This is a genomic window from Caloranaerobacter ferrireducens, from assembly GCF_001730685.1.
GTDB lineage: Bacteria > Bacillota > Clostridia > Tissierellales > Thermohalobacteraceae > Caloranaerobacter > Caloranaerobacter ferrireducens.
The window spans coordinates 749,727-937,574 of sequence record NZ_MDJR01000001.1; the positions used below are offsets into that span (position 1 = coordinate 749,727).

Below are 187,848 nucleotides of genomic sequence, written 5' to 3' on the forward strand. Positions count from 1 at the left end.
TATGAATTACGAAAAATACCTTCATGTATGGGGATAGTCTTTGTTATTACACAGATTATTACATCCTTCTTAAGTATTATGTTAATAAAAATTAATTGTATAATTGTATTTTATTATTTAACATGTATGTTATTTATAGCAGTTATTAGTTTGCTAGATGATTTAGTTGGTGATTGCAAAATTAAGGGGTTTAAAGGTCATATCTTAAATCTATTTAAAGGAAATGTTACAACAGGAGTATTAAAGGCGATAACAGGTTTCATATGTTCTTTTTTTATCTCTTATTTTATATCTACTGGTTTAAATGAATTAATGATTAATACAATTATATTAGTTTTATCTATAAATTTTATAAATTTATTGGATTTACGGCCAGGTAGAGCTGTAAAAATGACAATTATCTTGATTATTCCGCTATTATTAAGTCAATTGTCTAGAAATATTTTTATTTTAATGTCGACCTTAGGGTTTTTAGTTGTATATTTACCTAAAGATTTAAAAGGAAATATGATGTTAGGGGACATAGGTGCAAATACACTAGGATGGACGTTAGGAGTTCAATTAGTCATAAGTATGGATTTAATGATAAAATTCATAGTCTTAATTTTACTTATAATCATACATATTATTGCTGAAAAATATTCTATTAGTAGAATAATTAAGAGTAATAGAATATTAAATTACATAGATCAATTAGGCAGATGATCAGGAGGTAGATAAAACTGCTAAATATAAAAATTGGAAGTGTAGTAGATATAATACAACACTATAAGAAAATTACGATAGTAAAAGTGGAAGTAGAAAAAAAATTTTATAAAGCTATTAATTATATTGATATAACAGGTAATATAATGATTGGTGATGTTGTTGTATTAAATACAACTGCAATAGATTTAGATTTAGGTACTGGTGGTTATCATTTTATTGTATATAACATGAAGCTAAAGAAAAAAGAGAGTAAAAAAGATGGACATATTATAAAGTTAAGATATACACCTTTACAAATAAAATGTAAAACTGTTGAAGAGGAAGAGGGGTACAAGAAAGTATTCGAAACTTTTAGTTCTTTAGATAATTTTATTGTAGTTGTAGGAACATTACATAGCATGCTAGCTCCTATAGCTTGTATGATAAAATGGTTAAAACCTGATGTGAAAATTAGCTATATAATGACAGATGGAGGCGCTTTACCCATCCAATTTAGTAATACAGTACGTGAATTAAAAAGTAAATGTATAATAAGTAATACGATTACAATAGGTCATTCATTTGGAGGAGATTATGAATGTATTAATATTTATACTGGTTTGATAACTTCAAAATCAATTTTAAAAAGTGATGTAGCTATTATAACGATGGGGCCAGGCATTGTAGGTACAGGTACTAAATATGGTTTCAGTGGTACTGAACAAGCTTATATAATAGATGTTGTTAATAAATTTAAAGGAATTAGTTTTGCAGTACCAAGAATTAGTTTTAGTGATAGTAGATTAAGACATAGAGGGGTTAGTCATCATACGCTTACTGTATTAAGTGAATTAATGTATTCAAGAACTAATATTGTTCTTCCTATATTAGAGAAAGAAAAGCTAAAATATATAATAAATCAAATAAAAAAATATAAAATAGATAAAAAACATAATATTTTTTTAGAAGATGGTAGGGATATAAAAAAAGCTTTTGAGTTTTATAATATTGATGTTACAACAATGGGAAGACATTTTTATGAAGACAAAGAATATTTTTATACATTAGGTGCAGTTGGCAAAAAAATTGTTAGGTACCTTAATAATAACTTTACAAAAATATAAACTTTATTAATAATATATATAAAGGAGTTTGACAGTAAAGCAAATTATTATGAAAACAATGTTCATACGAAAAGAACTGAATTTTTTCAGGCATTTGATCTATTTTAATAGGTATAAAAAAATAAGTTTGTCAACAGTTTGATAACATATATAAAAGAATATTAATAAATATATTGAGAAGGAAGGAGAACATTATGACTTTTGAAGAAAATACAATGAAAACAGAAAGAATATACGAAGGGAAAATATTGAATTTAAGGATAGATACAGTAGAATTACCAGATAAAAAATATTCAAAACGTGAGATAATAGAACATCCTGGAGCTGTTGCAATTATAGCGGTTACAGAAGAGGATGAATTAGTATTAGTAAAACAATTTAGAAAAGCAGTAGAGAAAACTCTTTTAGAATTACCAGCTGGTAAATTAGAGATTGGTGAAGAACCCGAAGAATGTGCTAAAAGAGAACTTTTAGAGGAAACAGGTTTTACAGCGAAAGAAATAAAATATTTATGTGAATTTTATACTTCACCTGGTTTTTGTAATGAAAAAATGTATTTATTTTTAGCAAAAGGATTGATTAAAGGTAAGTCTAATCCTGATAATGATGAATATATAGAAGTATATACAAAAAAAATAGATGAATTATATAATATGGTAATCAATGGTGAAATATTAGATAGCAAAACTATAATAGGGATCTATACTGCAAAAGTATTGTTGGAAAGTAAAAACTTCTAAGTACATAAATATGATTAGTAATATTATCCTTCATGTAAGCATACTATTTTCTAGGAGCTTACTTGAGGGGTGATTATTTTGAGTATTAATCTCAAAAAGATATTTAATAACCATTTTCGAAAATATCTTTTATTATATTTTTTAGTTATTGTTTGTTTAATGATAGGCATTTCAACAGGAGCAATTACAATACGAGTTGTCGATGATACTACTAGAACTCAGATAATAAATTATTTAAATTCATTTTTTAGTATTATTAATAAAGACATAGATTTAAAAACTTTTAATCTTTTTAAATATTCAATAATAAATAATATACAGACGATTATTGCAATTTGGCTACTAGGCATAACCGTAATTGGTATACCAGTAGTATTAATAATAATCGCTCTAAGAGGTTTTATAATTGGTTTTACAGTAGCTTTTTTCATTAAGGAATTTAAAGTTAAAGGAATTACTTTATCTTTACTTTGCTTATTACCCCAAAACATTTTTTTAGTTTCTGGCTTTATCATAATTTCAGTGATTTCTATTTTGTTTTCTATTTCAATTTTAAAAAATAAAATTAATGTAATTAAGCGACCGAGTTTTTTAAACAGGTTTATTAACTATACTATAACTATATTTATTGTATCGATCATTATAATTATAGGCTGTTTAGTAGAATCTTTTACAACACCAATTCTCTTTAAAATAATAAATAATTACTTGACAGTATTTATGAAGTAATTTAATATAAATATGTTATTATATTTTTTAGTAATTAGAACAAAATCTTTGATTTAAGGGGAAGTTCTATGGATTCACTTTTAAATAAATTTCTAGAGTATTTGTTGTATGAAAGAGAAGCCTCTAATAATACAATAGAATCATATAGTAGAGATTTACGTCAATTTAAAAAATATATTATAGAAAATGAGATAAATGATTTTAAGTTAGTTAATAAAACAACTATTATAACGTATCTAGTTTATTTGCAAAAAATTGGACGTGCCCCTTCTACTGTTTCAAGAAATTTAGCTTCAGTAAGGAGTTTTTATCAATTTCTTTTAAATGAGGGGATAGTAAAAAAAGACCCAACTGTAAATTTACAATCTCCTAAACATGAAAAAAGATTACCTCAAATTTTAACTCCTAAAGAAGTAGAGTTATTACTAGAACAACCAGATTTAAACACATCAAAGGGTGTTAGAGATAGAGCAATGCTTGAGCTACTTTATGCAGCTGGTATAAGAGTATCTGAGTTGGTTGCTTTAGATATAGACGATATTAATTTGAAATTAGGGTTTTTAATATGTTCAAAAAATACTTCAAATGAACGTAATATACCGATAGGAAGATTTGCAATAGACATTTTAAATGAATATCTATTAAATCATAGAAGAAGTTTTGTTAAGGATAATAATGTAAAAGCATTATTTTTAAACTATCATGGTAAGAGGTTGACTAGACAAGGGTTTTGGAAGATTATAAAATCGTATACAAAAAAGATTAATCTAAATAAAGCTATAACACCACATACTTTGAGACATTCATTTGCAGTGCATTTAATTGAGAATGGTGCTGATTTAAAATCTGTTCAGGAAATGTTAGGGCACTCAGATATATCTACTACTCAAGTATATGCAAAAATTACAAAACCTACTTTAAGGGATGTTTACAATAAAACTCATCCAAGAGCGTAGCTCCACATTATGTGGGGTTGATTTTTTCTGATTTTATTATAACCCATAGGAGATTATATACCTTATTAAGTTGTGGATAATTTTAATATGATTTCCGTAATGGGTATAGGCAAAGTCTTCCTTTTAATTTTTATTTGAATTGAAGATTTTGTTCTTTAACTTTAGGGTATACTATTTTATTGAAGGAAGGTGAAGTTATGATAAATAGAGTTACATTAATTGTATTAGATAGCGTAGGTATAGGTGCACTTCCAGATGCAAAAATGTATGGTGATGAAGGAAGTCATACTGTCGATAACATTTCAAAACACTTAGGAGGATTACAATTACCAAATTTGGAAAAACTAGGATTAGGCTTAATAGATGGTGTTAATGAAATAAGAAAAACAGATGAACCTATTGGTTCATTTGGTAGATCACTAGAGAAATCAGCAGGTAAAGATACTACGACAGGACATTGGGAAATTGCAGGTATTATTCTTGAGAATCCATTTCCTACTTATCCCAATGGATTTCCTTCTGAAGTAATATCTAAATTTGAAAAAACTATTGGAAGAAAAGTATTAGGTAATAAACCAGCATCAGGTACAGTTATAATTGAAGAACTTGGAAAAGAACATATTGAAACAGGTTGTCCTATAGTATATACTTCTGCTGACAGTGTGTTTCAAATTGCTGCACATGAAGAAATAATTTCTATTAAAGAACTTTATGATATGTGTGAAAAAGCAAGACAAATACTAACAGGGAAGCACAGTGTAGGGAGAGTAATAGCACGTCCATTTTTGGGTAAACCAGGTGAATTTTATAGAACTCCAAACAGAAGAGACTTTGCGTTAAAACCTATCCAAAGAACGATTTTAGATGAAATTAAAGATAAAGGTTATGATGTTATGGCTGTAGGTAAGATTGAGGATATATTTGCTGGTGTAGGAATAACAGAGAGTATTCATACAAAAAATAATATGGATGGTGTAGACAAAACTATTGAGTTTATGAAAACAGATAAAAATGGACTGATATTTACGAATTTAGTTGATTTCGATATGAAGTATGGGCATAGAAATAATGTAGAAGGGTATGCACAAGCGTTAAAAGAATTTGATGAGAGAATACCTGAAATAATTGAAAATTTAAGAGATGATGAAATTTTAATAATAACAGCCGATCATGGTTGTGATCCAACAACAATAAGTACTGATCATTCCAGAGAATATATTCCTATTCTAGTATATGGTAATAAAGTTAAAAGAGGTGTTAATTTAGGAACAAGAGAAACTTTTGCAGATATTGGAGCAACAATTTTAGACATTTTAGGAATAGAAAAATCTATAAATGGTAATAGTTTTGCGAATTTAATCATAGAAAGATAGGAGTGAATGCTATGGATTTATTAAACAAGATTAAAGAAAGTACTGATTTTATTAAAGAGAAAATAAATATTGAACCTCAAATCGGATTAATACTTGGTTCCGGATTAGGTTCTTTAGCAGAAGAGATAGAAAATCCAATATTTATTGAATATAAAGAAATTCCTCATTTTCCTACATCTACTGTTAAAGGACATAAAGGACGTCTTGTGATTGGGGAGCTAGAAGGTAAAAAAGTTGTAGCAATGCAAGGAAGATTCCATTACTATGAAGGGTATTCACTACAAGAAGTGACTTTTCCAGTTAGAGTAATGAAAGCTTTAGGGGTAGAAAAAATAATCGTAACAAATGCTGCTGGTGGAGTAAACAAAGAGTTTACCCCTGGAGATCTTATGGTTATTGAAGATCATATAAATTTTGCTTTTGACAATCCATTAATAGGAAAAAATTATGAAGAATTAGGACCAAGATTCCCAGATATGTCACATGCTTATTCAGATAGATTAATAGATCTTACTTTTAGAGTAGGTGAGGATCTAGGAATACAAATGAAAAAAGGAACATATGTTTTTATGAGTGGTCCTACTTATGAAACACCAGCAGAAATAAAAATGGTGTCTTTTCTTGGTGGAGATGCAGTTGGAATGTCAACTGTACCAGAAGTATTAGTTGCAGTACATTCGGGTATTGAAGTGTTAGGAATTTCTTGTATAACAAATATGGCAGCTGGGATATTAGATCAACCATTAGATCATAGTGAAGTTATAGAAACAACTGTTAAAGTAAAAAACAAATTTATAAGATTAGTTAAAAATATTCTTAAAGAAATTTAATTAACCTAAGGAGGTATAAAGATGAATAATTTAATAGAAAAAATTAAAGAAACAAGTAATTACATAAAAGAGAGAGTTGATTTCAGTCCAGAAATTGGATTGATATTAGGTTCTGGTTTAGGAACATTAGCAGATGAAATTGAAGATAGTATAATTCTAAAGTATGAAGAAATACCAAACTTTCCTGTTTCAACTGTTAAAGGACATGAAGGGAAACTTGTATTTGGAACTTTAGAAGGTAAAAAAGTTGTAGCTATGAAAGGTAGATTCCATTACTATGAAGGTTATTCAATGCAAGAAATTACATTCCCAGTTAGAATTATGAAGGAATTAGGAGTAAAAATGTTGTTAGTAACTAATGCTTGTGGGGGAATGAATAAAGAAGAGCTTTATCCTGGTGCTTTAATGTTAATAGAAGACCATATTAATTTTATGGGAGATAATCCTTTGATTGGACCAAATTACGAAGAATTAGGACCAAGATTCCCAGATATGTCACATGCATATGATAAGGAGCTAATTGAAACAGCTAAAAAAGTAGGAGATAAACTTGGAATAAAAACAGAACAAGGTGTTTATGTTGCTATTAGTGGACCAAATTACATGTCAAGAGCAGAATTGAGTATGTTAAGGAAATTAGGTGCTGATGCTTTAGGTATGTCTACAGTTCCTGAAGTAATTGTAGCTAATCATACAGGAATAAGAGTTTTGGGGATTTCTTGTGTGACTGATATGGCTATTGCACACGAGATTGAATCAATAAGTCATGAACAAGTAATAAAAGTAGCTAACGAAACTAGACCAAAATTTATAAGACTTGTTAAAGGTATAGTTAAAGAGGTGATATTATAATGAGAATGTACGATATAATAAAAAAGAAAAGAGATGGGTTTGAATTAACTAAAGAAGAAATTGAGTTTTTTGTAGAAGGATATACAAAAGGAGATATTCCAGATTATCAAATTTCAGCACTTTTAATGGCAATCTTTTTTAATAAAATGACAAAAAGAGAAACTGTTGATTTAACTAAAGCTATGTTAGATTCAGGAGATAAAATTAATTTATCAAATATAGAAGGTATTAAAGTAGATAAGCACAGCACTGGAGGAGTAGGCGATAAAACAACATTGGTTTTAGGGCCTATGGTTGCAGCTTGTGGACTTCCAGTAGCTAAAATGTCAGGAAGAGGGCTAGGACATACAGGAGGAACTTTAGATAAATTAGAATCTATTAAAGGTTTGAGAATAGAGCTTAGCAAAGATGAATTTGCAAGAAATGTAAATAATATAAATATTGCAGTTTGTGGTCAGACAGGAGACATTGCACCTGCTGACAAAAAACTTTATGCTTTGAGAGATGTTACTGCTACAGTAGATAATATATCTTTAATTGCAAGCAGTATTATGAGTAAGAAGTTAGCAGTAGGTTCTGATGGAATTGTCTTAGACGTAAAAGTTGGTAGTGGAGCTTTTATGAAAGATTTTGATAACGCATATAAATTAGCAGAAGAAATGGTAGACATAGGTAATAGCATGGGAAGACAAACAGTTGCTGTGATTTCTAATATGGATGAACCTTTAGGATACGCAGTAGGTAATGCATTAGAAGTTAAAGAAGCTATTGAAACACTAAGAAATAATGGACCAAAAGATTTAGTAGAGCTTTGCTTAACATTAGGCTCACATATGTTAGTTATTGGTAAAAAGGCTAAAGATTTAAATGAGGCAAGAGAAAAACTAATAGATGTTTTAGAAAGTGGTAAAGCTTATGAAAAATTCATAGAGTTTGTGGAAGCACAGGGAGGAGATGTTAATTACGTAAAAGATACATCTTTATTACCACAAGCTAAATATATATTAGAAGTAAAAAGTGATGAAGAAGGTTATATAAAGTCAATAAATGCAGAAGAAGTTGGCAAATGTGCATTGTTTTTAGGTGCGGGACGTGAAACAAAAGAAAGTGAAATAGATTTATCAGCAGGTATAGTTTTAGCAAAAAAAGTAGATGATAAGGTTTCTAGAGGAGAAATTTTAGCATATATACATTCTAATGATAAGGAAAAAGGGGAAGAAATAGTAAAAAGATTAAAAAGTATAATTAAGATTGGTGAAAGGAATAAAGATAAGAAAAAGTTAATATTTACAATTGTAGAAAAAAGTAATTAAGAGGTTATCTGTATTGATAACCTCTTTTCTTATAATTCATAAGAAATTATGTGCCTTATTAAGTTGTGGATAATTTTAAATATAATTTCATATTATGGTTATAGGCAAAATCTACATTGTAGTTGATTGTAAATCGAAGATTTTGTTCTTTGAATAACTTGTTTATTTGCTGGATAACCTAAGTATAAATAATAGAAAGGAGGTATTTAATGTATATAAAAAAAGTATTTACAGTGATAATTATGTTTATATTAATTTTTAACTCTTTAATGTGCTTTGCAGATTCTAATTTTGATATTCAAGCAAAATCTGCAATTTTAATAGATGCATCATCGGGTAAAGTTATTTATGAAAAAAATCCTCATGAAAAATTAGCTCCTGCAAGTATAACTAAAATTATGGTTCTTTTACTTGCTATGGAAGCTTTAGAATCAAATAAAATAAAATTAGATGATAAAGTAGTGATAAGTGCCAATGCATCGAGTATGGGTGGAAGTCAAATTTATTTAGAAGAAGGTGAAGAGCAGACAGTTGAAGACTTAATAAAGTCAATTAGTCTTCGTTCTGCCAATGATGCAGCTGTGGCATTAGGTGAATATATAGCGGGAAGTGAAGAAATTTTTATTGAAATGATGAATAATAAAGCAAAAGAATTAGGAATGGAAAATACAAATTTCAAGAATATTACAGGATTAGATGAAGAAGGGCATTATACTTCTGCTTATGATGTTAGCATAATGTCTAAAGAATTGCTAAAACATAAGAAAATACATCAATGGTTAACTGTATGGATGAGCTCTGTAAAAGTAGGTAAAGAAAAGGATGTTGTACAGAATTTAGTAAACACTAATAGATTAATACATGATTATAAAGGTGCTAATGGTATTAAAACTGGATTTACTAGAAAAGCAGGATATTGTTTATCAGCTTCAGCTACAAGAGGAAATTTAACGTTAATTAGTGTGGTAATGGGTTGTAAGAATTCGAGTATTAGATTTAAAGAATCTAAGAAGTTATTGGATTATGGATTTGCAAACTATCAATCAATTCCTTTAGCTAAAAAGAATATTGTAGTAAAAAAAATACCTGTTCAAAAAGGAAAAATTGATAGTGTAGAAGTTATAATAGAAGATGATTTAAGCTATCTAGTTAAAAAAGGGAGCACAATAGATGTAAAAAAAGAGATTATTTTACCAAGTTATATTAGCGCTCCAACACCAAAGAATACCAAAATTGGAGAAATAATTTATAAAGTAGGAGAAAAAGAGATAGGTAGAGTAAATTTAGTTGTTAAGCAAAATATAAATAAAGCTTCTATAAAAGATTCAATAAGAAAGATATTTAAAGTAATGTTAGGTACCATATAGAAATTTTAATATTTAGTGCTAGATATATTTTGCTTTATTTTTAAAATGGTTGTAAAATATATCTAGCATATTTTTTTAAGGTGATTATATGAAATTAAAAGTCTATAGAGAAAAATTAAATCAATATATAATAAATTATGAAATTAAAAATATATTATTTATTGCAAGTGAGATATCTAAAGAATATAATAAAGAAGTTTATTTAGTAGGTGGACAAGTTCGAGATATTATACTTGGAAATAAAAGTAATGATTTAGATTTTGTAGTTATAGAAGATGCAATAGATTTTTTAAAAAAATTAAATGAGAGAATAGGTGGAAAAGTTAAGTGTTATAAGAATTTTCTATCTGGTTCAATAGTATTAGAAAAAGGAATTAATATAGATATAACAACAGCAAGAAAAGAAATCTATGAAAAACCTGGGAGCTTACCACTTGTTTTTAAAGGGAATTTATTAGAAGACATAAAAAGAAGAGATTTTACAATTAATTGTTTACTGGTAGACATAAAAAAATTACCTGATTTAGAAATAGTAGATTTTGTTGATGGGATAAAAGATTTAAATAACAAGAAAATTAGAATATTACACGAGAGAAGTTTTATAGATGATCCTACAAGAATGATTAGAGCTATAAGATTCGCTTGTAAATTAGGATTTGAAATTGAAAAAGATACTAAAAAATTATTATTAAATTCAGTTGAGAAAGGTTACATTAAATTTGTTAATGAAGATAGAATTTTTCGAGAAATAGTAAAAATTCTATTTATAAACGAAAAATATATAGGTATTCGTATGTTATATGAATACAATTTGTTTCAAAATACATTTTTATCGAATTATATTAATAAGAAAATTATAGAATATTTTAGAATAATTGAAAATAAATTGTCTTTAATTTGCAATCTTTATAATATTAAAAGTGAAACCATGGATGTAATTAATTTATTAATATTATTTCATAATATAGATTTAAGTTATTTACTAGAATTATTTAAAAAATTAAATATACAAAAGAAAATTAAGAAAAAGATAATAAATATTAAAAACAATTACGGTCATATTAATAATCTTATTAATAAAAGCAAAATTTCTATTGAAATAATTTATAAAATTATTGAATTGGTTAATATCGAAGGATTAATATATTTTGCCATAATAAATTTTGATAACAATATTTTCATTGAAAAAATAATAGAATATAGTGAAATTTATAATAAAATGAAATTAATTGTAACAGGCGAAAATATTAAATAAAATTATTAAAGAAAATGAAAGTTGGGATGGAAATGACAATAGTCAGTAATTTGTGGGCTGCTTTAATAAATAAAATATATTTATTACCAGCTTTATTAATCTCTATTACTTTACATGAATTAGCACATGGTTATACTGCTTATTTATTAGGGGATAATACAGCAAAGATAAGTAAGAGACTTACTTTTAATCCTATATATCATATAGATCTCATCGGTTTTATATTGCTTTTAACAGTTGGCTTTGGATGGGCAAAACCTGTACCTATTAATCCAAACAATTTTAAGAATAGAAAAAAAGGTATTTTTATTGTTTCTATTGCTGGACCTTTAGCTAATTTGTTTTTTACTATTATTTTAGCTATGTTAATCGCTAAAGGGATAATGTTGAATAATATAATACTTAGATATTTGAAAATATTATTATGGTATAATGTTGTGCTAGGTATATTTAATCTATTGCCAGTACCACCTTTAGACGGGTCAAAAATACTGTATAGTATCATTCCTGATAAATTTGGTTCATTTTTGATAAAACATGAGAATTATTTATACTTAATATTGATATTTTTATTATTAACAGATACAATTGATAATGTGCTAAATCCCTTAATAAACTTTTGGTTTAAGTTATTAAGCATTATTATCTCGTGAAACAATAAAAAATTTGTGGGAGTTTTTGGTATGAAATATAATGTAGTGTTAGAAGTTTTTGAAGGCCCTTTAGACTTATTATTACATTTAATAGATAAAAACGAAGTAGATATAAAAGATATTCCAATATCAAAAATAACTGAACAGTACTTAGAATATTTAGAGAAAATGAAAGATTTAGATCTTGAGATAACAAGTGAATTTTTATTAATGGCAGCAACTTTACTGGAAATTAAGTCAAAAATGCTTTTACCTAAGAAAAAAGACGAGGGCACGCAACTTGAAATAGACGAAATAGACCCTAGAGAGGATTTAGTAAGGAAATTAATTGAGTATAAAAGGTTTAAGGAAGCTGCTGTCAAATTAAAAGAAAAAGAAGAACTTCAAAGAAAACTCTTTTTTAAACCTAGAGAAGAAATAGAATTAGATATGCAAAATGAAAAATTAGAATTAGAAGATGTAAAAATTGAAGATTTACTTAAGATTTTTTGTGACATAGTAAAGAAAAATAATGTACAAACAAAGAAAATTAGAATCCATGAAATAAAGAGAGATGAAATTTCAATAGAAGAAAGTATGAAAAAAATAAAAAAAATATTAAGTAAGAAAAGATCTATTACTTTTTCAGATCTATTTGATGAGAATTCGTCTAGAATATATATAGTTGTTACATTTCTCTCTCTCCTTGAACTTATGAAGTTAAAAATTATTGCTATAAAACAAGAGAAAAACTTTGGGAATATATATATAACATTAAAGTGCTAAAGCATTTGTATTTTCAGGGAGGTTAATGATGGACAAAAGAGAAATAAAATCTATTATTGAAGCTTTATTATTTACATGGGGTGACCCCCTTTCTCTTAAAGATATTGCTTCTATTATAGATATTTCAAAAGAAGATGCATATAATATAATAACTGAAATGATAGAGGAATTTAACTATAATAGAAGAGGTATACAAATAATTCAATTCAATGATAAATATCAATTAAGTACAAGACCAGAACATCATGAATGGATTACTAAACTTTATACGCCTAAAACTAATAAAAGCTTATCAAACGCAGCTTTAGAAACTCTTTCTATTATAGCTTATAAACAACCTATTACAAAAACAGAAATAGAAGCTTTACGTGGAGTTAAATGTGATAAAGCACTTAATACTTTAATTGAGAAGAAACTTATTAAAGAAGTAGGAAGATTGGAAAAAACAGGTAGACCAATTTTGTATGGTACAACAGATGATTTTTTATTGCAATTTGGCTTGAAATCAATTAACGAATTACCGAAATTAAAAGACTTAACAGAAATAGATTTGGAAAATATTGAATAGTATGTTTGAATAGAAGAAACTTCGGACTTAGAGTCCGAAGTTTCTTCTATTTCTGGGGATTATATACCTTATTAAATTATGGATAATTTCAAATATATTTTCTGTAATGGATATAGGAAAATCTACATTGTAGTCGATTTTAAATCGAAGATTTTGTTTCTATATGTAGAAACAATATTAATAGATTTTTCTAAATAGGAAAAAATAGTAATGAAGTTACAATTTACATTAAGAGGTGGAATAGTGAAAATACTATTAATTTTTACTTTTTTAATTTTAATTTTATTATATATACCAATAAGTATAGAAATAGAATTTTATAGAAAAAATAATAATAATGATTTAAAAATTAAAATAACACCTATATATGGGGGTTCTAAAATCCAAATAAACATTCCGATGGTTAAACTTATTAATTTTAATAGAAAATTAGCTTTAACAATTAAAAATAAAATAGAAATTGGTCAAAATGAAAAAGATATATTTGTTGATAAAAATATAATAACATATAGACGAATTATTAGTATTTATGAAAACTTTAAAAGAAAAAGAAAATATGTAATAGAATTAAGTAATTATATAATTGAAAATTTAGAAATAGAGGAAATTGTTTGGATCAGTAATATTGGAACAGTAGATGTTTCTATATCTGCAATTATTTCTGGTATATTACTACAAATTAAATCACTTGCTTTGTTATATTTAATAAATAAAAAAGAAGTTAGGAAAATAAATTTTGCAGTTTGTCCTTCATATCAGTCTAATAAATTTGAGATGGTATTTAATTGTATAATTAAAGTTAAGTTAGTACATATTATTATTGCAAGCATAAAGGGATTAAAGTGTTTAAAGGTGGTGAATTAGATGTCAGAACATCCAATTGAGGGATTAATGAAAACAACAATGGAAAGTTTAAAAGAAATAGTTGATGTTAATACAATTGTTGGAGATCCTGTTGAATCTCCAGACGGTGCCGTAATTATTCCAATTTCTAAAATTTCTGTAGGGTTTACTTCTGGTGGTGGTGAGTATAAATTAGGCAAGTATAAAAATGGTAAAGATGATAAATCTGATTATGATAAATTACCATTTATGGGAGGTTCAGGGGCAGGGGTTTCTGTTCAACCAGTTGCTTTTATTGTAGTTGGTAACGGTCAAATCAAGCTTCTATCTGTAGACCAGGGAGTTAATACTTTAAATAGCTTATTAGAATTTATACCAAAAGTAACAGAAAGCTTGCAAAGTATTATAAAAGGTAAGGATAAATCTAAAAATTCTGAAGAAAACACAAAAGAGTAGAGAAAATCTCTACTCTTAAACTTATTTTAATATCTTATACCTTAAAATATTATGCTTATACAGTAGATGATGAGTGGAGTGATATAAATGAAAGGATATAAGAAATTATTATTTGTTGCAGTTACAGTGTTTATACTTTTAAGTTCACATATTTCATATTGTGAACCAATAGAAATAAATGCAAAGAGTGGGATTTTGATAGAGGTGAATACTGGAAGAGTGCTATTTTCATATAACTCTAATATAAAACTTCCAATGGCTAGTACAACTAAAATAATGACAGCCTTGTTAGCTTTAGAGTATGGGAATTTGGATGATCTAGTTACAATAAAGAAAAGTTCAGTAGGTATTGAAGGTTCTAGTATATATTTAAAAGAGGGAGAAAGAATTAGATTAAAAGATTTAGTATATGGTTTAATGCTGAGATCTGGTAATGATGCAGCTATAGCTATCGCTGAACATGTTGGTGGAACAGTAGATAATTTTATTAAATTAATGAATAGAAAAGCAAAAGAGTTAGGTGCAATTAACACGAATTTTACTAATCCACACGGTTTACACGACGAAAATCATTATACTACAGCTTATGATTTAGCATTGATAACTAGAGAAGCATTAAAGAAAAAGGAATTTAGAGATATTGTAAAATCAAAAGTTTGGGTTGCAGATAGAGATATTAATAAATATTTTTATAATAAAAATAAAACATTATGGCAGTATAAAGGTGGCGATGGAGTTAAAACTGGATATACAAAAAAAGCTGGAAGATGTCTTGTAGCAAGTGCAACTAGAAATGGTATGCAACTTGTAGCGATAGTACTAGATGATTATTCATGGTTTAATGATTGTTACAAGCTATTAGATTACGGTTTTAGTGTGTTTAAACCTAAAGTAATTTTCAATAAAGGTCAATTCATAAGAAATATTGAGGTTATAAATGGAAATAGAAAAAAGGTTCCTATAATTACTAATAATGAATTAATTATTCCAATAAAAGACAATGAGATTGAAAATATAAAAATAAATATTGAACTTCCGGAAAAAATATATGCTCCGATAGAAAAAAATCAAAAAATAGGGAAAATAAGAGTTTATCTAAATGGTGAATTATTTGCAGTTAATGATTTAGTAGTTAAGTATAGCGTAAAAGAGAAATCAATACTTATAAAATTAACTGATTATTTAAGTAAGATTTTTTAAAATAACTGTAAGCTTCTAGTTAACAGCTAGAAGCTATTTTTGTAACAAAAAACTGTTTTACTAAATATTTTAATATTATAGATTAATTGTAAAGGGGGATAAAATTGATTCAACATAGAATTGAATGTGTAGATATTGGAAGTGAGTACTGTCCCTGTCATTTAGCAGAAACAAATGACTGTTTAATATGTTCTCATTTGCAAGGTAAAGAGTTTTGTGACTGCAATTGGAGAGGTGTATGTGTTTATCAAGAGTATGTTTGGAATGGAAACAAAAGTAAAAACTTAAGGAGTGAAACTGTTTGTAAAATAGAAGAAAAAATAGAATACAAAAGTAATTTAACAATATTAAAAATAAAAACATCAAGAACACTTTCAAGACAGTTAAAAGAACCGGGAGCTTATGTTTTTTTGAGAGATGTTAAATTACCACATTATTATGATGTACCAATGTCAGTTATGGACGCAGATGATATGAATGGATATATTTATATAGCATACCAAACTATAGGAGCTAAAACTAAAATGTTAAAGAAATTAAATAATGAAGTACTTGTTAGAGGACCGTTTTGGAATGGCTTGATAGGAATTAAATATATTAAAAGTACACGAAATAAAAATTGCTTAATTTTAGCAAGAGGAATAGCTCAGGCACCTACTTTAGCAGTTATTAGGAAGCTTGATAGAAATGGTTGTAACCTAAAAGTAATATTAGATAAAGGTAAAATTGGTGAAATATTTTTATCAAAGTACTTAAAAGATTTAGAAATAGATTATACTGAAATTGATTTAATGAAAAATGAAGGTAAATTATTAATTAATAATATTCTAGCTAAAGAAACTTATGAACTTGTTTATATTGGAGGTTCAGACTTACTACAAAAACATATTCTTAGCTTATTAGAAAAAAATAATTGTAATTCAAATCTTGTTATTACAAATAATGAAAAATTTTGTTGTGGAGAAGGGATTTGTGGTAGTTGTACTACTTTTACTGAAAATGGTGAATTAATAAAGACTTGTAAATCTCAAATGGATGTTAAAAAGACAGTTGAAAGGAGGAATATGCTTGGCTAGAATTATAGTAATTGGTGGGGGTTGGTCTGGTTGTGCAGCAGCAGTTACAGCTAAAAAAGCAGGTGGAGACGTAATTTTGATTGAAAAAACTGATATGCTACTAGGATTAGGCAATGTTGGAGGAATTATGAGAAATAACGGTAGATATACAGCTGCTGAAGAAAATATTTGTTTAGGAGGCCAAGAGTTATTCAACATAACAGATAAAGCTGCCAGACATGTTAATGTTAACTTTCCTGGACATAAACATGCAACATTATATGATGTAACTAAGGTTGAACCTATGGTAAGAAGATTTTTAGAAGAGATTGGAATTAAAATTTTGTTACAAAAAAGAGTTATTGACGTTGAAATGGATAATAAATCTATTAAAAGTGTAGTTCTATCAGATGATACAACTATTTCAGGTGATATATTTATTGAAACAACGGGTTCAACAGGACCTATGGGTAATTGCTTGAAATATGGAAATGGTTGTTCTATGTGTATTTTAAGATGTCCATCATTTGGGCCAAGAATAAGTATCAGTAAAAGAGCAGGTGTAGAAGACATATTAGGTCAAAGAGGAGATGAATCATATGGAGCTTTTAGTGGTTCATGTAAACTCAATAAGGAATCACTTAGTGAAGAAATCAGAGAGAAATTAAATAAAGAAGGAGTTGTTATATTACCTATTCCTAAAGAAGATATTAATTTTGATAAATTAAATTTAAAAGTTTGTCAACAATATGCTCTTAAGGATTTTGCAGAAAACATTATATTACTTGATACAGGACATGCAAAGTTAATGACTCCATATTATCCTTTAGAAAAATTAAGAAAAATAAAAGGTTTAGAAAATGCTAGATATGAGGATCCCTATTCAGGAGGTAAAGGTAATTCTATAAGATATTTATCAATTGCTCCAAGGAATAATGCAATGAAAGTTATAGGTATAGATAACTTATTATGTGCAGGAGAAAAATCAGGTTTATTTGTTGGTCATACGGAGGCAATAGTTACAGGTTCTTTAGCAGGACATAATAGTGTGAGGCTAAGCTTGGGAATGCCTTTACTTGAATTACCAAGAAATTTAGCAATAGGAGATTTAATAGCGTATGCAAATGAACAAATTAAAACAAAAGAAGGACTTAAAAAAAGATATACTTTTGCAGGTTCTGAATATTTTGAAAGGATGAAAGAAAAGGATTTATATACAATAGATAAAAAGGAAATTAAAAGGAGAGTACAAAGATTAGACTTATTAAATATTTACGAAGAGAAACTTTTGTGATATTTTTAATATAATAAAAGTTAGTTATAAGAAAAGATTTTGTTAAAATTTTTTATGTATTATAAATAAAAACTAAGGAAAAGGAGAAGGTTAATTTGAGGTTACAGAAGTACTTAGCTATGTGTGGAGTTGCATCTAGAAGAAAATCTGAAATGCTAATTTTACAAGGTAGAGTAAAAGTTAATGGTAAAGTAGTTGAAGAATTAGGTTATAAGATAGACCCTGACATTGATATAGTACTAGTTGATAATAAACGAATTATAAAAAAAGAGAATTATATTTATATAGCACTTAATAAACCTGAAGGTTATATTACAACTGTTAAGGACCAATTTAATCGACCTACTGTACTCGATTTAGTAAAGAGTATTAAAGAAAGGATATATCCTATTGGAAGGTTAGACTATGATACTTCAGGGTTATTACTTCTTACAAATGATGGAGATTTAACTTATAAATTAACTCATCCTAAGCATGAAATAGAAAAAGTTTACATTGCTAAAATTAAAGGAGTTCCTACTGAAAAAGAGTTAAATAAGTTTAGAAAGGGATTAAAAATTGATAATTATGTAACATCAAAAGCCAAAATAGAAGTGTTAAAGAAATATAATGATTATTCTATTGTAAAAATAACAATACACGAAGGAAAGAATAGACAGATTAGAAAAATGTGTAAAAAAATAAATCATCCTGTGATAAAATTAAAAAGAATAGCTATTGGGAAGATTGAATTAGGGAATTTAAAGAAGGGGAGTTGGCGTTATTTGAGTAAAGAGGAAATTTCATATTTAAAGGAGCTTTAGTCATTGTGACTTTGTCATAATGACTTTTTTTTCTTTAAAATGTAAAAATATTTGATATAATAAAATTGTTTAATATTTGATTTTTGGAGGTAAAAAATGATATCTGTAAAAAAAATAAATAAAAAAGAGGAATTATCAAAAGTAAATAAATTACTAGTTAAAAATGGATTTCAAGAAGAAAATGATTTAGAACAAATTATATATATTATGGAGGAAAATGAAGAACTCATTGGAGTAGCTAAGATTACAGTTATAAAAAACATTGGACTACTAAACTATCTAATTATAGATTCAAATAGGAGAGGAGAAAACTTAGGAGATTCTTTATTAAGATCTATATTAAATTATTGTGATTTAAATTCTATTAAGAAAATTTATTATCCTTATGAAAATTTATACTTACAGAAAAAGGGTTTTAAATTAGCTGATATAAATGAAAAAAATTGTTAAATTTGAATAATATCATTGCAAATAAATTAATAGTTTGTAATACTGAAGAGTTTTTTAAAAATAGCTGTCAAGCAAAAAGGAGATGCTGAAATGGCTAGAAAATACTTTACTAAAGCTACAGATATAGCTAAAAAAATAATAGAAGCTAGAGTGAAAGAAGGAGATGTTGTTATTGATGCTACTACAGGAAATGGTTATGATACAGTTTTTTTAGCAAAATTAGTTGGAAAAACTGGTAAAGTATATGGATTTGATATACAAAGTAAAGCTATCGAGAATACACAGGCTAAATTGAGAGATTCTATTTTATTGGATAGAGTAACACTTATAAAAGATAGCCATGAAAATATAGATAATTATGTAAAAGAAAAGGTAGATCTAGTGATTTTTAATTTGGGATATCTTCCTGGTGGGAATCATGAAATAACAACGAAACCTGATTCTACAATTGAAGCAATAAAGAAATCTTTAGATCTTTTAAAAGAAAACGGTATCATAGTCTTAGTAATATATCATGGTCATGAAATGGGTAAATTGGAAAAAAATAGTATAGAACGATTTGTTAGAGAATTAAATCAAAAAAAATATACAGTTATTAAGTTTGAGTTTATTAATCAGGTAAATAATCCGCCTTTAATTATTGCTATTGAAAAAAGTTTATAGGAGGTTGTTTAATGAGTAAAGTAAAAATTACAGAAACAATATTTAGAGATGCACATCAATCATTAATAGCTACAAGAATGAAAACTGAAGAAATGTTACCTATTGCAGAGAAACTTGATAGAGTAGGTTTTCATGCGCTAGAAGTTTGGGGAGGAGCTACATTTGATGCATGTTTAAGATTTTTAAATGAAGACCCATGGGAAAGATTAAGGAAAATTAGGAAAGCAATAAAAAATACTAAGTTACAAATGCTTTTAAGAGGGCAGAATTTATTAGGTTACAAACACTATCCAGACGACGTAGTGGAGGAATTTGTAAAAAAATCAATATATAATGGTATAGATATAGTAAGAATTTTTGATGCTTTAAACGATGTAAGAAACTTAGTTACAGCAGTTAATGCAACTAAAAAAGCAGGCGGACATGCTCAAACAGCGATATCATTCACTATAAGTCCTGTACATGATATAGATTATTATGTTAAAAAAGCTAAAGAAATGGAGGAAATTGGAGCTGATTCTATATGTATTAAAGATATGTCAGGAATACTGTTACCATATACAGCTGAAGAGTTGATAAGAAGAATAAAAGAAAAAGTAAATCTACCAATAGAATTACATTCTCACTTTACTAGTGGTATCGCTAACTTAACATATTTAAAAGCAATTGAAGCAGGTGTAGATATAATTGATACCGCAATTTCACCTTTTGCAATGGGAACAAGTCAACCTGCAACTGAATCTATGGTTGCATCTTTAAAAGATACTCCATATGATACTGGACTTGACTTAAATCTATTAAATGAAATAGCTGAATATTTTAAACCTATTAGAGACAAATATCTAAAAGAAGGCGTACTTAATCCTAAAGTTTTGGGGGTAAATGCCAAAACACTAACATATCAAGTACCAGGCGGAATGTTATCAAATTTAGTTTCACAGTTAGAGCAACAAGGTTCTTTAGACAAATTTGAAAAAGTTTTAGAAGAAGTACCTAAAGTCAGAGAAGATTTAGGTTATCCTCCATTAGTTACACCAATGAGTCAAATGGTAGGTACTCAAGCAGTATTTAATGTTATCTTAGGTGAAAGATATAAAATGGTACCTTCTGAAATAAAAAATTATGTAAAAGGATTATATGGTAGACCAACTATACCTATATCTGACGAAGTGAAAAAGAAAATAATTGGAGAAACAGAAGTTTATGAAGGTAGACCAGCTGATCTATTACAACCACAGCTAGAACAGTTAAAAAATGAGATTAAAGAATATATAGAACAGGAAGAAGATGTTCTAACATATGCTTTATTTCCACAAATTGCAATTAAATTCTTCCAGTATAGACAAATATATAAATATAAAATAGATAATACACTATTGGATATAGAAGAAAAAACATATCCAATATAAATATTAACAATCCTTATGAAGGTAAATAGTTGTTGGTTTGTTACTTGTATATTTGATTACTTTTACAACAGAATTATTAGGAATACTTTTGCCACATTTTAAGCAAACAAAATTGGATTTATTTAAGAATTGTATGGAGACCTCAGTTTTGAGGTTTCCATATTTTTCCCAACTTTTCCAACCCGTTTTACAAAGATGGCATCTGTTTTCATAATCTGCATATACCCATTTAAGTATTTTATGAAAGTGGAATGGATACTTTGTATATCTAATAAATGCCATAGGTAGTCCTAGTTTGATCATATATTCTTCAAATGTAGTTTCAATTTTAGTTTGTAATGGTTCGCCTATACTTACACTTTCATAATTATAATTTTTGTTATTTAACCATTTTCTAAGGTTATCAAACATATAACCTCTACATACAAGAATTTTTTCTTTTTTATCTACATTTAATTTTATGAATAAATCTTTAACTATAGTTACTACATGTTCTAAATAATATTTATTTTTAAAATTTTCTTTCGAATAGTATCTAATAGGTATAATATCGTAATAGAACTCACCAGTTTCAACTCTCATAGCCCCAATACAAGTTCCTCCAACAAGACTTCCACTACCTGCATCATCAATTTGTATCAAAATTATCACTCCTCAACTAACAATGACTAATAATATTATTATTTACATATGTAAAAATAATATTAGAAAGGGGATAAGCAATTGAAAATATTAGTTACAAATGATGATGGAATTTTTGCAAATGGTATAAAAGAAATATCAATTAAGCTTTCTGAAATTGCTGAAGTCATTGTAGTAGCACCAGATAGGGAAAGAAGTGCTATTGGCCATGCAATAACAATACATACACCTCTAAGAGTAGAAAAAACTGAAAATATAATACCTAATATAGAAGCATGGGCTATAAATGGAACACCTAGTGATTGTGTTAAAATAGCAGTTGAATCAATTATGAAGAAAAAACCAGACTTAATTGTATCAGGAATAAATAATGGTCCTAATTTAGGTACAGATGTAATTTACTCGGGTACAGTTTCAGCGGCTATTGAAGGCGCTATGCATAGCATACCTTCGGTTGCAATTTCTGCTTGTTTTTTTAATGGAAAAATAAATTATGAAAGTGTAGCAAAAATTTCTTGCAAAATTATAAAAAATTTAATTAAAAAAGATTTACCAAAAAATATTATTTTAAATATAAATGTGCCTTCATTACCTTTAGAACAAATTAAAGGTATTAAAATTACTGAGTTAGGAATAAGGAAATATAATAATAATTATGTTAAAAGAACAGATCCAAAAGGTAAAAATTATTATTGGTTATCTGGAGAGTTAATAGAAATTGAAAATAAAGATACAAGCGATATAGTAGCTATAGAAGAAGGCTTCATTTCTATAACTCCATTGCATTTTGATTTGACTGCTTACAATTATTTAGATGAATTGAAAAATTGGAAACTTAAAATGTAATATTTTATTAATTTTGCATAAAATGAAATAAAACTTGCAAAACGAATCAAAATGATTAAGAAAATGAAAAATAAATTGCAATACAGTATATATTTTGCTATTATAAAAATGAGAAAAAGTATAAAGGGGGTCTTAAAATGCCCACATCTATAACAAATAAAGAACTTATTATAAAAAAAGATTGGTGTAAAGGATGTGGAATTTGCGTAGAGTTTTGTCCAAAAGAAGTTTTAACATTAAAAAATGGTAAAGTTGAAATAATTAATTTAGATGCTTGTACAAAATGTGGTTTGTGTGAATTGAGATGTCCCGATTATGCAATATTTTTAGGGGGTAAAGAAAATGGAAAAAAAAGTTAAATTGATGCAAGGAAATGAAGCATGTGTTGAGGGAGCAATAGCTGCAGGTATGAGATTTTTTGCAGGTTACCCTATAACTCCTTCTACAGAAATAGCTGAATTTTCAGCTCAAAAATTACCTAGAGTTGGTGGTAAATTTATACAAATGGAAGATGAAATAGCTAGTATGGCTGCTATAATAGGTGCATCACTAACTGGTATGAAATCAATGACAGCAACTAGCGGACCTGGCTTTTCTTTAAAACAAGAGAATATTGGATATGCTTCTATTGCAGAAGTTCCATGTGTAATTGTGAATGTACAAAGGGGAGGACCTAGTACAGGGTTACCTACATCACCTGCTCAAGGAGATGTGATGCAAGCAAAATGGGGTACTCATGGAGATCATCCGATTATTGCTTTAACACCATCTTCTGTACGTGAAACTTTTGATTTAACTGTAAAGGCATTTAATTTATCTGAAAAATACAGAGTACCTGTAGTGTTGCTATTAGATGAAGTGATTGCACATATGAGAGAAAAGATAGAAATACCAAGTAAAGAAGAGATAGAGGTAATAAACAGAAAAAAACCAGAAGGCGATATAGAAGATTATAAGCCGTATGAGGCAAAAGATGAGGATTTAGTACCTGCAATGGCTTCTTATGGAGAAGGATATCGTTTTCATGTTACAGGTTTAATACATGACGAAACAGGTTTTCCAAGTAATAGTCCTTTAATAGCAGAAAAATTAATTAGAAGGTTAATCGATAAAATAGAAGTAAATAAAGAAGATATAATTTTATTTGAGGAATATAATTTAGAGGATGCTGAAATTGCAATAGTTGCATATGGAAGTACTGCTAGATCAGCTAAGAGTGCAATTGATATGGCCAGAGATATGGGAATTAAGGTTGGATTGTTTAGACCTGTTACAATTTGGCCTGTTGCTGATAAAGTGATTGATGAACTTTCTAAAAAAGTTAAGACAATAATAGTAGTTGAGATGAATTTAGGTCAATATGTTTATGAGATAGAAAGAATTGCAAGTAAAAATTGTAATATTATAAGTTATGGTAGAGTTAATGGGGAATTGATAACTCCTGATGAAATCTTGGATAAAATTAAGGAGGTTTAAACTGTGTCTAGCGAACTTGTTAAAAAATACTTCAGATATAATAGATTACCTCATATATGGTGTCCTGGTTGCGGTCATGGAATAATTTTAAGATCAGTTGTAGAAGCTATTGATGAACTTGGTTATAGTAAAGATGAGATTTGTATAGTTTCAGGTATAGGATGTTCTTCAAGAGCTCCTGGTTATTTAGATTTTAATACACTTCATACAACTCATGGTAGAGCCTTAGCTTTTGCAACAGGCATAAAAATGGCTAATCCAAATCTAAAGGTGATTGTTATAACTGGTGATGGAGATTGTGCTGCAATTGGAGGTAATCATTTAATTCATGCAGCAAGAAGAAATATAGATATCACTACAATTGTATTTAATAATAATATATATGGAATGACTGGAGGACAATATTCACCAACTACACCACAGGGAGAAAAAGGTACAACAGCTCCATACGGAAATATCGATAAAAATTTCAATTTATGTGAACTAGCAAAGGCTGCTGGAGCTACCTATGTTGGTAGATCTACTGCATATCATGCAAAATTAATTACTAAATTAGTTAAAGATGCTATACAAAATAAAGGATTTTCTTTTGTAGAAGCAGTAAGTGTATGTCCTACTTATTATGGTAGAAAAAACAAAAAGGGAAATGCAGTTAATATGATGAAATTCTTGAAAGACAATGCAGTTAACGTAAAAGCTGCGAAGCTTCTAGATGAGGAACAGTTAAAAGGAAAATTTCTTATTGGAGAACTATATAAATCTATTGAACCTGAATATACTGATGAGTACAATAAAATTATAAATAGTTTCCAGAAGGAGAGATAGTATGTCAAAGAGAATTGAGTTTAGATTAAGTGGAGCAGGAGGACAAGGTCTAATATTAGCAGGTATTATACTAGCAGAAGCAGCTTTAAGAGATAACAAAAATGCAGTACAAACTCAGTCATATGGACCTGAAGCTAGGGGTGGAGCAAGTAAATCTGAAGTAATAATAAGTGATAGTGAAATAAATTACCCTAAAGTAAGAGAAAGCGATGTACTATTAGCTTTAACGCAAGCTGCTTGTGATAAATATATAGAAAATTTAAAAGATAATGGTATACTTATAGTAGATGAACATGTTGAAATTAAAGATAAAAAAAATATAAATATTTATAAATATCCTATTTTACGAACTGCTTCGGAAATACTAGGTAATAAAATGGTTTCTAATATAGTTGCTTTAGGAGTTATACATGGTATTACTAATGTAGTTTCAGTAGATTCATTAAGAGAAGCGATATTAGAAAGAGTTCCTAGAGGTACAGAAGAGCTAAATAAAAGAGCTTTTGAAGAAGGTTTAAGTTTAGTTAATAATTAAAATAGGGAATGATAGTATGGAGGAAAAAAATAAAGATTTAATTACTTTAATACAAATTAATTTTCCAAGATTAAGTAAAGGACAGAAATTAATAGCAGAATATATATTAAACCATTACGATAAAGCAGCTTTTATGACTGCATCAAAACTTGGAGAAATGGTAGGGGTTAGTGAATCAACTGTTGTAAGGTTTGCAAATGCATTAGGTTTTTCTGGTTATCCGAGTTTACAAAGAGCTTTACAAGAATTAATTAAAAATAAACTTACAACAGTACAAAGATTGAGTATGTCTAATAATTATTCAGACAATAGTACTTTATTAAAAAAGATACTAAAAGCAGACATGGATAATATAAGAAGTACAATAGAAGAAATAAGCAACGATGAATTTGAAAAGGTTGTAGATTGTATTTATAATGCAAATAGAGTTTATATAATAGGATTGAGAAGTTCAACAACTTTAGCAAATTATTTAGGTTTTTACCTTAGTTTAATTTTGGATAATGTAAAGGTTGTAACCTATGGTATAAGCGATATATTTGAGCAATTACTCAGGGTGAATAAGGGTGATGTTGTAATTGGTATCAGTTATCCTCGATACTCAAGAAGAACACTAGAAGCTTTGAACTATGTGAAAGAGCAAGAGTGTAAGATTATAGGAATTACAGATAGCTTTCTTTCACCATTATCAGGAATAGCTGATTATACGTTAATAGCTAAAAGCAATATGATTTCTTTTGTCGATTCTTTAGTAGCACCACTTAGTTTAATAAATGCATTAATAATTGCGATCGGAATGAGAGAAAAAAATGAAATAACTCAATATTTTCAAAAATTAGAAAGACTTTGGGATGAATATAATGTATATGATTGTAAAGATAAAAAAGATTTATTTTAAAAATATTAGCTGGCAAAGGCCAGCTTTTAGTTATATTTTTATATCAAATAAGAGTTTATCATAATTGATAACCTAAACATAAAAATTAAAACTTATTAGAAAGGCTGATTTCATGAAAAAAATTATTATTACAAGACACGGTCAAACAAATTGGAATTTATTGGGTAAAGTGCAGGGACAAAAAGATATTGAACTAAACGAAATTGGTATAAAACAAGCTAAAAAACTTGCATTTAAACTTTCTAAAGAAAAAATTGATATAATTTATACTAGTGACCTAAAAAGATCATATCAAACAGCTAAAATAATTTCTGATATTACAAAAACTAATATTATTATTGATAGAAATTTAAGAGAAATTTATTTTGGTAGTTGGCAAGGTTTAACATTATCTGACATTAAAAAAGATTTCAATAAAGAATATATAATTTGGAGAACAGAACCTCATAAACTAAACTTACCAGGAGCTGAAAAATTAATAGAAGTACAGGAAAGAATGAAAAAAATAATTAATAATGTACTACATTCTGACTATCAAAATATTTTAATAGTTTCACATGCTACTGCAATTAAAGCATTAATTTTAGGAATTTTAGATATAGATTTAGCAAAATTTAATAATATAAAAATAGACAATACAAGTATATCTATTATAGAATATCATAGTACAGGCCCAGTAATTAAATTATTGAACGATACTTGTCATTTGAAGGAGGACTAAAATGGAAGTAGTAGCTGTCATTGGAGCTGGTCCTGCTGGAATTTTAGCTGCAGGAACTGCTTCTAAAAAAGGTAAAAAAGTTTTTCTATTTGAGAGAAATTCTAATATAGGCAAGAAACTGCTTATTACAGGTAATGGTAGATGCAATATTACAAATAAATGTGATATTGAAAATTTTATTAGAAATGTTGTTAACAATAATAGCTTTATGTATAGTGCATTTTACAATTTTACAAACATTGATACCATAAATTTACTTGAATATTTAGGAGTTCAAATTAAATCAGAAAGAGATAATAGATGCTTTCCAAAATCGAATAAAGCAATTGATATAATAAATGCTTTTAATAAATATTTATTATTTAATAATGTAACTATTCTTAAGAATACTAGGGTTAAAGATATAACATTAAATGAAAATGGCACTTTTACTATTTATTTAAGCAATAAGAAATCTTTAACCTTTAATAAAGTAATTTTAGCAACAGGAGGTAAGTCTTATCCACAAACGGGCTCTACAGGTGATGGATACATTTTTGCAAATAAACTTGGTCATACAATTATTGAGCCAAAGCCTGCTTTGGTACCGATAAAGCTAAAAGATGCAGGGATAAAAAAATTACAAGGTATATCTTTGAACAATGTAAAACTAACAGCCTATTTAAACAATAAAAAAATACATGAACAAACTGGCGAAGTGGTTTTTACACATTTTGGTATATCTGGTCCTGCAACCCTCTCTTTAAGTAGTTATATCAATAAATATTCAATTGATAGGATAAATTTAGAAATAGATTTTTTACCAGATTATAATTTTGAATATTTAGAAAACTTGCTTAGTTCTTTATTTGCAAAACATCAACAAAAAAATATCTGTAATACTCTTTGTGAAATATTACCTAAAAAAATTATAATCTACTTATTAGATTCTTTGAAAATTTCATTTGACAAGAAAACAAATAATATAACCAAAGATGAAAGATACAAGATAATAAATAGTCTAAAAAAGCTTAGTTTGAACTACAATGGATTAAGAAGTATTGAACATGCAATTGTTACATCTGGCGGAGTTTCTACAAAAGAAATAAATCCATCAACTATGGAATCTAAATTAATAAAAGGTCTTTTTTTCGCCGGTGAAATTATCGATGTAGATGCTTTAACTGGGGGGTTCAATATACAAATAGCTTTGTCTACAGGTTACTTAGCAGGTCTAAATTGTTAATTATATAAACCTTATTGAGTAGAATTCTGTTATAATATATAATAAAAAAGGAAGCGGGGTTGTTATGTCTATAGTAGCAATTCGAGGAGCTATTACAGTTAATAATAATACAAAGGAAGATATTATTAAATTTACAAAGAAACTTTTAAAAGAAATAATAAAACAAAATAATATTGATAAATCAAATGTAATTAGCATTTTATTTTCTGCAACTAAAGATTTGAACAAGGCATATCCTGCAATAGCAGCTAGAGAATTAGGGTTTAATAATTGTGGATTAATGTGTTTTCAAGAAATGGATGTTGAAGGTAGTCTAAACAAATGTATTAGAGTACTTTTATTTTTAAAAAGCAATTTAGATCAAACTTGTATTAAACATATTTATCTAGAGAAAGCAAGTAAACTTAGGCCAGATTTAAATTAATTCCATTTTTAGTAGTTATAAGGAGGTAAAATATGAACAAAATTGTAATTGCAATAGATGGTCCAGCAGGTGCAGGAAAAAGTACTATAGCTAAAATTATTGCAAAAGAATTAAATATAAATTATGTAGATACAGGAGCAATGTATAGAGCTTTGACTTTAAAAGCCTTGAAAAATAAAATAAATTTTAATGATAAAGATTCATTAATTTCCTTATTAGATAACACTGATATTGATTATTATAATAATCATATTTATTTAGATGGTAAAATAGTTGATAATGAAATAAGAAATAATGAAGTTAGTAGAAATGTTTCTAAAATAGCTAAAGTAAAAGAAATTAGAGTAAAATTAGTAGAAATCCAAAGAAAAATAGCTAGCAATAAAAGTGTAGTTATGGACGGAAGAGACATTGGAAGTTATGTCTTACCAAATGCTGATTTCAAATTTTATGTAACTGCCTCAGTTGACGAAAGAAGCTATAGAAGATATAAAGAACTTATTTCTAAAAATGTTAAAATTTCTTTTGAACAAGTTAAAGAAGAAATAAAACAAAGAGATGAAATTGATAAGAACAGAGAATTTTCACCTTTAATTAAAAGTAAAGATGCTATTTTAATTGATACTACTAAAAGAACTGTTGAAGAATGTGTTAATGAAATATTAAATATTATAAAGAAAGGAATGTAAAATATGTCTTTTTATAACTTTGCAAAGAAGACATTATCGTTATTTATGAATGTTTTTTTTAGAATAGAAGTTACTGGCAAACATAATTTCACTGAAAATAAATTAATTGTTTGTTCCAATCACATAAGTTTATTAGATCCTATTCTAGTAGGTATAATATCTCCTAGAAAAATATATTTTATGGCAAAAAAAGAATTATTTGAAAATAAAATTTTAAATAAAATTATTACAAAATTAGGAGCATTTCCAGTTGACAGAAGAAAAGGAGATATTTCTGCAATAAAAAAGTCTTTAAAAGTATTAAATGAAGGTAATGTTTTAGGTATTTTTCTAGAAGGCACTAGAGTTAAAAACGAAAATATAGAAAATGCAAAACCAGGAGTTGCTATGATTGCAATCAAAAGCAAATGCAAAGTATTACCAATTTACATAGACACTAATTACAGATTATTTTCCAAAGTTAAAGTCATTATAGGTGAACCAATTTCCTTTGATGAATTTTATGATAAAAAACTAAATATTGATAATTATAAAAAAATTAGTCAAAACATATTAAAAAGAATTTACGCACTAAAATAATTTGATAGGAGAGATATAATGGATTTACTTATTGCAAAAAACTCGGGTTTTTGCTTTGGAGTTGAAAAAGCAGTAAAGACCACATTACATACACTAGATGAAAATAAATACAATGTTTTTTCACTGGGACCAATTATACATAATGAACAAGTTATTAATTTACTTGAAAGAAAAGGTTTAAAAATAATTAATAACATTAAGGATGTTAATAAAGGTAAAGTAATAATTAGATCACATGGAGTTCCTTTAGATGTTTATTCATATGCAAAAAATATTGGATTAGAATTGATTGATTGTACATGTCCTTTTGTAAGAAATGTCCAGAAAAAAGCTAATGAGTTCTTTAACAATGGCTATACAATTGTTATAATTGGCAATCCAAAACATCCAGAAGTTATAGGAATTAATGGTTGGTGTGATAATCAAGCAATAATTGTAAATTCTGAGTACGATTTAAATAAAGTTCCTCTCAGTGATAAATTATGTATAGTATCTCAAACAACAATGACTTTAGAAAAATTTCAAAAACTATCTCAATTAGTACAAGAAAAAGGTAAATTAGTAAAGATTTTTAATACTATATGTAACGCTACAAAGCTAAGACAAGAATCTACAAAAGAAATTGCTAAAAAAGTAAATGCTATGATAGTTATAGGTGGTCACCATAGTTCTAATACCCGTAAATTAGCAGAAATAAGTAAAAAATACTGTCACAATGTATATCATATAGAAACTTTAGGTGAATTACCTTTTAATAAACTTAAAAATTTCAAAATGATTGGAATTACTGCTGGTGCTTCAACACCTGATTGGATTATTGAAGATATTGTAAATAATCTAAAAAATATGTCTAGTAAATTATAAAACTAGTTATCTAATAAAAACAATAGAACTCACATGTATAATTTTTTTATAAAAGACAATAATATCTAATGAACCTCATTAATATCAAGACCCCCTTTACATTCATAATGTGGCATATTGCCACATTTTTTTTTATGTGATAGAATTACATTGATTAAATTTTTAAGCAAAGGGGACAGAAATGGATAAGTATGAGATTTTCAAAAAAGATTTTTATAAAATAACCGGCATCGATTTAAATTATTATAAAGAGAAACAAATGAAGAGAAGACTTACTTCTTTATTAAAAAGAAATAATTTTTCTGATTTTGACGATTATTTAATAGGTATTAAGACAAATAGTAAACTTCTGAATGAACTTCTTAATTATCTCACCATAAATGTTTCAGAGTTTTTTAGAAACCCAGATCAATGGCATGTTTTAGAAAAAGATATTATACCAAAACTAATCAAAAATAATGGTAAAATAAAAGTTTGGAGCAGTGCTTGTTCTACAGGAGAAGAACCTTATTCATTAGTAATGCTACTAACAAAATTTTTCCCTTTAAAAGATATAAGTATATTAGCTACAGATATTGATGAAAGTGCAATTCAAAAAGCGAAAATTGGAATTTATGATGAAAAAAGTTTAAAAAATGTGCCATATGAATATAAAAACAAATATTTTATTAAAATAGGAAATACATATAAAATAGATGATAAAATCAAGCAATGTGTTAATTTTAAAAAACTCAATCTGTTAAGTGATAACTTTCCTAAAGGACTTCATTTGATTTTGTGTAGGAACGTTATGATTTATTTTACTGAAGAAGCTAAAACAAAACTTTATAAGAAATTTTACGAATCACTTACAGATGACGGTGTATTTTTTGTCGGTAATACCGAACATATAATTTTACCAGATAAATATAATTTAAAACCAATAAAATCATTTTTTTATAGTAAATTGTAGATTATTAGCACAACTAGAAATTATATCTAGTTGTGCTTTCTATTTTAAACTTTGTTATCTGATATTATAAAATTAAGAAGGAATTACTTCAAAATTGAAGAATAAATCAATTATAATTTATTAGGGGGAGTGGTAAATGATAGATACTAAAAGAAAATATTCTATTTCTGAAGTTTCAGAAATAACTGGATATCCTCAACACGTACTTAGATTTTATGAAAAAGAATTTAAACTAAATATCCCAAGAACTAAATCTAATCATAGATATTACACATACAAAGAAATAGAAAAAATTAATTATATTAAAGAATTACAAAACAAAGGTTTTACAAACAAACAGATTAAAATTATTCTAAATTCTCCTGAAGAACTTATACCAAATAGCCATGATGAAACTGCAATTACATCAGTAACTTTTCAATCAAATGATATAAGTAACGGAAAAAACTTTATTGTTGAATTTCAAAATAATTTACTAGAAAAAATCCAAGAAACTCTAAATCAGAATAATATTAATAATATAGAAATTTTAAAAGAGCTTAAAACAGAAATTGAACAGTTGAAACATGAGATTAAAAATAAAGAACGTGATGTATTAATTTGTGAAAATGCTAAATTGAAAATGAAATTAAAAGAAAAGTCATATGAAGTTGCAGAATTAAAAGAAAAACTCAAACGTGAAAGAGAAGCTAATAAAAGTATTTTTAAAAAAATATTTAAAAGAAAATAGAAATTACTTATTTTGAATAATATATAGTAATTTGGTAGAATTATAATGTATGGGAACAATATTACGGCTATGGAGGATAAATATGAACATTGAAGAAATCAAGTTACAATTAGATAAAAACTCAGACCAGCATTTATATATACAATTATATAGTAAAATAAAAAAATTAATTTTAAATGGTACTTTAAAACCTCATACAAAATTACCTCCTATAAGAAAATTAGCTGAAAAATTAAATGTAAATAATATAACTATTGTTAGCGCTTATAACTTACTCCAAAAAGAAAACCTAGTTTATAAAAAAGTTGGAAGCGGTACATTTGTTAACATAATAAATTATGATACAAATATAGAAGTTGACTATAAACAATATTTTCATTCTTTAGACAAGGCAAATATAAATCATTATATACATGACTCTGAAAATATCATTGATTTTTCAAATACAACTCCAACAAATGATCTTTTTCCTGTTGAAGATTTTAAATATGTCATTAACTTGGTTTTAGACAGAGATAAAGGAAATGCATTTAAATACCAAGAAAGCCAAGGGTACTATCCTTTAAGAGAAACTATAAAAAACTATTTATCTAATTACAAGATTAATTGTGATACTAGTAATATTCAAATTATTTCTGGAGCGCAACAGGGAATAGATATTCTTTCTAAAGCATTAATAGATTACGGAGATATAGTTTTTACAGAAAGTCCAACTTACACAGGAGCTATTGCAGCTTTTAAATCAAGAACAGCTAAAATTATAGAAATTCCTATTAAAAATGATGGTATTGATCTAAATTATTTAGAAAATAAACTTAGAAGCTTTAGACCTAAATTCATTTATGTTATGCCTAACTTCCAAAATCCAACAGGTTATACTTATTCTAAATCAAAAAAACTAAAGCTATTAGAATTAGCTAATAAATATAATACATTAGTAGTTGAAGATGATTACCTAAATGACCTTTCATTTAATAATGAATACCCAGAGACATTAAAATCACTAGACGAAAACAATAGAGTTATTTACATTAAAAGTTTTTCTAAAACTTTCATGCCTGGATTAAGATTGGGTTTTATGATAATACCTATGTCAATACAAAAAGAAATACTTATAGCAAAACATATATCTGACATATCTACATCTGGTCTTATGCAAAGAGCTTTAGATTTATATATTAAAATGGGTTTATTTAAAAAGCACATTGATGAAATTAATAAAATATACAAAAAAAGATTTGATATAATGGTTAAGAGTTTATCAAATTATATACCTAAACAAATTGGTTATTCTATACCTAAAGGTGGTTTGAATTTCTGGCTTTCATTACCACATGGTTATTTAAGTGATGAGCTACATGAACTATGCTTTAAAAAAGGAATACTTATAACCCCTGGTTCAATATTTTATGCTAATAAAATCAAAAGTAATTCTTTTAGAATTAGTATTGCATCAGTTCATGAATCTATAATAGAAGCTGGTATTTGTCAACTTTCTGAAATAATAAATGACCTACTTAATAAATCAAATGTTAATAAATACCATTTTAATCCTCTAACTCATTTATAATCAAATTAATTTTATATGAGCTAAAGTTAGAAAATTTTATCTTCTGCAATATATATCAAACTATCTTTTACTTTTAAAATTGTATTTCTACTAGGGTTTAAAAAAACTTTATTATCTCTATATATACCTATGAGAGTTGCTCCTTTGTTTAAAAACTCAATAGCAATTTTCTCATAGGTCTTTCCTATATACTTTTTATCAACGGTTACCTCATAAAGCTCGTTTCCATAAGAATTAGTAAGCAACTCTTTTATAGCTTTACTTACACCTTTATACAATGCACATCTCATCATGATTTTACTCTCAAATTGTGTACTAATTATAGTTTCATTAACATTAGCGCGCTTAAAATGTATTAAGTTTTTTTGATCAATAACTTCTGATACTAAATGAATATTTGGATTAATTTTACTTACAGCTAAACATATCAGCACAGATCTAGCATCTATCATTTCACTATTTTCTAAGCTTCTATCTGCTAGTACAATTGCCGATTTAGCATATTTAATATTAGCTCTTTTTAAAACAGTATCTGTTGTAGGATCTCCTTTTATATAATAAACATTATCATTATCATATGGATTATGAGAAATATTAGCTACTAAAACAATTTTTAGTTTTTCATCCTCTCTCAATAATTCTTCAACAATAGATTTTGCTTGATAATTCCAACCAAAAATAACTATATGATTACTAAAGTTAACATCCAATAAGCCCATCCCCTTTTTTAAGTTCCTTTCCACAAACACAGAAGCTATTGAAGCTGTAGAAAACCCAAAGGAACCAATACCTATAATCATCAAAAATATAGCTACTATACGACCAAGTTTGGTTGTTGGATAAATATCTCCATAACCAACTGTTGTACTTGTTACAAATCCCCACCATAATGCATCCCACAAAGAATTGATATTTTGGTTCTTATTATTTTCTATTAAATAAAATAAAACAGAACTAATTATTATGAAAAATATTACTAATAAAATCGCTTTATAAACTTTTGTTGTTTTAAGTGAAATATGAAGTTTTCTAATATATATAGTTAAATTCGTGATTTTTACCACCCCTTTAGCAACATAAATAAAACATATTTTATTATACTTCATTTATAATTTTATTAATTAATTTGATTTTAATCTTAAATCTTGTTCTCATTTCTTTGTATAATATTATTTCCTTAATATATTCAATAATAATGTAAAATTTAATTTAATTTAGTAATTTTCTCTAGATATTTGTAGTAAATTATTGAAAATTTTACATTTCCCCGGTAATATACAATACCCATAATATTCAATAGTATGTAAATATATTTAAAATAAATTCATTATATATTTTAAAAAATAATTATAGGGAGGTTTATATATGAATAGTAATAAAATAGATTTAGTAAAATTACCTGAAGAATTAATTGAATTTAAAAAATTATATTTAAACAACAAAGATCCTATTAAAAGAAAAGTACTAAGTTTTACAGAAGTTTCTTATTTTATGAATAAAATTATTCCTCTACCTATAGATTCAAATAGTTATTATAAAGTTAGATATGAATCTTGTAATAACGATGAATATCTACTTTTACTTTTAGCTTATAACTATATTATTTATAAATTATTATTAAAAAAAGTAAATTTATACGAATTAAAAATTCATATTGAAGATATTATTTTAACAACAAATTTTATAGATATATTTTACCAATATAAAACACCAATCTTAGATAAAAACACTAATATTGTTTGGATATTTCCAAAACAAAGAATAAAAGAATATATTTATGAATCAATTTATTTCAATAATTTTAATAACTATTATTATGAAGAAGAAACTCTTTTAAAACTCATATATATAATAGCAGGATTTGTTAAATATGAATATCAAAATATAAATTCTAAAATGATTGATGAAATAGATCTATTAAACTATCCTACTTTAGTTTTTGCAAATATTAAACTTTATGAAAAAGGTATAATTAAAATTATTGAAGAAAATGATAGAGTAGGTATTATGTTAAATTTTAATTCTTCAAATAATCAAAATGTTATTTTCAGTAAAAATGAAAATTTATTAAAAAAGAAAATATTGCAAGTTATAAATAAAATAGATGGTGTAAACTATAATATAAATGATTTCTTAGACTAAAACAAATTTTCTTATGTTTTGCATAATAGCGTAAGCATAATTGCAAATTCAAAAAATATTTTAACATTTTTAAGTCTATTGTGCAGTATTTTGTGTCTTTGTATGCATTTTTCTGAAAATATACTTGACATAAAATATTTATGGTGTTATAATATGGTTAGAACACTAAAAGAGGGGGTTTGATAAATGAGTAGAGGTACTACAAAAAATCTTAAATCATTACAAACTAGTAGACTTAAAAAATGTGGTGCTATTACATGTATACACAATATTGATGGTTATTGCAATATGGATAAATGTGAGATTTACGAAAGAACTTTAAGACAAGAACATTAAAATAAAAAAGAGGAAGGCTAGTTAGCTTCCTCTAAGTAACACCTATTTGGTGTTAATTTTTTTGTATTCAATAAGACCTTCTTTTAAAATATTCATCGCCTTTTTCAAATCATTTTCATTTAAAACATATGATATTCTTATCTCATCCTTACCTAAACCTTCTGTTGCATAAAACCCTTCAGCAGGTGCCACCATAACTGTTTCATTATCTACATCAAAATCACTTAATAACCATTTAACAAAATCTTCCGCATTTTCTACTGGTAATTTGGCAATCACATAAAAAGCTCCATGTGGTTTTCTGCATATTACACCTTCCATTTTAGATAATGCTTCATATACAACATCTCTTCTTTTTCTATATTCTTCAACAACCTCTTTGAAATAGTTATCAGGTACATTAACTAGCTCAGATGCACCTATTTGCTCTATTGTTGCAACACAAAGTCTACTTTGACATAGTTTTAAAACCTGTCTAATTAATTCTTTATTCTTACTTGCAATTGAACCAATTCTTGCTCCACAAGCACTATATCTTTTTGATACGCTATCTATTATAACTACTCTATCTTTAATATCATCTAAGTGTGCGAAACTTATATATTTAAAATCATCATATACAAATTCTCTATAAACTTCGTCAGCTATAATAAATAAATCGTTTTCCTTTGCTATATCTCTAATCATGTTTACTTCTTCTGGTGTATAAATAACTCCAGTCGGATTACCAGGGTTAGATAATAAAATAGCTTTAGTCCTGTCTGTAATTAAATTTACTATTACTTCTTTCTTTGGTAAATGAAAACCGTCCTCTGCTCTCGTTGTTATTGGAATTACTTTAATTCCTGCTGAATTACCAAATCCATTATAATTTGTGTAAAATGGCTCCGGAACTAATACTTCATCTCCATAATCACAAATTGCCAATAAAGCAAATAATAATGCTTCACTACCACCATTTGTTATAAGAATCTCATCTTCTTCAAAATGAATATCATACTTTTTATAATAATTAATAAAACTATTAATTAACTCAGGTATTCCTTGTGAATTAGTATAAGCTAATACTTTTTGGTCAAAGCTCTTAATAGCTTTAAAAAAGGAATCAGGAGTTTCAATATCAGGCTGACCAATGTTTAAATGATAAACTTTTTTACCTTTTCTTTTAGCTCCCTCAGCAATAGGAACTAATTTTCTAATTGGCGATTCTTGCATTGATAAAATTCTTTTAGAAAGCTTCATAACAATACCTCCTTAAATAAATTAGTTTGAAAACCTTTTCATCATATTAAAAAAATATATACTAACACTATTATAATAACATAAAAAAGTCTTTAAATAAAAGATTATCAAAAATGAATACTAAATTACGTTAAACATTGAGTCTAAAATTATTTTTAACTTTTAATGTATTATAATATAGTTAAGTAATTCTTAAAAATTAATAACTCTTCTATTTTCTTAAATTATTTGTTATAATATTTTTTAATTATAGGGATTATATAACTAGCAGTAATTAAGAGGAGGAGACTTATATTGAACAAAGTAAACAATCTACAGAAAAGAAAATACTATATAGAAACTTGGGGTTGTCAAATGAATGAACACGATTCTGAAAAGATGTCTGGAATTTTAGAAAATATTGGCTATATTGAAACTAATACACCCAAAGAAGCAGATTTAATCATTTTTAATACATGCCTTGTAAGAGAAAATGCCGAACTTAAGGTTTATGGTAATCTTGGTCATTTAAAAACACTAAAAAGTAAAAAACCGGAAATGTTGATTGCAGTTTGTGGCTGTATGATGCAAAAAAAGGAAATAAGAAATTTAATTAAAGAAAAATACAGTCATGTAGATATAGTATTTGGCACTCACAATATACACAGATTGCCAGAATTAATCGCTAATGCAAGACAAAGTTCTAAAATGATAATAGACGTTTGGGATGACTCAGAAAACGTAATAGAAGGATTACCAGCTAAAAGGAAATATAGTTTTAAAGCTTTTGTAAATGTTATGCATGGTTGTAATAACTTCTGTACTTATTGTATTGTTCCATATACAAGAGGTCGCGAAAAAAGTAGACTTCCAGAAGATATTTTAAAAGAAATTAATGAACTTGCAGCACAAGGTTGTAAAGAAGTGACTTTACTAGGCCAAAATGTAAATTCTTATGGTAAAACCTTAGATAAAAAAGTAAGTTTTGCACAATTATTAAGAATGGTTAATGAAGTAGAAGGTATAGAAAGGATCAGATTTACTACATCTCATCCTAAAGATCTTTCTGATGAACTAATATTGGCTATTAAAGAATGTGATAAGATTTGTGAGCATATACATTTACCATTTCAAGCAGGTAGTAACAAAATATTAAAAGCTATGAATAGAAAATACACAAAAGAACATTATCTAAATTTAATCGAGAAAATCAAAAAAGAAATACCTGATATTGCTATAACAACTGATATAATCGTAGGTTTTCCTGGAGAAACAGAAGAAGACTTCGAAGAAACTTTAGATGTAGTTAGAAAAGTAAAGTTTGATTCAGCTTTTACATTTCTTTATTCAATAAGAAAAGGTACTCCAGCTGCAGAAATGAAAAATCAAGTTCCCGAAGATATTAAACATAAAAGATTCCAAAGACTATTAGATACTATTTATCCTATAAGCTTAGAAATTAATCAAAAGCTTAAAGATAAAATAGTTGAAGTCCTAGTTGAAGAAATAAGCAAAACTGATAAAACTAAAGTAACAGGAAGAACTAGGACAAACAAAGTTGTTCATTTCCCAGGAGACAAAAACCTAATAGGTAAATTAGTTAATGTTAAAATTACAAATCCTAAAACTTGGACTTTAGAAGGAGAATTAATAGACTAATAAATATTTTTTTAATTATAGGCTAGGGCTAACCTTAGCCTATTTAAATTCCAAACTATTTATATGTTATAATATACCTGTATATATAAATTGGAGGGAAATAATTTGAAAAATTTAACACCAATGATGCAACAATACTTAAAAATAAAAGAGAAATATAAAGATGCAATTTTATTTTTTAGACTTGGTGACTTTTACGAAATGTTCTTTGATGATGCAATTCTAGCCTCTAAAGAACTAGAAATCACATTAACAGGTAGAGAATGTGGTAACAAAGAAAGAGCCCCTATGTGTGGAATACCATTTCATTCTGCTGATTCTTATATAGCTAAACTTGTAAAAAAAGGTTACAAAGTAGCTATATGTGAACAAATAGAAGACCCATCAAAATCAAAAGGTATTGTTAAAAGAGATGTAGTTAGGATAATTACACCTGGTACTATAACGGATACAAAAATTCTAGAAGACAAAAATAATAACTATCTTTGTAGTATATATATGGACGCAACTGGAATAGGAATTTCATACGTTGATGTTACTACAGGTGAATTATATACGACTGAATTTATAGGTAATGAAAAACAATTAATTAACACATTATTTGATGAATTAGCTAAAATTCGCCCTACTGAAATAATATTAAATGACTACTTATATAATAAAAAAGATATTGTAAAAAAAATTGAAAATAAATTTAATTCAATTACTAACCTTTATAGTAATTGGACTTATGAATATAATGCTGCTAAAGAAGTAATTTTAAATCAAATGTCAGTTCTATCTTTAGATGGATATGGTTTAAATAAAAAAATTTATTCTGTACCATCGTTAGGTTCTCTTATTTATTATTTAAATGAAACACAAAAAACATCATTAGAACATTTAAATCATGTTACTTTTTATACAGTAGACAATTTTATGATGCTAGATATCAATACACGTATAAATCTAGAACTTACTGAAACAATAAGAGGGAAAAATAAAAAAGGTTCTTTATTTGGTTTACTTGATTGCACATCAACAGCAATGGGCGGTAGAATGTTAAAAAGATGGATTGAAGAACCTTTAATAAGTATTAAAGAAATTAAAAAAAGATTAGATGCTGTAGATTATCTATTTAATAATTTTTTAATTGTAGATGAAATAAAAGAACTTCTAAAAAATGTATATGATATTGAGAGAATAATAGGTAAAATTGTATATGGAACTTGTAATGCTAGAGATTTAATTTCTCTAAAAAAGTCTGTATCAATTCTTCCAAATATTAAAAAAATATTACAGGAAACATCTTCAGACTTACTTTTATCCTTAGGTAAAGAATTAGATACTTTAAAAGATGTATATGAACTCATAGAAAATGCAATTATTGATGAACCTCCTATATCTGTTAAAGAGGGTAATATTATTAAAAATGAATATAGTAAAGAATTATTTGAACTTAGAGAAGCAGCTATTAAGGGAAAGGAATGGATATATAAATTAGAGCAAAACGAAAGAGAAAGAACTGGAATCAAATCATTAAAAGTAGGATATAATAAGGTTTTTGGATATTATATAGAAATAACAAAATCTAATTTAAAGTATGTTCCTAATGAATATATTAGAAAACAGACACTTGCTAACTCAGAAAGATATGTTACTCCTGAATTAAAAGAAATGGAGTCTAAAATACTCGGTGCTGAAGATAAAATAGTCAAATTAGAATATGATATTTTCTTAAATATCAGAGAAACAATTAAAAATCAAATAAAAAGGATACAAGAAAGTGCCAAAATTATAGCAATTTTAGATGTTCTCTGTGCATTTGCAATAACTGCATATAAAAATAATTACACAAAACCAAAACTTAATTTAGATGGGATAATTCAGATTAAAAATGGAAGACACCCAGTAGTAGAGAAAATGTTAGAAGAAAATTTATTTATACCAAATGATACTTATCTTGATAATGGTAAAAATAGAATTGCTATAATTACGGGACCTAATATGGCTGGCAAATCTACATATATGAGACAAGTCGCACTTATTACTTTGATGGCACATATAGGTTCATTTGTACCAGCTGATGATGCAAATATAGGAATAGTTGATAGAATATTCACTAGAGTAGGTGCATCTGATAATCTATCTCAAGGACAAAGTACCTTTATGGTTGAGATGAGTGAAGTAGCAAATATACTCAATAATGGGACTACAAATAGTTTAATAATCTTAGATGAAATAGGTAGGGGTACTAGTACTTTTGATGGCTTAAGTATTGCATGGGCAGTAATTGAATATATTAGTGATAAAATAGGAGCTAAAACTCTTTTCGCAACTCACTACCACGAACTTAGTGAATTAGAAGGTAAGATAGAAGGAGTAAATAATTTTCGTATATTAGTTAAAGAAAAAGGTGATGACATTATCTTTCTTAGAAAAATAGGTAAAGGAAGTGCAGATAAAAGCTACGGTATACAAGTAGCCAAACTAGCAGGTGTGCCTATAGAGGTAATCAAAAAAGCAAAAGAAATTTTACTCAAATTAGAAGAAACAGATATTAACAATACTGCATTAACAATTGATGAAAATATAGATAAAAATATAAATGTATGTAATGTTAATAAAGTAGATGAATATCAACTAGATATTTTTAACTTAAAATATAATAATTTTATTGATAGAATAAAATCTATTGATATAATGAAAGTAACTCCTCTTGATGCAATAAATATTTTATATGAGATTGTAAAGGAGGCAAACGAATTATAGGAGCGATTTGAATGAGTAGAATAAAAATTTTGGACGATACTACTATTAACAAAATAGCCGCTGGTGAAATCATTGAAAGACCTGCATCAGTAGTAAAAGAACTTGTAGAGAATTCAATTGATGCAGGCGCAACCTCTATTACTATAGAGATAAAAGGTTACGGAAAAGATTATATTAGAGTTACAGATAATGGAACAGGTATTGAAAATGATGATTTAGAAATAGCTTTCATGAGGCATACTACTAGTAAAATTAATAAAATAGAGGATTTAGAAAAAGTTATATCATTAGGCTTCAGAGGTGAAGCATTAGCAAGCATTTCTTCAGTATCTCAAGTCAAAGTTATAACAAAGACTGATAATAATCTTATAGGTAATCAAATAATATTACATGGTGGTAAAATAATTAATAAAGAGGAAGTTGGTTGTCCTAAAGGAACAACTATAATTGTCACTAATCTATTTTATAATACTCCTGTAAGAGCAAAATTTTTAAAAAGTGAATCTAAAGAAACTTTAAGAATAAACGATACAATATATAAACTTGCATTAAGTAATCCAAATATTTCATTTAAATATATTAAGGATAACAAAGTTATATTTAAAACACGAGGTAATGGCAATGAAGAAGATGTAATTTACAATTTATTTGGTAGAAATTTTTTGAATTCCTTGACTAAAATAAATTATGAAAGCGATAATTTCCTCATAAAAGGTTTTATTTCTGAACCTTCATTTACTAGAGGTAATAGATCACATCAATACTTTTTTGTAAATAATAGATATATAAAGAGTAATTTACTTTCAAAAACTATAGAATCGGCTTATGGAACTCTATTACCTTCAAATAGATTCCCTGTTATAATACTTTATTTATTTATACCTCCATACGAAATTGATGTTAATATACATCCAACTAAAACTGAAGTTAGATTTAGAAATGAAAAAGGGATATGCGATACTATATATGATGTAGTAAAAAACTTTTTAAAAAAGAAAGATATTATCCCACACATTAACATCACTAATAAAAGTAATAATTGTGAAATGCAAATGAATTTTATTGATAAACTAAATACAAAAAATAATTACGATAAATCATCAAGTAACTTTTCAGTTGAAAAAGATAATAAAATTAAATATGAAAAACCAGTTAATAATGAAATAAAAAAAGATTTTAATATATCAAATAATGACAGAGTTTATGAGAATAAACAAATTACAAATAACCCTTTAATAAAAGAAGATAAAAAAAATTCTGCAGAAAACAAACAGGAAATTTCTATAGATAATATACAAATAATTGGAACATTGTTTTCTACATATATTTTAGCAGAAGATAAATTAAACGCTATGCTATATATAATTGATCAACATGCGGCACATGAAAGAATCATGTTTGAAAAGTTAAAAAAACAATTTAAAAATCAGATTATCATTTCTCAGCAGATGCTTGTACCTGAAATAATTAACCTTACTTTTAATGAATATAAAAAAGTAGAATTGAATCTAGAAATATTTAATAAGTTAGGTTTTACTATAGAACCTTTTGGAAAATATTCTATTGTATTAAGAAGTGTACCTGTCGTATTTAATAAACCTAATGCTAAAGAATTATTTTTAGATATACTAGATAATCTGGAAAATTTTGATTATAAATTAGAAAGTAATTATGATTTAAGATTAGAAAAAATAATGAAATTAGCCTGTACGAGTTCTATTAAAGCTGGTGATAAAATTGATGAATTAGAAATATCTAACTTGATAAAAGAACTTTTTAGAACAGAAAATCCTTACACTTGTCCTCATGGTAGACCAACAATCATTAAATTAACACAATTTGAATTAGAAAAGAAATTTAAAAGAACATAGAAGGTGAAAAAGTATGAATTCACAGAAGAAACCACTTTTTGTATTAATCGGTCCTACAGCCGTAGGAAAAACTGAAATATCTATTGAGCTAGCACATAAACTAAATGGAGAAATTATTTCAGCTGATTCAATGCAGATATATAAATACATGAACATAGGAACTGCAAAAATCACTGAAGAAGAAAAAAGAGGTATCAAACACTATCTTATAGATGAAATATATCCAGACCAGAAGTTTTCAGTATCAGATTTTAAAAAATTAGCAGAAAAATATATAAATGAGATATTAAACAAGGGTAAATTACCTATTGTAGTAGGGGGAACTGGTCTTTATATTAACTCTTTAGTATATGAATTAGATTTCACCAATGCTATTTCTAACCCAAAATTTCGCGATGACATGATGAATAAAGCGAAAACCTTCGGTAATAAATATATTCACGATGAATTAAAAAAGATCGACCCAATATCAGCAGAAAGAATACATATAAATGACACAAAAAGAATTATCCGAGCACTTGAGATATATTATGAAACAGGCAAACCCATGTCCCACTATTATAAAAATTTTAGAAAGCCAAATTCTAAATACAATATTGCAATAGTTGGTCTAACTATAGATAGAGCAAATTTATATAAGAGAATAAATCATAGAGTAGACAAAATGATAGAGTTAGGATTAGTAAATGAAGTTAAGAACTTATTAAAAATGGGTTATTCTAGCGAGTTGACTTCTATGCAAGGTTTAGGATATAAAGAAATTATTGCTTATTTAAAAGGGGAATGTACTCTAGAGGAAGCAATAAATATATTAAAAAGAGATACTCGAAGATTTGCTAAAAGACAATTAACATGGTTCAGAAGAGATGATAGAATCCATTGGATAAATATAGAAGAATTTAATAATAAAAATGAAGTTATAAATTATATAGTTAACTATGTTAAAAGTATATTAAATTTTTAAATATTATCTTAAATATCATAATGGAGGGGTTTAAATGAAAAATAATATTAATTTACAGGATGCTTTTATCAATAAAGTTAGAAAAGAAAATATAAGTATAACTATTTACTTAATTAATGGTTATAAATTTAAAGGTACAGTCAAGGGTTTTGATAATTATACTATCGTTCTAGAAAATGAAGGAAAACAACATTTAATCTACAAGCATGCTATATCAACAATTTCACCCAATTCAACAATGAATTTTTTAACAAAAAATACACCTCAAAATAATCAAAGCATCTCCGCAAATGATGAAAATATAATAGAATAATTCAAAATGTTAAAAGCTTTTAAGAATTAATTCTTAAAAGCTTTTAACTTTTTATTAACTTAATTCATAAAATAGTAATAGCAGCTATTTCGAGGTGAATTTATGAATAGTAAAAATCATGAAATCTTTAAGCTTTATCAATATGGAAAAACTAACTTATACACAACTTTTGACCTTTTTTTAAATAAAAAAAAGAATGTAAAAAAAGATCCTTGTAGATCAGATACTAATCTAAATGATATATTAACTGAACTTAATAGTTTGATAGGTTTGCATAATGTAAAAAAATTAGTCAAAGAAATAATAGCTTTTGTTGAAATTCAAGAAAAAAGAAAAACAGAAAATTTATTAACTGAACCTATAGTTTTACATATGGTATTTAGAGGTAATCCAGGTACAGGTAAAACCACTGTAGCTAGATTGCTAGGAAAAATATTTAAAGAAATAGGTATTTTAGAAAAAGGACACTTAATCGAAGTAGATAGAGCTGATTTAGTAGGAGAATATATTGGGCATACAGCAGTTAAAGTAAAAGAGCAGATTAAAAGGTCTTTAGGTGGCATACTTTTTATTGATGAAGCTTACTCTTTAGCTAGAGGTGGAGAAAAAGATTTTGGTAAAGAAGCAATAGATACCCTTGTAAAAGCTATGGAGGATCATAAAGATAATTTTGTATTAATATTAGCTGGGTATAAAAATGAAATGGATTATTTTTTAAAAACTAATCCTGGCCTTAAATCTAGATTTCCTATTTATGTTGATTTTAAAGATTATTCTATAAAAGAGCTTATATTAATAGCTAAAAAAATCGCATCAGATAGACAATACCAGTTCTCAAATAAAGCAATTTTAAAAATAGAACATATTCTAAAGAACAAAATGTATAATAACGGCAATGCTAGATATGTTAGAAATATTATAGAAAGAGCTATTAGAAGGCAAGCTGTAAGATTAAAAAATAAACATAAAATAACTAAGTATGATTTATTAACTATATTAGAGGAGGATATAGTTGAAGATGATTTATATTAGATATAATATTTATTATATTTATTATAGTTTAAAATAACACAATTGAAAAATAAAACGACATTATGTTAAAATACAAAAGACAATAAATTTATTGAGGTGATCACGTGGATAAGGCTACTGTAAATATTTTATGTAAACATTTTGATGTTAAGAAAAAAATCATTGATTTAGTTCTAGCAAATGAAATAGAACTAAAAGAAAAATTTAAACAAATTGATGAAATTAAAGAATATAATCAATATAAAATTATTATTGCAATGCAAAAAGCAAAATTAAATTCTACTCATTTTAATTGGACAACTGGTTATGGTTATGATGATATTGGCAGAGAAAAGGTAGAAGAGATTTATTCTTATGTTTTTAACACAGAAGATGCACTAGTTAGACCAACTATCGTATCAGGTACACATGCTTTATCTCTAACTTTATCTGGCATATTAAGACCTGGAGATGAGATATTATCGATAACAGGTAAACCATATGATACACTACAAAAAGTTATAGGTATTAAAGGAAAAAGCAAAGGAGCTTTATCTGAATTTGGAATTACTTATAACGAAGTGGATTTGGATGGAAATGGAAATATCAAAATTAATGATGTCATTAGCTCTATAACTTCTAAAACTAAACTTTTACTTATTCAAAGATCTACTGGATATAGTACTCGTAAAGCTATAACAATAGATCAAATAAAAGCAGCAATAGAAAATATAAAAAAAATATATCCAAATGTTATATTTATGGTAGATAATTGTTATGGTGAATTTATCGAAAAATTAGAACCTACTGATGTCGGTGCTGATATAGTGGCAGGTAGTTTAATTAAAAACCCAGGAGGAGGATTAGCATTAACCGGCGGTTATATAGTTGGCAAAAAAGAACTTATAGAAATGATAGCAAACAGAAGTACAGCTCCAGGCATAGGTAAAGATTGCGGATTGACATTTGGTACAACAAGAATTACTTTACAAGGTTTATTTTTAGCTCCTCATATAGTAGCTGAAGCGCTAAAAGGCTCGTTATTAGCTGCATCAGTATTTAAAAAACTAGGTTTTAAAGTTGTACCAGATGTAGATGACTCTAGAAGCGACATAATACAAGGAATTGAACTTAAGAATAAAGATAATGTAATTAAATTCTGTCAAGCTATACAAAGTGCATCTCCAGTTGATTCTTATGTTTTACCACAACCTTGGAATATGCCAGGATATGATGATGAAGTTATTATGGCAGCAGGTGCTTTTGTGCAAGGTTCATCTATTGAATTAAGTGCAGATGCGCCTATTAGAGAGCCTTATATGGCATATTTACAAGGTGGTTTAACATATGAACATTGTAAATTGGGCATAATAGTTGCTTTAAATAATTTATATAATGATAATTTATTACAAATAACAAAATCTTCGATTTAAATAATTTATAAGAAAGATTTTGTTGAAATCCATAAACGGTAATTATATTTTTAAATTGTGAACCATTTAAAAATATAATTACCTATGAATTATAAAATAAGCTGGATAACCAGCTTATTTTATTTTTCTAAATACACCTATAACTTTTCCAAGTATTTTAACATCATTCACAATAATTGGCTCAAGATATTGATTTTCTGGTTGTAATCTTATATGATCAGCTTCTTTAAAAAATCTTTTTATAGTCGCTTCATCTTCAATAAGTGCAACAATAATATCACCATTATTTGCATAATTTTGTTGACGTACTATTACATAATCACCATCTAAAATACCTGCTTCTATCATACTTTCTCCCTTAACAGATAATATAAAAACTTTATCACTTTGAATAAAATCTAATGGTAAAGGGAACATATCTTCAATATTCTGTACTGCAAGTATAGGTTCACCGGCAGTAACTTTGCCAACAACAGGCACTTCAATAATTTCCTTTTTTGAATAATAGTTATAAATATTATCTTTATCTAAAATTTCAATCGCTCGTGGCTTAGTAGGATCTCGCCTAATATATCCTTTTCTTTCTAATTTTGATAAATGCCCATGAACGGTAGAAGTGGACTTAAGTCCAACAGCTTTACAAATTTCTCTTACAGAGGGCGGATATCCCTTAACTTGTATTTCTTTCTTTATAAATTCTAATATTTCAATTTGCTTAAAAGATAAATCCTCGTACATTTTTAGCCCCCTAACAGTTGAATTTTGCTTTATTATAACATATCATGCAAAAAAAATCAAACATTCGTTCGAAAATAACTTGACTAAGAACAAATGTTCTTCTATAATATAGATAGAACATATATTCGGTGCGAGGTGGTATAATAAAAATGAAAGTTAAAATAGTAAACAAAACTAGATTTATCACATTTCTTGTTATATCTATTACCTTAATATCAGTTCTTATTAGTGCTTTGTTCAAAATAGGGAAGGCTTATAGTGTTACATATACACAGTACATTAATATTGAAGTTAAAACAGGAGATACTTTGTGGGATATAGCTAGAAAAAACAATAGTAGAAAAGAAGATATTAGAAAGTTAGTTTATAAAATAATGAAATTAAATGATTTAGACACAGCTAAAATTAAACCAGGTGATATAATTAAAGTTCCTATTTACTCCAAGGAAGGTAACCTAGATTAGGTTACCTTCCTTTAATATTAGATAATGGATTGCTTTTAACTGCTTTTCTTAATCTATCATCATCTAAGTGTGTATAAATCTGGGTAGTAGAAACAGTAGAGTGTCCTAAAATTTGTTGTAAAGCTCTAATATCTACATTGCCGTACTTATACATTAAAGTAGCAGCTGTATGCCTAAGTTTATGTGTTGAATATTTATCGGGATCTAATCCTGCTAACTTAATATATTTTTTAACAATATACTGAACTGTCTTGTTACTAATTCTATTTTTTCTTTTACTTATAAATAGGGCCTTTTCATCTTTTAGATCTTCTTTTGGTCTAACTTTCAAATAATTATTAATTGCTTCTAAACATGCCTCATTTAAATATATAGTTCTTTCTTTATTTCCTTTACCTATGACAGTTAATGTATCTCCTTTGATTTTGTCTATATCAATACTAACTAATTCAGATAATCGAAGTCCACAATTTAGAAAGAGGGTTATAATAGCATAATCTCGTTCTTTAAATTGACCATCTATTGCTTTTAATAAATCTTGTGCTTCATTTAATGTTAAGTAAATGGGGTGTCTAGAATCAGTTTTAGGTGATTCTAGATCTATAGCAGGATTTTCGTCAATTAATTTAGCTTTAGTATGCAAGTATTTAAAGAAAGATTTTAAGCTAGCAACTTTACGCGCTTTTGCATAATTACTATTATTTCTATTTTTATCCACGTACGATATGTATGCATGTAAATCTTGAAGATTAACTTTTCGGAGTAGGGCTATATCAACATCATCAATGTCAATTGTATTTAAAGGTGTATTTTTATCAACAATTCTATATCTTATTTTTAAAAATCTAAAAAAAGTTCTTAAATCATAAAAGTATTCTTTAACAGTGTTTTGCGATTTACCTTTAATTGTTTCGATGTAATTTAAAAAATCTTCCAAAACTATAGGCATCTCATTCATATTTTTCAACTCCTTATTATACAAAATATACATTTTGTATAATTAATTCTACAAATTTTATAAAATTCCTTCAAATAAACAGCTAAAAAGTATTATTAAATTTATTTAAAAGCACAGCTATTTCAAAAAATAAACGTTATAAAGATTATAATAAAAACCTTTCGTTCCTTTTTTAGAAACGAAAGGTTTTATTATTTAAATATTATTTCTCTTTCATAAAAACGTATCTATAATCTTTAGGTGGATTAAAGTTCTCTTTTATAGATATTGGATTTAACCACCTTAGCATATTAAGTTTACTTCCAGCTTTGTCATTAGTACCAGAAGCTCTAGCCCCACCAAATGGTTGTTGCCCAACTACTGCTCCCGTTGGTTTGTCATTTATGTAAAAATTACCAGCTGCATAATAAAGTATCTTTTGCATTTTAACAATCGCTTTTCTGTCTTGTGCAAATATCGCTCCTGTCAAACCATAAGGTGAAGTATCGTTACAAAGTTCAAGAGTTTTATCTAATTCATCATCTTTATAAATATATATTGTTAGCACTGGACCGAATATTTCTTCTTTCATTGTTTTAAACTTAGGATTAGTTGTAACTATCACTGTTGGCTCTATAAAATATCCTACACTATCATCACAATTTCCTCCACAGATGATTTCGGCTTCATTAGAATTTTTAGCATATTCGATGTAAGATTTAATTGAATTAAAAGCTTTTTGATCTATAACAGCACTCATAAAATTCGTAAAATCTTCTACATCTCCCATTTTAATTGTAGATATTTCTTCTAGTAACCTTTTCTTAAGCTCAAGCCAAATACTTTCAGGAATATAAGCACGTGATGCTGCTGAACATTTTTGTCCTTGATACTCAAAAGCACCTCTTATCATCGCTGCAATTAAAGTCTCAATATCTGCACTATTATGAACAAATATAAAGTCTTTTCCTCCAGTTTCACCAACTATTCTAGGATACATTCTGTATTTAGTTAAATTATCTCCAATCGTTTTCCACATTGTTTGGAATACCTTAGTTGAGCCTGTAAAATGTACTCCAGCTAACCATTCACTATCAAATACATATCTACCTATTTCATCTCCAAATCCAGGAATAAAGTTAATCACACCATCTGGTAGACCAGCTTCCTGCAAAAGCTTCATTACAAAATAATTAGAAAATACTGCTGTAGATGAAGGTTTCCATAAGACTACATTCCCAGCCATTGCTGGAGAAGTAGGTAAATTACCAGCTATTGAAGTAAAGTTAAATGGTGTAACCGCAAAAATAAATCCTTCAAGCGGTCTATATTCCACTCTATTCCATGCATCTTTTGTAGAGTTTGGTTGTTCTTCATATATTTCTGTTAAATAATAAGAATTAAATCTAAAAAAGTCAATCAATTCACATGCTGAATCTATTTCAGCCTGAAAAACTGTTTTACTTTGTCCAAGCATTGTAGCTGCATTGATTATATAACGCCATGATGTAGAAAGTAATTCAGCAGCTCTTAGAAATATTGACAATCTGTGTTCCCAAGGCATACTTTCCCATTCTTTTTTTACCTCTAGCGCAGCCTTTATAGCCATTTCTATTTCTTTTTTTCCTGCCATATGATATTCTGCAAGCACAAGCTCTTTATTATGCGGTACTATACAAACATTTGTATTACCAGTCCTTATTTCTTTACCACCTATTATTAGTGGAATTTCTATTTTGTTCATTCTCATTTCTTTTAGTTTTTCTTTCAACTTTTTCTTATGCAAACTACCTGGTTCATAAGAATAAATAGGTTCATTAATAGGCTTTCTTACTTTAAAATAAGCATTTGCCATTTTTATATACCTCCTTTAATTTTTTATAATTCATCGAAAATTATAAACTTATTAAATCGTGTATAAAATATAATTTACGTTTATTTAAATAGAAAATTTTGTTCTTTGAATTTTATTAAATCATACTACTGACGGTTCTAATACTAACTCTCCTCTTTCAAATCTATCTTTACTCAACATATGAATAGGTATAGTTGTTTCTTCTCCTACAATTTGCTCAGCTATTAAAAGACCAGTCATTGGAGCTAGCATAAAACCATGACCACTAAAACCAACCGCTAGATAAAAACCTTCAAGCTCCTTTATAGGCCCTAAAATCGGTTGTTTGTCAGGTGTAATATTATAAAGTCCAGCCCATTGCCTAATTATTCTAAGTTTACCTAGTGGAGGTAGAAGATTTGTTACTGTTTTACTCATTTCATCTAAAAATTTCCAGCTTGAAGTTATTCTTAAATCTCTAGGCTCATCAGGATCTCCTCTACCCATTATAAAAGAGCCATGAGGTGTTTGTTGACAGTAAATATTCAAAGAGAAAGACATAACCATAGGTTTTTGCATAGGTTCTACAGGCTCAGTAACTAAGATTTGATGTCTTTCTGAATACACTGGCAAATCTATACCAGCCATTTTAGCTACTTGTTTTGAGTATCCTCCTGCAGCATTTACAACTATCCTAGTTGAAATTTCATCTCCTTTACTCGTTATTACACCACAAACTTTCCCTGCATTAGTTTTTATACCAACCACTTCAGTAAAAGTATAAATTTTTACTCCTAACCTTTTAGCTGCCTTTGCATATGCATCCGTTGTTAAAAAAGGATTTAAATGACCATCTTTAGGACAATATGTTGCACTAATTAATCCCTCAATATTTAGATGCGGAACTATTTCCTTAGCCTCCTTAGGACTTAAATATTCAACAGGAATTCCTAAGGATTTCTGAAGTTCAACATTTTTTTTGAACTGTTTATCCTCTTTTTCTGTTGAAGCTACAATCAAATATCCTCCCTGTTTAAATTCTATATCGCGGTCATATTCTAATTCTTCTTTTGCATTTTCAAAGAATTTTATACTTTTCATAGCCAATCTGCAATTCATTTCGGTACCCCATTGCTGTCTTACCCCAGCTCCACATCTTCCAGTTGCTCCACTTGCTAAATATTTCTTTTCTAAAACAACAACATTCTTTACTCCTTTTTTAGCTAGATTATAAGCTATGGAACAACCAGATATACCTCCTCCTATAATAACAACATCCGCCGTTTTAATCATCCATTTCAGCCCCTTTTACAATAGTATTAATCTTTATAGGTTTTATTGGTGGTCTGCTTGTGCACGGTTTTAGCTTAGAAATATCAATGCCAATAGCCATAGATATTTCACGAAGAATAATTTGACTACATGTTCTACCTTGACAAGGACCCATTCCTGCCCTTGTTATACGTTTTATTTCTTCTATATTTGTATAACCTTCTTTAATTAATTTTCTTATTTGTCCTAACGTAACATCTGAACAACGACATACAATTGTTTTATCTCCCATATAATCATCATATTCATCGTAATCATTCAATTTTATATTCCTAAATTCATATAGAAAATCTTTTTTAACTTCAATATGTAAAATAGGAGTCTTATCTAAAGTTTTTGAATTTTGTACCTTTATAATTTTCACATCAGTTATATAATCACCTTTTCTATCCAAACCTTTAACTATATCTCCTTCTTTAGGTAGCGGTAAAAACTCATAAGGAATTTTAAAAAGAACTTTATCTTCTGACCAACTACCATCTACTACCATAATAGCTAACCCTGGACATGAACTAATACATAAGCCACAGCCATTACATAATTCTGTATCAATTATAGGTATATCATTTATATCATCAAAATTTTTTATTGCGTTTTGTTTACATACCGTAGCACACGGATTACATGGAATTCTTTGAAAACATTCTATTACAGCGACAGGCCCTCTGTTTATCCTTTCTATGCTAGGAAATACCCTCTTTATCATTTCCAAAGTTGGAATACCTGTTTTTTCTATCATGATACTTTACCTCCTATAAGTTTTTTGATACCTATTCTAATTTTTTCCCCTATAGGACCTGAGCGTAAAGAATTCAGTTGTTTTTCATAATCCTCAACTAACTCATTAAAATTAACATGCTCATATCCAATACTTTTCGCTGCATATAGACCTGCTAAGTAGCCTTCTACCATAGCACTACTTGCTTCTTCTACCCCTGCAACATCACCAGCAACAAAAATGCCTTTTTTGGTTGTTTCATAGGTTCTATCTCTTACAGGAACATAACCGCCTAGTTCAGTTATATATTTCATTTCACATCCTGCTTGAAATAAAAGTTCACTTAAAGGTGATAAACCTACTGATATACACATTACATCTACTTCTAGTATTTTTTCTGTTCCTTTAATAGGTTTCCAATTATTATCTAACTTCCAAATTATAGCTTTTTCCAAATATTCTTTACCTATCGCTTCTTTTATAGTGTAGCTAGTATAAATTGGAACTCCCATTCTAGCCAATTTAGATGCATGTACTAAATAGCCGCCTATTCTAGGTGCCGCATCTATTATTGCTGATACTTCAACACCTGCTTGTAGGAGTTGATAACTCACTATTAAACCAATATTTCCAGCACCAACCATTAATACTTTTTTGCCTGGTTTGACACCATATACATTCATTAATGTTTGTACAGCTCCAGCTCCATAAATTCCAGGTAAGTCGTTGTTAGGGAATGCTAAAACCTTTTCACTCGCTCCTGTTGTTATGATTATTGATTTTGATCTAATCTTGTTATATTCTCCTTTTTTTTCAATCGTAATTACACCATCTTCGTATATACCAAGAGCTGTAGTGTCTAGATAAATTTCAATATTTTCTGTAAATTCCGACAATTTTTTCGATAAAATTTCAGCTATATCAAATCCTCTTTTTGATGCATATTGTTTTTCTGAACCAAAAAACATATGAGTTTGTTTTATTAATTGCCCGCCAATTTTTTTATTTCGGTCAATTATAATTACTTTTGCTCCACTAGAAGCTGCACTTAAGGCTGCACATAATCCAGCAGGACCTCCACCAATAATTGTTATATCTGTATAGATCATATAATTTCACCCTTTCCAATTTGGGTTTCAACAACCATTCCTTCTTCTAATTCAGTAATACACGTACGTACATTTGCTTCTCCATTTACTTTCATAAGACATGAAGAGCAATTTCCAATAGCACAATAAAAACCTCGAGGCCTTTTTTCAAAAAGACTTCTTCCAAGTACCTTTACTCCTGCTGCATGTAGGGCAGAAGCTATTGTATCACCCTCATATCCATACATTTCTTTACCATTAAAAGTAAATTTTATTTTCTTTCTTTTTTTAAATTCAATAATTGGATGTTGTTCTATCCTCAAATCTGCCACTCCCCCTTAAATTTTTTTAATTATTTATTCTATAAAAAAATCATGAATCCTTTATAACAATTATATTAAGATCTAAAAAAATCTTCACAAAAATAAACTTAAAATTATTTTTAGAATATATTTTCTAATGACAAAATAAAAGAGTGGATTTTATCCACTCTTTATACTCTTAATTCTACAGTTATATCTAAATCATCTTTATATTTGTCTAGTATAGGGTCAATATAATCATTTATGAACTCTTCTACCTGTTCAGGGGCTCTACCTATAAAGTTTTTCGGATCTATAAGATCTAATATTTCTTCTTTTGCTATGTTAAATTTATCACTTTGAAGGATTCTTTCTATTAAGTCATTTTTCTTTCCTTTTTCTTTAACTTGTCTAGATGCTTCCATTGAAAGTTTTCTAATTTCCTCATGTAATTCCTGCCTGTCTCCACCTTTTTTTACAGCTTCCATTAATATATTCTCTGTAGCCATAAATGGTAATTCGTTTTCAATATGACTTTTAATAACCTCTTCATATACCACTAAACCATCAAATATATTCAATGCAATTTCTAATATTGCATCACAAGCTAAAAAAGATTGTGGTATTATTAAACGTCTGTTAGCAGAGTCATCTAAAGTACGTTCAAACCACTGTGTTGATGCAGTCATTGCAGCGCTACTTAAATTCGAAATTATATATCTTGCTAATGAAGCTATCCTTTCACTTCTCATCGGATTTCTCTTATATGCCATCGCAGAAGAACCTATTTGGCTTTTCTCAAAAGGCTCTTCAATTTCTTTTAAATGTTGAAGCAACCTTATGTCATTTGTTATTTTATGAAGTGTTTGAGCTATTCCACTTAATACAGATAATACTTCAAAATCAATTTTTCTCGAATATGTTTGTCCCGTCACTGGATAAGTATCGTTAAATCCCAATTTACTCGCAATTAACCTATCTAGTTTTTTAACTTTCTCATGATCGTTATCAAACAATTTTAAGTAGCTAGCCTGTGTACCAGTTGTTCCTTTAGCCCCTCTCAATTTTATATTGTTTATTCTAAATTCTAAATTCTCATAATCTAAGTATAAATCATGTAACCATAATGCAGCCCTTTTCCCAATAGTTGTTAATTGTGCAGGTTGAAAGTGTGTAAAACCTAATGTCGGTACATCTTTATATTTTAAAGCAAATTTTTTTAATTTATCAATTAGATTTACAAGTTTTACTCTAATTAAATTCATAGCTTTATACATCAAAATTAAATCAGTATTATCTCCTACAAAAGCACTAGTAGCTCCCAAATGTATTATTGGCTTAGCTTTAGGACATTGAGCGCCATAAGTGTGTACATGTGCCATAACATCATGCCTAAACTCTTTTTCTTTTTTACTCGCTAATTCAAAATCAATTTTTTCTTTGTTTTTTTTCATTTCATCTAATTGCTCTTCACTTATACTTAATCCCAACTCCCTTTGCGCTTCAGCCAAAGCTATCCACAAATCTCTCCAAAGCTTGTATTTCATTGTAGGAGAAAAAATCTGCGCCATTTCCTTGCTCGCATACCTTGTTATTAGCGGATTTTCATATTTATCTTTCATTATCCCAACTCCTTTCACATCATTTTCTTAATTAAAAAGACTTGTAATTATATTAAATTAAAACAAAATCCTCATTTAAGTAAAATATAATGATGATTTTGCTGAAATCCATTACAGAAATTATATTTTAAGTTATCCATAATTTAAATACAATTTTCTATGGATTATAAAAAAGATACGTGGTAATCCCACATATCTTCTATTTTAACAATGCTTCTATTCTGTCCAAACCCTCCATAATGTTTTCCATAGAAGTTGCATATGACAATCTTATATAATCATCTGCACCAAAAGCAATACCAGGCACAACAGCAACTTTTGCATCATTCAATAATAAATTAGCAAAATCTAATGAATTATTGATTCTTTGACCTCTAATCTCTTTACCTTTAATCTGTGCAATATTAGCCATAACATAGAAAGCACCTAAAGGCTTTTTACAAGTTAATCCATTAATTGCATTTATTCTTTCAACCATGTAATTTCTTCTTTCTTCAAACTTACTCCTCATATATTCAATAGTTCTTTGATCACCTTTCAATCCTTCCAAACTAGCATATTGAGATATAGTGCAAGGGTTTGAAGTTGTATGACTTTGAATCTTCGTTATAACATTAATAATCTCTTCATGAGCAGCTGCAAATCCTATTCTCCATCCAGTCATTGCATATGCTTTTGACATACCATTAATTATAATAGTTAAATCTTTAATTTCTTTATTAAGCGAAGCTATGCTTATATGTTTTTTTCCATCATAAATTAGTTTCTCATAAATTTCATCAGATATTACAAAAATATTATTTTCAATTGCTATTTCTGCTATTTGTTCTAACTCTTCTTTATTATAAACAGCCCCCGTCGGATTACTAGGTGAATTTATAATTATAGCTTTCGTCTTGTTTGTTATCGACTTTTTAAGTTCTTTTATATTATACTTAAAACCATTTTCCTCTTTAGTTTCTACTAATGCAGGATTACCTCCTGCCAACTTAACCATTTCAGGATAACTTACCCAATAAGGCACAGGTATTATTACTTCTTCTCCTTGATTAAGAATAGCAGTTAAAACGTTAAATATTGAATGCTTAGCCCCATTTGACACAACTATATTTTGAGGATTGTATTCTATATTATTATCTTTTTTTAATTTCTGACAAATAGCTTTTCTTAACTCCAAAATACCAGACGCAGCAGTATAGCGAGTATTTCCTTCCTTAATTGTTTTAATGGCTGATTCCTGTATGTTTTTAGGTGTATCAAAATCGGGTTCACCAGCACCAAAACTTATGACTTCTATACCTTTTTCTTTCATTTCTTTTGCTTTAGCTGTTATTTCCAATGTTACAGATGGTGATATGTTTAAAGCTTTTTCCGATAGTTTAAAATTCATACCTTTTACCCCTCCATAAATAATTTATGCCAAACAATAAGGGTTTTTCTACATTTCTAGTTTAATATCCTTCATTCTTTCAAAATATTAATAAAAATTAATACTATTTTTTATATATATCTTTTAATATACATTTAATAATATCCAAAGAGTCCATAAATATACTCTCATATAACAATTTTATCTTTTTGTAATGTTCAAATCCTTCATCTGTAATCCTATATTTTCTTATAGACCTTTTATCCGGTTCTATCCACCAACCTGTAATATAGCCATTTTCCTCCAACTCTCTTAATAAAGGATATACCATCCCTGGACTTGGTTCCCATTTAGAATTTAACCTGCGCTTTATTTCTTCGATTATTTCATTGCCATAATAACTTTTCTCTCTTAATAAATGTAATATATATAGCTTCACAAAAGATGTAGTACTTATTTTTGAAGGAAATTGTCTGTTTCTTTGATCTTTCATTGTAATCGCTCCTTAAAAAATTATAATTATCAAATAAAAAACCTGCAATAATGCAGGTTTTTCCGAACTTATCTAGGTTGTACAATTAATTTAATTGCTGTTCTCTCTTCCCCATCAATCTCAATGTCAGTAAAAGCTGGTATACACACTAAGTCTACACCACTAGGAGCAACAAATCCTCTAGCTATTGCTACTGCTTTAACTGCTTGATTAAGCGCCCCAGCACCTATCGCTTGAATTTCTGCAGAACCTTTTTCGCGTAACACGCCTGCTAATGCTCCTGCAACAGAATTTGGATTTGACTTTGCTGATACTTTTAATACATCCATTTATAAAGCCCCCTTTTGTATTTATAATTTATAAATTTATTATTACACTACAATACATTTATTCTACAAATAACAGAAAAATCCTCTTTTTCCAAAGAAAAATTTTAAATTTTTTGATTTATTTGAAATGATATACTATAAAATAAAGAGAAGAAATATCTTCTCTTTATTTAGCATACTCAATAGCTCTTGTTTCTCTAATTACATTAACTTTAATTTGTCCTGGATATTCTAGTTCACTTTCAATTCTCTTAACAATTTCTCTTGCAATAAGTACTATATCATTATCAAATATCTCTTCTGGTTTTACCATAACACGTATTTCTCTACCAGCCTGTATTGCGTATGATTTTTCAACACCTTCAAAAGAATTTGCAATCTCTTCTAGCTTTTCTAATCTTTTAATATATGCTTCTAAGGTTTCCCTTCTTGCTCCTGGTCTAGCCGCTGAAATAGCATCTGCCGCTTGAACCAATACAGCTTCTATTGTTTGTGGTTCGATATCACCGTGATGTGCTGCTATTGCATGTACTATTTCTTTAGATTCTCTATATTTCCTTGCTAAATCCGCACCTATAGTAACATGAGGCCCTTCCATCTCATGATCAACTGCTTTTCCTATATCATGTAGTAAGCCTGCTCGTTTTGCTATCTTTACATCAGCACCTAATTCAGCTGCCATAAGTCCTGCTAAATGTGATACTTCTATAGAATGCTTTAATACATTCTGACCATAGCTTGTTCTAAATTTCAACCTACCTAGTAGTCTTATTAACTCTGAATGTAAACCGTGTACTCCACAATCAAAAGCTGCTTGTTCACCTTCTTCACGTATATGAGCTTCTACTTCCCTTCTTGCTTTTTCAACCATTTCTTCTATTCTAGCTGGATGTATTCTACCATCAACTATCAATTTTTCAAGTGCTATTCTAGCAATTTCTCTTCTAATCGGATCGAATCCTGAAAGTATCACAGCTTCTGGTGTATCATCTATTATAAGATCAATTCCTGTTAAAGTTTCTAAAGTTCTTATGTTTCTACCTTCTCTTCCTATAATTCTACCTTTCATCTCATCATTTGGCAGAGAAACAACAGTAACTGTTGTTTCTGCCACATGATCTGCTGCACATTTCTGTATTGCATAAGAAATAATTTCTCTAGCTCTTTTATCCGCTTCTTCTTTTGCTTTACTTTCTATTTCTTTAATCATAACAGCAGCCTCATGTGTTATTTCTTTTTTAATATCTCCTAACAAAATATCTCTTGCTTCTTCAGATGTTAAACCCGATAGTCTTTCTAATTCCTCAATTTGCTTCTGATATAACTCATCAATAGATGCTTCTTTTTCTTCTAGCTCTTTTATTTTTTTTGCTAAAGATTCCTCTTTATGTTGCAATATTTCACTTTTTTTATCTAACATCTCTTCTTTATAGACCAAGCGCCTTTCGAGCTTCTGCAATTCACTTCGTCTTTCTCTATTTTCTCTTTCAACTTCATTTCGCATTCTATGAATTTCTTCTTTTGCTTCTAACAAAAGTTCTTTTTTGTTAGTTTCAGCTTGTTTTTGAGCTTCTTCAATTATTTTCCTTGCAGCTTCCTCAGCACTTTTAATTTTACTTTCTGCAATCCCTTTTCTAATCAAATAACCAGTTATGGTTCCAACTCCAACACCTGTTATTGCTATCAATATTTCTACAATAATAAAGCACCTCCTCTACTATTTTCTTTTCAAGTTACGTTATCTCATAAAACATAACCTTACAAAATATAAATAAAAATAACAAACCTACTTAATCAACAGTTTTTAACTCCGACTTTTTAGTCGACAGCTAAAATCAAAAAATCAGCTTAATTTCATATATATTAAAATATAAATATAAAATATAAACCGAGTAAACTCGGCTTATGAGTTGTTACCTGTCTTTTCTTAATTTTTAAGTAACAACAAACAATTACCAATTTCCGTTTCTATTTTATTACTTTTTATAGCTTATGTCAAGTTATTTCCAATTCATTACTTCAATAACATTATAGAACAAAACATTCATGATAATTCTCAAAATTATTTTACAAATATCTATTGGCCAATAGTTAAAAACAACTATAAATAAATTGATTTTAAATAGAATAATACAGAATACAATACAATAAGAAATAAACAGCCTCATTAAAAGAGGCTGTTTATTTCTTATTTTTCATCTTTTTATCTTCTTCATTATTATTTTTTTGATTTTCTTTTACATTTAATCCATATTTAACTCTTATTTTTTCTTCAATTTCCTGAGCTATTTTTATATTTTCTCTTAAAAACTCTTTCGCATTTTCTCTTCCTTGCCCAAGTCTATATTCACCATAACTATACCAAGACCCCGATTTATTAATAATTCCATCAGATACACCAACATCTAATAAATTACCTTCTTTAGAAATACCTGTACCATACATTATATCAAATTCTGCAATTTTAAAAGGTGGTGCAACTTTATTCTTAACTACCTTCACTCTTGTTCTATTCCCTATCATCTCATCACTTTGTTTTAAAGTTTCAACTTTTCTTACATCTAATCTAACTGAAGCATAAAATTTCAAAGCTCGTCCACCTGGTGTAGTTTCAGGATTGCCAAACATTACGCCAACTTTTTCTCTCAATTGATTAATAAATATAGCTATTGTGTTAGATTTTTTTATTGCACCAGCTAGTTTTCTTAAAGCCTGTGACATAAGCCTAGCTTGTAATCCTACGTGACTATCTCCCATTTCTCCTTCTATTTCCGCTTTAGGAACTAAAGCTGCGACTGAGTCTATTACTATTACATCAATCGCTCCACTTCTCACTAATGCTTCTGCAATTTCTAAAGCTTGCTCACCAGTGTCAGGTTGTGACACAATAAGATTATCGATATCAACTCCAAGTCTTTTAGCATAACTTGGATCTAATGCATGCTCAGCATCAATAAACGCAGCAGAACCACCTTGTTTTTGAGCCTCTGCTATTACATGAAGTGCTACGGTTGTTTTACCAGAAGATTCTGGGCCATAGATCTCTATAATTCTACCTCTTGGTAAACCACCTATACCTAAAGCAATATCTAAGCTTAATGCTCCTGTAGAAATCGCTTCAACATTAAGCTTAGAATTTTCACCTAACTTCATAATAGAGCCTTTACCAAATTGTTTTTCAATTTGACTTATAGCCATTTCCAAAGCTTTTTTCTTTTCTAACATACCCTTCCAGATAACTCTGGTTCACCTACCTTTCATTGTTCGAACTTATGTTCTATTGTAATTATATAACAATTTTCACACACAGTCAATCTTATTTTTTGTTTTTATTTAGATTTTAAAAAAGATATCAGATTTCTAATTAATCTGATATCTTTTTTAAACTATTTATTACCTGCTAAATAAACGTTTCTATTTTTATAAAGATAATCAAATCCTGAAATTAATGTAAAAATAACAGCTAAAGCAACAGATATTTTATCAAAAGGTATATGTATTAATCTAAAAGGATAATTATCCAATAACAAAGTTATTATAGCTACTATTTGCGATATTGTCTTGATTTTCCCCCACCAACTTGCTGCAATAGTAATACCTTCTGAAGCAGCCAATACTCTTAAACCTGTAATTGCAAATTCTCTTGCTATAATAAGTATTACAACCCAAGCAGATAATTTTCCTTTTTCAATTAATGATATTAATGCAGCCGATACTAATAATTTATCAGCTAGAGGATCCATGAATTTACCAAATTTAGTTATTTGGTTTCTCTTTCTTGCTATATAGCCATCTAAACTATCTGTAAGAGCAGCTAGTATAAATATAAATGCCGCTATATATTCCCCGTAAGGTATCTTAACTAATAGAAAAAACATAAAAACAGGTACTAAGAATATTCTTATTATAGTTAACTTATTTGCTAAATTCATAGTCTATCTCTCCTATTAAATCATATTCTAAGCAATCAGTTATTCTTACATTCACAAAACTACCTAAAGTTAAATAATGTTTACTGTGTACATAAACAAATCCATCAATTTCTGGGCTGTCCATATAACTTCTTCCTAAATATACTAAACTATTTTCTGTTCTTTCAATCTCTTCTTCAATTAAAATCTTATAAATATCTCCTATTCTTTCTCTATTCTTTTCAAATGATATCTGTTTTTGTATTTCCATAATAATAGATTTTCTTTCTTCTTTTATAGACTCATCGACTTGGCCTTCAAAATTAGCAGCTGGTGTACCTTCTTCTTTTGAATACGCAAAAACACCTAATCTATCAAACCTCATATCCTTTACAAATTCGCATAGTTCATTAAACTCTTCTTCAGTTTCGCCTGGAAATCCTACAATTAATGTAGTTCTAATAACAATATTAGGTATTCTATCTCTAAGCTTCTCTATTAAATGTACTATGCTTTCTTTTGTGGTCTTTCTGTTCATTCTTTTCAAAATTCTATTATTTATATGTTGAATCGGTATATCTACATATTTTACAACCTTTTCGTTTTTTCTTATACTATCTATAAGCTCATCTGTAAAGTCATCTGGATATAAATATTGTAATCTAATCCATTCTAATCCTTCAATTTTATTTAATTCATCTAAAAGTTTCGGTAGTTTAACCTCATTATATAAATCCAACCCGTACTTTGTAGTATCTTGTGCTATTAAAATTATTTCTTTTTTCCCCATTTTAACCAATTTCTCAACTTCTTCAATAATTCTTTCAATAGGTCTACTCCTATACTTACCTCTAATCTTAGGTATGATACAATAAGTACAGAAATTATTACACCCCTCAGCAATTTTTACATAAGCAGTCGAATTAGAAGAACTTATAAATCTAGGCAGAATATCATAATCAAAATTATTTATTCCACCAACCTTCAGAGTTCTCTTACCCTCTTCAATCTCTCTTATAACATTTACTATGTCTCTTAAATTTCCTGTCCCAATAACCGCATCAACTTCTGGTAATTCTTCAAGAATCTCTTCTTTGTATCTTTCAGCTAAACAACCAGTTACAATTAGCTTTTTACACTTTCCTATCTTTTTGTACTCCCCTAGTTCTATTATTGTATCTATTGATTCTTCTTTAGCGTCTTTAATAAAACCACAGGTATTAATTACTATGATGTCTGCTTTATCTAAATCTTGTGTTAGTAAATAGCCATTTTCTCTTATAATACCCAACATTATCTCAGAGTCTACTAAATTTTTTGAACATCCTAAAGTTACTAATGATACTTTCGTGTTCATCTAGGCTCTCCTTTCAATACTGTATTTTCAACAAAGTCTATAAGTTCATTTACTGCTTCTGATATATTTCTATATTCTATTATTTTATCAAAATGTTTTATTTTATCAATTGAATATTTATATAATGGATCATAATATTCAATCATTAATTCTTTTATTACATAATCAAAATTCCGTATTTTAACCTGTTTTACCAACTCTTCAACCTTGTTATGTCCTAATCTTTTCTTTAGTTTATTAATTGAATCTATTATTAATTCTTCATTATAATTTTGTATATTAACATATTCATCAATTATATTTTTAACCCTATTATCTAAACTAGTTTTTATTAGTATATGATAGCCATTAGAAATATCATTATAAAGAAAATCTTGAATAACAATTCTCCCAATTCTTTTACTTTCACTTTCTACAAACATATAACTATTCTTTACCTCTTTTAATTTTTTTAATAACATTGAATCAAATTTTTTTTGTGTACTTGATTCCTCTCTAAAGTATATATTACCAAAAACTGAACCACTATTTCTAGCTAAATACTCCAAATTCAAAACAGGTTCACCTTGTTTTTCTAACAGCGATAATAATTTTGTTTTTCCAGTTCCTGTATAACCATGTAGAACAATAAACTTGATTTTATTTTTATATGACTGCAATGTTTTCAAAACATAATGCCTATAGCTCTTATATCCCCCCTCAATTAGAAAAACATCCAATCCCATTGCATCTAAAACTTTTGCTACAGAATTACTTCTCATTCCTCCTCTATAACAAAATAATGCAATTTTTTTCCCTTCTCTTTTTATCTTATTAGCTATAGAATAAAAATCTACTAGTTTTTTTGATGCATATTCAAGCCCTAAAACTTTTGCTTTTTCAACATCAACTTGTTTATAAATATATCCTATTTCTTCACGTTCTTTATCAGTTAGTATAGGCATATTAATAGCTTCAGGAATTGTATCAATTTTATATTCACTCGGGCTTCTTACATCTATATAAACTATATCATCTTTATCAATTACATCCTCTATCTTTACTACATTTATCATTAGTAACACCTCTTATTTAAAATATTATAAACTACTCTTTTAAATCTTCTTTTGTTACTAATACTTTCCTCGGTTTGCTTCCTTCATATCCACCAATTATACCTCTTTCCTCCATCTCATCAATGAGCCTAGCCGCTCTAGAATATCCGATTCTAAATTTTCTTTGTAATAATGATATAGAAGCCTGTCCATGTTCTATAACTAAATCGATAGCTTTTTGCAACAATTCATCTACAGTATCATCGCTTTTCTCAGTTTTATTATTAACACTTTCTAGTAATTCATTCTCATAGTTTTCTTCATTATTATATTCTTTTAAATAAGCGACGATTTTTTCTACTTCTCTATCACTTATATAAGCCCCTTGAACTCTAATTGGTTTTGAAGCGCCTACTGGATAATATAGCATATCTCCTTTACCTAAAAGTTTTTCAGCACCATTCATATCTAAAATCGTTCTTGAATCGGCTTGTGAAGACACAGCAAATGATATCCTTGAAGGTATATTTGCTTTTATAGTACCTGTTATAACATCAACAGATGGTCTCTGAGTCGCTATAATTAAATGAATACCAGCAGCTCTTGCCATCTGTGCTAACCTACATATACTTTCTTCTACTTCATTTGGTGCAACCATCATTAAATCAGCTAATTCATCAATGATTACTACAATTTGAGGTAGCTTCTTATCAGTTTGTTCTTTATCTAGTTTTTTATTATAACTATGTAGATCTCTAACTCCTAGCTTAGAAAACAATTTATATCTTCTTGTCATTTCATTTACAGCCCAATTTAATGCAAAAGAAGCTTTTTTAGGATCAGTAACAACAGGTATTAATAAATGTGGTATTCCATTATATACGCTTAATTCAACTACTTTGGGATCAATCATTAATAATTTCACTTCATCAGGTCTAGATTTATAAAGTATACTAGCTATCAAAGTATTTATACAAACACTTTTACCAGATCCAGTAGCACCTGCTATAAGCAAATGTGGCATCTTTTCTAAATTGGCTACTATAGGATTTCCAGCTATATCCTGACCTAAAGCAAAAGGAATTTTAGTTTCTATATTCTTATACTCTTTTGATAACAATACTTCTCTAATTTTAACAGCTGATTTCACTTTATTCGGTACTTCAATACCTATTGCAGATTTACCAGGTATCGGTGCTTCTATTCTTATATCAGAAGATGCTAAACTTAATGCTAAATCATCAGCTAAATTTACAATTTTGCTTACTTTAACACCAGGTGCAGGCTGTAATTCAAATCTAGTAATTGTTGGTCCTCTACTAATTTGTACAATTTCTGCTTCAATACCAAAATCTAATAAAGTCTTCTCTAGTTTTTTTGCATTATTAATTATTTCTGTTTTATCATTTATCATTTGCTGTTTATTAGTAGCAATATCTAATAAATCGATACTTGGCAATCTAAAGTTTTCCAAAACATTAGTATTTTTGTCTTGTATTATATTAATATCATCCTTAACACCATTTTTTATCAGTCTAGACTCATTATCCTGTTGCTTTTCAATATCTTTTGTAAAATCTAATATCTTTATTTTCTCTTCAATCTCACTTTCATTTAACATACACTTCTTTCCATCCTTATCCTCTTGTTTAATATTCTCTATAATATTTATCCCTTGTTCTTTGTTTGAATTAGCTGCATATCTATTTTTAAATATTTTAATAAAAAACTTTTTTATTAATAAATAACACTTTTTTAGTATTTTAACATAGCTAATTTTTATTAAAAGAGATAATAAAATTAATGTTGTAGATATTAATACAATATACGTGCCCAACAAACCAAATAATTTTAATAATATAAATGCAAAAAAAGCACCTAATAATCCTCCACCGTACATATTGCTAGCAGAAACAATGGAAATCTTTATTTTTTCAACTAGGTTTATATTTTCTATTGATGGAAAAGCTCTCAATTCAAATAAAGTTAGCATACATAAATACAACATCATTAAATATATTATTTTTTTAATACGACTATTATTAAATCTATTGAAAAGAAACAATATACCTATAATCAAAACTATTACAGGAAATAGTACACTACCAACACCTGTTAATTCTAGTATTTTGCCTCTAATTATTTGATTAATGTAACCATTTGAATAGTTATATAAACTTGTAAATATTAATATAGAAACTGTTATTATTATAATCCCTAAAATTTCCTTACTTATACTGTCAATACTATTGTTGCTTCTATTTTTTTTATTTTTAATTTTCTTATTTTTTTTATTAATTATTTTTATCAATATAATCACCTCATAGAATAATTCTACAAAGTTTATAATAAACCTTTATTTATGTATCTATTTTATCAATTCAAGTAAAATAACAATCAAGCCTAAAAACCATACATAATATGAAAAATAATATAATTTACCCTTTTCTAATACTTTAATTAAAAACTTTATTGAAAAAATACCTGTTATACAAGATGATAAAATACCAGCTATCACTATTAAAAAACTTATATCTGATAAATTAGTAGTTAAAGTTTTAGATAACTCTAATAAAGACGCACCAAAAGTTGCTGGTAAAGCTAATAGAAAAGAAAACCTAGTAGCATTTTTTTTATTTAACCCCATGAACAACCCACCTACTATTGTAGAGCCTGATCTAGACAAACCAGGAGTTATCGCCATTCCTTGAAATGTTCCTATTACAATAGCATCTTTAACTGTCATTTTACGAATAGATTTTTTGCCAGATTTTATTTTTTCAGCAGCCCAAAGTAATATTCCAGTAAATATTAAAGCTAAACCTATAATTATAGTTGTATTATAAAAACTTTCAAAAATATCTTCCAATAAAATACCCATTAATGCTGTTGGTATTGAACCAATGATAATCATTATACCTAATTTTCTATATTCATTGTTTATTTTTATTTTCTTATCTTTTAATAATTCAACAATAAATTTAATAAACTCACTTATTATATTAACTATATCTTTAAAATATACAATAAAAATTGATATTAATGTTCCAAAATGCAACATTACTGTAAAAAAAAGATTACCTTCATCAATACCAAAAAGCTTTTGTAATAAAACTAAATGACCTGAACTACTAATTGGCAAAAACTCTGTAATACCCTGAAATATCCCTAAAAAAATCGCTTTTAATAAAGACATATTACGACCCCCTTCTTAAATATAAAAAGTGTTAATGTTAGAACAAAACTTTAACACTTTCACTCAAGTAATTATAACATATTTTATATATATATACTATTCTAATTACTCACTTCTAAATTCACTAATCATAGATTTTAATTTACTTAAAGCTTTATTTAAACCTCCTACTTCATCAATTAAACCATATTTAACTGCTTCTTCACCAATTAATATAGTACCTACATCATTAGCAATTTCATCTGTATCATACATGAACTTAAGGAAAGTTTCTCTATTAATTTTAGATGTCCTTAAAACAAAGTCAATAATTCTTTGCTGCATTTTTTGAAAATATCTAAATGTTTGTGGTACCCCTATAACAAGACCTGTCATCCTAACTGGATGTATAGTCATTGTTGCTGTTGGTACTATAAATGAGTAATCACTTGATGTAGCTAGAGGAACTCCAATACTATGACTACCTCCTAAAACTAAAGATACTTTAGGTTTACTTATACTATTTATCATCTCTGCAATAGCTAATCCTGCCTCCACATCACCACCTACTGTATTTAATATAATCAGAAGTCCCTTTATTTTAGGATTCTGTTCTACACTAACTAATTGAGGCATAATATGTTCATATTTAGTTGCTTTTTTTTGAGGTGGTGCTACTACATGCCCTTCAATTTCACCAATTATATTTAATATGTGTATATCAGTTGGTAAATCTGGACTTCTTTGAATACCTAACTCTTTAATGTTTTTAGTTATCTCTGTGTCTTTATTATCCTTCTCATTTTCTTCAGTGTTTGTCGTTGACATAATCATTTTATTGTTAAGTTTGTGCTCGTTATAATGATTTTCTAAAATCATTTTGTCATTCATGATTTATCTCCTTTCAATTTTAATAGAATGTTACTAGTAATATTTTTTACTGTAAAATTATTTATATACAAAAAGAAAAAGTAGACATAAACGTCTACTCTTCACCTAAATTAAATTCCTTATGCAAAACTTTAATTGCTTTATGTGCGTCTCTTTCTTTTATTAAACACCAAATAGTTGTATGTGAATCAGAAGTCTGCAATATACTTATTCCCTCATTAGATAATGCATTTACAATTTTAGCCATTACACCAGGTACTCCACTCATTTTATTACCAATAATACTTAATTTACAACAATTATCAATTAAATTATACCTTATGTTACTCCTATCTAATATTCTTTTTAACTTACCTAAATCCTTTTTATCTATAGTAAATATTTTTCTATCTAGTAATAAATTAATTAAATCAAGACTTATATTATTTTTAGCAATTTCATTCATTAACTTTTGTATTTTTTCTTCATTACCATCTGAATAAATAATAATTTGAACTCTTCCAACCTTATGTGTAATAGCAGTAATAATATTATCTTTATTTTTATCTATTGAATAATTATAAGTTTCAGGATAAGTGATTAAAGTACCTGTACACTCGTTTAAAGTATTTTTTACAACAACCTTTAAATTCGCCCTTTCAGCAATTTCAACTGCTTTTGGATGAATTACTTTTGCTCCATTCTCTGCTAGCTGATAAACTTCAGAATAACATATTTTTTCAATTAATTTTGCTTCCGGTACGATTCTTGGATCAGCAGTCATTATACCATCAACATCTGTATATATTTCAACAACTTCGCTTTTTAAAGCTTCACCTAAAATAACTGCTGTTGTATCACTACCACCTCTGCCTAAAGTTGTAACTTCACCATTTTCATCTGCTCCCTGAAATCCAGCCACAACTACAATTTTATTCTGCGAAAGATGTCTCATAATTCTTTCAGGATTAACTGAAATCACATTTGCTTCACCATAGTTTGAATCTGTCACTATTCCAGCTTGCTGACCAGTAAGTACAATAGTCTCATAACCTCTTCTTTTGATATGATCTGATAAAACAATAGCTGATATCACTTCGCCACATGACATTAATAAATCTAAATCTCTTTTACTCACATTCTGTTTATTTACAAGACTTATAAGTGAATCTGTAGCATACGGATCCCCTTTTCGTCCCATTGCTGATACTACTACAACCAAACTATACCCTTTACTAAATTTGTCAATTATTTTTTTTACTACTTTCTCTCTATTTTCAAAAGTTGAAACCGAAGTGCCTCCAAATTTTTGAATTACAATCTTCATAATTTCACCCCAAATATAAACTAAGTATATTATATCATATTAACGCTTAAAAGCTTACTTAATTTATAATATGAATCTAGTACTAAATTGTTAATATCAATCCTCATCTAATTCAATTATTATCATATCATTACCAATTTTTCTAATTGCTTCCCATGGAATTTCAATTTCTGCACGATTTCTCAAAATATTTAATTGTAACGAATTATCTGGGACAATTAAGTATTTTATCTTACCCGTTTTTTCATCTATTACTAAATCTGAATCAGCTACCATACCTAGTCTACCACCATCATTCAAGTTAACAATCTCTTTTCCCCCTAATTTACTTAACCTCATAAAAATCCCCCTAATCCTTTTTTTATTTTTATAATCTTATGCACTAGTTAAATAAATATTCATAAATATTAACTAAATACCAGTATGTCCAAAACCTCCACTACCTCTTTCAGTATCATCTAATGTTTCTACTTCTCTAAATTCAGCTTTTTCATATTTAACAAAAATAAGTTGTGCAATTCTATCCCCTGGTTTTATCACAAATTCTTTATCTCCAAAATTTATTAGTATTACTTTTATTTCTCCTCTATAATCACTATCTACAGTTCCAATTCCATTAGCTAGTCCAATTCCATATTTTAATGCTAAACCACTTCTAGCTCTTATTTGTCCCTCATACCCTTCAGGTATTGATAAATAGATTCCCGTTGGTATTAATAATCTTTCCATAGGTTTAAGTACTACATCTTTATCAATATTAGCAAATAAATCAATACCTGATGCTCCTTTAGTTTTATAATCGGGGATTGGAAATTTACTTTTATTAACAATCTTTACTATCATATCTACACCTCTTTTTTCTATAATTTCAACTTTAATTTAAACTTATTATTTTCCGTTAAAATTATTAAAAAAATAAAGATTACTAGAACCTAGTAATCTAGCCAAAGATCTTTTTAAAATCACTTTCAATTTGATAACGATTTACATCACCTACAAATGAAATATTAAGTTTATTAAAATCTAGAACTTCTTTTGCTATCCTTTCGACATCTTCTTTCTGCACATTATCGATCATATTTAATATTTCTTTTGGCTTATACATTTTTCCATGTAAAAGTTCCGATTTACCCATAGAAGACATTCTACTAGATGTACTTTCAAGACCTAAAATATAATTCCCCTTTAACTGTTCTTTAGATTTATATACTTCATTTGACGTTAATCCACCATTCTTTATTTTATCTATTTCTTCTGTTATCAATTGCAAAACAGTAGTTACGTAATTAGGATTTAAACCTGCATAAATCGTAAACATCCCCGTATCTTTATAAGATGATGGATATGAATATATCGAATAGGTTAATCCTTTCTCTTCTCTAATTTTTTGGAATAGCCTTGAGCTCATACTTCCGCCAAAAATATTATTCAACACCATAAGATAATACATTTCATTTGTTCCTTGAGGTACTCCCTTCATACCAAGGCAAAGATGCAATTGCTCAGTATTTTTATTTTTCCCCATAACCCTTCTATAAAACATCGGAGGATTCTGTTTTTTTTCTTTTTTCTCTACTGGAGCCCAGTCTGAAAAATATTTAGATATTAATTCTATTGCTTCATCTGTATTAAAGTTACCTGCTATAGATACAACAGTATTATTAGGTGCATAATAGCGTTTATAATAATTTAATATGTCTTTTCTATCAATTTTCTCTAAAATATTACTATTACCTAAAATTGGATACGCCAGAGGATGTCCATCAAACATAGTTCGACAAATTAAATCATGTACCAAATCTTCAGGCGAATCTTCATACATATTAATTTCTTCAAGTACTACATTCTTCTCTTTAATAATATCTTCTTCATCAAATTTCGAATTAAAAATCATATCAGCTAATACATCGACTGCTAAAGGCAAATGTTCGTCTAAAACTTTAGCATAAAAACAAGTACATTCTTTGCTAGTAAACGCATTTAATTGTCCGCCTACACTATCTATACTTTCTGCAATTTGTTTAGCAGTCCTATTTTCTGTTCCTTTAAACAACATATGTTCAATAAAATGTGATATTCCGTTATTATTTTGATCCTCAAATCGAGAACCTGTCTCAATCCAAATCCCTATTGTAACGGACTTTACATAAGGTATATTTTCTGTTACTATCCTTAGACCATTTTCTAATACTATCTTATTAAACATCTCTTCCTCCTACAATTTACTATTGCTTACCTTTGTTTATTATAGAACAGTTTAACAATTATTTCAATAATATCACTAATTTTTTATTACATCACTTACTCTACCTATTTTGTATCCCTTTCTTTTTAATGACTCTATAATTATTGGCAGTGCTTTGACAGTTTCTTTTTTAGGATGCATTAATACTATAGCTGAGTTATGTGACTTACTAACAACTCTTTTAATAATCTTTTCTTTAGTACTGTCATCTCTCCAATCAATCGTATCTATACTCCACATTATTATTTTATAATTCAGATCTTTAGCTGCCCTTACTGTATACTTATTATATGCTCCTGATGGAGGTGCAAAATATTCAGGCTTTACTCCAGTAATTTTGTAAATAATTTTTTCAGCTTCTAGTATTTGTTTTTTATTAGACTCGTAATTCAACTTACTATAATCTTTATGTAAATATCCATGATTGCCTATTTCATGACCACGTGAATATATTTCTCTAAGTAATTCATTGTTATCTCTTGCCCATCTCCCTGTAACAAAAAACGATATTTTTATATTATATGTATCAAAAATATTTAACATTGGCTTAATATATTCATTGCCCCAATCTATATTACAAGCAAATGCAATGACTTTTTCATTGATATTGCCTTTATAGAAAACATCCTCATTATTAAAAGTTTCTTTGCTATTACTATACAATGTCTTAAACAATAAAATAGAAACGCCTATTATTAATAGTATTAATAGTAATATAAAGAATTTTATAATTGTTTCATATTTAATATAATAGATTTTCATACAATTCCCCCTTTTTTATTACTATCTTATTCAAAAGAAAGTAATTTTATCAAAAAAGAACAAAATCTTCGATTTCAATTCAACTACAATGTAGATTTTGCTGAAATTCATTACGGAAACTATATTTAAAATTATCCACAATTTAATAAGGTATATAATAAAAAAAGACATAAACCATATCGTGGCTCATGTCTTATTTATCATCATTTTCGTTAGGTAATGCATCTTTTCTTGATAAATTTATTCTTCCTTGTTTGTCAATATCAATTACCTTAACTAAAATTTCATCCCCTATAGTTAAAACATCTTCAACTTTGTTCACTCTTTGTTTATCTATGTTCGAAATATGAACAAGTCCTTCTTTACCAGGCCAAATCTCAACAAATGCTCCAAAAGGTGCTAATCTAACTACTTTCCCTAAATATATTTCACCAACATTAACTTCTCTTACAATATCCTCTATCATTTTTATAGCTTTTTTACCTTTTTCCATATCAGTTGAAGCTACCATTACTCTTCCATCATCTTCAATGTCTATTTTAACCCCTGTTTCCTCAATAATTTTATTTATCATTTTGCCGCCTGGTCCAATAATCTCTCTAATTTTATCTGGATTAACATTTATAGTTAATATCCTAGGGGCATAAGGTGAAAGCTCTTCTCTAGGTTTAGAAATAACTTGATTCATTTTTTCAAGTATATATAATCTACCTTGTTTAGCTCTTTCTAATGCTTCTTTTAGTATTTCTCTTCCTATACCAGGTATTTTAATGTCCATTTGTATTGCTGTAATACCATCTTCTGTACCAGCTACTTTAAAATCCATATCTCCAAGAAAATCTTCTAATCCTTGTATATCAGTCAATATAACAACCTTTTCCTCAGATTTAATCAATCCCATAGCTATTCCTGCAACTGGCTTCTTAATTGGAACACCCGCATCAAGTAAAGCTAAAGTACTACCACAAACACTAGCTTGTGAAGTTGAACCATTAGAACTTAAAACTTCTGAAACTAGCCTGATTGTATATGGAAACTCATCTTCACTAGGTATTACTGGTTCTAACGCCCTTTCTGCTAAGGCTCCATGCCCGATTTCTCTTCTTCCAGGTCCTCTTAAGAATCTAGTTTCACCAACACTATATGGTGGGAAATTATAATGATGCATATATCTTTTAGATTCTTCCTCTGTTAACCCATCTAGGATTTGTACATCTCCTGGTGCGCCTAATGTTGCTATTGTCATTACTTGTGTCTGACCTCTTGTAAATAATCCTGACCCATGAGTTCTTGGTAATAATCCAACTTCACAACTTATCGGTCTAATTTCATCTACTTTTCTATTATCTGGTCTTATTCCTTTTTCTAGGATTAATTTTCTCACCTGTTCTTTTGTTATATTATAAATTGTTTCTTCAATATCTTTCTGATTTTCAGGATACTTTTCTAAAAAATAATTCATTGTTTCTTTACTAACTTTATCCATATTCTCAAGTCGTTCTTGCTTGTCAACTGTTTGAATTGCTTCTATCATTTTCTCTGTTGCATATTCTCTTACTTCTTTTTCTATAATCTCATCCACTTTATATAAAATTACTTCTTGCTTTTCTTTACCTACTTCAGCTACAATACTTTCAATAAACTCACATATTTTTTTTATTTCTTCATGAGCTAACATTATTGCATCAAGCATAACATCTTCAGTAACTTCTTTTGCACCTGCTTCCACCATCATTACAGCTTCTTTAGTTCCAGATACTATTAAATTCATAATTGACTTCTCTCTTTGCTCACTTGTAGGATTAATAATAAACTCACCATCTATTAACCCTACTGAAACAGAGCCTGTTGGCCCATTAAAAGGTATATCTGAAATTGACAAAGCTACTGATGACCCTATCATAGCTACTATATCAGGAGTACAATCTTGATCAACTGATAATACAGTTGCTATAATCTGTACATCATTTCTATAACCTTTTGGAAATAATGGTCGTATTGGCCTATCTATTAGTCTAGAAGTCAATATAGCTTTTTCACTCGGTTTACCTTCTCTTTTTATAAACCCTCCAGGTATCTTACCTACAGCATATAATCTCTCTTCAAAATCTACACTTAATGGAAAAAAGTCAATACCTTCTCTAGGCTCTTTCGACGCAACTGCAGTAACCAAAACTACTGTATCACCATAACGAACTAAACAAGCTCCATTAGCTTGCTCTGCAACTTTCCCAATAGAAATAGAAAGTTTTCTTCCCGCTAATGTATACTCGAAAACTCTTTCTTCCATATTCTACCTCCTTTTCTGTTTAATTTCTTGACATCTTTATATTATATCCTTAATTACAAAAATAATCCAGAACAAATGATAAAATAATAGAGCGGGCCCCCCCGCTCATAAATTATTTTCTTAAACCTAATCTCTCTATCAAGTTTCGATATCTCTCAATATCATTCTTTTGTAAATAATTTAATAATCCCCTTCTCTTACCAACCATTTTAAGTAATCCTCTTCTTGAATGGTAATCCTTCTTATGGATTTTTAAATGCTCATTTAACTTATTAATTTGATAAGTTAAAATAGCAATTTGAACTTCTGGGGATCCAGTATCAGTATCGTGTAATTTGTACTCTTCAATTATTCTAGTTTTTTCTTCTTTACTTAAAGCCATAAAAACACCTCCAATTATTTTTTACACCTTTAGCCAAGATTAACGCCGGAGATACGTTATTCTTAGCAAAAGGATCCTAACATTGGTAGTTTAACATAAAACTTTGATTTTGTAAATATCTAATTAATGTTTTCTAAAATCTTTATGTCTAATTTTACCTGCTCTACAAGTTTACTTATGTCATCAAATTTTTTTTCTTCTCTTATAAAATCTATAAATTCAATTAAAATCGTTTTACCATATATATTTTGGCTATAATCTAATATATGTGTTTCTATATTTAATTTTTCCCCACTAAAAGTTGGATTAAATCCAATATTGGTTATACTTGAAAATTTATTACCGTCAATTATTGTATTAGTCTTATAAACACCTACTTTTGGAATAACAATGTTTGAATCAAATAAAATATTAGCTGTTGGAATTCCTAATTTTCTACCAATACCACGACCTTTTATTACTTTACCTTCTATCGAATATTTTCTTCCTAATAACTTATTAGCTAAATTTAATTTTCCACTTCTAATAAGCTCTCTAATTTGAGTGCTACTAACAAGTATATTATCTTTTGTTATTGGAGGAACAACAATAACATCAAAGTTATATTTAGTCCCTATTTCTTTCAAATATTGCACATCACCTTTAGCTAAGTAACCAAATCTAAAATTAAAACCAACAACTACTTTTCTTACATTTAATATATCTACTAATACCTTTTCAACAAATTCTAATGGAGTAAACTGCATTAATGTTTCTGTAAATTGAACCATATATAAAAGCTCAACCCCTAATTCTTTAAAAAGAGCTATTTTTCTATTTTTGCTAATTAATATTTTAGGTGTATTCCTACCTTTTATTGTACTAGTAGTATGATTATCAAAAGTAAACACGGTACTAACTAACTTTTCTTTTTTAGCAATATCAACTATTTGCTTAATTAAAGTCTGATGTCCTATATGTAATCCATCAAAATTGCCTAATGCAACAACAGTTGGCTTTAACGATTTACTTATAAGTTTTTTCACAATTTCCATAAAAAATCACCTTTATATTAGAACCTTCTCCATCTTAATATATTTTTTACCCTTATCAATTATAACTTTTCCTACTCCGATAAACTCACTATTACAGTAAACTCTTACTAAATCAAAACGTTTATATCTGCAATTATCCAATTTTGTTTTATTTATAGATATACTACCACCATTTACTAAACTCTTATAATATTTACCTTCAAAATTAATCGATTCAAACTTTTCTAACGCATAATCAATTGGTTTAATAATAGTACTAACATCACCATAATGCGACAATTCCTCTATTTCCTCTATTGTAAAAGAATCATAAATATTAAAATTACCTACTCTTGTTCTCAACAAAAAAGACATAAAACCATACGTATTTAGACACTCTCCTATATCGTTACATAACGTTCTTATATACGTACCTTTAGAACACCTAACATCAAATAAAATTTTTTTGCAATTTTTTATATTAACTATTTTTATATCATGTATAATAACCTTTCTTGGTTTTCTTGATATTTCGATACCACTGCGTGCTAATTCATATAATTTCTTTCCTTTGTATTTTACTGCTGAAAACATAGGAGGTATCTGTTCAATTTCTCCAATAAATTTATTAAACGCTTTTATTATATCTGCTTCAGTTACTTCACTACTCGAGCTACAAATAATATTTCCATATTTGTCTTGAGTATCTGTTTTATAACCTAAAGTTACTTCTGCTCTGTATTCTTTAGTTTTATCAACTAAATACTCTGAAATTCTAGTAGCTTTTCCCAAACATACAGGTAGGACACCTGCCGCATTTGGGTCAAGCGTACCAGTATGCCCTACCTTTTTTATCTTTAATGTTTTTCTAATAAAGTTTACTACATCATGAGAAGACATACCTGTAGGTTTTAATACATTAATCAAACCGTTCATCTTATCACCTTAAATAAAATCCTATTTCTCTAACTATAAGTTCTTTTGCTTTAGTTATATCTTTATAAATTGTACATCCAGAGGCTCTAATATGGCCTCCCCCTTGAAATACATTAGCTACCTTAGCAACATCAACATATGTCTTCGATCTTAACCCTATCTTAATTTCATCTTTTTCAATCTCTTTTAAGATACATGCAACTTCTACAGTTTCTATATCTCTTATATATTCTACTATACCATCAATATCATTAAATTCTGCATTATTTCTCTTTAGCATTTGCTGGGTTACTTGTACAACAGCTAGTCTGTCGTTATAATATAGCTCTAAAGTATTTAAAGCTTCAATAAACAATTTTGTACTAGCTAATGTTTTATTCTGGAAAACCTCAAATGTTATCTTTTTTAAATCTATCTGTTTTTCTAAAAGCTTAGAAACAATGTAATGTGTTTCTGAATGCGTATTATCATATCTAAAACTTCCTGTATCAGTTGCAATCGCTACATATAAACATGTAGCTATTTCTTTATCAATATTTATATCTAAACAATCCAGTATATTATAGACTAACTCTCCTGTTGCAGCTGCCTTATGATTAATAATATTTATATCTCCATAACTTGTGTTGCTTATATGATGATCAATATTCACTATATATTTAGCTTTATCTGTAATATGTTTAAATGTACCTAATCTATCTAAGTCACTGCAATCCAATATAATTAACAAGTCAAATTTTTTATTTTCTTCATAGCTTTTTAATTTGTTAATTTTAGGTAAAAACCTGTATTTATAGGGTATATCATCAATTTTAATCATAGTTACTTTTTTGTTTGTACTTTCTAAAGCTAAACCCAATCCCAATAAAGAGCCTATACTATCACCATCTGGGTGTATATGTGATACCAAACAAATGTATTCTGCTTCATCTAATTTCTGTTTTAATTTTTTAATTTCATCATTTATCTTCATTCTCATCTATTTTAGTTTTACTTTCCTCCTTTTGTTTTATCTTATTTAACAATTGAGATATATAAACACCTCTTTCAATTGATTTATCCAAATAAAAAACTGGCTCTGGTGTATATCTAATTTTCAACTTATTCCCTATCTCTTTTCTTATAAAACTAGTTGCATTCTTTAATCCAGTTAAAGTTGCTTCTCTCTCATCCTCATTTCCTAAAATACTTACGTAGATTTTAGCATATCTTAAATCTTTAGTAACTTCTACTTCTGTTATACTTGTCATCATTGAAATCCTAGGATCTTTAAGCCCTTCTCTTAATAAATCACTAACTATTTTCTTTATTTCTTCTGATATTCTCTTAAGCCTTTTTGTGCTCATGAAGTCACCTTCCTTTATTTATCTTTTAACTTCTTCTAAGGTGTATGCTTCAATAACATCTCCTTCTTTAATGTCATTGTAATTTTCAATTCCTAAACCGCCCTCATATCCCGTTAATATTTCTCTAACGTCATCTTTAAATCTCTTTAGTGATGAAATAGTTCCTTCATGAATAACAATATTATCTCTTAACAATCTTATTTTTGAATTTCTTGTAATTTTACCTTGTTGTACATAGATTCCAGCAACAACTCCTACATTAGGTATTTTGAATGTCGCCCTTACTTGTGCTCGACCAAGTATAACTTCTTTATATTCTGGCTCAAGCATACCTTTTATTGCTGCTTCGATATCTTCAATCGCATTATATATTATTCTATATGTTCTTACATCTACTTTCTCTCTTTTAGCCAGATCCATAGCTGGAGTCGTTGGTCTCACGTTAAACCCTACAATTATTGCATTTGAAGCAGAAGCCAGCATTATATCGCTTTCAGTTATTGCACCTACACCACTATGGATTGTTTTCACCTTAACTTCTTCAGTACTTAATTTTTCCAAAGCCTGTTTTACAGCTTCAATAGACCCTTTAACATCTGCTTTAATAATAATATTTAAATCTTTTACTTCACCTTTTTTTATTTGCTCAAACAAAGCATCTAACGAAATTTTTTGAGTTGCTTTAAGTTGTTCAGTTCTCAATTTTTCTTTTCTATTTTCTGCAATTTCTCTTGCTTTTTTGTCATTTTCAACTACATATAAGTGCTCTCCTGCATCAGGTACTTCAGATAAACCTAATATTTCAACTGGCATTGACGGACTAGCTTTTTTTATTCTTCTACCTTTATCATCAATCATAGCTCTTATTCTACCATGTGCAATCCCTGCAACCACCGCATCTCCAACATTTAAAGTTCCTTTTTGAACAATTACAGTTGCTACAGGACCCCTGCCTTTATCTAATTTAGCTTCTATTATTGTTCCCATAGCTTTTCTATTAGGATTAGCCTTTAACTCTTGCATTTCTGCTACTAATAATATCATCTCTAATAATTCATCAATACCTTGCTTTTTAAGGGCTGAAACAGGAACAAAAATTGTATCTCCACCCCATTCTTCTGGAAGTAGCCCATATTCTGCCAACTCTTGTTTTACACGCTCAGGATTTGCTTCATATTTATCTATCTTATTAATAGCAACTATTATTGGTACATTAGCTGCTTTAGCGTGATTTATCGCTTCCACAGTCTGTGGCATAACTCCATCATCAGCAGCTACTACTAAAACTGCAATATCTGTAACTTGTGCTCCACGAGCTCTCATTGAAGTAAAAGCCTCATGCCCAGGTGTATCTAAGAAAACTATTTTCTTATCATTAATTGTTATAGTGGAAGCTCCTATATGTTGTGTAATTCCACCGGCTTCTTTTGCAGTGATATTTGTCTTTCTAATTGCATCTAATAATGAAGTTTTTCCATGGTCTACGTGTCCCATAACAGTAACTATTGGTGGTCTAGGTTGAAGGGTTTCTGGATCATCTTCAAAATCTAATAAATCTTCCTCTGACTTATTGTCTTCTTCAGTTTGAATTGATTTAACTTCATATCCGTATTCTGCGGCAACAATACTAGCTGTATCGAAATCTATCTCTTGATTAATTGCTGCCATAACTCCAAGAGTAATCAGCTGACTAATCAATTGTGTAGGATTAACTTTTATTTTATCAGCTAAATCCTTTACTGTAATTTTTTCTCCTATATTAATAACGTTTTTTTCTGATTTTTCTTTTATATTCTTATTATCTTCATTTTTTTCTTTTTGCATATTTTTCTTCTTATCCTTTACATCACTATTTTTATTACTATTCTCCTTTTTATCTTTTGATTCTTTTTCTTCGTTAACAAGTTCAGTTAATAAATCAACCACTTCGTCTTCTAATGTATTCATATGGCTTTCTATATTAACATCTAATTCATGTAGTTTCATCATCAACTCTTTACTAGACATTCCTAATTTTTTAGCAAGTTGATAAACTCTAATTTTAGTCATATAAATCACCCCCTGTAATATTTAAAGGTGGCAGGAAATCACAGTAATTTAACTATTGCTTTTGAAAAATTGTCATCACATATTGCTATTGTAGATATTAATCCTTTTCCTATACTACTCCCTAAAGCATCTTTATCTCCATAAATAATTTGTTTAATCCCATATCTCTTAGTGAGTTTAATAAATTTATTTTTTGTATTTTCTGATGCATCATTCGCTATTATTAGCAATCTACATTTTCTCTTTTTAATTGCGATTTCACAGCCCATTTCTCCAAATTTTAAATGTCCTGCTTTCATACATAATCCTAATAATGAATAAAACTTATTCATTCTTAGTTAACTCCTCTTTTAATTTTATGTAGATTTCTTGAGGAATATCGATTTCCAAAGCTTTATTTAACTTTTTACCTTTTACAGCTTTCTCTAAACAATCTATATTTTTACATATATAGGCGCCTCTCCCATTAGCCTTTCCTGTTAAATCTATACTAACAATACCTTCTTTGTTTTTTACAATCCTAACCAGTTCTTTTTTGGGTTTCTGTTCATTACATCCAACACATTTTCTAAGTGGTACTTTTCTTTTTTTCATCATACCACCCCTTATTTTTCTAAGTTTTCTTGACTTTCACTTTTAATATCTATTTTCCAACCTGTTAATTTGGCAGCCAACCTTGCATTTTGTCCCTCTTTACCAATAGCTAACGACAATTGATAGTCCGGAACGATTACTTTAGCAGATTTCTCTTCTTCATCTACTTCTACACTGATAACTTTTGCTGGACTTAAACTATTTGCAATAAATTCACTAATATTTTTACTCCAAATTATAATATCAATTTTTTCACCATTCAACTCATCTACTACCGCTTTAACTCTAGCTCCTTTATGTCCAACACAAGCCCCTACTGGATCAACATTCTCATCATTAGAATAAACAGCTATTTTAGTTCTTGATCCAGCTTCTCTTGCAATATTATAAATATCAACAATTCCATCATGAATTTCAGGTACTTCTAATTCAAATAATCTTTTTACAAGGCCTGGATGAGTTCTTGATAATATTATTTGTGGACCCTTTGTAGTCTTCTTAACTTCTAAAATATACGTTTTAATTCTATCGCCTTGTTTGTAAATTTCGCCCGGAATTTGTTCTGTTGGAGGTAATACACCCTCTGTTCTGCCTAAATTGATAAGTACATTGCTTTTACTTACTCTTTGAACTAAACCCGTTACAATTTCACTTTCTCTATTGACAAATTCTTCATATATTATTTCTCTTTCTGCTTCTCTGATTCGTTGTAAAACTACTTGTTTAGCTGTTTGTGCAGCAATTCTTCCAAAGTTCTTAGGTGTTACTTCTATTCGTACTGTATCTCCAACTTGATAATTTGGATCTATCTCTTTAGCATCCTCTAAGTTTATTTCTAATAGTGGATTTTCAACATTTTCTACAACTACCTTCTTTGCGTATGCTTTTACTTCACCATTTTCTTTATCTATCTCTACTTCAACATTTTGAGATGTCCCAAAGTTCTTTCTATATGCAGTTTTTAAAGCTGCTTCTAAAGCATCATATAATACATCCTTTGTTATTCCTTTATCTTTAACAATTTGTTCTAGAGCCTCTAAAAACTCGGCTTTCATACATATAATACCTCCCTGTTAAAAAATAACTGCCAAATTAATTTTAGCCAAATCTTTTCTATCTATTGTTATTAAGCTGCCTTGTTCTAATTCAATAGTTACAGTAGCTTCATCATAATCTTTAAGTTTTCCAATAAACTTTTTCTTACCTTCAATAGGTTTATATAAACTAATTTCTACTTCTTTTCCTAAACTTTTTTCATAATCACTTTCAGTTTTTAAAGGTCTGTCTAGTCCAGGAGAAGAAACTTCCAAATAATAATTTTCTTCAATAGGGTCAATCTCATCTAATCTATCACTTAGCCGTTCACTTACTTTTTGACAATCTTCTATTGTTATTCCACCAGGCTTATCTATAAATATTCTTAAAAAACGTTGTGAGCCTTCTTTAACAAATTCTACATCAACAAGTTCAAAATTATAATCTTCAACTATTTGCAATGCTAATTCTCTTGTTAATTCTTCAATTTCTTTTCTATTCATATACTCACCTCCATATTTAAAGTTATTTTTTGTTAAAATATATATCTTATACAAAACGATTGTCTGAATAAATTAAAGAGTGGGAATAACCCACTCTTTCTTTAGTTACCTCTTATTTACTTTAAATATAACATATTCTATTTAAAAAATCAAATGTTAAATAAACTTAACTGATTACTTTCTGGCATACCTTCTAAGCAACCATGATTTTTTAAAGCTTCAATTACCGTTTTAGTTACTTTAGTACGATTAATCAAATCTTCAATAGATAAAAATTCACCATTTGCTCTTTCTTTCACAATACTTTTCGCAGCATTTTCGCCAACACCTTGTAAAGATTTTAATGGAGGTAATATGCCTCGTTTAGTTATGATAAATTTATCACTATCAGATTCATATAAATCTACTTTACAAAACTTAAATCCTCTTAAATACATTTCAAGAGCTACTTCTAGTACAGTTAATAAGTTCTTTTCTTTAGCTGTTTTAGAATTCCCCAACTCTTCTAATTCTACTATCTTTCTTTTAATTACTTCAGGTCCTTTTGTAATTAATTCTGCATCAAAATCAGCTGCTTTAGAAGTAAAATAAGTAGCATAAAATGCTTCTGGATAGTGGACTTTAAAATAAGCTATTCTGAACGACATCATTACATATGCTACTGCATGTGCTTTTGGAAACATATATTTTATTTTCTTACATGACTCAATATACCAATCTGGCACATTCATTTCTCTCATATAATCTTCATCTTCTTGAGATAAACCTTTACCTTTCCTAACTTTTTCCATGATTTTAAAAGATCTTTTTTTATCTAACCCTTTGTAAATTAAATAAAGCATAATATCATCTCTAGTTGAAATTACTTCACTTAATTTTGCTATTCCGTCTCTTACCAAATCTTGTGCATTATTAAGCCAAACATCAGTACCATGAGATAACCCACTAATCCTTACCAATTCAGCAAAAGTAGTTGGTTTAGTATCGATTAACATCTGTCTAACAAATTTAGTGCCAAACTCTGGTATACCTAAAGTACCTACTTCACATTCCAAATCTTCTTTAGATATCCCAAGTGGCTCAGTACTAGTAAAAATTCTCATAGTTTGTTCATCATCTAAAGGTATCTTTTGAGGATCTACTCCTGTTAAATCTTCTAGCATCCTAATTATAGTAGGAACATCGTGACCTAGAATATCAAGCTTTAAAATTCTACCACTTATAGAGTGATAATCGAAGTGTGTAGTTATAACTCCTGAACTTTTATCATCTGCAGGATATTGAATTGGACAAAAATCAAAAATTTCTTTATCATTTGGTACAACCATTAACCCTCCTGGATGTTGCCCAGAAGTTCTTTTTATACCTGTACAACCTTTGACCAGTCTATTTATTTCTGCACTATTAATCGATATACCTTTTTCTTCAAAATACTTCTTTACAAAGCCATATGCAGTTTTTTCTGCTATAGTACCTATAGTACCAGCTCTAAAAACATAACCTTTACCAAAAAGTTGTTCTGTATATTTATGTGCTATTGGTTGATACTCACCAGCAAAATTTAAGTCTATATCTGGTTCTTTGTCGCCTTCAAATCCTAAAAATACTTCAAAAGGAATATCATGTCCATCTTTATTATACTTTGTTCCACATTTTGGACATATCTTATCTGGCAAATCGGCTCCTGACCCAACAGAACCATCAGTAATAAATTCACTATTCTTACAATTAGGACACACATAATGAGGTGGCAAAGGATTTACTTCTGTAATATCACTCATTGTGGCAACAAAAGATGAACCAACAGATCCTCTTGAACCTACTAAATATCCATCTCTTAAAGATTTGGTTACTAATTTCTGAGCAATGATATACATGACAGCATATCCATTGCTAATAATCGAATTAAGTTCTCTATCTAAACGATCTTTTACAATACTAGGTAGATTTTCTCCATATATTTTTTTTGCTTTCTTATAGGTCATTTCTCTTAACTCTTCTTCTGCCCCTTGAATTTTAGGAGGAAAAGTTCCTTTAGGTATAGGTAAAATATCTTCTATCATATCTGCTATTAAATTTGTATTATATACAACAACTTCTTTGGCTTTATCTTCTCCTAAATACTCAAAAGCTTTTAACATTTCATCTGTAGTCTTAAAATATAGAGGAGCTTGGTTATCTGCATCTGAATATCCTTGACCATGCATTAATATTCTTCTATATACTTCATCATATGGATCTAAAAAATGTACATCTCCAGTAGCAACTACAGGCTTTTTAAATTTTTCTCCTAATTCTACTACTTTTTTATTAATCAATTTTAACTCCTCTATATCTTTTACTACTCCATTTCTAATAAGATGTAAATTGTTTTCTATTGGCTGTATTTCTAAATAATCATAAAAATTAACAATTTCTCTAATTTCATTAAAATCTTTTCCTTTCAATAATGCCTTATAAAGTTCACCTGCTTCACAAGCAGTTCCAAGTATTAAATCTTCTCTATATTTAGCAAGTAAGGATTTAGGTATCCTAGGCTTTCTATGAAAATATTTTAAATGTGATTCTGATATTATCTTATATAGAGTTTTCAATCCACTTTGATTTTTTGCAAAAATAACAATATGATAAGTCTCATTAGTCTTAAAATTATTATTACTAAATATTGTATTTATCTCTGACAATTCAGAAACGCCTTTTTCCTTTAATATTGCTAAACATTTCAAAAATATTTTAGCAGTTGCTTCTGAATCGTCAACTGCTCTATGATGATTTTCCAATTTTATATTTAGATGCTTAGCTAAAACATTTAATTTATGACTTTTAAGTTTAGGAAATAGATTTCTAGATAATTCCAAAGTGTCTAAAATCGGATTAGTAAGTTTAAATCCATATTTATTGCAGTTTGCTTTAATAAAGCTTACATCAAAAGAGGCATTATGAGCTACTAAAACACATCCATTTGTAAAATCTAAAAATTTTGGTAGAACTTCTTCTATAGTTGGTTTATCGGCTACCATTTCATTATTTATACCAGTAAGTTGTACGATTTTTTCAGGTATTTCAATCTCAGGATTTATCAACTGGCTAAATCTATCAATAATTTTATTTCCCTTAATCTTTACTGCTCCTATCTCAGTAATCTTATCATTAAAAGGTGATAAACCTGTTGTTTCGATATCGAAAACAACATATTCACAATCTAATTTCTCCTTATCATAATTGGAAACTATTAATTTACTATCATTTACTAAATAGCCTTCAACTCCATACAATACTTTTATTCCATATTTTTCGGCAGCTTCCATTCCTTCAGGAAAACTTTGAACTACACCATGATCTGTTATAGCTATAGCTTTATGTCCCCATTCACTTGCCCTTTTAGCTATAGCACTAAAGCTTGACATTCCATCCATTGCACTCATTTGTGTATGTACGTGCAATTCTACTCTTTTTTCAGTTGCTGTATCATGTCTCTTACTTTTTTCAGCCAATTTAATAGATTTAGCAATGATTATCAACTGTTTTAAGAAAGTATCGTAAACAACATCTCCATTTATTTTAACAAAAGTTCCATTTTTTATATTTGAATTCAATTTTTCCTGAACTTTATCATTAGCAAAAATTTTTACAGTTATCGAGTTTGTATAATCTGTTATATTGAAGATATAAAGTTTTTTATTATTTTTTAGCTCTTTTATTTCTAAATCAAAAATTTCACCTTCTACAGCAGCTAAACCTGTATTAGTATTAATCTCAGAAATTCTAATAATTTCATCATTAAAGTTCTTACCATAAATCAAACAACTATCATCTATTTTCTCAACCTGTTCTCTATTATTTTTTTCATTATTTCGGTTTTCTGTTAGTTTTATAATAAAGTTTTTCTCTTCCTTTTCTTTTAATTCATTATGTATTTTAACATTAACACTTTCTTTTTCTTTCTTATAAATTAAATTAACTTTTATCTTTAATCCAAAATTATTCAATAGTGTTTTTTTAATAATCTCATCTATCCTTTTATTGATTAATGACTGATAGACAAATTCATTTTCTAAGTATAAATTCAATATCTCTTCTTCTACACTCCATTTCAAACTATCTGTCCAACCTACACTTGAAGGAATTTCTTTATGAATTATAAAAATAATATTGTTCCAAAACTTTTCAATAACTACTTTTAAATTCTTCCCTTGATCTATATATTTAACCAAAATATTAATTTTCCCCAAACCTTCAACTTTGCTTTTTAAATCTAACTTGATTTTTTCTAATTCATTAATATTTAATATTTCTTTAGAACTTAAAACTAAATCCAATGAATTATCTTTTAAATTATATCGAACTTTTTCTATAATAGCAAAATAAACAGTGTCTGAAACTTTTATACCGACCTTATTCATTCTCTTTCCCAAATATCTATCTTCAAAAGAATTCATTTAAACTGTTGCCTCCTCTTATTCTAACACTCATATACCTCTAATATATCCTCTATTCTACTTAATTCATTCAATAAGTCAAGTTTAATAGATTTATTTGGTATTTGTATAAGTAAAGTAATTACCACCATATTATCATCCTGTGATTCTAATTCAATATTTCTAATGTTTGCACCATATTTTCCAGTAACCGATCCTACTTTGCCAAGTTGGCCAGGTTGATTAACCGAAACTATTTTGATACACATATAATTTCTTCTTACTTTAATATGCTTTTCAACTTTAGTAAAAGCTAATAAAGTAATAAATACTAGCAATGCAGTTAAAATAGCTGCCAAATAAAAACCTGCTCCAATAGCTAAACCGATACAAGCTACTGCCCACAAGCCAGCAGCTGTAGTTAATCCTTTAACAGTTGTTCCTTCTCTAATAATAGTTCCAGCTCCTAAGAAACCTATACCACTAATTACTTGTGCTCCTAATCTAGTCACATCCAAACTACTTCTGTAATTATATAAATCAACTATATATATTCCTGTTAACATAACTAAAGTTGAACCTACACATACTAAAATATGTGTTCTAAAACCAGCTGGTCTCCGTATACTTTCTCTTTCCATTCCGATTAATCCTGAAAGTAAAATTGACAAAAAAAGCCTGATAAATATTTGCTTAATTGTTAACATAATCATACACCTATTTCTTTAAATTCACTAAGCTAATATATTTTGCTATATCTCTATACATCTTTAACCTAGCTGTAAAACCTTTTACAACTCCCAACTTTTCTTCTTTCATAACGTGTGTTACATTGTCTAAATAAACTTCTTTAGTTTTTATATTATTTTTAGAAACATATCTTGTCAATGCTACTTCAACTCCATATCTTGTTACATCAATATTAGAAATTCCTTCAATTATGTATCTCTTTATAGCCCTTTGCCCAGACAAATAAGGTGTTAATTTTTGTGCTAAGTCAGTTGCAAATCTTCCATTATTAAATATGCCAATTGACATATCGCATTCTCCATTAATAACCGGCATAAGTAAATCTAATACATGCTTGGGTTTAAGGCCGACAAGATCTGCATCTAAGAATAATATAATTTCTCCATTTGTTCTATCTACTCCATTTTTTATAGCTCCACCTTTACCAATATTATCTTTTAATTCTATAACATCCACACCAAAATCCCTTGCTATCTGTGCAGTCATATCTTCTGAGCCGTCACTAACTACAATAATCCTATCAATTAAATCTATTTCTTTAACTACACTTAAAACATTTCCAATAGTTTTTTCCTCATTGTAAGCTGGAATAATAGTAGTTATTGTTTCCATAAGTTTCTCCCCCTAACAATTATAATTTGTTAATCTCTTTAATAAGTTCATTCAGCAACTCACTTTCTTTAACTTTTTTTATAATTTCCCCTTTTCTAAAAATTAGTCCATTACCTTTCCCGCCTGCAATTCCAAAATCAGCTTCCCTAGCTTCACCAGGTCCGTTCACAGCGCAACCCATTATCGCTATTTTCAAAGGTTTATTAATATCTTTCAACTTTTTTTCAGCCTCTGTTACTAATTTAATAAGATCTATCTCAGTCCTTCCACAGGTAGGACATGATATTATCTCTACCTTATCTTTGAGTAATCCAATAGATCTTAAAATTTGTTTTCCTACTTTTACTTCTTCAACCGGATCACCTGTTAATGATACTCGTATTGTATCCCCTATTCCCATAAGTAAAAGAGCACCTATTCCTATCGATGATTTAATAGTTCCTTTCCAAACAGTACCAGCTTCAGTTATTCCAAGGTGAAAAGGATAATCAACTATTTCAGCCATTTTTTTATAAGCATTTATTGTTAGAAGTACATCAGAAGATTTTAAAGAAATTACTATATCTCTAAAATCCATATTTTCAAGTATTCTAATATGGTCTAATGCACTATATATCATAGCATCTTCATTTACTCCACCAAATTTATCAATATATTCTTTACTTATAGAGCCGGAATTAACACCAATTCTTATAGGTACATTATAATCTTTACAAGCTTTTACTACTTCTTTTATTCTAGCCTCAGATCCAATATTTCCTGGATTTATCCTTAAACCATCTACACCGTTTTTCACAGATTCAATTGCTAACCTATAATCAAAGTGTACATCTGCTATCAAAGGTATATTTATTTGTTTTTTAATTGTTTTTATAGCATTAGCTGATTCAATATCTTTAACAGATACCCTTACTATATCACATCCTTCGCTTTCTAGCTCTTTGATTTGTCTAATTGTACTATTAGTGTCTCTTGTATCAGTATTAGTCATAGACTGAACAGTAATTTGTGAATCCCCACCTACCGCTACATTACCATAAAATATTTTTCGTGTTTTCCTTCTCATAACAACACCTACCTAAAAACATTAAATCTAACAATATCTTTATAAACAATTATTATCATGAGTATCATTAAAAAAATAAATCCAATAAAATGTATAAAACCCTCTTTTTCAGGTTCAATTGGTTTTTTCCTTATAGATTCAATAAAAAGAAACATCAATCTACTCCCATCTAAAGCTGGTATTGGTAATAGATTGAAAAAACCTAAGTTCACGCTAATTAAACCTGTTAATGACAATACACTTAACATCCCTACTTTTGCTGCTTCTCCAACCATATATATAATACCGACAGGTCCAACTATATCTTTAGTATTTATATTGCCTTTAAAAAGCATTTGAAAAAACTTAAACATCATACTGATAATAAAAATTGTACGTTCAATTCCTACTTTTACTGAATATATTATCGACTTTTTAGCCTTTGGTATTATACCTATCATAAACCTACCAGACTCTTTATCTAACACAGGTTTCACAACAAATTTCTTTTTTTCATTTCCTCTTAACACTACAATCTCTAATTCCTTATCTTTCTCCTTATTAATTTCAGCCACTATTTCTTCCCATTTCTTAATTGTTTTATCATTAATTTGAACAATTTTATCCCCATTTTTTAATCCTGAAATTTCTGCTGGAAAGCTTGGAGTAACTTTTTCAATAATTGTAGTTGGCATCCCTATAACATAAGCTATTATACTAAATACTAAAACAGCTAAAACAAAATTCATGAATGCACCAGCAAATAATACTGCAGCTCTCGATAATATAGATTTATTATTGAAACTTCTTAGATCATTTGAAACTTCATCTTCACCTTCCATTCTAACATATCCACCTATTGGTAATATACGTATTGAATATTCAGTTTCACCTTTTTTTATACTTGCTAATCTCGGTCCCATACCTATTGAAAATTCATGAACTTTTATATCTACCATTTTAGCTACTATAAAATGTCCAAACTCATGAAAAATTACTACTAAAAAAAATACTAATATAGCTGCAACAGCTGTAAGCAATTGCTAACACCACCTATCTATTATATTCTGAAATAATATATTCTCTAGCCCATTTATCACTTTCTATTATATCATCTAAATTAGGTTTATATATTATTTTATGTTTTAACATTGCTTTTTCAATTAATTTAGGTATATCTAAAAATTGTATTTTTCCTTCTAAAAACAATTTCACAGCTATTTCATTAGCTGCATTTAAAACACTCGGCATTGTACCTCCTTGTTTTATAGCTTCAAATGCAAATTTTAAACAAGGAAATGTATCTAAGTCAGGCTCTTCAAACGTTAATTCTTTGATTTCAGTTAACTTTAATTTTTTTGTGCTACTATATTTTCTTGCTGGATAAGTTAAAGCATATTGTATTGGTATCTTCATATCAGGTACTCCTAATTGTGCTATTATTGAACCATCTATAAACTCTACCATCGAATGAATTATACTTTGCGGATGTACAACAACTTCAATATTCTCTATATTTACATCAAATAACCACTTTGCTTCTATAACTTCTAGACCCTTATTCATCAACGTTGCTGAATCAATAGAAATTTTTCTACCCATAGACCAATTTGGGTGTTTTAAAGCATCAAAAACACTTACATTTTTTAAATCATTTAGTTTTTTGCCTCTAAAAGGTCCTCCTGAAGCAGTTAGAATTATTTTTGAGACTTCTTCTTTTGCTCCTGATTTCAAGCTTTGAAATATAGCGGAATGCTCACTATCAACAGGTATAATATCTATGTTGTTCTTTTTTGCTTCAGCCATTACTATTTCTCCTGCTGTTACCAATGTCTCTTTATTTGCTAAAGCAATTATTTTACCAGATTTTATCGCTTCTAATGTAGGTAAAAGTCCTATCATTCCAACAACTGAAGTTAATACAATATCAGATTGTTTTTCAGTTGCAACTTCAATTAATCCATCCATACCACTTACTACTTTAATATTATGTATCCTTAGTTTCTCTCTAAGCAATTTTGCTCTATTTTCATCATAAACTGCTACAATTTGGGGTTTATATTTTAAAGCTTGTTTTTCTAATAAGTCAATGTTTGTATTTGCAGATAATCCAACTATATTAAAATCATCTAATTCGTTTATAACTTCTAAAGTTTGTGTTCCTATTGAACCAGTAGATCCTAATATACTTACATTTTTCAAACTATCACTCCTATTATGTTTATTTTAGATTAATTTAAGAACAACTTTAATAGTTTTTTTGTTATTTACCAATAAATACAGATTACCCATTTACCACTGTTTGTTATAACAATAATTTAATAAAATAATATACAATAGGCGTTGTATATAAAATACTATCAAATCTATCTAATACGCCACCATGACCTGGCATAATATTTCCATAATCTTTTACACCGCATAGCCTTTTAATTTTAGATGCGGTAAGATCTCCTATTTGAGCAAATAATGACGATATAATAGCTAACAAAGCAAATTTTACAAAATCAGTTGATCCAATATACTTAGCAAATAATAAAGTTATAATTAAAGAACCCAAAACCCCTCCAATTGCACCTTCAATTGTTTTTTTAGGACTAAGATGTGGACATAATTTCCTTTTACCAAACATCATTCCTGTAAAATAAGCGAAGGTATCTGTTGCCCAAGCAGTAATAAAAATTAACCATATCATGGTATTTCCATTTAACAATATAATATGAAATAATAGAAAAATTATATATATTTCACTAAAAATAGTAGCACCAATATCATTTATATTTAGATTTTTATTAAACACAAAAAGTAACATTACTGAAAAAAAATAAACTATTATTAAAAAAGGTACGTATGTTTGACTGTTAATATTGATTAAAATAAATAAGCAAATTGTTATAAAATAATTCAAAAATATTAATGGCTTAACATTTATTTTTCTTACTGTCTTGTCAAACTCATATAAACCAATAAGCCCTACAATAAGTACCGAAAAATTTAATAAAGCACCACCTTTTAACACTATACTAATAAGTAATAATAACCCAACTAATCCACTAACAATTCTACTTTTCAAAAAAATCACCATCCTATATTTTCCCAAATCTTCTCTCTCGATTTTGATACTCAAGTATTGCTTTATACAAATGTTCTTCTTTAAAATCTGGCCATAATGTATTTGTAAAATAAAACTCTGAATAAGCAATTTGATATAGTAAAAAATTACTTACTCTTTGTTCTCCACTAGTTCTTATCAAAAGATCTGGATCTGGTTGATTTCTTGTATACAAATATTTTTTAAAATTCTCTTTATTTATTTCTTCAATATTTATTTTATTGTGTTTTACATCAAGTATTATATTTCTAACAGCTTGTATAATTTCATCTCTTGATCCATAATTTAATGCTATATTCAAAATAAGTTTTTCATTATTTTTAGTTTTCTCAATAGCTTTGATTATTTCTTTTTTTGGTAAATCCGGCAATTCATCAATATTACCTAAAACCATAATTCTTACATTATTTTTATGTAGTGTATCTAGTTCTTTTCTTAAATATTCTACTAGTAACTTCATTAAAGTATCCACTTCATCTTTAGGCCTTGCCCAGTTTTCAGTTGAAAAAGCATATAATGTCAAATATTCAATCCCTAAGTTTCCACATGCTTTAACTATCTCTTTTACTCTTTCAACTCCTTCTTTATGTCCTGCAGTCCTTGGTAAAAATCTTTTTTTAGCCCATCTTCCGTTTCCATCCATTATTATCGCAACATGTCTTGGTAATTTATTTTTATCTATTAAACTTTTTAGTTTTTCTACTTTTAGAACTTCTTCACGTGTATTCCCAAACATCTAATAACCTCCATTTTCAGTCATTAAAAACCCCTTCTCGATAAAGAAGGGGATTAAAAAAATCCTACTTTTAAAACTAAATAGCCATTTTCTTCTAATACTTTTACTATCCTTATATCTTCAAGATTTATATTCAATCTTTTATTCAATCCATATGTATTTCTTATTTCTATTTTTTTATCCAACTCTATGAATTCAATCGCATCTATTAAATTATAGCCTAATAAATTGTTATACTTCAATTTATTACTATACCTCCAACAATTCCTTTTCTTTCTTTTCAAATAATTTATTAATCTCTTCAATATACTTATCAGTCAGTTTCTGAACTTCTTCTTCAGCTTTTCTTAAATCATCTTGAGTTAATTCTCCAGCTTTCTCCATCTTTTTTAAATGGTCATTTGCATCTCTTCTCTCATTTCTTACTGCTACTTTTGCATTTTCCGTTAATTTTTTCAAATGTTTTATTAACTCTTTTCTTCTTTCTTCTGTAAGCTGTGGTATGTTTAGCCTTATAACTTTGTTATCGATTGATGGATTTAATCCTAAATCTGATTTAATAATGGCTTTTTCGATAGCTGGAACTGCATTAGCATCCCAAGCTTGAATAACTAAAAGTCTAGGTTCGGGAGCTGAAATATTAGCTATTTGCTTAAGAGGCGTAGGTGTACCATAATAGTCAACCATAATTCTGTCTAATAAAGCTGGATTAGCTCGACCAGCTTTAATACCCATAATCTCTTCTTTATAAACTTTTAAAGTTTTTTTCATTTTTTCTTCTGTCGTTTTATGAACTTCCAAATACATATTTAAACCTCCTTTACTTGAGTACCTATTTTTTCACCCATAACTACTTTAACAATGTTTTCTGGTTGCTCAATGCCAAAAACTATAATTGGTATTTGGTTATCCATACATAATGATGCTGCCGTTGAATCCATAACACCTAATCCTAAATTTAAAATATCTTTATAGTCAATTACTTCGAACTTTTTTGCATCTGGATTCAATAATGGATCTGAATCATATACTCCATCAACACCCTTTTTAGCCAATAAAATTACATCCGCCTCAATTTCCGCTGCTCTTAGAGCTGCTGTAGTATCTGTTGAAAAATATGGATTTCCTGTACCCGCTGCAAAAATCACTACTCTACCTTTTTCTAAATGTCTCACTGCTTTTCGCCTTATATAAGGCTCTGCTATTTGTCTCATTTCTATCGCCGTTTGCACTCTAGTAAACACTCCCAAACTTTCTAGTGCATCCTGCATAGCCAAAGCATTTATTACAGTTGCTAACATGCCCATATAGTCAGCAGTCGTTCTATCCATTCCTACACCACTTTTTTTACCTCTCCAAAAATTACCTCCACCTACTACTATAGAAGTCTCTACATTGAGCTCATTTAGAGTTTTAATCTGCTTTGCTATATTCATTATTGTAGCTTTATCAATACCAAAGCCTTTATCTCCAGCTAAAGCTTCCCCACTTAACTTAAGTATAATTCTCTTATATTTAACTTCTTTCATTTGAACACTCCTATATATTTTATTCTATATTATTCTATATAATCCTTCAAATTCAAAAAATTATACAAAAATATTATTAGAAACATTAGTATTCAAATGGAGAACACAAAGTGTTCTCCATAAAAATTACATCTTAATTTGTTTAGCTACTTCTTCTGCAAAATTCTCTTGTTTTTTCTCAATTCCTTCGCCTACTTCATATCTAACAAATCTTCTTATTTTTATATTTTCTCCTATCTTTGCTATCTTCTCTGTCAATATATCCTTAATTGTTACATCTGGATCTTTTATAAAAGGTTGTTCTAGTAAACATACTTCCTTATAGAATTTTTCTAAACGTCCTTCTACCATTTTTTCAACAATATGCTCAGGTTTACCTTCATTTAAAGCTTGTTGTTTTAAAATCTCTTTTTCTTTTTCAATTACTTCTGTTGGTACTTCTTCTCTTGATACATATTTAGGATTCTGTGCAGCAATTTGCATAGCTATATCACGTACAAATTGTCTGAATTCTTCATTCTTTGCAACAAAATCAGTTTCACTGTTCACTTCTACAAGTACACCTATTCTTCCACCATGTATGTAAGAATCTACAATACCTTCAGCAGCTACTCTTCCTGCTTTTTTAGCTGCTTTTGATAAACCTTTCTTTCTTAATATTTCAACTGCTTTTTCTAAATCACCATTTGCCTCAACTAAAGCTTTTTTACAATCTAACATGCCTGCTCCTGTTCTTTCTCTCAACTCTTTTACCATAGAAGCTGTTACAGCCATTTTATCCCCTCCTAATTATTAATAATTAAAAAGGTAAGAGCAGTAAGGGATAAGCTCCCTTCCAACCCTTACCTTACATTTACTCGTTATCTTGTTCTCCTTGCTTTCCTTCTAGTACAGCATTTGCTATTGTTTGTGTTAGTAACTTAACTGCTCTAATAGCATCATCATTACCAGGAATTACGTAATCCACTTCATCTGGATCGCAATTAGTATCTACAATAGCTACAACTGGTATTCCAAGAGTTCGAGCTTCTTTAACTGCTATCTTTTCTTTCCTTGGATCCACTACAAATAATACATCTGGAAGGCCTTTCATATTTTTAATTCCACCTAAAAACTTCTCTAATCTTTCAGCTTCATGTCTTAATTTAATTACCTCTTTCTTAGGTAATACATCAAAAGTGCCTTCCTCTTCCATTCTCTTTAACTCATGTAACCTGTCTACTCTCTTTTTAATTGTCTTATAGTTAGTAAGCATACCACCTAACCATCTTTGATTCACATAGTGCATACCACATCTACTTGCTTCTTGCTGAATAGATTCTTGTGCTTGTTTTTTAGTACCAACGAAAAGCACTTGACCTCCATTTTCAACAATTTCTTTTATAAACTTGTATGCTTCTTCAATTTTTTCAACTGTTTTTTGAAGGTCAATAATGTAAATCCCATTTCTTTCAGTAAAAATGTACTCTGCCATTTTTGGGTTCCATCTTCTAGTTTGATGTCCAAAATGAACACCAGCTTCTAGAAGTTGTTTCATTGTTATCACTGCCATATAAATACACCTCCATTGTTTTATTCCTCCACCTGAATCATATTCCAAGAAGACCCAATAGGGCACATTTCAAGGAATCATCAAGTGTGTGTAATTTCACTTTTAGTAGTATATCATACCTTTTTTATTTTGACAATATTTTTCTTAAAGATATATAACTAATTTAATAAAACTTAAATCTATTTATTTAATTTTTTCAATTTTAGTATCATATCGACTTCTCTTATACTTCTATTTAGCTTTTTTGCAATTTCAATATTTCTAAACCCGTCATGTTTTAGTTTATAAACTTCATTTACTAAATCAATACCTTCCCAATTCTTAAATTCGTTATTTTTAATCACTTCGTTTAATAAGTTGTTATCTATTAAAACTTTACCAGTTTCCTTTCCTTTATCTGTATCTCCAATCTTCATATAGTCATGAATTTCTCTTATTTTTTCTTCTAAATCAAATATCATCTGTTCAAATCTATCAATCGTTTGCTCAAAATATTTAATATAATCTAACGATTCAGAATTTCTATATTCAACTTCATTTAAATATTTAAATTTTTCTTCATTTTTTATCCAAGCAATCAAAGACAATATAATTAGTACAATACCTAAACATATTAGTAATATCGAAGTCATATTACAACCCCTTATCAAATTCTAACATCAAATCTACTACCTAAATAATTCTTTTTTTTGTCAGTTTCTTTATTATCTTCACTTTTGCTTTTTTCTCTTTCATTATTGAAATCTTGATTTTTTTTATTTCTATCATTATCCATTTTTGATTTGTATGTTTCTTTAGATTTATTAATAGTTTTTTGCTCTTTCTCTATATTCTTCTTATTTTCAAGTACTTCATTATACAAATTAGTAAATGCCTTATTATTTTCAGACTGCTGAACTTTAGAAAGCATCTGCGTTTTTGAAATTGCTAATCTTAAATCAGCAGTATTAATTTTCATAAGTATCCTCCTAATTATTATTCAAACGAAGTAATCTTTATTTCTCCGTCAACATTTATAAAAGTACATGGTCCAAGTTTCTCTCTTACAAACATAACACTGTTTCCAATCGTAATTTTAACCCCTGGGAAAATTTCTCTTTCTACTTTAACCTTGCCATTAGTCTGTGATTTTAGTTTTTCTTCTATACCAATAAACTGTTCTTTTAAAGTTTCTAATTGATTAGCTAAAAGTTGTCTACTATCTATAATTTTGACAAGTAATTCTTTTTTTTCATCAGATAGACTATTATTTTTTGCTAATCTAGTAAATAATTTTATCGTTTTATCAACCTTTTCTAAATTCGACTTTATTGCATTTATTTTATTTTTTAATTCTGTATGTTTTAGTTTTAATTCTGGATCTATTCCTACTTCTAATACCGTTACAGTGCCCATTGGTGAACCTATCGTTTTTGCTTTAATTTCATTTTTGGCTTTACAAAACCCACCAACAATTAAACCTTTCTTACCATTTACTTCAATATTATTACCAGAAATTACTTTACTATGCATTATTGCTTCTGCATGTACATCCAAATTAGCATAGATATTGCTATTTTCAATAAACTTTGTATAAATATTTCCTTTAGATATTAGTTTTCCTTTATGATACCCCTGTATACCTCTTTTAACTATAATATTGCCATTACTTTCAACAGCAGCTCCTTCAACTACCCCATTTATTTCAACATTACTCATTGCCTTTACACAAAAACCTGTAATAACATTTCCTTTTATTCTTACCGTACCATTAAAAATAATATTGCCTGTTGCATTATCTACATTTCCAGTAATTTCATATACTTCATAAACAACAATTTTCTCATCTTGATATATAACTTGTCCATCTTTTAATGCATATGCTGCATTCCTATCCTCAGATAAAACTACATTTTTACCTACTTTCAAAAATTTTTCTTTACCTTTAATAGAAGGTATAATTTCCCCAGTTACAGTAATACCATTCTCACCATTTGTAGCAGGAATTCTTTCTGCTAACAACTGACCTTTTTTAACATTATTTATTATGTTTAAATTTCTATAATCTACACTACCATCTTTTAAAATCTTTGGTTTGTGTTTATTCTCAATATTAAAATGCCATCTGATATAACTATCTTGTCCTTGCACTGGCTTTTTCCCTTTGGCAACACAGATCTTTTCATTATAAACTTTATTTTCAAAAATTTCTTTTAGTTTATCATAATCAAGTCCATATTTTATTTCTTCTTTTACCTTATTTACAAATTCATCAAACTCTATATTTCTACCGCCATCAGGTGGTAACAAAGTTACATAGCCATACATCTTATCTTCCGAGATATCAATTAATGCTTCTTCATCAATCAACATTTCATTCTGTTTCGGTGCAATTCGTACAAAATTACTTTTAGCTTCATTTATTGCATTAACAATCGTCTCTAAATCATATTCTTTTATCTGCTTCCTGTTAATTTTTTCCAGTACATCAGATAAACTTATTTTATTTCTTACAGTAGTGTTTATGTAAATATAAACTCCATCTTCTAAATATTTAAACTCAAAATCATTAATATTATTTTTCTTTAATAAATTCTTTTCTAATTTATCAGTTTTTGTGCCCATTTACTCACCACCTGATTAATTAAATATTCCTATATGTTTTAACTTGCTTTTGATAGAAATAAGAGCTTTACTATGTAATTGTGATATCCTTGATTCAGAAACTCCTAAAATCTCACTTATCTCCTTATAAGTTAGTTCATCATAGTAATACAGCGATATAACTAATTTTTCTTTTTCTGGCAAAGTATCAATAATTCTACTAAGTATAGATTTTATTTCTTTTTTTTCAAATTGTCCTTCTGGAGTATCATAGTTGTTTTTAAATATTATTTCATTACCAGAAGCAATAATATCTTCTAGCGAAACAATATTATAAATTGAAATCTCTCTAAACAATTTTTCTACTTCTTTTTCATCAATATTTAGCTTTTTAGCAACATCTTTATATGTAACTGTTCTTCCTAAATTATTCTCTAATTCTCTAACAATTTCCTCTAGCTCTTTAGCTTTTTTTCTTAAAGATCTAGGAATCCAATCTAGTTTTCTTAAATTATCTATTATCGCACCTCTAACTCTAATTTGCGCATATGTCTCAAATTTTAATCCTCTATTAATATCAAACTTCTCTATAGCATCTATTAGACCAAATATTCCATAACTCAATAAATCATCAAATTCTATATTACCGCTGTAATAATTATATAGCCTTCCAGCTACGATTTTAACTAGATATACATATTCTTCAATCAATTTTTTTTTGTATTCAATATTATTGGTAGATTTGTACCTATCCCAAATTTCTTCAATGGTCATATTAAATCCTCCTGTATAACAGGTTGCTATAATTATATTATGTTGCCTTTAGCTATGTCTGCCTTTAAATATATTTACATCCTCTACCAATCGTTCTTACCATTAATGAACCATCCTCGCAGTTTAACTCAATAGTTCTACCATAATTTCCTCCTGTATCTTCAGCTACTATTCGAATGCCATATTCTTTTAATTTCTTTTTTGATGCTATCACATTTCTATCACCTATTCTCAGTATCTCATTTTGAGTACTGAACTTAAACATCTGCGAACCACCAGCTAATTTAGCTACTAGGTCATTTTTATTTGCTCCAATTTTAATCATTTCTTCAATCAGTATTTCAATTGCAGTATCTGCAAATTTTGCCTTATTTGAATTATTTTTTATATCCAAGCTAGACGGTAACATTATATGAGCTAATCCACCAATTTTATTTTTTCTATCATATAGAACAATGCCTACACATGAACCTAATCCCAAAGTTGTAATTATGCAAGGTGATTTAGAAACTGCTAAATCTGCCATACCTACTTTTATTACTTTCATATTTCAACTACCCCTAATTTTTTTAACATTGTTTCAAAAGAATCTAATTCTGGTATTAAAAATAAATTTCCAGTTACCTGATTATTCCCTTCTTTAAACTGAGTTTCAATAAATAAAACCTTATCACTGATATATCCAAACTGTATAGCTGGTACACTTAAAATTGCTCCTGCCATATCAATCGCTATAGATGGAACTGAAATTTTCAAAACCATATCAGAAAGCATACTCAAAGAATTTATATATGAAGCAGCAAGTATATTGCCAACCTCAGATAAAGCCGACATATCCATATCAGTAAATTCATTACTTTCATTATTACTTTTAAAAAGTAAATTTAATAAGCAACGTGCAGAATCTATATTCAAAATGAACATGATATTCCCTTTTATATCTCCATTCATCTCAAAATAAATTCCAACAACAGGTTTTTCTGCTCCGCCAAGTACATTTGCTACTTCATTAAAGTCTAATATTTTTACTTGGGGTACATCCATATCTACCTTCTTATTTATAATACCTGCTAATGCAGTTGCTGCATTCCCAGAACCTATATTACCTATTTCTCTTAGCACATCTAATAATATAATATTTAAATTATTTATATCCATTATTAACACCTCTGAATATTTGTTATATTGTCTATAAAATTTTTTTCAGATTTAGAAGCATAATCAAATTCCCATCTTTTTTTCCTATACCTTTAACAAATTCAACTGTATTTGTCTCTCCTATTGTAGGAGGATTGTCCACTTCATTATCATTTAAATGAATTACTTCTGATGAAGAATCTACTACTAATCCAATTACAAAATCTTTTATTGAAACAATTATAACTCTCGTATCATTATCATAGGCCCTTATTGGTAGTCCAAACCTTTCTCTTAAATCAATAACAGGAATAACTTCTCCACGTAAATTTATAACTCCTTTAACATAAGGCTTTGTGTTGGGTACCCTTGTTATATTTGTAATCTTCTCAATCGTTTTAACATACTCAATTTCAATTCCATAACTTTCATCATCTAATTTAAATAAAACATATTGATTTGTATTTATACTTTCTATCGAATTCAAAATTTCACCTCCTACTTAAAATAAAGAATTTATATCCAGTATAAGTGATATACTACCATCTCCCAAAATTGTTGCTCCTGCTATATATCTAGTTCCTGATAAATATTTTCCTAATGATTTTATTACTATTTCTTGTTGGCCTATAAGCTTGTCTACAATCAGTCCTGCCTCCTTATCACCCTTCTTTGCAATAACTGTAATCAATTCTTCTCTCTCATCAATTTCATCAAATTTCTCGATTCCTAAAACTTCATCTAATCTAATTATTGGCAATGTTTTATTTCTAAATAAAACGACTTCATGATTCTGCACTTTTCTAATAGTTTGGCTTTTAATAGTTGTTATTTCCTTTATTGAACTTAACGGCAATGCATAAATTTCATCTTTCAGTTTTATTAATAACGCTTGAATTATTGCTAATGTTAGCGGTATTCTTATTATAAATTTTGTACCTTTCCCTTTTTCTGTTTCAACTTCAATATTACCACCTATAGACTCAATTTTATTTTTGACTACATCTAAACCTACACCTCTACCTGAAATATCTGATATTTTTTCAGCTGTACTAAAGCCAGCTCTAAAGAGTAAAGAAATTATCTCTTCCTTAGACATGTTATATGCTATTTCTTCTGTTATTATTTTCTTATCTACTGCTTTACGTTTAACTTTTTCCAAATCAATACCTCTACCATCATCTTCAACCTCTATAACAACATTATTACCATCTGGATACGCTCTTAAATATAAAGAACCAAATTCTTTCTTGCCAATTTCTAACCTTTCTTCTGGACTTTCTATTCCATGATCTATCGAATTTCGTATTAAATGAATTAAAGGATCTCCTATCTCATCAATTACTGTTCTATCTACTTCAGTCTCCTCACCAGACATAATGAGTTTAATATCCTTACCCAACTCTTTTGATAAATCTCGTACCATTCTAGGAAATCTATTGAAAACTCTATCAATAGGTACCATTCTTACTTTCATAACTGCATCATGTATACTAGTAGTAATTCTTTCTAAATATTCAATTGCCTCATTCATATTATGATTTTCTGTGCGACCACCAACTTCTTCCATTCTTGTTTTAATGATAATTAATTCACTTACAAGATTCATCAAATTATCAAGTCTATCAATATCAACTCTAACAGTTTTTCCTACTTTATTATTTTTCTTTTTACTTTTTTTCTCAGTTTTAATTTGATCTTTATTTTGTATATTATTAGTCCCTTCTAAAGTCTTGTCATTGTTTATACTATTCATATTATCTAGTTTCTTTATTTTAATAATTTCAACATCAGTTATCTTATTCAGTTCATCTAAAATAATGTTTTCATCAATTTTACTTAAAATCGTTATCGAAAAGCTTAAATCAAACTTTTCATCCTCTATATCTTCAACTGAAGGTTTTGAATAAATTATTTCTCCATATCTTTCTAATGTATTGAATACAATAAATGCTCTTGCTGCTTTTAACATACAATCTTCTTTTAAAGTTACATCAATCGTATATGCACTTAATCCTTTTTCCTGTGCCTTTTTTACAATGTTAATAGCATATTCACTAAGATTATTCACACGATCAGCTTTCTCTTTTTTTATACTAGTTTCCGATTTGCAACCTTCATTATTATTTAAAACAGAATTCAACTTAATAATCAATTCTTTATTGTCTTGTTCTCCCTCTTCACCTTCTACAGCTATAATATTAATATACTCCTCGAGAGTATCAAAACATTTAAATAATAAATCAATAATATCAGTATTAATAGCTAATCTGTCATTTCTTATTGCATCCAGCAAATTTTCCATTTCATGTGTCAAATTTGCTATTTTAGTAAATCCCATTGTACCAGACATACCTTTTAAAGTATGTGCTACTCTAAATATCTCATTAATTAATTCTTTATCGTCAGGATTTTTTTCCAAACTTAATAAACTACCATTTAAATTATGTAAATGTTCTTTAGACTCATCTATAAATATATCAAGATATTGACTAATATCCAATTATAACACCCCCAATATATTTAAAACCTCATTTGAAATTGACTCTAAAGGTAATATTTTACTGATACCCCCGATATTTATCGCAGCCTTTGGCATTCCAAAAACAACACAACTTTTTTCATCTTGTGCAATAGTAAAACCATTATTTTCTTTAATAAGTTTTATACCCTGACTTCCATCAGAACCCATTCCTGTTAATATCACACCTATTTTTTTAAGATATTTAATTTTTGCAACTGATTTCATTAAAACATCTACAGATGGTCTATGTCCAGAAACAGGCTTTTCCTTGCTTAATCTTATGTATACTTTATTAATACCTACTTCATCTAATGTCATGTGGTAACCACCTGGAGCAATATAACAATATCCTCTTCTTACTAACTCTCCATCTTCACCTTCCTTTACTACAAGCTGTGACATAGAGTTTAATCTATTAGCTAGAGATTTAGTAAAACCCTGTGGCATATGTTGTACAACAACTAAAGCAGCATTAATTTCATTTGGTAGAGTTGGTATTATTGCCTGTAGTGCTCTTGGTCCGCCAGTAGAAGTTCCCAAAGCAACTATGTAATCTAATTTTTCTTCTTTATTAGTTATATCTATAGATCTTTTTTTGAAAACCGTATGCTTGTCCGTCACAGTATTTAGTAAGGCAGCATTTGCAGCTACTTTAACTTTCTTTATAATTTCTACTTTTTTCTCTTGACTTCCTACCTTAAAAATATTAGTTGGTTTTGTAATAAAATCAACAGCTCCATATTCTAAAGCTCTTAAAGTCGCTTCAGCACCTTGGCTAGTCAAACTACTAAGCATTACAACTGGTTTTCTGAATTTTTTCATAATTTCTCTTAATGCTTCGATTCCATCCATCACTGGCATTTCAATGTCTAATGTAATAACATCAGGATTTAAATAAGATATTTTATCTAAAGCATCTTTGCCATCCTTAGCAGTTCCAACAACTTCAATCGTTTCATCGCTAGATAAAATATCACTTATTATCTTACGCATAAATGCTGAATCATCTACAACTAGAACCTTAATCATTTAGATCAGTCCTTTTTTCCTTAATTTTCTTTGCTGTTCAAAAATATATCTAATCAATCGTTCTCTATCTTCATCTTCTATTTCAGTAAATTTTACTCCTAAAGAAAATTTAAAATTATCATTTTCTATCTCTTGAATTCTTACAACTGTTCCTAAAGCTGTTATGCTAAAATCTGTTATTGAAATGTTTAATTTTACTATATCGCCTACAGAATGTTTAAAATTACAAAATACTCTTATACCACCACCACTAATATCCTTTGCTATACAGCTCTCAATCACTTCTTTATTATTATCATCAAGTTTTAAATTATATATTTTTTGTACATCTAATTTTACTGATAGCCTGTAATAATTCCTTTCTTGTAATTTCGTAGTACAACTTATTTTCTCGATTTTTAATTTATATATATTTTTATATTCACGCTCAATAATTTTTGCTTTAAATACAAACCTTCCTTTATCTTCACGAAAATATGTAATCTCAATTAAACTTCCAACATGTAACGGTATTAATGCACTTTTCTGTATAGGCCCACTTATTATATAAATATTATCATCAATAATATCAAGTATTTGGCTTGCATATTTATTATTTGTTTTTGTCTTAGCTTCTCTAATTTCTATTTTGTCACCTATAGCTGGGTATTCACCTGACGTCTTCTTTTTGTGCATTAAATATGGTCCTCCTTTTGAAAAAAATCTTTATACATAATGTCAAAATTCCTTTACTTACTTATAAATCAAAAAATAATTCTTAAATTTTTCAATAAAATTTTTAAAATCGCTACCATTGTTGTTATTTTCATTACCCACAATTTTTAAAGCAATAGCATTTATTCTTTTGACAAAAGAAGAATTTGGATGCGAAATAGTTACTGGTTGTTGAAGCTTTACAGATTCTATTAATAATTTGCTATTTTGTATATACCCTAAATTTATCAATTCAAAATTTAAAAATCTTTTAGTAACTCTATTCAACTTTTCATATACTTCTCTAGCCTCATAATAATTATCGGCTTTGTTTACTACTAAGTTTATTTTACTATGATTACAACTAGAAATAATCAACATTTTAATCAATGCATAAGCATCTGTTAAAGAAGTGGGTTCAGGAGTGGTAACTAAAATAACTTCATTAGCAGCTTCTATAAAACTCAATACAGTTCTTGATATTCCTGCTCCTGTATCAATTAATATAAAATCTGCAATTTCAGATAATTTTTCAAGCTGACTAGTTAATTCATATAATTCTTTTTCTTTAATATCAATTAACTCCTCTAATGCTGACCCTCCAGCAATAATTTTTAATCCACAAGGGCCTTCTGTTATAATTTCTAAAATATCTTTTTCTCCTTTTATAACATCAGCAATAGTATATTTAGGCATAATTCCTAAAGCTATATCAACATTAGCCAAACCTATATCTGCATCAAAAATAATTGTTCTATATCCAAGTTTATTTAATGAGATCGCTAAATTAATGGTGAAATTAGTCTTACCAACTCCACCTTTACCACTAGTTACAGCCAAAACTCTAGTTTTATTATTAATTTGATTTTCTATTGCTGCTTCTTTACTGTTTTTGTATTTATTTACCATTTGTCTCAATCTATACGCTTGGTCTCTCATACTGTAACTCTCCAATCAAATATTTACTTAATTTATTTACATCAGCAATCTCAATATCATCGGGAACATTTTGACCGATAGTAAAATAAGACAATGGTTTGTTTGAATAATATTTAGTATTTAAAATAATGCCTAAATTATCGACTTCATCTAACTTAGTAAAAATAATTTTATATTCTGTAATATTTCCATATTTATCAATAATTGATTTAATAGTATCCATACTAGATGTTGCACTTAATACTAAATAAACTTCCTTATTATTAACAGAATTGATTAATTTTCTTATTTCTTCAATTTTTTCATTATCTTTATGGTTCCTTCCAGCAGTATCTACCAAAATGATTTCTTTATCTTTTAATTTCGACATAACTTTATAAATATCCTCTGTATCATAAATATTATTTACTGGAATACTCAATATTTCTCCATAAGTTTTTATCTGCTCTACAGCCCCTATTCGATATGTATCTGCATTAATAATTCCAACTTTTAAATTCTCATATAAACATATCTTAGAAGCAATTTTGGCTAAAGTAGTAGTCTTTCCTACACCAGTTGGTCCAATAAAAAATATAATTTTATTCGAATTTGACAAATCTATAGGCTCTGGATTACCTAGATACTCAATCAAATGATATCTAATTATATCTCTAATAGATTTATCATCTTTATCTTCAATGTTAAACCTTTCATTTATTTTGTTTAATATTTCATTAGCTATATATTCTTCTACTCCTCTTTCAATAAGAATATGTTTATACACCATTAATTTTTCTGATAAATTACTCTTTTCTTTTTTGGTAGTACTTATAATCATATCTTCCATTAATTGCCTTAATTTTTTAATTTCTTCATTAAGTTCTTTCTGAGCATTATTTGTTTCATCATTAAATGACTTACTGTAATAATTTGTATTTTTATTTTTTTTCACCTGATAGTCTGTCGTATTTTTCATTTCATAGTTTTCATCTACTGCAGCTACTACTTCTATTAATGGTTTTTTAAAAAAACCAAAAAAACCAGTTTGCTTTATTTTCCTTGTATGAAGTATGACTGCCTCTGTACCGAGCTCCCTTTTAACTTTATCCATAGCTTCTTTATTTGTTTTTCCAATGTATCTTTTTATTTTCATTATAATGTCACCATCCCTAATGACTGAACTTCAACTGTAGGTTCTATTTCATTATAAGACAGTACTACTAGGTCTTTTATTAATTGTTCAGTCAATCTCTTAAAATATATTCTAACTATAGGAGCTGTTAAGATTATTGGTTGTTCTCCTATTGAAGATACTTTTTCTATGTTTTTCGATAAGCTTTGAAGAATTCTCTGAACTTTTGTTGGCTCCAAAGCCAAATATGAACCTGTTTCTGATTTATTAATAGAATCCATAATTAATTGTTCTAACTCACCGTCTAATGTAATTACTTTTATTTTATTGTTTTGCACATACTTTTTTGTTATATATCTTGATAATCTCTGTCTTACATATTCAGTTAATAGATCCGAGTCTCGAGTAACAGTCCCATAATCTGCAAGGGCTTCTAAAATAGAAACCATATTTCTAATTGAAATTTGCTCTTTTAATAAATTTGCAAGAACTTTTTGTATCTCACCGATGGAAAGAACATTAGGAATAAGTTCGTCTATTAAAGCAGGATATTCTTCTTTTATATTGTCTATTAAAACTTTAACTGCTTGTCTATCAAGTAGCTCATGTGCATATCTTCTAATTATTTCTGTCAAATGAGTTGCTATAATAGATGGTGGATCTACTACAGTATAACCTAATATCTCTGCTCTCTCTCTCTCTTCTTCGGTTATCCATTTAGCTGGTAAACCAAATGCAGGTTCGATAGTATCTATTCCAGATAAATCTCCCTGAGCTGTTCCTGGATTCATAGCTAAATAATGATCGAATAGTAACTCTCCTTTTGAAACTTCTACACCTTTTATTTTAATTACATATTCATTCGGATTCAATTGTATATTATCTCTTAATCTGACCATAGGAACTATCATACCAAGCTCTAATGCGATTTGTCTTCTAATCAATACAATTCTATCAAGCAAATCTCCACCTTGATTTACATCAGCTAAAGGTATAATTGCATAGCCAAACTCCAATTCTATATCATCTACTTTTAACAATGACATTACATTTTCTGGTTTTTTAACTTCTTCAACTTCTACTTCTTCTGCAATTTCTTTTTCTTCTTCAACACTCTTTTGAATACTTATTTGCATATTATACCCTGAATAAAAGAATATACCTGACAAAAATATATATGGTAAGGATGGTAATGGAGTAGCAACTCCTAATAAAAACAGAACACTACCAATAATATACATAATTTTAGGATGATTATTAAAAAGCTGTTTAATAACGTCTTGTCCAAGATTCGATTCTGAAGCAGCTCTAGTTACAACTATACCAGTAGCAGTTGATATAATAAGAGCTGGTATTTGGCTGACCAAACCATCTCCTACCGTTAATAATGTGTATTTATGAAGTGCTTCTATAAATGTCAAATTTTTAGTTAAAATTCCTATAACAAAACCTGCACAAATGTTTATTATAGTAATAATAATACTAGCTATTGCATCCCCTTTGACGAACTTACTAGCACCATCCATTGCTCCATAAAAGTCAGCTTCTTTTTGTATTTCACTTCTTCTTTTTTTAGCTTCCTGCTCTGTAATTAATCCTGAATTTAAATCTGCATCTATAGCCATCTGTTTTCCTGGCATAGCATCAAGAGTAAATCTGGCTGCTACTTCTGCTACTCTTTCAGCTCCTTTGGTAATTACTATAAATTGTATTATTACGATTATTAAAAATATGATAAAACCCACTATAGGATTACCCTTGATTACAAAATTCCCAAAAGTCTCTATAACACTTCCTGCATCTCCATCTGTTAAAATGTATCTCGTTGTTGATATATTCAAAGAAAGTCTATAAAGCGTAGTTATTAATAACAAAGATGGAAAAACTGAAAACTGTAAGACTTCTTCAGTATACATTGCAATCAAAAGGATTAATAATGCAAAAGATATATTTAGAGTTAAAAGTACATCTAAAGCACCTTTAGGAACAGGTATAATAATTATCAAAATTATTGCAATGATAGATATTGCTACTATAATATCTCCAAATTTCATAATTGTCCTCCTAACTTAATTAAACCTTTTTCAGGCTATAAACATATGCGAGTATTTCAGCTACTGCTTGGTAAAGTTCTTCTGGAATTACCTGCCCTATTTCAACATTATTGTATAAATGTCTTGCTAGCCACTTGTTTTCAACTATTGGTATAGAAGATTCTCGTGCCACTTTTTTAATATTTTGAGCAATTATATCTTTGCCCTTAGCAATTACATATGGAGCATCGTATTTTTCTTTATCATATTTTATAGCAACTGCGTAATGTGTTGGATTAGTAATAATAACATCTGCTTTAGGTACATCCTGCATCATTCTACGCATAGATATTTGGCGTTGTTTTTCTTTTATTTTTGATTTAATATTAGGGTCACCCTCTGTTTGTTTATATTCTTCTTTAATTTCTTGTTTTGACATTCTTAGGCTTTTCTCATATTCCCACCACTGATATGCATAATCCAACACAGATAACCCAAACAAAACCAACCCTATTCTAATAGCAATTTCAAATGATATTTTAGCTATATAAAATACAATACTAGATATATTTTTTTCTAACAATTGCACAATATTTTTAATTTGCCCCATAATATAAGAATACACAATATAACTTATTAATGTTATTTTTAAAAAAGATTTTACTAATTCTACAAATGCCCTTTTTGAAAATATACGTTTAAAACCTTCTATAGGATTTATTCTACTAAATTTAATTTTTAAAGTTTTTGTTGTAAATAAAAATCCTACTTGAAAATAATTAATAATTAATGCAAAAATAAAAGCAACTCCTAGAATTGGGGCAACGATTTCTGTTGTTTTAAAAACAATATATTTTAATAATAAAATAATCTCTTTCTTTGAATAAAAATCGTCAGAAATTAAGTATTCATTATAAACATAACTTATATGTTCTTTTAAACTATTAAACATATAATTACTAAAAATTTTCAAAGATAAAAATATAAACAACAATAACAAAGCAGACGTTAACTCTCTACTCTGTAGTACTTGTCCCTTTTCTCTTGCTTCTTTTCTCCGTTTTGGAGTAGGCTTTTCTGTTTTCTCTCCACTTGCAAACAATTGTAAGTCTATACTGTTTAACATCTATAATCATTCCTTATTCTACTTTAAGAAAGAAAATACTCGAAAAATTTGCTCATATAAATTACACATAAAAGCAATAATAAAAGGTATTGTTAGTATCAAAGTAATGATTCCTATTGCAATCCTTAAAGGCATTCCAACTACAAAAACATTCATTTGTGGCATAGTTCGTGCTAATATCCCTAACATAATATTAGTTATAAATATAGTAGCCAATATAGGGCTACTAAGTTTAAAAGCTATAACAAATATATTACTAATAATTGTAAATATTTCTTTATAAATAGTTGCTTTGACAACATAACTTCCTAAAGGAATTATTGTAAACGAATCCAATAAAGTTTTTATCAATACATGATGTCCATCAACAACTAAAAAAGTCAATAAAGCTAAAATGTAATAAAAATTCCCTGTTATGGGTACTTGTATATTACTGTTAGGATCTAATACGTTTACCATGCTAAAACCTAATTGCATATCTACTAACTTACCAGCTAAATATAGCGAAGAGAAAAATAAATACATGATAAAGCCAATAAATATACCTAAAAATAATTCTCTTAATACATAAGTTATAAAAAGATAAATATCTAATTGTGTTTGATTGAATTCAATTATATTAATCATTATTAACGTAAGAAAAAAAGTAAAAACTATTTTGAATATTGTTGGTATATTCCTCCTACTGAATATAGGAGTAATAATAAAAATCCCACTTAATCTAACGAATATTAACAAAAAGACTATGTATTTATTCATAATTAATTGTACAATATCTACCATAAAGTTCACCATTTAAATTATTTTATAAATGTATTCATGTTTTCAAAAAGCTTGCTAGTAAAATCCAAAATAAGACTTAATAGCCAAGGTGAAAATATTAAAAATGAAATCATCACAGCTATTATTTTAGGAACAAAAGCTAATGTAGCTTCTTGTATCTGTGTCGTTGCTTGGAATATACTAACAGCTAATCCTATTAACAAGCCAAAAATTAGCATTGGAGAAGAAAGCATTAAAACCATCTTCATCGCCTCTTGTGCTAAATTTATAATATCCCCTTGGCTCATTTATATCACTCCTATTAATTAAAGCTTAATAACAACTGTTTAATAACCAAATTCCATCCGTCTACCATAATGAAAAGTAATATTTTGAATGGTAAAGATATCATAACCGGTGGTAACATCATCATACCCATTGACATTAATGTACTTGCAACTACCATATCTATTACTAAAAATGGTATAAATAATATAAATCCCATTTGAAAAGCTGTTTTCAATTCGCTAATCATAAAAGCAGGTATTAATACTCTTGTTGGTATATCTTCTAATTTCAAGTCATTTCTTTGTTCAATACCTGATGCTTTAATAAATAAAACCAAATCTTTCCCTCTAGTTTGTTTAAACATAAATTCACGAATTGGTTTTAATGCATTATTAAAAGCTTCTTCTTGGCTAATCTCTCCATTTAAAAAAGGTTGAATAGCTTGTTCATTAATTTGCTCTATAGTTGGACTCATAATAAAAAATGTTAAGAACAATGCCAATCCAATTAAAACTTGATTTGGTGGCGTCTGTTGTGTTGCTAAAGCATTACGCATAAAAGAAAGTACAATAATAATCCTTGTAAAGCTTGTAACCATTATTAAAATAGAAGGGGCCAGAGTTAGTATTGTTAGCAAAATTAATATTTGTATACTTATGACATAGTCATTTGGATCATTTGTATTTTTCAAAGATACTGTTTTCCCAAACAAAGAAATTTCAGGGGCCCCATATACAACAGAATTACAAAGTATAATTAATACAGTTGTAATTATAAGAATTTTTACTATCTTAGTCATATTATTCATCCTACTCACTATAGTTAATAATAATCTCATTAGTCTTTTACATTTTTTTATAATCAATAGGGAATTATATTCCTTATTAAATTGTGGATAATTTTGAATATAGTATCCGTTTATTGATTTCAACAAAATCCACATTGTAGTTGATTTAAATCTAAGATTTTGCTCTAAAATTAATTTTCATAAGAAACTTTTCTAAATGTTTATCAAAACTAGACTTATTAGTTATATTACTATCAGATTCTAATGGTTCAATATTCTCTAATTTATCAATTAAAGTTATACTATTGTTATTATAGGCTAATATATAACGTCTACCATTTATTTCTAATATTAAAATCTTAATACCACTTATATTTAAAATATCAATAATCCTAATTCTGTGTTTTTTACCTGTTACATTTAATTTGAAATTCAATATCTTGCTTAGAAATAATATTGCTAAAATGACTAGAATAAAACCAAATATAAAACTAATCAAATTAATAAAAGAATAACCCTTGTTGTTATCAATGTAGCTGGAGCCAAAAGCATACTCATTAATAAATAGAAAACTAAAAATATAAAGCGACTTTAAGTAAGCATTTTTCATTGTTAACCTAATACTTTTTTTACAGCTTCTAGAACTCTATCTGCTTGAAAAGGCTTCACTATAAAATCTCTAGCTCCAGCTTGAATTGATTCAATAACCATAGCTTGTTGCCCCATAGCTGAACACATTATTATTTTTGCGTTTTCATCGAACTTTTTAATTTCCTTTACAGCCTGAATTCCATCTACTTCTGGCATTGTAATATCCATTATTACTAAATCCGGCCTAAGCTCTTTATATTTCTCAATAGCTCTAGCTCCATTATCAGCTTCACCTATAACTTCATATCCATTCTTATTTAAAATGTCCTTAATCATCATTCTCATAAAAGCAGCATCATCAACAATAAGTATTCCCTTACCCATATTAATTCCTCCTTATATTATTTCTTTTTAAATTTTACTTATCCTTTTTGATGGGTTTACAACATCTGTTATTCTAACACCAAAATTATCATCAATTACTACAACCTCACCTTTAGCAATAAATTTGCCATTAGCAAATATTTCTAAAGGTTCTCCGACTAGCTTGTCCAATTCTATAACTGTTCCAGGACCAAACTCTAAAATCTCACTAATTTTTTTAGTTGTTCTACCTAATTCAACAGTAACTTCTACAGGTATTTCCTGTATCAAATCAATGCTTTCATTATATTCTATTTTTTTGTTCTCATCAAAGGACTGAAATTCTACTTTTCTTACATTAATATGTTCTTGTTCCTTAATTTCTTTGTTATTCACACTATAACTTAAATTTTCTATAGTATTCATACTCATAGACTCATTATCATATTTTGATTTCTCATCTTCTTCTTGACCAGTTAAATCCACATTATTATTTGAATTATCAAAATTAAAATCAGATTCTTGACCTAGAAGCCTACTTACCATATTTTTCGCAAAATCAATTGGTAAAAGCTGCATTATTTCACTATCAATTAAATCACCAATAATCATTCTAAAAGATATTTTAACAATAGTTTTATTTTTAAAAATATCTAAATTTATGTTATCTTCATTTAGTTTTATTAGAAAAGCTCTAGGAGGCTCAATATCAATAACTGTAGAAAACATCTCTGATAGTGAGGTGCTTGACGAACCAACCATTTGATTCATTGCTTCACTTATAGCACTTAAATCCATCTCATTTAACTCTCTATCTGTATTTGTACCATCACCACCCATCATAAGATCAGTAATAACTTTTACATCATTTGTTTTCAATATTAATAAATTTGAACCTTCAAGCCCTAGCTTATATTTTACATCTACTGCTACAAATGGTACTACATATTTTTTTGAAAGCTCTTCTGTATTAGTTATCTCTACCTTAGGTGTTGTAATAGTAACTTTTTTACCAAGCAAAGTATACAAAGTTGTTGCAGCTGTTCCCATACTAATATTCCCTATTTCTCCTAGTGCATCCTTTTCTGTTTCACTTAATTCTTCATTTACTGCAACTGCATTGCTATTATCTGCTAACTCTCCTCGTAGTAAAGCGTCTATCTCCTCTTGTGAAAGCATATTATTCGTCATCTACATCTTCACCATCCTTTTTGACTCTGGTAATCTTAACAGCCATTTTATTATTTTTAGTTCCAGGTACCCCATAAAACTTCGTTTTTGAACCTACTTTAATTTCTAATTCACTATCTTTTGTTTTATCAAGTTTTATAACATCACCTACTCGTAAGTCTAATAAATCTTTAACTGTAATCATAGTACTACCAATTTCCGCTATCAAAGGCACCTTTACTTTCTTTATTCTCTTCTCAACGATCTCCATTTCAGTTGAATCAATGTCTTTATTATTTGTCGAATACCAAAGTTTAGTACTTAATTTGTTTAATATTGGTTCTATTGTTAAATGAGGAATACATATATTAGCCATTCCTTCAGTTTCTCCTATTTTTATATTTAATGTAATTAATACTATTGTTTCACTAGGAGAAACTATTTGTATAAATTGTGAATTAGTTTCTATTTTCTCTAAAGATGGTTTCAATTCTAATATATTATCCCAAGCTTGTGTTATTATATCTCTAATTCGATAAAAAACCTGCTTTAATAATACCAACTCTATTTCAGTAAAACTACGATTTAACTCAATATTACTACCATTGCCACCTAATAACCTATCTATAACAGCATAAGCAATATTTGGTGAAATATCTAATATAATCTGCCCTGATAATGGATGGAAATTAATAATCGAAAGAAAAGCAGGATTTGAAATTGCATTACTAAACTCACTAAAAACATATTGATCAATAGTTAATACTTCAACATTTACAGATGCTCTTAAATAACCTGATAAAAACGTTTGTAGTAATCTAGCTAACTTATCATGAATAATGCCCAATGTCCTCATCTGGTCTTTAGCTATTTTTTGTGGATTTCTAAAATCATATTTTCTTATTTTCTTTTCTTTTGCTTCTTCTTTTATTTCTTTAACATCTACTTCTCCAGAAGTTAAAGCCTTGAGTAGGGCATCTATTTCACTCTGTGAAAGAACTTCAGACAATAGTTATACCTCCCTACTGTACAATTAATTCTTTAAAATAAATATTTGTTATATCTTCAGTATTAAACAATTCTGCTAATTTTGCTGTAATTTCTTTCTGAAGCAGAACTTGTCCATCACTGCCTTCTAGCTCTTCTTCTGTTTTACTTCTAATAATCTCATTAATCTGATTATTTATTAAGAACTTCTTTGTCTCTAATACTTTTAATAATTCCTTATCCGTTACTTCTACCGTTATATCAACTTTAACAATACTGCTACTATCCTTTACATTACTATACATCTGACCTACATCAAAATAAAACTTCTCTTTTGGCTTATTAACATCTGCTTTGCTTTTAACGTATAAAAAAGAGAAAACAGCTACTAAAATTAATGAAACTGTTAATACTATAACAGCAATAATCAAAATCTTCTTACTATTCATATTTACAACCCCTTTTATTAATCTGGCTCCCATTTTGCATATGATGATTTTAAAATTACAATATCAACTCTTCTATTTTTAGCTTTATTTTCAGGAGTATCATTAGGAGCTACAGGTCTATAATAAGCATATCCAGCTGAAGAGATTCTATTACCTTCTATTCCTTTCTCTTCCATTAAAAATCTTAAGACATTAGTAGCCCTAATAGCAGATAATTCCCAATTTGACGGAAATTTTGATGTTTTTATCGGATCTGTATCTGTATGTCCTTCTATTTTTATATGTTTGGATTTAAATTCGTTTCTATTAAGTATATCCCCTATATATCTTAAAATTTCTTTTGCTTTCGGTTTTATCTCTGCTTTCCCAGAATCAAAAAAGACATTATCTAGAACTCTAATTATCAAGCCTCTTTCTTCAATTTTAGCTATTACCTTAGTCTCAAGACCCTTTTCTCTTGCATATTCTTCAATTAGAACTTTTAATTTACGAAAATCCTCGATCTCTTTTCTTTCATTTGTAGATTTATTTTGTGGTAATTTACCTGTATTTACAAAAGGTACATCCTGTATTGTTTTTCCACCTTTCAAAACACCTAATGAACCTTGAAAGGACTTCATAATAGCTTCAAATTTCTGTACATTTATTTCAGAAAAAGAAAACAATAATACAAAGAAACAAAGAAGTAAAGTAACCATATCGCCATATGTAGCCATCCATTCAGGTGCGCCTTTCTTTTCCTCGTTTTTTCTTCTCTTCATTATACTTCCCCACCTTCAGTTTCTTTTTCCATAGTTTTTCTCGTTTCAGGTGGCAGGAAAGTTTTTAATTTTTCTTCTATAATCCTAGGGTTTTCACCAGCTTGAATTGATAAAAGTCCCTCAACAATTAACTCTTTTACGAGTATTTCCTCACGACTTCTGCCTTTAAGTTTGTTAGCAATCGGAATGAATATTAAATTAGCGAATAAAGAACCATAAAAAGTTGTAATCAAAGCTACAGACATATTAGGTCCTACACTTGCAGGATCATTTAAATCTTTAAGCATATTAATAAGTCCAATTAAAGTACCTATCATACCAAATGCAGGAGCATAACTACCCATAGCTTCAAAAATACTTTGTCCCTCTCCATGTCTTTCTTCAGTAAAAGATAGTTCTGTTTCTAATATATTTCTAACAAGCTCTGGATCAGTACCATCAACTATTAGAACAATTCCTTTTTTTAAAAACATATCCTCTACATTTTCTGCTGCTTCTTCTAATGCAAGAAGTCCTTCTCTTCTAGCTATGTTAGCTAGCTTAATTATTTCATTTATAATTTCCGTTGGTGAAATATTTTTTGTCATAAATGCATTTTTTACAACTCTTAACGTTTTTAATACTTTAGACAGAGGATAACTAATAAAAGTAGCAGCTATAGTTCCTCCCAGAACTATAACTAAAGAAGGAATATCAATAAAAGTTTTTATACTACCTGATAGCGAAATTCCCCATACAATAAATACGATACCTGCTATAAAACCAATGGCAGTTGCTAAATCCAATAGTTACACCTCATTTCCTATGTTTAATAAGCTTTTGTAAATTTCTCTTTTATAATTTATAACTTTATCTATTACTTCTTCTACTGTTTCTTTTACAACAATTTTTTTACCATTAGTTAATGTTACTATTGTATCAGGTGTTGCTTCAACAAATTCAATTAAATCACTATTCAAAACAAATTCCTTTCCATTTATCCTTTTCAATATTACCATACAATCATCTCCATCTACAAGTACTATTAGGGTAGAAATCTACCCTAATAGTTACCTTTTCATATTAACTAGTTCTTGTAGCATTTCATCAGTTGTAGTTATAACCCTTGAGTTTGCTTGGAAACCTCTTTGTGTTGTAATCATTTCTGTAAACTCCATTGATAAATCAACATTTGACATTTCAAGAACTCCTGGATTTATTGAACCAAAACCACTTGAGCTAGGTTTCCCAATCTGAGGTTCTCCTGAGTTTGGTGTGCTTTCAAAAAAGTTATTACCTACCTTTTGTAAACCCATAGGATTGTCGAATTTAGCCAATACTAATTGCCCTAATGATTTCTTTTCACCATTTGTAAAACTTCCTGTAATTACTCCTGAAGCATCCACAGCAAAACCAGTTAAAGAACCAGCACTTTTACCATACTGCCCATTCTGATCTGGAACATCAAATCCTTTTACATCATTTTCATTTGCAAATTGTGTGATTTTAGAAAAGTCTACTACTAATTTGTTATCAGAACTGCTTGGACCAAAATATGTATCTGTTCCAGAAAACTGTATTTCAAAAGTTTTAGTTGCACTATTTAAAAATCCATTACTGTCAAAAGTTAACGTTTGTGTCGAACTTGTTGGTGCTGGAGAAATAGCATTGCCTGTAGCTAAATCTATTACATTAACAACATCTAAATCCCATTCGTTAGGATTGGCTGTTTTTGTAAATTTGAAATTAATCTTATATGAATTACCCAAACTATCCTTTACTATCGTATCTGTTAAAAATTCTTCATTAGCTTGCATTCTAGAATCTAAATTACCTACAAACTCAACAGTAGTAGATGCACTTGGTGGTGCTGTTTCTGAACGATTAATTTTTATAGGAGCATACTCCCCACTCTCGTTTATACCTAGTACTTTAAAACCATCAGGTGTTACTAAATAACCTTCTTTATCTAGAACGAAATTGCCTGCTCTTGTATAATAAATGTTTTCATATTTAGGATCATCAGTAACCATAAAAAATCCTTCTCCATCAATCATCAAATCAGTTGGATTATCCGTTCTTTGTGAGGCTCCTTTTGCAAAAATTGTATTAATCGAACCAATTTTTAGCCCTAAACCTATTTGCTGTGGGTTTGTACCTCCTCTGCCAGCTTGAGGAGCTCCAGCGCCTTTTACAACTTGGCTGAAAACTTCTTGAAAAGTAACTTGTCCCCTTTTGTAACCTATTGTATTTACATTCGCTATATTATTACCAATTACATCCATTTTCAATTGGTGTACTCTTAATCCAGATACACCTGAATACATCGATCTCATCATAATTAAAAACCTCCTTTGTTTTTCATTATGCCCTCTGTCAGTCAGGCATAAATAGCTTCCTGAATAGGTCCAGCTATATGATCACAGCTCCATCAATATTTGTAAACACATTCTCTTTTAACTGCTCATGAGTTACAGTTGTAATAACAGTTCTATTCTTAATACTTATTATAAAAGCTGTATTTTTAAAAAGAATTAAAGCTTCCTTGACGCCTTTACTCTCTGCTTTACTAACAGCATTTTCTATATTCTTCAAATCTTCTTTATTAAGCTTTATATTTCTTAGCTCCATTCTCTCAATTGCATGTTTTGAAAATTTCAATTGACTACTTTTTTTTTCAAGCCTTCTTAATATATCATCAAAACTGCAGTTTTGCTTTACATTTATTTCTTTTTTTATATAACCATTAGAATTAATTCTGTTTTTTATTATTATATTTTCATAAGAAACGCTCATCTATATCACTCCAGATTTGTATTACTAAAATCATGATACTTTTCATTTATATTCCTTTCATAGAATTCAAAACTGCTTTAATTTCCAATAGCTTTTCAGCGTTTTCTTTTTGAAAACCGTCAACTAAGTTTTTAATTTCCTTTTGATAACTGTTAAAATCTTTAATCTCTTCTAATATATTTTTTTGCGACTTCTGCAAGTTCTCATCTAATGTTTGTATTTTCTCTAACGTACTAAATTGAGCCATTTGGGAGATAAATTCTTTATCATCAATAGGATTTAATGGATCTTGATTTTTTAACTGTGTTACTAATAATTTTAAAAAAGAATCTTTACCTAAAGTACTATTGTTTGTATCAGCTTTAGAAGACTTTGAATTATCATTTGTAATACTATAAAATTTCTGATTGTTAACCTCATTAATACTCATTAAATTATCACCTCTATGCTTTTAAATCAATACTACTATCTATGAGACTATTTAATATTTCATTACTATATAAGAATTCTTCCTCAACATCCTGATTTATCAATTGACTTCCCTTTTGATTCATGAAATAATTTCTGTTATAACCAGATTGTGAATTGTAATTATCAAAATTTGCACTTTGTCCAACATCTATACTAAATTCATAAATCTCTAATCCCTGTTCTTTTAGATTGTCTTTTAAAACATCTAAATTTGCTTCTATTACTTGTTTTACCTGATAATTTTCCACAATAATTCGAGCTAAAACTAAATTTTCTTTAGTTGTAATCTTTAAAAATAAATTTCCTAAAACTTCTGGTTTTAACTTAATTCTTATTTCTGGATTTGTTTTTTCATTATTTAAACTCAGTTTTTCAATAATCTGTTTCATCAACATATTCTTGTCTATGTTCTGTAATAAAGTTTTTTCATTAGTTAAATTACTCTCATAGTTATTTAAAATATTTTCTTTAACAACGTTAAACTTTTCAATTAAATTGTTTGTTTGGTTATTTACTGTTAAAATTCTTTCATTTTTACTGCCTAAAAGATTATTTTCTTTTATTTCATCTTCTATTAAATCTACATTTTTTGTAAGCAACTTGTAATGCTCATTTTTTATATTACCAACTAATCTTATTTCTCTACTTTCTTTGTTTTCGCTATTTTTTTTGTATGCATTAAGCTTCTTTATATTATTTCCCTTGCTTATAACTCCTTTAATAAACTTAAAATTCTCACTTTGTTCATTTTTACTCAATAAGTCATCTACTAAATAATTTAATTTGCTTAAAAACTTACTAAGCTCCTGATTCATTTTTATCTCTTTATTTTCTTCATATGTTTGTATTAGAGTTATTACTTGATTTGTTAATCTAATAATATTTTTTTCTAACTTTAGATTTAAAACATTCTGTTCCTTAATACTCTCAAGCTGAATCAATAAACTTTTAAAATCGTTATTTAATTTAGAACTTTCTTGATTTGATAAAATTCTGCTAATATCAGCTATTATCTCTTCAATACTTTCTAACATTAAATTCATATTGATTCTTTCATCAACAAGTTCAATATTTTCTTTTTCATCATCAGAGATAACTTTACTTTTTTGTATTTCTTCACAATTAGTAGCTTTTCTTTGCAAATTAACCTTTTCTTTTTTTTGTTCCTTATTTTTACTGTAATTTCTAATCGAAATAACTTGTCTATCTTTAACTTCTTTAATCTCATTATTATTTAACTTATCACTTAATACATTTTCAAAATAACTATTCTTTGGCTTCTCTTTTAAATTACACTTTGTATCTACTTTAAAATTATCATTAATAAAAGTCATTTCAGCAATATTATTCACAAGCTCACCTCCTTTCATCATTGTAAAGCTAACTTCCTAGTAATCTCTGCTGCCTTTCTATCATTTAAATTTTTTAGCACTTCTGACACTGTCGTTTTTTTCAACCTTCTTAATATATCTATAGCTAATTTTGAATCAGAAACAGTATAGTAACTTATAGAGTCTATTTTAAGTGCTGTTAATTCTTTATCATTTACAATTAATTTTTCAATAATATTAGCGACATCTTTAGCATCCATTTTTTCGTAAATCAAAACTAAATTATTTAATTTTTCTTCATACTCTTTTATGTAATCAATAATTTGGCTTAATTTGATTGTAATATTTTCTTTTGACCCTGTCAGTAGTTCTTCATGTCTAATATTATAAAACAGCTCTTCAACAAAATCTTTATCTCCCGAATATTTAAGAATATCTGCTGCTTTTTCTAAAGATAAATTAATATATATTTTAGCTAAATCGCTAATTGAATATTTTTCTGTATTTCCTAAAATCTTGTAAGCTTCATATGAATTCTTTCCTTCATAAATTTTTGCTAGATTCTTAAACTCTTCATATTTCATCTCTTTTTCTAGTAAATAAGATTTTAATATATACATTTTATCTTTATCAATTGATGACAACTTAGATAATATTAATTTTCTTTCATCATCCCCTAAATAATATAGTATCTCTACTACTTTCTTATCATCCATATTATTAATTATATAAGCGACTTTATCTTGTTCATCTGTACTACTATTAATTTTCTCCTTAATTTCTTTTAAAGCTAAATAACTATCCATTTTCTGAAGTCTTTCTGCTTCTTTTTTTATATTATCTTGCTCTTCTTTTTGTATTTCATCATACAATGAAAAAAGTAAATCTTTTCTTAATTCCATATCCCTAATCAATTTAATTATATCTACTGTTTTACTTGGATATTTACTATTCATCAATTTTACAATCTCGTTGTAAAGTTTATTATCATCTTTTTTTATAATATACAATTTATCTGCTGCACTATTTATATCAATCTTATTAAAATACTCGATAAGAAACATTTTTTTAGCTTCAATTTCTTCTTCCGTCGGATAGCTACTGAAATATTCTCCTACAAAACCAGGAGCATCTTTTAACTGATTATTAACTAATGTTCTAAAGGAATCAACTTTATAATAGATTGTTGCAAAAACCCCAATTGGTATAGTCAATATTAAAAATATAACAATAACAATTGTAATAATTTTATTACCACTGTTTTTTTCTTTTGTCATAATAAACCCCCGTTAATTTTTACTGTTTCTGAAGTTTACAATTTCATCTATTAAGTTATCTTCTTCTTTTTTTATTTCATAAGTAAACTCATTGTAATGCTTTTCCTTGATCTTTTCCATTATCTTTTTTTCTTTTAAAGCTTCTAAAAAAACTTTTTTCTTGCTGTCCATTATATCCCTAGCATTATCAACCCTGATTTCTTGCTTTTCTATTTCCTTATTAATATAGTTCATTATCGTATTGTAGTTTTTTAAATCAAATATAGTTATATTTTTCATGTTTCTATTTCTCATAGCTAATTCTTTCTTTTGGTAATTAATTAATTTTTTAAGTTTATTTTCTTCTATATTTAAATTCTCTTTTGCTTTGTTATAATCGGCTAATTTTAAGCTTTCCATAGTCTCCTTGTACTCTAAAATCTTCTGAAATTTAAACTTAAATCTACTTTGCACCCAAACCACATCCTATATCTCTGATACGATATCTTTCATCATTTCTAATGTTTCTTCTAATGTATATTTGCCCATTATATTTTGTTTTAGAAAACCATTAATCTTTTCTATGACATTAATAGCAATGTCAATTTTTTTATTTGTACCTTGTTTATAAGCACCAATATTTATTAAATCCTCCGCTTCCTTATAAGTTGATATTATATCCTTTATTTTATTAGCAAGGTCTATATGTTCTTGGTCGCATATATTAGGCATCACTCTGCTAATACTTGCTAACACATCGATTGCAGGATAGTGATTTTGATTTGCTAATTTTCTTGATAAAACTATATGTCCATCCAATATTCCTCTTACAGTATCAGTTATTGGTTCATTTAAGTCATCTCCATCAACTAAAACCGTGTATAAAGCCGTAATTGTTCCTTTATCTGATGTCCCTGCTCTTTCTAAAAGTTTAGGTAGTAATGCAAAAACTGATGGTGTATACCCTCTTGTAACTGGTGGTTCGCCAACAGCTAGACCAACTTCTCTCTGTGCCATTGCAAATCTAGTTAGCGAATCCATTAAAAGCATTACATTTTTACCTTGATCTCTAAAATATTCAGCTATTGCTGTCGCTAGAAAAGCTCCTTTCATCCTAACAAGAGCAGGTTTATCAGATGTAGCAACTACAACAACAGATTTTTTTAATCCTTCTTCTTTTAAATCATTTTCTATAAATTCCCTTACTTCTCTACCTCTTTCACCTATAAGTGCAATTACATTAACATCCGCTTTTACATTTCTTGCAATCATTCCCAATGTAGTACTTTTACCAACCCCACTTCCTGCAAAAATGCCTATTCTTTGCCCTTTCCCGCAAGTTAATAATCCATCTATCGCTTTTATCCCTAATGGTAAAATTTCTCTTATTTTCTTTCTTTGCAGAGGATTTGGCGGACTATTCATAACTGAATAGGCTCTACAATTGCTTATCGGTCCTTTACCATCAATCGGTTCACCTAATCCATCTAAAACCCGTCCAATCAACTCTTCACTAACATTAACTTTTAAAGAATTTCCTGTTGATACAACAGTACTACCTGGCCCTATTCCCTCCATATCTCCTAAAGGCATTAATAGAACCTTGTCTTCCTTAAAACCAACCACTTCAGCTGGTAAAGCAAGTTTACTGCTAAAAGGATATATATAACATAGTTCTCCTATACTAGCTTGTGGACCATTTGATTCAATTGTAAGACCGATAACTTTAGTTACTTTCCCATAGTACTTAATTAATTTAACATTATTAACTGCATCTACGTACTTTTTTATATCTATTACTTCCATACATATCACTCACTATTTAAAATATCTTTTAAAGTTTTTTTCATTGCTTCAATTTGAGTTTTTATACTAACATCTACACAACCTCTTTCAGTCTCTATAACACAGCCACCTTTTTCTAAACTATTATCAATTTTCACTTCAATATCTTCGACCAAGCTTGCTTCTGCCAATAACCTTTCTTTAGCAAGCTCAACAATATCATAGTCATCTTTAGAAATCCTAATAATAACTTTATCGCTAACTAATAAACTTTCTAAACCTTTTAATATAATTGATATAATAACCTCTTTATCATCATCCAATTTCTGGTTAATTATTTTTTCGCTTATGTTAATTACTAGTTCTATGATATCTTTTTCTAATTGCTTCAAACATAAAGCCTTTTCTTGTAGGTATTCTCTTTTTACACTATTTGCTTCTTTGATGATTTTTTCAGCTTCTATACAACCCTCTTCATAACCTTTTTTATATCCCTCTTCATACCCCTTTTGTTTTGATTCTTCAATTATCAGCCGAGATTTTTGATACATTCTTTCCATTATAATATCTGCATTTTCTCTTGCTTCATTAAGAATTGTTTCTGCTTCTATTTTAGCTTTATTTATAATTTCATCATGTTTTTCCCAAGCATCTTTTATAATTTTTTCAATATTATCTTTACTATCAGTTTTTACGTTATCATTTGTAATAGATGTTTCTACAATCACTTGATACGATTTAATAACATTAGACAACTATCTCGTCCCCTCCTCTTGGAGTAACTATTTCGCCTTCTTCTTCAAGTTTTCTTATAACATTAACAATATTCTGTTGAGCTTCTTCTATATCTTTTAGTCGAACAGGACCCATAAATTCCATATCTTCTTTTATCATTTCTGCTAAACGTTTAGACATATTTGCAAAAATAACCTGTTTAACTTCTTCACTCGCAGATTTAAGAGCAATTGCCCATTGATTATTATCAATTTCTCTAATAATCCTTTGTATCGATCTACTATCTAAAGTTACAATATCTTCAAATACAAACATTCTTCTTCTTATCTCTTCACTTAATTCAGCATCTTGTGTTTCTAACTCTTCCATGATATGTTTCTCAGTTCCACGATCAACAGTATTAAGTATAGATACTATTGTTTCAATTCCACCTACACTTGTATAGTCTTGAGTAACTAGGTTTGAGAATTTATTTTCTAACACTCTTTCTATTTCCTTAATTATGTCAGGTGATGTTCTATCCATTATTGCAATTCTTTTTGCTACTTCAGCTTGTTTATCTTGAGGTAAATTTGACAAAATTTGTCCTGCTTGACTAGGTTTAAGATATGACAATATCAAAGCTATAGTCTGAGGATGCTCATTCTGTATATAATTTAGTAATTGATTAGGATCTGCCTTTCTAATAAACTCAAAGGGTCTTACTTGTAATGAAGCCGTTAATTTATTAATTATATCAATTGCTTTTTGGGAACCTAAAGCTCTTTCTAGAACATCCTTAGCATAATTGATTCCACCTTCAGATATATACTCTTGAGCTAAACATAATTGATAAAAATCCTCTAACACTTTTTCCTTTTCCTCAGGAGAAACCATTCTAATATTTGCAATTTCTAAAGTAAGTTCTTCAATTTCTTCATCGTTTAGATGTTTGAATATTTCAGCTGATTTTTGTGGTCCTAAAGTTATCAATAATATTGCAGCTTTCTCTTTTCCAGTAAGTTGCTGTAATTTAGACATGGTTCTCCCTCCTTAATCCTCATTTAACCAAGTTCTTAATAATTGTGCAACAGCTTCAGGTTTTTTATCAATAAACTTCTCAATTTGGCTCTTAATTTCTGATTTCCCATTATTATCTAAATCTATCTCTTCAATCTGTTCAAACTGTGTTGATTTCTGTTCTAACACCTCATTGATATCATATTTTTCATTTCTGCGTCTGTAGTAAATAGTCCCAAATAACCCAGCTAATGCAATAAAAATCATTGATAATATCAAAATTAAATTATTATTTTTATTATTCGCTTCATTAGTAACATAATCAGTATTATCTAATAGTGACTTATTAAACTTTGCCGTATTTACCTGTACTTGTTTTGTATCTAACCCAGTAGCCGCATATATTAGTTTAACAATTTCCTTCTTTTCTTCAGCTGAAAGTTCTCCATCTGCTATAGCATCTTCATTAATCAAAATTGCAACAGTTATAGATTCAATATTGCCAGGTGATTTTTCAATCTGCTTGTTTATTTCATTCAACTCATAATTAATTATCTTACTTGCTTTATAAAACTTGGAATTGTCCTTATCTGACTGTACATAATCAACAACATTATCAGAATTCGAATCAACTCCAGGCACTCCTCCATCTAGTCCATTAACCATATTCTCTTCTAATTGCTCCATACTACGTATCAGACCTTCGTCACTACCCTCTATCGGTGGTTGAAATTGTACAATTCTTGTAACTTCACTATCGAAATTCATCTTTACACTTGATCTTACATCAACATTTCCATATCCAAACATAGTTTCTAAAAACCTTTTTATACTATTATCAATTCTTCTTTGTATGCTCCATTGTACGTCTAGTTGCTTACTATAACTATATTTTTCAATACTTTCATCTGTAGTAAGCAACTCACCTGTATCATCAATAATCGAAACATTTTCTAACTTTATTTCTTTAACAGCTCCAGCTACTAAATTTCTTATAGCAAGTACTTTTTCTTGTGATAAATGTTGGTTTCTAGATAGTTTAATAAAAACTGAAGCTGTAGCTTCCTCACTTTGTTTTAATACAAAACTACTTTCTTCTGGTATATCTAAATATACCTTAGCACCTTCTATACCATCTATTTCTGCTATAGTGCTTGCAAGTTCACTTTCTAAAGCATATTCTAATCTCTGCCTTTTTTCGTAATCTGTCATAGTCCAACTACTATCATTCAATGCATCTAAAAAGCTATAACCATCTTTAGGCAGTCCCTCAGTTGCTAACTGAATTTTTACCTTATTTTTATATCCTTTTGGCACTAAAATTGTTGTACCTTCATCTGCATTTTTCCATTGTATGCCCATTTCATCCAACTTATCCGTTATAAGTCCAGCATCTTTTAAGCTCAAGTTTTTGTAAAGGATTTCATATTCTGTACGTGTAAAATAGTATGTAATCAGACTAACGCTAATTATAACTAAAAAAGTACTAACTGTTAACTTGATTTTTTTCGATTTATCCAGTCCGCTCCAAAACTCATTAAGCTGTTTTCTAATTTTATTTATTGTTTCAGACACTTAATCACCTCATTTCCTGCTACGACTAAATATTAAATTTGCATCCTCATTATCTCCTTATATGCATCTATAACCTTATTTCTAATACTCAACGTAAGTTGTAAAGCTATGTTTGCTTTTTCACTAGCTATCATTACCTCATGAATATTATCTACTTGTCCTGTCGCTAACAATCTATTATAACGATCAGCATCTTTTTGTAAACTATTTACTTTGTCTAATGCTTCCTTAAAAAAATCTCCAAAAGAATCTTTTTTATTCTCACTTATAGTAGTACTCTTACTTACATAACTTAAATTTTTCATTTTACTTATATTGTTTATCTCCATATACTATCCTCCTTATCTACCTATTTCTAGAGCTTTCATTGCCATAGTTTTAGATGAATTAATTGCTGTTATATTTGCTTCATAAGCTCTAGAAGCAGCTATCATATCTACCATCTCTTTAACCACTTCTACATTCGGCATTAAAACATATCCATCTTTATCTGCATCTGGATGACCTGGTTCATATACTTTTTTAAATGGACTTTTATCTTCTATTATTGCACTAATCTTTACACCTTGCTTATTTAAGCTCTTACGTGAATACTCAGACAAATAATATGAAAAAGGTTTATTATTATTTTTTTCTTTAAACACTACCATTTTTCTTCTATAGGGAAGTCCACTGCTTGTCCTAGTTGTGTTTGCATTAGCTATGTTTTTAGAAATAATATCCATCCTTATTCTTTCTGCACTCATTCCTGAAGCACTAATATTTATAGCATTAAAAACTCCCATTATTATCTCCTCCCCTCATTAATAACTGACTTAATTCTACTGAATTCTGATGCTGTCTGTCGAATTAAAGCATTATACATAATCGTATTCTTTGCTAAATTTGCCATTTCAGTATCAATATTTACATTATTTCCATCTAATCTGGTAGAAGTATTCATTTGTTCAATAACCCTTGGCTCTAAGTTATTATGCTGTGATTTAATGTGCAATCTATTAGTAACTTTCAGTTTTATTGCTCTGTTTTCTAGACTTTCATTTAATATATCTTCAAACTCAACTGTAATTCTTTTGTACCCAGGTGTATCTACATTAGCTATATTATTTGAAATAGCTTCATGTCTTAACCAAGTCCCATTAAGTGCAAATTTTAGAAAATTAACTGTTGAAAATATTCCATTTAACATAAACTCACCTCTTAAATCAAATATCTTTAATTTATTCGATATAAATTTACAAAATCCTTCATATTTTTATTTTTTGTACTATACAATATTAATTTTCTTCTTTAATTTGCTTATATCCTTCTTCTATTTTATATTTTTTTACAATTTTCTTTAAATGGTCAATAAGTCCTAATAGGTTAAAAAAAGGTACGACATAACTGTCATACCTTTCTTTTTCTAACTTCTCACTTTTTTTAGTTCATCTATTAATTTGTCATTTAAAATCTTTATATATGTTCCTTTCATTCCAAGAGACCTGGATTCAATTACTCCAGCACTTTCGAATTTTCTAAGCGCATTAACAATTACAGACCTTGTAATACCAACTCTATCAGCAATTTTACTAGCAACAAGTAAACCTTCATCTCCATCTAGTTCATTAAAAATATGCTCTACTGCTTCTAATTCAGAATATGATAAAGTACCTATTGCCATTTGAACTATTGCTTTTTTACGAGCCTCTTCCTCTATTTCTTCATTTTTAGCTCTTAAGATTTCCATTCCAACTATTGTTGCGCTATATTCAGCTAAAACTAAATCCTCTTCAGTAAATTCTCTACCAAACCTCGCAAGAACTAAAGTTCCTAGTCTAACTCCACCACTTATTATTGGCACAACTGTACTCAATTTGTTAGGGTAGTCACATTTAGACACTTGATCAAACACGCATTCTTCAACTTCCTTCGTATTTGCTTTAGTTTCATTAATCCTCAATAATTCATCATTATATTCTTTAGGAAATCTTCTCTCTTCAACTACTTCACTCTGTATAATATTACATTCAAAGCCTAAAGATAAAGCAAACCCTAATACTCTTCCCTTCTTACTAGCTATATAAACATTAGCCTCCAAAATTTCACTTAAAGTTGTGCTTAATTCTGAAAAAGAAACAGGTCTACTACCTGAATTTTGCAGAATTTTATTAAGTCTCCTTGTCTTCTGTAGTAAACTTTCACCCATATTAATCCTCCTTCATCAGATTATGTATTTTGACATATCTTTTTCTTTTATAATATCACTTAATTTCTCTCTAACATAATTTACATCAATTACTATCTCTTTTTCTTCAATATCTGGTGCTTCAAAAGATATATCTTCATGTAATTTTTCTAATATAGTGTGCAGTCTTCTGGCTCCTATATTTTCTGATTGTTCATTAATAAGATATGCAATTCTTGCTATTTCATTAATAGCTTCTTCAGTGTACGTTACTTTTATACCTTCTGTCTCTAACAATAATTGATATTGTTTAATAAGTGCATTTTGTGGCTTTGTTAATATTTCTTTAAAATTATCCTGAGTAAGATTCTCCAATTCTACTCGAATAGGAAATCTACCTTGTATTTCTGGTATTAAATCTGTAACTTTTGAAATATGAAAAGCTCCAGCTGCTATAAAAAGAATATGATCAGTTTTAACAGGACCGTATTTTGTCATAACAGTACTACCCTCAATAATTGGTAGAATGTCTCTTTGCACTCCTTCTCTTGATATGTCGGGACCAGAGCCATAATTCCTTCCAGCGATTTTGTCTATTTCATCAATAAAGATTATTCCATTTTCTTCAGCTCTTTTAATCCCTTCATTAATAACTTCATCCATATCTATAAGTTTCTGAGCCTCTTGAGAAGTTAATATTTTCTTCGCTTCTTTAATAGGAACTTTTCTTTTTTTAGTCATTTTTGGAATTATTCCACCTAATAAATCATTCACATTAATATTTAATTCCTCAATACCAATTCCACTAAACATTTCTATAGTAGAATTTTTACTTTCTTCAATCTCTATTTCAATAACTTTATTATCTAACTCATTACCAATAAGTTTTTTTCTAATTTCTTTCCTTCGTTTCTGAATTTCTTCATTTTCAATAGAATTATCGGTATTATATTGCTCATTTTTACTAGTACCAAAGAAAACATTTAGTGGATTTATAAAATCTTCTGTTTTTTTAGGTAGTGGAACTAAAATCTCAGCAATTCTATCTAAAGCAATATTACGCGCTTTATTATATACCATTTTAATTTTCTCTGATTTAACCATTCGAATAGATGTTTGCACTAAATCTCTCACCATTGATTCTACATCTCTACCTACATAACCTACTTCAGTAAATTTTGTTGCTTCTACTTTTACAAAAGGTGCATTCACTAATTTAGCTAATCTTCTCGCAATCTCAGTTTTTCCTACACCTGTTGGCCCTATCATCAATATATTTTTGGGTTTAACTTCCTCTTTAAACTCCTCATCTAGCAAACTTCTTCTATATCTATTTCTTAAGGCAATTGCAACAGATTTTTTTGCTTTCTGTTGGCCTATAATATATTTATCCAATTCTTTAACTATTTGTTTTGGAGTTAATTCATTCATAAAAAACACTCCTTTAAATCACTTCTACAGAAATATTACTATTAGTATACACACATATGGATGAAGCTATCAAGAGCGACTCTTTTACTATTTCTTCAATTGAAAGATTGGAATGTTTTAGCAAAGCTTTACCAGCCGCAAATGCATAACTACCACCTGAACCTATAGCAACTATACCATCTTCAGGCTCAATAACCTCACCATTGCCTGATATTACTAATAAAATATCTTTATTCCCTGCTATTAACATAGCTTCAAGTTTTCTTAAAATCTTATCATTTCTCCAATCCATTGCTAACTCTACAGCTGCTCTTTTTAGGTTGCCACTAAATTGTTCTAGCTTTTCTTCTAGTTTTTCAGATAAAGTCATTGCATCAGCTACAGAACCCGCGAATCCAACCACTACGGTATTATTATATAATTTTCTCACTTTTTTAGCTGTATGTTTCATAATAGTTTTATCTCCAAAAGTAACTTGGCCATCTCCAGCTATCGCAACCTTATTACCTTTCTTTACAGCAATAATTGTAGTTCCCCTAAACACAATTTCACCCCTATCCGCAACAATCAATACTATCATATTTTAACACATCAATCAACTAATATTTTATTCTCTTTGATAAATTTTTGTAAAACTTTTAAACTTCGTTCAGATTTCAACCTATTTCTTTCTTTTTTATTTTTTACTCTATGTTCTAATTCAGGCATTATTCCAAAATTTATATGCATAGGCTGAAAATCACTTATACTTCCATCAGCAATATAATTACTCAAAGAACCAAGTGCTGTTTCTTTTGGAAATATTATTGGCTCTTTATCTAATAATATCCTAGACATATTTATACCTGCCACTAATCCAGAAGCAGCTGACTCAACATATCCTTCAACACCTGTTATTTGGCCTGCAAACATTATATTCTTATATTCTTTTAATTGATAAGTTGGTTTCAAAACCTTTGGTGAATCAATATAAGTGTTACGATGCATCACGCCATATCTAACAAATTCCGCATTTTCTAAAGCAGGAATTAAACTGAATACTCTTTTTTGTTCACCCCATTTTAAATTAGTCTGAAAACCAACTATATTATATAAAGTTCCTTCTTTATTGTCTTGCCTTAACTGAACGACCGCATAATATTTTTCTTTTGTAATCGGGTTTTCTAAACCAACAGGCTTTAATGGACCATACAATAAAGTTTCTTTACCTCTTTTCGCCATCGTTTCTATTGGCATACAAGCCTCAAAAACAATCTGTTTTTCAAAATTTTTCAACGGATGTACTTCTGCTTTAATAAGTTCTTCATAAAAACGTTCATATTCTTCTTTATTCATAGGACAGTTTATATAATCAGCTTCTCCTTTATTGTACCTTGAACCTTTAAATGCTCTTTTCATATTAATTGATTCATAAGTTACAATTGGAGCCGCTGCATCATAAAAATATAAGTATTCAGCTTTAGTTAATTTAGAGATATTATCTGTTAAATCTTTAGATGTTAATGGTCCCGTAGCTATAATTACAAAACTATCAGTTGGTATTTCAGTTATTTCCTTTCTTATAAGTTCTATATTAGGATGATTACAAATCTTATTAGTTATCTCTTCTGAAAATCTTTCTCTATCAACTGCAAGAGCTCCTCCTGCAGGTACTTTATTATTATCAGCAGCTTCAATAATTAAGGAATTTAACATTCGCATTTCAGCTTTAAGTAATCCTACCGCATTCTCTAAACTATCTGATTTTAGCGAATTACTACACACTAACTCAGCTAATTTATCCGTATGATGTGCTTCTGTATTTTTAGCAGGTCTCATTTCAAATAGTTTAACTTTAATTCCTCTATTAGCTAACTGCCAACTTGCTTCACATCCTGCTAATCCTCCACCAATAACTATTACTTCATTTTTCATAATATCACCCTTTACTTTTCATTTGTTTCTTTTTTATACTTACATCCCTTATTAGAACATTTTATATAAGTACCTTTTTTATTTTTTTTCTTTACTAATATTCCTCCACACTCGGGACATTTGTCTCCAGTTGGCATATCCCATGAAACAAATGAGCATTCAGGATAGTTACTACATCCATAAAATTTCCTGCCTCTTTTAGTGTGTCTTTCTATCAATTCGCCCCCACATTCTGGACATTTTACACCTAACTCCTTCACAATCGGTTTCGTATTTTTACATTCTGGATATCCGGGACAAGCCAAGAATTTTCCGAATCTTCCATGTTTAATCACCATAAATCTCCCGCATTTTTCACATTTTATATCAGTAATCTCATTCTGAATTTCTATCTTATTCATCTCATTTTCTGCTTTTTCAAGACTTATTTTAAATTCTTTATAGAATTCGTTTATTACATCTTTCCAATTTAATAAACCTTCTTCAATTTTATCCAACTTATTTTCCATATCTGCAGTAAACTCTTCGTTAATGATATCTGTAAAATATTCTCGAAGTAACTCTGTTACTAAAATACCCAAATCTGTTGGTTTAAAATATTTATTTTCCAAAACTACATAACCTCTACTCAAAATAGTACTAATTGTAGGTGCATATGTACTAGGTCTACCTATTCCTAACTCTTCTAAAGTTCTAACCAAAGTAGATTCAGTATATCTTGCTGGCGGCTGTGTAAAATGTTGTTCAGACTGTATGTCTTTAATACTTACAGTTTCACCTTCATTAAGATTCGGGATTTCTATTTCTTTTTCTTGTTTATCATCTTTAAGTATTTTTAAATAACCATCAAATACGATTTTAGAACCAGAAGCTCTAAAAATATAATTTCCAGCACTGATCTTAACTGATAAAGTTTCATATAATGCAGGACTCATTTGACTTGCAATAAACCTTTCCCAAATAAGTTTATACAATTTATACTGATCAGCGCTTAAAGAATCTTTTATTTTTTCTGGTATTCTATTTACTAAAGTGGGTCTGATCGCTTCATGGGCATCTTGAATATCATTTCTCCTTTTTGACTTAAATCTTCTAAATCCTGTCGTATATTTTTCTCCATAAACTTCTGTTATAAAATCTTTAGCTTTTTTTAAAGCTTCATCAGATATTCTTACTGAATCAGTTCTTATGTAAGTAATAAGACCAACGGTTCCTTCTCCTTTAACATCAATACCTTCATATAATTGTTGAGCTATCATCATTGTCTTTTTGGTTGAAAAACCTAAACGTCTAGATGCCTCCTGTTGCAAAGTACTTGTAGTAAAAGGAGGGTTAGGATTACGTTTTCTATTCCCTCTTTTAATTTCATCAATAGTAAAAGTACTTGTTTTAATTTCTTTAATAATAGTTTCAACATCATCTTTACTTTTTAATTCTAACTTCTTTTCTTTCCCTTTTTCTCTAACACCATAAAAATTCGCTTTGAATATTTGACTATTTTTTTCGAGAAAAAGATCTATAGTCCAATATTCGGTAGGTTTGAAATTTTCGATTTCTTTCTCTCTATCACAAATAAGTTTTGTTGCAACAGACTGTACCCTACCAGCACTCAACCCTCTTTTTACTTTTCTCCATAAAAGAGGACTAATTTTATATCCAACAAGTCTATCTAATATCCTTCTAGCCTGTTGTGCATCTACCAAATTTTGATTGATTTGTCGAGGTTTTTTAATTGCAGTTTTAATAGCGTTTTTAGTAATTTCATTAAATTCTATTCTAACTTTATCATCTTTTGAAAGACCTAATATATGTGATAAATGCCAGGAAATTGCTTCTCCTTCTCTATCAGGGTCCGTTGCTAAATAAATCTTATCAGCTCTTTTTGCTTCTTTTTTTATCTCATTTATTACAGGACCTTTACCTCTTATTGTTATATATTCAGGTTCAAAATTTTCTTCTATTTTAATACCCAATTTACTTTTGGGTAAATCTCTAACATGTCCTACAGATGCTTTTACTTTATAATTACTACCTAAAAACTTCCCTATAGTTTTGGCCTTTGCAGGAGACTCTACTATAACAAGGAATTTTGCCAAGTCATACACCTCCAACTTTCATAATGTTTGTTATTATATCAAAAACTATATATTAAGTCTACTTTTAAAGATTAGTTAATTGAAAAATCTTCCTAGGTAACTGTTTTACAATTCCCTTTAATTCCAAAATTGTTAATATACTATTTACTTTTATTATATCCAATCCAGTTTGGTAAGATATTTCATCACAATGTTTAGGATATTCTTTTATACACTCAACTATTTTAATTTCATCTTTTCCTAAATTTAAACAAGAAATTTCTTTAACTCTTTTTGCCTTAACTCTATCTTTAAGCAAAGTAATCTCTTCAATAATATCGTCAACATCTGTAACAAGTTTCGCACCATCTTTTATAAGTAAGTTTGTGCCTTTACTATAGATACTATTAATATTCCCTGGTATTGCAAAAACTTCTCTCCCTTGTTCTAAAGCTATTTGTGCTGTGATTAAAGAACCGCTTTTTTCACTAGCTTCAACAACTAAAACACCTAAAGAAAGTCCACTGATTATTCTGTTTCTCATAGGAAAATTATATGGTAATGGTTGGACTCCTAAAGGATATTCAGTAATAATTGCTCCATTATTTTGTATTTTTTCAAACAACGTTTTATTAGCCTTAGGATATACTGAATCTATTCCATTTCCTAAAACAGCAATAGTCCTCCCTTTAGTTATAAGTGCTCCTTCATGAGCTTTAGTATCTATTCCACGAGCTAAACCACTTACTATAGTAATTCCTAACCCAGCTAGTTCTTTTGCAAACTTTTCTGCAACCCATTTCCCATACGCAGTAGCTTTTCTAGCCCCAACTATAGCTATAGAGATTTCATCCTTAATCTCTAAACTACCTTTAATGTAAATTACTTTTGGTGGATTATAAATGTTCTTTAAATGTCTAGGATAATTAACATCAAAAATTGTTATTATTTTTGCTCCGCTTTTTTCAACTTTAGATCTATAATCTTCATAATAATGTTTATCTTTATATTTAACTAGAATAGCTTTTGAATACTCACTCAAAAAACTTATTTTATTAATAACATCTGCTGAAGCTTCCCATAATAAATGAAAATCACCAAAATACTCTTCAAGTTTTTCAATTGTATTACTATTCATATTAATACTATTTAACCAAATTAAAATATCTCTACTATTCATAGTATTACCTACTTTCACATTCTATTATCGATTAACGCCAAAACTTTCTATCTAAACTCCTGTATTGAATAGCTTCAGCTAAATGTTGTACTTCTATTAACTCTTTTTTATCTAAATCAGCAATTGTCCTAGCTAGCTTTAAAATTTTATTATAAGCTCTAGCACTTAAACCCAAATTATCAAATGCTTCTTCCATCAATTTAACACATTCATTATCTAATTTACAGTATTTATTTATATCTTTTGATGTTAATTGTGCGTTACAAAATATTTTTTCTTTAGAATATCTATCAGTCTGGATTTTTCTAGCTTCATTTACTCTTTTTCTAATGCTTTCTGAAGTTTCCGATGTAACATTACTACCCAATTCTTTATAAGCTACAGGTGTAACTTCAATATGTATATCAATTCTATCTAATAATGGTCCACTAATTCTACCCAAGTATCTATTTATTTCTCTCTCACTACAAGTGCATTCATGTGTTGGATCACCATAATAGCCACACGGACAAGGATTCATACTTGCTACAAGCATAAATTTAGCTGGATATGTAAGAGAAGCATTAACTCTTGAAATTGTTACATGACCATCTTCCATTGGTTGCCTGAGAACTTCTAAAACACTTTTTTGAAACTCAGGTAATTCATCTAAAAAAAGTACTCCATAATGTGCTAATGATACTTCTCCAGGTTTGGGTATTCTACCTCCCCCTACTAAAGATGCACTAGATATTGTATGATGAGGTGCTCTAAAAGGTCGTCTTGTAATTAAAGAATTATCTTTTAATAAACCTGCTACACTATATATTTTAGTAATTTCCAATGATTCATCAAATGTTAATTCAGGTAATATAGAAGGTAATCTTCTTGCAATCATCGTCTTGCCAGAACCAGGTGGACCTATAATCAAAATGTTATGTCCTCCAGCTGCAGCAACTTCCATTGCTCTTTTTAATGATTCTTGTCCCTTAATATCACTAAAATCATCATATAATTCATTACCATTTCTAAATAGGTTTGATATATCTATTTCCGAAGGCTTTATGGTTATTTCATCATTTAAATACATTACAAGCTCATATAGATTTTTTACTGGTATCACATCTATATTTTCTACTATACTACACTCATCTTTATTTTCGTAAGGCACTATAATTTTTTCAATACCTTTATCTCTAAGCGATATTACTAGAGGAAGACCACCATCTATCTTATTTATATTCCCATCTAAAGATAATTCACCTATAAAAGATACTTTACTTAAATCTCTATTTTTTATAGTTCCAGTTGCTAATAATATTCCTACAGCAATTGATAAATCAAGTTGTGAACCTTCTTTCTTAAGACTAGCAGGTGCAAGATTAATAGTAATCCTATTTAAAGGAAATTCAAAGCCAGAATTTTTTATTGCAGTTCTTACCCTTTCTTTCGACTCCCTTATAGAGGTATCTGGAAGACCTACAATATTAAAAGTTGGCTACTATACCCTATAGCCCTACACTTTATTATTATAATTTGATATATATCAGCAAACCCCTTTAAATTTACTGAAATTTTTGAATAAATTTTCCTACCTATTTATATATATTTATTTTATAGGCTTTGGCAATTTAGTTATGAACTTTGCATAACCTTTTTCATATTTGATTAAGTTTAAGCTATGAAATCTTTTAAGATTTAGTAAATCCTCAACTGTATAAGGATATAGTTCATCTTTGAGTTCTTTATAATTGTCTTTATCACAACCACTAATCAACATGTATGAACTATTAGCTGATTTTAATTCATCCCTTATAATCGGTATTTGCCCTAGATAGTGGCATGATATAATCATTTTTGCAGTAAACTTAGCCATTTGGCTTAATTTATCAGTAATAAATCTTTGAGTGTTTTCTACTTGGTAAAGCTCATCAACAAATATATTAACTTTTACATGTTTGCTCCTGTCTTTTATTTTCATTTTTCTAATTTGCAGAGCTAACCATATTTTAGTTATCCAATATGTGCAAACTATATCCCTTTCCTCTTTTGTAAAAAATGCACTTTCTGGCATTTGAATTCTTATTAATTGAGGCTTTTGTATCTCATTTACTAGATTTATATTATCATCACAGTTTTTCTTTAATGACATTTCTAAAAATGTATTACGTTTAAGTTTGTTTAGTCTATCAATTATTCCAGTTATTAAATTAAGTCTAGTTCCAACAATATACCCTTCTTTGTCTACTTCATCTAATTCTTTTAAATTTAGTATATATTCATGTAAGTTATTTAGTTGTTCAGTTGGAATTTTATCAATATACTCATGCCTTATTCTGTGATTTTGCAAAACGCTAAATACATCATTTATTGCTCCATTACTTATAAAAGTAACTAATCCAGCTGATTCAAGATACCTTTCCATTTTAGGAGCTAATACTTTATCATCAGTATTGATACTATTTACAAGTGTTATTAGTTGATTGCATTGAATCTTAGCTTTATTATAAGCTGTAAAGATATCATCATTTTCAGTTATTTTTACTTCATTATAACCTAGCCCTTGTAAACTATCATATCCATCATACTTAATAGTTAAAACTTTGTGTTTAGGCAAAACTTCTGCTAATTCATTAGAAAATTCGCATTCAGCTATAAAATCTAATGCTATATTACATTCTCCATGATCTATTGCATCTTTGCTAAGGTTTTGAAATAATGTAGTCTTTCCTGCCCTAGTTGGACCAATAACAACAAGTGTTAAATTTCTATATTCAAAATCGTTACTTAAATATGCTTTTTGTTTTTTACCTCTATATATATTTTCTCCTATGCACATTACACCTTGTTGAAGCTCTTCTGGAACTTCTGTTTCTTGTGTTTCAATCTTCTCTATACAATTGTGTTCTTCAAGTAACTCTCTACCAGGAAGTTGTAAGAAATTCTGACATTCATCTGTACTTGTTTTTATTCGTTCTACGCTAGGTAAATATAATACATTAGGCTTAAAATCTATTTTCTTTATTTTCTTAGGCATTAATTCATTATCCTCACTTATTCTATTAAAAGCTGAACATATAGCTCTAGCATTGTTGTTTTCTTGCACTTTGTCTTTACTTTCAGATAATACAAGTATTTGAGTGTTTATTATTGAAGCATCTTTTTTCTTTCGTGTGGCAAGTGATAATTCAGTTGTGTTCAATCTCTTAAACAGTAAATCTGAAAGACTTTCCTCTTGTTTTTCTGTTTTTGTAAGGTCGAATATAGCATTTTCAACCATTTCTAGTATATATACAATAATGTAAAACAGCATTTTTAAGATATACGAAAATCCTGTTTTTTGCCTATCAATAGGAGCGCCTTCTTTAAGTTTTTGCATTGTTTTTTCATATTCTGCTCTCCATGAGATTTGAGAACAAGGCACAAAATTATAAAATATACCTATTTTATCACCTTCCTGCATAACTGGTATTACATTTAGCAAGCTAGAAAGTAATGTATTTGCCCTTTTGTCAACTGCAAGACTTAACCCATCTTCTTTTCTATAAGTTAAATAATATTTAGTTGCTTTGTCACTAAACATTGGAACTTTGTCAACTTCTTTGATAGTTATACCTTTCCAAGCATTCTGGATCTTCTCTTTAATAAGTTGTAAATATGCTTTAGGAATAATAAAGTAGAATTCAGCTTTATTTTTTTCAATATAGATATAATATGCTACTTTTGAACGTGCTTCATAAAATATTTTCTTTTCATATCTATGTATGCTCTGTGCAAGATTTCGATACAAAGAACAGATAGCTTTCGCTATCTGATCCGTTGATTGATTTCTAACCGAATAAGTAGGTGTAAGTTTTAAATAAACATATTCAGGGTGTATTATCTCAAAATATTTGCTTAATTTTATACCATTCACATTACCACCCCTATTAGTCGAATAATTAATATTGCTGCTAAAACAACTGCTATTAGCCAAGTCATTTGAAATACAATAGCAAATTTCAGTAAAATAAAAACCATTATTGTAAACATCAATGCTCCTAGTATTTTTCTACTGCCAGTTACAACATAGAATAGAAATATAACCATACATACTGCTGGTATATAAGCAAGTATTATTTCTGTGAATTTCTGTAGTGTTTCTAATGGATGTATAATAGCATTGAATACTTTTGATATAGGTTCTAATAATGCTTCCAATCTTGAAAACATCTATTTCAGCCCCTCTATAAACTCTTCAACCCATTTTAAAGCAGTTGGTAAACCTAAGAGCACTGCGTATATAATTAGATACTTTATGACTACACTTCCTATAGCCTGTAAATCTCCTGCCTGTGCTTTTTGAATTACTTCCTTTATAGCAACCAAAAGTATAATTGTATATCCAATCAATTTAACAACTTTTGTTACTGATCTATCGACTTTAGCTCTAGTTTTATCTATATTATCAGCATAAGCTAATGTATAAAATGATATCAAAATACAAATACTAATAAATAGTAATAATATTTTTTTATATCTCAATACAATAACCTCCTTTGAAAGGGTGATATAATGTTATTACTTGGAATTGGTATCGGTATGGTAATTGCTGCTGAAATAATATCTGTATTCGGTTAAAAAGTACAAGCATGACATGCATATTTTTGAAAGCTCTTGCATATGCTTGAAGTGTAATGCAATGAAGCGAAAGCAAGTAGCATTCACTTCAAGCTAGTTGCCCTTTCTATGTGCCGGGAAGGGCATTCTATTTTAGGTCAAATATTTCATTTATTTCATCTTTAAAATTAATTAAATCATCATTAGTGTTTATACTTATATTGCTGTAATTTTGCTTTATAAAATCTAATATAAGTTTTTTCATTTCATCAGAAAGACCCTTATTTGAAGTCATATCTTTTCTTATAAGTTCTCTAATATATTGTGATTTATTTTCTTTAGTTTCTAAATACTCTAGAACTTTATCATCATTAATGGAGACTGGTATAACTTTTCTAGACACCAAATCTCACCCTTCCAATTTGTTCATAGCATACTGCATTAGTAAATTGCCCATCTGGTAATATTTCTGCATTAGGTATGTTTAATCTATGATACAACCCCTGACTGCCACCTCCAATAAGCAAAATATAATCCATTGTCTTAATAGAAAAATCTAACTTAATATCAGTCATAAAACTTTCTATATATCCATCTATAATTGGATTTAAAAACCTTAAGTCTTGTTGTTTCCCATATATTTTAATGCCTTCATTTAAAATTCTTTCTCCATCAGATATATCTAGAGATAATTCCAAATAAGTATTAATTTCACTTATCATTTGACTATATAGTTTTAACATACCTTTTTCGTATGTTCTGTATTTTACCAGCTTCATATTTTCAAAGTAACATACATCTACAGTTAAGCCTCCAATGTCTATTACAAGTACCTTTGCATATCTATATTTATTTGGCTGCAAGAATACAGGACCAGCTCCTTGAACGAATACATCAGCATCAACTATTTTAAGATGTTTCTTTTTGCCATTTATAATAATCTTAGTTGCTCCACTATTTAAAAGCATTTTTCTTAATTGTATTTTCTGTTTTGAATAGTGTCCTGGTGGTAATCCTGTAATAACTTTTACCTCTTCATAATCATTATCCATACTTAAAGCTATGCTAGTTAAAATACATACTTTTGTTTTTTCATCATCAACTTTATTAATATCAACTGTATAATTGCTTTCTTTTTCTCCTACAATGTATCTCTTTCCTTCTATCTCTACTTCTAGTACATTGTTAATGTCAATGCTTTCTCCTGTTCGTACTTTCGAAGGGAATATAACTCCCTTGCTATTCTTTGTGTAAGTGTAACCATTGTCTACTCCTATAATCATTTTAGCCCCCCTTTTATTACAATGTAATAATTCGTAATACAGCCTTGTAATAACTTTTATTATTTTGTATTACACTATATCTATATGCAGTTATTTCTAAATAATGCTAGTACATATTACTTTTTGTGAAAAATTTTCTAAAATAGCATAAAAAAATATGGCATCTATTCCAGATACCATATATCGTCTACTCTTTTATTAAGTTGTTTTGCAACCTCCAGAGCTTTTTCTAAAACTGGTACACTATCACCATTTTCCCATTTAATATATGTATGCACATTAATGTTTAGCTTCTTTGCAAATTCTGTTTTACTGTCTATCATGTATTCTTTTAATCTGATTTCCTTCAATCTATTTTTTACCCCCATAACCTCACCCCTTCTATAATATGTATTAGACAAGCATTAGGGGATTCCTTCACAAAAGTTTCGACAAAATATAAGACAAGATAGAAGTTTTTTTACTATGCCTAACAAAGTAATATATGTAAATCGGGTTACATAAAATTATATAAAAACTTCGAAGAGGTGTATAAAGTATGGATGGATTTACGTTCTTAGAAACTGCTGTTATATTATCAGTAATTGTATATGGAATTACTTTAGCTTTACCAAAATCTAATTCTAATAATAAAAACATTTCTAAAGATTATTCTACAGATTTTCTTCGATTTTAGATTCTTTCGATACTTCTTTCTTCTTACCTTTCATAAATTCTTTAAATCCATCAGCAATACCTTGAGCTATTTTTTCTACATTTAAGTATTCTATGTCTTTGTCTAGAAATAGTCCTTCTACTATTACTGTTGTTGTACTTCCTGTAAGCCTATGCATATAGTAGTAATCTCCTCGCTTACCTTTTCTGCTGAACACTCTTCTAATAGATAGACCTAATTTTTCATTGAGTTTTTTTGCTATTATCTCTGCTAATTGTTTGCCTTTCTCTGAATATATCGAATGTATTGCTTCAATTCCACTCGCTGAACTATTATAAGCATTTAAATGTATTGATAAGCAATATTTATACTTATCTTTTATTTTATTAGTTCTTGACCCAGGTTCTAATGTTATATCAGTAGTTCTTGTCATGTCTGGCTCAAATTCTTTTAAAAGTTCTCTCACTCTTTTAGCTATAACCAAGTTTAAATCTTTTTCTAAATAACCAAAAGCGGAGGCTCCAGTATCAGAGCCTCCATGTCCAGCATCTATAATCAAAGTTTTCATTTATTAACCACCTCTGGATTATCGTTTTGTTCTTTAATGTTTTTAAGAACTTTTAGTATAAAACCAGGTAATGGGACACCTAATATTGCAATATTTTCTGTAATGCTGATACCTTCATTTGCTATGTAGAAATAGCATGACATAGTTCTAAATAAAGGTGTTTCATTCGCTATAGCAACATCTAGCTGATAAGCTACAATGACAACTATAAAAATAGATGCCTTTTTTAATAATCCTCTCCAACCAATATCGCTTGCTACTTCTTTTTTGTATATAGCTTTCATTAATCCTGTCACATAATCAACAACAATAAATATAGCTAAGATTTTCAAAGCGGCATCCCACCCTCCTATTAAATATGTTATGCCAGTACCCAAGGATGCCACTATACCATTAAATATTACTTTAATATTCATTTGTTTTCCCTCCTTAATTTAAGCATAAAAAATACACCCATCTAGGTGTTCTACGTTAAAGCCTTGTTTAATTAACACATACTTTTTTATTTACATTTATAAATTCACTTCCGTTAGGCTCCAACTCCATCCATGCTAATTTAATAAGTAAATTTTCAACAATATCGTCATTCTCTATAATTTGTACGCCATTTGTTGTTACACAAACTGATATTTTTTTTGTATTCTCTGTATCTGCAACAATATTAAAACTTTCACTTTGAAATTCTTTTACTAACTGTCCATTCTGCCAATATTGTCCACCTATAAAATTGATAGTTAATCCATCTATATTTACATCAAAATCAAAGTATGTTGTGTTTTTATTGCCCTTAATTTCATGTATTATCATTCGAACGCCCCCCAGTTTATAGCACATTCTATATTATCGCTACTACTTTGTGTGCCTGTTGCAATCTCTTCAACATATACATCCATTCCTGTAGTTGTAATATTGTATGCTCTAACTGTTATTTGACTTTTGTTAACGCTATTTCTCTTAAAATATTCTGGAGTAACAAATATCTTTGGAGTAGAGCTAAAAGCAGGACTAAATGTTATTGAAAAAGTATGTCCAATACCAGTTCCTATATATTCTGCTCTTCCACCTTGGATATTTTTTGCATAATAAGAACTGTCTTGTCCATTAAATAATTCTGTGTCTAAACCACTTCCTGCTCCATCTACTGTTTTAATTTTTTCAAGAAGAGTTGTAGGCTGTTCTAATTCTTCTATACTCTGACTATTAGCTTTTACTCTATCGTCAATATTTTGCACATTCTTGCTTAGTTGATTTATTGCATCTGTATTTGAGTTTGTTTGTGCTTTGTGGTTTGTTGCAACAGTTATTTCAGCAGAAGGATAAGTCGACAATTCCTCTGCATAAAAATAATCCCAATCTACAAGGTCGCCATCTTGTAAATCAGGATGTGTGAATGATAATCCATCTTGTGCTATAACAGCTTGAGATACATCTAATGCAATATAACTTCCATCTGCTGGATTTACTTTGTGTATAAAGTCTATACTTGCTATAGGATATTTTGTATCTGATACTTGACAACCATTTACGCTATCATAAAAACTTACTTCAGGTATTGCTTTTTCAAAATATACTGTTCCGTTCTCGTATGCTGTTAAAGGCGTAACATTTAGACTATATTCTACAGGAGTTGCTAATTGATAAATTAGCGTACCATTATGAGAATTAAGATAATTTTTAAGTTTATCTATTACTGTTGCCCCTGTTTCAGCATCTATAATTGTTTTGTTAATAAATAAAACTAAACTTTGACTAGTAGGACTAATGTAAAAATGTTCTGTATCGCTAGTATAATTTTCATCATATACATATTCTTTATTATCTATCACTAATCTACCACCGTTTGTTATATTAGTACCATATTCACTAGAAGCAAGACTAAATCTATAAACAGTTCCTAAATCTGAACCATCACCCCAATTTCTACTACCATCTAATATTACTTTGTTGCTACATTTCTTTATCAATCTTCCATCATCAGTAACTTCGTCTTTAGTGCCATTAAGCAAACTATTGAGTCCATCAACGCCGCTTGGCAGATTGATATATCTTATGCTTTCTTTGTATTCTTTGTATGTTGTTAATTGAGTGCCTTCTTCAAGTTGGATTTCTTTGTACCATGTTGAACCAATACCATTTAGAGCATATAACAAAACTCGTATTTCGTCATAATCACCTGTATTTACATTAGCTTCAATAGTATGTTCTGAAGTATTCAAATCAGAACCACTAGATGAACCTAAATTAACTGTTAAATCTTTATCCATTACTCTTATATAACAATTTGAATTTCCATCAGATTTTGCTTTTGCACTTAATTTATGTGTTGTATTCTTTTTAACCTTTATTACTTCACTTTTTACATATTCATAACCAATAGTATCTGCTGTCACTTTAAAATAACCATTTTCTAAAGTTAATTCAGCACTTCCATTTTCCCAACCATTTAATCCTTCTTCACAATTACCATTTCTAACTAGATTTTTACCAATAACTTTTATTTTTGTGCTAACTGTAGATTTAGTGCCATCAAACCAGTATGGGAACGTAGAATTTATTTCATCTGCTGTTTTGTCCTCAAGTCCTTCTGCTGTTAGGTCAAGTGCGAATACTTCTTGTACTTCCATAGTTTTACCATTTGCTGTTGCTGCGTCAATATAGTGTGCATAAATTCTTATTTCAACATTTCCTGTATTTGTAGTATTTGTAGTAATTTCATTGAAGTAGTACCACTGGTCTTGAACAGGTGTGTTAATTGTATAAGTAGCAACATTCCCATCTGAATGACGAACTTCAAGTGTAATATATTGTGCGTCTGGATTTGTTACTCTAACTTTTAAACGGGTATATATTTTTTTATTATCTTGCCAATTTGTATTTGTTATATGTTGTATTATTGTATTGGTACTTGTACCATTACCTGTGATTGATAATGTATTATTTTGTGCTGAAATTGAACCACCTGCTAAAGCAGTCCACCCAGTTGTATCTACAAAATTACCATTTTGAACTATATTTGTTGCTGTGTTACCAAATAATCCAACGCTAACTTGCCCTTTATCCTCGGTCGAACTTGGTAATGATATTACGCTTTCTCCGTCTGATGTAATAGTTTGATACAAAGGTTCGTTGACCGAATTGTCTAAGTACTCAAGCTCGTCTTCTATTTTATTCATGTTTGCTGCCGAAAGCGGTGTTACGCCATCTTGCCAGTTGGTTTTTGTGTAAGCCATATTATTCCACCTTCTTTCTTACATAGAAAGCTTTATTTTTCAATATTAAACTTCCTTTTTTTATGCTCCTTCTACTGTAATTTCAAATGATATCGTCAAACTTTGAGTGTTATTTTTAGCTACATTTATACTACCACCACTGAATAATTCGCCAGTCCCTACTATATCAGTAGCACTATTCCCAAATACTCCTGCATTAGTGAAATTTATTCCGTTTCCTTCTGTTTCATCAAAGTATATTTCTTTTACTAGAGTAAATCCATCTATTAAAGAAGATGCTTGCTTCCTAAGTTGCTCATTGTCAAGAGTGGTATCATTTATAGTTGGAGCTGTTCCTATACCAATTCCAATGTGTGTTAACTCATTGTCAAGTAGTGTTAAAAGTCTTGATAAACCAGCGTTAGTAACCAAATCCATCACCACCTTAGATATAAAGTGAAGAACTGCAATATATATTTGTGTTGCAAATCGGATATTGATGTAGTTTAGCTGTTATATTTACAGTAATTTTTATATCTGAATAAAATTTTGATATTTGTGCTATTGCTGCATTTTCATCAAGTGTATTTGATTCAAGGGCTTCAACTCTGCTGTTTAGTTTTGCGACTTGCTCTGATAGTTTCATATCAATTCCTCCATTACCACAGAACTAATAACTGGTACTGGATTATTAGTTCTTAGGTTGTAAGGTCTTATATCTCTACTAATCGATTTAACTAAAAATTTGCCAACCACATTCCATTCATTTGTAACAATATTTACATCACATCTTTGCCCAATAGCAATACTTTCTTCTGTTGTAGAAAAGCTGATTATTCTTTTATCTTCCGTTCTTTTCTTTATTTCTGCTTTACCAAATTGTCTAGCACTTGCTTTGTCGGTTATATCTTTATTTTTAATAGCTTTTTCAAATAAACCATAAGTTTGTATGTTATTATAGTTTTCAAAGTAGTCGATAACCTGAATAGTAGGTCTATATCTAGCTTTAATTGTTCCTGTAAATGGAGTTGCTACATTGTCTGGAATATAAAAAACTTTCTCACCTTTATTAATGAGAAAGTCTTGATTTCCATCATCATTACTTTCTAGTTTTGAATTTTTCAATACTCCATCAACATATATTTCAGTAAAGTTCGGCTCATATGCTAGTTTGAATACTCTTTGTACTCCATCACCAGTAAAATATTCTTCAATATAATTTGGTGATGATTGTTTTGCTCCTATGATCCAAACTCTGTTTGCTGGGTTTTCTCCGATATATTGAACTCTAAGGGTCCTATGGAGTATTTTAGAACTATCTATATTTGGACCATCTGTTTCATAATCTTTAAAAAAATGAAAATCCTTGTTTGCATCTATATACCAATGCCATTCTGGAATAAATTCTAGGATTCTATCTAATGCCTTCATAACAGAATCATAAGGGAAATAAATCCTATCTATTATAGTGCTACATTCCCTTATATTTATGGTTGTTACTTCAGGTACTTTTAAAGTTAATATATCTTTAAGAATTAAATCTGGTTTGCCTTGAAATGAATCATCATTGGTATATGTTTTAGCAATTATTCTGTTGTGTAAAATATCAGACCAATCAACACACTCAAAGGTTGTGTTTTTGTATCCCTGATCCGAATCCTGTTGATTTAAAATATATCCACTATACTTTTTAACACCATCTTTTAAAACGTCTATTTTAGCGTATTTATGAACTTCTGATATATTTTTGCATTCAACTGTAAATGTATCACTTTTGTTGTCTAGATTTTCGCTTGTTTTTATATTTAATACTCTATCAGATATATCATATTGTCCTAATACTGGATTGTCTATTGTTATTGACCAGCCCATGACTAAACACCTGCCATTGTTAGAACTCTGCCACCAAGTCCGTTGTCAACGTATTCTTGAATTACTTTTCCATCTAGTATTACTTGAATAATGTTTCCTCTATTGTTATACCTATCTAATTTAGATAGTGGAATAACTGCTTCATGTTCTCCACCTTCACCTATCATTGCAAGAGTAGGTTTAGTTACTATTCCACCTTCCTCAAGCATTGGAATTTGTGGTATGTTAAATCCCCAACTTTTGCCACCTATAACTGGAACCCATTTAGGTATTGAAAATTTAATTCTATTCATTCCTCTAATCATGCCATTAATAGCACCTATTATCTTGTTTATAGCTCCTTTTATTCCTGTTACTATACTGTTCCAAACATCTAATATTTTCGCTTTTACAGTATCCCAATTTTTATATAAAGCTACGCCTATTGCAATTAATCCAGCAATAACGCCTATTGTTATTAAAACTGGAGCAGATAATCCTCCTATAGTGGCTCCTAGAAGTGTTAAAATAGCCTTTAATTTTCCAAATAGAGCTATTGCTTTACCTACTATAATCAACACAGGTCCAATAGCTGCAACTAAAAGACCTATTTTTACTATCATTTCTTGTGTACCTTTATCTAAATTATTAAACCAATCTGTCCATTCCTGAATTTTTGCTATTATTGCTTCAATAGAAGGCTTGAGTACCTCATATATTGATAAAGCAGCACCTTCTAATGCGCTTTTAAGCTTTGTCATTTGACCTTGTAAGTTATCTTGCATAATATCTGACATTTCTTTTGCTGCACCGTTATAATTTCTAGTTGCCTCTGTTAGTTTTTGATAATCCTCTTGGCTTGCATTAATTATAGCAAGCATACCACTCATAGCTTCTTTACCAAATATAGTTGAAGCGTATTGAGCTTTTTGCTCTTCTGTTAGGTTAGCAAATTTTTCTCTTAATTGGTCCATTATATCTTTAAATGGAAGCATATTACCTGCGCTGTCTGTAAATGTCAATCCTAATTGCTCTATTAATTTTGCTGATTCTTTTGAAGGGTCAAGCATACGTGAAATGGCTCCTCTTAATGTTGTACCTGCTTGACTTGCTTTAATTCCTGCATTAGCCATGAGTCCTAATGCTAAAGCTGCATCTTCCGCACTATAACCTAATGAGCCGAATAAAGGAGCTACATATTTAAAAGATTCACCAAGCATTGATACATTTGTGTTTGCACTAGATGATGTCTTTGCCAAAAGGTCAGCAAATTGATTAGCTTGACTTGCTTTCATGCCAAAAGCTGTAAGTGCATCTGTTACTATATCTGATACAGTTGCTAAATCTTCTCCACTTGCTGCTGCAAGCATCATTACACCATCTAAACCTTCAAGTATTTGAGTAGTATCCCAACCAGCCATAGCCATATATTTCATGGCTTCAGCACTTTCAGAAGCACTAAACTTTGTTGTTGCACCCATTTCTTTAGCTTTTTCTTTTAACTTTTCAAACTCTTCTCCTGTTGCACCTGAAATAGCTCTTACTTTTGACATAGCAGAATCAAAATCCATTCCAATTTTAGCTGCTGCAACGCCAACACCCATTATTGGTAATGTCACTTTTGTAGTTAAACTCTTACCAACATCATTTAATTTATTGCTTACATATCTGATATCCTTTGTTGCTTTTTTAATTTTTCTTTCAAAATCTCTTAAATTTGCTCCTATTTTTACTACTAATGCCAACTCATCACCACCTTTTAGGTGAAAATCCTTTTTAGTTCATCAAGTTGTTTTTTCTTTTCCTCTATGTCAACTAACTTGCTTTCATTGTTATTGCTAAATAATTTGTGATTCTTGCCTTTCATTGCATTAAAAATAGCCACTTTTGTGGCTATACAGTACATTTCAAGCTCGTTTTTGTATTTCTCGGTATATCCTTCAAACATAAGCTCAAGTTCTCTAGGAGTTAACTCATAATATTCAAATGAGGATATGCCTAAATAGCCAGTTGCTAATTTAAACATATCCTCAAAACTTAAAGGTTCTTCATCATCTATTTTTTTTTATTGTTTCCTAAAGCCAATTCTAAGGCTTCTGATACTTTATCATTTATATAATCAATTCCCTTTTCTGTAATAGCTTCATCCATTAAATCTCCTATTTTTTCTAATGTTAGTGTTTTGTCCTCCCAAATCAAACCACAATAAAGTATAACTCGAAACTCTTTTATTCCTGTTTCGTTCTGGAGTTTTGTAATAGGTTTCCCTAACATATCTTCCAACTGACAAAGTGCATTTATTCCATATCTTAAGTTCCTGACTTTATCCAATTCAATTGCTACACTCTTTTTCATCTAATCACCTCTTTTATGCTTTTGTTAATGGACCTGTACCTTGTAAAGTAACTGAGTAAGTTGCTGCATCATCATATGGCATTTCTATTGGGAAATCTGTAATTATTGCATCTCCAGTATATTTGCTTCCACCAGCAGTATTAAGCTCAACTTTAACTTTAGTTCCATTCATGTATGCAGTTTCTAGTTGACTATATGCAGTATCAGATTCAATTAAAAGCCCATCTGCTTCGATTGACCATTCTTTTATTGAAGCTTCACTTTCTCGCCATCCGTTACTGTCTTTAGTTGTAACATCAATTGTTTCAGTACTTCTGTTAAGAGTTGCACCTCTTTGTCCTCCCAGAAGAATATAAGTACCAGGATTACCACTATCCTCTATCTTGATTACAAAATCTACACCTTTAGCCACAAACTACACCTCCATGACCTTTATTCTTAACTTTAAGACTCCTTGTATATATGTTCCTTCGTTAAAAATTTCAATACTGTCTATAACTTGTAAATGGCTTTCATGCCCTTCGATTATCAAATCTTCACCTAAAGCATTATCAATCTCATTAATAATTTCTTCTGTTTCCTTTTTTCCTTTTGCTTCACTGAAAATGTATAGTGTTTGTACTATTTCTTCTCCTTTTGTAATTTTAGTACCATATTGTGTAGCTATTATTTCGCCAAGTGCTACATATGGCATTTTTTGATTTTCAGTAACATAATCAAAAACACCTTCAACTTTACTTGTCAAAGGTGTATAAGTAGATAATTTATCATATAAAGCTTTTTGCACTTTTAATATTGCACTCACTTTTTCACCTCTTTTATTAATTCTGCTAAATATTCTGGTCTAACTACTTCTTCAGCTGGTCCCATAAATGGTTTCCCTTGCATTTCCCCTGTATATTTGCCTGATTTTGTATATCTTTCTTTTGTACCATATTCAAACCAATGAGCTTTCCATCCTTTTGGTAATCTTGGTTTTACAGTTGCCATCAATCCATAGTTAAAATATTTAGCCTTTATACTTGCTTTTGTATCTGGGCTATTAAATTTAAATCTTTTTCTAGCTTCTTTCACTACTTTTCTTGCTGTTTTTTTAACTAGTTTTCTTATATTCTCTTTCTTTTGAATCTCAAAAAGACCTATTTCTCTTATAGTTTGCTCTACATTTTCTACATCAATATAAAATCCTTTATGTGCCATTTAATCACTTCCAATGCACATAATTTCTAAGAATCTGTGCCTATTGTCTATGTCGATAATGCTCTTGATTTCAAAAGTTTTGTTTTTGTACTTTATTCTGCTAGTTATATTAACTGCATCTGTATAACGAATAGTGATTTTGTGAGTTACTTCGCTTTGAATTTGCTGTGCTTGAAAAAACTCTCTACCCCTTAAAGGCTTAATATTAGCCCATACCGTAGCGACATCTTGCCAAGTTTCAGTATAACCACCGTATCCATCTGGAATTCTAACATAATTTTGTATTGTTACTCTATCCCTTAATAATCCTACATTCATAAGATCACCTAAATTATATATTGTATTTGGGTTAAAATACTGTCTAATGAAAAAGCTAATTTATCTGCTTTTCCTACTACTTCCCTATTTTCATACCAGTGAGTTATAAGCAGTTTTTGAGCTAATTTATAAAGCTCAATTTGGTTTGTATCAGTTATATCTGTACTATTTAAACCTGTAGCATTATAAATATAACCTTCACTTGCTTGTATCAATGCATTTAATAAAGTATCTTCATCTGTGAAGTTAATATCTATTCTTAAAAATTCTTTTACTTCATCAAGGGTCAACATTTTATCACCCTATTTCTTTTTCTTTTTTTCTATAGGTTTAGCATAATTTGCTCTTATTAAATCCTCTGCCAATTCTTTTTTAATATCTACTATTTGGCCTTCTGAATAACTAAAATCTATCCCTGCTATATTTTTAAGTATTTCTACCTTCACGTTATCCCTCCTATATATTAAAAGGGCATAGGTTTGAAAACCCATACCCTAAATTATGTTATTATACTGCTGCCATTTGTAATACTTTTACGGCTTCTGATAATGTTAATTTTCCATCTACTCTTTCATAAACTCTGAAACCTACTTGTCCATTTGCTGCATATAGCTCGTTTAATCTTTGGAAACTTCTAGTTTGTCTATCAGCTATTGTATAGTATGACATATCTCCGAAAGCTATAACTTTAGCATTTACACCGAATGTAGGAGCAAACTCTGATGTATAAACAGGTCTACCAAGTATTGTATTTGGCTCTGAACCGAATCCTTTTTCCCATAAGTAGTCGCCATTAGAATCTTTAAGCTTTCTGATAGCTTTTGCAGTAGCGTCATTCATAATCCATACTGCTTTATCTCTATATGCTCTTGGTAATGCATAATATAAGTCAATTATTTCATCTGCAGTAATTGCACTTGAACTAGCTGCAGTTACTCCAACATCTGCTCCTACAAATACACCTTCTGGTTTATCAGTACCATCACCATTTATAAAAGCTGATTCTTCTGCTTTTGCTATACTTCTTGCAAACTCATTTACTAAATAATTTTCTAAATCAAAAGCTGAATCGTTAAGCAATTCTTCTGTAACTTTAATGATCCTAGTAAGTTTATAAGCTTTAATAGTAATTTGTCCAAATGTTTCATCAGATTCATTGTAAGCAGCGCCTTCAGCTGTCCATGCTGCTGAACCATGAGAAACAACTATTGGAATGTCTGTATCAGAATCAGTTCTGATTACATTCGCAAGTTTTCTCATTATGTTTAGTTCTTCTAATTTCTGAATCAATTTCTTCTGGAATGATTGAGGTACTGTGTATCCACCTGATGCTGCTGTTCCTACACTTAGTACCCTTTTCTCTTCAGGAGTTATTTCTGTTCCTCTAATGAATTTATAGAATACATTTCTATATTCCTCTTCTTGGTTTTGTTCTTCTCTTTCTTCTTTTACTTCATCAACTTCTGGAATTTCTCTTTTTTCTTCCTCTAATAACTGCTTTTCAAGTTCAATTTTCTTTTGCAATGCTCTCACTTCTTCCATTTTCTTTTCAGCTTCTTCAACCTTATCTTCGTTCATAAGACTTCTTACTTCTGTTTTCATTTCTTCTAATTTATCAAGCATTTCTCTAATTTTCTTGTTCATAACATATTCCTCCTTCAATTTCTCTTTAATTTTTGTATTAAAAAAAGAGCCTTTAAATAAGCTCTAATTCAAGACTTAATTTTCTTTTTCTTAAATCAAGGTCCTTTTCATTTTTAATTTCTTTCTTAAATTCTTCTAAAGACCTTTTTGCAACCTCACTTTCAGGATAAGCAGGGAAAGGTGTTGGACTTATTTCAAATAAATCTACATCAAGAAGTGTCCTTTCATATACATCTTCTTCTTTGATATATTCCCATTTGTCTTTTCTCACATAGAAGCCAAATGACACTCCATCAACATCTCCACGTTTTATGCTTTCATAAGCATCTTTACCCCAAGTGCTATTTGGTAGGTCCAATTCAAAATACAAGCCCACATCATCCTCTTTAAGCCTTAGAGTCCCATTTTTAGTTGATCCTAAAACAAAGTCGCTTCTATGATTCCAAAGTGCTTTTATAATATTTTCTTCCAAAGACCTAGCAAAAGCACCTTTTGCAACCTTTTCGTAAAATTCTCCCCAGATAAGCTTGCTTCTAGTATTAAATTTTGTTACATATCCAGCTACAGTCATTGAATTATTATCATCACTTTTTCTTATTTCTAATTTATCGATAATAAAACTTCTAATTTCCTTTTTCTCCACTACCCTCACCTCCTTTCCCAACCTTAGCCATTTGATAATCCTCCATCTTATCAAGTGGCACATAGTTCAGGCTTACAAAGTGCTTATCTCCTAATTCTCCTATTGAATCCTTTTCTTCAAGCTCTCTTACTTCGTTTATTGAGTAAACTCCTAATTGAATCATATCTTTATAGTATTTCGCTCTACTTTCAGAGTCTCCCCTCAAAGCAGATGTAAGATTAGCCTTAACATAATATTTTCCTTGCTCTCGCTCACTAAATAGCTTGTAATTAAATTCCTCTTCCCAAGCTATAACAATTGGTTGGATACAATCTTGTATAAAATCCATAGACTGCTGTTCAATATTGCTAAAAGTAGCTCTATCAAGCTCTGCTAGTTTATGAAGTGGAACATTGAATATTTTAGCTATTTCGGCCACATTAAATTTTTGAGTAGCAATAAATTCTGCATCTTGTAGTGGCATAGTATTTATTGGCTGATATTCAAGTCCACTGTCAAGTATAGCAACTTTCATTGCATTATCAATTCCACTATTAGCACTTATCCATGCTGCCCTTAATTTGTCTTTAGCATCTTTGCCTAATTGATGTTTAGTTTTTATAATCCCTGAAGATAATGTTCCATTCTTGTAAAAGCTACCTATGAATTTTTGACTAGCCTTCATAATACCTAATGTTTCTCTAGCTACTTGAATAGGACTTTTACCAGCAATACCATCAGGAGTTAGGTAAGGCAAGTGTATTACCTCGTCATAATGGAGCTTGTAGTTTTTATCTCTTATCTTAGTTAAAAACCAAATTCTGCCCTTTTCATCTACATAAATTTCAGTCTGTGAAGGGTCTAATATCCAAAGATTTTCAATTCTTTTCCCCTTAAATTCCATCCAAATGTATGCATTTCCCCATAAATTTTGGTGAACACATAAAGTATGTTTAAAAAGGAATGGTGTTTGATATGGGTTAGGTCTTTTTTCAATTAATCTGACTACATTATGATTTTTTTCTCGTATTCTTCCATCTTTTGTGCGTTTAAACACTTGAAATGGAAGTTTAGCAACCGCATTAGCTTTAATATTAATACAAGCATAGACAGTTGCTATTTCTAATGAGTTTAATGGAGTAATTGTTTCTCCACTTGTAGTAACTCCACCATCAAATATGTCTATAAGCCATTGATCTGGCTGTGCTAATGTGGACCTTTTTTCAAATAAATTTCTAAATATCAACTTTTCACCTCCCTTCTAAGTTATTTGGAGGCTTTTACGCTTAATAGTAAGCCAATTAGTAATAAAATAGTACCTAAAACATAAATTGCAGCAATTTTAGATATTAAAAAAGTGGCATAAGTTATTAAACTTAAACCACTAATAACAAACACATCTTCTATGAAATTGCTTATAATTTTAATTATTTTCATATTATCACCCTTAAAAATAAGCACTCTTACGAGTGCTATTTGTCAAGTTTTTTACTGATTTCATCAAGTTTTCTTATTATAATCCAATTTTGCTTAACTAAAGCTGATAAATAACTAACTTTTGCTTGTTCTTCGGCTTTAGCAAATGAAAAAGCCATACCTGCTTTCAATAATCCTGTTCCAGCTAAATCATTTGCAATTTCTTTAATCATTTCTAAATCTTTTTCATCAATATTATTTAATTTATACCTTTTCATAAGTTCTTCAGCTTCTTTTTGCTTCTTTTCTTCTTTATTCCCAAATAATCCCACAAAATATTCCCCCTTCTATATTTTTATATTAATTTTACCATATTTTAGAATATTTTAGAAGGAGAAATCATCACTTAAAATATGCTCGTTTACATCTTTTTCTCTCATATAAAGCATTGCTCTTGAATGTGCATTGATTAATGAAGCAATAGGGTCAATTCTATTAGTCGATTTTGCCTTATCAAGCATAATATTTTCGTTTGGGTCCTGCTTTGTAACTGCATTGCTAACAGCCCATGTTAAAACAGGGTTATTACCATGTATTATTTTGCCTTGATATACCAATTCTCTTATGTTTTTAGTCGGTTCTGAAAGTGTTTTATATCCTTGTCTTATCTCGACACATTCAAAACCTTCATTCATCATATCGGTTGCAAACTGTGTAGCGTTCCAAGGGTCAAAACATATTTCTTTTACCTTGTATTTAACGTTTAAATCTCTAATATACTGCTTTACAAATTCATAGTCTACTATATCCCCTGGTGTCGCAGTTATATATCCTTGCTTAATCCATAATGAATAAGGTACTTTGTCTTTAATTTCTTTGGTTCTTATCGCATTTTCAGGTATAAAAGAATGTGAAATAATTGCATATTCTCCATTTTCTAATGGAAATTCTGCAGTTACGCTTGTAAGGTCTATTTTAGACGAAAGGTCAACCCCTACTATGCATTCTTTACCTTCAAGGTTTGGTAATTCTTTATTGCATGCTCGCCATTTTTTCATATCCATATAACCATTATCCTTTTCATCTACCCAAATATTCATATTTTTGGTTAGAAAATTTCTTAGCTTTTCAGGCATATCTAAAGCTATCTTGAGTTCTCCTCTAAGATAGTTCATGCCTTCTTCTGTTTTTGCTAATAGTGGATTCGCTTTAATCCACACATTTGCATCTCTATAATCATCATTTTTATCAAGTTGTGCTATATAAACAAAGTATTCTTCATTTTTCAGTGTGCCATCTAGTAATTGACAGCAATATTTATATTCTTTATAGCATGGATAATTAAGTTCAAATCCAGCTGTAGTAATGATAAACAAAAGTGGCTGTGTTCTTTGCCCCATACCTGACACTATTACATCATACATTTCTGGTGTTGGGTGTGCATGATACTCGTCTATTATTCCTAAATATGGGCTAAGTCCATCTAAGGACTTAGTGTCTTTACTTAACGGTACAAATTTGCTGTTAGTTTTCTCATGATATATCATATCTCTATTAGGTTTAAGTCTCTTACTTAAATCTTTTGACCTGATAACCATGTTTTTGGCGTCATCATAAACTATTTTTGCTTGATCCTTTTTAGTGGCAGTAGAATATATCTCGGCTCCTTCTTCTCCATCTGCCATTAGCATATATAAGCCTGTTCCACTAAGTATTGTTGACTTACCGTTCTTTCTGCCAAGTTGCACATAAGCTTTTCTATATCTTCTTAACCCTGTATCTTTATGGACCCAACCAAATATAGAACCTATTATAAATTTTTGAAAAGGCTCTAAGTTTATTGGTTGACCTGCCAATTTCCCTTTAGTGTGTTTGCAAAAAGAGAAGAATTTGAACACTCTCTCGGCTTTTTCAGGTATAAAAATATACGGAAATTCTTCCGCACCTTGCCTATCTAAATCCCTTAAATGCCTTTTGCATGCTAGTTTGACTAACTCTCCTGCTATTTCTTTGCCTTCCAAAACATCATAACAATATTGTGTAACACTATCCGAATAACTCTTCAAATCTATCAACTTCTTTTTCTTGTTTAGGAATTGCTAATTTAGCTCTAGCAGAAGGAGTTAGTCCAAATTCTCCTGCTATACTTTTCATTTGTTCAAATAACTGCTTTTTCTTTGTTAAAAGTGGATGTGGGACTTTGTTAGTTTCAGCCGCTTTGTTTGTGTATTCTACCATGAGCCCTTCTTCTTCAATAATCTTCGTGCATTTTTGGTATTCGGTATAAGCATCACAATAAGCAGCCAGCATGTCTATGTCTACATTTGTTAACAATCCGATTTCTTGAAGCTCTTTAGCAATCCTATTAAATTCCTTCTTCGCTTCCTTGCTAAGCCATTTAGGAGCTTTTACTTTATCTGCCTTAGGTTTAAGTTTTGCTTCTGCTTCTTTTCTTGCTTCTATCTGTGATTTAGTTAATCTATTAGGATTGCCTTGTAGAATATGAAGTTCTATTGGCTTAGCTTTTCTTCCCACTTTATCACCTCACTTTACCCCTTTTTAGTTAAAAAACGAATTTTGTGTGAAAAAGGCTGCCCGCGCGGTTCTGAAAAGCACCTTTCTAGCTTTTTAAGTATGGGGGGTATCTTTGGAATGTATTTTATTGTGACATTCATGGCATAAACTGATAAGATTATCAAGTTCTAGTCTTTTGCTCCAATCTTGTTTGAGTTCTACTATATGATGAACAACATCTGCAAAAACAATTTTATTTTCTTTTAAACAGTGCTGACATAGACCTTTATCTCTACTCAATACTAACCTTCTTGTTTTCTCCCATTCTTTGCTGTGATAAAACTCTGTGTATTTCTTATCTCTTACATTCCTTATATATTTATCATAGTATTTGTTTCTATCTGCTTTTTCTTTTTCTGCTAAGTATTTATGTTTATCACAATACCTTTCGTTTCCTTCAACTAACTCTGGACATCCTGGGTAATTACATGGTTTCTTTGGTCTTTTAGGCATACCACCACCTCATTGCTATACGCTATTCGTATTTGTTTTAAGCACGAAAAAAGAGCCGATTATTCGGCTCTTATTCATCATTATATTTACTTAATAGATTTTCTGCTATTGCTACTTCAAATTCTTTTCATTGATATAAAATACGTTATTGCATTCACAACATTTAAATCTACTTTTCATTGTTTCTTTTAAAACTTCGTAATTATTCCCTGTACTATGGCTTGTACCAACTTGTTCTACATTTTTACTTTTGCATTCGGGGCATTCTCTTTTAAATGCATATCTTGCACTCATAAATATATTCCTCCTTTATAATTTTTTAGTGTTTCTATTTTTGATAATATCCACTATTACTTTTTTATATACTAAACAATCAATATTTTTTATAATTTTTATTCATATCTAATCTGTTTTAATGCCCCTCTATGTCTTTTATAAGCTCTATGCTTCATCAAGTTTTGCACAGAGTCACCAAGTTCAATACCACTCTTCTTTTTCTTCTGCTTTTTCTCTTCCTTCTGCTTCTCTGGATTAAATCCGTACTTCTTCATTATCAAATTATATGTATATATATCTTTTTTTCTCAAATACTCATGTATTTGCATAATCTCACCTTCTTTGCAAAATAAAAAGACAGCCGATTTCTCGACTGCCTTTTCGCCAATGGGGGAATTGGATTCTTATGAAATTTTCCACACTACAATTATACCATATTTTAGTTTACATTTAGCTTACCTTTACCTTACCTTTACTTTACCTTTTTGTTTCGCTCTAGCATTTCGAATGTGTTTTTAATTTTCTCTAATGCAGATCTTCTTCTATTTCTAATCTGTTTAAGTGACAAATACATTTCTCTTTTAATCATGTCATAAGTTTTATTCTCTATATAGTACTTCTCAATAATCTTTCTTTCATCTTCTTTGAGTCTCTTTAGTGCTTCATCTATTATTTTAATTCTGCTATCTAGTAATTTAATATTCATTTTTATTTCTTCTTGGATCCTCTTATTTCTTTCTGCATTTTTTATATTTTTTATCGCTCCATTTTCAACTGGTCTATTTATTTTATATGTATCACTTACTTTTTCTAAACTATAATCAATAGCACTAACTCCTGTTTCTTCTATACATTCTAGTTCTATTTCCAGTATATTTTTGCATCTTTTATTATCTTCATATTCTCTCAACATTTTTTCTATTTGTTCAATAGTCATCTAATCTCCCCTTTTGCTGTCGATATAGTCGGCGTATATGTTCAATAATAAAGCAAAGCTAAACACTCCCCATGCATATCCTATAAGAAAATATGCTATTTCTTTATTCACGAAACTCTTCTCCTTCCTGCTAATTGATATATTTTATTCTTCACAAACGCTGGAGTCAGTTCTCCAATAGTGCAAATTGATTTTCTATTGTACTCTTCTTCTTCATAAATCTGCAAAGCCATATTCCTTAACCTTCTAAATTCTTCAATATCACCATTTAAATAACGAATAACCCCTCTTACACAATATCTATTTACATCACCAATCATGTGTTTACCCCCTCATTCTTCATAAATAACACCATGTAAATGATACTTCTTATAAAAACTTTCTGCTCCTAAAGTATGATACTCAGTATGATGTACTCTACACAAACACATCTTTCTATAATCTCTATCATTAACTTTATTTCTGTCATTTCCCATTCCTATAGTATCTACATGATGTATTTCTCCACGTCTACCACATATAGCGCATATTCTATGTCTTAAACACGCCTTTAGATATCTATCCAAATCATCTACTCTTTTAATTGGATGCTCTGTCATTGGTATACCATTCTCAAATGCAAAATTAATTAGAAAATCTATAAAATCACCTGCTAGTTCTTTACTACAATTACTCAAACTGAAATCTTCATACTGGCTATTTTGTATAAATTCAATTTTTAAGTTTTCTTTTGTATTCTCTTCATTTTCTCCGAAACAATTTGCTATATCTCTAATCATTGCATATATTTTCTTACGTTGCTCTGGAGTAATCTGTTTCATTCTTTCAATTTGTTTTTGCTCATCTATAAGGAAATCTATTGTTATAGGCTTGTCCATGAAGTTGTAAATATTCTTCATAACTCTTGGAACTTCTTTATCTCCTATTGCTAGTGTTATTTTCATGCCTTTTTTAAGAGTCTTGATGTTGTCAATCTCGCAATTTATTCTCAACTAGCTCACCTCTTTAATCTCCACTTCTATTCTAGGATTCTTCTTATCCACCTTAAATCTATGAGTAAAATCATTTATTTGTTTCCATCCATCATTTTCAATTACACCAGCTTTTACTAAGCCATCTAATATAAACTTAAGCCCAGCTGCAATATTATCCTTATCTTTCCTTCTGTCTTTGCAATACCAGGTAATTATTAAATCTATTTTTTTATATCTTCCTTTACCTTTCGCTGCCCAAGCAACAATATTTGTGTTTTGCTTTTTCAACTTACTATATTGACCATAATGACTTTTTGCAGCTTCTATAATTTGATTTAAGTCCGGCAATTCACCAGGAATAACTATTTTCAAGCTATCACCCCTATGCTACAATGAAAGTGTGTGCTGTGTGGGATATGTGACTCTCCGAGCTGCCAACTCTCTGCCACATACCCCATAGCACGCCTAATCTTGTCTATGAATCGACCTCTCTGAACTAAAACCTTCTGGATATCTCTTCTTAAGTTTTTCAATGTTTTTCTCTGCTATAGTTTCCATATCAACCCCTATAGCATCAGCTAATAGTGCTATGTACCAAAGTATGTCTCCTGTTTCTTTGATAAGCTTGTCCTTATTTAATCCATGTCCATGAAAGAATATCTTTTTTATCTCATCAGCTAACTCTCCAGCTTCACCATTCAAACCAAGTGCTGCATTTAATAGTTGTTGGTCCTTAATAAGTTGCTTATTTTTAGTTCTCATAGCTAACTTTTGATATTCCTTAAAATCCATTTGCGACAACTCCTTCCTTTTTAGCTAGTTTGTATAGTAAATTTCTTTTTCTTTCAGCTGCATCTATATCAATTACAGCTAAATCTATATCTAATTGATTCGTTGCAAAGTTTAATCTTTCCTCAGCAGCCTTTAGTTCTTCTTCTACTGCTCTAATTCTTTGCAAAAGTTCCATCTAATCACTCCTTATGCTTGTCTAATTTTTGTACAATTGTTTTTCATGTTTTCAATTCTAAGTAAATCGATTGCTCCAAATATAAGCTCTTGTAGATTATGTCCTTGAAAATAAAGATCCACTATTTGATTGCAAAGTTTATCTATCATTTTAATAGCCCCATTTCTTTTAACCTAGTCCTGATAGTGCCTTGAGTTACTCGAAAATGTTTCGCAATCTTTACTATAGGCACTTTTCGTTGATACATCTCTTTAATTTTTATATAGTCTTCTTCTGTCCATTTCCTATGCTTGTAACACAATCCCATTTATATGCCCCCTTTTTTTAATTTTTAAAAAGGTATACTGTCATCATCTACTGACTGAAATCCTTCTGGTATATCATTATCTTTTCTATTATCTAGAAACCTTACATTTGAAGCAGTTATATATGTTCTACTTTGCCAATTTCCGTTTTCATCTTTCCAAGTATCTATATTTAGCTCTCCTTGTACTGCTATCAATCTACCTTTCTTTCCGTACTCTGCAAAATATTTTTCTGCAGATGCTCCCCAAACTCTAATATCAATAAAATCTGTTTTTTCTTGATTGTATCTTCTTGATATTGCTATAGTCCCTGTTGCTATTGCTTTGCCATTGGGTGTATATCTCAATTCCACATCTTTTGTTAATCGACCAATTCCAAACCAAGTATTCATTCTATCCCTCCCGATTAAAAATCAAGCTTTAGCGTAAATTACTTCTAGCTCTATAATGCCTTGGTCTATTATTTAATCTAAATTTTTTAATCTTTGGTTTGTATATTGAAGTTTTATTGTTAATGTAACTGCTCACTTGTATTTCTTCTGATAAGTCTTTTAATATGTCCATTAATTCTTCTAAGCTGTCTTTGGTTTTATCATATATCTCATCATATATACTTCTCATTTCACCACTTCCTAAACTTATAGTTAGTGCTGTTGTTTTTTCTTTTCTAATTTTTTAATAACCCAATTTAAAAATTTATCTAACCTTAATGACTTACCAAGTGCTAATATATAATTTTCCCATGCTTCCTTTAATTTTTCTCTTTCATTCATTTATTACGTAAACCTCCCATACTGTAAATTTAGTAACTTAGTTTATCTATATATTCTTTATTTTCATGTTTCCAACGTCTTAAATGAAATATAATCTGTCCTCTCGTCTTGCATTTTTTTTAATAGATTCATTAAGTCTAATATGCTCATCTTTTTATAATCCATCACTCAACCTCCTTTACTCTTTCTAACAAACTTCTCAATTTACTTTTTCTCTCACATAATCCACATCTAAAACCATAGTAGCCATCGCAACCACATTCAAATTCTTCGTTGTTTAAAAATTCTAGCTGCTCTTTTAATTCCTCCACTAACTCACGATTTAATGCAAATATTTCGTTATAGTCTGCTTCTAATTGATTGCATATATCGCTAAGTTTTTTTACTTGTTTTTCTAATTCTGAAATTCTCTTTAGCATATATTGCTTATTAGGATCATCGCTATCTCCATTTATCTCGAAAATCCATTTGTTCATTTCTGGATATGTCTTTATATCTTTCCAAGTAATTTTTGCCACCTTTACCCCTCACTTTCGTTAAGTCTTATTTTTGTTAAGCAAAACTTAATTGTCTTTGTGCTTTTTTCCATGGCTCATATTCATTCCACTCACAAACCTTATAAATCCTTCCGTTCACCCATCTAGCAAAATGCTTAAGTCTTGCATCACCTTTCTTGTTGTAAATCATTACATAAGGATCTACATTCATTTCTACTAACCTTCTAAATCTATACATATCTTCTTCAAAACTTGTATTAAAACCAACTAACATAAAACACATATGCTTCCAGGGCTTTATATATTTGCTTAGTAGTTTTATTCCTTCTATAATTGAATTTTCAAAACTCATTAAGTCCCATGCATAGTGAATACTTCTAAGATGTTTAATCTCACTTAATGCCTTCGCCTTTTCTTCGGTTAGTAGCCTTACATCAATACCTTGACTGATATCTACTATCAAATCTCTTTCCTTTATTTCTTTACATTTATCTATCATGTCAGGATCTGCTGTAAAGTTATTATCTAGTAGTGTAATTACATTTGACTTTGGATTGATTAAATCTTTTATATCGGCTACTTGTTTAAACTTTCCTTCTTTTTCTGGTACAAAACAGAATCCACAGTTTCTAATACAACCTCTTGAAGTGAAGCCTATTCCCATATTAAGTAAAGTTTTAGCTTTTTTTATCTTAGTCTCTTTCTTCATAATGCCACCTAATCGCTTATAAATATCTTTCATTTGATATAATTCATAATCTGGATTGCATTTTTCTACTTCTGGTGGCAAATGCTTTGTTATATCCCAGCCAGTACCTCCGAATTCAATATTCTTATATACATCTCTTAAAATTAATGCTTTTTCTTTATTCCAAGTAAACAACACCGAACAATAAACTTTATCTACATCTCTTGGAAATTCATTAAGGAATACTTTAGCTCCTTGTTGTTTGTAATATGTGCTTAGTTTCATTAATGCTAAGTTAGGTATTTTGCCATCAAAATCTACTAAACCTATTCTCAAACTTTCACCTTCTTTTATACGTTAATTACAACTTTAACTCGAATTCACTTCTCTTAGTTTCTTCTCAAATTTCAATCTAGCAATTTCATCTAAATCCTTTGCTGTATATTTAGAACTTCTTTGGTTGTTAAAATGAAATCTAGTTTTTATAGTTTCTTTTGTTTCTTTATTGTCATAATTGCCTTCAAGTACCTTAATCATATTGTTTTCATTAATAAGCCAGTCAAAGTTGCATCCAGACCATTTTCCACTTCTACCACTAAGAAAGTCGCTTTCTTCTGCTTTTTTGAAAACTTCAACATATATAGAAAGGTCGTTATATTGCTTCCACCGTGCTTTTATTGTTCTTTTGCGTTTATCCGTTAGTTTTTTTACTTGCGGTAATGATTTACAAATATTGTTATAGAGTTCAATTATTTTTTCGTATGGTGTTGTATTCTGACTATATATATTCTTATTATCATTATTTTCATTATTATCATTATTGTTTAGGTTCCCGCGTAGTTCCTCTGTAGTTCCTTCGTAGTTCCTTTCTAGTTCTTCGCTAGTTCTTTTGTGGTTCCTCAATTCTTGATAATCATTGTAATTTACTATTCTTAACCTAGTTCTTTTTTTATCTTCTTTTATATTCTCTATCATTCCATCTTCAGCTAAAAGTTGTAAGAAGTTTCGAACCTTTTTTCTACTCCAACCCCATCTTTGTGCAAGTATATATTCTGATGTTATATGCTCTCCTCTCTTAACTTCTACTAGTTCATTGCCAAGCAGTATTTTTTTATCTTCATGGTTGGCTAATAGTAAAAGGTCAATCCAAGCACTCCTCTTATCAAATGGTTCATTACTTACCCAGATCCAATGTTCAGCTATTTTTCTATGCAGACTTATCCATCCTTGGTTCATTTAATCACCAACTTTTTTGTTATAAATGGTATATTTTTTCATTATTCGGTAATAATAATAGTAACAGGGGAACTTCACATAATTTGCCTATATTAAATTTTTGGTCCTGTTCCCCTTGGTTCACCTAAACCCTTAGCCCCCACTAAGGGTTTTTTATTTGTCCTCAAACGGTGTTCCTTCAAATACTTTCTTAGCTTCTTCTTCAATCTCTTTTGCTATCTTGTCATAATCAATTCTTTTTATATCTTCTGACTTTGTATATCCGTATTTCAAAATAATTCGTTTGCAAAGTTCTGCATCTCCATTACTAAGAGCAAACAGTCTTTTAGCTTGAGCTTTACTTATTGTACGTTCATCATCAAATGTAGTTCTTTGAGTGCCAACTGCATCTCCGTTCAAATCCATATCCTCTAAATCTTGTGTAAATACTTCACTTAAACTTGCTACAGTTAGCGTTGCATCTATTTGAGCTCTTTTCTTAGCCATTTTTAAGCATGTATTTGCTATCGTATATGGGTCCACTTTATCACTCTGATATTTCTTTTCACGACTATTACAATGTCCTAATCCTTCTGTAATGAGTTGATCTCCTTTTAGCAATCTACATCTTACAGTAAAAGCAAAGAAGCCATTTTCGTAATCTTGAACTTTTTCTAAAAGCTCATATTCGCTAGTCAAACCCATCAGCATCAATATTTTCTCTGCTCCTGGTTTGAGTAATGTCGGTTTCCTACTTCCAGGTATTACTCCAAAGTCATGATTTTGTTTTAATGTTTTCTGAATAACAGCTTGAAATCTAGCAATTTTCTGCATTGTGCCTGCTACTTGTTGTATATCAACATTATCAATTATGCTTAATGCATTATTTACTGGTTGCAATTCTCTTGTACTGTCCACTTATTACACCTCCACTTTAAACTCTTCTGGCTTTTCAATTACTCTTAATCCTTCAATTTCAACAATCTCGCCAGTCTCTTTATTGATTATCCTATTACCTCTAATTTCTAAATTCTTTTTAAAACTGGACCAGTCAAATGATTTTTTAATCTTGATATATTCATTCATTCCTTGTTGCTCTGCTACTTCTAACAACTTATTTTTGTCATAGTCAAAGTCTAATTTACTCTTCTTAAGTTTTAATGTGCCTGAAGGTAGTTTATAACTCTTTTGAGTCTTTGTTTCTTTAGCTTTAACTGTCTCAAAATACTCTCTCAACTTTGATTCAAAGAAAGCTACTTCTCTATTCATTTTCTCTTCTTCAGCTTGTAGTCTAGCTTGTATTTGCTCTATCTTAGCTTGTGCTACCATTCTAAATCTTTCATACTCTGCCTTAGATTCTCTGATTTTATCCAGGCACCAATCTGCTGATAAATCATCAGTAACCTTCCAAGTTTCTTTTTCTTCCTCATTTATAGTTAGGAACTCGTCACTCAATCTAATGTTTTCCATACTCTTTACCTCCTAATATTTTTTCAATTTCTTTAAGCTCTTGTTTAGCTTTTCTAATGTTCTCTCTAGCTTCTTGCTTAATCTTTTCTAAAAAGTTTGGAGTCATTTCTAATGTGTTAAGATAAGATTCTTCTCTTTTGATATACTCAATCAGTTCTTCTCGACATTGAGAAAGTGTTTTTCCGTACATACTTGTTCCTCCGTTCTTGTATTACACCCCGATTTGGGATATAATACAGTTGAATAGTGTTTCTTTAAAAACTTTTCATATGGCCTTTCTAGTGGCAGCTAGAGGGCCTTTTCTCACTTTTGAATCCAACTATCTTTCCATCATGCACTACAGTGATGATGCCCTGGCTTTTGTAGAATTGCACAGCTACCCAGATACTTATCATCTAATTCACCTCCTTATTTTTCTGGCATTTCGTAAATACTAATACCTTCTTTTATGCGATTTTGAATATCGTCTAATACTTCTAGTGCTCTTTCTTCTGTTTTGTATTCTCCTAAAATAAAACCGTTATATTGCGGTTCACTTATTTCATTTACATAGCCCCATATTTGTGTATATTCATCATCCAGACTACATACTTGAATAACATTTGCTTTAATCAACATTTTCTTGTCTTGACTTCTGATCCACATTTAATTCACCTCCTCGCTAATCTCTTAGTTAATCTAAGTATTTGATAACTAATTCCTTAACTATGTTAGTGTATATTTCTTTAAGTCTTGTATCTTGCTCGATTACATCCAAGTAACATGCATTTTTGATTTTTCTTTTTGTAGCTCCAGCTTCAAGTAATCGAGTAATATAATTTTCAAGCCTTCTCTCTAAATTACACCTAGCTCTCTTCTCTAATTCTTGATAACTTTCATTCCAAGCTCGTTTATAGTCACCTAGTTTAGCTCCTATATTTTTAACATTGCTGTTAGTCCAATCTCTCCAATTTTTATCACGTTGTATTAAAGTATCTTTTATAGTTGCTACCTGTGTTTGAGTTGCTGCTATTTCTTGTCTAGCCTGTTCGATTTGTAGCCTCATTTGCTTCATTTCCTGCAATGATTGAATAAGTACATCTTCTATACAAGTTGGTTTCTGCATTTCTCTAAATTTCTTTTCAACTTCTATGAAGTATCTTCTGACTAAGCGACCTTTTAAATTGTTTTCTACCATTGCTATTTCTTTAGCTGTGTCTATTTTAAGAATGTATTCTTTTGTCCTACCACCGTTTTCTAAAATTTTAGAAACCGTTACATAATCCAAGTTTTCAATGAATCCATATTTATCGATTCTGTTCTTTATCCAGTCTGCAAATTTAGATTTCACCTCTAAAAACTCATGTAGCTCTCTAGCATCAACTAGTCTTTCGCCTTTTTGGTTCTGATAAATAGGAATCAACCCATTTTCAACAACAGTTAAATCATTCATCTTAAAGCCCCCTTTATTTTTTCTTTTTTATCTTTTTGCTTTTTCTTATCTTCTTGAATTTGACGTATAGCTTCATCAACTAGAATTTCATATGCAAGTTTCATAACATCCCCCTTTCTTTAACATTCAAATAGTTCTTCTGGCTCTACTCCAAGAGCTTCTGCAAGTTGTCAGAGAACTTTTATGCTTGGATTTGTTTTCCCACCTATTCCAGTTTCCAACTCTGAAAGATATCCAATTGATAGTTCTGCTTTTTCAGCTAATTGCCTTATCGTTAGTCCTTTTACTTTTCTAATTTCTTTTATCTTTAGCTTCGTTTTATAGCCCTCCTTTCAATTTATTTCCACTCATTTTTGCATAAGTTGTGAGGGATAATATAATTAGGCTGTTGATTGTTGTGTCGTCTTAATGACGACATTGTCCTTAAAAAAATTTTCCATTGCAACGCCAAAAAAATCAGCTAAAGTTTTTAGTTCATTTGCTGTAAAAGGTACTTTGCCATTTTCTTTTTTGTTATAACTTTGCACAGAAATATTTAAAAGTTGTGCAATTTGTTCTTGAGTAAAACCTTCTAAAACTCTTAAACTCTTAAGATATCTAAAATTCATAGATTCACCTCCTACTTATGTCGTCAATCTGACGTTCTGTTAATTTTATTATAGTCGTCATTACGACGTCTGTCAATACTTATTTTAAACTTTTATTTAAAAAATATACATTTTGACGACATATTTTTAAACATATCGTCATAATGATATAATGGATTAGTAAGGAGGTTGTACTATGGATAGTAAATTTGGTTTTAGGTTAAAAACACTAAGAAAAGAAAAACAATTAACTCAAGAAGAGGTAGCAAAATTATTAAATGTACACAAAGGTACTATTAGCAATTGGGAGAATGGATATCGATTCCCTGAAGAAAAAACATTATTAAAAATGGCTGAGATATTTGATTGTACTTTAGATTACCTCCTTGGAAGAACAGATGTTAAAAAACCTGAAAATAAAGCTACTCATACAAAAAAAGATATTGAAGAAATGGTTAATGAAATTATTCAAGTTCTTATAGATACAGGTGAAATTACTCAAGAAGAAGTTGAAAGTGGAGAACTAAGCCCAGAAAAAAGAAAAAGATTGTTACTAAAAGTTGAAAAGGCTATTAAACTATCACAAGAACTCAAAAAATTATAAAAGCAACCATAAAAAAGAAATTAAATGGTTGCTTTTACTTTTCTATGTAATAGTTTCTTAACTTCTCTTATATCTATTTCCCCATTTTGTTTTTCCAATAATAGTATCATTTCCTCTTTTAATAATTTCACAATATTCCCCCTTTATCATAACCCAGTGGCGAACATTATAAATCATATCGAACGTTTGTTCGTAATATTATTATACTACTTTTTGTATGAATAAATCAACACCTCCTTTTTTTGCTTATAATAGCACAAAAACCGTTCGCTATAGTGAACATGACAAAAGTAGACAAAAAAATATAAAATTTGATAAGATTATAATAAACATTTAGAGATAGAAAGGTGATTATATGAAAAAAGTTGCTATATATATTCGTGTTAGTACTCAAGAACAGGCTAAAGAAGGTTACTCAATAGAAGCTCAAAAAGAAGCTCTTATTAATTTTTGTAAGGCAAAACAATGGAATATCTATAATATATATATAGATGGTGGTTACTCCGGTTCAAATATTAATAGACCTGCATTAGATAAGCTTTTAAACGAATTAGATAAAATAGATGTAGTGCTTGTGTATAAATTGGACAGGCTATCTAGAAGTCAAAAAGATACTTTGTATCTTATAGAAGAAAAATTCATCAAAAACAACGTGGACTTTGTCAGTATGACAGAAAGTTTTGATACTGGTACACCAATAGGTATGATGATGGTAGGAATACTCTCTACATTCGCTCAATTTGAAAGAGAAAATATTAAAGAAAGAATCACAACTGGAAGGATAGAAAGAGCAAAAGAGGGCCATTGGGTTGGCACAGGTAGACCTCCAATCGGCTATGATTATATAGATGGGCAACTAATTGTAAACAAATATGAAGCTATGCAGGTTAAAGAAATATTCGATATGTATTTAAAAGGTTATGGTCAGATTAAAATTCGTAATATTCTTCATAATAAAGGTTACACAACAAAATATGGCAGTTGGTTAAATAGTTCTGAACATACAATTTACAGAATAATAACAAACCCAGTATATATAGGCAAAGTAGCTTTTAATGGTGAATATTATGAAGGTAATCATCAAGCGATTATAGATGAAGAATCATTTAATAAAGCTAATATGCTTATTGATAAAAGAAAAGGTAAATCTACAAAACGTAAACATTTATTAACTGGATTACTAATATGCAAAAAATGCAATAAGAGATATACAACAGATAAAGGCAATAAATACAGTTACTACATCTGTCATAACAGAAAAAGAGGATATAAAGCTGATGTTAAAAAATGTTTTAATAAAATTTGGAGAGTTGAAGAGCTAGAAAAAAGAGTTGTCAACATAATTAAAGAAAAAACAAAAGATGAAGAAAGTATTAGAGAAGCATACAATAAAAAGATTAAAAATAAAACTTCAAACAATAACGAAGTTATTGATAAAAGAATAAAAGAAATAGATAATCAGATTAATAAATTAATGGATCTATATCAATTTGATAAGCTACCTACTAATATTATTAGTGAACGTATAGAAAAATTATACAACGAAAAGAAAACTCTTGAAAGTCAAAAAGTAGATACATTAGAAAATGACTTCCCTACTTTTGAAGAAGTATATAAATATATGAAGAATTTTAATAAAATATGGGATGGACTTGATAGAGAACGTAAAATAGCTGTGCTAGATGATATGATTGAAGCTATATATGTTGATGATGATGATATAGATGTAGAACTTAGGGTATAATTGCCGACTATTTTAAAGACTGGCATCCCTCTAGAAATATCAGTTTCTACTTCAACAATATAGCCATTTAGTCCATGTAGTACACAAGTTTTAACTTTTGATAGCATTACTCCCAATCTCCCCTTTATTTTCTTATAATCCATAGGAAATTATATTTCTTATTAAATTGTGGATATTTTTAAATATAATTTCCGTTTATGGATATAGGCAAAATCTTCATTGATTTATTTAAATCGAAAATTTCGTTTTGTTTATATACTTCAATAGATTAATAGAATTTCCTTTTAAAATGTGTTATCATTTATGATAAGGTTAATTATGATATATTGTTGAAAAATTTAATCCAATATCTATTACCTGGGTAATACCTAAATACCGACAATAAGTGTCAAAAGATACTACCATAAAAAAATGCACAATAAACTGTGCATTTATATCCAAAAAGCATTTTTTATATGGTTTATCATAATATTTTTATCTAGAAATATTTCTATAATATCAAATCTATATTGCTTATTCGCTATTTTTTTAAGTTTTATGTATGAATAAGCCGTTTTTATTATCTTCTGTTGTTTGTTTACTGTAACTGCTTCATATGGGTAACCATAACTGGAGCTTTTTCTAGTTTTAACCTCTACAAATACTATCATATCATCTACAGTAGCAATTATATCAATTTCTCCTAACTTGCATTTAAAATTTCTATCTATAATCTTATAATTGTTTTTAATTAAATAATTAACTGCTAATTTTTCTCCTATAGCTCCAGTAATTTTATTTTTCAAATTTCTCACCTTTCTTCCTATCTAATTCATATACAAAAGCCAGTATTTCAGCCACAGCCATATATAACCTTTCTGGTATAGCTTGTCCTATTTCCAAACTAATTAAATCTTTAACAATGTTTTCATCTTCAATTGTTCTAATACCTTCCTTCTCGGCTTTTTGGATGATTTTTTCAGCAATTTCTCCTCTACCTTTAGCAATAACTCTAGGTGCAATATCACTCTTATCATACTTAAGCGCAACAGCAATTTTATTATTTTTATTTTTCAAATATATCACACCCTTACGTCTAATAAATAATTCTTAGCGTCTCTATCAGAAAGAACATCAAGAGGGTCAATATCTTCTCCACTTATATAATTTATAGATACTTTGTTATAACCACATTTAATTAGACTATCTTTTAACTTATAATCACTTTTTTTAAAAATCTTTATATCACTATGCTTATCCATATAAAAATTGACTGTAATACTATCCTTAACTACATTGGCTAATATTTTAACTTTATCAAATCTATTAGTTTGTAAAGAAATCATTACATTCAAATTTTCTCCTTTACCTTTAAATTTTCTTTTATCTAAAATATAAAATTTATCTATTAATTCATTTCTATCTGTAAAATAGAATGGATAATATATAAAAGTAGCATTTTCATTAAGTTTATTTAGAAAAATAATCTTGTCTTTTAGAATTTGAAATTTATCAAGAACTTCATCTGATAATTTTTCTCTTTCATGTAATATTAATTCTAATTTTTTAAATAATTGTTTTAAATTATCATAATAAACTCTGAGTAATTCTTTATCTTCTTCATTAAATTTAATAACCAAATTATTCAAACCAATCCTTAGCTTGTTAAATTCTTTATCTCTGATAATATTCTTTTCATGTAAAGTAATCAGAAATTCTTCTAAATCACTTTCAATAAAACTCTCATTAATTAATTCACTTAAAAACTTTAAATTGTTTAAACTAATCTTAATTTCTGATTTTAAAAGAAAAATTACCTTTTTAATAATTTCAGGTGTAACTTTATTCCCTTTTAAGATATTTGTTAATTCATCTTGAATTTTATTAGTTATTATATCACTCTTAGAAATATTATTCTCATATAATATTTTTTCAGTCTCAACACTTTCCTTTAAAAATCTAAGTATATTATCTGACATTATATCCTTATTATTACCTAGATATTTTATCTTTTCATTTTCTTCAGTATTTATCAAATTCCTTATTTTATTTAGTATTTTTATAACTTTTTCTATCATTTCTTTATTTATTGGCATTTTAAATCTAATCAAATTCTCAATAATTTCTATATTTTCCTGGTTTACATTTAAATTGTTACTTTCTAATAACCCTTTAATAAATGTTTCTTTATCATTTATAAAAATATCTTCCCTTTCTAAGGGAGTTAATACTATATTGCTATCTGTCAAATCTTTAACAAAAAAGTTTAGAACTTTATTTTTATACCTTTCTAAAGAGATCAAAGTATTCGCTTTAAGAATATCTCCATTACCCAAATCAATAGATACAATATCTTCTGATACATCTATTATTTTACCTCTAATAATACTGTTTTTATATAATTTATTATTAAATTTCGTATTTATTGAAATTTGCATCCCTTTATCTATCCTCATACATATCACCAAATAAATCAAGTTGCTTTTCTTTTTCTAAAATATTTTTAAGAAAACTTAGCCTATGTATTGGTGAAGGACCTAGTTCTCTTATTGCTTCCCTATGTTTTTTAGTTGCATACCCCTTATGTTGCTCTAATCCATAGCCTTTATATTTTTCAGCCCATTCTATACATTTCCTATCTCTATAAACTTTAGCAATTATCGAAGCTGCTGCTATTCCATGACATCTTGCATCTCCTTTTATTATACTCATTTGAGGTATGTCAACATCTATTTTTTCTGCATCTATTAGGATAAAATCTGGCTTTATAATATTATTATTTTTATCTCTTAACGACATCAAAGCCTTTTTCATTGCCAACTGAGCACTCTTTTTTATATTTATTTTATCAATTGTTTTAGAGTCTACTGACCCAATTCCAACTGCTATTGCTTTATCAAGTATAATATTATATAATTCTTCTCTTTTTTTAGAAGAAAGTTTTTTAGAGTCATTTACACCTTCAATAACCAAATCTTTAGGCATAATTACTGCACAAGCTACTACATCACCAGCAAGACATCCTCTTCCAACTTCATCAACACAAGCAATATACTCATAACCCTTTTCCCACAGTTCTCTTTCAATAGTCAACATATTATCCCTCCATAATATTTAAATTCTATTCATCCTTTCTAAATCCTTCACTATTCTTATAAAGATTCTAAAAAATAAACCTTCCTTTATGGAAGGCTATTTTTCTGGATATTCCAATGTTATTTTGCCAATAGTACCTTTTCTAAACTCATCTAAAATTAAATGAGCAACTCTTGAATAATCTATATCTCCGCCTTTTAAAATACAACCTCTCTTCAATGCAATTTCATCCATTACTTGTAGCGGCGTTCTACCTTCTAACTTAATTTCATATCTATTTATTAACTTACCTGGTGCTACTTCAATAAGTCTTTCTATTAGTCTCAATGCTAAAGTTTCAATATCCATAATCTCATCTTTAATTGCTCCTGTAAAAGCCAAATTAAGCCCCACATTTTGATCTTCAAACTTTGGCCATAGTATACCAGGAGTATCTAACAGTTCAAGATTGCCTTTTAATTTTATCCATTGTTTACCTCTAGTTACACCTGGACGATTACCTGTCTTAGCACTTTTTCTACCAGATAACGAGTTTATTAGAGTAGATTTTCCAACATTAGGTATACCTACAATCATAGCTCTTACGGGTTTCTGTTTTATCCCTTTAGCTCTTAATTTTTGTAATTTTTCTTTTAACATTTTATTTGCTTCTTCAATAATTTTTTCAGTACCAATATTTCTTGCTGCATTTATCAAAATAGCTGTTATATTTTTTTCTCTATAATAATCAATCCACTTCTCATTTGCTATATCATCTGCTAAATCACATTTGTTTAATATTACAACTCTAGGTTTATTTCCAATAATTTTTTCAATATCAGGATTTTTACTGCTAATAGGTATTCTAGCATCTAGTAATTCAAAAACTATATCAACAAGCTTTAAGTTTGCTTTTAATAATTCTCTTGTTTTTTTCATGTGACCTGGATACCAATTTATATTCATACATCATCGCCCTCTTTAGTACTACTTGTTAACTATTATCACTCAATTTTTATCTAGTATTCATAATCTACTGAAATAAATATAGGGACTGAAAATCAGTCCCGAATTAATAATCTCTTTTTTCTTTAACTCTAGCAGCTTTACCAGTCTTACCTATTAAGTAATTTAGTTTAGCTCTTCTTACTTTACCTTTTCTAGTTACAACAATTTTCTCAATTCTTGGAGAATGAACTGGGAATGTTCTTTGTACACCTACACCATAGGATATTCTTCTTACAGTGAAAGTTTCTCTTGAACCTCCACCTTGTCTTTTAAGTACAATACCTTCAAAAACTTGAATCCTTTCTCTGTTTCCTTCTTTTACTTTATAGTGTACTTGAACTGTGTCCCCAACGTTAAATTGAGGGATATCATTTCTGATTTGCTCCTGCTCTATTAGTTTAATTACGTCCATGGTTTCCCCTCCCTTCTTCCTAGACGTTCATGCCATTTTAGCAGAGGACCGCCCGTTTTGCCACATGTAATTATAGCATAAATATATATAAAATACAACTTATTTTTATATATTTATTTCTTTCTTTATTTTATTTAATATTTTTTTTTGTTTTTCAGTCAATTCTACTTTGTCGATTAAATCTGGCCTTCTTAAATAAGTAATCTTTAATGATTGATATATTCGCCATTCTTCTATCTTTTTATGGTTCCCAGATAAAAGAACATCAGGCACCCTATGTCCTCTAAATACTCTTGGTCTTGTATATTGAGGATATTCTAAAAGACCATTATAATGTGATTCTTCTTCAAACGATTCTTCACTACTTAAAACTCCTGGAATTAATCTTACTACAGAATCAACTACAACCATAGCTGATATTTCTCCACCAGTTAGCACATAATCTCCAATTGAAATTTCATCATCTATATAATTTTCTACTATCCTATTATCAATCCCTTCGTAATGACCACAAAGCAATATTAAATGTTGTTCTTTTGATAGTTCTTTCGCTAAACTTTGATTATATACTTTCCCTTTTGGTGTAAGATAAATAACCCTCGAATTAGTTTTTCTTACACTCTCAATAGCTTTATAAATCGGCTCAGGTTTCATTACCATTCCTGGCCCCCCACCAAAAGGATAATCATCAACACGTCTATGCTTATCTTCAGAAAAATCCCTTATGTTAATGTAATTTAGTTCTACTAATTTATTTTTTATTGCTCTACCTATTATACTATAACTAAAAACTTCCTCTAACATAGTTGGAAACAATGTTAAAATATCTATTTTCATTCTATCATTCCTTCTAGTGGGTCTATAATTACTTTTTTATCATCAAGATTTATCTCTTTAATAACTTCTTTTATAGCTGGTATAAGATACTCTCTATTATCATTTTTTACCACATAAACATCATTACTTCCTGTCTGTATAACATCTTTAATTTCACCTAAGAATTTACCATTTTTAAGATAAACATTTAGACCAATAATTTGAAATATAAAATATGTATCCTCTGGTAATTCTATAGCATTTTCTTTATCTACATATACATACTTACCTTTAAAGCATAAAACATCATTAATATTATCAAAACCTTTAAATTTCAACATAACAAAGTTTTTCTTATACCAAACATCCTCTATTTCAATTTTTTGTTTTTCCACATAGACATATTCTAGCTCTTCAAATCTAGTCATGTCATCTGTTAATGGCAATATCTTTAATTCACCTTTAATACCATGAGTATTTACTATCTTACCTACTTTAATAAAATCTATCATAGTCAATACTCCTTTGAATGTTTTAATTTAGTCTATCCATGTAAAAATATTTTCATTCTAAAATTGAAATAAAGGGACTAGATGAACTAATCCCTTTACTGTATAATTTCAACTACAACCCTTTTATTTTCCTTAGTAGCTGCTGCTTTTACAACAGTTCTTATAGCTTTTGCTATTCTACCCTGTTTTCCTATAACTTTTCCCATATCTTCTGGGGCTACTTTTAACTCGATAATTACTGATTGTGTACCTTCTACTTCGTTTACTTGTACTTCTTCTGGTCTGTCTACAAGAGCTTTGGCTATTACTTCAACTAACTCACCCATTTTCTTTACACCCCCCAAGATCGAATTAAGCATTCTTAATTTCTTCTAATTTCTCATAAATACCATTTTTCTTAAATAAATCATTAACTGTATCTGTAGGTTTAGCTCCATTTCTTAACCATTTAATTGCTTTTTCAGCATCTATTTTAATCTCTTTTGGATTTGAAACAGGGTTATAGTATCCAACTTGCTCAATGTATTTTCCATCTCTAGGAGCACGTGAATCAGCTACTACTATTCTGTAGAAAGGCTTCTTTTTAGATCCCATTCTTGTTAGTCTGATTTTTACTGCCATGTTTTCACCTCCTTCTAAAGTTTTATCTATCTAAAAAATGGAATTTTAAACTTACCCTTTTTCATAGCTTTCTCCATTTCACCCATCTTCTTAAGCATCTTTTTAGTTTCTTTAAATTGCTTTAAAAGTCTATTTACATCTTGAATTGATGTCCCACTACCTTTAGCAATTCTTTTCCTTCTGCTTCCATCTATAATAGATGGATTTTGTCTTTCTTCTTTTGTCATTGATTGTATTATAGCCTCTATCTTAACTAACTCTTTTTCATCAACTTTTAAATTCTTTAATTGTTTGGATCCCATACCTGGTATCATTTCTAATATCTGATCTAAAGGTCCTAAATTTTTCATCTGCTGTAATTGCTCAAGAAAATCCTCAAAAGTAAATTGCTGACTTCTTAATTTCTTTTCTAATTCAATTGCCTTTTTAGCATCTAAACTAGCTTGAGCTTTTTCAATAAGACTCAGAACATCACCCATCCCTAAAATTCTTGAAGCCATTCTATCAGGATGGAAAGGCTCTATCTGATCTAACTTTTCACCCATACAAACAAACTTTATAGGTTTCTGAGTAACAGCTCTAATCGATAAAGCCGCACCACCTCTTGCATCTCCATCAAGCTTAGTTAAAATAACTCCATTAATACCTAATCTATCATCAAAAGTCTTAGCTACTGTTACTGCATCTTGTCCTGTCATTGCATCTACAACAAGTAAAATCTCATGCGGCTTTACTTCATCTTTTATATTTTCTAATTCATCCATTAAATCCTCATCAATATGAAGTCTACCAGCCGTATCTATAATAATAACATCATTTCCATTTTTTTTACCATACTCAATCGCAGCCTTAGCTATATTAACTGGATCCTGCTTGTCTCCCATTGAAAAAACTGGTACTCCAATGCTACTTCCAACTACTTGTAATTGTTTAATAGCAGCTGGTCTGTAAACATCGCAGGCTACTAATAAAGGTGATTTTCCATTTTTTTTGAGTAAACCACCTAATTTACCTGATGTTGTTGTTTTACCTGCCCCTTGAAGACCACATAGCATTATAATTGTAGGTGGACTAGACGCAAACTCTATTTTACTCTGGGTTTCTCCCATCAACTTAGTTAACTCGTCACTTACTATTTTTATTACCTGTTGCCCTGGAGTAAGGCTCTCCATTACTTCATGCCCGACTGCTCTTTCTTTTACATTATTAATAAATTTTTTAACAACTCTAAAGTTAACATCCGCTTCAAGTAATGCAAGTTTTACTTCTCGCATCGCATCATTAACATCTTTTTCTGAAAGCTTTCCTTTACTTTTTAATTTCCCCAGAGTTTTCTGAAGCTTCTCAGCTAAACTTTCAAAAATCATTATTTGACCTCCTGATCATTATCTAAAATATCTAAAGCAATATTTTCAATATCTATCACATGAGAATTAATATTTTCTAATCGTCCCAACTTTAAATCGTCCTTTATTAAATTCAATTGTTTGAGAATTACTTTTATTTTATCCTTATCGTCTAAAAATTTTTTAACTAATCCTAATTTTTCTTCATAATTTAATAATCTTTTCTCTGCTCTCTTTAATATATCATGAACACCTTGTCTACTAATGTTTAATTGTTCTCCAATTTCACTTAATGATAGGTCATGTATATAATACATCTCAATTATTGTATACTGTCTATCACTAAGCAGTTTCCCATAAAAGTCAAATAATAAACCCATTTTCACTGCCTTTTCAAACATTAAAATCACCATATCAATAAGATGTAAAGCTATAAACTTGACAGATTGTATTTTATAATACATATCCTTATTTGTCAAGTTTAATCTGTAAAAATCGCCTCAACAAAATTCTGAGGATCAAAATCTTGTAAATCTTCTATTTTCTCACCTACACCAACTAATTTTACTGGTACATTTAACTCTGATTGAACAGCTAAAACTACACCCCCCTTAGCAGTTCCATCTAGTTTAGTTAATACTATACCAGTTATATCACAAGCTTCTTTAAATACTTTAGCTTGCATAATTGCATTCTGTCCTGTTGTAGCATCAACTACTAATAAAACTTCCCTAGTAGCTTCAGAAAACTCCCTTTCTACTATTCTAAAAATCTTATTAAGCTCATTCATTAAATTCTTCTTGTTATGAAGTCTACCTGCTGTATCACAAATTAACACATCAGCTTTACGAGCTTTTGCTGCTTGTATACCATCAAAAATCACTGCCGCAGGGTCAGAACCCTCTTTGTGAGCTATTATTTCAACTCCTGCTCTATTAGCCCATTCTTGTAATTGATCAATAGCAGCTGCTCTAAAAGTATCACCTGCCGCAATTAAGACTTTTTTACCTTCATTTTTTAATCTATAAGCTAACTTCCCTATAGTCGTAGTTTTACCAACTCCATTTACTCCAACAACTAATATAATCGCTGGTAATGGCTCTATATTAATTTTATTATTACTTTCAATATCAGTTAAAATTTCTTTTAATTCTTCTTTAAGTAACTCTTTAATTTCAAAAACTTCTTTTATTTTCCTTTCCTTTACTTTATCTTTTAAATCTTCAATTATCCTCATCGTTGTATTTACTCCCATATCTGCAGTTATCAATACTTCTTCTAATTCTTCAAACAATTCTTCATCGATTTTTTGATAAGATTTTAGTATAAAGTCAACTTTTTCAGTAATACCTTTTCTTGTCTTTTCTAAACCTTGTTTTAATCTGCCGAATAAACTTAACTTTGATTTTTCTTCACTATTTACATCTTCGTTATTGTTTTCTGTTAATACTACCTTTTCTTGCAAGTTGTTTTCTTTTTGATCTAAACTATTTTCTTGTTTACTCTTTTTAAAAAATCTCTTTAACATTTTGAAACCTCCTTAGCTAGCTTTCTCGTTAATTTTTTCTGATAATTTAACTGATACTAGTTTAGTAACACCTTCCTCTTCCATCGTAACACCATATAAAGAATCCGCTGCTTCCATAGTACCCTTTCTATGAGTTATGACAATAAATTGAGTGTTTTCTGAAAAATCTCTCAAATAGTCAGCAAATCTGAACACATTTGCTTCATCTAAAGCAGCTTCAATTTCATCTAAAATACAGAAAGGTGTTGGTTTAGTCTTTAATATAGCAAAAAGTAGAGCAATTGCTGTCAACGCTTTTTCTCCTCCAGATAGTAATGATAAACTCTGTAATTTCTTACCTGGAGGTTGTGCTATAATTTCTATTCCACTTGTCAAAACATTTTCCTTATCTTCTAAATATATATCAGCTTTCCCTCCACCAAATAATTTTTCAAAAACCTCACTAAAATTCTTTCTGATCTTTTCAAAATTAATACTAAATTGCTCTACCATTTTTCTTTCCATATCTTTAATAACTTTATTTAAAGACTGTTCTGCTTTTATCAAATCATTTTTTTGCTCAGTAAGGAATTTAAATCTATCATTTACTCTTTCAAATTCTTCAATAGAACTAACATTTATTTCTCCTAAAGATTTTATTTTTCTTTTTAAATCTCTAATTTCATTTTGAACTTTAGTTACATTTTCTAATTCCTTTTTATACTCTAAAGCCATTTGATATGAAAGTTCATAATCATCCCATAGCTTATTAGTATAATTTTCAAGTTGCATATTATATCGTGCAAGTTTAATATCTAAAGTATTTTTACTTGATTGCAAGTCATTTATCTTCTTATTCATTTCTTTTATCTTTTCTTGTTCATTGTAAAATGACTGCATAAAATTATTTTTATCGCTTTTTATCTCTTTGAGTCTAATATCATATTCTAAAAGTTCTTGAGATAGCTCATTCTTTTTAATAATAAGCATTGTCCTTTGACTTTGTAATTTCTTAATGTTTTCTTCAATTTTTTCTGATTCACTTTCAAAACTTTCTATATCATTAGTAATTCTCGTATATTCCTCATCGAGTTTTAAAAGCGATTCATTAATTCCTTTTATTTCCTGTTTGCAAGAAGCCAAATTTACTTTAATATCAGTTAAATATTTTGAAAGATCATCTCGTTCTAATTTATTCTTTTCAAAATTATTTACCAAGTTATCAATTTCTGTTTTACTTAAGTTATATCTATTTTCTGTGTATTTCAAATCTGAACTCAAATTCTCAATCTCTCTATTCAATTCCGTCATTTCACTTAATAATTGGTTCTTCTCATTATTATATTTTTCTATTAAATCAATTAAATTTAATCTTTCTCTCTCTTTTTGAAGTTTGCTATTCTCGAAATTTGAAATATCTAAATTTAGCTTATTGATATCCTTCTCATTTTTTTCTAACTTAGAATTTAACTTAAGTAATTCATCATTTATACTTTTAGATTCTATTTCTAAACCTTTATATGCTTCTTTAAGCTCTACTATTTGCTTATCTAAATCATTAAGCTCTCTTTCTCTGCTTAATAATCTTACATTCTTAGAACTTAAGCTTCCACCAGTAATTGAACCTCCTGGATTTATAACTTCTCCATCTAATGAAACTATCTTCATTGAATACTTTAATTTTTTAGAAATCCTAATGCCATCATCAATTGTTTCTACAATAACTACTCTTCCAAGTAGATATTCAAAGATTTCTCTGTATTCTTCATTAATTTCTATTAGCTTTGAAGCAATGCCTATAACTCCATTTGTCTTTATTATCTCTTCTTCATAAGACTTTAATCCCTTACCTTTAATAGATGTCATTGGTAAGAAAGTAACTCTACCCAACTTATTCTCTTTTAAATATTTTATAATCCTCTTAGCTTCATTTTCTGAATTAGTAACAATATTTTGTAATGCTGAACCAAGAGCTATCTCAATTGCTACTTCATATTTCTTGTCAACCCTTAATAATTCAGCAACTACACCCTTTACTCCTTCTCCTAAATACCTATCTTTTTTTATTGCTTTAAGTACATTCTTCACACTTTTATAAAATCCGTCATAACTTTCTTTCATTTCTTTTAAAAGATTGTATTTAGATACTTTAGCCTGGATTTCACCTTTTATTTGTTCCAACTGCACATTAACATTTCTAAATTTTTCTTCTAGCTTTTCCTTATCATTAATTAATGAATGTTTCAAATCAGCTATTTCATTTAATTTGTTATTAAGTAATTGTATTTCCGAATCAATATTTTTAATTTTAGTTTCTGTATCACTTTTTTTATAAACTAATTCATTAATTTCTTTATCAATCTGTTTAATTCTTTTATCAATATTTATAATAAAAGTCTTAGTACTATTTATTTTACTTTTAATTTCAGTAATATTATTTAATAATTGGATAACAACATCCTTTTTATCTTCTATTCCTCTTTCTTTACTCTTTATTTCATCATCTAATTTATCCAATTTATTTAAACGTTCATCTAGTTCACATCTTAAGTTGTTAATCTTCTCATTTAACTTTTCTTTGCTGTTAACAAGTTTAAGTTTTTCTGTTTCAATCTCGTTTTGTCGTTTTACTAATTTCTCTATATTATTACTTATCTTATTTTGTTCTGCTTTCAAAATTTCTGTTTTTTCATCACATAATCTTATCTCACCATCAATTTTCTCAATTTTATTTTGAACATCATATCTATCATTTTGTATGATTTCTATATTCTTCTCCATTTTTTCAATTTCATTTTTTACTTCATTATACTTGCTTTCTAATATTTCTCGTCTTTCTTCATTATATTTTAATTGTTCTTGAATTACATTTTTCTGTTTTTCTATATGATCTATTTGTCCTTTTAACCTATCTATCTCTCTTAAATACAAATTAACTTCTAGGTCTTTTAATGCTTCTGCGAGTTCAAGATATTCTTTAGCTTTTTGTGCTTGTATCTTTAATGGAGATAACTGACTTTCGATCTCATTTAATATATCATTAATTCTTGTAATATTCTCTTTAGTTCTTTTAAGCTTTTTCTCTGCTTCTTCTTTTCTTGTTTTGTATTTAACTATTCCTGCTGCCTCTTCAAAAATATTTCTTCTATCTTCTGATTTAGAACTTAGTATTTCATCAATTCTACCTTGTCCAATTATTGAATATCCATCTTTTCCTACACCAGTATCCATAAAAAGTTCTCTAATATCTTTTAATCTACATGAATTTTTATTTATATAATATTCACTTTCTCCTGAACGAAATAATCTCCTAGTTATACATACCTCTGAGTAATCTATAGGCAAACTCCCATCCTTATTATCGAATACTAAAGTAACTTCAGCAAAACCAAGAGGTCTCCTTTTAGAAGTTCCTGAAAAAATAACATCCTCCATTTTACTACCTCTTAGTGTTTTAGCACTCTGTTCACCTAAAACCCATCTAATAGCATCAGATATATTACTCTTACCACTACCATTAGGACCAACTACACAAGTAATTCCACCATTAAGTTCAATCTCAGTTTTATCTGCAAACGACTTAAACCCTTGTATTTCCAATCTTTTCAAAAACAAGTTTAACACCTCTTTTATTTAGTTTACTAAAGTTAAACCGCATAAGAAATAAAAGGTTTCCAAGAAATTCGGAAACCCATATAATTATATCTGTTTTCACTAGTATATAGATATATTCTACTTAAGTAGAATAAAACCCTTCCTTTTAAGATATTTTTCCATATACCTTCTAACAACTACTTCATAACATATTTCATTAACATACATCTTTAGTATTTCTAAAGGTAACTCTGATTTTCTTATTTTGATAATTATATTATATCTATCTTTTAAATATTTAACATTACTTGATTTTTGTCCAACTAAATTTGATACTAATTTACTATTAATTTCAATCAACATTGAAACATTTTTAATTTCATTTTCCTTCACAAATTCTTCTAAAATTATTTTATATATATTTGATTCAACTAACTGCCTAATCGAAGGATGATATGGACCTGCTAAAACATCTCCTCTCAAAGAAATGTTTTCTGTCGGTTGCAATCCTATTCTAATAACTGGTATTCTGTAGTAGTTGAATAAAATCAATATGTCTGTACAAATATCAATAGCTTCCTCTAAAGTCAATGGTTTGTATTTACCTATAGAATACATATATTCTAAATAAGTATCCTTAATTACTAATGTTGGATATAACCTAACAAAATTTGGTTTGAGTTTTATAATATTTAAAGCAGTATTAATTGCTTTTTCTTTAGTATCACCTGGTAAGCCTATCATAAATTGTAATCCTATTTCAAAATCCCAACTTTTTATTAATTTAACTGCATTAATTACATTGTTAACAGTATGACCTCTATTACTTTTTATTAGAACTTCTTCATCTAACGATTGTACACCTAACTCTATAATATCTACATCATACTTCTTCAATAACGCAAGGATAGAGTTATTTATATAATCAGGTCTTGTTGACAATCTAATTTTATCTATTAATCCCTTCTTTTTATAATTATATACTATATTTAAAAACTCTTCTTGTTGCTCAATATCAATTCCAGTAAAACTACCACCAAAAAAGGCTACTTCTATTTCTTTTGTACTGGGAGGAATAGTTTTTAAAAACTTATCAATTGTTTCTTCTATTTCTATAGCTGTTATATCTTTAATTTGTCCTGCAATTTTCTTTTGATTACAAAAAACACAATCATGCGGACACCCTTTATGCGGTACAAAAATAGGTATTATTTTTTTTCTACTTCCCATTTAAAACACCCAACTTTTTTAAAGCATTTTTAGCTGCACACTGTTCAGCATCCTTTTTACTACGTCCAAGTCCCTCACCTAATACTTCTTTGTCTAAAGAAACTTTAACTTGGAAAATTTTATTATGGTCTGGACCGTATTCATTTATTACATTATAACAAACGCTTGATTTATTACTTTTTTGAATTATTTCTTGTAATTGGGTCTTATAGTCAATCAGAATCTTTCCTTCTACAGCATCTTCAATTATATTTTTCAATACATTTAGTATAAATTTTCTAGCCTCCTTAAGCCCTCCATCTAAATATATTGACCCTATCAAAGCTTCTAACGCATCTGCTAAAATAGATACTCTTTCTCTACCACCAGTAGCTTCTTCTCCTTTTCCTAACAAAAGATACTTACCCAAGTCCAATTTTTTCGCTACTGTTGATAAAGATGCTTCACAAACAATAACAGCTCTCAACTTAGTTAATTCTCCTTCAGGAAATTTAGGATACTTTTCAAATATATAATCACTTACAGCCAACCCTAATACAGAATCGCCAAGAAATTCCAATCTTTCATTGTATTTAATTTTCAGTCTTCTATGCTCATTAGCATATGAACTATGCGTTAATGCTCTATTAAGAAGATTTATATTATAAAATCTATATCCAATTTTATTCTGTAATTCGTCTAATAATTTCATTCTTTCACTATCTAAAGACATAATCTACCTCCAGATTAATTTAAAACAATTTTCCTTTATTCTCATTAATAGTTTACTACATACTATTATTCACATGCAAATAGTTTTTAAATCCGAAATCTAATATCAAAAGGCTAGGTTTTTACCTAGCCTTAGCTTGTTGACAAATTTATATTTTTAATGAATT

At 28.8% G+C, this 187,848-nt stretch carries 216 protein-coding genes (1 of these 216 cut by a window edge); 51 read left to right on the forward strand and 165 right to left on the reverse strand.

Annotated features, from left to right (window positions below; genetic code table 11):
* The 23 genes from BFN48_RS03670 to BFN48_RS03780 all read left to right on the forward strand — a co-directional run.
* Positions 1 to 705: the 3' portion of a hypothetical protein gene (locus tag BFN48_RS03670; protein WP_069649494.1), read on the forward strand. 108 nt of this gene lie to the left of the window's left edge; the window shows 705 of its 813 coding nt (coding positions 109-813); its start codon lies off the left edge, out of view; it ends in the stop codon at positions 703 to 705.
* An 86-nt stretch (positions 706 to 791) separates the two neighbouring features.
* Positions 792 to 1,811 carry a DUF3866 family protein gene (locus BFN48_RS03675; protein WP_242863199.1) on the forward strand — a complete coding sequence of 340 codons (1,020 nt, stop codon included), beginning with the start codon at positions 792 to 794 and terminating at the stop codon, positions 1,809 to 1,811.
* 194 nt (positions 1,812 to 2,005) lie between these two features.
* Positions 2,006 to 2,551 (forward strand): NUDIX hydrolase, encoded by a 546-nt coding sequence (locus BFN48_RS03680; protein ID WP_069649496.1) that lies wholly within the window; start codon positions 2,006 to 2,008, stop codon positions 2,549 to 2,551.
* A gap of 159 nt (positions 2,552 to 2,710) precedes the next feature.
* The gene (gene spoIIM, locus BFN48_RS12900; RefSeq protein WP_423230241.1) at positions 2,711 to 3,280 is read left to right on the forward strand and encodes a stage II sporulation protein M; all 570 of its coding nucleotides are present in this window, start codon (positions 2,711 to 2,713) and stop codon (positions 3,278 to 3,280) included.
* A gap of 68 nt (positions 3,281 to 3,348) precedes the next feature.
* On the forward strand, positions 3,349 to 4,236 hold the full coding sequence (gene xerD / locus BFN48_RS03690; RefSeq protein ID WP_069649497.1) for a site-specific tyrosine recombinase XerD: 888 nt from the start codon (positions 3,349 to 3,351) through the stop codon (positions 4,234 to 4,236).
* A gap of 197 nt (positions 4,237 to 4,433) precedes the next feature.
* A complete protein-coding gene (locus BFN48_RS03695) occupies positions 4,434 to 5,609 on the forward strand; it encodes a phosphopentomutase (RefSeq protein WP_278287290.1) in 1,176 nt (391 codons plus the stop codon).
* 11 nt (positions 5,610 to 5,620) lie between these two features.
* A complete protein-coding gene (locus BFN48_RS03700; RefSeq protein ID WP_069649498.1) occupies positions 5,621 to 6,439 on the forward strand; it encodes a purine-nucleoside phosphorylase in 819 nt (272 codons plus the stop codon).
* Positions 6,440 to 6,460: 21 nt separating this feature from the next.
* Positions 6,461 to 7,291 (forward strand): purine-nucleoside phosphorylase, encoded by an 831-nt coding sequence (locus BFN48_RS03705; protein WP_069649499.1) that lies wholly within the window; start codon positions 6,461 to 6,463, stop codon positions 7,289 to 7,291.
* Positions 7,291 to 8,604: a pyrimidine-nucleoside phosphorylase gene (locus BFN48_RS03710; protein ID WP_069649500.1), complete on the forward strand. Its 1,314-nt coding sequence runs from the start codon at positions 7,291 to 7,293 to the stop codon at positions 8,602 to 8,604. Before BFN48_RS03705 ends, BFN48_RS03710 begins: the two co-directional genes overlap by 1 nt.
* A gap of 209 nt (positions 8,605 to 8,813) precedes the next feature.
* On the forward strand, positions 8,814 to 9,971 hold the full coding sequence (locus BFN48_RS03715; RefSeq protein ID WP_069649501.1) for a D-alanyl-D-alanine carboxypeptidase family protein: 1,158 nt from the start codon (positions 8,814 to 8,816) through the stop codon (positions 9,969 to 9,971).
* 88 nt (positions 9,972 to 10,059) lie between these two features.
* Complete coding sequence (locus tag BFN48_RS03720; protein ID WP_069649502.1) at positions 10,060 to 11,226, forward strand: tRNA nucleotidyltransferase/poly(A) polymerase-related protein; 1,167 nt, start codon at positions 10,060 to 10,062, stop codon at positions 11,224 to 11,226.
* 14 nt (positions 11,227 to 11,240) lie between these two features.
* Positions 11,241 to 11,879 (forward strand): site-2 protease family protein, encoded by a 639-nt coding sequence (locus BFN48_RS03725; protein WP_242863201.1) that lies wholly within the window; start codon positions 11,241 to 11,243, stop codon positions 11,877 to 11,879.
* A 30-nt stretch (positions 11,880 to 11,909) separates the two neighbouring features.
* The gene (locus tag BFN48_RS03730; RefSeq protein ID WP_069649503.1) at positions 11,910 to 12,644 is read left to right on the forward strand and encodes a segregation and condensation protein A; all 735 of its coding nucleotides are present in this window, start codon (positions 11,910 to 11,912) and stop codon (positions 12,642 to 12,644) included.
* A 28-nt stretch (positions 12,645 to 12,672) separates the two neighbouring features.
* Complete coding sequence (scpB, locus tag BFN48_RS03735; RefSeq protein ID WP_069649504.1) at positions 12,673 to 13,212, forward strand: SMC-Scp complex subunit ScpB; 540 nt, start codon at positions 12,673 to 12,675, stop codon at positions 13,210 to 13,212.
* Positions 13,213 to 13,455: 243 nt separating this feature from the next.
* On the forward strand, positions 13,456 to 14,076 hold the full coding sequence (locus BFN48_RS03740) for a DUF2953 domain-containing protein (protein ID WP_069649505.1): 621 nt from the start codon (positions 13,456 to 13,458) through the stop codon (positions 14,074 to 14,076).
* On the forward strand, positions 14,077 to 14,511 hold the full coding sequence (gene ytfJ, locus BFN48_RS03745) for a GerW family sporulation protein (RefSeq protein ID WP_069649506.1): 435 nt from the start codon (positions 14,077 to 14,079) through the stop codon (positions 14,509 to 14,511). It abuts the gene before it with no gap.
* A gap of 87 nt (positions 14,512 to 14,598) precedes the next feature.
* The gene (locus tag BFN48_RS03750; RefSeq protein ID WP_069649507.1) at positions 14,599 to 15,711 is read left to right on the forward strand and encodes a D-alanyl-D-alanine carboxypeptidase family protein; all 1,113 of its coding nucleotides are present in this window, start codon (positions 14,599 to 14,601) and stop codon (positions 15,709 to 15,711) included.
* Positions 15,712 to 15,815: 104 nt separating this feature from the next.
* Positions 15,816 to 16,787: a sulfide/dihydroorotate dehydrogenase-like FAD/NAD-binding protein gene (locus tag BFN48_RS03755; protein ID WP_207644685.1), complete on the forward strand. Its 972-nt coding sequence runs from the start codon at positions 15,816 to 15,818 to the stop codon at positions 16,785 to 16,787.
* A complete protein-coding gene (locus tag BFN48_RS03760) occupies positions 16,780 to 18,060 on the forward strand; it encodes an FAD-dependent oxidoreductase (protein ID WP_069649508.1) in 1,281 nt (426 codons plus the stop codon). Before BFN48_RS03755 ends, BFN48_RS03760 begins: the two co-directional genes overlap by 8 nt.
* Before the next feature lie 95 nt (positions 18,061 to 18,155).
* The gene (locus BFN48_RS03765; RefSeq protein ID WP_083238773.1) at positions 18,156 to 18,863 is read left to right on the forward strand and encodes a pseudouridine synthase; all 708 of its coding nucleotides are present in this window, start codon (positions 18,156 to 18,158) and stop codon (positions 18,861 to 18,863) included.
* A 96-nt stretch (positions 18,864 to 18,959) separates the two neighbouring features.
* Positions 18,960 to 19,313 carry a GNAT family N-acetyltransferase gene (locus BFN48_RS03770; RefSeq protein ID WP_069649509.1) on the forward strand — a complete coding sequence of 118 codons (354 nt, stop codon included), beginning with the start codon at positions 18,960 to 18,962 and terminating at the stop codon, positions 19,311 to 19,313.
* A gap of 90 nt (positions 19,314 to 19,403) precedes the next feature.
* Positions 19,404 to 19,976 (forward strand): tRNA 5-(aminomethyl)-2-thiouridylate-methyltransferase MnmM, encoded by a 573-nt coding sequence (gene mnmM / locus BFN48_RS03775; protein ID WP_069649510.1) that lies wholly within the window; start codon positions 19,404 to 19,406, stop codon positions 19,974 to 19,976.
* A gap of 11 nt (positions 19,977 to 19,987) precedes the next feature.
* The gene (locus BFN48_RS03780) at positions 19,988 to 21,385 is read left to right on the forward strand and encodes an oxaloacetate decarboxylase subunit alpha (RefSeq protein ID WP_069649511.1); all 1,398 of its coding nucleotides are present in this window, start codon (positions 19,988 to 19,990) and stop codon (positions 21,383 to 21,385) included.
* A gap of 3 nt (positions 21,386 to 21,388) precedes the next feature.
* On the opposite strand, the gene BFN48_RS03785 is transcribed toward BFN48_RS03780, so the two are convergent.
* Positions 21,389 to 22,036 (reverse strand): hypothetical protein, encoded by a 648-nt coding sequence (locus BFN48_RS03785; RefSeq protein ID WP_423230233.1) that lies wholly within the window; start codon positions 22,034 to 22,036, stop codon positions 21,389 to 21,391.
* A gap of 72 nt (positions 22,037 to 22,108) precedes the next feature.
* Between BFN48_RS03785 and surE the strand changes: the two genes are divergently transcribed.
* The 15 genes from surE to pdxR all read left to right on the forward strand — a co-directional run bounded on the left by surE (position 22,109) and on the right by pdxR (position 34,361).
* Complete coding sequence (gene surE / locus BFN48_RS03790; RefSeq protein WP_069649513.1) at positions 22,109 to 22,873, forward strand: 5'/3'-nucleotidase SurE; 765 nt, start codon at positions 22,109 to 22,111, stop codon at positions 22,871 to 22,873.
* Between the two features lie 137 nt (positions 22,874 to 23,010).
* Entirely contained in the window at positions 23,011 to 23,232 is a 222-nt protein-coding gene (locus tag BFN48_RS03795) for a 4Fe-4S dicluster domain-containing protein (RefSeq protein ID WP_069649514.1), read from the forward strand.
* Positions 23,216 to 24,349, forward strand: a complete 1,134-nt coding sequence (locus BFN48_RS03800; protein ID WP_069649515.1) for a 2-oxoacid:acceptor oxidoreductase subunit alpha — start codon at positions 23,216 to 23,218, stop codon at positions 24,347 to 24,349. The genes BFN48_RS03795 and BFN48_RS03800 overlap by 17 nt, the downstream gene beginning before the upstream one ends.
* A gap of 3 nt (positions 24,350 to 24,352) precedes the next feature.
* Positions 24,353 to 25,174 (forward strand): 2-oxoacid:ferredoxin oxidoreductase subunit beta, encoded by an 822-nt coding sequence (locus tag BFN48_RS03805; RefSeq protein WP_069649516.1) that lies wholly within the window; start codon positions 24,353 to 24,355, stop codon positions 25,172 to 25,174.
* 1 nt (position 25,175) lies between these two features.
* Positions 25,176 to 25,709 (forward strand): 2-oxoacid:acceptor oxidoreductase family protein, encoded by a 534-nt coding sequence (locus BFN48_RS03810; protein WP_069649517.1) that lies wholly within the window; start codon positions 25,176 to 25,178, stop codon positions 25,707 to 25,709.
* 16 nt (positions 25,710 to 25,725) lie between these two features.
* The gene (locus BFN48_RS03815) at positions 25,726 to 26,607 is read left to right on the forward strand and encodes a MurR/RpiR family transcriptional regulator (RefSeq protein WP_069649518.1); all 882 of its coding nucleotides are present in this window, start codon (positions 25,726 to 25,728) and stop codon (positions 26,605 to 26,607) included.
* Positions 26,608 to 26,719: 112 nt separating this feature from the next.
* Positions 26,720 to 27,328: a histidine phosphatase family protein gene (locus tag BFN48_RS03820; RefSeq protein ID WP_069649519.1), complete on the forward strand. Its 609-nt coding sequence runs from the start codon at positions 26,720 to 26,722 to the stop codon at positions 27,326 to 27,328.
* Between the two features lies 1 nt (position 27,329).
* Positions 27,330 to 28,553: a BaiN/RdsA family NAD(P)/FAD-dependent oxidoreductase gene (locus BFN48_RS03825; protein WP_069649520.1), complete on the forward strand. Its 1,224-nt coding sequence runs from the start codon at positions 27,330 to 27,332 to the stop codon at positions 28,551 to 28,553.
* A gap of 64 nt (positions 28,554 to 28,617) precedes the next feature.
* Positions 28,618 to 28,977 (forward strand): chorismate mutase, encoded by a 360-nt coding sequence (aroH, locus tag BFN48_RS03830; RefSeq protein ID WP_069649521.1) that lies wholly within the window; start codon positions 28,618 to 28,620, stop codon positions 28,975 to 28,977.
* A gap of 32 nt (positions 28,978 to 29,009) precedes the next feature.
* On the forward strand, positions 29,010 to 29,666 hold the full coding sequence (gene cmk, locus BFN48_RS03835; RefSeq protein WP_069649522.1) for a (d)CMP kinase: 657 nt from the start codon (positions 29,010 to 29,012) through the stop codon (positions 29,664 to 29,666).
* Between the two features lie 45 nt (positions 29,667 to 29,711).
* Positions 29,712 to 30,245, forward strand: coding sequence for a lysophospholipid acyltransferase family protein (locus tag BFN48_RS03840; RefSeq protein ID WP_242863202.1), 534 nt, complete (start codon positions 29,712 to 29,714; stop codon positions 30,243 to 30,245).
* Positions 30,246 to 30,263: 18 nt separating this feature from the next.
* The gene (gene ispH, locus BFN48_RS03845; protein ID WP_069649524.1) at positions 30,264 to 31,109 is read left to right on the forward strand and encodes a 4-hydroxy-3-methylbut-2-enyl diphosphate reductase; all 846 of its coding nucleotides are present in this window, start codon (positions 30,264 to 30,266) and stop codon (positions 31,107 to 31,109) included.
* Between the two features lie 181 nt (positions 31,110 to 31,290).
* Entirely contained in the window at positions 31,291 to 32,061 is a 771-nt protein-coding gene (locus BFN48_RS03850; protein ID WP_069649525.1) for a CheR family methyltransferase, read from the forward strand.
* Between the two features lie 136 nt (positions 32,062 to 32,197).
* Positions 32,198 to 32,791, forward strand: a complete 594-nt coding sequence (locus BFN48_RS03855; protein WP_069649526.1) for a helix-turn-helix domain-containing protein — start codon at positions 32,198 to 32,200, stop codon at positions 32,789 to 32,791.
* A gap of 82 nt (positions 32,792 to 32,873) precedes the next feature.
* Positions 32,874 to 34,361, forward strand: a complete 1,488-nt coding sequence (gene pdxR / locus BFN48_RS03860) for a MocR-like pyridoxine biosynthesis transcription factor PdxR (RefSeq protein WP_069649527.1) — start codon at positions 32,874 to 32,876, stop codon at positions 34,359 to 34,361.
* Between the two features lie 26 nt (positions 34,362 to 34,387).
* On the opposite strand, the gene BFN48_RS03865 is transcribed toward pdxR, so the two are convergent.
* Positions 34,388 to 35,467 carry a potassium channel family protein gene (locus BFN48_RS03865; protein WP_069649528.1) on the reverse strand — a complete coding sequence of 360 codons (1,080 nt, stop codon included), beginning with the start codon at positions 35,465 to 35,467 and terminating at the stop codon, positions 34,388 to 34,390.
* Between the two features lie 259 nt (positions 35,468 to 35,726).
* Between BFN48_RS03865 and BFN48_RS03870 the strand changes: the two genes are divergently transcribed.
* Together BFN48_RS03870 and BFN48_RS12375 are read left to right on the forward strand one after the other, a co-directional pair.
* A complete protein-coding gene (locus BFN48_RS03870; RefSeq protein WP_069649529.1) occupies positions 35,727 to 36,503 on the forward strand; it encodes a hypothetical protein in 777 nt (258 codons plus the stop codon).
* Between the two features lie 186 nt (positions 36,504 to 36,689).
* Positions 36,690 to 36,839, forward strand: coding sequence for a hypothetical protein (locus tag BFN48_RS12375; RefSeq protein WP_176718807.1), 150 nt, complete (start codon positions 36,690 to 36,692; stop codon positions 36,837 to 36,839).
* Positions 36,840 to 36,881: 42 nt separating this feature from the next.
* Here the strand turns inward: BFN48_RS12375 and BFN48_RS03875 are convergent, their stop codons facing one another.
* Positions 36,882 to 38,081 (reverse strand): pyridoxal phosphate-dependent aminotransferase, encoded by a 1,200-nt coding sequence (locus BFN48_RS03875; protein ID WP_069649530.1) that lies wholly within the window; start codon positions 38,079 to 38,081, stop codon positions 36,882 to 36,884.
* A 294-nt stretch (positions 38,082 to 38,375) separates the two neighbouring features.
* Here BFN48_RS03875 and miaB point away from each other — a divergent pair, with 294 nt between their 5' ends.
* The 7 genes from miaB to BFN48_RS03910 all read left to right on the forward strand — a co-directional run bounded on the left by miaB (position 38,376) and on the right by BFN48_RS03910 (position 48,062).
* A complete protein-coding gene (gene miaB, locus BFN48_RS03880) occupies positions 38,376 to 39,719 on the forward strand; it encodes a tRNA (N6-isopentenyl adenosine(37)-C2)-methylthiotransferase MiaB (protein ID WP_278287291.1) in 1,344 nt (447 codons plus the stop codon).
* A 105-nt stretch (positions 39,720 to 39,824) separates the two neighbouring features.
* Positions 39,825 to 42,470, forward strand: coding sequence for a DNA mismatch repair protein MutS (mutS, locus tag BFN48_RS03885; protein WP_069649532.1), 2,646 nt, complete (start codon positions 39,825 to 39,827; stop codon positions 42,468 to 42,470).
* An 11-nt stretch (positions 42,471 to 42,481) separates the two neighbouring features.
* The gene (mutL, locus tag BFN48_RS03890) at positions 42,482 to 44,341 is read left to right on the forward strand and encodes a DNA mismatch repair endonuclease MutL (RefSeq protein ID WP_069649533.1); all 1,860 of its coding nucleotides are present in this window, start codon (positions 42,482 to 42,484) and stop codon (positions 44,339 to 44,341) included.
* Between the two features lie 13 nt (positions 44,342 to 44,354).
* Positions 44,355 to 45,305 carry a tRNA (adenosine(37)-N6)-dimethylallyltransferase MiaA gene (gene miaA, locus BFN48_RS03895; RefSeq protein WP_069649534.1) on the forward strand — a complete coding sequence of 317 codons (951 nt, stop codon included), beginning with the start codon at positions 44,355 to 44,357 and terminating at the stop codon, positions 45,303 to 45,305.
* Between the two features lie 34 nt (positions 45,306 to 45,339).
* Positions 45,340 to 45,618: an RNA chaperone Hfq gene (gene hfq / locus BFN48_RS03900; protein ID WP_069649535.1), complete on the forward strand. Its 279-nt coding sequence runs from the start codon at positions 45,340 to 45,342 to the stop codon at positions 45,616 to 45,618.
* 102 nt (positions 45,619 to 45,720) lie between these two features.
* Positions 45,721 to 46,650, forward strand: a complete 930-nt coding sequence (locus tag BFN48_RS03905; protein ID WP_083238774.1) for an AAA family ATPase — start codon at positions 45,721 to 45,723, stop codon at positions 46,648 to 46,650.
* A 104-nt stretch (positions 46,651 to 46,754) separates the two neighbouring features.
* Entirely contained in the window at positions 46,755 to 48,062 is a 1,308-nt protein-coding gene (locus tag BFN48_RS03910; RefSeq protein WP_069649536.1) for a methionine gamma-lyase family protein, read from the forward strand.
* Positions 48,063 to 48,176: 114 nt separating this feature from the next.
* Here BFN48_RS03910 and lexA read toward each other — a convergent pair whose 3' ends face one another.
* The gene (lexA, locus tag BFN48_RS03915) at positions 48,177 to 48,800 is read right to left on the reverse strand and encodes a transcriptional repressor LexA (protein ID WP_069649537.1); all 624 of its coding nucleotides are present in this window, start codon (positions 48,798 to 48,800) and stop codon (positions 48,177 to 48,179) included.
* A 149-nt stretch (positions 48,801 to 48,949) separates the two neighbouring features.
* On the opposite strand from lexA, the gene yneA reads away from it, so the two are divergent.
* Positions 48,950 to 49,264, forward strand: a complete 315-nt coding sequence (gene yneA / locus BFN48_RS03920) for a cell division suppressor protein YneA (RefSeq protein ID WP_069649538.1) — start codon at positions 48,950 to 48,952, stop codon at positions 49,262 to 49,264.
* Position 49,265: 1 nt separating this feature from the next.
* Here the strand turns inward: yneA and BFN48_RS03925 are convergent, their stop codons facing one another.
* From BFN48_RS03925 to BFN48_RS04410, 98 genes are all read right to left on the reverse strand, one after another.
* Entirely contained in the window at positions 49,266 to 50,222 is a 957-nt protein-coding gene (locus tag BFN48_RS03925; RefSeq protein ID WP_069649539.1) for a tyrosine recombinase XerC, read from the reverse strand.
* Between the two features lie 202 nt (positions 50,223 to 50,424).
* A complete protein-coding gene (gene pruA, locus BFN48_RS03930; protein ID WP_069649540.1) occupies positions 50,425 to 52,056 on the reverse strand; it encodes an L-glutamate gamma-semialdehyde dehydrogenase in 1,632 nt (543 codons plus the stop codon).
* 120 nt (positions 52,057 to 52,176) lie between these two features.
* The gene (locus BFN48_RS03935) at positions 52,177 to 53,328 is read right to left on the reverse strand and encodes an NAD(P)/FAD-dependent oxidoreductase (protein WP_069649541.1); all 1,152 of its coding nucleotides are present in this window, start codon (positions 53,326 to 53,328) and stop codon (positions 52,177 to 52,179) included.
* Complete coding sequence (locus BFN48_RS12620) at positions 53,321 to 54,106, reverse strand: (2Fe-2S)-binding protein (RefSeq protein WP_069649542.1); 786 nt, start codon at positions 54,104 to 54,106, stop codon at positions 53,321 to 53,323. The genes BFN48_RS03935 and BFN48_RS12620 overlap by 8 nt, the downstream gene beginning before the upstream one ends.
* Positions 54,103 to 55,194, reverse strand: a complete 1,092-nt coding sequence (locus tag BFN48_RS03945; protein ID WP_069649543.1) for an NAD(P)/FAD-dependent oxidoreductase — start codon at positions 55,192 to 55,194, stop codon at positions 54,103 to 54,105. The genes BFN48_RS12620 and BFN48_RS03945 overlap by 4 nt, the downstream gene beginning before the upstream one ends.
* A complete protein-coding gene (locus tag BFN48_RS03950; RefSeq protein WP_278287292.1) occupies positions 55,191 to 55,505 on the reverse strand; it encodes a (2Fe-2S)-binding protein in 315 nt (104 codons plus the stop codon). The genes BFN48_RS03945 and BFN48_RS03950 overlap by 4 nt, the downstream gene beginning before the upstream one ends.
* Positions 55,506 to 55,666: 161 nt before the next feature.
* The gene (gene purB / locus BFN48_RS03955) at positions 55,667 to 57,100 is read right to left on the reverse strand and encodes an adenylosuccinate lyase (protein ID WP_423230242.1); all 1,434 of its coding nucleotides are present in this window, start codon (positions 57,098 to 57,100) and stop codon (positions 55,667 to 55,669) included.
* A gap of 196 nt (positions 57,101 to 57,296) precedes the next feature.
* A complete protein-coding gene (locus BFN48_RS03960; RefSeq protein ID WP_069649545.1) occupies positions 57,297 to 58,487 on the reverse strand; it encodes a pyridoxal phosphate-dependent aminotransferase in 1,191 nt (396 codons plus the stop codon).
* Between the two features lie 103 nt (positions 58,488 to 58,590).
* A complete protein-coding gene (locus BFN48_RS03965; RefSeq protein ID WP_069649546.1) occupies positions 58,591 to 58,959 on the reverse strand; it encodes a PadR family transcriptional regulator in 369 nt (122 codons plus the stop codon).
* Positions 58,960 to 59,027: 68 nt separating this feature from the next.
* The gene (locus BFN48_RS03970) at positions 59,028 to 59,288 is read right to left on the reverse strand and encodes a stage V sporulation protein S (RefSeq protein WP_035163586.1); all 261 of its coding nucleotides are present in this window, start codon (positions 59,286 to 59,288) and stop codon (positions 59,028 to 59,030) included.
* A 166-nt stretch (positions 59,289 to 59,454) separates the two neighbouring features.
* A complete protein-coding gene (gene rny / locus BFN48_RS03975) occupies positions 59,455 to 60,975 on the reverse strand; it encodes a ribonuclease Y (RefSeq protein ID WP_278287293.1) in 1,521 nt (506 codons plus the stop codon).
* A gap of 494 nt (positions 60,976 to 61,469) precedes the next feature.
* Positions 61,470 to 62,513 carry a recombinase RecA gene (gene recA, locus BFN48_RS03980; RefSeq protein ID WP_069649548.1) on the reverse strand — a complete coding sequence of 348 codons (1,044 nt, stop codon included), beginning with the start codon at positions 62,511 to 62,513 and terminating at the stop codon, positions 61,470 to 61,472.
* Positions 62,514 to 62,674: 161 nt separating this feature from the next.
* Positions 62,675 to 63,220, reverse strand: a complete 546-nt coding sequence (gene pgsA / locus BFN48_RS03985; RefSeq protein WP_069649549.1) for a CDP-diacylglycerol--glycerol-3-phosphate 3-phosphatidyltransferase — start codon at positions 63,218 to 63,220, stop codon at positions 62,675 to 62,677.
* Positions 63,204 to 64,556, reverse strand: a complete 1,353-nt coding sequence (gene rimO / locus BFN48_RS03990; protein WP_069649550.1) for a 30S ribosomal protein S12 methylthiotransferase RimO — start codon at positions 64,554 to 64,556, stop codon at positions 63,204 to 63,206. Before rimO ends, pgsA begins: the two co-directional genes overlap by 17 nt.
* On the reverse strand, positions 64,553 to 65,611 hold the full coding sequence (mnmH, locus tag BFN48_RS03995; protein WP_069649551.1) for a tRNA 2-selenouridine(34) synthase MnmH: 1,059 nt from the start codon (positions 65,609 to 65,611) through the stop codon (positions 64,553 to 64,555). The genes rimO and mnmH overlap by 4 nt, the downstream gene beginning before the upstream one ends.
* Before the next feature lie 31 nt (positions 65,612 to 65,642).
* Positions 65,643 to 67,901 (reverse strand): FtsK/SpoIIIE family DNA translocase, encoded by a 2,259-nt coding sequence (locus tag BFN48_RS04000; protein ID WP_278287294.1) that lies wholly within the window; start codon positions 67,899 to 67,901, stop codon positions 65,643 to 65,645.
* A 57-nt stretch (positions 67,902 to 67,958) separates the two neighbouring features.
* Positions 67,959 to 68,786: an undecaprenyl-diphosphatase UppP gene (gene uppP, locus BFN48_RS04005; RefSeq protein WP_069649552.1), complete on the reverse strand. Its 828-nt coding sequence runs from the start codon at positions 68,784 to 68,786 to the stop codon at positions 67,959 to 67,961.
* Between the two features lie 105 nt (positions 68,787 to 68,891).
* Positions 68,892 to 69,656: a ClpP family protease gene (locus tag BFN48_RS04010; RefSeq protein WP_341419047.1), complete on the reverse strand. Its 765-nt coding sequence runs from the start codon at positions 69,654 to 69,656 to the stop codon at positions 68,892 to 68,894.
* 94 nt (positions 69,657 to 69,750) lie between these two features.
* Entirely contained in the window at positions 69,751 to 70,962 is a 1,212-nt protein-coding gene (dapG, locus tag BFN48_RS04015) for an aspartate kinase (RefSeq protein ID WP_069649553.1), read from the reverse strand.
* 96 nt (positions 70,963 to 71,058) lie between these two features.
* Positions 71,059 to 71,301 (reverse strand): YlmC/YmxH family sporulation protein, encoded by a 243-nt coding sequence (locus tag BFN48_RS04020; RefSeq protein ID WP_069649554.1) that lies wholly within the window; start codon positions 71,299 to 71,301, stop codon positions 71,059 to 71,061.
* A gap of 72 nt (positions 71,302 to 71,373) precedes the next feature.
* Entirely contained in the window at positions 71,374 to 71,805 is a 432-nt protein-coding gene (gene dut, locus BFN48_RS04025; protein ID WP_069649555.1) for a dUTP diphosphatase, read from the reverse strand.
* A 97-nt stretch (positions 71,806 to 71,902) separates the two neighbouring features.
* Positions 71,903 to 73,168 carry a M16 family metallopeptidase gene (locus BFN48_RS04030; RefSeq protein ID WP_069649556.1) on the reverse strand — a complete coding sequence of 422 codons (1,266 nt, stop codon included), beginning with the start codon at positions 73,166 to 73,168 and terminating at the stop codon, positions 71,903 to 71,905.
* Between the two features lie 75 nt (positions 73,169 to 73,243).
* Positions 73,244 to 73,969 carry a polysaccharide deacetylase family protein gene (locus BFN48_RS04035; protein ID WP_069649557.1) on the reverse strand — a complete coding sequence of 242 codons (726 nt, stop codon included), beginning with the start codon at positions 73,967 to 73,969 and terminating at the stop codon, positions 73,244 to 73,246.
* 193 nt (positions 73,970 to 74,162) lie between these two features.
* Positions 74,163 to 76,259 (reverse strand): polyribonucleotide nucleotidyltransferase, encoded by a 2,097-nt coding sequence (locus BFN48_RS04040; RefSeq protein ID WP_069649558.1) that lies wholly within the window; start codon positions 76,257 to 76,259, stop codon positions 74,163 to 74,165.
* A 112-nt stretch (positions 76,260 to 76,371) separates the two neighbouring features.
* Positions 76,372 to 76,641: a 30S ribosomal protein S15 gene (gene rpsO / locus BFN48_RS04045; protein ID WP_069649559.1), complete on the reverse strand. Its 270-nt coding sequence runs from the start codon at positions 76,639 to 76,641 to the stop codon at positions 76,372 to 76,374.
* Between the two features lie 119 nt (positions 76,642 to 76,760).
* Entirely contained in the window at positions 76,761 to 77,675 is a 915-nt protein-coding gene (locus tag BFN48_RS04050) for a bifunctional riboflavin kinase/FAD synthetase (RefSeq protein WP_069649560.1), read from the reverse strand.
* Positions 77,676 to 77,687: 12 nt separating this feature from the next.
* Positions 77,688 to 78,590 carry a tRNA pseudouridine(55) synthase TruB gene (gene truB / locus BFN48_RS04055; protein ID WP_069649561.1) on the reverse strand — a complete coding sequence of 301 codons (903 nt, stop codon included), beginning with the start codon at positions 78,588 to 78,590 and terminating at the stop codon, positions 77,688 to 77,690.
* Positions 78,591 to 78,594: 4 nt separating this feature from the next.
* Positions 78,595 to 79,569 carry a DHH family phosphoesterase gene (locus BFN48_RS04060; RefSeq protein ID WP_069649562.1) on the reverse strand — a complete coding sequence of 325 codons (975 nt, stop codon included), beginning with the start codon at positions 79,567 to 79,569 and terminating at the stop codon, positions 78,595 to 78,597.
* Positions 79,550 to 79,936, reverse strand: coding sequence for a 30S ribosome-binding factor RbfA (gene rbfA / locus BFN48_RS04065; RefSeq protein ID WP_069649563.1), 387 nt, complete (start codon positions 79,934 to 79,936; stop codon positions 79,550 to 79,552). The genes BFN48_RS04060 and rbfA overlap by 20 nt, the downstream gene beginning before the upstream one ends.
* Before the next feature lie 18 nt (positions 79,937 to 79,954).
* Complete coding sequence (gene infB, locus BFN48_RS04070; RefSeq protein WP_069649564.1) at positions 79,955 to 81,985, reverse strand: translation initiation factor IF-2; 2,031 nt, start codon at positions 81,983 to 81,985, stop codon at positions 79,955 to 79,957.
* A 38-nt stretch (positions 81,986 to 82,023) separates the two neighbouring features.
* Complete coding sequence (locus BFN48_RS04075; protein WP_069649565.1) at positions 82,024 to 82,317, reverse strand: L7Ae/L30e/S12e/Gadd45 family ribosomal protein; 294 nt, start codon at positions 82,315 to 82,317, stop codon at positions 82,024 to 82,026.
* A complete protein-coding gene (gene rnpM / locus BFN48_RS04080; protein ID WP_069649566.1) occupies positions 82,310 to 82,579 on the reverse strand; it encodes an RNase P modulator RnpM in 270 nt (89 codons plus the stop codon). The genes BFN48_RS04075 and rnpM overlap by 8 nt, the downstream gene beginning before the upstream one ends.
* Positions 82,580 to 82,590: 11 nt before the next feature.
* Positions 82,591 to 83,634: a transcription termination factor NusA gene (gene nusA, locus BFN48_RS04085; RefSeq protein ID WP_069649567.1), complete on the reverse strand. Its 1,044-nt coding sequence runs from the start codon at positions 83,632 to 83,634 to the stop codon at positions 82,591 to 82,593.
* 18 nt (positions 83,635 to 83,652) lie between these two features.
* Entirely contained in the window at positions 83,653 to 84,117 is a 465-nt protein-coding gene (gene rimP / locus BFN48_RS04090) for a ribosome maturation factor RimP (RefSeq protein WP_069649568.1), read from the reverse strand.
* A gap of 149 nt (positions 84,118 to 84,266) precedes the next feature.
* Positions 84,267 to 88,556, reverse strand: a complete 4,290-nt coding sequence (locus BFN48_RS04095; protein WP_083238775.1) for a PolC-type DNA polymerase III — start codon at positions 88,554 to 88,556, stop codon at positions 84,267 to 84,269.
* 23 nt (positions 88,557 to 88,579) lie between these two features.
* Positions 88,580 to 89,242: an MgtC/SapB family protein gene (locus tag BFN48_RS04100; protein WP_083238776.1), complete on the reverse strand. Its 663-nt coding sequence runs from the start codon at positions 89,240 to 89,242 to the stop codon at positions 88,580 to 88,582.
* A gap of 10 nt (positions 89,243 to 89,252) precedes the next feature.
* A complete protein-coding gene (locus BFN48_RS04105; RefSeq protein WP_069649570.1) occupies positions 89,253 to 89,897 on the reverse strand; it encodes a glycosyltransferase family 2 protein in 645 nt (214 codons plus the stop codon).
* A 19-nt stretch (positions 89,898 to 89,916) separates the two neighbouring features.
* Positions 89,917 to 90,963 carry a flavodoxin-dependent (E)-4-hydroxy-3-methylbut-2-enyl-diphosphate synthase gene (gene ispG, locus BFN48_RS04110; RefSeq protein WP_069649571.1) on the reverse strand — a complete coding sequence of 349 codons (1,047 nt, stop codon included), beginning with the start codon at positions 90,961 to 90,963 and terminating at the stop codon, positions 89,917 to 89,919.
* 8 nt (positions 90,964 to 90,971) lie between these two features.
* Positions 90,972 to 91,982 carry an RIP metalloprotease RseP gene (gene rseP, locus BFN48_RS04115; RefSeq protein WP_069649572.1) on the reverse strand — a complete coding sequence of 337 codons (1,011 nt, stop codon included), beginning with the start codon at positions 91,980 to 91,982 and terminating at the stop codon, positions 90,972 to 90,974.
* 13 nt (positions 91,983 to 91,995) lie between these two features.
* The gene (locus BFN48_RS04120) at positions 91,996 to 93,144 is read right to left on the reverse strand and encodes a 1-deoxy-D-xylulose-5-phosphate reductoisomerase (protein WP_069649573.1); all 1,149 of its coding nucleotides are present in this window, start codon (positions 93,142 to 93,144) and stop codon (positions 91,996 to 91,998) included.
* Between the two features lie 103 nt (positions 93,145 to 93,247).
* A complete protein-coding gene (locus tag BFN48_RS04125) occupies positions 93,248 to 94,015 on the reverse strand; it encodes a phosphatidate cytidylyltransferase (protein WP_141706110.1) in 768 nt (255 codons plus the stop codon).
* Positions 94,016 to 94,028: 13 nt separating this feature from the next.
* On the reverse strand, positions 94,029 to 94,790 hold the full coding sequence (locus BFN48_RS04130; protein ID WP_069649574.1) for an isoprenyl transferase: 762 nt from the start codon (positions 94,788 to 94,790) through the stop codon (positions 94,029 to 94,031).
* A gap of 53 nt (positions 94,791 to 94,843) precedes the next feature.
* Positions 94,844 to 95,032, reverse strand: coding sequence for a hypothetical protein (locus tag BFN48_RS04135; RefSeq protein ID WP_069649575.1), 189 nt, complete (start codon positions 95,030 to 95,032; stop codon positions 94,844 to 94,846).
* 7 nt (positions 95,033 to 95,039) lie between these two features.
* A complete protein-coding gene (frr, locus tag BFN48_RS04140) occupies positions 95,040 to 95,597 on the reverse strand; it encodes a ribosome recycling factor (protein ID WP_069649576.1) in 558 nt (185 codons plus the stop codon).
* A gap of 2 nt (positions 95,598 to 95,599) precedes the next feature.
* Complete coding sequence (pyrH, locus tag BFN48_RS04145) at positions 95,600 to 96,319, reverse strand: UMP kinase (RefSeq protein WP_069649577.1); 720 nt, start codon at positions 96,317 to 96,319, stop codon at positions 95,600 to 95,602.
* A gap of 126 nt (positions 96,320 to 96,445) precedes the next feature.
* Entirely contained in the window at positions 96,446 to 97,093 is a 648-nt protein-coding gene (gene tsf, locus BFN48_RS04150; protein ID WP_069649578.1) for a translation elongation factor Ts, read from the reverse strand.
* A 79-nt stretch (positions 97,094 to 97,172) separates the two neighbouring features.
* Positions 97,173 to 97,871 (reverse strand): 30S ribosomal protein S2, encoded by a 699-nt coding sequence (gene rpsB, locus BFN48_RS04155; RefSeq protein WP_069649579.1) that lies wholly within the window; start codon positions 97,869 to 97,871, stop codon positions 97,173 to 97,175.
* Positions 97,872 to 98,050: 179 nt separating this feature from the next.
* Positions 98,051 to 98,503, reverse strand: a complete 453-nt coding sequence (locus tag BFN48_RS04160; protein WP_069649580.1) for a hypothetical protein — start codon at positions 98,501 to 98,503, stop codon at positions 98,051 to 98,053.
* Positions 98,504 to 98,517: 14 nt separating this feature from the next.
* A complete protein-coding gene (locus BFN48_RS04165) occupies positions 98,518 to 98,829 on the reverse strand; it encodes a hypothetical protein (protein WP_069649581.1) in 312 nt (103 codons plus the stop codon).
* A 17-nt stretch (positions 98,830 to 98,846) separates the two neighbouring features.
* Positions 98,847 to 100,475 (reverse strand): DUF342 domain-containing protein, encoded by a 1,629-nt coding sequence (locus BFN48_RS04170; RefSeq protein WP_069649582.1) that lies wholly within the window; start codon positions 100,473 to 100,475, stop codon positions 98,847 to 98,849.
* A gap of 15 nt (positions 100,476 to 100,490) precedes the next feature.
* Positions 100,491 to 101,228 (reverse strand): FliA/WhiG family RNA polymerase sigma factor, encoded by a 738-nt coding sequence (locus tag BFN48_RS04175; RefSeq protein WP_069649583.1) that lies wholly within the window; start codon positions 101,226 to 101,228, stop codon positions 100,491 to 100,493.
* 64 nt (positions 101,229 to 101,292) lie between these two features.
* Positions 101,293 to 101,775, reverse strand: coding sequence for a chemotaxis protein CheD (locus tag BFN48_RS04180; protein ID WP_069649584.1), 483 nt, complete (start codon positions 101,773 to 101,775; stop codon positions 101,293 to 101,295).
* Positions 101,772 to 102,386, reverse strand: coding sequence for a chemotaxis protein CheC (locus BFN48_RS04185; RefSeq protein ID WP_069649585.1), 615 nt, complete (start codon positions 102,384 to 102,386; stop codon positions 101,772 to 101,774). Before BFN48_RS04185 ends, BFN48_RS04180 begins: the two co-directional genes overlap by 4 nt.
* Before the next feature lie 31 nt (positions 102,387 to 102,417).
* Positions 102,418 to 102,852, reverse strand: a complete 435-nt coding sequence (locus BFN48_RS04190) for a chemotaxis protein CheW (protein WP_069649586.1) — start codon at positions 102,850 to 102,852, stop codon at positions 102,418 to 102,420.
* Between the two features lie 15 nt (positions 102,853 to 102,867).
* Entirely contained in the window at positions 102,868 to 104,868 is a 2,001-nt protein-coding gene (locus tag BFN48_RS04195; RefSeq protein ID WP_069649587.1) for a chemotaxis protein CheA, read from the reverse strand.
* Complete coding sequence (locus tag BFN48_RS04200) at positions 104,869 to 105,918, reverse strand: protein-glutamate methylesterase/protein-glutamine glutaminase (protein WP_069649588.1); 1,050 nt, start codon at positions 105,916 to 105,918, stop codon at positions 104,869 to 104,871.
* The gene (locus tag BFN48_RS04205) at positions 105,919 to 106,593 is read right to left on the reverse strand and encodes a flagellar brake protein (RefSeq protein WP_069649589.1); all 675 of its coding nucleotides are present in this window, start codon (positions 106,591 to 106,593) and stop codon (positions 105,919 to 105,921) included.
* 57 nt (positions 106,594 to 106,650) lie between these two features.
* Complete coding sequence (locus BFN48_RS04210) at positions 106,651 to 107,550, reverse strand: MinD/ParA family protein (RefSeq protein WP_069649590.1); 900 nt, start codon at positions 107,548 to 107,550, stop codon at positions 106,651 to 106,653.
* Positions 107,531 to 108,685: a flagellar biosynthesis GTPase FlhF gene (gene flhF / locus BFN48_RS04215; RefSeq protein ID WP_069649591.1), complete on the reverse strand. Its 1,155-nt coding sequence runs from the start codon at positions 108,683 to 108,685 to the stop codon at positions 107,531 to 107,533. The genes BFN48_RS04210 and flhF overlap by 20 nt, the downstream gene beginning before the upstream one ends.
* A complete protein-coding gene (gene flhA / locus BFN48_RS04220; RefSeq protein WP_069649592.1) occupies positions 108,685 to 110,718 on the reverse strand; it encodes a flagellar biosynthesis protein FlhA in 2,034 nt (677 codons plus the stop codon). The genes flhF and flhA overlap by 1 nt, the downstream gene beginning before the upstream one ends.
* Positions 110,719 to 110,737: 19 nt before the next feature.
* Entirely contained in the window at positions 110,738 to 111,823 is a 1,086-nt protein-coding gene (gene flhB / locus BFN48_RS04225) for a flagellar biosynthesis protein FlhB (RefSeq protein ID WP_069649593.1), read from the reverse strand.
* Between the two features lie 18 nt (positions 111,824 to 111,841).
* Entirely contained in the window at positions 111,842 to 112,618 is a 777-nt protein-coding gene (gene fliR / locus BFN48_RS04230; RefSeq protein ID WP_341419075.1) for a flagellar biosynthetic protein FliR, read from the reverse strand.
* Between the two features lie 5 nt (positions 112,619 to 112,623).
* Positions 112,624 to 112,893, reverse strand: coding sequence for a flagellar biosynthesis protein FliQ (fliQ, locus tag BFN48_RS04235; protein ID WP_069649595.1), 270 nt, complete (start codon positions 112,891 to 112,893; stop codon positions 112,624 to 112,626).
* Between the two features lie 14 nt (positions 112,894 to 112,907).
* Positions 112,908 to 113,672 (reverse strand): flagellar type III secretion system pore protein FliP, encoded by a 765-nt coding sequence (fliP, locus tag BFN48_RS04240; protein WP_069649596.1) that lies wholly within the window; start codon positions 113,670 to 113,672, stop codon positions 112,908 to 112,910.
* A 160-nt stretch (positions 113,673 to 113,832) separates the two neighbouring features.
* On the reverse strand, positions 113,833 to 114,270 hold the full coding sequence (locus tag BFN48_RS04245; RefSeq protein ID WP_069649597.1) for a flagellar biosynthetic protein FliO: 438 nt from the start codon (positions 114,268 to 114,270) through the stop codon (positions 113,833 to 113,835).
* Positions 114,271 to 114,272: 2 nt separating this feature from the next.
* On the reverse strand, positions 114,273 to 114,635 hold the full coding sequence (locus tag BFN48_RS04250) for a response regulator (protein ID WP_069649598.1): 363 nt from the start codon (positions 114,633 to 114,635) through the stop codon (positions 114,273 to 114,275).
* Between the two features lie 27 nt (positions 114,636 to 114,662).
* On the reverse strand, positions 114,663 to 115,805 hold the full coding sequence (gene fliY, locus BFN48_RS04255) for a flagellar motor switch phosphatase FliY (RefSeq protein ID WP_069649599.1): 1,143 nt from the start codon (positions 115,803 to 115,805) through the stop codon (positions 114,663 to 114,665).
* Positions 115,795 to 116,793 (reverse strand): flagellar motor switch protein FliM, encoded by a 999-nt coding sequence (gene fliM, locus BFN48_RS04260; RefSeq protein WP_069649600.1) that lies wholly within the window; start codon positions 116,791 to 116,793, stop codon positions 115,795 to 115,797. The genes fliY and fliM overlap by 11 nt, the downstream gene beginning before the upstream one ends.
* Positions 116,794 to 116,806: 13 nt before the next feature.
* Positions 116,807 to 117,220 (reverse strand): flagellar basal body-associated FliL family protein, encoded by a 414-nt coding sequence (locus BFN48_RS04265; RefSeq protein ID WP_069649601.1) that lies wholly within the window; start codon positions 117,218 to 117,220, stop codon positions 116,807 to 116,809.
* Positions 117,221 to 117,237: 17 nt separating this feature from the next.
* Positions 117,238 to 117,981, reverse strand: a complete 744-nt coding sequence (locus tag BFN48_RS04270) for an OmpA/MotB family protein (protein ID WP_083238778.1) — start codon at positions 117,979 to 117,981, stop codon at positions 117,238 to 117,240.
* The gene (locus tag BFN48_RS04275; protein WP_069649603.1) at positions 117,981 to 118,766 is read right to left on the reverse strand and encodes a flagellar motor protein; all 786 of its coding nucleotides are present in this window, start codon (positions 118,764 to 118,766) and stop codon (positions 117,981 to 117,983) included. Before BFN48_RS04275 ends, BFN48_RS04270 begins: the two co-directional genes overlap by 1 nt.
* A gap of 3 nt (positions 118,767 to 118,769) precedes the next feature.
* Positions 118,770 to 118,979, reverse strand: coding sequence for a flagellar FlbD family protein (locus BFN48_RS04280; RefSeq protein WP_069649604.1), 210 nt, complete (start codon positions 118,977 to 118,979; stop codon positions 118,770 to 118,772).
* 51 nt (positions 118,980 to 119,030) lie between these two features.
* Positions 119,031 to 120,299, reverse strand: coding sequence for a flagellar hook protein FlgE (locus BFN48_RS04285; protein ID WP_069649605.1), 1,269 nt, complete (start codon positions 120,297 to 120,299; stop codon positions 119,031 to 119,033).
* A gap of 73 nt (positions 120,300 to 120,372) precedes the next feature.
* On the reverse strand, positions 120,373 to 120,756 hold the full coding sequence (locus tag BFN48_RS04290) for a TIGR02530 family flagellar biosynthesis protein (protein ID WP_069649606.1): 384 nt from the start codon (positions 120,754 to 120,756) through the stop codon (positions 120,373 to 120,375).
* Positions 120,757 to 120,802: 46 nt separating this feature from the next.
* Entirely contained in the window at positions 120,803 to 121,186 is a 384-nt protein-coding gene (locus BFN48_RS04295; RefSeq protein WP_069649607.1) for a flagellar hook assembly protein FlgD, read from the reverse strand.
* A gap of 13 nt (positions 121,187 to 121,199) precedes the next feature.
* Complete coding sequence (locus tag BFN48_RS04300) at positions 121,200 to 122,579, reverse strand: flagellar hook-length control protein FliK (protein ID WP_069649608.1); 1,380 nt, start codon at positions 122,577 to 122,579, stop codon at positions 121,200 to 121,202.
* Between the two features lie 17 nt (positions 122,580 to 122,596).
* On the reverse strand, positions 122,597 to 123,835 hold the full coding sequence (locus BFN48_RS04305; RefSeq protein WP_069649609.1) for a MotE family protein: 1,239 nt from the start codon (positions 123,833 to 123,835) through the stop codon (positions 122,597 to 122,599).
* Positions 123,836 to 123,847: 12 nt separating this feature from the next.
* Entirely contained in the window at positions 123,848 to 124,288 is a 441-nt protein-coding gene (gene fliJ / locus BFN48_RS04310; protein WP_069649610.1) for a flagellar export protein FliJ, read from the reverse strand.
* Positions 124,289 to 124,300: 12 nt separating this feature from the next.
* Complete coding sequence (fliI, locus tag BFN48_RS04315) at positions 124,301 to 125,620, reverse strand: flagellar protein export ATPase FliI (RefSeq protein WP_069649611.1); 1,320 nt, start codon at positions 125,618 to 125,620, stop codon at positions 124,301 to 124,303.
* Between the two features lie 5 nt (positions 125,621 to 125,625).
* The gene (locus BFN48_RS04320) at positions 125,626 to 126,354 is read right to left on the reverse strand and encodes a FliH/SctL family protein (protein ID WP_069649612.1); all 729 of its coding nucleotides are present in this window, start codon (positions 126,352 to 126,354) and stop codon (positions 125,626 to 125,628) included.
* Entirely contained in the window at positions 126,347 to 127,354 is a 1,008-nt protein-coding gene (fliG, locus tag BFN48_RS04325; RefSeq protein ID WP_069649613.1) for a flagellar motor switch protein FliG, read from the reverse strand. The genes BFN48_RS04320 and fliG overlap by 8 nt, the downstream gene beginning before the upstream one ends.
* A gap of 12 nt (positions 127,355 to 127,366) precedes the next feature.
* On the reverse strand, positions 127,367 to 128,908 hold the full coding sequence (gene fliF / locus BFN48_RS04330) for a flagellar basal-body MS-ring/collar protein FliF (protein ID WP_069649614.1): 1,542 nt from the start codon (positions 128,906 to 128,908) through the stop codon (positions 127,367 to 127,369).
* A 32-nt stretch (positions 128,909 to 128,940) separates the two neighbouring features.
* Entirely contained in the window at positions 128,941 to 129,237 is a 297-nt protein-coding gene (gene fliE, locus BFN48_RS04335; RefSeq protein ID WP_069649615.1) for a flagellar hook-basal body complex protein FliE, read from the reverse strand.
* Positions 129,238 to 129,249: 12 nt separating this feature from the next.
* Positions 129,250 to 129,693: a flagellar basal body rod protein FlgC gene (gene flgC, locus BFN48_RS04340; protein ID WP_069649616.1), complete on the reverse strand. Its 444-nt coding sequence runs from the start codon at positions 129,691 to 129,693 to the stop codon at positions 129,250 to 129,252.
* A gap of 2 nt (positions 129,694 to 129,695) precedes the next feature.
* Positions 129,696 to 130,097 (reverse strand): flagellar basal body rod protein FlgB, encoded by a 402-nt coding sequence (flgB, locus tag BFN48_RS04345; protein WP_069649617.1) that lies wholly within the window; start codon positions 130,095 to 130,097, stop codon positions 129,696 to 129,698.
* 216 nt (positions 130,098 to 130,313) lie between these two features.
* On the reverse strand, positions 130,314 to 131,096 hold the full coding sequence (codY, locus tag BFN48_RS04350; RefSeq protein WP_069649618.1) for a GTP-sensing pleiotropic transcriptional regulator CodY: 783 nt from the start codon (positions 131,094 to 131,096) through the stop codon (positions 130,314 to 130,316).
* A gap of 15 nt (positions 131,097 to 131,111) precedes the next feature.
* Positions 131,112 to 132,506: an ATP-dependent protease ATPase subunit HslU gene (gene hslU / locus BFN48_RS04355; protein WP_069649619.1), complete on the reverse strand. Its 1,395-nt coding sequence runs from the start codon at positions 132,504 to 132,506 to the stop codon at positions 131,112 to 131,114.
* A gap of 13 nt (positions 132,507 to 132,519) precedes the next feature.
* Positions 132,520 to 133,050: an ATP-dependent protease subunit HslV gene (hslV, locus tag BFN48_RS04360; RefSeq protein WP_069649620.1), complete on the reverse strand. Its 531-nt coding sequence runs from the start codon at positions 133,048 to 133,050 to the stop codon at positions 132,520 to 132,522.
* 47 nt (positions 133,051 to 133,097) lie between these two features.
* Positions 133,098 to 134,420, reverse strand: coding sequence for a methylenetetrahydrofolate--tRNA-(uracil(54)-C(5))-methyltransferase (FADH(2)-oxidizing) TrmFO (gene trmFO, locus BFN48_RS04365; RefSeq protein ID WP_069649621.1), 1,323 nt, complete (start codon positions 134,418 to 134,420; stop codon positions 133,098 to 133,100).
* A gap of 11 nt (positions 134,421 to 134,431) precedes the next feature.
* Positions 134,432 to 136,516 carry a type I DNA topoisomerase gene (topA, locus tag BFN48_RS04370; protein WP_069649622.1) on the reverse strand — a complete coding sequence of 695 codons (2,085 nt, stop codon included), beginning with the start codon at positions 136,514 to 136,516 and terminating at the stop codon, positions 134,432 to 134,434.
* 64 nt (positions 136,517 to 136,580) lie between these two features.
* Entirely contained in the window at positions 136,581 to 137,675 is a 1,095-nt protein-coding gene (gene dprA / locus BFN48_RS04375; protein WP_069649623.1) for a DNA-processing protein DprA, read from the reverse strand.
* A gap of 31 nt (positions 137,676 to 137,706) precedes the next feature.
* Positions 137,707 to 139,140 carry a YifB family Mg chelatase-like AAA ATPase gene (locus BFN48_RS04380; protein WP_083238780.1) on the reverse strand — a complete coding sequence of 478 codons (1,434 nt, stop codon included), beginning with the start codon at positions 139,138 to 139,140 and terminating at the stop codon, positions 137,707 to 137,709.
* Between the two features lie 123 nt (positions 139,141 to 139,263).
* The gene (locus BFN48_RS12630) at positions 139,264 to 141,570 is read right to left on the reverse strand and encodes a hypothetical protein (protein ID WP_083238781.1); all 2,307 of its coding nucleotides are present in this window, start codon (positions 141,568 to 141,570) and stop codon (positions 139,264 to 139,266) included.
* On the reverse strand, positions 141,567 to 141,866 hold the full coding sequence (locus BFN48_RS04390; protein WP_069649624.1) for a hypothetical protein: 300 nt from the start codon (positions 141,864 to 141,866) through the stop codon (positions 141,567 to 141,569). The genes BFN48_RS12630 and BFN48_RS04390 overlap by 4 nt, the downstream gene beginning before the upstream one ends.
* Positions 141,867 to 142,178: a hypothetical protein gene (locus tag BFN48_RS04395; RefSeq protein WP_069649625.1), complete on the reverse strand. Its 312-nt coding sequence runs from the start codon at positions 142,176 to 142,178 to the stop codon at positions 141,867 to 141,869.
* 223 nt (positions 142,179 to 142,401) lie between these two features.
* Positions 142,402 to 142,659 (reverse strand): hypothetical protein, encoded by a 258-nt coding sequence (locus tag BFN48_RS04400; RefSeq protein WP_141706111.1) that lies wholly within the window; start codon positions 142,657 to 142,659, stop codon positions 142,402 to 142,404.
* Complete coding sequence (locus tag BFN48_RS04405) at positions 142,649 to 143,536, reverse strand: ParM/StbA family protein (RefSeq protein ID WP_069649627.1); 888 nt, start codon at positions 143,534 to 143,536, stop codon at positions 142,649 to 142,651. Before BFN48_RS04405 ends, BFN48_RS04400 begins: the two co-directional genes overlap by 11 nt.
* Positions 143,537 to 143,700: 164 nt before the next feature.
* Complete coding sequence (locus tag BFN48_RS04410) at positions 143,701 to 143,904, reverse strand: helix-turn-helix transcriptional regulator (RefSeq protein WP_069649628.1); 204 nt, start codon at positions 143,902 to 143,904, stop codon at positions 143,701 to 143,703.
* 170 nt (positions 143,905 to 144,074) lie between these two features.
* Between BFN48_RS04410 and BFN48_RS12380 the strand changes: the two genes are divergently transcribed.
* Complete coding sequence (locus tag BFN48_RS12380) at positions 144,075 to 144,212, forward strand: hypothetical protein (RefSeq protein WP_176718809.1); 138 nt, start codon at positions 144,075 to 144,077, stop codon at positions 144,210 to 144,212.
* On the opposite strand, the gene BFN48_RS04415 is transcribed toward BFN48_RS12380, so the two are convergent.
* From BFN48_RS04415 to BFN48_RS04615, 47 genes are all read right to left on the reverse strand, one after another.
* Complete coding sequence (locus tag BFN48_RS04415; protein ID WP_069649629.1) at positions 144,190 to 144,759, reverse strand: N-acetylmuramoyl-L-alanine amidase family protein; 570 nt, start codon at positions 144,757 to 144,759, stop codon at positions 144,190 to 144,192. The two genes, BFN48_RS12380 and BFN48_RS04415, sit on opposite strands and share 23 nt — an antisense overlap.
* A complete protein-coding gene (locus BFN48_RS04420) occupies positions 144,756 to 145,175 on the reverse strand; it encodes a phage holin family protein (RefSeq protein WP_069649630.1) in 420 nt (139 codons plus the stop codon). The genes BFN48_RS04415 and BFN48_RS04420 overlap by 4 nt, the downstream gene beginning before the upstream one ends.
* 67 nt (positions 145,176 to 145,242) lie before the next feature.
* Positions 145,243 to 145,566, reverse strand: coding sequence for a hypothetical protein (locus BFN48_RS04425; RefSeq protein ID WP_069649631.1), 324 nt, complete (start codon positions 145,564 to 145,566; stop codon positions 145,243 to 145,245).
* The gene (locus tag BFN48_RS04430; RefSeq protein WP_069649632.1) at positions 145,563 to 147,989 is read right to left on the reverse strand and encodes an H-type lectin domain-containing protein; all 2,427 of its coding nucleotides are present in this window, start codon (positions 147,987 to 147,989) and stop codon (positions 145,563 to 145,565) included. Before BFN48_RS04430 ends, BFN48_RS04425 begins: the two co-directional genes overlap by 4 nt.
* A 60-nt stretch (positions 147,990 to 148,049) precedes the next feature.
* Entirely contained in the window at positions 148,050 to 148,400 is a 351-nt protein-coding gene (locus tag BFN48_RS04435) for a hypothetical protein (protein WP_069649633.1), read from the reverse strand.
* 13 nt (positions 148,401 to 148,413) lie between these two features.
* Positions 148,414 to 148,614 carry a hypothetical protein gene (locus BFN48_RS04440; RefSeq protein ID WP_069649634.1) on the reverse strand — a complete coding sequence of 67 codons (201 nt, stop codon included), beginning with the start codon at positions 148,612 to 148,614 and terminating at the stop codon, positions 148,414 to 148,416.
* Positions 148,611 to 149,840 (reverse strand): hypothetical protein, encoded by a 1,230-nt coding sequence (locus BFN48_RS04445; RefSeq protein ID WP_069649635.1) that lies wholly within the window; start codon positions 149,838 to 149,840, stop codon positions 148,611 to 148,613. Before BFN48_RS04445 ends, BFN48_RS04440 begins: the two co-directional genes overlap by 4 nt.
* A 2-nt stretch (positions 149,841 to 149,842) precedes the next feature.
* A complete protein-coding gene (locus BFN48_RS04450; RefSeq protein ID WP_069649636.1) occupies positions 149,843 to 151,564 on the reverse strand; it encodes a phage tail tape measure protein in 1,722 nt (573 codons plus the stop codon).
* 14 nt (positions 151,565 to 151,578) lie between these two features.
* Positions 151,579 to 151,845, reverse strand: a complete 267-nt coding sequence (locus BFN48_RS04455) for a hypothetical protein (RefSeq protein WP_069649637.1) — start codon at positions 151,843 to 151,845, stop codon at positions 151,579 to 151,581.
* A gap of 29 nt (positions 151,846 to 151,874) precedes the next feature.
* Positions 151,875 to 152,174 (reverse strand): hypothetical protein, encoded by a 300-nt coding sequence (locus BFN48_RS04460; protein WP_069649638.1) that lies wholly within the window; start codon positions 152,172 to 152,174, stop codon positions 151,875 to 151,877.
* A gap of 13 nt (positions 152,175 to 152,187) precedes the next feature.
* Positions 152,188 to 152,586: a phage major tail protein, TP901-1 family gene (locus BFN48_RS04465; RefSeq protein WP_069649639.1), complete on the reverse strand. Its 399-nt coding sequence runs from the start codon at positions 152,584 to 152,586 to the stop codon at positions 152,188 to 152,190.
* 3 nt (positions 152,587 to 152,589) lie between these two features.
* Positions 152,590 to 152,979 carry a DUF3168 domain-containing protein gene (locus BFN48_RS04470; RefSeq protein WP_069649640.1) on the reverse strand — a complete coding sequence of 130 codons (390 nt, stop codon included), beginning with the start codon at positions 152,977 to 152,979 and terminating at the stop codon, positions 152,590 to 152,592.
* A complete protein-coding gene (locus tag BFN48_RS04475; RefSeq protein ID WP_069649641.1) occupies positions 152,976 to 153,374 on the reverse strand; it encodes an HK97-gp10 family putative phage morphogenesis protein in 399 nt (132 codons plus the stop codon). Before BFN48_RS04475 ends, BFN48_RS04470 begins: the two co-directional genes overlap by 4 nt.
* Positions 153,375 to 153,692, reverse strand: coding sequence for a phage head closure protein (locus tag BFN48_RS04480; RefSeq protein WP_069649642.1), 318 nt, complete (start codon positions 153,690 to 153,692; stop codon positions 153,375 to 153,377).
* 8 nt (positions 153,693 to 153,700) lie between these two features.
* Entirely contained in the window at positions 153,701 to 153,985 is a 285-nt protein-coding gene (locus tag BFN48_RS04485; protein ID WP_069649643.1) for a head-tail connector protein, read from the reverse strand.
* 9 nt (positions 153,986 to 153,994) lie between these two features.
* On the reverse strand, positions 153,995 to 154,138 hold the full coding sequence (locus BFN48_RS12385) for a hypothetical protein (protein ID WP_176718810.1): 144 nt from the start codon (positions 154,136 to 154,138) through the stop codon (positions 153,995 to 153,997).
* A gap of 61 nt (positions 154,139 to 154,199) precedes the next feature.
* Entirely contained in the window at positions 154,200 to 155,336 is a 1,137-nt protein-coding gene (locus BFN48_RS04490) for a phage major capsid protein (RefSeq protein WP_069649644.1), read from the reverse strand.
* A 52-nt stretch (positions 155,337 to 155,388) separates the two neighbouring features.
* Positions 155,389 to 155,979: an HK97 family phage prohead protease gene (locus tag BFN48_RS04495; RefSeq protein ID WP_141706112.1), complete on the reverse strand. Its 591-nt coding sequence runs from the start codon at positions 155,977 to 155,979 to the stop codon at positions 155,389 to 155,391.
* Positions 155,960 to 157,204 (reverse strand): phage portal protein, encoded by a 1,245-nt coding sequence (locus BFN48_RS04500; RefSeq protein ID WP_069649646.1) that lies wholly within the window; start codon positions 157,202 to 157,204, stop codon positions 155,960 to 155,962. Before BFN48_RS04500 ends, BFN48_RS04495 begins: the two co-directional genes overlap by 20 nt.
* A gap of 20 nt (positions 157,205 to 157,224) precedes the next feature.
* The gene (locus BFN48_RS12390) at positions 157,225 to 157,419 is read right to left on the reverse strand and encodes a hypothetical protein (RefSeq protein WP_176718811.1); all 195 of its coding nucleotides are present in this window, start codon (positions 157,417 to 157,419) and stop codon (positions 157,225 to 157,227) included.
* Between the two features lie 11 nt (positions 157,420 to 157,430).
* On the reverse strand, positions 157,431 to 157,706 hold the full coding sequence (locus BFN48_RS04505) for a hypothetical protein (RefSeq protein ID WP_069649647.1): 276 nt from the start codon (positions 157,704 to 157,706) through the stop codon (positions 157,431 to 157,433).
* A gap of 54 nt (positions 157,707 to 157,760) precedes the next feature.
* Positions 157,761 to 159,440, reverse strand: coding sequence for a terminase large subunit (locus BFN48_RS04510; RefSeq protein ID WP_141706113.1), 1,680 nt, complete (start codon positions 159,438 to 159,440; stop codon positions 157,761 to 157,763).
* Positions 159,421 to 159,909 (reverse strand): phage terminase small subunit P27 family, encoded by a 489-nt coding sequence (locus tag BFN48_RS04515; protein WP_069649648.1) that lies wholly within the window; start codon positions 159,907 to 159,909, stop codon positions 159,421 to 159,423. Before BFN48_RS04515 ends, BFN48_RS04510 begins: the two co-directional genes overlap by 20 nt.
* A gap of 93 nt (positions 159,910 to 160,002) precedes the next feature.
* Positions 160,003 to 160,401 carry an HNH endonuclease gene (locus tag BFN48_RS04520; protein ID WP_069649649.1) on the reverse strand — a complete coding sequence of 133 codons (399 nt, stop codon included), beginning with the start codon at positions 160,399 to 160,401 and terminating at the stop codon, positions 160,003 to 160,005.
* 111 nt (positions 160,402 to 160,512) lie between these two features.
* On the reverse strand, positions 160,513 to 160,695 hold the full coding sequence (locus BFN48_RS04525) for a hypothetical protein (RefSeq protein WP_069649650.1): 183 nt from the start codon (positions 160,693 to 160,695) through the stop codon (positions 160,513 to 160,515).
* 98 nt (positions 160,696 to 160,793) lie between these two features.
* Complete coding sequence (locus BFN48_RS04530; RefSeq protein ID WP_069649651.1) at positions 160,794 to 161,006, reverse strand: hypothetical protein; 213 nt, start codon at positions 161,004 to 161,006, stop codon at positions 160,794 to 160,796.
* A gap of 143 nt (positions 161,007 to 161,149) precedes the next feature.
* Positions 161,150 to 161,614 carry a sigma factor-like helix-turn-helix DNA-binding protein gene (locus tag BFN48_RS04535; RefSeq protein WP_069649652.1) on the reverse strand — a complete coding sequence of 155 codons (465 nt, stop codon included), beginning with the start codon at positions 161,612 to 161,614 and terminating at the stop codon, positions 161,150 to 161,152.
* Between the two features lie 107 nt (positions 161,615 to 161,721).
* Positions 161,722 to 161,934, reverse strand: a complete 213-nt coding sequence (locus BFN48_RS04540; RefSeq protein ID WP_069649653.1) for a hypothetical protein — start codon at positions 161,932 to 161,934, stop codon at positions 161,722 to 161,724.
* 12 nt (positions 161,935 to 161,946) lie between these two features.
* Positions 161,947 to 162,606 (reverse strand): putative HNHc nuclease, encoded by a 660-nt coding sequence (locus BFN48_RS04545; RefSeq protein WP_069649654.1) that lies wholly within the window; start codon positions 162,604 to 162,606, stop codon positions 161,947 to 161,949.
* Positions 162,607 to 162,960 (reverse strand): RusA family crossover junction endodeoxyribonuclease, encoded by a 354-nt coding sequence (locus BFN48_RS04550; protein ID WP_069649655.1) that lies wholly within the window; start codon positions 162,958 to 162,960, stop codon positions 162,607 to 162,609.
* 93 nt (positions 162,961 to 163,053) lie between these two features.
* Positions 163,054 to 163,380 carry a nucleoside triphosphate pyrophosphohydrolase family protein gene (locus BFN48_RS04555; protein ID WP_069649656.1) on the reverse strand — a complete coding sequence of 109 codons (327 nt, stop codon included), beginning with the start codon at positions 163,378 to 163,380 and terminating at the stop codon, positions 163,054 to 163,056.
* Positions 163,370 to 163,555 carry a hypothetical protein gene (locus BFN48_RS04560; RefSeq protein ID WP_069649657.1) on the reverse strand — a complete coding sequence of 62 codons (186 nt, stop codon included), beginning with the start codon at positions 163,553 to 163,555 and terminating at the stop codon, positions 163,370 to 163,372. The genes BFN48_RS04555 and BFN48_RS04560 overlap by 11 nt, the downstream gene beginning before the upstream one ends.
* Before the next feature lie 11 nt (positions 163,556 to 163,566).
* Positions 163,567 to 163,704, reverse strand: coding sequence for a hypothetical protein (locus tag BFN48_RS12395; protein WP_176718812.1), 138 nt, complete (start codon positions 163,702 to 163,704; stop codon positions 163,567 to 163,569).
* Positions 163,701 to 163,862, reverse strand: coding sequence for a hypothetical protein (locus BFN48_RS12400; protein ID WP_176718813.1), 162 nt, complete (start codon positions 163,860 to 163,862; stop codon positions 163,701 to 163,703). The genes BFN48_RS12395 and BFN48_RS12400 overlap by 4 nt, the downstream gene beginning before the upstream one ends.
* A 24-nt stretch (positions 163,863 to 163,886) precedes the next feature.
* Complete coding sequence (locus BFN48_RS04565) at positions 163,887 to 164,252, reverse strand: single-stranded DNA-binding protein (protein WP_069649658.1); 366 nt, start codon at positions 164,250 to 164,252, stop codon at positions 163,887 to 163,889.
* A gap of 28 nt (positions 164,253 to 164,280) precedes the next feature.
* Positions 164,281 to 164,481, reverse strand: coding sequence for a hypothetical protein (locus BFN48_RS04570; protein WP_069649659.1), 201 nt, complete (start codon positions 164,479 to 164,481; stop codon positions 164,281 to 164,283).
* A gap of 23 nt (positions 164,482 to 164,504) precedes the next feature.
* Positions 164,505 to 164,633 (reverse strand): hypothetical protein, encoded by a 129-nt coding sequence (locus BFN48_RS12760; protein ID WP_278287295.1) that lies wholly within the window; start codon positions 164,631 to 164,633, stop codon positions 164,505 to 164,507.
* Positions 164,634 to 164,797: 164 nt separating this feature from the next.
* A complete protein-coding gene (locus BFN48_RS04575) occupies positions 164,798 to 165,151 on the reverse strand; it encodes an SH3 domain-containing protein (protein WP_069649660.1) in 354 nt (117 codons plus the stop codon).
* 34 nt (positions 165,152 to 165,185) lie between these two features.
* Positions 165,186 to 166,154, reverse strand: coding sequence for a radical SAM protein (locus BFN48_RS04580; RefSeq protein WP_069649661.1), 969 nt, complete (start codon positions 166,152 to 166,154; stop codon positions 165,186 to 165,188).
* Between the two features lie 33 nt (positions 166,155 to 166,187).
* Positions 166,188 to 167,054, reverse strand: a complete 867-nt coding sequence (locus BFN48_RS04585) for a hypothetical protein (RefSeq protein WP_069649662.1) — start codon at positions 167,052 to 167,054, stop codon at positions 166,188 to 166,190.
* A gap of 153 nt (positions 167,055 to 167,207) precedes the next feature.
* Entirely contained in the window at positions 167,208 to 167,951 is a 744-nt protein-coding gene (locus BFN48_RS04590) for a hypothetical protein (RefSeq protein ID WP_069649663.1), read from the reverse strand.
* A gap of 3 nt (positions 167,952 to 167,954) precedes the next feature.
* Positions 167,955 to 168,503 (reverse strand): host-nuclease inhibitor Gam family protein, encoded by a 549-nt coding sequence (locus BFN48_RS04595; RefSeq protein WP_069649664.1) that lies wholly within the window; start codon positions 168,501 to 168,503, stop codon positions 167,955 to 167,957.
* Complete coding sequence (locus BFN48_RS04600; protein WP_069649665.1) at positions 168,490 to 168,693, reverse strand: hypothetical protein; 204 nt, start codon at positions 168,691 to 168,693, stop codon at positions 168,490 to 168,492. Before BFN48_RS04600 ends, BFN48_RS04595 begins: the two co-directional genes overlap by 14 nt.
* A gap of 218 nt (positions 168,694 to 168,911) precedes the next feature.
* A complete protein-coding gene (locus BFN48_RS04605) occupies positions 168,912 to 169,148 on the reverse strand; it encodes a hypothetical protein (RefSeq protein WP_069649666.1) in 237 nt (78 codons plus the stop codon).
* Between the two features lie 28 nt (positions 169,149 to 169,176).
* A complete protein-coding gene (locus BFN48_RS04610; protein WP_069649667.1) occupies positions 169,177 to 169,935 on the reverse strand; it encodes an antA/AntB antirepressor family protein in 759 nt (252 codons plus the stop codon).
* A 170-nt stretch (positions 169,936 to 170,105) separates the two neighbouring features.
* Complete coding sequence (locus tag BFN48_RS12905) at positions 170,106 to 170,240, reverse strand: helix-turn-helix domain-containing protein (protein ID WP_083238803.1); 135 nt, start codon at positions 170,238 to 170,240, stop codon at positions 170,106 to 170,108.
* Between the two features lie 75 nt (positions 170,241 to 170,315).
* Entirely contained in the window at positions 170,316 to 170,543 is a 228-nt protein-coding gene (locus BFN48_RS04615) for a helix-turn-helix transcriptional regulator (protein ID WP_069649668.1), read from the reverse strand.
* Between the two features lie 175 nt (positions 170,544 to 170,718).
* Between BFN48_RS04615 and BFN48_RS04620 the strand changes: the two genes are divergently transcribed.
* Together BFN48_RS04620 and BFN48_RS04625 are read left to right on the forward strand one after the other, a co-directional pair.
* A complete protein-coding gene (locus BFN48_RS04620) occupies positions 170,719 to 171,126 on the forward strand; it encodes a helix-turn-helix domain-containing protein (protein ID WP_069649669.1) in 408 nt (135 codons plus the stop codon).
* Between the two features lie 355 nt (positions 171,127 to 171,481).
* On the forward strand, positions 171,482 to 172,870 hold the full coding sequence (locus BFN48_RS04625; protein ID WP_069649670.1) for a recombinase family protein: 1,389 nt from the start codon (positions 171,482 to 171,484) through the stop codon (positions 172,868 to 172,870).
* A 431-nt stretch (positions 172,871 to 173,301) separates the two neighbouring features.
* Here the strand turns inward: BFN48_RS04625 and BFN48_RS04630 are convergent, their stop codons facing one another.
* From BFN48_RS04630 to rnc, 16 genes are all read right to left on the reverse strand, one after another.
* The gene (locus BFN48_RS04630; RefSeq protein WP_069649671.1) at positions 173,302 to 173,655 is read right to left on the reverse strand and encodes a YraN family protein; all 354 of its coding nucleotides are present in this window, start codon (positions 173,653 to 173,655) and stop codon (positions 173,302 to 173,304) included.
* Positions 173,645 to 173,926, reverse strand: a complete 282-nt coding sequence (locus tag BFN48_RS04635) for an EscU/YscU/HrcU family type III secretion system export apparatus switch protein (protein ID WP_069649672.1) — start codon at positions 173,924 to 173,926, stop codon at positions 173,645 to 173,647. Before BFN48_RS04635 ends, BFN48_RS04630 begins: the two co-directional genes overlap by 11 nt.
* A 5-nt stretch (positions 173,927 to 173,931) precedes the next feature.
* Positions 173,932 to 175,305 (reverse strand): hypothetical protein, encoded by a 1,374-nt coding sequence (locus BFN48_RS04640; RefSeq protein WP_069649673.1) that lies wholly within the window; start codon positions 175,303 to 175,305, stop codon positions 173,932 to 173,934.
* Positions 175,292 to 175,945, reverse strand: a complete 654-nt coding sequence (locus tag BFN48_RS04645) for a ribonuclease HII (RefSeq protein ID WP_069649674.1) — start codon at positions 175,943 to 175,945, stop codon at positions 175,292 to 175,294. Before BFN48_RS04645 ends, BFN48_RS04640 begins: the two co-directional genes overlap by 14 nt.
* 96 nt (positions 175,946 to 176,041) lie before the next feature.
* Positions 176,042 to 176,890 (reverse strand): ribosome biogenesis GTPase YlqF, encoded by an 849-nt coding sequence (gene ylqF, locus BFN48_RS04650; protein ID WP_069649675.1) that lies wholly within the window; start codon positions 176,888 to 176,890, stop codon positions 176,042 to 176,044.
* 106 nt (positions 176,891 to 176,996) lie between these two features.
* Positions 176,997 to 177,344, reverse strand: a complete 348-nt coding sequence (rplS, locus tag BFN48_RS04655; RefSeq protein ID WP_069649676.1) for a 50S ribosomal protein L19 — start codon at positions 177,342 to 177,344, stop codon at positions 176,997 to 176,999.
* Positions 177,345 to 177,449: 105 nt separating this feature from the next.
* Positions 177,450 to 178,181, reverse strand: a complete 732-nt coding sequence (trmD, locus tag BFN48_RS04660; RefSeq protein WP_069649677.1) for a tRNA (guanosine(37)-N1)-methyltransferase TrmD — start codon at positions 178,179 to 178,181, stop codon at positions 177,450 to 177,452.
* The gene (gene rimM, locus BFN48_RS04665) at positions 178,178 to 178,672 is read right to left on the reverse strand and encodes a ribosome maturation factor RimM (RefSeq protein ID WP_069649678.1); all 495 of its coding nucleotides are present in this window, start codon (positions 178,670 to 178,672) and stop codon (positions 178,178 to 178,180) included. The genes trmD and rimM overlap by 4 nt, the downstream gene beginning before the upstream one ends.
* Positions 178,673 to 178,767: 95 nt before the next feature.
* Positions 178,768 to 178,998 carry a KH domain-containing protein gene (locus BFN48_RS04670; protein WP_035162837.1) on the reverse strand — a complete coding sequence of 77 codons (231 nt, stop codon included), beginning with the start codon at positions 178,996 to 178,998 and terminating at the stop codon, positions 178,768 to 178,770.
* A 25-nt stretch (positions 178,999 to 179,023) separates the two neighbouring features.
* Positions 179,024 to 179,293 (reverse strand): 30S ribosomal protein S16, encoded by a 270-nt coding sequence (rpsP, locus tag BFN48_RS04675; protein ID WP_069649679.1) that lies wholly within the window; start codon positions 179,291 to 179,293, stop codon positions 179,024 to 179,026.
* Between the two features lie 26 nt (positions 179,294 to 179,319).
* On the reverse strand, positions 179,320 to 180,660 hold the full coding sequence (ffh, locus tag BFN48_RS04680; protein ID WP_069649680.1) for a signal recognition particle protein: 1,341 nt from the start codon (positions 180,658 to 180,660) through the stop codon (positions 179,320 to 179,322).
* Entirely contained in the window at positions 180,660 to 181,103 is a 444-nt protein-coding gene (gene ylxM, locus BFN48_RS04685; RefSeq protein ID WP_242863203.1) for a YlxM family DNA-binding protein, read from the reverse strand. Before ylxM ends, ffh begins: the two co-directional genes overlap by 1 nt.
* Before the next feature lie 17 nt (positions 181,104 to 181,120).
* Complete coding sequence (gene ftsY / locus BFN48_RS04690; protein ID WP_083238784.1) at positions 181,121 to 182,167, reverse strand: signal recognition particle-docking protein FtsY; 1,047 nt, start codon at positions 182,165 to 182,167, stop codon at positions 181,121 to 181,123.
* 12 nt (positions 182,168 to 182,179) lie between these two features.
* A complete protein-coding gene (gene smc / locus BFN48_RS04695; RefSeq protein ID WP_069649682.1) occupies positions 182,180 to 185,761 on the reverse strand; it encodes a chromosome segregation protein SMC in 3,582 nt (1,193 codons plus the stop codon).
* Positions 185,762 to 185,878: 117 nt separating this feature from the next.
* On the reverse strand, positions 185,879 to 186,970 hold the full coding sequence (locus BFN48_RS04700) for an elongator complex protein 3 (protein WP_069649683.1): 1,092 nt from the start codon (positions 186,968 to 186,970) through the stop codon (positions 185,879 to 185,881).
* The gene (rnc, locus tag BFN48_RS04705; RefSeq protein WP_069649684.1) at positions 186,960 to 187,682 is read right to left on the reverse strand and encodes a ribonuclease III; all 723 of its coding nucleotides are present in this window, start codon (positions 187,680 to 187,682) and stop codon (positions 186,960 to 186,962) included. The genes BFN48_RS04700 and rnc overlap by 11 nt, the downstream gene beginning before the upstream one ends.
* Between the last annotated feature and the right edge of the window lie 166 nt (positions 187,683 to 187,848).

Excerpts from the sequence above, each read along its gene's own strand:
- BFN48_RS03710 (WP_069649500.1), top strand. The coding sequence starts at position 7,291 with ATGAGAATGTACGATATAATAAAAAAGAAAAGAGATGGGTTTGAATTA.
- BFN48_RS04430 (WP_069649632.1), bottom strand. The coding sequence starts at position 147,989 with ATGGCTTACACAAAAACCAACTGGCAAGATGGCGTAACACCGCTTTCG.
- BFN48_RS04645 (WP_069649674.1), bottom strand. The coding sequence starts at position 175,945 with ATGTTGACTATTGAAAGAGAACTGTGGGAAAAGGGTTATGAGTATATT.
- BFN48_RS04390 (WP_069649624.1), bottom strand. The coding sequence starts at position 141,866 with ATGTTTTCAAGATTGGAAGCATTATTAGAACCTATATCAAAAGTATTC.
- cmk (WP_069649522.1), top strand. The coding sequence starts at position 29,010 with ATGAACAAAATTGTAATTGCAATAGATGGTCCAGCAGGTGCAGGAAAA.
- BFN48_RS04180 (WP_069649584.1), bottom strand. The coding sequence starts at position 101,775 with ATGAAAGTAATAAAAGTAGGTATGGCAGATTTAGCAGTTTCTAAATCA.
- BFN48_RS04600 (WP_069649665.1), bottom strand. The coding sequence starts at position 168,693 with ATGTACGGAAAAACACTTTCTCAATGTCGAGAAGAACTGATTGAGTAT.
- BFN48_RS04625 (WP_069649670.1), top strand. The coding sequence starts at position 171,482 with ATGAAAAAAGTTGCTATATATATTCGTGTTAGTACTCAAGAACAGGCT.
- BFN48_RS03935 (WP_069649541.1), bottom strand. The coding sequence starts at position 53,328 with ATGATTAAAACGGCGGATGTTGTTATTATAGGAGGAGGTATATCTGGT.
- BFN48_RS04020 (WP_069649554.1), bottom strand. The coding sequence starts at position 71,301 with ATGAGGTTAAGTAAATTAGGGGGAAAAGAGATTGTTAACTTGAATGAT.
- BFN48_RS03960 (WP_069649545.1), bottom strand. The coding sequence starts at position 58,487 with ATGAATTTTAAACTATCGGAAAAAGCTTTAAACATATCACCATCTGTA.
- BFN48_RS04250 (WP_069649598.1), bottom strand. The coding sequence starts at position 114,635 with ATGGGTAAGGGAATACTTATTGTTGATGATGCTGCTTTTATGAGAATG.
- BFN48_RS12760 (WP_278287295.1), bottom strand. The coding sequence starts at position 164,633 with ATGAATGAAAGAGAAAAATTAAAGGAAGCATGGGAAAATTATATATTA.
- BFN48_RS03700 (WP_069649498.1), top strand. The coding sequence starts at position 5,621 with ATGGATTTATTAAACAAGATTAAAGAAAGTACTGATTTTATTAAAGAG.
- BFN48_RS04560 (WP_069649657.1), bottom strand. The coding sequence starts at position 163,555 with ATGGAACTTTTGCAAAGAATTAGAGCAGTAGAAGAAGAACTAAAGGCT.
- rpsO (WP_069649559.1), bottom strand. The coding sequence starts at position 76,641 with ATGGCTTTAAGTAAAGAAGAAAAAACTAGAATAATTGAAGAGTACAAA.
- BFN48_RS04420 (WP_069649630.1), bottom strand. The coding sequence starts at position 145,175 with ATGAATATTAAAGTAATATTTAATGGTATAGTGGCATCCTTGGGTACT.
- flhF (WP_069649591.1), bottom strand. The coding sequence starts at position 108,685 with ATGAAAATAAAAAGATACATTGGAAAAACAAATAAAGAAGCTATGGAT.
- mutL (WP_069649533.1), top strand. The coding sequence starts at position 42,482 with ATGAGTAGAATAAAAATTTTGGACGATACTACTATTAACAAAATAGCC.
- BFN48_RS04605 (WP_069649666.1), bottom strand. The coding sequence starts at position 169,148 with ATGTGGATCAGAAGTCAAGACAAGAAAATGTTGATTAAAGCAAATGTT.
- ylqF (WP_069649675.1), bottom strand. The coding sequence starts at position 176,890 with ATGAATATAAATTGGTATCCAGGTCACATGAAAAAAACAAGAGAATTA.
- fliP (WP_069649596.1), bottom strand. The coding sequence starts at position 113,672 with ATGACTAAGATAGTAAAAATTCTTATAATTACAACTGTATTAATTATA.
- nusA (WP_069649567.1), bottom strand. The coding sequence starts at position 83,634 with ATGAAAGCCGAGTTTTTAGAGGCTCTAGAACAAATTGTTAAAGATAAA.
- aroH (WP_069649521.1), top strand. The coding sequence starts at position 28,618 with ATGTCTATAGTAGCAATTCGAGGAGCTATTACAGTTAATAATAATACA.
- xerD (WP_069649497.1), top strand. The coding sequence starts at position 3,349 with ATGGATTCACTTTTAAATAAATTTCTAGAGTATTTGTTGTATGAAAGA.
- hfq (WP_069649535.1), top strand. The coding sequence starts at position 45,340 with ATGAAAAATAATATTAATTTACAGGATGCTTTTATCAATAAAGTTAGA.
- ispG (WP_069649571.1), bottom strand. The coding sequence starts at position 90,963 with ATGAGAAGGAAAACACGAAAAATATTTTATGGTAATGTAGCGGTAGGT.
- miaA (WP_069649534.1), top strand. The coding sequence starts at position 44,355 with ATGAATTCACAGAAGAAACCACTTTTTGTATTAATCGGTCCTACAGCC.
- BFN48_RS12395 (WP_176718812.1), bottom strand. The coding sequence starts at position 163,704 with ATGATAGATAAACTTTGCAATCAAATAGTGGATCTTTATTTTCAAGGA.
- pgsA (WP_069649549.1), bottom strand. The coding sequence starts at position 63,220 with ATGAATTTAGCAAATAAGTTAACTATAATAAGAATATTCTTAGTACCT.
- BFN48_RS04490 (WP_069649644.1), bottom strand. The coding sequence starts at position 155,336 with ATGAACAAGAAAATTAGAGAAATGCTTGATAAATTAGAAGAAATGAAA.
- BFN48_RS03825 (WP_069649520.1), top strand. The coding sequence starts at position 27,330 with ATGGAAGTAGTAGCTGTCATTGGAGCTGGTCCTGCTGGAATTTTAGCT.
- BFN48_RS04165 (WP_069649581.1), bottom strand. The coding sequence starts at position 98,829 with ATGAAAATTAATACTGCTGATTTAAGATTAGCAATTTCAAAAACGCAG.
- ylxM (WP_242863203.1), bottom strand. The coding sequence starts at position 181,103 with ATGTATTATAAAATACAATCTGTCAAGTTTATAGCTTTACATCTTATT.
- BFN48_RS12620 (WP_069649542.1), bottom strand. The coding sequence starts at position 54,106 with ATGATAGAAAAAACAGGTATTCCAACTTTGGAAATGATAAAGAGGGTA.
- BFN48_RS03695 (WP_278287290.1), top strand. The coding sequence starts at position 4,434 with ATGATAAATAGAGTTACATTAATTGTATTAGATAGCGTAGGTATAGGT.
- fliG (WP_069649613.1), bottom strand. The coding sequence starts at position 127,354 with ATGTCTAAATTACAGCAACTTACTGGAAAAGAGAAAGCTGCAATATTA.
- fliQ (WP_069649595.1), bottom strand. The coding sequence starts at position 112,893 with ATGAGCCAAGGGGATATTATAAATTTAGCACAAGAGGCGATGAAGATG.
- dut (WP_069649555.1), bottom strand. The coding sequence starts at position 71,805 with ATGATAGTAAAGATTGTTAATAAAAGTAAATTTCCAATCCCCGATTAT.
- BFN48_RS04280 (WP_069649604.1), bottom strand. The coding sequence starts at position 118,979 with ATGGTAATATTGAAAAGGATAAATGGAAAGGAATTTGTTTTGAATAGT.
- BFN48_RS04030 (WP_069649556.1), bottom strand. The coding sequence starts at position 73,168 with ATGTTTAATAAGATAGTATTAGAAAATGGTCTAAGGATAGTAACAGAA.
- recA (WP_069649548.1), bottom strand. The coding sequence starts at position 62,513 with ATGTTAGAAAAGAAAAAAGCTTTGGAAATGGCTATAAGTCAAATTGAA.
- BFN48_RS04565 (WP_069649658.1), bottom strand. The coding sequence starts at position 164,252 with ATGAATACTTGGTTTGGAATTGGTCGATTAACAAAAGATGTGGAATTG.
- BFN48_RS03945 (WP_069649543.1), bottom strand. The coding sequence starts at position 55,194 with ATGATCTATACAGATATAACAATTATTGGTGGAGGTCCTGCTGGATTA.
- BFN48_RS03715 (WP_069649501.1), top strand. The coding sequence starts at position 8,814 with ATGTATATAAAAAAAGTATTTACAGTGATAATTATGTTTATATTAATT.
- fliE (WP_069649615.1), bottom strand. The coding sequence starts at position 129,237 with ATGGAGATAAACAATATAAGTAAAATGAAAAATTTAAGTTATGTAAGT.
- BFN48_RS04415 (WP_069649629.1), bottom strand. The coding sequence starts at position 144,759 with ATGAAAACTTTGATTATAGATGCTGGACATGGAGGCTCTGATACTGGA.
- BFN48_RS04535 (WP_069649652.1), bottom strand. The coding sequence starts at position 161,614 with ATGACTATTGAACAAATAGAAAAAATGTTGAGAGAATATGAAGATAAT.
- scpB (WP_069649504.1), top strand. The coding sequence starts at position 12,673 with ATGGACAAAAGAGAAATAAAATCTATTATTGAAGCTTTATTATTTACA.
- rnpM (WP_069649566.1), bottom strand. The coding sequence starts at position 82,579 with ATGAAAAAAAGAAAAGTACCACTTAGAAAATGTGTTGGATGTAATGAA.
- mnmH (WP_069649551.1), bottom strand. The coding sequence starts at position 65,611 with ATGATAAATGTAGTAAAGATAGAGGATGTAATTGATAAAGATGATATA.
- BFN48_RS04035 (WP_069649557.1), bottom strand. The coding sequence starts at position 73,969 with ATGAAAATCTATTATATTAAATATGAAACAATTATAAAATTCTTTATA.
- rbfA (WP_069649563.1), bottom strand. The coding sequence starts at position 79,936 with ATGAGCACAAAAAGGCTTAAGAGAATATCAGAAGAAATAAAGAAAATA.
- BFN48_RS04060 (WP_069649562.1), bottom strand. The coding sequence starts at position 79,569 with ATGAGAATGAAGATAAATGATGAAATTAAAAAATTAAAACAGAAATTA.
- BFN48_RS03770 (WP_069649509.1), top strand. The coding sequence starts at position 18,960 with ATGATATCTGTAAAAAAAATAAATAAAAAAGAGGAATTATCAAAAGTA.
- BFN48_RS03875 (WP_069649530.1), bottom strand. The coding sequence starts at position 38,081 with ATGAAGCTTTCTAAAAGAATTTTATCAATGCAAGAATCGCCAATTAGA.
- hslU (WP_069649619.1), bottom strand. The coding sequence starts at position 132,506 with ATGAATGAATTAACTCCAAAACAAATAGTTAAAGAATTGGATAAATAT.
- BFN48_RS03795 (WP_069649514.1), top strand. The coding sequence starts at position 23,011 with ATGCCCACATCTATAACAAATAAAGAACTTATTATAAAAAAAGATTGG.
- BFN48_RS04205 (WP_069649589.1), bottom strand. The coding sequence starts at position 106,593 with ATGCACAAAAAGAAGACGTCAGGTGAATACCCAGCTATAGGTGACAAA.
- BFN48_RS04185 (WP_069649585.1), bottom strand. The coding sequence starts at position 102,386 with ATGGATATAAATAATTTAAATATTATATTATTAGATGTGCTAAGAGAA.
- BFN48_RS04175 (WP_069649583.1), bottom strand. The coding sequence starts at position 101,228 with ATGACCATTGAAGAAATTTGGGATAGGTACAAATCTACCAATAATATT.
- fliI (WP_069649611.1), bottom strand. The coding sequence starts at position 125,620 with ATGGAAGTAATAGATATAAAAAAGTACGTAGATGCAGTTAATAATGTT.
- rimM (WP_069649678.1), bottom strand. The coding sequence starts at position 178,672 with ATGATAGATTTTATTAAAGTAGGTAAGATAGTAAATACTCATGGTATT.
- BFN48_RS04440 (WP_069649634.1), bottom strand. The coding sequence starts at position 148,614 with ATGAAACTATCAGAGCAAGTCGCAAAACTAAACAGCAGAGTTGAAGCC.
- BFN48_RS04095 (WP_083238775.1), bottom strand. The coding sequence starts at position 88,556 with ATGAATTCTTTTGAAGATAGATATTTGGGAAAGAGAATGAATAAGGTC.
- BFN48_RS04200 (WP_069649588.1), bottom strand. The coding sequence starts at position 105,918 with ATGATTAAGGTTCTAGTTGTAGATGATTCAGCATTTATGCGTAAGATA.
- BFN48_RS03810 (WP_069649517.1), top strand. The coding sequence starts at position 25,176 with ATGTCAAAGAGAATTGAGTTTAGATTAAGTGGAGCAGGAGGACAAGGT.
- BFN48_RS04475 (WP_069649641.1), bottom strand. The coding sequence starts at position 153,374 with ATGGCACATAAAGGATTTTATATTGATGTAGAAAATGTAGAGCAAACT.
- BFN48_RS12375 (WP_176718807.1), top strand. The coding sequence starts at position 36,690 with ATGAGTAGAGGTACTACAAAAAATCTTAAATCATTACAAACTAGTAGA.
- flgC (WP_069649616.1), bottom strand. The coding sequence starts at position 129,693 with ATGGGAGTTTTTAATGCTATAAATATTAGTGCTTCAGGAATGAGTGCA.
- BFN48_RS04530 (WP_069649651.1), bottom strand. The coding sequence starts at position 161,006 with ATGCAAATACATGAGTATTTGAGAAAAAAAGATATATATACATATAAT.
- BFN48_RS04160 (WP_069649580.1), bottom strand. The coding sequence starts at position 98,503 with ATGACTTCGATATTACTAATATGTTTAGGTATTGTACTAATTATATTG.
- BFN48_RS04290 (WP_069649606.1), bottom strand. The coding sequence starts at position 120,756 with ATGAGCGTTTCTTATGAAAATATAATAATAAAAAACAGAATTAATTCT.
- fliR (WP_341419075.1), bottom strand. The coding sequence starts at position 112,618 with ATGGTGAACTTTATGGTAGATATTGTACAATTAATTATGAATAAATAC.
- BFN48_RS03800 (WP_069649515.1), top strand. The coding sequence starts at position 23,216 with ATGGAAAAAAAAGTTAAATTGATGCAAGGAAATGAAGCATGTGTTGAG.
- rpsP (WP_069649679.1), bottom strand. The coding sequence starts at position 179,293 with ATGGCAGTAAAAATCAGACTAACAAGAATGGGATCTAAAAAGAAGCCT.
- lexA (WP_069649537.1), bottom strand. The coding sequence starts at position 48,800 with ATGTACGAGGATTTATCTTTTAAGCAAATTGAAATATTAGAATTTATA.
- BFN48_RS04105 (WP_069649570.1), bottom strand. The coding sequence starts at position 89,897 with ATGGAAACAATAACTACTATTATTCCAGCTTACAATGAGGAAAAAACT.
- dapG (WP_069649553.1), bottom strand. The coding sequence starts at position 70,962 with ATGAAGATTGTAATTCAAAAATTTGGAGGCACTTCGGTTTCAACTTTT.
- BFN48_RS04245 (WP_069649597.1), bottom strand. The coding sequence starts at position 114,270 with ATGAAAAATGCTTACTTAAAGTCGCTTTATATTTTTAGTTTTCTATTT.
- BFN48_RS04700 (WP_069649683.1), bottom strand. The coding sequence starts at position 186,970 with ATGGGAAGTAGAAAAAAAATAATACCTATTTTTGTACCGCATAAAGGG.
- dprA (WP_069649623.1), bottom strand. The coding sequence starts at position 137,675 with ATGAATAGTAGAGATATTTTAATTTGGTTAAATAGTATTAATATGAAT.
- BFN48_RS04480 (WP_069649642.1), bottom strand. The coding sequence starts at position 153,692 with ATGAATGTAGGATTATTAAGGGATAGAGTAACAATACAAAATTATGTT.
- BFN48_RS03840 (WP_242863202.1), top strand. The coding sequence starts at position 29,712 with ATGAATGTTTTTTTTAGAATAGAAGTTACTGGCAAACATAATTTCACT.
- trmFO (WP_069649621.1), bottom strand. The coding sequence starts at position 134,420 with ATGAAAAATGAAGTAATAGTTATTGGTGGAGGATTAGCAGGATGTGAA.
- BFN48_RS04100 (WP_083238776.1), bottom strand. The coding sequence starts at position 89,242 with ATGTTAACAATTAAGCAAATATTTATCAGGCTTTTTTTGTCAATTTTA.
- BFN48_RS04570 (WP_069649659.1), bottom strand. The coding sequence starts at position 164,481 with ATGAGAAGTATATATGATGAGATATATGATAAAACCAAAGACAGCTTA.
- rpsB (WP_069649579.1), bottom strand. The coding sequence starts at position 97,871 with ATGGCAGTGATAACAATGAAACAACTTCTAGAAGCTGGTGTTCATTTT.
- BFN48_RS04555 (WP_069649656.1), bottom strand. The coding sequence starts at position 163,380 with ATGGATTTTAAGGAATATCAAAAGTTAGCTATGAGAACTAAAAATAAG.
- spoIIM (WP_423230241.1), top strand. The coding sequence starts at position 2,711 with ATGATAGGCATTTCAACAGGAGCAATTACAATACGAGTTGTCGATGAT.
- flhA (WP_069649592.1), bottom strand. The coding sequence starts at position 110,718 with ATGAAATTTGGAGATATTATAGTAGCAATATCTATCATTGCAATAATT.
- rimP (WP_069649568.1), bottom strand. The coding sequence starts at position 84,117 with ATGAATAGAAAAGAAATTGAAGAATTAACAAGAGAATTAGCATTGCAA.
- rimO (WP_069649550.1), bottom strand. The coding sequence starts at position 64,556 with ATGAACACGAAAGTATCATTAGTAACTTTAGGATGTTCAAAAAATTTA.
- pruA (WP_069649540.1), bottom strand. The coding sequence starts at position 52,056 with ATGGCAAATGCTTATTTTAAAGTAAGAAAGCCTATTAATGAACCTATT.
- codY (WP_069649618.1), bottom strand. The coding sequence starts at position 131,096 with ATGGGTGAAAGTTTACTACAGAAGACAAGGAGACTTAATAAAATTCTG.
- BFN48_RS04615 (WP_069649668.1), bottom strand. The coding sequence starts at position 170,543 with ATGAATTTTAGATATCTTAAGAGTTTAAGAGTTTTAGAAGGTTTTACT.
- BFN48_RS03725 (WP_242863201.1), top strand. The coding sequence starts at position 11,241 with ATGAAAGTTGGGATGGAAATGACAATAGTCAGTAATTTGTGGGCTGCT.
- BFN48_RS04410 (WP_069649628.1), bottom strand. The coding sequence starts at position 143,904 with ATGGGGGTAAAAAATAGATTGAAGGAAATCAGATTAAAAGAATACATG.
- BFN48_RS03965 (WP_069649546.1), bottom strand. The coding sequence starts at position 58,959 with ATGAAAGATCAAAGAAACAGACAATTTCCTTCAAAAATAAGTACTACA.
- flgB (WP_069649617.1), bottom strand. The coding sequence starts at position 130,097 with ATGTTAAATGGAATATTTTCAACAGTTAATTTTCTAAAATTTGCACTT.
- ftsY (WP_083238784.1), bottom strand. The coding sequence starts at position 182,167 with ATGTTAAAGAGATTTTTTAAAAAGAGTAAACAAGAAAATAGTTTAGAT.
- BFN48_RS04520 (WP_069649649.1), bottom strand. The coding sequence starts at position 160,401 with ATGCCTAAAAGACCAAAGAAACCATGTAATTACCCAGGATGTCCAGAG.
- BFN48_RS04485 (WP_069649643.1), bottom strand. The coding sequence starts at position 153,985 with ATGTTGACCCTTGATGAAGTAAAAGAATTTTTAAGAATAGATATTAAC.
- BFN48_RS04525 (WP_069649650.1), bottom strand. The coding sequence starts at position 160,695 with ATGAGTGCAAGATATGCATTTAAAAGAGAATGCCCCGAATGCAAAAGT.
- tsf (WP_069649578.1), bottom strand. The coding sequence starts at position 97,093 with ATGGCTGTAACAGCTTCTATGGTAAAAGAGTTGAGAGAAAGAACAGGA.
- BFN48_RS03925 (WP_069649539.1), bottom strand. The coding sequence starts at position 50,222 with ATGAATGAGATGCCTATAGTTTTGGAAGATTTTTTAAATTACATCGAA.
- BFN48_RS04460 (WP_069649638.1), bottom strand. The coding sequence starts at position 152,174 with ATGAAAAAGAGTGTAGCAATTGAATTGGATAAAGTCAGGAACTTAAGA.
- BFN48_RS04405 (WP_069649627.1), bottom strand. The coding sequence starts at position 143,536 with ATGATTATAGGAGTAGACAATGGTTACACTTACACAAAGAATAGCAAG.
- pdxR (WP_069649527.1), top strand. The coding sequence starts at position 32,874 with ATGAACATTGAAGAAATCAAGTTACAATTAGATAAAAACTCAGACCAG.
- BFN48_RS04425 (WP_069649631.1), bottom strand. The coding sequence starts at position 145,566 with ATGATAATACATGAAATTAAGGGCAATAAAAACACAACATACTTTGAT.
- BFN48_RS04540 (WP_069649653.1), bottom strand. The coding sequence starts at position 161,934 with ATGATTGGTGATGTAAATAGATATTGTGTAAGAGGGGTTATTCGTTAT.
- ffh (WP_069649680.1), bottom strand. The coding sequence starts at position 180,660 with ATGATTTTTGAAAGTTTAGCTGAGAAGCTTCAGAAAACTCTGGGGAAA.
- BFN48_RS03905 (WP_083238774.1), top strand. The coding sequence starts at position 45,721 with ATGAATAGTAAAAATCATGAAATCTTTAAGCTTTATCAATATGGAAAA.
- BFN48_RS04640 (WP_069649673.1), bottom strand. The coding sequence starts at position 175,305 with ATGAGGATAGATAAAGGGATGCAAATTTCAATAAATACGAAATTTAAT.
- BFN48_RS04075 (WP_069649565.1), bottom strand. The coding sequence starts at position 82,317 with ATGAATAAGTTTTATTCATTATTAGGATTATGTATGAAAGCAGGACAT.
- frr (WP_069649576.1), bottom strand. The coding sequence starts at position 95,597 with ATGTATTTGGAAGTTCATAAAACGACAGAAGAAAAAATGAAAAAAACT.
- BFN48_RS03720 (WP_069649502.1), top strand. The coding sequence starts at position 10,060 with ATGAAATTAAAAGTCTATAGAGAAAAATTAAATCAATATATAATAAAT.
- BFN48_RS04595 (WP_069649664.1), bottom strand. The coding sequence starts at position 168,503 with ATGGAAAACATTAGATTGAGTGACGAGTTCCTAACTATAAATGAGGAA.
- ytfJ (WP_069649506.1), top strand. The coding sequence starts at position 14,077 with ATGTCAGAACATCCAATTGAGGGATTAATGAAAACAACAATGGAAAGT.
- BFN48_RS03820 (WP_069649519.1), top strand. The coding sequence starts at position 26,720 with ATGAAAAAAATTATTATTACAAGACACGGTCAAACAAATTGGAATTTA.
- BFN48_RS04050 (WP_069649560.1), bottom strand. The coding sequence starts at position 77,675 with ATGGAAATTGTGAAAAAACTTATAAGTAAATCGTTAAAGCCAACTGTT.
- BFN48_RS03870 (WP_069649529.1), top strand. The coding sequence starts at position 35,727 with ATGAATAGTAATAAAATAGATTTAGTAAAATTACCTGAAGAATTAATT.
- BFN48_RS12380 (WP_176718809.1), top strand. The coding sequence starts at position 144,075 with ATGGATGGATTTACGTTCTTAGAAACTGCTGTTATATTATCAGTAATT.
- BFN48_RS04445 (WP_069649635.1), bottom strand. The coding sequence starts at position 149,840 with ATGGGCTGGTCAATAACAATAGACAATCCAGTATTAGGACAATATGAT.
- yneA (WP_069649538.1), top strand. The coding sequence starts at position 48,950 with ATGAAAGTTAAAATAGTAAACAAAACTAGATTTATCACATTTCTTGTT.
- uppP (WP_069649552.1), bottom strand. The coding sequence starts at position 68,786 with ATGTCTTTATTAAAAGCGATTTTTTTAGGGATATTTCAGGGTATTACA.
- BFN48_RS04130 (WP_069649574.1), bottom strand. The coding sequence starts at position 94,790 with ATGTTTGGGAATACACGTGAAGAAGTTCTAAAAGTAGAAAAACTAAAA.
- BFN48_RS04295 (WP_069649607.1), bottom strand. The coding sequence starts at position 121,186 with ATGAGTATTAATGAGGTTAACAATCAGAAATTTTATAGTATTACAAAT.
- BFN48_RS03850 (WP_069649525.1), top strand. The coding sequence starts at position 31,291 with ATGGATAAGTATGAGATTTTCAAAAAAGATTTTTATAAAATAACCGGC.
- BFN48_RS03855 (WP_069649526.1), top strand. The coding sequence starts at position 32,198 with ATGATAGATACTAAAAGAAAATATTCTATTTCTGAAGTTTCAGAAATA.
- BFN48_RS04305 (WP_069649609.1), bottom strand. The coding sequence starts at position 123,835 with ATGACAAAAGAAAAAAACAGTGGTAATAAAATTATTACAATTGTTATT.
- flhB (WP_069649593.1), bottom strand. The coding sequence starts at position 111,823 with ATGTTAAACAGTATAGACTTACAATTGTTTGCAAGTGGAGAGAAAACA.
- rplS (WP_069649676.1), bottom strand. The coding sequence starts at position 177,344 with ATGGACGTAATTAAACTAATAGAGCAGGAGCAAATCAGAAATGATATC.
- BFN48_RS04040 (WP_069649558.1), bottom strand. The coding sequence starts at position 76,259 with ATGGAAGAAAGAGTTTTCGAGTATACATTAGCGGGAAGAAAACTTTCT.
- BFN48_RS04610 (WP_069649667.1), bottom strand. The coding sequence starts at position 169,935 with ATGAATGATTTAACTGTTGTTGAAAATGGGTTGATTCCTATTTATCAG.
- BFN48_RS04670 (WP_035162837.1), bottom strand. The coding sequence starts at position 178,998 with ATGGGTGAGTTAGTTGAAGTAATAGCCAAAGCTCTTGTAGACAGACCA.
- BFN48_RS03865 (WP_069649528.1), bottom strand. The coding sequence starts at position 35,467 with ATGAAGTATAATAAAATATGTTTTATTTATGTTGCTAAAGGGGTGGTA.
- infB (WP_069649564.1), bottom strand. The coding sequence starts at position 81,985 with ATGACTAAAATTAGAGTTTATCAACTTGCTAAAAAATTAGGAATGTCT.
- BFN48_RS04170 (WP_069649582.1), bottom strand. The coding sequence starts at position 100,475 with ATGGGCACAAAAACTGATAAATTAGAAAAGAATTTATTAAAGAAAAAT.
- BFN48_RS03750 (WP_069649507.1), top strand. The coding sequence starts at position 14,599 with ATGAAAGGATATAAGAAATTATTATTTGTTGCAGTTACAGTGTTTATA.
- pyrH (WP_069649577.1), bottom strand. The coding sequence starts at position 96,319 with ATGAAAGAAGTTAAATATAAGAGAATTATACTTAAGTTAAGTGGGGAA.
- BFN48_RS04285 (WP_069649605.1), bottom strand. The coding sequence starts at position 120,299 with ATGATGAGATCGATGTATTCAGGTGTATCTGGATTAAGAGTACACCAA.
- BFN48_RS03705 (WP_069649499.1), top strand. The coding sequence starts at position 6,461 with ATGAATAATTTAATAGAAAAAATTAAAGAAACAAGTAATTACATAAAA.
- BFN48_RS03780 (WP_069649511.1), top strand. The coding sequence starts at position 19,988 with ATGAGTAAAGTAAAAATTACAGAAACAATATTTAGAGATGCACATCAA.
- BFN48_RS03815 (WP_069649518.1), top strand. The coding sequence starts at position 25,726 with ATGGAGGAAAAAAATAAAGATTTAATTACTTTAATACAAATTAATTTT.
- BFN48_RS04585 (WP_069649662.1), bottom strand. The coding sequence starts at position 167,054 with ATGAACCAAGGATGGATAAGTCTGCATAGAAAAATAGCTGAACATTGG.
- BFN48_RS04620 (WP_069649669.1), top strand. The coding sequence starts at position 170,719 with ATGGATAGTAAATTTGGTTTTAGGTTAAAAACACTAAGAAAAGAAAAA.
- fliY (WP_069649599.1), bottom strand. The coding sequence starts at position 115,805 with ATGACGAATAATATGCTTTCACAAGAGGAGATAGACGCTTTACTACGA.
- BFN48_RS04010 (WP_341419047.1), bottom strand. The coding sequence starts at position 69,656 with ATGAATGACAAAATGATTTTAGAAAATCATTATAACGAGCACAAACTT.
- BFN48_RS03730 (WP_069649503.1), top strand. The coding sequence starts at position 11,910 with ATGAAATATAATGTAGTGTTAGAAGTTTTTGAAGGCCCTTTAGACTTA.
- trmD (WP_069649677.1), bottom strand. The coding sequence starts at position 178,181 with ATGAAAATAGATATTTTAACATTGTTTCCAACTATGTTAGAGGAAGTT.
- BFN48_RS04270 (WP_083238778.1), bottom strand. The coding sequence starts at position 117,981 with ATGAAGAGAAGAAAAAACGAGGAAAAGAAAGGCGCACCTGAATGGATG.
- rnc (WP_069649684.1), bottom strand. The coding sequence starts at position 187,682 with ATGTCTTTAGATAGTGAAAGAATGAAATTATTAGACGAATTACAGAAT.
- mnmM (WP_069649510.1), top strand. The coding sequence starts at position 19,404 with ATGGCTAGAAAATACTTTACTAAAGCTACAGATATAGCTAAAAAAATA.
- BFN48_RS04210 (WP_069649590.1), bottom strand. The coding sequence starts at position 107,550 with ATGAGAGACCAAGCGTATAGATTGAGACAAATGGTAAATAAATACAAA.
- ispH (WP_069649524.1), top strand. The coding sequence starts at position 30,264 with ATGGATTTACTTATTGCAAAAAACTCGGGTTTTTGCTTTGGAGTTGAA.
- BFN48_RS04455 (WP_069649637.1), bottom strand. The coding sequence starts at position 151,845 with ATGTTTAAATTAGCAACTGGCTATTTAGGCATATCCTCATTTGAATAT.
- BFN48_RS04265 (WP_069649601.1), bottom strand. The coding sequence starts at position 117,220 with ATGAATAGTAAGAAGATTTTGATTATTGCTGTTATAGTATTAACAGTT.
- BFN48_RS12400 (WP_176718813.1), bottom strand. The coding sequence starts at position 163,862 with ATGGGATTGTGTTACAAGCATAGGAAATGGACAGAAGAAGACTATATA.
- BFN48_RS03970 (WP_035163586.1), bottom strand. The coding sequence starts at position 59,288 with ATGGATGTATTAAAAGTATCAGCAAAGTCAAATCCAAATTCTGTTGCA.
- truB (WP_069649561.1), bottom strand. The coding sequence starts at position 78,590 with ATGAACGGTTTGATTAATGTATTAAAACCTACAGGTATGTCTTCTCAT.
- BFN48_RS03680 (WP_069649496.1), top strand. The coding sequence starts at position 2,006 with ATGACTTTTGAAGAAAATACAATGAAAACAGAAAGAATATACGAAGGG.